The sequence below is a fragment of the Nonomuraea sp. NPDC000554 genome, from assembly GCF_040300065.1.
GTDB lineage: Bacteria > Actinomycetota > Actinomycetes > Streptosporangiales > Streptosporangiaceae > Nonomuraea.
In genome coordinates this window covers 1-229,211 of the sequence record NZ_JBEPDC010000002.1, presented here as the reverse complement: position 1 = coordinate 229,211, position 229,211 = coordinate 1, and the positions used below count along the sequence as shown (strand labels likewise).

Genomic DNA, 229,211 nt, shown 5'->3' with positions numbered 1-229,211 from the left:
ACCGACTCGCTACCCTTCGAATCATGATTGACCAGGGGATCCAGGGTCGAAATGCCGCCGTTACCGAGATGCCCCACGAGCTGCGCCACGACGTGCGCCTGCTCGGTGAACTGCTCGGTCAGGTGATCGCCGAGCAAGGTGGGGCCGATCTGCTGGCCGACGTCGAACGGCTACGCAAAGCCGTCATCGCCGCCCGCAGGGGCGAGGCCTCGGCCGACCAGATCACCGCCATGGTCACTGAATGGGAGATCGAACGGGCCGTCCAGATCGCCCGCGCCTTCACCTGCTACTTCCACCTGGCCAACCTGGCCGAGGAGCACTACCGCATCCGTACGCTGCGCGAGCGCGACACCGAGGGCGCGGCGCAGCGCGAGTCGCTGGCGCAGGCCGTCCAGGAGCTGGGCCGTGAGCGGGTCACCGAGCTGGTCGAAGGCCTGGAGCTGCACCCGGTGCTGACCGCGCACCCGACGGAGGCGCGCAGGCGCGCGGTCGTCACCGCGATCCAGCGCGTCAGCGGGCAGCTCACCGAGTACAACACGCCGGGACGCGGCGCCTCCGAGCGGGCCGACAGCAGGCGGCGGCTGCTGGAGGAGATCGACCTGCTGTGGCGCACGGCCCAGCTGCGCTCCACCAAGCTGGACCCGCTCGACGAGGTCCGCACCGCCATGGCCGCCTTCGACGAGACGCTGTTCCGCGTGGTCCCGCAGGTCTACCGGTCGCTCGACGCCGCGCTCGGCGACGCCACGGGCACCCGTCCGCCGCTGGCCAGGCCGTTCATCCGCTACGGCAGCTGGATCGGCGGCGACCGCGACGGCAACCCGAACGTCACCTCCAAGGTCACCCGCGACACCATCCAGATCCAGGCCGAGCACGTGCTGACCGCGCTGGAGACCGCCACCAGCCGCATCGCCCGCACGCTCACCGCGACCGCGCAGCTCGCCCCCGCCTCGCCCAGGCTCAGGTCGGCGCTGGGAGCTGCCGCCGACGCCAGCCCCGAGCTGGTCTCGGAGCTGGCCAAGCGCTCGCCGCGTGAGCCGCACCGGCAGTGGCTGCTGTTCGTGGCCGCCCGCATCGCCGCCACCCGCCGCCGCGACCTCGATCTCGCCTACCGCTCGCCCGCCGAACTGCTCGCCGACCTGCGCCTGACCCAGGAGTCGCTGGCCGAGCACGCCGAGCGGCAGGCGTACGGCGAGCTGCAGCACCTCATCTGGCAGGTCGAGACGTTCGGCTTCCACCTGGCCGAGCTGGAGGTCCGCCAGCACTCCCAGGTGCACGCGGCGGCGCTGGAGGAGGTCAGAGCCGGTGGCGAGCTGTCGGAGCGCACCGAGGAGGTGCTGGCCACGATCCGGGTGATCGCCTGGATCCAGGAGCGGTTCGGCGTCACCGCCTGCTCCCGTTACGTCGTCTCCTTCACCCGCTCGGCCGACGACGTCGCCGCCGTCTACGAGCTGGCCGAGCACGCGCTGGGCGCGCGTGCCCCGGTGCTCGACGTGGTGCCGCTGTTCGAGTCCGGCCAGGACCTGGAGAACTCGCCGGACGTGCTGACCGGCATGCTCGAACTGCGCCAGGTGCGTGAGCGGCTGGCGCAGACGGGCCGGCGCATGGAGGTCATGCTCGGCTACTCCGACTCGGCCAAGGAACTGGGCCCGGCCGCCGCCACGCTGCGGCTGTACGAGGCGCAGGAGCGGCTGACCGACTGGGCGGTGCGGAACGACGTCCGCCTGCGCATGTTCCACGGCAGGGGCGGCGCGCTCGGCCGGGGCGGCGGGCCCGCCAACCGCGCGGTCCTGGCCCAGGCGCCCGGTTCCGTCGCGGGCCGGTTCAAGGTCACCGAGCAGGGCGAGGTCATCTTCGCCCGATACGGGCACACGGCGATCGCCCGCCGCCACATGGAGCAGGTGACGAACGCGGTGCTGCTGGCCTCGTCGCCGTCGGTCGGCGCCCGCACGGCCGCCGCCGCCGACCGCTTCCGCTCGCTGGCGGAGCAGGTGGCGACGGCTTCCGAGCGGGCGTACCGGTCGCTGACCGAGGCGCCCGGCTTCCCCGAGTGGTTCGCCCTGGTCAGCCCGCTGGAGGAGATCGGCTCGCTGCGCCTCGGCTCCCGTCCGGCCCGCCGCGGCCTGGGCGCCCCCCGCTCGCTCGACGACCTGCGCGCCATCCCGTGGGTGTTCGCCTGGGCCCAGACCCGGGTGAACCTGCCCGGCTGGTACGGCCTCGGCACCGGGCTGGCGGCGGTCGCCTCCCTGAACGAGCTTCAGGCGGCGTACGCCGAATGGCCGCTCTTCAACGCGATGCTCGACAACGCGGAGATGTCGCTGGCGAAGACCGACCGCTCGATCGCCGAACGCTACCTGGCGCTCGGCGGCCGGGACGACTTCACCGAGCAGGTGCTGGAGGAGTACGACCGGACGAGGAGCCTGGTGCTGCGGGTCACCGGCCATACCCGCCTGCTGGAGAACCGCAAGGTCCTCTCGCGCGCCGTCCAGCTGCGCGACCCGTACGTCGACGCCCTGTCGCACCTCCAGTTGCGCGCGCTGCGGGCGCTGCGCACCGGCGAGGTCTCCGAGCAGGAGCGCGAGCGCCTGTCGACGCTCCTGCTGCTCTCGGTCAACGGCGTGGCGGCGGGCCTGCAGAACACCGGCTGACAGGCCCGCGGGGGCTCAGCGGAGGCCGTCGAAGAAGGCGCGGACGTCGGAGGTGAGCGCCTCGGTCGCGGTGTGCGCGGCGTAGTGGCCGTGGGCCGGGGCGTCCAGCGTCTTCCAGGAGACGATGCCGTGGTGGTCGCGCTCGGCGAAGCGGCGGATCGACGCGAAGTCGCCCGCGCTCATGGCCAGCGCGGTGGGCACGGTGGTGGGCTCCTTCGGCTGCTCGGCGCGGGCGTTCTCCCAGTACAGGCGGAGGGCGGAGCCGGCCGTGCCGGTGAACCAGTGGATCGCCGCGTTGGTCAGCACGAAGTCGTCGTCGAGGTCCTCGTCGAAGAGCTGGACGAGCCAGCCCAGCAGGCCGGCGGGCGAGTCGGCGATCGCGTGCGCCAGCGTCTGCGGCTGCTGGGAGTGCAGGACGTTGAAGGCGCCCTTCTCCTTCCAGAACCAGTCGAGCACGGCCAGGCCCGCCTGCTCCTCCTCGCTCAGGCCGGCGAACTCGGCCGGGTCGCCTGACGGGAACGAGAACAGCTGGGTCACGTGCACGCCCACGACGTGCTCCGGGGCGACCCTGCCGAGCTCGGGCGAGATCATCGACCCGGCGTCGTTGCCCACCGCGCCGTACCGCTCGTAGCCGAGCCTGGCCATCAGCTCGGCCCACGCGGCGGCGATGCGCTGGTTGTTCCAGCCCAGCTCGGTCGTCGGGCCGGAGAAGCCGAAGCCGGGCAGCGACGGGATGACCAGGTGGAAGTGGCGCGACAGCGGTTCGACGGCGGCGAGGTACTCCACGACCGAGCCGGGCCAGCCGTGCGTGAGGACGAGCGGCAGGGCGTCGGGGTTGCTGGAGCGGACGTGCAGGAAGTGGATGTTCTGCCCGTCGATCTCGGTGGTGAACTGCGGGTACGCGTTGAGCCTGGCCTCCTGCGCCCGCCAGTCGTAGCCGTCGCGCCAGTAGCCGACGAGCCGCTTGACCCGCTCGACGCTGACGCCCTGGTCGGCGCCGGCGATCTCGTGGGTGAAGCGGGTCAGGGCCAGGCGGGCGTGCAGGTCGTCGAGGTTGGCCTGGGGGATCTCGATGCGGAAGGGGCGGATCTCGGACATCGGTGGCCCTCTCGGTCGTAGAGCGGAACGGATCGTTCTGTTCATAGAATAGCAGAACGGAATCATCTATTCCACTATGGTGGCCCGAGAAGTCCGGGACAGGTGCGGCCTACGGCGTGATCCGCTCCAGGCCCGCGTAGACGTTGCAGCGCTCGCCGCGCAGGAACCCGACCAGCGTCATCCCGAACTCCCTGGCCAGATCCACCGCCAGCGACGAGGGGGCCGACACCGCGCACACCACCGGCACGCCCGCCGCCAGGGCCTTCTGCATGATCTCGTAGCTGGCCCGGCCGCTGACCATCAGCACGTGCTCGGCCAGCGGCAGCCGCCCGTCGAGCGCGGCCCAGCCGACGAGCTTGTCGACCGCGTTGTGCCTGCCGACGTCCTCCCTGAGCGCGACCAGCTCGCCCGCCCGGGTGAACAGGCCCGCCGCGTGCAGCCCGCCCGTCTTGCCGAACACACCCTGCGCCTTGCGCAGCCGGTCCGGCAGGGCGTACAGGACGTCAGGCGCCAGCTCCAGCGAACCGCGCGGCAGCGGACGGCAGCGGTCGTGCAGCACGTCCAGGCTGGCCGAGCCGCACACGCCGCACGCACTGGACGTGAGGAAGTGGCGGTCGAGCGCCGGCAGGTCGGGGATCGGGCCCTGCAGGCGCACCGTGACCGTGTTGTACCGGGCCTCCGGCGGGACGTCCTCGTCGGTGCAGTAGCCGATGGCCGCGACGCCCCCCGGGCTCACCAGGCCCTCGCCGTGCAGGAAGCCGGCGGCCAGCTCGAAGTCGTGGCCGGGGGTGCGCATGGTGATGGCGACGGTCCGGCGGGCGCCGTCGAGCGAGCTGAGCCGGATCTCCAGCGGCTCCTCGGTGGCCAGGTCGTCGCGGCGGTCGCGGACGACGGCGCCGGAGATCTCCCGGATCCTGACGCGGGTGGTGGGGCCCGGCCTGGTGTTCACAGCGGACGCACCGTGACGCACGCGTTGTAGTCGGGGATCCGCGCGTCGGGAGAGCGCCTGGCCTCGTCCAGCAGGACGTTCCCCTCCGGCCAGTGGATCTGCAGGTTGCCCGGCATCACCGGCGCGCGCAGCACCCTGCCCCGGTAGGCGCGCTCGCCGGAGCGCAGCTCGACCGGGGAGCCGTCGGGCAGGCCGAGGCGGTCGGCGTCGTACCCGCTCATCAGCACGGCCTCGCGGGTGGCGCCGTTGAAGCCGTCGAGGCGCTCGTGGACCATGCTGTTGAACTGCTTGCCGCGCCGGGTGGACACCATGAACGTCCCGTCGGGGCGTTCCAGCGCGGGCAGCTGAACGGCCGAGAACCCGCCCAGCCCGTCGGGGGTCTGGAAGCGGCCGTCGGCGAACAGGTGCCGTCCGCCGTACTGGACGTTGTCGCCGAAGGCCCGCAGTTCGGCGATGCCCTCGTAGAACGGGACGGCGCGCTCGATCTCCGCGCGGATCTGCGGGGTGCCCGCGAACCGCACCTGCCCCGAAATTTCGGGACGTGTGCGGGCGGCCAGCTCGGTGAAGATCTTCCACTCCGGCCACGCCTCGCCGATCCTGGGCCCCTCGACCTCGGGCGAGAAGATGATCCGCCGCTCCGTCGAGGTCTCGGTGACCCCGCCGACCATCTCGTACCTGGTCTGGGCGGGCAGCAGCAGGACGTCCCCCTCGCAAGGGACGAGCATCTGCGAGGAGAGCACGATGTCGATGTGGATCCGCAGCCGCGGCCGCGACAGCGCCTCCCGGCAGTAGCCGGGGTCGGGCAGGACCTCCAGGAAGTTGCCTCCCGAGGAGATGAGGACGTCCAGGTCGCCCGCGTGCGCCGCGTCGATCATGTCGGTCGCGGTCAGTCCGGGCGTCGCAGGAACCTCGAACCCCCACATGTCAGTAAATTTCGTGGCATTTTCCGACGTTATCGGCAGGCCGCCCGGCAGGCCCGTCGCGTACGCGCCCATCTCGGCCCCGCCCTGCACGCCGCTGTGCCCGCGGATCGGCATCAGCCCGCACTTGTCGCGCCCCACGAAGCCGCGGGCCAGCGCCAGGTTCACGATCGCCCTGACGTTGTCCTCGCCGTAGGTGTGCTGCGTGATGCCCATCGACCAGACCAGCACCGCGGACCGCGCCTCGCCGAGCAGCCTGGCCAGCCTGAACATGTCGTCGCGGGTGGCCCCGGACAGCGCCTCCAGCTCCTCCCACGACTGCGCCGCCACCGCCTGCCGCGCCGCCTCGAAGCCCGAGGTGCGCTCCTCGACGAACTCCTTGTCGACCCAGCCGTTCTCGATGAGGTGCTTGAGCACGCCGTTCAGGAAGCCGATGTCGCCGCCCACGTTCACGCCGAAGAACTCGTCGGTGATCTTCGTCCCGAACAGCGCCGACTCGGCGTTGGACGGCACCCAGTACCTGTCCATGCCCGGCTCGCGATAGGCGTTGACCATCGCGATCCTGGTTCCCTCCTTCTTGGCGTGGTACAGGTACTTCATCGCCACGGGCTGGTTGTTCGACGGGTTCGAGCCGATGAAGACGATCAGGTCGGAGCCGATCCAGTCGCTGTAGGAGCAGGTGGTGGCCGCCGCGCCGATCGTCTGCTTGAGCGCCACCGTCGAGGGCGAGTGGCAGATGCGCGCCGCGTTGTCGATGTTGTTCGTGCCGAGCGCCCGCACCGCCTTCTGCGCGGCGTAGTAGTTCTCGTTCGGCATGCCGCGGCTGGTCAGATACGCGCCGAAGCGTGCCCCGCGCAGCCCGTCGGCGGCCACGCGCAGCGCCTCGTCCCAGGAGATTCGGGTGAAGCCCGGCTCGCCCGCCCGCCTGAGCATCGGGTACGGCAGCCGCCCCAGCTCCCGCAGCTCCGCGCTCTTCTTGTCGGCGAGCCCGGAGACGTCACGCAACGTTCGGTACTTCAGCGCGGGCATGGTGTTCAGAGGAAGCAGCCGCAGCCTGATGTTGCACAGGTGGATCTCGTCCATCGTCCAGTCGCGCATGCCCTGGGTGCCCAGCGCGCACCCGTCGCACGTGCCCTGGTTGAGAATCCGCCACGCGTACCGTCTGTTGCCCTTGACGGCGCGGAACGCCCGCACCAGCTCCTTATAGTTGTTCGGCTTGCGCAGGCCCAGGCCGAACGGCCGCCACGAGGCCCAGTTACGAGGGTCCAAACGTCTGCTCATGGACTCATCTTCTCCCTCACCCGGGCTCCGGCGACAGCGGACGTCGTGCGATCCGCGAAGATGGAAAGGTGCCAGACTCGCGATACTCCGACCTCGAGCGCCCGCCTCTCTCCGAGGCGGCGCTGACCCGCGCCCTGGTGCGGCCCGGCAGCCTGTGGACCGGCCTGACCGTCGTCGACACCACCGGCTCCACCAACGCCGACCTGGCAGAGGCCGCCCGAGCGGGAGCGGCGCAGGGCGCGGTGCTGGTGGCGGAGGCGCAGTCGGCGGGCAGGGGCCGGCTCGGCCGCACCTGGGCCGCCCCGCCGCGCTCCGGGATCACGTTCTCCGTGCTGCTCACGCCGTCCGTGCCGATGGCCGCGCAGGGCTGGCTGTCGCTGCTGTTCGGCGTGGCGGCGGCGTCGGCCGTGCGCAGGCTCGCCGAGGTGGACGTCCGCCTCAAGTGGCCCAACGACCTGCTGATCGGCGAGCGCAAGCTGGCCGGGGTGCTGGCGGAGCGCGTCGAGCACGCGGTGGTCATCGGCATGGGCCTGAACGTGACGCTCAGACGCGACGAGCTGCCCGTCGAGACCGCCACCTCCCTGGCCCTGGAGGAGGCGGCCTGCCTCGACAGAGACCCGCTGCTCAGAGCCGTCCTGCGGGAGATCGAGACGCACTACCGCGAGTGGGAGGAGGCGGGTGGCGACGCCGAGGCGTGCGGGCTGCGGGCGGCCTACCTGGCGGCCAGCGCCACCGTCGGCCGCGAGGTCAGGGTCGAGCTGCCGGGCGGGCAGGTGCTGACGGGCCGGGCCACCGGCATCGACGGCGCCGGGCACCTCCTCGTGGAGGCCGGAGGCAGGCGGCACGCGCTGAGCGCCGGCGACGTCGTCCACGTCCGGCCGGCCGCGTAGCCACGCGGTTCGTCCCAACCTCGTGGCCGCGCGCCCGCCGAGGTGGCACGATTTGCGCATGACCATCCCGGACCATCACCTGACGCAGGGTGAACGCCGTATCCGGTCCTTCCATCCCCATTGGAAGCGACTCGTCGTCCCGTTCATCGCGCTCGTCCTCATCGCCGTGGCCGCAGGAGCGGGCCTGTACCTCGTCCCGGGTGACTGGGAGTACGCCTTCTACGCCAGGCTCGCCGTCGGGGTCATCGCCCTGCTGCTGCTGACGGTCTGGTCGTTCGTGCCCTACCTGCAGTGGAAGAACACCGGGTACGTGCTCACCTCGCACCGCTTCACGATCAGCACCGGCGTGCTCAACAAGTCGACCGACGAGATCCCGATGACCAAGGTCAACACGGTCAGCTCCGACCAGACCTTCGTCGAACGGCTCTTCGGCTGCGGCACGCTCACCGTCGAGTCCGCCGGCGACAGGGGGCAGATCGTGCTGCGCGACATCCCCCACATCCAGGAGGTCCGCACCGACCTGTTCAGGCTGGTCGAGGACGCCTCCGACGGCGACGACGACGAGAGATGACCTCGGGCGCGGGCTCGCCGGGGCCGCCGGGCAGGCCCACGGCCGAGCAGATCGACCGGCTGCTCGTCGGCGCGCCCGCCCGCCACACCCGAGAGCAGGTCGCGGCCGAGGCGGGCGTGCCGCGGGAGCTGGCCGAGCGCATCTGGCGCGCGCTCGGCTTCGCCAGCCTCGCCGAGGACGCCGTCGCGTTCTCCGACGCCGACGTGGCCGCGCTCCAGCGGGTCGGCAAGATACTCGACGGCGGCCTGCTCGACGAGCAGACCGTGATCCGGCTGGCCCGCGCGCTCGGCCAGACCACGGCCAGGCTCGCCCAGTGGCAGGCTGAGATCATCATCGGCGCGATGCTGCCGCCCGACAGGGAGGCGTCCGACGCGGAGCTCGCCCACGTCCTCGACACCGCCCAGCAGCTCCTGCCCGACTTCGAGCACATGCTGGTGCACGTCTGGCGGGCGCAGCTCGCCGCCGCCGGCACCAGGCTGCTGACCATGGCCGACGAGGAGCTCGTCCCCACCCGCGTGTTCACCGCGGTGGGCTTCGCCGACCTCGTCTCGTTCACCCGGCGCGCCCGCGAGCTCGACGAGCAGGAGCTGGCCGCGCTGGTCGAGGGTTTCGAGGCCCGCGCCTCCGACGTGGTGGCGGCGCACGGCGCCCGGCTGGTCAAGACGCTCGGTGACGAGGTGCTGTTCACCGCGCCCACCGCGGCCCAGGCCGCCGCCATCGCGCTCGACCTGGTCGAGACCGGCGAGCTGCGCATCGGCATGGCCTATGGGCCGGTGCTGCCCATGCTGGGCGACGTCTTCGGCACCACCGTCAACCTGGCCGCCAGGCTCACCGCCATCGCCAGGCCCGGCACCGTCGTGGTCGACTCGGCGTTCGCCGGCGAGCTCGACGGGAACCTGGCGGCCGAGCTCCACAAGATCAGGCGGCGGCCCGCGCGCGGACTCGGCGTGGTGCAGCCCTATGTCTTGCGGAGGCCATCCTCCTGACATAAAGATGGCTGCCATGCCGTACGAAGTGCAGGGCGTCATCGCCCGAGGCAAAGGCCAGGAAGTCTCCGTCGAAACGGTCGTGGTGCCGGACCCGGGGCCGGGCGAGGCGGTCGTGAACGTGCGGGCCTGCGGGGTCTGCCACACCGACCTGCACTACCGCGAGGGGGGCATCAGCGACGACTACCCGTTCCTGCTCGGCCATGAGGCGGCGGGCGTCGTGGAGGCCGTCGGCGAGGGCGTCACCGGGCTGGAGCCGGGCGACTTCGTGATCCTCAACTGGCGGGCCGTGTGCGGCCAGTGCCGGGCCTGCCTGCGCGGGCGTCCCTGGTACTGCTTCGCCACCCACAACGCCGCGCAGAAGATGACGCTGGCCGACGGCACCGAGCTGTCACCGGCGCTCGGCATCGGCGCGTTCCTGGAGAAGACGCTGGTCGCGGCCGGCCAGTGCACCAAGGTGTCGCCCGAGGCACCCGCCGAGGTGGCCGGGCTGCTCGGCTGCGGCGTGATGGCCGGGCTCGGCGCGGCGCTGAACACGGGCAACGTCACGCGCGGCGACACCGTCGCCGTCATCGGCTGCGGCGGCGTCGGCGACGCGGCCGTCCTCGGCGCCTCGCTGGCGGGCGCGTCCAGGATCATCGCCGTGGACGTCGACGACCGCAAGCTGGAATGGGCACGAGACTTCGGCGCCACCCATACCGTCAACTCGCGGGAGAGCGACCCGGTCGAGGCGATCCGCGACCTCACCGGCGGCTTCGGGGCCGACGTGGTGATCGACGCCGTCGGCCGGCCCGAGACCTACAAGCAGGCCTTCTACGCCCGTGACCTGGCGGGCACGGTCGTCCTGGTCGGCGTCCCGACTCCGGAGATGACGCTGGAACTGCCGCTGCTGGACGTGTTCGGCCGCGGCGGGTCGCTGAAGTCCTCCTGGTACGGCGACTGCCTGCCCTCGCGCGACTTCCCGATGCTGATCGACCTGTTCCTGCAGAATCGGCTGCCGCTCGACCGGTTCGTGTCCGAGACGATCGGGCTCGACCAGGTCGAGGAGGCGTTCGCCCGGATGGGCCGCGGCGAGGTGCTCCGTTCGGTGGTGGTCCTCTAGATGCTCGACAGGATCATCACCTCCGGCACGTTCTCGCTCGACGGCGGCACCTGGGAGGTCGACAACAACGTCTGGCTGGTCGGCGACGCCCGCGAGGTGGTCGTCATCGACGCCGCGCACGACGCGAAGGCCATCGCCGACCGGGTGGGCGAGCGGACCGTGCGGGCCATCGTCTGCACGCACGCGCACAACGACCACATCGACGCGGCCGCCGAACTGGCCGAGCGCACCGGCGCGCCGATCCGGCTGCACCCCGCCGACCAGGTGCTGTGGGAGCAGGTGTACGGCGACACGGTGTCGTACACGCCGCTCGACGACGGGGAGAAGATCGAGGCGGGCGGGATCACGCTGGAGGTGCTGCACACACCGGGCCACTCCCCGGGAGCGGTCTGCCTGCACGCGCCCGACCTGTGCGCGCTGTTCAGCGGCGACACGCTGTTCAAGGGCGGCCCCGGCGCGACCGGCCGGTCGTACTCGTCGTTCGACACCATCATGGAGTCGATCACGCGGCGGCTGCTCGGGCTGCCCGCCGAGACGGTCGTGCACACCGGCCACGGCGACTCCACCACCATCGGCGCCGAGGCACCGCACCGGGAGGAGTGGCTGGCCCGGGGGCATTAGAGATGTGACGGGGCTAACGTAGGCATGCCTAACCAAAGTCGGGTACCTTAGGCATGCCTAACCTTCCCCTGTTGAGAGGCCTGCCCTGCGATGTACGTGTGTGTCTGTCGTGCCGTGACCGAGAACGAGGTCCACGACTGCATCGCCGCGGGCGCCAAGAGCGCGAAGCAGGTTCGCGACACCACGGGGGCCGGTGGGGACTGTGCGCTTTGTGTCCGGAAGATCTGTGCCATCCTGAAAAGGTCTGAGGAACTGACGACCGCATAGCACGAGGGGCCGTCCATGCAGGGCGACACACAGATCATCGAGCTGCTGAACGAGCAGCTCACCGCCGAACTCACCGCGATCAACCAGTACTTCCTGCACGCCAAGATGCAGGAGAACTGGGGTTACACCAAGCTGGCCGAGCACACCCGCGCGGAGTCGTTCGACGAGATGCGGCACGCCGAGCGGCTCACCGACCGCATTCTGTTCCTGGAGGGGCTGCCCAACTACCAGCGCCTCGGCACGCTGCACATCGGGCAGACGGTCGAGGAGCAGCTCAGGGCCGACCTGGAGATCGAGCTGGGGGTGGTGGAGCGGCTGCGGCCGGGCATCAAGCTCATGCGGGAGAAGGGCGACATCACCTCGGCCCGCATCTTCGAGGACATCCTCGCGGACGAGGAAGAGCACATCGACTACCTGGAGACCGAGCTGGAGCTCATGCGGACCCTGGGCGAGCAGCTCTATCTCGTCCGCTACGCCGAGCCGCCCTCCTGAGACGGGTGTATCTCGCCCTGCGACCCCGAGCCGTACTCCTGAGGTCGGCGACACGCCGGGGGCCGGAGTGAATTGCCCGACGGCCGACATGATCGCGTCTTGGTTTACCCCTCGGAATTCGCGGCAATTTAAGCATGACTAACCGATATTTATCTGCGTTTGCCCAGGTCAATAGATAGGTCAACTACGAGTCAAACCGCGCGCTGTGACCGGGAAACGATCGCCTAAGGTCCTACGATCGCTTCATGACCTGCGTACTTCTCGCCGAGGATGACACCTCGATTTCCGAGCCGCTCGCGCGCGCCCTGCGCCGTGAGGGCTACCAGGTTGAGGTGAGCCCCGACGGCCCGCAGGCCCTGGAAAGGGCTCTGTCGGGTGGCATCGACCTCATCGTTCTCGACCTCGGCCTGCCAGAAATGGACGGTCTCGAGGTCGCACGCCGGATCCGCGCCGAAGGGCACGGCACCCCGGTTCTCATACTCACCGCCCGCGTGGACGAGGTCGACACCGTCGTCGGCCTGGACGCCGGCGCGGACGACTACGTCACCAAACCCTTCCGACTGGCGGAACTGCTCGCCCGGGTCCGGGCGCTGCTGCGACGCGGCACGTCCGAGACGCCCGTGGTGCAGGGTGTCCGCATCGACGCCGACTCCCGCCGCGCCTGGATGGGGGAGAAGGAGCTGCATCTGACGACCAAGGAATTCGATCTGCTGCGGGTGCTCGTCCGCGACGCGGGCAAGGTCGTCACCCGGGAACAGATCATGCGCGAGGTGTGGGACACCAACTGGTGGGGCTCCACGAAGACACTCGACATGCACATTTCGTGGCTGCGCCGCAAGCTCGGCGACGACGCGGCCAAGCCTCGCTACATCACCACCGTCCGGGGAGTCGGCTTCCGCTTCGAACGCGAGTAGGCGATGCGCCGACGCCTGCTCTCGTCCACTCTGGTCGTCGCGGTCATCGCGGTGCTCCTGCTGGGGGTACCTCTGGGCATCGTGGTCAGCCGTCTGATCGTCGACGAGGCGGTCCAGGAGCTCAGAGCGGAGGCGACGCGTCTGGTGGGGGAGGTCGAATACGCCCGCATCCAGGAGACGCCGCTCGACCCGCAGCAGCTCAAGCAGAAGTATCCGGGCCGCTACATACAGATCTGGGAACGCGGGAACCCCCCCAAGGTGACCGTCGTCGGCAACTCGCCGCCGTCGGGCCACCAGATGAACGAGGACGCCCAGTCCGACAACGGGCTCTACGTGCGGGTGAGCCGCGACAAGGACCAGGTCGAGCGGGACGTGCGCGCACGGCTGCTGCTGATCGTGGCCCTGGCGGTCGCGGCTCTGGCGGTGGCGGTCGGCCTGGCCATCGTGCAGTCGCGCCGGTTGACGCTGCCGTTGCAGGACCTCGCCAAGATCGCCGAACGGCTCGGCTCGGGCGACGCCAGACCGAGCAAACACCGGTACGGGATACCCGAGCTGGACCGGGTGGCCGAGGTCCTCGACCGCAGCGCCACTCGCATCTCCGAGCTGCTCACCCGCGAGCGCGAGTTCGCGACCGACGCCTCGCACCAGCTGCGCACCCCGCTGACCGGCCTGACCATGCGTCTGGAGGAGATCGTCGCCGCCTCCGACCAGCCCGCCGTCGTCCGCGAGGAGGGCGAGGCGGCCATCGTGCAGGCCGAGCGGCTCACCGCCGTGATCGACGAGCTGCTCGCGGCGGCCCGCCGTCAGCGTCACGCGCAGGCCGAGCCCGTCTCCATCGACGAGGTCCTCATCCAGCAGGTCACCGAGTGGGAGCCGGTCTTCCGCGGCTCCGGACGCTCGCTGCTGCTCGAGGGCACTCGCGGGCTGAAGGCCCTCGCCACCACCGGCGGCTTCGGGCAGGTCATCGCCTCGCTGCTGGAGAACTCCCTGCGGCACGGAGGCGGCGTGGTGACCGTCACGACGACCAGCGGCGACAACTATGTGGTGATCGAGATCGCCGACGAGGGGCCGGGCATCTCCGACGACATCGCGCCGAAGGTCTTCGAGCGGAACGTGAGCGGCGGCGGCGGCACCGGCCTCGGGCTGACGCTCGCCCGCGCGCTGGCCGCGGCCGACGGCGGACGCCTGGAGCTGGTACGCCGCCGCCCGGCGACGTTCGCGATCTTCCTGCGGCCCGCCGAGGACAACGGCAGGAACCGGGTGGTCAGCGGTCCTGCCTGATACCGCCGTCGGGCAGCTCGGCCGGGATCGGCTCGGTCGCCTCCAGGAACACCCACTTCTTGTACGACCAGTACCGGAACAGCGTGCCGAGGCCGACGCCCACCAGGTTGGCGACGTTCAGGCTGAACGCGTCGTGCAGGTGCAGCGTGTACTTGGTGAAACCGATCGTCAGCATGCCGAACAGCAGGGCGATGCCGTTGAGCAGGAAGAACAGGAAGTACTCGCGGCCCAGGCCGCTCTGCTCGCGGTGGCGGAACGTCCAGAACCGGTTGCCGAGGTAGGCGAAGGTCGCGGAGATGAGGGTGGCCAGGACCTTCGAGGTCAGCGGGCCCATGTCGAGCCACAGCATGAAGACGTTGTACAAGCCCGTGTCGATGACGAAGGCCATCGCACCGATGACACCGAACTTGGTCAGTTCGTGGAGCAGGGTTGAGAACCGCTCATAGAGGCGCTTTACGAAGTTCACGTCTCTGATCGGTCCTTCCTCGTGTCGGGCATGACCTTCCCAGCGTATCGGGTACGCCACCGGCCAGGGGCACATACCGGACGATGGGCCGCCATGGGGCGAATGCCCTCTGACGACCAGAGATGTACAGCATCGGACGGCGGGTAAGCTCAGCTCACGTGAGTTCCTACAGCCCAGTCGTGGGCATCGTCGGCGCGGGCCAGCTCGCCCGGATGACGCAGCAGCCAGCCATCGCGCTCGGTGTCGAGCTCCGGGTGCTGGCCAACAGCACCGACGAGAGCGCGGCCCGGGTGATCGTCGACACCCGCATCGGCGACTACCGCGACCTGACCGACCTGCGCGAGTTCGCCAAGGGCTGCGCCGCGATCACGTTCGACCACGAGCACGTCCCCACCGAGCACATCCGCGCCCTCACCGACGACGGCTTCGCCGTGCACCCCGGCGCCGACGCACTGGTCCACGCCCAGGACAAAGCGGTCATGCGGGAGCGCCTCACGTCCTTCGGCGCACCCTGCCCCGCCTGGTCCCGGGTGTCCGACGCCGACGCCGCCGAGCGGTTCGCCGAGGAGCACGGCTGGCCGGTGGTGCTGAAAGCCGTCAGAGGCGGCTACGACGGCCGTGGCGTCTGGGTGTGCCGGACGGCCGCTGACGTCGCCGAGGCGTTCCAGGCCGGGGTGCCGCTGATGGCTGAGGCGTTCGTCCCGTTCGAGCGGGAGCTGGCCGTCATGGTGGCGCGCTCGCCGCACGGTCAGGGCGTCAGCTACCCCGTCGTCGAGACCGTCCAGCAGGACGGCATCTGCGTCGAGGTCCTCGCCCCCGCGCCCGGGCTCGACCCCGAAGTGTCCGCGCAGGCCCAGCGCATCGCCCTGCAGATCGCGCACGAACTGGGCGTCACCGGGCTGCTGGCGGTGGAGCTGTTCGAGACGGCCGGCGGGCTGGTGGTCAACGAGCTGGCCATGCGCCCCCACAACAGCGGCCACTGGACCATCGACGGCGCCCGCACGTCGCAGTTCGAGCAGCACCTGCGGGCCGTCCTCGACCTGCCGCTCGGCTCCCCGTCGATGACCGCGCCCGTCGTCGTCATGGCCAACCTGCTCGGCGGCGACGAACCTGACCTGTTCAAGCGCTACGAGCACGTCATGGCCCACGACCCCGGCGTGAAGCTGCACTTCTACGGCAAGGAGGTGCGCCCGGGCCGCAAGATCGGCCACGTCACCGTCGCGGGCGACGACCTCGACTCCGTGCGCGCCCGCGCCCGGCACGCCGCCGTCTACCTGACCACCGGGGAGTACACGTGATCGGCATCGTCATGGGCAGCGACTCCGACTGGCCGGTGATGAAGGCCGCCGCCGAAGCCGTCGCCGAGTTCGACGTGCCCTTCGAGGCGGACGTCGTCTCGGCGCACCGCATGCCGGTCGAGATGATCGAGTACGGCAGGCAGGCGGCGGCGCGCGGCCTCAAGGTCCTCATCGCGGGCGCGGGCGGCGCCGCGCACCTGCCCGGCATGCTGGCCTCGGTCACGCCGCTGCCGGTCATCGGGGTGCCGGTGCCGCTGAAGTACCTCGACGGGATGGACTCACTGCTGTCGATCGTCCAGATGCCCGCCGGGGTGCCGGTGGCGACCGTGGCGGTCGGCGGAGCCCGCAACGCGGGGCTGCTGGCGGTGCGCATTCTCGCCGCGTCCGACGAGGGCCTGCGGGTCCGTATGGAGGAGTTCCAGGGGCGGCTCAAGGAGCAGGCGTACGCCAAGGGCGCCAAACTCCGCGCTGAAGCCGCCGAACTGGGCTGACCGGTCGCCCCGCGCAGGAAGGAGTCCCGCGCGGGGCCTTCGGGGTCAGGGGCGGCCGAGGGCCCGGTAGTGCCAGCCCGCGGAGCGCCAGATCTCCGAGTTCAGGGCGTTGCGGCCGTCCACGATGCGGCGGGCGGCCACGACCGCGCCCAGCTCCTCCGGGTCGAGGTCGACGAACTCCCGCCACTCCGTCAACACCAGCACCACGTGCGCCCCGCGAGCCGCCTCGATAGCCGATTCGCCGTAGTTCAGCTCCGGGTGCGCCTTACGGGCGTTGTCGAGCGCGATGGGGTCGTAGACGGTGACCTGGCCGCCCTGGTGGCCGATCGTGACGGCCACGTCCAGGGCAGGGGAGTCGCGGATGTCGTCGGAGTCGGGTTTGAACGCCGCGCCGAGGACGCCGACCGTGCAGCCGCGGAACGAGCCTCCCGCCAGCTCGCGGGCCAGGTCCACCATGCGGGCGCGGCGGCGCATGTTGATCGCGTCCACCTCGCGCAGGAATGTCAGCGCCTGATCGACCCCCAGCTCACCGGCGCGCGCCATGAACGCGCGGATGTCCTTGGGCAGGCACCCTCCGCCGAAGCCGAGGCCGGGGTTGAGGTAGCGGCCGCCGATGCGGTCGTCGTACGACAGGGCCAGCGAGAGCTGCTGCACGTCGGCGTGCGCGGCCTCACAGATCTCCGCCATCGCGTTGATGAAGGAGATCTTGGTGGCCAGGAAGGAGTTCGCGGCGGTCTTGACCAGCTCGGCGGTCGCGAAGTCGGTCACCACGAACGGCACCTCGCCCAGCGGGCGGTACACCTCGCGCAGCACCTTCTCCGCCCGCTCGGAGCGGACGCCCAGCACGAGGCGGTCGGGCGACAGCGTGTCCTGCACCGCGAAGCCCTCGCGGAGAAACTCGGGGTTCCAGGCCAGCTCGGCCTGCGTGCCCGCCGGAGCCAGCATGGCGAGCCTGTCGGCCAGGCGTCCCGCGGTGCCGACGGGCACGGTCGACTTGCCGACCACCAGGCACTCGCGGTCCAGGTAGGGGGCGAGCGACTCGATGGCCGCGTCCATGTACGACACGTCGGCGGCGTACTCGCCGCGCTTCTGCGGCGTGCCCACGCAGACGAAGTGGACATCGCCGAACGCCGCCACCTCTTCATAGGACGTGGTGAACCGGAGACGTCCTGATTCGAGCCCCCGACGCAGCAGGGGTTCCAGCCCCGGCTCATGGATCGGGAGCTCACCGTTGTTGAGCCGGCGGATCTTGTCGGGGTCGATGTCGAGGCCCAGGACGTCGAATCCGAGTTCCGCCATGCAGGCCGCATGGGTGATACCCAGGTATCCGGTCCCGATCACCGTGAGGCGATATGGCACGAGAGAGCTCCTTTCGATCGCCAGCGCATGTTACCGGCCCGCGCTACCACGTTCTGTGCCACCTGCCCATATCGGCTAACCGTACCCGCTGGTAACAAGAAGGTCGGACGTCCTAGTATTTGCGCATGAGCTTCCCTCTCTACGCGCCCGCCGAAGAGCACGACATGCTCCGGGAGACGGTCAGGGCCGTCGCCGACGACAAAATCGCCCCCCGTGCCGCGGAGGCGGACGAGACCGGGGAGTTCCCCTGGGACGTCTACAAGGCCCTCGTGGCAGCGGACCTGCACGCCGTCCACGTGCCCGAGGAGTACGGAGGGGCGGGGGCCGACGCGCTGGCGGCGGTGATCGTCATCGAGGAGGTGGCGCGGGCGTGCGCGTCGTCCTCGCTGATCCCGGCCGTCAACAAGCTGGGCACGGTGCCGCTGCTGCTGTCGGCCTCCCCTGAGCTCAAGCAGCGCTACCTGCCCGCCGTGGCGCGGGGCGAGGCGATGTTCTCCTACGCCCTGTCGGAGCCGGAGGCGGGTTCGGACGCCGCCGCGATGAAGACCCGCGCGGTTCTGGACGGCGACCACTACGTCCTCAACGGCACCAAGATGTGGATCACCAACGCGGGCGTGTCGGAGTACTACACCCTCATGGCCGTCACCGACCCCGGTGCCGGAGCACGCGGCATATCCGCCTTTGTCGTGGAAAAGTCTGATGAAGGCGTTTCTTTCGGGCCGAAGGAGAAGAAGCTCGGCATCAAGGGCTCGCCGACCCGCCAGGTGATCCTGGAGGACGTCCGCATCCCCGCCGACCGCATGATCGGCGCCCCGGGGACCGGCTTCAAGACCGCCCTGGCGACGCTCGACCACACCCGCGTCACCATCGCCGCCCAAGCCCTCGGCATCGCCCAGGGCGCCCTCGACTACGCCCTGGGGTACGTCAAGGAGCGCAAACAGTTCGGCAAGCCGATCGCCGACTTCCAGGGCGTCCAGTTCATGCTCGCCGACATGGCCATGAAGCTCGAAGCGGCCAGGCAGCTCACGTACCACGCGGCGGCCAAGTCCGAACTGGCCATGCACGGCCGGCCCCAGAAGGACCTCACCTTCCTGTCGAGCGCCGCCAAGTGCGCGGCGTCGGACGCCGCCATGGACATCACCACCGACGCCGTCCAACTCCTGGGCGGGTACGGCTACACGTCCGACTTCCCGGTGGAACGCATGATGCGCGACGCCAAGATCACCCAGATCTACGAGGGCACCAACCAGATCCAGCGCATGGTGATGGCCCGCCAACTCCTCAAGTAGTCCTGAGCAGCAACAACCCCGCCCACGCTGGTACAGGGGCGGGGTGCTAGGGCGTGTCCCGTGGATCTTTGGTGGCGGTTTGGTGTAGATCAGTCCAGTGGAAGATCGCCTGAATCGTCATGATCTGACTGATGCCGAGTGGGAACGGGTCTGGGCTCCTCAGCCAGTGTGTCCAGCAGGATGTTGATGTCGGAGAGGATGTCAGGGGCTGGGTGTGGTCCGTCAAGGCACACGGTCAGGCCCTTGTCGCCCGGCGAGGCAAGGGGCGCCTCCAGGGGTGGCAGCCGGGCGATGATGCCGTCCCAGTCGAGGGAGAGGCGGGCTCCCTCGTCCGGGGGCGGCGGGTCGGCCCGCTTCCCGCTGGAGAAGTCCCACCGATGCCGATTGAGCTCGAACACGGTGGTGGTGGCGCCGCTCGGCAGCCAGGCGCTGACACATTCGGTGACATCAAGACCTGCGGCCAGCCGCCCCTGCTGCACCGTCCACACGTTGACGCTCTGGCCGAGAAGAAGCTCATTGTGAAGCCTGCCGGAGCTGTCGTGGTGGAGCTTGGGCTCCAGTCGGGCGTGCAGCTCGTCTGTGGTGGCGAACGGTCGGACGTCCCCAATCTCGCCGATAACGGGCCATGACTCTTCCAGCAGGTAGAAACTCCGCGCTGTTTCTACACCCGGGTCGATGGGCGTAGACCCGGATCTATCGTGGGCCGGCTGCATTTCAGTACTCCACGGCGCTCGACTGATCCTGCACGAGGCAACCCTACGGGTGCAGGCTGACTACGGCCTAACACCCTGGTCAGGAATTACTCCAGCCTCAGGCCCCTCTGAAGCCCCGGTGTCGGGGACGGTACTTCCGTGTGGTCGTCGTCGAGCTGTCGCACGTGCCAGGGGCCTGGAGTCGCAACCTCAGCGCGCTCCTCGATCGTGGTCAGTTCTTCGTTGGCCGGCGGATCGAGGATATTAATCCGGCGGCCAGTTCCTCGAGCTGGATCAGCCGGCCGCGTGATCCGCCTGCCACTGGGTGGTCAGCCGCGTCACCGTCGCTGGCGACAGGACCCGCCGAGGAGCCGAGGAACTGTTCCAACGCTGGCACGAAGTCGCCAGAGGACAGTCCGTGAAGACAGAGCAGCGGCAGCACCTCGCTGACCTTCGGCGATTTCCGTGCCTTCCCGACCGACGCGGCAACGTCGGCCTTGTTCGATGACCTATCGATCGATCCATCGGGAAGGTGCGCCTTCTTCCGTCAGAGCTGATCCACAGGTATTGAGCATTGCTCCCGTCGCCGCTGGTGGGGTCCGCTCGCCCGCCCGCACGTCTCGGTGCTTGTGCTGGCCCGTCGCCTGGCGCTACGACCTCCTGGGCTGCGCCGGAGCACGTTCGTGGTCATCGGGTGAGGCCGCCGGTGGGTTGACGGCGAGGAGGGAGTCGGCGATCGGAGTGCGTGTGTACAGGACGTAGCGCCGGTCTCGGTAGGCGGTGATCAGGCCGGCGTCGCGGAGGGCGGTGAGGTGCTGGGACGTGCCGCCACTGGTCATGCCGGTGCGCCGGGCCAGATCGGTGGTGGTCGCCGGTGCGTCCAGCTCGACGAGGAGGCGTGCGCGGGAGTGGCCGAGGACTTTGGCCAGTGCGGCAGGAGTGCGCGTGTCCTCGTGCTCCCACAGGGCGGCCACGCCTCGTGCGGGGTAGATCAGCGTGGGCTGCCATGGGTGGGCGGTCTGGGTGAAGACCTTGGGCCAGGTGAACACGGACGGGGTCAGGAGCAGGCCATGTCCGCGAGCGGTGCGGGTGTGGGAGTAGGGGCGGTGGGCGACCAGCAGGGTGCCGGCCCGCCAGGTCACCTGAGGGTGAAGATCACGGAAGAGCAGGTCCGCGCCGCCTTCGGCGATGCGGCGGGCGCGGTGCAGGATGTCGCCTTCGAGCAGGCTCTGCATGCGCGGCCAGTGCGGGGCGATCGCGCCTTCCCAGAAGGTCGCGATCTCGTCGGCGAGTCGTGACAGGCCGGCGTCCGGACTGGTGTGCAGCTCAGCCAGCAGGAGGGAGCGCGGTCCGGCCATGGCTTCGACGTCCTGGCGGACCTGGTCGGCAGGGGTGGCGCGCAGCCGGTCCAGCTCTTCTCCCAGCTCTGATGCGGGAGTGACCGGCGGGGGAGTGACGAAGTCGGGAACGCGGTCGGCGAGCGGGACCAGTGCGGACAGCAGCCGGATGTCCGTGCCGGAGTCCTGCAGCCATGAGCGGACCCGCCTCATCCACGGCAGGTGGAGCGCGTGGTGGGAGGGGTCCTTGAGCGCCCGGATGCCGGCGACGGCCTCTCCGAGCGCGGAGTAGGCCAGCCGGATCTGGGCGGCATCCTGAGCCGAGAACGCCAGTTCAAGCACGGGCAAGGCTATTCGATTTAGCTGGAGCTAAGCCAGTGGCGGCCGATGCGCCTCGGCCGCAGGGTGGGCGCGTGGCTATCGCTTCCCGGGCACTGGCGTCGGTGCGTGATCAGGTTGTGGCCGCGGCCGCCCTCCGGGTGGGCGGGCTGCCGCGGGTTTTCTGGTTCCTTTTCGCCGGTCAGCTGGTCAACCGGGTCGGGAACATGGTGGTGGCATTTCTGGTCTTCTACCTGGGATCGAGGGGGTTGTCGGCTGCGCAGACCGGCGTGGTGATGACGGCTTTGGGCCTCGGCGGCGTGGTGAGCCAGCCGATCGGCGGGCTGCTTGCGGACCGGGTCGGACGCAGGGTCACGCTGGTCGCCGGGATGTTGTCCACGGCGGGCTGCCTGGCGCTGCTGGGGGCGACCGGCGACATGGTCGTGCTGGTGGTCGCCGCCGGGCTGCTCGGTGTGGCCGGCGACGTGCACCGCCCGGCCTCGGCGGCGCTGATCGCCGACGTCGTCCCCAGGGCACAGCGCGTCAAGGCCTTCGGTCTGATCTTCTGGGCGATCAATGTGGGCTACCCGATCGCAGGCACGATGGCGGGTCTGCTCGCCCGGCACGGGTACTGGCTGCTGTTCGCCATCGACGCGGGCACATGCGCGGTGTTCGCCGTGGTCGTCGCTGTTGGGCTGCCTCGCGGCGTCGGCCGAGCCCTCGATCGAGCACACAGTACGGGCGGCGGCTACCGCCGCGTACTGCGTGACCGGCTCTTCGTCGTGTTCGTCCTGCTCATCGTGGGCTATGCCACCGTCTACGCGCAGACGACGGTGGGCGTCCCGCTCGCCATGCGCGACGGAGGGCTCGGGCCGGCCGAATACGGCGTGATCCCGGTGGTCAACGGCCTGCTCATCGTGGTGGTCCAACCACTCGTGACCCCCTGGCTGGCCCGGTTCAAGCCGTTGCACGTCCTGGCGGTGTCCTGGGCCACGGTCGGCATCGGCATGGCGCTGACGGGACTGGCGGCCACCACCTGGCAGTACGCCGCGACGGCGGTCATCTGGACGCTGGGCGAGATCGGCACCGGCGGCCTCGTGGCAGCAGTGATCGCCGACCTCGCGCCCTCGCACGCCCAGGCGCGCTACCAGGCCGTGTTCGGCTTCGGATGGGGGCTTTCGAAGCTGGCCGCCTCCACCGTCGGCACCGGCGTCTATGCGGCGATGGGGCCAGGCGCGTTGTGGTGGGGATGCGCCGGGCTGGGAGTGCTGTGTGCCGTCGCCGCCATGCTGCTGACCCCGGCTGCCGAGCGTCGCCGGGCGGTAAATGACCGACTTTACGACAACATCCAGGAGTGAGCCGATGCGCATGACCACGTTGGGCGGGACCGGAATCAGAGTCAGCAGGTACTGCCTGGGGACGATGATGTTCGACCGGTGCGGCGACCCCGGCGAGCCGGCCCGCATCATCGATGCGGCACTCGACGCCGGGATCAATTTCATCGACACCGCCGACGCGTACGGTCGTGGCGCCGTCGAGCGTGTGGTCGGGCACGCGCTCAAGGGACGCCGTGACAATGTCGTCCTGGCTACGAAGGTCTACTTCGCCATGGGCGACGATCCCAACATGTCGGGCGCATCACGCCGATGGATCACGCGCGCGGTGGAAGACAGCCTGCGTCGGTTGGACACCGACTACATCGACCTCTACCAGGTGCACCGATTCGACCCCTGGACCGACATCGACGAAACGCTGTCCGTGCTGTCGGACCTGGTACGGGCCGGCAAAGTCCGCGCCATCGGCACCTCCACCTTTCCGGCTGAGCAGATCGTCGAGTCGCAATGGGTCGCCGAACGCCGCGGACATGTGCGTTTCCGCTGCGAGCAACCCTCCTACTCGATCCTGGTACGCGGCGTCGAAGCTGCGGTCCTGCCGACCTGCGCGCGCTACGGCATGGCGGCGATCGTGTGGAGCCCGCTCGCCGGCGGCTTCCTCACCGGCAAGTACCGGAAGCATCAGCCGATGGATCTGCATGCCGGCCGACCCGCGAGCTACCCGCAGCGCTTCGACCCGGCCTTGCCGGCCAACGCCCGCAAACTGGAGATCATCGAAGACCTGATCACGCTGGCCAAGGAGATCGGCTGCTCGCTGACTCACCTGGCCATGGCGTTCGTGACGGCCCACCCGACCGTCACCTCGGCGATCATCGGCCCTCGCACGACCGCCCAGCTCACCGACCTGCTCAACGGCGCCGACCTGCGCCTGGACGACGATGTACTGGACAGGATCGACGAACTCGTGCCACCGGGCACCACGATCAACCGCGCCGACGCCGGCTCGCAACTCCCCCAGCCCCTCCTCGATCTCGCCCTCCGACGACGTACGCCTATGGACCGATCCGCGAGATGACGGGCTTCGACCTTCTCCGTTGATCTTCCGGGAGTGAGGGAAGGCATGGGCACGGGTCGAGTTCGCGCTGCCGGCGCGGAGTCGGGTTTGTCCCTGCGCCGCAGGACCGCTGCGGCTGTGCGGCGGGTCGACGGTGTGTTCGTTCGTGCCGGTCCGGTGGTGGCGGTCAGCTGAACAGGGGGCGGGCGGCGGTCAGGAGGCTGCTGATCAGCGGGTTCTGCTGTGTGGCTTCGTCCAGGGCGACGGACAGTGTCTCCGCATAGGTGTGCCGCGCCTCCTGGTGGCGAGCGCGGCCGGCATCGGTGATGACGGTGTAGACGCCTCGCTTGTCATCAGGGCACAGGTCGCGGTAGGTGAATCCGGCGGCGTTCAGCCGGCTGACCAAACGGGTGACCGAGCTTTGGTTCAGTCCCAGGCGGGTTGCCAGATCCTGCATGCGAAGCTCGCCGTCGTCGGCGCCGGCCAGGAAGCCGAGCGCGCGGTACTCGGACAGGCCGAGGCCGTGCTGGCGCTGGAGGACGGTGCCGAGGCGCTGCTCGACATGTGCGTGCAAGGTCAGCATCTGGTTCCACATGAGCGCATCTCCGGTGTCGCTCGAGGCGATCTGGACGTTCGACGACATGACGCGGTCTCCTTCGGCGAAACGGGGACTCCGGCGGACGATTCAGACAGATTGACACAAGCTTAGTTGTGCATACATACTCTCTTCCACCGAAAGAGCTTGCATATACATACAACTACCTTGGAGTGAGAGGTCTTCCCATGGCCTGGATCTACCTGCTGATCGCCTCGGTATTCGAGGTGGTGTTCGCCCTGGCCACCAACGCCACCAACGGCTTCACCGAACTCGGTCCGTCGCTCCTCACCATCGGGGCCGCCGCCGGTGGCATCTTCTTCCTCAGCCTGGCACTGAAGACGCTGGACGTGGGCGTCGGCTACACCGTGTGGACGGGCATCGGCTCAGTCGGCACGGTGGTGCTCGGCACCGTGATCTTCCACGAGTCGATGAACATCTGGAAGGCCCTCGCCTTCGTCCTCATCATCGGCGGCGTTCTGAGGCTCAAGCTCGCCGACAAGCTCAGCAAAAAGCAGGCCGTCGCCGCCTGACCCACCCATCGTCCCCGTAAGGAGCACGCCATCATGGCCTGGATCTATCTGTCGCTCGCCATCGTCTTCGAGATCGCCTTCGCGCTCGGCACCAACGCCACCCAGGGCTTCACGAAGCTGTGGCCTTCGGTCTTCACCCTGCTGGCCGCCAGCGGCGGCATCTTCACCCTCAGCCTGGCACTGAAGACGCTGGACTTGGGCGTCGCCTACACCATCTGGACCGGCCTGGGCTCCATCGGCACCGTCATCCTGGGCGCTCTGATCTACAAAGAGAAGATCACCCTGCCCAAGCTGCTGTCCTGCGCCGCCATCATCCTCGGCGCCATCACCCTCAAGCTGGCCGCCGGAGTCTGACCCTGGAGCCTTGGAAACCGCCACGCCCCGGCTGCGACATCGTGGGCGCGCCCCCAAACCCCAGTGACTTCGAGGTGTGGGCGAGTCGGCGACAGGTCGGAGGAAGAGCTGGCGACTTCCGGATCCGGGGAGGGGATCGGGATCGTCGCCGGAGGCGGGGACGATCGCGTCCGGGCTACGCGCCCAGCGTTGCGGAAGCGGGCCGGTGGTTCGGATCTCAAAGGCCCAGGCGCACCTGCTCGGCCAGGAAGTCCTCCCAGGTGCGGCGGCCGACCGCCCGTTCGGGGGCGAGGTTGGCGCCGGCCCGGTACGCGGCGGCGGCCTTGCCAGGAGTTCTGACCTGCATGATCAGGCGGTGCTTGCGACTCGCCCGCAGGTAGCTGCGGGCGAGCTCGTCCATCCCGTACACTCGCGGCCCGGCGAGGTCAGGCACGAGGCCGGCCGCCTTGCCGAGCGCCAGTTCCACGAGCCTGGACGCCACCTCGCGGGCATCGACCGGCTGGAACCGGACGCCGGCCCAGAGCGGCATCACCGGCATCTTGGCCATCAGTCGCATGGTCATCAGAACCCAGTCGTGGAACTGGGTGGCGCGCAGGGTGGTCCACGGCACGCCGGACTCGGCCACGACGCGTTCGGCGTCCCGCTTCGCGGCGAAGTAGCCGAACATGGCGCGGTCGATGCCGCTGACAACCGGCACCCGGTCGACGCCGACGACCGAGTACCTGGCCGATCTGTTCGCGGCCGGGCCGGACGCGCTTGGCGCGAGAATGGCCGGACGCGCCGAGGAAGGAATCGGTGAACCCGAGACGGTCGCCCTGGCGACGTCCCTCCTGGCCGCCGATCTCCTTCAGGCGGTGGGGGACGGCCCGGCGGCGGGCGGCGATGGGCTGGCCGTGCTGGGACCGTAACGGGACGCGCTCGTCCGGATATTAACCATCGTGGTCTCGGCGGACGGGGGCGAGATGAGAGAGACACCATCCGTGCGGTCTCCGATCATGATGGCGTTCGGGGCGCTGACCGTGGCGGCCCTGGTGCTCGGCTACCTGGGCATGGAGACGTACCTCGCCGCGCAGCCGAGGTTCACCCGCCTCGATCTGATCTACTACGACCTGCAGCTGTTCGTGATCGGTCCCGCGCCGCTGGACGGCGGCGGCCCCCTGCCCTGGACTCTGGAGTTCGCCCGGTTCGCGGCTCCCGCGGTCACGGTATACGCGCTCGCCGAGGCCACGAGGCTGCTGCTGAGCAGCGAGATGCGGCGCATCCGGGCCCGCGAGGCGCGCGGCCACGCGGTGGTGTGCGGCACGGGGCCGCTCGGCCAGGCGCTGACGCAGCGGCTGCGGGAGGCGGGCCGCAAGGTCGTCGTGATCGGCGGCGCCCCCACCGCGTTCCTGCGCGCGCCCGGCGTGCTGCACATCACCGGCGACGCCCGCGACCCGATGGTGCTCCGCGCGGCCGGAGGGCTGCGGGCCGACGTCGTCTACGCCTGTGAGGACGACGCCTCGACCAACATCTCCGTCGCCGCGGCCGTGCACGGGCTGCGGCGGTCCCGGCCGGTCGCGGCCTACGCCCACGTCCCTGACCCGGAGTTGTGCGCCGCGCTGCGCGCCCGCAGGCTGGGCGTGGCCGAGCGTCCGGAGCACCGGCTCGACTTCTTCAATCTCGACGAGCTCGCCGTTCGCGTCCTGCTGGCGCGGGACCCGGTGGAGGAGCCGCGGCCCGTGCTGCTGCTCGGCTTGGGGGCGTTCGGCGGCGCCCTGCTCGTCGAGCTGGCCAGGCGGTGGCGGTTGACGGGCCCGGTGTCGCGGCTGCCGGTGCGGGTGATCGCCGCCGGCGCCGTGGCAGAGGGTGCGGCCCTCTGCCGGAGGTACCCCTTTCGTCGCGCAGACCTGCGAGCTCGCCTTCGAGGACGCGCCTCCCGGCGGCCTCGGCGAGCTCCTCGACGCCGTGGACGTCCCTCCCCAGCGGGTCTACGTCTGCTACCACGACGAGCAGCTGGCGTTGAAGACCACGCTGACCGTCGCGGCCCTGTGGACGGGCGCGCCGGTCGTGGTCCGCGTCGACCAGCGCAGGGTGTTCGGCGACGCCTTCCAGGACGCGCGGCTGATGGAGGACCTGGCCGGGACGCTGCGGGTCTTCGCCGTCACCGAGGAGGCCGGTGAGCCGGGGCTGATCGACGAGGACCTGATCGAGCGGCTCGCCCAGGCGATCCACGAGCGGTATCTGGTAGACGGCGTGCGGCGCGGCGACACCCCGGCCCTGAACGAGTCCATGATCCCGTGGGCGGCGCTCACCGAGGCCAAGAAGGCGCAGAACCGGGGGCAGGCCGCCGACATCGGGCGCAAGCTCCGGGCGGCGGGCTGTGTCCTGGCGCCGAGCGTCGAGGCGCCGGGCGCGTTCCCGTTCACCGACGCCGAGGTGGGGCAGCTGGCGAAGATGGAGCACGCGCGCTGGATGAAGCAGCACGTCGGCGAGGGGTGGGTCTATGGGGCGGAGCGGAACGACGCCTTGAAGCAGCACCCGGACATCGTGGACTGGAACGCCCTGCCCGAGGAGAGCCGTGAGAAGGACCGGGCCGCCGTGCGCAGCCTCCCCGGCATCCTCGCCGACGCGGGCTTCCGGATCGTCCGGGTCACCGCGAACCGCCGGCTACCGGCTGTTGATCCGGACGTCCCCTGACGTGCTCTTGGCGACGATGGTCCGGGGGCTCTTGGTGCTCTTGATCTGCGAGACCTCGCTCCCGTACGTGCTCCGGACGGTGACCCCGTACTCGCCGGTGGGCACCGTCGCCGTCACGCGCCCGTGGCGCGAGAGCAGGTCCACCTCGGACGGCATCGCGGCGAACGACAGGTTGATCGGCCCCGCGGACGTCCGCACCTGGACGCGCTCGGACCTGATCTCCTTGCCGGTCACCGAGGAGTAGTCTCCCAGCAGCCGCAATCTGCCCGAGGTGCCGGAGACCTGGATGGCGCCCGAGGTTGAGACGTCGACGTCCTGGGTCAGGCCGTCGAGGATGACGCCGTCGTGGTCGGTGTCGACCTTCAGGTGCACTCCTGGGGGCACCTTGACGTGGTAGCGGGCGCCGCAGTCGCCGAACACCATCGTGCAGTCGGCGCCCAGCCGCAGCGTGCCGTCCCTGAGCGACCAGGTGGCGTTGCCGTCGTCGGCCGCCTTGCCGCGCACCCACCGCTCCACCTGGACGCTTTCGCCGGTGCCGGGCAGCACGCGCAGCCCGCCCGTGCTGGACTTGACGGTCAGCTCGGTGCCGCTGAAGGGGAACGCCTGGGCGGCGTGCACCTCCTCGGCGTCGAGTTCGATGCCGCATCCGGTCGCCACGACCGCCAGCGCCGCCGCGACCGCTCCTGCCGTGATTCGTCTCATGCCTCGATCGTGGCCGTGGCGCGGTTGCGCGCCATCGGCCATCCGACCGACCCGCCATCCGCCTTTCGGCCATGCCCGGCCGGGCGGTCAGCTCTGGAGGGCCGCCAGCAGCTTGGTCACGTGGGAGAGCGGGTCGGAGCCGATGGGACGCGCCGCGACCGTTCCCGCCCCCGCCGACCACAGGCTCCGCACCTGCTCGGCCGCCTCCTTCGCGGAGCCGGTGGCCATGACCACCTGTTCCGGCTCCACCTGGAGGAACCGGCCCTGCTCCTCGGCGGCGGGCCGGGTGACCTCTGCGGCGTCGTCGCCGATGTACAGGTAGGTGAAGGTCACCAGCTCGTGGCCGGGGCCTGCGCCGATGTGCTCGATGATCTCCGGCAGCTGGGTCGGGCCGAGGCCCTCGGGGACGATCGTGCCCTGTGCCACCCGTCCCGACAGGGCGAGGGAGCGGGGGCCGAGCACGCCCGCCAGGATCGGCGGCGGCTCGGCCGGCGGGTGGACGAGGGACACGCCGTCGAGGCGCACCTCCCTGCCGTGCAGGGTGACCGTCTCGCCGCGCAGCAGGGCGCCGACCGCGGTGATCGTCTCCTCCAGGAGCGCCAGCGGTGACGCGGCGGCGGCCCCGACCTGGCGCATCCACTGCTGGACGCCGTGGCCGATGCCCGCGGCCAGGCGCCCGGGGTGCAGGCGGGCCAGGTTGGCCAGCTCCATCGCCAGCAACGCCGGGTTGCGCAGCGGCGCCGGGGTGATGCCGATGCCCACCCGGATGCGGGACGTGACGGCCAGGGCCGTGGCGGCCGAGGAGATCGCGCCGGTCCAGCCGAGGTCCTCCACCACCCACAGGTCGTCGACCGTCGTGCGGTCGAGCTCTCTGGCGAACGGGACGAGCTGCTCGGGCGGCAGGTCGCGGTCGAACATCACGCCAAGCCTCAAGGTGCCCTCCAGTAGTAGCGGAACAACCGGCCGACCTCCGAGTATCCCGCGCGCAGGAAGGCCGCCGCGGTGGGCGTGTTGGCCACGTCGGTTGCGGCGACGACGCGCTGCACGCCGGCCTCGGCGAGCGTGCGGGTGCCCCTGGCGAGCAGGTCGTTGACGTAGCCGTGGCCGCGGTGCTCGGGGACGACGCCGATGTAGGCGATCGAGTGGTCGTCGGGCGCGACCAGGCCGACGGGGGAGTCGCCGAGGTAGCCGACGACGAACCAGTCGGGCTTGCCCTTGCGGTTGACCAGGTCGTCGTACATCCATCGGGCCTCGTGCTCGGCCCCGGCCGTGGCGAGCTCGACCTGCGTGTCGTAGTCGAGCGAGCCCTGCGAGATCCGCACCAGCACGTCGAGGACGTCGGCGGTGGGCAGCCGCCGGGCGGGACGGTAGCTGAGCCTGCCGGGGTCCTCCGGGACGTCGCTGCCCGCCTGCCACTCCAGCAACAGGCGCTCGACCTCCATGGCGAAGCCCGCGCCCACCAGCGCCTGGTGCTCGACGGCACGGTCGACGACGGGCGTCAGACCGGGCTGGAGGGAGATGTCATGGATGATCTTGCTCAGGCCCATCGTCTGCAGGCTGCGGCGCAGCAGCGCGGACGCCGCGCCGGGATCGGGGCCGGGCTCGAACTGCCAGACGACCACCGGTTCCGCGTCGCGGAAGGGAGCCCAGAAGGCCACCCGGGCCTGCCCCTGCGTGAACGCCCACTCGGGACGGGTACGGCCCTCGTCGAAGGCCGCCGCCAGCTGTGATCGCGCGGGCTCGGGAAACTCGTCGAACAACGTGCAAAGCCTCCGGACGTGAGGGGGCTCTCGCTGTCGTTGATCTTACGCTGCCGAGCCGAGTGCCGAGCGCGCCTCGCCCATCGTGGGGCGGGTCTCGAAGTGACGGTCGAGGTTCGTGATCGTCAGCAGATGACTGATCATGCCGGGGCCCAGCACCAGGATCATCCTGCCGTCCGCGTGCCGTACGTGGTTGAGCGCCGCGACGAGGACGCCCAGGCCGACGGAGTCGCAGAAGGGGACCTCGGTCAGGTCCACCACCAGATTCGGGGTGCCTGCCGTGGAGAGAGCCTGGTCCAGTTCGGCCTGCAAGCGGGGAGCGCCTGCCACGTCCAGATCGCCGGTGACGTGCAGGATGATGCAGGGGTCCTCGCGCCAATGTCTGACCACCATGCCTCCCACCTGCCCGAACAGGGGAGAGTTATGCCTATTTCTTGCAAATGTTCTGCGTCGCCGTACGCGTTGATGGGGTGGCGCTGGGGGTTGGTTTGGCCGTGGGCTTGAGGTTGCGGATCTTCGGCTGGTCGGCGCCGATGATCACCTCGATGCCGGGAGTGTCGACCTGGCGCAGCTCGGCGCCCGGGATGGCGGACGCGACCGTGTGGGCGGAGTCGGCGCGACCGGGGCCGTAGCGGACGATCGTCTTCTTGAAGTCCTTGCGCGCGGTGTTGCCGGGCTGGTCGGGCACCTGGAACCCGGAGGCCACCAGCGCCGCCTTGGTGCGGGCCCCCAGGCCGGTGACCAGCGTGCCGTTGGTGACCTTGACCGAGATCTGCTCGGGCGCGATCTTCGGCGCGCTCGACGCCGACGGCTTGGGGCTGGGCTTGGCCGCGTCCTGGTCGCTGCCGATGAGCCGGAACATCTCCTGGGCCGCCGGCTTGTCCCACAGCACCGCCGACTCGCCGGTGGGCGCCTTGTAGTTCACGTCCGCCAGCGGCACGCTCGCGAACTTCACGTTGTCGAGCGAGACGTCCCTGAGCTGGGTGGCCAGCCCGATCAGGCCGTCGTCGGGATCGACCTTGACGGTGCGCAGCGTGGAGTTGACGAACGCGGCCAGCCGGGCCGGGTTGGCCAGCGTGCCCGCGCTGAGCGCGCGGTTCAACAGCGCGGAGATGACCTGCTGCTGCCTGTCGATGCGGTCGAGGTCGGAGCGGGCGGTGGCACGCGTACGGGCGTACCCGAGCGCCTGCGCGCCCTGCAGTTCGTGGGTTCCGGCGGCGAGGTCGAGCCCGGCCTTCGGGTCCTTGATCGGCACGGGCGTGCAGACCGTGACGCCGCCGAGCGAGTCGACGACGTCGATGAACCCGAGGACGTTCACCTCGATGTAGCGGTGGATCGGCAGCCCGGTGACCTGCTCGACGGTCTGCTTGGTGAGCTTCGGCCCGCCGAACTGGTAGGCCGAATTGATCTTGTGCTCGCCCTTGCCCGGGATCGTGGTCCAGGTGTCACGCGGCAGACTGACCACGGTGACCCGGCTGTGGTCCTCCGACAGGTGGATGACCATCATGGTGTCGGTGCGCTGGCCCACCTCACGGCCCAGCTTCAGCTGGATCTGCTGCTGGCGGGTCAGGTCGTCGCGCTTGTCGACGCCGACGAGCAGGATGTTCATCGCGCCGCGCGGCGCCGAGTCGGACACCCCGGCGTCGACGAAGCCGATCTGCTGGGGAGTCGCCCACAGCACACCGGTGCCGACCAGGACGCCCGTGGAGAGCAGACCCGCCATGATCAGGTTGCGCCGCCGCGCCTTCGCGCTCCTGGACGGCCTGCGCTTGCGCCCGGCCACGAGCCTGACGCCCCCGTAGGCGTCGCCGCCCACGTGTACCCCAGCGTCCTCCTCGCCCGGGTCGCGCATTCCCTGCCCCCCTTGTGCCGCCTGGGAGTAGAGCTGATGATTGCCTTCCTCCCCTGGTCGTACAGTAGCGTGAGCCCCGCCATGAAGCAGTTCCCCGACTCGCCGCACGCGCCCGCGGAGACGCGCGGCTGGCCGTCCATCTCCGTCGTCATGCCCGTCCTCAACGAGGAACGGCACCTTCGCGAGGCCGTAGACCAGGTCCTCGCCCAGAGCTACCCCGGCGAGATCGAGGTCGTCCTCGCCGTGGGGCCCTCCCATGACCGCACCCAGGAGGTCGCCGACGCCATCGCCGCGTCCGACCGCCGGGTCGTCGTGGTCCCCAACCCGACAGGTCGCACGCCCAACGCGCTCAACGCCGCCATCGGCGCCTCGCGCAACGCCATCGTCGCCAGGGTCGACGGGCACGCCATGCTGCCCTCCGACTACCTGCGCGTCGCCGTCGAGACGCTGACCGAGACCGGCGCCGACAACGTCGGCGGGGTGATGGCCGCCGAGGGCGTCACGCCGTTCGAGCAGGCGGTCGCCGCCGCGATGACGTCCAAGATCGGCGTCGGCGCCGCCGCCTTCCACGTGGGGGGCACGGCGGGCCCCGCCGACACGGTCTACCTCGGCGTGTTCCGCCGTTCCGCGCTCGACCGGGTCGGCGGCTACGACGAGCACTTCCAGCGGGCCCAAGACTGGGAGATGAACCACCGCATCCGCCAGACCGGCGGGCTGGTCTGGTTCCAGCCGCGCATGCGGGTCTCCTACCGTCCGCGGCCGAACGTGAAGGCGCTGGCCAAGCAGTACTTCCACTACGGACGCTGGCGGCGGGTGGTCTCCCGCACCCACGAGGGCACGATCAACCTGCGCTACCTCGCGCCCCCCGCGGCGGTGCTCGCCATGCTGCTCGGCCTGCTCGTCTCGCCGTTCTTCCCGCTCTCGCTGATCGTGCCCGGCGGGTACGTCGCGGCGATCGTGGCGGGCTCCGCGGTGACCGGCGGCGGCCTGCCGGCGTCGGCCAGGCTGAGGCTGCCGCTGGTGTACGCCACCATGCACGTCTCCTGGGGCTGGGGCTTCCTCACGAGCCCGCGAAAGCTCGCTCGACCGCCGCGTTGAAGCGGGTGAGCGCGTCCGGGTAGTCCGGGCCGAGCAGGTGCGTCCTGAGCTTGCGCCGGGCTGAGCCCAGCGTGTCCTCGCCGTCGAGGAGCGCGGCCAGCCCGGCCAGGTCGGCGCCGAGCAGCACGCCCGCCTCCGAGCTCGGGTAACGCTCGTGGAAGGCCCGCTCGGGCAGCCCCGAGACGTTGGTGACGGCGTACGGCTTCCCGCTGGCCAGGAACTCGGTCACCACGCTGGAGATGTCGCCGATCATCAGGTCGGCCTGGTTGAAGCAGTCGTACAGGTGCGGTTCCGGCCCGGTGACGACCAAGTGCCTGATCGGCGCGGCCCGCGCGGAACGTACCGGGTTCGACGGGTGCCGCGCCCTGGCCCCCGCCAGCTCCGCCGCCTCGATCATCGCGTTGATCCTCCGGTGCGCACGCGCGGCGGTCCTGTCGCGGTGGCCCGTCAGCGGGTGCGGCTTGTAGATCACCCGCAGCGGCGGCCGGTGCTCCAGCAGCGCCCGGACGATGCCCGGCCCCATCGTGGTCAGCGAGGTGTGGAACAGGTCGTCGGTCCACCCCTCCCACGTCGGGGCGTACAGGACGGTCCGGTACGGCAGCGCCGGCCCGGCCGCGGAGATGCCCTCCAGTTGCGGCCTGCCCACCTCGTACACGTCCTCGTCCCTGACCCCGACCCGGGCCCTGAGGTAGCGGTCACGGCCCGCCTGGCCGGCGACCCACACCTCGTCGTAGACCTTCGAGAACGGGTTGAACGACGCCTCCTTGTCGCTGTCGCCGTGGCCGATGAACGCGCTGCGCAGCCCGAGGACGCGCAGCATGTGGATGTTCCTGCCGACGTTGGCCACGTAGAGGCAGAGCCTGGCCTCGCCCAGCGGGCGGAAGCTCATCAGGTCCGCGGCGGACGGGATGCACAGGATCGGCAGGCTGGTGCCCTCCAGGTGGTCGGCCATGCCGCGCTCCCGCAGCACCACGATGGCCCGCCTGCCGATCCGCTCCAGCGTGGACAGCCACATCCTGGCCTGGTAGGCGGCCTCGGTGGCGCCGGAGAAGTACAGGATGACCTCTGGCCGGTAGGCCGCGACCTGCCTGCTCACCACGTCCAGGACCCTGGCGCGGTCGAAGAGCGGGGCGGCCCGCAGCACGTACGGGATCAGCGCGAGCGCCCCGGCGGCGCCTGCCAGCAGTGCCGCGCCCGCGCCCAGGGCGGCGGCCGTGGCGCCGAACGGCGCGGCGAGCACCGGCAGCAGGTCGAGGTAGAGGAAGCGGGCGCCGCGACGGTCGACCAGGAAGCCGGGCGGCATCCTGGGGATGCGCAGCGCGGAGACGTCCAGGTTGCGGGTGGTGACCGGCATCGCGTGGAGCGCCTGCCGCAGCCGCACGGCCAGCCCCGCCTGGACGGCCCGCAGCCCGTGCGCGGCCAGCAGCCCGAGCGGCAGCGCGACGAACCAGCCGGAGTCGGGGCCCGCCGTCCGCGCCACCAGCAGCACGGCCGCCATCTCCCTGACCAGGAAGCGCAGCGTGATCCCGAGGTGCACCCTGTCGAGCAGGTCGAGGAGCCGGTCGTCAGCGCGCGAGGCGAGGTACTCCACCGCGTACGAGCCTGCCGCGACGACCCCGAACAGCACGGGCGACGGCCACAGGGCCGCCGCGAGCAGGACGGGATAAGAGCAGAGCAGTGCCGCGATCGCCCAGAGTGTCCTCATGTGATCGCACGGTAACAACTGTCAGGTCAAGCGCCGTCAAGGCGAACGTCTACCACTTGCCCGGTCAAGTCGGAGATGAGGACGTCCAAGGAGGTCTGCGCCACCGCGCGGGGAGACAGCAGCGTATGGGCGGGTTCCTCGCCGAACGCCCGCTCCCGCATCGGCGTGCCGGTGCGCTCGGGATTGACGCAGTTGACCCGGATGCCGTCGGACGCCCACTCGTCGGCCAGGGCCTGGGTCAGGTTGACCACGGCGGCCTTGGTGGAGGAGTAGAGGCTGTAGTGCGCGCGCCCCCTGGTGTAGCTGGAGGACGTGTAGAGCAGCAACCGCCCGCCGCTCTCACGCAGGTGGGGGTGGGCGGCGCGGGCCACGTTGACCGGGCCCAGATAGTTCACCCCGACGGTCTCGGCGATCGTCTCGTCGGTGACCTCGGCGAGCCTGCCCATGTGCAGCACGCCCGCCGTGTTGACCACGTAGTCGATCCTGCCCAGCTGGGCCAGCGCCTTGGCCACGGAGTCGAAGTCCTCGACCCTGACCCCGTTCTGGGTGCGCGAGAAGGAGTGCACCCGCGCGCCGTGGCTGGACGCCAGGTCCACCACGTCGGCGCCGATGCCGTAGCTGCCGCCGAACACCACCATGGTCTTGCCGTCGAGCGCCTCGCGGTAGTCGCGCGGGTTCGGCACGGGCGCGGTGGAGGCGGCGAGCTGGAAGAGCTTGTCGGCGATGTAGACGTCCACCGGGTGGGTGACCTTCATGTTGGCCTCGCTGCCGGGCACGATGTAGATCGGCACGTCCGGCAGGTAGCGCAGAACCACGCCGCAGTCGTCGGTTGCGGGCTGCTTGTCGAAGTCGGGGTCGGCGAAGGCCCGCTCGTACGCCTCGCGGATGACCGACAGCCTGAAGCACTGCGGGGTCTGGCCGCGCCGCAGCCGTGAACGGTCGGGGATGTCGCGGATGATCTCGCCGCGCGGCCCGGGGGCGGCCACCACGACCGTGTCGGAGCTCGGGATCGCCACGTCCACGGCCGAATAGGTCTGCAGGGCCCTGACACACTCCGTGATGATCCGGGGCTCCAGGAGGGGCCTCACAGCGTCGTGCAGGAGCACGTTGCACTCCTGGGGGCCCAGCGCACGCAACGCCCGCCAGGTGCTCTCGGTACGGGTCGAGCCGCCGTCGACGATCTGGCTGACCTTCCCGAAACCGCCCCTCACGACGATCTCCTGGACCGCGTCGCGGAAGCCCGGCGTCATCAGCACCACGATCTCGTCGATCTCGGGCGAGCCGTTGAACAGGGCGAGCGTGTGCTCCAGGATCGTCCTGCCTGCGATCTTGATGAGCTGCTTGGGCGTGTTGAGCCCGACTCGCTGCCCCACACCGCCGGCGAGCACGACCCCTACCGACCTCAGCCGAGATTCCATACCGCGAGCGTAACGGTCCGGTTCCGTGATATCGCGTCGCCCTGTCGCTACGCTGTGTCCACCGCACTCCCTCGCGACCGGGAGGAGAACTGCGCTTTGCCTGACTCGCTGACCCGCGAGACCGCGACCACCTCGGTGGTGGTGCTCGCCACTACGCCCGCCAGCGGGCTCTCCTGTGCCGACGGCACCCTGCTCGACCGGCTGACCGACCAGCTCGCCGCGCTGCCCGTGCGCGGCGTGCAGGTGGTGAGCGCGGGAGGCGGCGGGCTCGGGGCCGACCTGCGGGGGGTGGCCAAGATCGTCCGCATCTCGTCGGGGGCGGTCGTCGTGCTGCCCGCCGACCTCGTCGCCCACACCGAGGCGCTCGCGCTGCTCCTGGAGCACCCGTCCCGCGACACGGCGGCCCTGGTCTCCTACGACGCCGCGGTCGCGCCGATGCGCCCGCCCATCAGGGTCGAGGGCGGCAAGGTCGTCGCCGCGGGCAGCTCCTTCCACGTGGTGCCCGAGGCCAACGCCACCTTCCGCGGGGTGCTCCAGACCGGCGAGGCCGACCTCGCCTCGCTGGCCGACATCGCCGAGGAACTGGCCGAGCTGGCCGACGCCGGCAGGCTCGGCCCCGTCACCCCGGTCGAGGCGATCGACCTGCTGCTCGTCGGCATGGTCAGGAGCGGCGTGCGGGTACGCGCGGCGAGACTCGGGCAACTGCACGCCGACCGCGTGACGGGCCAGATCTCGGCCGACACCGCCATCAGCAGGCTCGCCGAGGTCGACGAGGCACAGGTACGGCTCGACACCTCGGTCAAGGAGAGAGACGGCTTCTTCGCCACCTTCTTCGTCTCCTCCTGGACCCGCCACCTGATCCGCCCGGCGGCCCGCCTGGGCCTCACCCCGAACGCCGTCACCGGCGTCTCGATCGGGCTGGCCGTGCTGGCCGCCGTCTGGTTCTCGGCCGGCACCCGCGGGGCGCAGGTGGCCGGGGCGGTGCTGCTGTACCTGTCGTTCGCGCTCGACTGCCTCGACGGCCAGCTCGCCCGCTACACGCGGATGTTCTCGCCGCTCGGCGCGTGGGTCGACGGGATGGCCGACCGGCTCAAGGAGTACGCCGTCTACGTGGGCCTCGCCTTCGGGTACGCCCACGGCCTGCCCTGGCGGTCGGGCGGGCCCGAGGGCATCTGGCACCTCGCCGTCGCCGCGATGATCGTCCAGGTGGTGCGGCACGCGGTCGACTTCTCCTTCGCCGGAGCGATGACCGACGCGGCCAGGGTCGGCGCGCTGTGGGCCAAGCCCGTGCGCTCCCTGCTGGAGTCCGCCGACGGCGGCCGGTACGGCGTGCCCAGGCAGGGCATACTCCGGCTGGCCCAACGAATGGAGCGGGAGTCCGTCTTGCGCTGGCTGAAGAAGATGGCGGTGCTGCCGATCGGCGAGCGGACGGCGCTGATCTGCCTCACGGCGGCCCTGTTCAACGCCAGGGTCACGTTCGTCGCCCTGCTCGGGTGGGGCGGGGTCGCGCTCGCCTACCAGCTCGTCGGGCGGATCGCGAGGTCGACGAGGTGATCTCGGTGCACATGACCCCTGTACCCAGCAGCAACGTCGTCGCCTACCGCGACGACGGTCCGCTCTCGCGCGGGATGGGCATGCTCGTCGCCGGTCAGCTCCCGCCGCTGCCGCCCGTGATCGCCGGGGCGTTCGTCACCGGAATCCTGCTGCTGATCGGCGTGGCGGGCTCCGACGGGCTGGCGGTGTTCGCGCCCGCCGTCACCCTCCTGCTCGCCGGGCCGGGCAGCTCGCACCCGCACGACGGCCGGCTCGACTGGCTGGTGCCGCCGATCCTGCGGGTGATCGAGTACACCTTCGTCGCCGCCTGCGGGTTCGCCCACGACGTCCACCCGTTCCTGGTCTTCCTGCTGCTCGGGGCGCTGGCGTTCCACCACTACGACCTGGTCTACCGGCTGCGCCAGCACGTGTACCCGCCGCCCTGGCTGGCCACCGCAGGGCTCGGCTGGGACGGCCGGATGATCGTGCTCTCGCTGTTCGCCATCGCGGGCTGGGTGACGGCCGGATTCGTGCTCCTCGCGCTCTACCTGTGGGCCCTGTGCGGCTGGGAGAGCCTCACCAGCTGGCTCGCAGCACCACGCTCAGGCGTCGAGGCGACAGATACGGGAACCCAGGACTAACGCTGCGCTTGATGTCGCGACCGATTCGTGCCGTTCGTTGGCTTCGTTCCTCGCTCTCTTCCGGCGAGCTCCTTCGCTCTGTGTTTGATGGTCGCGACCGCTTCGCCGCTCGTTGGCTTCGTTCCTCGCTCTCTTCCGGCGAGCTCCTTCGCTCCGGTTACCCGATCACGGCCGTTTCCCAACTAGTGTTTGGGCACACGTAGTCATGCTCGACCGAGGAGTGCACGTTGCTGGGAATGGTTCTGGCCGCTGGAGCCGGACGACGTCTGCGGCCGTACACCGACACGCTGCCCAAGGCGCTCGTGCCGGTTGACGGCGAGACCACGATCATGGACATCTCGCTGCGCAACCTCGCCGAGGTGGACCTGCGGGAGGTCGTGGTGGTCGTCGGGTACGCGGCGCAGGCCGTACACGAGCGTAAGGACGCCCTGGAGAAGCGGCACGGCGTCAAGCTCACCCTGGTGCACAACGACAAGGCCGAGGAGTGGAACAACGCCTACTCCCTGTGGTGCGCCCGCGAGTACTTCGCCCAGGGGGCGCTGCTGGTCAACGGCGACACCGTGCACCCCGTCTCCATCGAGAAGACGCTGCTGTCGGCCCCCGAGACCAGCGACATCCTGCTCGCCGTCGACAACGTCAAGAAGCTCGCCGACGAGGAGATGAAGGTCACCCTCCAGGGCGACAGCCTCAAGCGCATCACCAAGCTGATGGATCCGGCCGAGGCCTACGGCGAGTACATCGGCGCCACCCTCATCCGCCCCGGCGCCGCCCAGCGCCTGGCCGACGCCCTCCAGGCCACCTTCGAGCGCGATCCGCAGCTCTACTACGAGGACGGCTACCAGGAGATGGTCGAGCGCGGCGAGCAGATCCACGTCGCGCCGATCGGCGAGGTCGACTGGGTCGAGGTGGACAACCACGACGACCTGGCGAAGGCTCGCACCATAGCGGTTCGCTACTGAGGGGGCCTGGATGCCGCTTCTAGCGAGGATGCTGCCCGCGCCGCTGACCATGGCGGTCAGGCGCGGCGCGGTGGCACAGCTCGGCGCGCTGCTGGCCGACAGCCGCGTGGCCACCTCCGGCAGGGTCGCGGTGGCCGTCGGCCCCGGCCAGGGCGACCACATCGAGGGCCTGATCGCTCCCACGCTCGACGAGGCCGAGGTGTTCAGGGTCTCCGACGGCTCCGTCGACGCGGCCGTCTCGCTCGGCGCCGACCTGCGCAAGGGCGCCTACGAGGTGGTCGTGGGCGTCGGCGGCGGCCGCACCATCGACGCGACCAAGTACGCCGCCTCCCTGGCGGGCATCCCGATGGTCGCGGTCGCCACCAACCTGTCCCACGACGGCATCTGCTCACCCACCGCGTCCCTCGTCTACGAGGGGGGCAAGGGCACCTTCGGGGTGCCGATGCCGCTGGCGATCCTGGTCGACCTCGACTTCGTGCACAGCGCGCCCGAGTCGCTCGTCAGGTCGGGCGTGGGCGACGTGGTGAGCAACCTGTCGGCCATCGAAGACTGGCAGCTCGGCAACGTGGAGCGCGGCGAGCCGATCGACGGGCTGGCCTGCTCGATGGCGCGCACGGCCGCCGAGGCGCTGACCGGGCGCTCCGACTCGATCGAGTCCGACGCGTTCCTGACCGTTCTGGCCGAGTCGCTGATCCTGTCGGGCATGTCGATGGTGATTGCAGGCTCGTCTCGGCCCGCGAGCGGTGGAGATCATGAGATCCTTCATGCCGTGGATCAGCTCTTCCCCGGCACCTCGAACCACGGCGAGCTCGCCGGGATCGGTGCCGCCTTCTGTTTCTTCCTCAGGGAGGATTCCGCGCGGCTCGCCCAGGTGACCGACTGCCTGCGGCGGCACCAGCTGCCGGTCGTCCCGGCCGACATCGGGCTGACCAGCGAGCAGTTCACCGAGGCCGTCGTGCTGGCTCCCGCCACGCGTCCCGGCCGTTACACGATCTTGGAGCACCTCCGCATGCCGGAGACCGAGGTCCGCGATCGGGTGGAGGACTATGTCCGGGCCTTCGGTCGCTGAGGTCCGGCGGGTCGCACAGCCCGCCGGCCACCTTGAGCGCAAGAACGGCGAGCACTGGGCGGGCGTGCTCTACATGCGCCAGGTGTCCATCTACGTCACCTGGCTGCTGAGCAAGACGTCCGTCACGCCCAATCAGCTCACCTGGGTGATGACGGTGGCCGGGGTCGTGGCTGGAGTCGTGCTCGCCCTGCCGGGGCTGTGGGCGGCGGTGGCCGCCGCCCTGCTGGTGCAGGTCTACCTGCTGCTCGACTGCTCCGACGGCGAGCTGGCCCGCTGGACGGGGAAGACCTCGCTGGTCGGCGTCTACCTCGACCGTGTCGGAGCCTACTTCGCCGAGGCCGCGGTGCTCGCCGGGCTGGGCTGGCGGGCCTCGGCCGTCCTGCCCGACTGGTACACCGTGCTGGGCTTCGCCGCCGCGCTCGGCGCGATCCTCATCAAGGCCGAGACCGACCTCGTCGACGTGGCGCGGGCCAAGGGCGGGCTGTCGGCCGCCACCGAGGCGTCCGTGGCGCAGTTCCGTTCCGGGCTGCTGGGGCTGGGCAGGCGGGTGCTGTCGGCGACGAAGTTCCACCGGATCGTGCAGCCGATCGAGCTGTCGCTGCTCGCGCTGGTGGCCGCGGTGATCGACGCGGTGACCGGCGATCTCACGGCCTCGCGCGTGCTGCTCGTCGCCTGTTTCGCCGCGGCGTGCCTGCAGGCCGTCCTCCATCTGATCAGCATCCTGGCATCGAGGCGGCTTGCGTGATCTCCATGCGGAACCGTCAGCGCTCCAGGCCCGTCGTATTGAGCGGACGCCCGTCGTTCGGTGGGGGTTCATTGCCGGTTCCGATACGCTTAGCTCCACCACTCTCAGGAAACATGCAGACCAGCAGACTCGGTGATCATGAAAGAATGCTCCGCTCGTGCTCTCAACGCGTCAGGACGATGACCCGTTGAAGATCTCGTGCGTCATCCTCACCATGGGCAACCGGGTCGCGGAGCTTAACCGGGCGGTCGAGTCCGCGCTCAACCAGATCGACGGCGACGTCGAGGTGGTGATCGTGGGCAATGGCGCCGACGTGCCCGAGGTGTCCGCGACGCCACTCGAGGGCTCGTCCGCGACTGTGAAGACGGTCCGGCTCGACCGGAACACCGGCATCCCGGCCGGCCGCAACCGCGGCGTCGAGGAGTGCTCCGGTGACGTCGTGCTGTTCCTCGACGACGACGGCTGGTACGCCAACCAGAAGGTCGTCTCACACGTCCGCGACCGGTTCGCCACCGAGCCCGATCTCGCGGTGATCTCCTTCCGGGTGATGGACCCGGAGGGCGGCATCGGCCAGCGCCGCCACGTGCCGCGCCTGCGGGCGGGCGACCCTGAGCGCTCGTCGCCCGTCACCACCTTCCTCGGCGGCGCCTCGGCGATCCGCCGCTCGGCCTTCCTCCAGGTGGGCGGCCTTCCCGAGCGCTTCTTCTACGCGCACGAGGAGACCGACCTGGCCTGGCGGCTGCTGGGTGAGGGCTACCGGATCGAGTACGACGCCGAGACCGTCATGTACCACCCGCAGGTCCCGCCGACCAGGCACGCCGACTTCTACCGGATGAACGCCAGGAACCGGGTCTGGCTGGCCCGCCGCAACCTGCCCTGGCCGCTCGCCGTCCTCTATCTGCTCGACTGGGTGGTGCTCACGCTGATCCGCGAGCGCCGTTCCGGCGAGGCCATCAAGGCCTGGTTCACCGGGTTCTTCGAAGGGCTGCGCACTCCGGCCGGTGAGCGCCGCCCGATGGCCTGGCGCACGGCCTGGCGGATGGTGAAGCTCGGACGGCCGCCGATCGTCTGAGGCCGCGGCGACCAGTCCTCAGAACATCTGACGAATTTGGTACCGTGCGGGGATGATCCCCTCCGAGACCGGGCCCGTCCTGCGGGCTGACAACGTCGACGTGGTCCGCGACGGCAACCGGCTCCTGCGCTCGATCTCCGTGACCGTGCAGCAGGGGGAGCACTGGGCGCTGCTCGGTGCCAACGGTGCCGGCAAGAGCACGCTGCTGGACCTCCTGGGGGCCGTCAAGCACCCCACCCGCGGCGTCGTCGAGGTCCTCGGCCACCGGCTCGGACGGGTGGACGTCCGCGAGCTCAGGTCGTACCTGGGGCACGTCAACCCCCGGCACGCGCTGGAGTCCGGACTGAGCGTGCGCCAGCTGGTGCTGACCGGCGCCACCAACACGATCGAGCTGGTGCCCAGGTGGGCGCCGACGCCCGAGCAGGAGGCGCGGGCCGACCGGCTGATCGAGCTGATGGGCATGGGCGGCAAGCGCGACCTGCGCTGGCCGAACCTGTCGCAGGGCGAGCGCGGCAGGGCGCTCATCGCGCGGGCGCTCATGCCGAGCCCGCGCCTCGTCCTGCTGGACGAGCCCGCCACCGGCCTCGACCTGGCAGCCCGCGAGCAACTCCTCAGCAGCCTCGACACGCTGCGCCGCGAGCACCCGTCGCTGGCCACCGTCCTGGTGACCCACCACCTGGAGGAGCTGCCCGCCAGCACCACGCACGCGCTGCTGCTGCGCGAGGGGGAGTGCATGGCCTCGGGGCCAGTGGACGAGGTGCTGACCACCGACCAGGTGAGCAAGTGCTTCGACCACCCGGTGCTGATCACCCGTGCCGGCGGCCGGTGGAGCGCCCGCGCCGCCGTCTAGAACGCGACTTCGACGGCGTCGTCGAACGTCATCGCGGCATGCGCGACCGTCATGGTCAGCAGCGGGCGCTTGGGCAGGCCCAGCTCGCTCAGCTCCTTGGCGATCGGGTGGTTGCCGAGCCTGACGAGCGCGCCGCCCGGCCGCACCCTGACGCCGTGCGCCCGCACCGACCACGGCACCCGGCGGGTCACGCGGTCCAGATGCGTGTAGGCGTCCATGGGGGTCGGCGCGGCGGTGCCGGGCACCGGAATGCCCGGCCTGACCAGCATGTCGAGCACCAGTCGGCCGTCCTTGCGCAGAATGCACCGCTTGTACGGCGAGTCGAGCCGCAGCTCGATGTCGGCCAGCTCCTTGGGGAAGCCCCAGATGTCGCGACCGGCCTCCAGCGTGAACCCCTGGTTCACCGGCAGCCAGTGGATGAACGCCCCCGCGTGCCTCAGGTCGGCGAGCCCCACCTTGCCGGCCCGGCCCGGCGGGCGGATCAGGAACGCCATGCCGAACTCGTGGTAGCGGTCGAGGTCGCCGTCGCGGTAGTCGACGAACGCCAGTGCGCAGACCGCCCGGCCGGGGAACACCTCGGCCACGTCCAGACCCGAGTAGGCGATCACCGCCCTGGCCGCGTCGGCCCTGACGGAGTACATGGCGCTGCACACCGTCGCGTCTCTCACCTGCACAGGCATGCTCACAGAACGGCCCTGGATCAGATGCGATGCCATACCCCCAGTACATCAACCCGAAAGCCGTGTGACCATTCCCGCCCCGGCGCCGTCTGTCATGAAGTGACAATCAGACGTACGCGGAGGGCATCATCATCGAGGAGCTGTACCGCGAGCACTGGCCGCTCGTGTGCGGATTCCTGCTGCGCCGGACCCGCGACCCCCACCTGGCCGAGGACCTCGCCCAGGAGACCTTCGTCAAGGCCACAAGGGCGCTGCTCGGCTGGCGCGGCGAGAACCCGGCCGCCTGGCTGCTCGCCATCGCGCGCAACGTCCTGGTCGACCATGTCAGGCGCCGGCGCCTCGAACTGGCGCTGCCCGACCCCGATGAGCTGGGTGTGCCGCCGCTGCACGTCGAGGCGCTCGCCGTGCGTGACGCCCTCGACCGGCTGCCCGAGCAGCACCGCAGGCTCCTCACGCTGGTCTACTTCGACGGCTTCTCCCTGGTGGAGGTGGCCGCGATGACCGGCAGGAAACACGCCACGATCAAGACCGCCGTGTGGCGGGCCCGAGCCGCCTTCGCCGAGACCTATGGAGCAGTCCGATGACCGACGAGCTGACCCTTCCGCCGATGCCGGACTTCGACCCGAAGGCCACCCGCAGGGCGGTGCGCAGGGGAGTGTTCAGGACCGCCTTCATCGTGCTGGCCGCGCTGGTCGCGCTCGTGCTGGTCGCGACGGTCGGCTTGACGCTCGTCCAGAAGCGCGGCGACCGGGACCAGCGCATGATGGATGTGCTCGGCACCGCCTTCCAGCTCTACAACCCCGCCTACAACCTCCACGTCGAGAGCTGCTGCGACATCACGCCGTGGTCGATGGCGTTCACCGTCAGAGGCGCTCCGGTGCGGGCCATCGGCGGGTTCTCCACCAATGGCGGCAGCACCTACACCGTCCAGCAGGACTTCTTCGGCCGGGTCGGCAGGCTCCCACTCGGCAACGGTGCCAACACCACGCTGAGCACGGCGCTGGGCAACGTCAGCACCGGCAACCAGCCCAAGAAGGACACCCGCAAGGTGCTGGCCCGGCTGCCCGCCGATCTCAACGCCCTGGCCGTGGTCGAGTTCGCCAGGCCGCTCAGTACGGAGGAGCTCGTCGCCTTCGGCGCCAAGTACGAGGCCTGCCCCGACAAGGTGGTGTACGAGCGGCGGCCCAGGTCCATCCCCATCACGTGGAACGACACCACGTGGGAGAGATCGCCCATGGTGGACGGGCAAATCCAGATGTGCTCCGAGGCGCCGAGGAGCTATCTCCAGGGGCTGCGCGCCTGGGTGGGCCTGCTGCACGACTACGACGATGACAACCTGCGCGACTTCGACCTCAGCCTGGACAGGCTGCGCAAGGCGGCCAACGAGGGCCTGGCCTACGCCTACGTGGACCCGATCGCCAAGATCGGGGAGCTGCGCAAGCTCATCGAGGACCCGCTGGTGCAGACGGTCCGGGTGGCCGACGTCACCTATGACCTCAACCGTCCCTAGACGGCCAGGTACTGGACGGGGGCCGCGACGCCCGCCCACGCCTCCGCCTTGGCCACGAAGTCCGCCGCGTGGTCGGGCCAGTGGTGGCGCAGCCGGGCCTCGGCGTGGCCCCGTGCGCCCAGCGCGGCCCGCCGCGCCGGGTCCTCCTTCAGATCCAGGACGGCGTTCAGCACCGCGTCCACGTCGAACGGGACCGTGATCCCGCACCCGGCCCGCTCCACGAACGCGGCGGCCTGTGGCGTGGTGACCACCGGCAGGCCCCTGCCCATGTAGTCGAGCACCTTGGTCGGCACCCCGGGCACGTTCTCCGCGGCCAGCGACAGCCCCGCCAGCGCGCCTTCCGCCATCCGCAGGGCGTGCCGGTTGGGCACGTAGCCGAACCAGTCGAGCAGCCCCACCCGCTGGGCGTCGCGCAGCAGCGGGCGGATCGCGGGGTCGGCGGCGCCGATCAGGTCCATCCTGACGCCGTGCGGGACGAGCCGCTCGGCGAGCCCGATCAGCTCGGCCACCCCGCGCCGGGCCGACAGGCGGCCGATGTGGACCACTCTGGTGTCGCCCGAAGGGGGAGGGACCGGCGACACCAGAGTGGCCTCCGGGACCACGTCGGACGTGCACACCTGGTGCCGCCTCGCGGCGCGGGCCAGGCGCTTGGCGCTCGCCTCCTCGCGGACGTCCCACACCACCGGTGGGCGGCGGTGCGGCAGCACCCGCAGCAGCGCGTGGTCGTGCACGATCAGCAGGTCCGCGTCCTTGACGCCGCGTCTGAGGGCCGAGGCGGCCCTGCCGTATCGCGCGTCGTGCGGGACGTCGACCGCGGCGAGCCCGTCGGCGGGCGTCACGTTGAAATGGGTGAACGGGGCCACGTAGGTCACCTCGTGGCCGGCGTCGAGCAGTGCCCGGATCTGCCTGTGCATGATCCGGGCGTCCTCAGGATGATGGGCGATCGTGGCGACGCAAACCCGCATAGGTCGATGCTGAGCGCTTACCCGGTCAAAGGCGTTAATGCGGGGGGAATTACCGCTTAACTTCCTGAAGGGCGGCGATACAACCAGGTCAAGCGAGGTTCAAGGACCCACTTGAAGATCGTGCGGGTTTCGGGCAGGGAGAGCACGATCGCCAGCGCCAGAGCCGACGAGGTGATCGCGAGCACCCCGAGCGGGCCGTACAGCCACGGGAAGCTCAGCCAGCCCATCTCCTTGGCGATGAGGACGGGCACGCCGTGCAGCACGTAGCAGTAGAGCGTGCGGGTGCCGAGGTCGGTGAACCACGTCTCGCGCCTGGGAACCAGAGCCAGGACCGCCAGGCACATCGCCATCGCGCACACCAGCAGCCCGGTGCGCACGCCGAGGCCCATCCACCAGGACAGGTCCATGTCCTGGTAACTGTGCTTGTAGTAGAACGGCTTGAGCGGCGCCTTGGGCGCGATGAAGATGGCCACGGCGGCGGCGCAGACCAGCGTGACCCCTCCGGCGATCTTGATCCACAGCCGGTCGAGCCGCTCGAAGTGCTCCGGCTGCATGCACAGGCCGATCACGAAGAACGGCATCAGGCCGAAGAACCTGTCCATGCTGAAGTCACCCTCGATCTGCGAGAACCCGGCGAACAGGTAGATCGCGATCGCCACCGGGATCGGGAACTTCATCCGCTTCCACACCGGCGTCGACAGCCGCCAGAACAGCAGGGCAAGCAGGTACCAGTTGATCCAGGCCGGGTCGATGATCGTGAGCGACCACTTCTGCCCCAGCCCGAACCGGAGCGCGGCGTAACCCACTTCGACGATGACGTACGGCACCACGAACGTGTCGACCAGCTTGTTGGTCTTCGCGTTGGAGTTCCAGAAGTTCCTCGACAGGTAGCCGCTGACGAGCGTGAACAGCGGCATGTGGAACATGTAGATGAAGATGTAGAGCGCCCGCGACGAGTGGGAGTTGAACGTCGGCACCAGCGAGTGACCGATGATCACCGTGACGATCAGCAGGAACTTGACGTTGTCGAGGAACGGGTCGCGCTTGCGCTTCTGCGGCTCGGGCGCGGGCTCCGGCTCGGCCTTCTGCTGCTTGCCGTCGTCCTTCTCGCCGCTCTGCTCCGGGTCGGGCAGCGCGCCGTGCGGGTCGGTCTGCTCACTCCAGAAGGCCTCTTCCGGTAGCGGCCACTTCGCTCCCGTGTTGGCAGGCCCAGAGCCCTCTCCGGCTTCGCCGGGGCTTCCCGGGGTCGTGACCGGTAGGGAGTGCTTGGTGTCAGACACGGAGAGTTGCTCAGCTTCGCTCGGGGTCGGGGGAACGCGAGCACCGCAATGCCTGACAGACGTTCTGACGCCGCCCAGCGAGCGGTGTCGCCGACCCGCACCACGATATCCCGGCGGCGCGGGTCCTGTCTCTCGAGCCGGTTCAGAAACCCCGCATACACAGGGAACTCTGAGGCTCAGACGCAGACGTTCTTCTGCTCGGACGCGGTGACGGTGCTCTGGTTGACGCTGTCGGGAAGCTTGGTCGGCTTGACTGCCTTGAAGTCGGAGCCGACGACCAGCTGGATCACCGGAGCCCCCTTGGCGCTCGCCGAAGCCGTGGGCGCCGGCACCGACGGGGTGTAGACGTCGGTCGTGGTCGGCCGCACCTTCCCGGACGTCGGGGCGGGCTTCGGCGTCAGCGCCGCGGACAGCACGCCGGCGTAGTCGGCGCCCTCGGCCGCGTTCTTGGCGTAGCGGACCTCGGTGGTCGCCTGGCTCTTGCCCTCGGTGGCCTGGTAGTTGCCGAGGCCGGTGACCTTGAAGCCCTCCTTGGCCAGCATGTCGGCGACCTCGCGGGCCTTGCCCATCGTGGTGGTGCCGTTGAGCACCTGCACCTGCACCTGCTCGGGCTTGATGGCGACCTTGGGCTTGGTGCTGGCGCTCGCGCTGGCGGACGGCGAGGCGGACGGGAGCTCCACGTCCGCCTTGATCGCGTTGAACAGCTCGTTGGCGTCGGGCTGCTTCCAGACCACGCGGTTCTTGTCCTCGGGGTCGGGGGTCCAGGGGATCGTGGTGAACTTGACTCCGCCCGTGGTCAGCTTCTGGACGCTCTGGGCGAGCTCGATGAGCTGCGAGGGGTCGTTGGCCAGGTCAGGGTCCATGGTCACCGACTGCGCGGCGGCCTTGATGAACCCGGTGAGCTTCGGGACGTCGGTCAGCAGCTCGGAGCTCATGGCCTTGGCCACGACCTTGCTGAGGAAGAGCTGCTGGCGCCTGATGCGCTGGATGTCGCTGCCGTCGCCGTAGTGGCGCAGCCGCACGAAGCCGAGCGCCTTCTCGCCGTCGAGCAGGCTCTTGCCGGGGGGCAGGACGAGCTTGGAGTTCTTGTCGTTGACGCCGGACTTGAGGCAGATCTGGATGCCGCCGAGCGCGTCGACGATGTTCTTGAAGCCGCTGAAGTCGACCTCGGCGAAGTGGTCGATGCGGATGCCGGTGAGCTTCTCCAGCGTCGAGATCGTGCAGGCGATGCCGCCGGAGTTGTAGGCCGAGTTGATCATGTCTCGGCGGGCCTGGATGGTCTGCTTGGTCGTCTCGTTCTTGCAGGCGGGGATATCCACCATCGAGTCGCGCGGGAAGCTGATCAGCCGGGCCTGGTCGCGGTTGGGCGAGATGTGCAAGAGGATGATCGTGTCGGTGCGCTTGCCGCCCGCGTCCGCTTCCCGGGCGAGCTTCTGGCCGTACCGGGCGTTGCCCTTGCCCGCGCGGGTGTCGGAGCCGACGAGCAGGACATTGAGTGCGCCCGTGTCAGGGGGGCGGGTGCCGATGATGTCCTGCTCGAAATCCTTCTTGTTGATCGAGCCCAAGGCGTCGCGGTAGACCGTGTACCCGGTCAGCGCGCCACCGACCATGAGGGTGGTGGCGGCGATGCTGATCCAGGCGAGAATCCGCATCTTGCCGGCGCCGGAGCCGCCGCCGCTGCGGTGGCTGCGCGGGGGCAGGTCTTCCGGCGGGGGCGGCGAGGCGTTCGCCCGTCGCGCTCCCCGGTAGCCGGGATCAGTCGGGGCGAGCCTGCGGTCCTGCACGGACGCGCTCCTATGGTCACTCATACGCCCCCTTGCCTGGCCCCATGCGCGTCAACGCGTGGCTCGGTCGTTCTGCGCCACGAGACTAGGTCACGTGCGGCGTACCCGCATCCGGCACTGACAAGAATCAGCCGTGACACGGGCGTGATATTACCGGCCCAAAGCATACTCAGACCTGGACATTTCCTGGAATAACATGGCCAGACTCTTTACCGCATTCACAGGTTGGGACGGATGCTCAACGCCGCAGCCATGCAGGCCAGCGGCACTGCCGGGAGCACATACCGGTAGTCGAACTCGGCGACGGCCGGGGGCACCAGGAGCAACATCACGCCCACCGACCACGGCACCAACCACGCCGGCCACCGCTCGCCGTCTCCGCCCCGCTCGCCGGACGGGATCTGCCGGTCCGGTGAGGACGGGGCGCGCAGGCGTCGCACGACCGCCAGAGCGGGCGGGACGAGCAGGACCGCCAGGAGCACGGTGCCGGGCAAGCGGACCACGTCCTGGTAGGCCCGCATCCAGCCCGCGAACGGCTCGACCACCTCGGTGCCGATCGGCCCCTGCTCGTAGCGGATGCCCATCCGCACGCCCAGCTGCGCCGCGTGCCGGCCGGGCGGGGCGGGCGCGACGGCGGGGAACTGGTAGTAGCCGTAGATCTCCTGGTCGGGGTAGACCGGGCGGCCCCACACGAACGTCCGTCCCAGCTCTGACAGGACGGAGGCGGCGTAGTCGAGCGGCTGCTTCTGGACGGCCAGCGTGGCGAACCGGCTCGCGAGCTCGTCGTTCTCCTTCGAGAACGTGATGCCGGGCAGGAGCACGAGCGGGGAGTCCTTGGCCCAGAGGTACTCCTGCGAGGGCGGGCGCCGGGCGGGCGGCCTGGGGTCGCAGAGCACCCTCAGGTCCGGCGGCGGGTCCAGCTTCGCGCAGTCGGCGAAGGACATCGCCCGGGCGTACAGGAACGCGCCGTTCGCGCCGACCAGGCCGACGCGATGGTAGGTGGCGTAGAACCACCCGCCGTACGCCAGGACGGGCACGACCGCCGCCGCGAGCAGGACGCCCGCGCGTCCGATGCGCCTGTGCAGCAGGAACCAGGCGGCCATGACCACGATGAGCGGCTGCCCGACCGTCCTGGTGAGCGTGGCGGCGGCGAGCAGCAGCCCGATCGCCACGACGGACTGCCTGCGCGCCAGCGTCAGCGCCACCGCGAGGACGACCAGGAACATGAACAGCGTGTCGGAGACGAGCAGGTGCTCCACCTCGACCTGGTACGCGTCGAGCAGCACCGGCGTGGCGGCCAGCGTCGCCGCCCACCTCGGCGCCCGGCGCGCGGCCCAGTACACCAGCACGCCGGTGGCGAGCCCGAGCAGGTGCTGCACGGCCGCGACGGCGCCGAAGGAGTGGAACGGCTCCAGGAGCTTGAGGAACGCCGAGTAGCCGGCCGGGCGCACCAGGTCCGGCCGGGGGTGGAACACCGTGACGATGTAGGTGTACGTGTCGGGGAACCACAGCGCCGGGCGGTAGCCGAGCATCGTGACGACCCGCAGCACGGCGCCCGCCGCCAGCACCGCGAGGAACCACGCGTGCCGCCTGACGAAGCGGCCGGCCTTCTGCCAGTCGGCCCTTCGCCGGTCGGTCTCTCGCCAGCCGGTCACGGTGTCGCGCAGCCGTTCGACCGTGGCGTGCCAGCCGGGCCGCGTGGGCCTTTCGACGCCCTCGTCGGCCTCCACCTGCACGTCCTCCCGCTCCACCGGCACGCGCCGTACGCTACCCGCGTTTCCCGCCGACCCGCGCCCACGCCACGATCCCGCGAGCGCTCCACGCTCCGGGAGCGCGCCGACGCCACGACCTGGCGGCCGGAGCCCGCGTCACGGTTCTTGCGGCCCGTGCCCACGACTCCAGGGCGCGCGCAGCCGCCACGACCCAGGCGGGCTGTGTCCGTGCCGTGGTCGGGCGCACGGTGATCCCGCGTCCCGCGGTGTGGGAGCGGTTGGGGGTGGTCGTTGGATACGCTCGCGATCAACGATGAGGCCTGCCTGGTTCGATCAGCTGCGGAGGCCGTCGGCGGGCAGGGTGCTCGCCGCGGTCTCGGTGCTGCCTGCGCTGGTGGTCGCCGGGTGGCTGGTCGCGGGGCTGCCGTTGCTGTTGGTCGGCCGGTTCGAGCCGGTGGCCGCGGTGCTGCTCGGGCTGCCGGTGATCGGGCTGCTGTGCTGGGCGGGGTTGCGCCGGTTGCCCGAGGTCGTCGAGGCGACGGGCCGGCAGGTCGCGGCGGTCGTCGCCGTCGCCGCCGGGGCCGGGGTGTTCAACGCGGTCATGCACGGCGAGCAGTTGATCGTCCGGCGTGATCCCGCCACGTACGCGCAGTACGCCATCTGGCTCGCGAAGCACGGGTCGCTGCCGATCCCCGCTCAGGCGGAGGCGTTCGGCGGAGCCGACCCTGCCCTGCTCTTCGCCAGAATCGGTTTCTACCAGGTCGATGGCGCGGTCGTGCCGCAGTTCATGCCGGGGCCGCCGATGCTCTTCGCCGCCGGCGACTGGCTCGGCGGGCTGCTCCTGACGCCCGCCGTGCTGGGGGCGCTCGCCGTGCTCACGGTGGGCGGGCTGGCGGGACGGCTGGCGGGCGGCCGGTGGGCGCCGCTGGCCGCGCTGGCGTTCGCGCTGAGCCTGCCGGTGCTCTACACCTCGCGGACCACGTTCAGCGAGATCCCGTCGCTGATCCTGCTGTTCGGCGGGCTGGCGCTGGTGCACGACGCGCTCTCCCGTCCCAGGCCGGGCTGGGCGGCGGGCGCGCTGGCCGGCCTGGTGACCGGGCTGGCCGTGCTGGTCAGGGTGGACGCGCTGCGCGACGTCCTGCCGGTGCTGGCCTTCGCGGGCCTGCTGATCGCCATGCGCCGCTTCTCCCGCACGGACGGGACAGCGGGGTCGCTCCCCGTTGGGGAGGAGGCCCTCGGGGAGCCGGGGAGCCGGGGGGCCGGGGGGCCGTGGGTGGGGCCCTGGTTGCTGGCAGGGGTCGTGGTGGGCGCCGGGGCCGGGGTGCTGGCGGCGTACGCGCTGTCTCGGCCGTACCTGGCCTACCTGTCGCGGTCGGTGAACCCGCTGCTGGCCATCTGCGCGTCCGTGATGGTGCTGACCGTCGCCGGGACGGTCGCCGCGCCCTGGCTGGCCCGGCTCCGGCTGCCGCGGTGGGCGGCTCCGGCGGGGGCGTGGCTGGTCGTGCTGGTCATGACGGGGTTCGCCGTACGTCCCTGGCTGCAGACCGTGCACCGGGAGGTGACGACGCCGGAGGACCAGGTCACCGCCACGTTCATCCAGAAGACCCAGCAGGCCGACCGGCTGCCGATCGACGGGACGCGGCTGTACTCGGAGCTGTCCCTGCACTGGGTGGTCTGGTACGTCGGCTTGCCCGTGGTCGTGCTGGCCACCGTCGCGGCGGCGGTGCTCGTCCGCAGGCTGCTGCGGAGCGGCGAGCCGTTCGCGTGGCTGCTGCCGCTGGCCGTCATCGGCTGGACCACCGTCACCACGCTGCTGCGCCCGGAGATCACTCCCGACCATCCGTGGGCGTCCCGCCGCCTGGTGCCGGTCGTGATCCCGGGGCTGATCGTGCTCGCCGTCTGGGGGCTCGGCTGGGTACGCGACCGGGCGCGCGAACGCGGCTACGGCTCCCGCTGGATCGGGATCGCCGGGTGCCTGCTCGTCCTCGTCCCTCCGGCCGTGACGTCGATCGGCACCGCGTTCACGCCGGTCGAGCAGGGCGAGCAGGCCGCGGTGGAGGCGATGTGCGCGAGCCTGCCGCGTGACGCGTCCGTGCTGATCATCGAGCGGGTGACGGGCGACCGCTTCACGCAGGTCGTGCGCGGCATGTGCGGGCTACCGACGGCGCAGATCCGCATCGAGACCGGGAACGACACCGCGCCCGAGCAGGACGTCCGGCGCGTGGTGGAGCGGGTACGCGCGGCGGGGCGGGTCCCCGTGGTGCTCGCCGCGGAGGAGCGGCAGGTGCGCCCGTACGGGACGCCGCGGCAGGTCATGGGCCTGGTCACCCGCCAGGACGAGCGGTCCTTGGTGGACCCGCCGAACGGCACCTGGTGGCTGCGGATCAACGTGTGGATGGCGACGCCCTAATCGACTTGACCATGGGGCGGGCCGGGCGACACATCCTGGCGCATAATCGTGGGCATGTCGTACGGGGAGACCGACGAGTTGGCGTTAGGTGACGACGAGGAGCCGCGGTTACCACGGTGGGCGGCGGCGCACCGGCGGTTGCTGGCCATCGTGACGGCGTCCGTGGTGCTGCTCGGCGCGCTCGCGGTCGGCGGCTGGCACTTTTACCAGCGGTCGCTGCTGCCCTCTCCGCCGCCCGACGGGCCCTTCCCCGCCGCCGACGGCTTCGCCGTGCTCCCTTGCCTCGACGGGGACGTGGGCTGCCCGAAGGGCACGGTCGAGGGCGTGCTGGCGATGCTGCGAGGTATGCCGGAAGTCGCCTCCGTCGCCGTCCGCTCCGCGGAGGAGATTCGGGCGGCGAACCGCGCGAGCTTGATCGACCCGGCGGAGCTCGCGAAGGTCGACACCTCGACCGTGCTGCCCGACATCGAGGGGCGGCTGCGGCGCTCGGCGGACTTCGGGACGGTCAAGCAGAAGCTGACCGGAAAGCCGGGGATCTCGGGCATTTTCCATACCTATGGAAACTTCTGGAAGGGCAAGGCCGACCTCGCGGTGTCGCTGTGCGTATCCGCTCGGATGTCCGCCGCCTGCGTGGGCGGACCCGCCACGGTGGCGCAGCGCGACGCGGTCGTGGCGAGGCTGCGCGGGCTCGACGGGGTCGAGGAGGTGTTTCTCCAGGACAGGGAGTTCGGGCTGCGGCTGGCCAAGCACGACGACCCGGAGCGGTACGTCACGGTCGCCGACGTCCCCGAGGTGCTCTACGTCCGGTTCGACGACCCAGGAAAGGCCAGGGCGGCGGGCCGGGGAGTGCTCCGGATGCCAGGCGTCGGGTGGGTGAACTTGGTCAAGTGATGGGCGGTGCGGGGAGCCTGCCGGAGCTCGATGTGGACTCGGCTCCCAGCTGGGCAGAGTACCCTCGACGCACGTGAGCACGCCTGAGACCCCCCAGAGTGGAAACGCCGTGGAAGAAGCGCCATACGTCACGATTGTCCTGCCCTGCTACAACGAGCAGAATCACGTGATCGACGAGGTGGAGCGCATCACGAGGGCGATGGACTCGAGCGGCTACACCTACGAGCTGGTGGCGGTCGACGACTGCTCCACCGACCACACGCTGGCCAGGTTGCAGGAGGCCGCGCCGAGATTCCCGCACCTGCGGATCCGCGCCTTCCACCGCAACGGAGGCGCCGGCACGGTCCGCAGGATCGGCACTCAGGAGGCCAGGGGCGAGATCGTCGTCTGGACCGACGCCGACATGACGTACCCGAACGAGCGCATCCCCGAGCTGGTGCAGATCCTGGAGAAGGACCAGGCCATCGACATGGTGGTCGGCGCGCGCACCAGCGAGGAGGGCTCGCACAAGCTGCTGCGCGTGCCCGCCAAGTGGGTGATCCGCAAGGTGGCCGAGCAGCTGGCGGGGCAGAAGATCCCCGACCTGAACTCTGGGCTGCGGGCGTTCCGCAGGTCCGTGGCGAAGCCGTACCTCAGGCTGCTGCCTCCCGGGTTCTCCTGCGTCACGACGATCACGCTGTCGTTCCTGTCGAACCAGCACGACGTCTACTACCTGCCGATCGACTACGCCAAGCGGGCGGGCAAGTCGAAGTTCAGCTTCGTGTCCGACGCGTACCGGTACATCCTGCAAGTGCTGCGGATGATCATGTACTTCAACCCGCTCAAGGTGCTCATGCCGCCGGCGCTCTGGCTGGTGGGGATCGGGTTCGTCAAGGGCGTCTGGGACATGATCCGGCAGCCGTTCTACTTCCCCGCGAACACCGTCATGATCTTCCTGTCCGGGCTGCTGATCGGGTCGGTGGCCCTGCTGGCGGACCTGATCGTGCGGTCGCGAGGGGAGTAGCGTGCGGATCGCCATCGTCGGCCCGACCTATCCGTACAAGGGGGGCGGGGCGCAGCACACCACCGAGCTCGCGCACCGGCTCGCCGCTCACGGCCACGACGTGGTGATCGAGTCGTGGCGGGCGCAGTACCCGTCGTTCCTGTATCCGGGGCAGCAGACGATCTCCGCGCCCGAGGGCACGCCGTTCCCCGGCACCCGGCGCGACCTCGACTGGCGGCGTCCTGACGGGTGGGTGGCGTGCGGGCGGCGGCTGCGCTCGGCCGACCTGGTCATCCTGACGGTGCTGAGCCCGGTCCAGGTCCCCGCCTACCTGGGGATCCTGCTCGGGATCGGGCGAAGGACGCCCACCGTCGCGCTCTGCCACAACGTGCTGCCGCACGAGCGCAAGCCGTACGACAGGCCGCTGATGAAGGCGCTGCTCAACCGGGTCGACAGCGTGCTGACCCACTCCGACCAGCAGGCGGCGCTGGCCCGGTCGCTGACCGACCGGCGGGTGAGCGTGGCCGGGCTGCCACCGCACCTGCCCGCCACGAAGGCGGCCCAGCAGGCGGGCGTGCGCGACCGGCTGCTCTTCTTCGGGATGGTCCGCCCGTACAAGGGGCTCGACCTGCTGCTGCGTGCCCTGCCCGAGGGGGTCGGCCTGACCGTGGCGGGCGAGTTCTGGGGCGGCCTCCAGGAGACCGAGGCGCTGGTCACGGAGCTGGGCCTGGGCGACAGGGTTGAGCTGCGTCCCGGCTACGTGGCCGCCGAGGACGTGCCCGGGCTGTTCGCCGAGGCCGACGCGCTCGTCCTGCCGTACCGGAGCGCGACCGCCAGCCAGAACGTCTGGCTCGGGCACGAGAACGGCGTGCCGGTGATCGCCACCCGTGTCGGCGCGCTCGCCGAGCACGTCACCGACGGCGTCGACGGCCTGCTGGTCGAGCCGGGCGACGTCGCGGCGCTGCGGCGGGCGATCGAGCGCTTCTACGCGTCGGGCGAGCCCGAGAGGTTGCGGTCGGGGGTCAAGGCGGTCGATCCGGAGCCGTTCTGGGCCGTGTACGTCGCCACCTTGCTGGCTTCCTGACGTCCGAGCAGGAAGGCGACGCCGGCGGCCAGGGCGTCGCCCAGCGTGAACGCCACCCGCGACACCACCGCCGCCGCGTAGGCGGCCCCGGTGCCGATGACCGGCGTGAGGACGAGCACCAGCGCGCCCTCACGCACGCCCACGCCCGCGGGCACGACGACGGCGAGCAGCCCGCTCGCCCAGGCGAACGCGTAGCCGCCGGTCGCGATCAGGTAGATGTCCCACCGGCCCGCGAGCAGCGAGATGTGCAGGCCGTAGACGAACCAGCCGAGCGCGGTCCAGGCCACCGCGACGAGGACGGTACGTCCGGGGAGCACGCTCTCCAGCGGTTCCCTGCGGGCGACGCGCAACGCCAGGTTGAGACCCCAGGTGAGCACCTTCGGGTGCAGGCACACGATGATCACCGGCACGAGCAGGAGCAGGTACCAGGCCTGGCGCACGGCCTGCTGGGTCGCCAGCGTCGCGGCGGCGATGGACAGCGCCACCCCCAGGTTGATCACCAGGGACAGCGAGATGCACGCGAACGTGCGGCGCGGCGGGCTGCCGTGGTCGCGGCCCAGCTCCATCATCGCCGCGTACGCCCAGACCGAGCCGGGGATGTACTTGCCGAGCTGGCCGACGAACATGATCCGCCCGGCCACCCGCAGCGGGAGCGGCGTGCCGAGCCCGGCCAGCACCTGCCGCCAGGCGACCAGCATGCAGAACTGGCCCGCCAGCACGGCCGCGAACGAGCCGAGCACCGCCCACGGCGAGAGCCTGCCGGCCGCCGTCACGATCTCGTCCCAGTTGCGCGCCAGGCCGTAGCCGAGGAAACCGAGTGCGACCAGAGCGAGCAGGACGCGCAGCAGGCGACGAAGCATTGGGCCAGGCTACGCGCGGCTCGCCAGGTATAGCCAGACGACGCAGCCGACCAGTGCCAGCGCGGCCAGCACGGCAAGGGTGATCTTGACCGCGCTGTACGGCCTGTCGCCCTGCACCTCGCCGGTGACGCCGTTGATGAGCACCTGGTACGTCCGGCCGCCGAACAGGTAGCAGCCGACCCACACGGGCAGCAGCACCAGCTTGAACGTGATGTCGTGGTAGCGCGTGTCCACGCCCTGCACCTGTTGCACGTCGCCGCCGATGTCGCGGCGGCAGTCCTCCGTGATGACCGTCGCCATCGTGTGCTTGGCCTCGTCGAGGCCGCGCTCCGGCTCGGTGTCGTAGCGCAGCGTGTGGTGCCCGGCGATGTAGGCGGGCTGGAACGGCGCGGCCTGCTCCAGCGGCCACGGCTCCAGCGCGTCCAGGTGCTCCCTGGGGACCTGCGAGGTGGCGGCGACCAGGACGTCGTCGAAGTGGCGGGCCACGGTGCCGCTGGCGGGCCGCCAGCGCGTCTTGCGGACCCGGCGGGTCTTGGTCTGGCCGTTCTGCGTGTAGGTCTCGTTCACGTAGTAGTGGTCGCCGCGCCGGCCGGTGTAGCGGGACTGGGTTCCGGCGTCGAACGTCCAGTGGGGGAGGTAGGTGCTCTTCATCGACTCCGCCTCGCTGACGCGCTTGAGGCGGTTCGGGGCGAACCAGCGGGACTTGACCCAGCTTCGGAGGCGGGTACGGGTGTGGTCGCGGTCGAACGCGAACGGCAGCACCGCTTCCGGAGCGACCTGGACGTCCTGCGCGGTGTCGGCGACCAGGACGGTGCCGCAGAACTGGCAGTTCCTGGACAGCGCGTCGCTCTCGGTCCGGGCGCCGCAGCCAGGGCAGGCGAACCGGTTGGGGGCGAGCCGCTGGACGCGCGGCTTGGCCAGGAAGGCGTCGTAGGAGTGCTCGCGCACGGCGCGGGTGGGGGCGGCGATCCGCTGCTCGCTGCCGCAGTAGGGGCAGCGCATGACGGACGTCCCGGGCGCGAACGCCACACTCGCGCCGCAACCCGCGCACGGATGGGTGATCTGGGTGGGGGAGGTCAACGGAGTCCTCTCGTCGATCCAGGCGAGCCGAGCCGGCAGGGCCGCCCGGCGGGACGGGTCCGTGAATCAGGAGGGGGGCAGCGGCGGCGGGGTGCCGTGCAGCAGGGCGGCCAGTTCGGGGACGTCTCTGGCGGGGGCCCACTGGGCCATGCCGGCCTGCCACACCAGCGCGTCGGGGGTGAGCCCGGCGGCGGCCAGCCCCTGCTGGTCGAACGGGCCGCGCCGCTCGCCGCCCACGCCCAGGTACCACTGCTCCTGCTGGGGAAGCGGCGGCGGCCCGTCCTGCTGGGGGGCGAGCGCGGCGGCCATCTGCCGGCCCGCCGCGATGCCCATCCCGAGCCCCATGCCCTCGCCGGCCCCGCCCGCGTTCTCCAGCGCGTTGGCGGCCTGGAACTTCGCGTACTGCTCGAGGTCGCCCACGATGCCCATCTGGGAGCGCTTGTCGAGGGCCTGCTCCACCTCCGGCGGCAGTGAGATGTTCTCGATGGTGAAGTTCGGCACGGAGATGCCCACTCCGGCCAGGTCGGCGGTGAGGATCTCAGCCAGCCGCCGTCCCATCTCGTGCTGGTCGGCCGCCATGGCGAGCACCGGGACGTTCGCGGTGCCCAAGGCGTTGACCAGCCTGCCCACGACCATCTGACGGAGGTACCCCTCGACCTCCTCCGTCCGGAACTGCGGGTCGGTGCCCGCCAGCTCGGTGAGCAGCCTGCGCGCGTCGGTCACCCTGGCCGAGTACGCCCCGAACGCGCGCAGCCGCACCGGGCCGAACTCGGGGTCGCGGACCATGACCGGGTTCTGCGTCCCCCACTTGAAGTCGGCGAACTGGCGGGTGCTGACGAAGTACACCTCGGCCTTGAACGGCGAGTGGAAGCCGTGCTTCCAGCCCTTCAGCGTCGACAGGATCGGCAGGTTGCGCGTCTGAAGTTCGTACGTGCCGGGGGAGAAGGCGTCGGCGATCTGGCCCTCGTTGACGAAGACGGCGACCTGCGACTCCCGCACGACGAGCCGCGCGCCCATCTTGATCTCGTTCTCGTACCGGGGGAAGCGCCACACGATCGTGTCGCGGCTGTCGTCCAGCCATTCCACGATGTCGATGAACTCGCCCCGGATCTTGTCGATGAGCCCCATCTCGCCCCCAAATGTGAAAACGCGGCAGTCGGGCACCGTACCAAAGCCCGTTGGCGGGTTCACGGACGTCGAGCGCAGGTACTGTTGGGCGGCGTGGGTAAGCAACGGGTCGCGCAGCTGGAGTACTCCGAGTTCCAGTCGGCGATGCTGGACGAGGAGAAACGCCGCCGCAAGGCCGCGAAGATCATCGCGGTGCTCGAGCACTTCCACGGTCCGCTCGACGGGCTGACCGTGGGCGACGTCGGCTGCTCGGCCGGATTCATCGCCGACGAGCTGGCAGGAGCCGGGGCCGGGCACACGCTCGGCATCGACATCGACGTGCCCGGCCTGCGCAGGGCGGCCGACCGGTTCGGCGAGCGGGTCGCGTTCGTCTGCGGCGACGGCACGGCGCTGCCGTTCCCCGACGGCTCGATCGACGTCCTGGTGTTCAACCACATCTACGAGCACGTGGTCGACCCCGACGCGGTGGTGGCCGAGATGCGCCGGGTGCTCTCCGACGACGGCGTGCTCTACCTGGGTCTGGGCAACCGGCTCGGCGTCATGGAGCCGCACTACAAGCTGCCGTTCCTGTCGTACCTGCCGCCCGCGCTCGCCGACCGGTACGTCCGCGCGTTCGGCAAAGCCGACCAGTACTACGAGCGCTTCCGCACCCGCCGCGGGCTGCGCAGGATGCTGCGGGCCTTCCACGTGTGGGACTACACCTTCCCCGTGCTGGCCACGCCGACCCGGTTCGCCGGTTCCGAGCTGTTCCCCGGCGCGGCCGGCCGGGCCGCGCAGGCCGTCCTGGCGCGCACGCCGCGTGCGGCGCTGCGGCTGCTGCTCCCGCTCGTGCCGACGTACCTGTGGGTGGCGACGAAGCGGCCGCGCCGCCCGGCGGGCGCCGACCTCCCGCAGCCCCCCGAGCGGGTCCTTCCCCTGTGAGCACGGCAGAGCAGACCATGAGCGACGACACTCCGGGCGTGGTGACGCCGAGGCGGTCGCCCGTGCGGCGGCTGGTCCGCGCCGGGTTCCTCCTCGTCGCCCTCGGGTTCGGCGGCAGGGCCGTGGCCTCGCAGTGGGACGCCGTGGTCGCCGGGTTCGCCAGGCTGAACCCGCCGTTGCTGGCCGCGTCGCTCGGCGCCGTGGTGGCCGCGCTGCTCGGCGCCATGCTCACCTGGCGGACCCTGCTGGCCGACCTCGGCTCGCCGCTGCCGTTCAGGCCCGCGGCCAAGGTGTTCTTCGTGGGCCAGCTCGGCAAGTACATCCCCGGCGCGGTCTGGCCGATGATCGCGCAGATGGAGATGGGCCGCGACCTCGGCGTGCCGCGCTCGCGAAGCGCCGCGGCCTTCTTCCTGATGATGCCGGTCCAGCTCGCCAGCGGCCTGCTCGTCGCGCTCGGCACGCTCGGCTGGAACCGGTACGGCTGGCTGCTGCTCCTCGTCCCGGTGCTCCTCGTGCTGCTGGAGCCCAAGGTGATCAACGGCGTGATCGGGTACGGCCTGCGCAGGTTGAAGCGTGAGCCGCTGGAACGTCCGCTGACCAGGCGCGGCATGCTCACCGCGCTGGGCTGGGCGGTGGCGGGCTGGGCCTGCTACGGCCTGCACCTGTACTTCGTCGCCCCCGAGGGCGGCCTGCTCTTCGCCGTCGGCGCGTTCGCGCTGTCGTGGTGCCTGGGCATCCTGACGTTCGTCGTGCCGGCGGGAGCCGGGGTGCGGGAGGTGGCCATGGTGGCCGTGCTCGCGCCCGTGCTCGACAGCGGATCCGCCATCGCCGTCGCGCTCGCCTCGCGTGTCGTCATCGTCATAGGGGACCTGATCTGCGCGGGCCTCGCTGGAATTGCGGCACGGCGCGACTCGGTGTGATTTGGCACACGATTTGGGGGAGGCTGGTCATAAGCTGAACCAGAGGGGGACGCCGTGTCCCGCGTTGATCTTGAGGGGAGAAGATCTTCGTATGCCTCGAGTGCTCGTCGACGCGGCGGCGGTCCCCGCTGACCGCGGCGCGTTGATCAGATACGTTGACGGGCTGGTCGCCGGCCTGGACCGGGCAGGAGCCGATCTCGCGGTGGTCTGCCAGCGGGCCGACGCCGAGAGGTACGGACGGCTCGCGCCCTCCGCCGACGTCATTCCCGGCCCCGTCGCCATCACCAACAGGGCGGCCAGGCTCGCCTGGGAGCAGACCGGAGTGCCGCTGCTCGCTCACAAGGCGGGGGCCGACGTCATCCACGCCCCCTACTACTCGATCCCGCTCCGATCCGGACTGCCGACCGTCGTCACCGTGCACGACGTCACCTGGTTCACCGAGCCCGACCAGCACAGCGCGGCCAAGGCGTCGTTCTTCCGCTCGGCCACCCGCACCGCCGTGCGGCACGCCGCACGCGTGATCGTGCCGTCCAAGGCGACCAGGGACGAACTGGTGCGCGTCCTGGCCGCCGACCCCACCCGCATCGACGTCGCCTACCACGGCGTCGACCACGACCTCTTCCACCCCCCGAGCGAGGCGGAGATCCGGCGCGCGGCCGACAGGTGCGGGCTGCACGGCCAGCCGTACGTGGCCTTCCTGGGCGCGCTGGAGCCGCGCAAGAACGTCCCCAACCTGATCCGCGGCTTCGCGGCGGCCGTCAAGAGCCTGGACGAGCCGCCCGCGCTGGTGATCGGCGGTGGCGTGCACGAGGACGACGTCGACGCCGCCTGCCGCGAGGTCGAGGCCACGGTCAAGGTGGTGCGGCCCGGCTTCCTGCGCATCCCCGACCTGCCGGGCTTCCTCGGCGGGGCGATCGTGGTGGCGTTCCCGTCCCTGGGCGAGGGGTTCGGGCTGCCGGTGCTGGAGGCGATGGCGTGCGGCGCGCCGGTGCTGACCACGCACCGTACATCCCTGCCGGAGGTCGGCGGCGACGCCGTCGCCTACACCGAGCCCGACGCCGACAGCATCGCCTCCGCGCTCGGCGACCTCCTGGCCTCGCCGGAGAGGCGCCGGCAGTACCAGGAGGCGGGGCTGGCCAGGGCTCGCGAGTTCACCTGGGAGGCGTCGGTGGAGGCGCATCTCAGCTCTTATCAACGCGCCATCGAATAGTTCGGTAACCTCGCGTAGTGACTCCTCCCCCCTTCGAAAGGGCCGGCCTTTCGCCGGACCGCCGTGGCGTCATGCGGTCGGGTGACCTTCCGGCCGCCGCGGGCGCGGGAGATGTCGCGGGCGACCCCCTGCGTGTAATGGCACCGACCGAATCCGAGAGGAGGAAGCACGGAGGAAGCCGTCAGGCCGGCTCCGTGTGGATCTGATGGAGAGCTCCTTGCCAGGTCTCGAGGCGATTCTCCTGGTCGGGGGGCAGGGCACCCGCCTGCGTCCGCTGACACTGGGCACGCCGAAGCCGCTGCTGCCGACCGCCGGGGTGCCGTTCCTGGCCCACCAACTGGCCCGGGCCCGCTCGTTCGGCGTGCGCCGGATCGTCTTCGCGACCTCGTACAAGGCGTCGATGTTCGAGCCGGTCTTCGGCGACGGGGCCGCGTTCGGGCTCTCGCTGGAGTACATCACCGAGGAGACCCCGCTCGGCACGGGCGGCGCGATCCGTAACGCAGCGGAGGCGCTGACCTCGGGGCCCGGCGACCCGGTGCTGGTGCTCAACGGCGACATCCTGTCGGGTCACGACATCGGCGATCAGGTGCGCACCCACCTCGCCCGCGAGGCCGCTGTAACGCTCCATTTGACAGAGGTGGACGATCCGACCCGGTTCGGCTGCGTGCCGACCGACGAGTCGGGGCGGGTGACGGCCTTCCTGGAGAAGACGCCCAATCCGGTGACGAACCGGATCAACGCGGGCTGCTACGTCTTCACCCGCTCGGTGATCGACCGGATCCCGGCGGGCGAGGTCGTGTCGGTGGAGCGCGAGACGTTCCCGGGGCTGATCGACTCCGGCGACCTGGTGCTCGGCTACGCCGACCGGACGTACTGGCTCGACGTGGGCACCCCGGCCGCCTTCGTGCGCGGCTCGCGCGACCTGGTGCTCGGCCGGCTGGACTCCCCGGCCCTGCCGGGCCCGACGGGGGAGTACCTCGCGCTCGACGGCGCGAGGGTCTCTCCCGAGGCCAAGGTTCAGGGCGGTTCGGCGGTCGGCGCCGGCGCCGTGGTCGAGGCGGGCGCGTCCGTCGTGGGGTCCGTGCTGGGCGACGGCTGCGTGGTCGAGTCGGGCGCGTCGGTCACCGACTCGGTCGTGGGCAGAGGCGCCCGGGTCTGCGGGGGCGCGCTGGTACGTGACGCGGTCATCGGCGACAGGGCCGTGGTCGGGCCGGGGAACGAACTGCAGGCGGGCGTCCGCGTCTGGCCGGGGATCGAGCTGCCCGAACGCGCGGTCCGCTACTCCAGCGACGTCTGATCCGGCACGGTCGTGGAACGCAGGTGGGTCCCCGACGGGCCGCTCGACGTCGGGCTGGCGCTGGCCCCGCACCGGCGGGGCACCGGCGATCCCACCTGGCGGATGGGCGGCGACGGCGCGGTCTGGCGCACCTGCCGCACGCCTGACGGGCCCGGCACCCTCCGGGTGAGCGTCGAGGCGTCGACCGTGTGCGGGCACGCGTGGGGGCCGGGGGCCGGATGGCTGCTGGAGACGCTCCCCACGCTGCTCGGCGCAGACGACGATATTTCGGGATTCAGCGTCCACCATCAGGTCTTGGCGGATGTCGCCAGGAAGCACGCCGGGCTGCGCATCGGCAGGACGGGCCGCGTCATGGAGGCCCTCGTCCCCGCCGTCCTGGAGCAGAAGGTCGTCGGGCGGGAGGCGTGGCGCGCCTGGCGGTGGCTGCTGGCCAGGTACGGCGAGCCCGCGCCGGGCCCGGCACCCGAGGGCATGCGGGTCTTCCCTGAGCCGGAGGTGTGGCGGGAGATCCCCTCCTGGCACTGGCACAGGGCGGGGGCCGAGGCCGTGCGGGCCCGGACGATCGCCACCGCCGCCTGGCACGCCGCCAAGCTGGAGGCCGCCGCCACCACCGAGGAGCTCGACCGGCTGCTGCGCGCTCTGCCGGGCGTCGGGGTGTGGACGTCGGCCGAGGCGCGACAGCGCGCCTTCGGCGATCCCGACGCGGTCAGCGTCGGCGACTTCCACCTCGCCAAGATCGTGGGGTACGCCCTGACCGGCGAGAAGACCGACGACCCGGGGATGCTGCGGCTGCTCGCCCCCTACGAGGGGCACCGGCACCGGGCCACCGTCCTCATCGCACTCACCGGGCTGCGCCCGCCGCCACGCGGCCCGCGCATGCCTGTCAGGGACTACCGCTCCTTCTGACGGCCTTCTGGCACCCCCTGAGTGCCCGCCGCGAACTCAGCTTCCGTAGTGTGCGGTTATGAGTCTGGTCAGCGATTCCGCATTCCGCCGCGCCCTCGCCCGTGCCCGCGACGGCAAGGCCATCGACGTCGCCGAGGCGACCGTGCTGCTGCACGCGCGCGACGAGCACCTCGACACGCTGCTCGAACACGCCTCCCGGGTGCGCGACGCCGGGCTGAGGGCGGCCGGTCGCGAAGGGATCGTCACCTACAGCAGGAAGGTGTTCATCCCGCTGACGAGGTTGTGCCGCGACCGCTGCGGATACTGCACGTTCGCGACCGCGCCGAACAAGCTCCCGGCCCCCTTCCTCAGCCCCGACGAGGTGCTGGAGATCGCCAGGCAGGGCGCGGCCATGGGGTGCAAGGAGGCGCTGTTCACCCTGGGCGACCGGCCGGAGGACCGCTGGCACCAGGCCCGCGAGTGGCTCGACGCGCACGGCTACGACGACACGCTGTCGTACGTGCGGGCGATGGCGATCAGGGTCCTGGAGGAGACCGGCCTGCTGCCGCACCTCAACCCCGGTGTGCTGAGCTGGCGCGACCTGCAGCGGCTCAAGCCGGTCGCGCCGTCCATGGGGATGATGCTGGAGACCACTTCGCGGCGGCTGTTCGAGGAGAAGGGGCAGCCGCACTACGGCTCCCCCGACAAGGATCCGGCGGTGCGGCTGCGCGTGCTGGAGGATGCGGGCCGCACGAACGTGCCGTTCACGACCGGCATCCTGATCGGCATCGGCGAGACCGCCGAGGACCGGGCCGAGTCCCTCTTCGCGATCCGCCGGGTGGCCAGGGAGTACGGCGGCGTCCAGGAGGTGATCGTGCAGAACTTCCGCGCCAAGCCCGACACCGCGATGCGCGGCCTCCCGGACGCGGACCTACAGGAACTGGCCGCCACCATCGCCGTCGCCCGCCTGGTGCTCGGCCCGCGCGTCCGCCTCCAGGCGCCGCCCAACCTGGTGGACGCGGAGTACGAGCTGATGATCCGCGCCGGCATCGACGACTGGGGCGGCGTCTCGCCCCTCACCCCCGACCACGTCAACCCCGAGCGTCCGTGGCCGCAGATCGACGAGCTGGCCGCCCGCACCGCCGAGGCGGGCTTCACACTGAAGGAGCGGCTGACGATCTACCCCGAGTACGTGCGGGCGGGCGAGCCGTGGCTCGATCCCCGGCTGTTCGCGCACGTCCAGGCGCTGGCCGACCCGGTCACCGGGCTCGCCAGGCAGGACGCGGTCCTGGAGGGCCGCCCCTGGCAGGAGCCCGACGGCGGTTTCGTCGCGTCCGGACGGGTGGACCTGCACGTCGAGGTGGACACGTCCGGACGCGTCGGAGACAGGCGCGACGACTTCGACCACGTCTACGGCGACTGGGACGCCCTGCGCGAACGCGTCGGCACGGCGGGCGCGGCCAGCACGCCCAGCGAGGTCCGGCAGGCGCTCAGGAGGGCGGAGGCCGACCCGGCGGGACTGAGCGACGCCGAGGCGGTGGCGCTGCTGTCGGCCGAGGGGGACGCCCTGGACGAGCTGGCGCGCATCGCCGACGACCTGCGCCGCCAGAGCGCCGGCGACGACGTGACGTACGTGGTCAACAGGAACATCAACTTCACCAACGTCTGCTACACCGGCTGCCGGTTCTGCGCCTTCGCCCAGCGCAGGACCGACGCCGACGCCTACACGCTGAGCCTGGACCAGGTGGCCGACCGGGCCGAGGAGGCGTGGCTGGCCGGGGCGACCGAGGTGTGCATGCAGGGCGGCATCCATCCGGACCTGCCGGGAACCGCGTACTTCGACATCGCCAGGGCGGTCAAGGCGAGAACGCCCGGGATGCACGTCCACGCCTTCTCCCCGATGGAGGTCATCAACGGCGCGAGCCGGACGAACCTGTCGATCGAGGACTGGCTGCACGCCGCCAAGGAGGCCGGGGTCGACTCGCTGCCCGGCACGGCCGCGGAGATCCTCGATGACGACGTGCGCTGGGTCCTGACGAAGGGCAAGCTGCCGGCCAAGGAGTGGATCGAGGTCATCACGACCGCGCACCGGGTGGGGCTCCCGACCACGTCCACGATGATGTACGGGCACGTCGACACGCACCTGCACTGGGTCAGGCACATCAAGCTCATCAGGCGGCTGCAGGAGGAGACCGGCGGGTTCTCGGAGTTCGTGCTGCTGCCGTTCGTGCACACCAGCGCCCCGATCTACCTGGCGGGCGTCGCCAGGCCGGGGCCGACCGCGCAGGAGAACCGGGCGGTGCACGCCCTGGCCCGGATCCTGCTGCACGGCGCGATCGACAACATCCAGTGCTCGTGGGTCAAGCTCCGCGACGACCTGTGCCGCCAGGTGCTGGAGGGCGGGGTGAACGACCTCGGCGGCACGCTGATGGAGGAGACGATCAGCCGGATGGCCGGCTCCGAGAACGGCTCGTACAAGACGATCAGTGAGTTGCGCGAGATGGTCGCGGTCACCGGCAGGCCCGTCAGGCAGCGCACCACCGGCTACGGCGAGCCGGACGCCGAGCGGCTGGCCGCCTCCGCGGCGAGCGACGGGGTGTGCCAGAGCGTCAGGCGGGTACTGCCACTGATCGAAATGTAACGAGTTCTACTGACTCTTGCGCTCGCGGCGGGAGGCATGGGGACAATCGTTCACTCCCCTGGAGAGAGGGAACACCGTGCCGTTGGGTCAACACCGTGCCGCTCCCGCTCCTGAGCAGCGGCGGAGGAAGGCATTACGGCGCGGCCTGCTGGCCGGCGTCGCGGTCGTGGCCGTCGTCGCGGGCACCCTCGTGGTGGTCCTGGGCGGCGGCGGCGCGCTGTGCTCCACACGAGAGCCTGTTCTGGTCAGCGTCGCCGCCGCGGTGGACGTCGCCCCGGTGGCCATGGAGGCGGCCGGGCGGTTCAACGAGACCCGCACCTCGGTGGGCGGGCGATGTGTGCTCGTCCAGGTGACCGAGCAGCCGCCGGCCACGGTGCTGCGCACGCTGATCGGCGACCGGGCGGGCGTCCTGCGCGAGCGGCCCGACGGCTGGATCGCCGACTCGTCCGCGTGGATCAGGCTGGCCCGCAAGCAGGGCGCGAGCGCGCTGCCCGCGGGCGAGAGCGTGGTGGCCACCTCGCCGCTGGTGTTCGCCACCCGCGCCTCGCTCGCCCAGCGCTTCTCCGTCGGCAGGACGGAGATGAACTGGCGGATGGTCTTCCCCTCGACCGTGCGGGGACGGCTGACGCCCAACGACAACGAACCGGACATCGTCCGCGTCCCCGACCCGTCTCTGGCGGGGGCCGGGATCGCGACGGTCGCCGCCGCCAGGGACGTGGTGGGCAAGGGCGCGGCGGCCGACAAGGCGCTGACCGCGTTCGTCCGGTGGGCGCAGGCCGGCTCGGCGCCCGACTACCGCAGCATGCTGGCCGCCGTGGACGACCACACGTTCTGGAAGCGCCCGGTGGTGATCGTCCCCGAGCAGTCGGTGTGGACGCACAACCAGCAGCCCTCGGCCGACCCCGTGGTCGCGCTGCACCCGCGCGAGGGCACGATCAACCTCGACTACCCGTACGTGGTGACGGCGACGGACGCGACGGTCGCGGAGGCGTCCACGGTGTTCGCCGACTGGCTGCGCGGCCCGGAGGCGCAGGACCTGGTGCGGCGGGCGGGCTTCAGATCCGGCGACGGCGCCCAGGGGCCGATCTCGCCTGGGCCGTCCATCCCCACGGAGGCGCCCCGGACCAGGCCCTCGGTCTCGTCCGAGGACATCGACGACGCGCTCCAGGCGTGGAGCAGGCTCGCCCCGCCGACCAACATCCTGGTGCTGGCCGACACGTCCAAGCACATGGCGGAGCCGCTGAAGGGCACCACCCGGGTGGCCGTCGCGCTGGACGCCGCCAAGATCGGCCTTCAGCTGTTCCCCGACACGACGCGCATGGGCCTGTGGGAGTTCGCCGACGGGCTCGGCGGGGCCAAGGGCTACCAGGAGCTGGTCGGGCTCGGGCCGATCAACGAGCCCGAGACGGGGCAGCTCGTCCGGCGTGGGCGGCTGAACCAGCTGACCACCACGATCAGCGCGCACCCCGACCGGTCGAGCTCGCTCTACGACGCGATACTCGGCGGCTTCCGCGAGGTCTCCGGCGACTACCGCGAGGAGATGAACAACACGCTCCTCGTGATCACCGCGGGACAGGACGACGGGCGCGGCCTGAAACTGCCGCAGCTCCTCGACAAGCTGCACCACGAATGGAACCCCAACCGGCCCGTGCAGATCGTGGTCATCGCCTTCGGCACCGGCGTCGACCGAGACGGCCTGTCCGCGATCACGCTGGCGACCAACGGCTCCCTGCACGTGGCCCAGCAGCCGGGCGAGATCATCGATGTCTTCCTCGCCGCGCTGGCCCGCCGCCTGTGCCACCCCACCTGCAAGCCGACCACGTGACGGGGGGCGCCGGTCGGCCGGCGCCCCCCGCTGCTCATCGGCGGGTCAGCTGGTCCGCTGCCAGAGCGCGGGCACGTTCGGCGGCTCCCACCCGGGCAGGGCGGTGTGCGCCTGGATGCAGCGGTAGGTCACCCCGCCGTAGGTCACGACGGCGCCGACCGAGTACGCCGTGCCCGCCGCCCAGGTCCCGCCGGGAACCGTCGGCGTCGGGGTCGGGGTGGGCGTCGGAGTGGGGGTCGGGGTCGGCGTCGGGGTGGGCGTCGGTTGGCCGCCACCGCCACCGAACTGCAGGTCGATACAGGAGTAGAAGGCGTTGGGCGTGTCGGCGATGTTCCAGATCGCCAGGACCTTCTTCTTGCCCGTGAAGCCGGAGAAGTTCACGGTGTGCGAGAGCGTCGCGGGTGGCTGCTTGCCGCCGTCGTTGAAGACCGCGACCCGGGTGCCGCCGACGTAGTACTCCCACGTGCTGGTGGCGTGCCTGGCGGTCAGCACCCAGGTGAAGGTGACCGTGGTGCCGACCGACGTGACGGGCCAGGGCTTGCTCTCGTCGCTGAGCTGCGCGAACCGGGCGTTGCCGCCGTCGCAGCTCCGCAGGCCCTTGGGCCCTTCCACGCTCTGCGGCTCGTAGATGATCTCGCCGCAGTCGGGCACCTTGCCCTGCGCGCAGAAGGCCTGACGGCTCGGCGGCGAGTTCACGTACCCGTGGGCCAGCGCCGGTTGGGCGATGACCATCGTGGTGGCGATGGAGATCACCGCCGTGGCGATCAGTGTGAGCGTCCTTCGCATGAAGTGCTCCTTCAGATGGGGGGATACCTCAAATCTAAAGGAAAGTTTCCTAACGGTAAATGCTCCATGACAGCCCCGTTCCCCGGCTGTCAGCGCATCCCGACCTGCGGTCGCGGCCCGCGAGCGCGGCGTACCGCGCCGGGGCCGCGCATCGTGCCGGAGACCGGCGTGACGCGCGGCGGTGGGCCCGTCTCAGGTCGGCGCGTCACGGCGAGACCGGCCCGACGCGGCGGTGTGCCCGGCTCTGGTCGGCGCGTCACGGCGGAGAGCGGCGTGATGCGCGGCGGTGGGCCCGGACCTGGTCAGCGGGTCAGGATGAAGTCCTGGGGGTCGCGGGGCGCGCGGTCGCGGGGCGGGGCCGCGGCGTGACCGACCGCGACGCAGCCCATCGGGTCCCACGACTCCGGCAGGTCCAGCACCTCGCGGACGACCGGGCGGCAGAACATCGTGGACGACACCCAGGCCGACCCCAGCCCCTCGACGGCCAGTTGGATGAGGAAGTTCTCCACCCCCGCCCCCGTGGCGACCACGAACATCTCCCGCTCGGACGCGTTGCGCCGGTCGTCGCGGTAGGTGTGCGAGCCCTCCATCACCAGGCACGGCACCACCAGGTAGGGGGCGTTGCGCAGCACGTCACCGCGCTTGACGCGCTTGGCGATCGACTGCTCGGTGAAGCCGTCGCCGCGCAGGTCGGCGATCCAGGCCTCGCGCATCGCGTCGACCAGCTCCAGCCGGGCCTTGGCCGACTCCACGAGGACGAACCGCCACGGGGTCGTGTGGTGGGGGGCGGGGGCGGCGATGCCCGCGGCGACCGCCCGCCGCACCGCCTCCGGGTCGACGGGCCGGTCGGAGAACTCCCTGATCGTGCGGCGGGCGAACACGACGTCGCGCGAGCCGTACCGGAACAGGTCGTCGTCGGCCGGACGGATCAGCGGCCGGACGCCGGGCCCGTCGTCGTCGGTGACCAGGTGGGACAGCCCGCGCACCACCGCCACGGGGACCCCGGCCAGCTTGCCCTTGACCAGCTCGGCCGCGCCCGCGATCTCGTCGGCCAGCGCGGTGACCGTGGCCTTCAGCGGGTTGCCGTAGCCGTCGGTCTCGCCGCGGAAGTCCTCCAGGCTGAGCACGCCCGCGGCCCCGATGGCGACGTCGGTGAGGCCGTGGCGCCACGGCCGCCCGAAGGTGTCGGAGATGATCACGCCGACCTTCTGCGGCAGCGCCGCCCTGACACGCCTGGCCGACGCGTCGGAGTCCTCGGGCAGCAGCAGCACCGTGCCGGGGTCGGTGTTGGACGCGTCGACTCCGGCGGCGGCCATCACGAAACCGTGGCGGGTCTGGGAGATCACGGTGTCGCCGCGCCTGGCGACCACCCGCTCGGTCTCCTCCTCGATCGCCGCGGTGCGGTCGGGCGCCTGCCTGACCCGGCCCTCGGCCTTGCTCACGATCTTCGAGGTGATCACCACGATGTCGCCGTCGCGCAGGTCGGCGCCCTTGAGGAGGGCCGCCAGGTCGTCGCCGGGACGCACCTCACCGATGCCGTGGACGGGGACGACCTCGACGGTGTTCTCGGTCATCGGGCGAGCTCCTGGGCCAGGTCGAGGGCGGCACGGGCGATGTCGGCGGTCGCGTCGGCGTCGTGCATGAGGATCGGCCGGGCCACCACCCGCACGCCGTCGAGGGCGACGCCGTCGTCCTCGGGCGCGACCAGCCAGCCGTCGATCAGGTCGGCGCCGTACAGGTCGAGCACCGCCTGGGCCGTCGTCTCGACGCCGATCGCGGTCAGGCAGGCGTCGGCCATGCCGCGCACGGGCGCGCCGCCGATGATGGGGGAGACGCCCACCACCGTCTTGCCGAGCAGCGCGTCGCGGACGCCGGGAACCTGAAGGATCGTGCCGATGCTCACCACCGGGTTGGACGGCGGCAGGATGACCAGGTCGGCGTCGTCGATCGCCTCAAGCACGCCGGGAGCGGGCTTGGCCGTCTCGACGCCGATCAGCGCGATCGACTCGGCGGGAACCGAGGCGCGCAGCCGCACCCACCACTCCTGGAAGTGGATCGCGCGCCGCCCGCGCTCGTCGGTGATGACCACGTGGGTCTCGCAGCGGTCGTCGCTCATCGGCAGCAGTCGCACGCCCGGCTGCCAGCGCGCGCACAGCGCCTCGGTGATCTGCGACAGCGGGTAGCCCGCCTCCAGCATCTGCGAGCGGACGATGTGCGTGGCGAAGTCGCGGTCGCCGAGGCCGAACCACTGCGGCTCGACGCCGTACGCCGCCAGTTCCTCCTTGACGACGTGCGACTCCTTGGCCCGCCCCCAGCCCTGCTCCTCGTTGATGCCGCCGCCCAGGGTGTACATGACGGTGTCGAGGTCGGGGCAGACGCGCAGGCCGAACAGGGTGATGTCGTCGCCCGTGTTGCCGATCACGGTGAGCTGGGCTTCGGGGACCGCCGCGCGCAGGCCGCGCAGGAATCGGGCGCCGCCGATGCCGCCGGCGAGGGACACGATGTGCATGCGGACCAGTCTTCCACCGGCCTCTGACATCCCCGTCTCGGGAGTCGCTTTGCACATCTTCTCCACCTGAAAGAGCCCGGCAGCGTGGGAAAAGGGCAAAAGAGAGATCAGTGAGGTTCCTGGGACTCCCGCCGTTGCGGTCAGTGATGTGGCAAACTCACGTCGGGCTAAAGGGTCCGATGGGGGTACTTGTGAGCAAATTCGACGTCGCCAGGCTGCGCGAGCCGGCCGCCTGGATCATGCTTTCCGCAGGTGGGCTGGACGTCCTGCTGCGGGTCGTTCAGATGCTCGTCGGTGCGTCCAACGGCCCGTACGGCGGTGGCTTGTCCCTCACCGAGCGTGCCTTCTCCGCCTTCTCCGGCCTCACCAGCCCGGTCGTGACAGCGCTCCTGCTCGGCGCGGTGCTGCTGATGACCAAGGTCGGCGAGCCGTCGCCCAAGGCCAAGCTCATCACGTACGGTGCGGCGGCCGGGCTCGCCCTCGCCACCGCTTTCGGGGCGCTGGCGCTGCTGCTCGGCCTGTTCGCGGGTGCCGGCGGCCTGCCGACGGCGCAGTTCTTCCTCACGGGCGTCCCGCTGCTCGCGCTGTCGGCGATCGCGCTGGTCTACCTGCTGCCGCAGGTCATCCCCGCCCAGTCGGCCACGCAGTTCGGACGTCCGGGCGGCGCCGGACACCAGGTCGGCTACGGCCAGCAGCCCGGTTTCGGCCAGCAGTCGCCGAGCTACGGCGGCCAGCCCGAGCCGTCCTTCGCCCAGCAGCCCGGGTACGGTCAACAGCCGCCGAGTTACGGCGGCCAGCCGGAGCCGTCGTTCGCCCAGCAGTCCGGCTACGGTCAGCAGCCGCCGAGCCACGGCGGCCAGCCGGAACAGCCCTTCGCCCAGCAGCCCGGGTACGGGCAGCAGACGCCGAGCTACGGCGGCCAGCCCGAGCAGCCCATCGGCCAGCAGCCCGGGTACGGCCAGCAGGCGCCGCAGCAGCCCCAGCCCGCGACACCCCAGCCCGCCACCCCGCAGCCGAGGGCGGCCCTCCCGGCCGCGCCGTCAGACCAGAACCGCAGCCAGACCGACCAGGGATACGGACAGTCTGACCCGGGATACGGGCAGTCTGACCAGGGCTCCCCGCAGCCCGAGCAGGGTTACGGGTCCGCCCAGCCCGAGCAGGGTTACGGGTCCGCCCAGCCCGAGCAGGGTTACGGGTCCGCCCAGCCCGAGCAGGGTTACGGTCAGGCTGCGCACCCCGACCAGGGGTACGGGGCCGCTCAGCCCGAGCCGGGTTTCGCGCAGACGGGCCAGGCGGCTGGGCAGCCTGAGCAGGGATACGGCCAGGGCTACACGCAGCCCGGCCAGGGGTTCGCTCCGGCCGAGCGCCCCTCCGACCAGCCCGGCTACGGTCAGCCGGACCACGGCTACGTCCCCGCCGAGCAGGGATACACCCCCAGCAGCCAGGGTTACGCGCCCGCCGACCAGGGTTACGCCCCGGCCGCCGCGCAGAACGCGTACACGCCTTCCGAGACCCTCCCCGACACCGGCTACCAGCCGCCGTCGGAATACCAGCCCGCCCCGTACGTCCCGGCCGACAGCCAGCCGAACGTCTACGGCCAGCAGGGCGCGTTCGGCGACGCCCCGCCGAACCCCTACGCTCCCGACAACCAGCCGAACCCGTACGCGCCCCCGGAGCCCGCGTCGTACGCGTCCGGTGAGACCACGCCGAGCGTCCCGAGCCCCCAGCAGGAGCAGCCGCAGTACGGCCAGCAGCCCTACTACGGCGGCCAGAACGCGTTCGACCAGCAGGGCGCCCAGCAGGACGCCCAGCAGGGCGGGCAGCCGTTCACCGGCTACTCCGGTCACGAGTACGCGACCCCTCCCGCGTACCAGGAGCCGGACCTGCCCGTCGACCCCCGTTCGCAGCAGCTGCACCACGCCTACCAGCAGGCCGAGACCTACCAGACGGCGGTCGGCACCCAGCCGGACCTGCGGGTGCCCGACTACTCCAGCCAGCAGGCCAGGCCGTACGACGACCCGTTCGGCCACCCCCAGCAGGCGCACCCTCAGCAGGCGCATCCCCAGCAGGCCAACCCTCAGCAGGCCCACCCCCAGGCCCCGCAGCACTCCCAGCAGCCGTACCACTCCCAGCAGCCGCAGCACTCCCAGCCGTACGAACCGCAGCAGGGCCAGTACGCCCCCCAGGGCTACCAGCCGACTCACCAGGCGGCGGGCTGGCCCGAGCCGCACGGCGAGTCGACCATGCGGCTCGACCCCGCGAGCTATCGCGGCGACGCGCTCGGCGACTCCTCCCGGCAGGGGGACGACCCGATCGATCCCACGGCCATATACACCCCCAACGAGCCACGCAGGTAACGGACCCGCAAATACCGGCTAGAGAGAAGGTGGGCCACGGGCGGGTGTCTATCCCGCCCTGGTACGGTTCCGACCGCTGACAGCGTTGAACACGCCAGGCCGATGTCATGGATCAGGTGTCAGGCCAGGTGCGAACATCACATGCCATGCACACCCGGGGCGAGGGCTGCCTTTCCCCGGATAGCGGCATGCCGCTTGACGCCGCGTGCGGCACGCGCGTGTAATTACAACCATGTTGTTACGCCTTCCTGTGGGTGGGTAGTAAGGAAGGCGTTCCATGGGGGGCTCCATTGCGGGCGGGCGGCAGGGAGGTGTGCAGTGACCGATCTGGTCATCGCACAGGATCAGCTTGACGCTGAAGAACTCGGCTGGCAGGAGCGCGCGTTGTGCGCGCAGACGGATCCGGAGGCGTTCTTCCCGGAGAAGGGCGGCTCCACCCGAGAGGCCAAGAAGGTCTGCCGATCGTGCGAGGTCCGTGCTGAGTGCCTTGAGTACGCACTCGAGCACGATGAGCGGTTCGGCATCTGGGGTGGGCTGTCCGAGCGGGAGCGCAGAAGGATCAAGCGCCAGGCCGTTTAGGGATATCCACGAAGGGGTCACACGGGTTTGCCGTGTGGCCCCTTTTCGCATGCGCGCACCGGGGGGACGGTGGCGGCAGAGCGACTAACGGCGGTCGTCGTAGCCCGGATCGACCGTTTCCGGCGAGAGGCCGAGGAGCGTGGCCACCTGCTCGACGACCGTGTCGTGCACCAGCGCGCCGAGCGTGTCACGGTCGCGCGCGCGGGCCTCCAGCGGACGCCGGTAGACCACGATCGACGCCGGGTGCTGCCCGCTCGCGGTGTCGGCGCGGCCGAACGGGATCGGCTCCGAGCCCAGGCTCGGCCCGTCGCCGAGCTCACTGAGCGGTGGCACGTCCTCCACGGCGAACTCGACCGCGGCGAGTTGCCTGCCCCACTGCGGCTTGAGCCGGTCGACGGCGTCGAGCACGAGATCGTCGAACCGCTCGCTCCGGGACCGCGCGATGGGCACGTGCGACGGCGCGAGCGGCCCGCGCAGACCGCGGCCGTGACGGTCACGACGTCGTGGACCGCGCTTGTGAGTCACGGGGCAAGTCTACGGGGTGGCGGCATCGGGGCATGTGGGTGGAAAGCCTGCGACAGGTGTCCGAATTGTGGCGACACGCTCGTTAAGAGCGCTCAGATAGTGGCGTCTCGCACTCTTAGCAGGTACGGTCCCTCCGTGAGCCCCGTCCGCCGCTGTTCCCGCACCGCTTGCAGCCAGCCTGCCGTCTTCACGCTCACGTACGTATACGCCGACTCGACCGCTGTTCTCGGCCCTCTGGCGACGTACGCCGAGCCACACTGTTACGACCTGTGCGCCGAACATGCCGAGAGGCTGACCGCTCCCCGCGGCTGGGAGGTGGTGCGCCTGCCCACCGACGGCAACTCGCCCAGCTCCGACGACCTCGAGGCGCTGGCCAACGCCGTCAGGGAGGCCGCCAGGCCCACGCCGTCCGGTGGTGGCGAGCCGGTCGGGCAGGGAGTCGAGGTCGGCCGCAGGGGGCACCTGCGGGTTCTCCGGTCGGCCCAGCAACACCGCGACCGGTAGGCTCGTTCATACGTAGACGACCTAGGGGCGGAGCTGGAGAGTGGGCGACCTCGCCAAGATCTTCAAGGCGTACGACGTTCGCGGCGTAGTGCCCGACGAGCTCGACGAGCCGACCGCCGAGGCCGTGGGGGCGGCTTTCGTGGAGGTCACAGGGGCGCGTTCCGTCGTGGTCGCCCATGACATGCGCGAGTCGTCCGCGCCGCTGGCCGCCGCGTTCATCCGCGGCGTGACCGGGCGCGGCGCCGACGTCGTCCACGCCGGCCTCGGCTCCACCGACCTGCTCTACTACGCGAGCGGCAGCCTCGGCCTGCCCGGCGTGATGTTCACCGCCAGCCACAACCCCGCCCAGTACAACGGGATGAAGATGTGCCGCGCCGGCGCGGTGCCGATCGGGAGCGACTCGGGGCTCACCCAGATCCGCGACCTGGCGGCCGAGCTGGTCGGCGGCACCGCGGTGGCCACGGGCTCGGTGATCGAGAAGGACCTGCTCCAGGGCTACGCCGACCACCTGCGCAAGCTGGTCGACCTGTCGGCGATCAGGCCGCTCAAGGTCGTCGTCGACGCGGGCAACGGCATGGGCGGCCACACCGTCCCCGCCGTGTTCGACGGGCTGCCGATCGAGCTGACCCCGCTCTACTTCGAGCTCGACGGCTCCTTCCCCAACCACGAGGCCAACCCGCTCGAACCGGCGAACCTGCGCGACCTCCAGAAGGCCGTGCTGGCGGCGGGCGCTGACCTCGGGCTGGCCTTCGACGGCGACGCCGACCGCTGCTGGGTGATCGACGAGCGCGGCGAGTCGGTCTCGCCCTCGGCCATCACCGCGCTGGTCGCCACCCGCGAGCTGGCCAAACACCCGGGCGCGACGATCATCCACAACCTGATCACGTCGCTGGGCGTGCCCGAGATCGTCCGCGAGCACGGCGGCGAGCCGGTCCGCACCCGCGTGGGGCACTCGTTCATCAAGGCCGAGATGGCTCGCACCGGCGCGGTCTTCGGCGGCGAGCACTCCGCGCACTACTACTTCCGCGACTTCTGGTTCGCCGACTCCGGTCTGCTGGCGGCCATGCACGTCCTGGCCGCGCTGGGCGAGCAGGCGCGGCCGCTGTCGGAGATGGTGTCGGCCTTCTCCCGCTACCACGCCTCTGGCGAGATCAACAGCACGGTCGCCGACCAGCGCGACGCCCTGGCCCGCGTGCGCCAGGCGTTCGCCTCGCGCGGCACGTTCGACGAGCTCGACGGCCTGACCGTGAGCGGTTCCGGCTGGTGGTTCAACCTGCGGGCGTCCAACACCGAGCCGCTGCTCCGGCTGAACGCCGAGGCGGCCGACGAGACCAAGATGACGGCGACCAGGGACGAAGTCCTCGCCATCGTGAGAAGGGTGTCAGAGTGAAGATCGACGACTGGCTGCTGGAGATCCTGGCGTGCCCGGCGTGCAAGTCGCCGCTGCGCGCGGAGAGCGAGTCGGAGGAGCTGGTCTGCACGGGTTGTGGCCTGATCTACCCGGTGCGGGATGACATCCCCGTTCTGCTCGTCGACGAGGCCAGGAAGCCGTGACCTGGGAGCCCGAGCGGCTCGACGACCAGCATCATCTGACCGAGGGTGATCCGGGCGGCATGCTGCCCGCGGTCGCCGCGTCCGCCGCCCAGGTCCGCACCGGGTACCGCCAGGCGGTCGAGGCGGGCGTCGACCGGCTGGCCGCGCAGGGGCGTCCGCGGGCGATCGTGGTCATCGGCATGGGCGCGTCGGCCATCGCCGGCGACATGCTCGCCGCGGTCTGCGGCAACGGCGCGCCGCTGCCGATCGTGACGTCGCGCTCGTACCAGTTGCCCGGCTGGGTGGGCGCCAACGACCTGGTGATCGCGGTGTCGTGCTCGGGCCGCACCGAGGAGACGCTGTCGGCGGCGACGGAGGCGGTGCGGCGCGGCTGCACGCTGCTCACCGTGAGCGGCCCCGACACCCCGTTGGAGGCGGTGGCCAAGCAGGCGTCCGCGCTGCACGTGCCGGTGCCCGCCAGGGGGCAGTCCCGCGCGAACGTCTGGCTGCTGACGGCGCCGCTGATCGTGGCCGCCGACGTGCTGGGGCTGACGCGGGCCGACGACGGCGTGTTCGAGAGCGTGGCCAGGGCGCTGGAGGGGGTGGCGCACCAGTGCCGGCCGACCAGCGAGTCGTTCGTGAACCCGGGCAAGTCGCTGGCCATGGAGCTGGCTGACAGCGTCCCGATGATCTGGGGCTCGTCGCGGGTCGCGGGCGTGGCCGCGTACCGGCTGGCCTGCCAGCTCAACGAGAACGGCAAGTATCCGGCGGTCTTCGGCGAGCTGCCCGAGGCCAACCACAACCAGGTGGTGGCCCTTGACGGGCCGCTGGCCGAGCGCGACATCTTCGCCGACACCGCCGGCCGCACGATCAGGCTGGTGATGCTGCGCGACGTCGAGGAGCACCCGCAGGTCGCGCGCCGCCGCGAGGCGTCCGTGCGGCTCGCGCACGACCGTGGCGTGCCGGTCAGCGAGCTGGCCGCGGAGGGAACGCACCCGCTGGAGCGGCTGGCCACGCTGATCGGGCTGGGCGACTACGCCTCGACCTACCTCGCGTTCGGCTACGGCGTCGATCCGACCTCGGTAACGGCGATCTCTGAGCTCAAGGCCAGGATTTCCCAATAGGATCCCTTTTCAGGCCATGCGAGTTGCACGAAGAGTGGAGACTGACCGGTGAGCGCGAGCGGCGGTACGAAAGCAATCATTGCGGCGTTGTCGGCCAACCTGGCCATCGCCCTGGCGAAGTTCGTGGCCGCGTTCTTCACCGGATCGTCGTCGATGCTGGCCGAGGGCATCCACTCGGTCGCCGACTCGGGCAACCAGCTCCTGCTGCTGATCGGCGGCAAGCGGGCGCAGAAGGAACGCGACCAGCTGCACCCGTTCGGCTACGGTCGCGAGCGCTACTTCTACGCGTTCGTGGTGGCCGTCGTGCTGTTCACGATCGGCGCGGCCTTCTCCCTGTACGAGGGCGTCTCCAAGATCGTGGAGCCGCACCACCTGGACCAGCCGGTCTGGGCGTTCGCCGTGCTGATCTTCGCGATCATCGCGGAGGGCTTCTCCTTCCGCACGGCGATCAAGGAGTCGAACCCGCTGCGCGGCAAGCAGTCGTGGGTGACGTTCATCCGCAGGTCCAAGTCGCCCGAGCTGCCCGTGATCCTGCTGGAGGACCTCGGCGCGCTGCTCGGCCTGGTCTTCGCGCTGTTCGGCGTGGCGATGGCGGTGATCACGGGCAACCCCGTCTGGGACGGCATCGGCACGCTGATGATCGGCGTGTTGCTGGCCGTCATCGCGATCGTGCTCGCCATCGAGACCAAGTCGCTCCTCGTCGGCGAGGGCGCCTCGCCCGAGATGGAGCGGCAGATCCGCGCCGCGCTGGAGGGCTCGCCCGAGGTGGCCCGGGTGATCCACATGCGGACCATGCACCTGGGGCCCGAGGAGCTGCTGGTGGCCGCGAAGATCGCGGTGGAGCACGACGACACGGCCTCCGAGGTGGCCAGGGGCATCGACGAGGCCGAGCAGCGGATCCGCGCCGTCGTCCCGATCGCGCGGGTCATCTACCTGGAGCCGGACCTCGACCGCTCGCGCACCACGACGGCCGGCTGACCGTCAGGCGAGCGGCGCGGCCTCGTTCCTGACCAGGCCCGCGGGCCTGTGCCTGGTCAGCGGCCGGCCGAGCGTGATGAACGCCTCCGCCTGCAACGCCGAGACGCCGATGCGCGGCAGGTCGCGGGCGTTCGGGTAGACCACGAAGCGGGGCTCCCAGATCGGGCGGAACTTCGCGTTGAACCGGTAGAGCGACTCGATCTGGAACCAGTGCGACAGGAAGACCAGCAGGCCGCGCCAGGCCCGCAGCACCGGCCCGGCGCCGAGCCGCTCGCCGCGTGCCAGAGCCGCCCTGAACATCGCGAAGTTGAGCGAGACCTGGGTGATGCCCAACGCGGGCGCCGCCTGCAACGTCTTGACGATCAACAGCTCGTTCAGGCCGGGGTCGGCGTCGCGGTCGCGGCGCATGAGGTCGAGCGAGATGCCGCGCGGACCCCACGGGACGAAGTGCAGCACCGCCCTGACCTCGTCGTCCTTGTGCGCGGTGACCACCACGCAGCGCTCGTCGGCGGGGTCGCCGAAGCGGCCTAGCGCCATCGAGAAGCCCCGCTCGGTCTCCGCGCCGCGCCAGGAGATGGACGCCGCCCTGATCCGTTCCTTCTCCTCGTCCGGCACGTCGGACACCCGGCGCACCAGGCAGGTGTAGCCGGCCCGCTCGGTCCTGTTGGCCATCTGGCGGACGTTGCGCATCGCCCGCCCCTCCAGCGTGAAGTCGGCGACCTCGACCACCGCCTCGTCACCTATCTCCAGCGCGGACATCCCGGCCTCGCGGGTCCACACCTCACCGCCCGTCTCACTGCAGCCGATCACGGCGGGCACCCAGGCGTGCCGCCTGGCCTCCGCCATGAACACCTTGATCGCCGCGGGCCACGCCTCGCGGTCGCCGATTGGGTCGCCGCTGGCCAGCATGACGCCGGAGACCACCCGGTAGGCGATCGCGGCCTTGCCGGACGGGGAGAAGAGCACGCTCTTGTCGCGCCGGAGTGCGAAGTAGCCGAGCGAGTCGCGTTCGCCGTGCCGGTCGAGCAGCTCGCGCAGGCGTTTCTCGTCCACGTCCGTGAGCTCGGCGATCGGGCGTTCCGGGCGCAGCGCCAGGTAGAGCGTGGTGACGGCGGTCACGGTGCCGAGGGCGAGCAGCGAGAAATAGACCAGGTCGGACACCCTGTCCAGGGTGAACGTGACCGGGCCCTCGATGCCGACCAGCCCGAGAACCACGTGTTCGAGCCGGTCGAGCACGCTGGGGTCGCCCAGGATGAACCGCGGGCGCATGCTGACGATCACGTAGCCGAGGCCGAGGGAGAGCGCGCCGAGCGCTAGCACGTTCCACAGCGCCCGCCACCGGCTGCGCGGGTCGGACAGCGCGTAGAACTCCCGGCGGTTCACCAGCAGCGCGGCCAGGATGACCAGGCTGATGACCGCGGTGGAGGGATGGCGCAGGTGGATGAAGGCCACGGTCGCGCTCACCGGCAGCAGCACCACGACCGCCCGCCAGGCCCGCACCTTCCTGCGGCGCAGGGCGTGCGCGATCATCACCAGCAAGATGCCCACCACCAGCGAGGACGCCCGCGCGACGGTCGTCACGAGCCCGGGCATCACGTCGGACCAGGCCGCGACCGGCCGCCAGCGGCCGAACCCCGGGGCCACGGCCTTGAAGATGTCGACGAGCCCGATCACCAGCGTCGCGTAGCCCGCGCAAGCGGGCACCCAGGGGCGCGAGATCTGCTTCACACCCGCATTAAACGCCCGCGGCGATAATCCGCGCGTTAACTCCGCGCTTACGGGGTGGCGGGTATCCCTTGCGACATGGGACTCACTTCGTTTCCGCTCCAGCTCCTCATGGGCGCGCTGGCGCTCGGGGCGCTGGTCGCCACTGTCTGGCTGTGGCCGCGGCTGGCCGGGCGGCGCTGGACCGCGGTGCTGGGGCGGGCGGGGGTGCTCGCGGGCAACCAGGTGCTCACGCTCGCCGCGCTCGGGCTGCTCGTCAACACCTACTACGGCTTCTACGGCTCCTGGGACGACCTGCTCGGCACCGACACCGGGACGGCGTCCATCACGACCGCCGGGCAGGGCCTCCAGGTGCTGGACAGCCGCGCGGTACGTGGCGGGCGGATCGAGCAGGTCATCATGCCGGGGCCGACCACGCACCTCAGCGAGCAGGCGTACGTGTTCCTGCCGTCGGCCTACTTCAAGAACAAGCAGCAGCGCTTCCCCGCGATCCTCGCGCTGACCGGCTACCCGGGCGACCCCCGCAACCTGATGACCAGGATGGACCTGCCCGGACGGATGGCGAGCGCGATCGCCAAGCACCAGGTGCCCCCGACGGTCCTGGTGATGATGCGCCCCAGCGTGGTGCTGCCGCGGGACACCGAATGCGTGGACGTGCCGGGCGGGCCGCAGGTCCAGAAGTACTTCGCCGACGACGTCAAGAAGGACATGACGGACGGCTACCGGGTGGCGGCCGGCAGGGAGTTCTGGGGGATCCTGGGCGGCTCGACCGGTGGCTACTGCGCCCTGAAGCTCACCATGACCCACTCCGAGGCGTTCTCCGCGGCGGTGTCGCTGTCGGGCTACTTCAAGACGATCATCGACGGCACCACGGGCGACCTGTTCGGCGGGCAGAAGTCGGTCGAGCACGACAACGACCTGATGTGGCGGCTGCGGACGCTGCCCGCGCCGCCGGTCAACGTGCTCGTCACCAGCAGCAAGAAGGGCGAGGGCGACTACCGCTCGACCCTGGACTTCCTGGCCGCGGTCAAGCCACCCATGCAGGCGTCGTCGCTGATCCTGCCCAGCGGCGGGCACAACTTCAACACCTGGAACCGGGAGCTGCCGCAGGTCCTGCCCTGGCTGGCCCAGCAACTCCACGCCCCCACCAGCGCCAGCACGTAGGGACTCCGCGGATCGGTCAAGCTGATCCACCGGCGGTGCGCCGGTCGGGGACGGGCGTGCGGAGCAGGCGCAGGGCCTTCTCCTTCTCGAAGTCGAGGGCGCGGCGCGGAACCTGGATGCGCCCGATGCGGACGCCAAGGTCACGCACCGCGGACGCCACCGCGGGCTCGCTCAGTACGCGCAGCGCGAACGCCAGCTCGGCGGGGGAGACGTCGAACTGCTTCTCCAGCTCGACGCCCTGCGCCACGGCCGAGAGCTCCTCGGGGCCGAACCTGCGGTGCGCCCCGTGCTCTCTGACCGGTGGCAGGAGGCCGAGCGCCTCCCGATACCGGAGCATCCGCGGGGACATGCCGAGCCGCCTGGCCGCTTCCGTGATACGCATTCTTACATTCTTACGTCAATATCCCGTGTCTCGGGTCGCATCTCCGTCCAAGGGACGCCTAAACTCGTCCGCGACATGCTTCGTGACGCGAGGGGAAACCAGATGGACTTCAAGGTCGCCGACCTTTCACTTGCCGACTTCGGTCGCAAGGAGATCCGGCTCGCCGAGCACGAGATGCCCGGCCTCATGGCGATTCGCAAGGAGTACGCGGCGGCCCAGCCCCTTCGCGGCGCGAAGATCATGGGCTCGCTGCACATGACGATCCAGACCGCCGTCCTCATCGAGACGCTGGTCGCGCTCGGCGCCGAGGTGCGCTGGGTGAGCTGCAACATCTTCTCCACCCAGGACCACGCCGCGGCCGCGGTCGTCGTCGGCCCCAACGGCACCGTCGAGAACCCGCAGGGTGTCCCGGTCTTCGCCTGGAAGGGCGAGACGCTGGAGGAGTACTGGTGGTGCACCGAGCAGGCGCTCACCTGGCCTGACGGCGACGCGCCGAACATGATCCTCGACGACGGCGGCGACGCCACGCTGCTCGTCCACAAGGGCGCCGAGTACGAGAAGGCCGGGGCCGTCCCCGCCGCCTCCGCCGACGACCCTGAGGAGTGGCACGTCATCATCGACCTGCTCACCCGCACGGTCGGCGACGACAAGCGCTGGACGAGGATCGCCGAGAGCATCAAGGGCGTCACCGAGGAGACCACCACCGGCGTGCACCGCCTGTACGAGATGCACAAGAACGGCCAGCTGCTGTTCCCGGCGATCAACGTCAACGACTCGGTCACGAAGTCCAAGTTCGACAACAAGTACGGCTGCCGCCACTCCGTCATCGACGGCCTCAACCGCGCCACCGACGTGCTGATCGGCGGCAAGGTGGCCGTGGTCGCCGGCTACGGCGACGTCGGCAAGGGCTGCGCCGACGCGCTGCGCGGCCAGGGCGCCCGTGTCATCGTCACCGAGATCGACCCGATCTGCGCGCTCCAGGCGGCCATGGACGGCTTCCAGGTCACCACGCTGGACGAGGTCGTCGGCATCGCCGACATCTTCGTCAGCTGCACCGGCAACTTCAACATCATCACCGCCGACCACATGGCGCGGATGAAGCACCAGGCGATCGTGTCCAACATCGGGCACTTCGACAACGAGATCGACATGGCCGGCCTGGCGAAGCTGCCCGGCATCGCGAAGCGGAACATCAAGCCGCAGGTCGACGAGTGGGTCTTCGCCGACGGGCACTCGATCATCGTGCTGGCCGAGGGCCGCCTGATGAACCTCGGCTGCGCCACCGGCCACCCGAGCTTCGTGATGTCGAACTCGTTCACCAACCAGGTGATCGCGCAGATCGAGCTGTTCACCAAGACGTCCGAGTACCCGATCGGCGTCTACACGCTGCCCAAGCACCTGGACGAGAAGGTCGCCCGCCTGCACCTCGACGCCCTGGGCGTCAAGCTCACCGAGCTGACCAAGGAGCAGGCCGCGTACATCGGCGTCCACGTCGAGGGCCCGTACAAGTCCGACCACTACCGGTACTGATCTGCTGTTTTCTGGAGGAGCGTGATCTCTCCTTCCGTGGTCTCGCCGAGGAGCGCGCGACGTCCGTTCTCGCCGTCGCGCTCCTTCGGAGCGCTTTTCACCAGTGTCTTCTACGGCAAGGCCAACGTGACGCCACCCGCCGTACGCCGGCCGGCGACTGTCCAACAGGGCACTCCGGCGGCTACGGCGGGCCGCCGTTACGACGCGTTCTTTGGCCGTCTTCTTCGGTAAGGGCTGAGATGATAGACCTCTGGGAGAGCGGGGAGCGGCAGATCTCCTGGGCTGCCCGGTCGATGCCCGTGCTGACGGCCATCGGGGAGCGGTTCGCCGTCGAGCAGCCGCTGCTCGGGCTGAAGATCGCCGCCTGCCTGCACGTCACCGCCGAGACCGCCGTGCTCATGGGGGCGCTGAAGGCGGGAGGCGCGGAGATCGCGCTCGCCGCGTCCAACCCGCTGTCGACGCAGGACGACGTCGCCGGGGCGCTGAAGTCTTACGGCGTGGCCGTGTACGCGCGTGCCGGGGTCGATCGGGCCACCTACTACCGGCACATCCACCAGGCGCTCGACCTGCGGCCCGACCTCGTCCTCGACGACGGGTGCGACCTCGTCAACATCCTGCACACCGAGCGGACCGACCTGCTCGACGGCGTGACAGGCGGGTGCGAGGAGACCACCACCGGGATCATCCGGCTGCGCCAGATGGCCGCGGAGAAGGCGCTGCGCTTCCCCGTCGTGGCCGTGAACGACACCCGCACCAAGCGGATGTTCGACAACCGGTACGGCACCGGGCAGTCGACGCTCGACGGGATCATGCGGGCCACCAACATCATGCTCGCCGGGCGGACGGTCGTGGTGGCCGGGTTCGGGTTCTGCGGCAGGGGGGTCGCCGAGCGGGCCAAGGGGTTCGGCGCCCGGGTGATCGTGACCGAGATCGACGCGGTCAAGGCGCTCGACGCCACCCTGCAGGGATACGAGGTGCGGCCGATGTCGGAGGCCGCCCGGGTGGGCGACCTGTTCGTGACCGTGACCGGCAACCGGGACGTGGTGCGGGGCGAGCACCTGGCCGTGATGAAGGACGGCGCGATCCTGGCCAACGCCGGGCACTTCGACGTGGAGATCGACGTCCGGGCGCTCGACGAGCTGGCCCATGAGGTCCACCGCGGCGTGCGGCCCAACACCGACGAGTACGTGCTCGCCGACGGCCGGCGACTGCTGCTGCTCGCCGAGGGCCGGCTGGTCAACCTGACCGCGGCGGAGGGGCACCCGGCCGCCGTCATGGACATGTCGTTCTCCGCGCAGGCCCTCGCCGTCGCGTGGCTGGCAGGGGAGCGTCTCCGGCTGGAGCCCGGCGTCTACGACGTGCCCGAGGAGATCGACCACGAGGTGGCCAGGCTCAAACTGGCCGCGGCCGGCATCGACATCGACACCCTCACGCCCGAGCAGGAGGAGTACCTGCACTCCTGGCGGGTCGGCTCCTGACGGGCCGCGTCACCAGCCGACAACGGCACGTCCTCGCCCGGCCGGCCGGGCGAGGACGTGGCGCTGTCAGGACTTGGCTGTCAGGACTTACTGGTTCTGGACACCGAACCAGTCGACGTACCACCCGAACAGCACCGCGTCGGCGGGCGTGATGGGGGTGCCGTCGTCCCACCGGACGTAGACGCGGAACCCGGTCGGGGTGGCGTTGTAGATGGCGTTGGCACCCGTCAGCGTCCAGTGCGCGCCGACGCCGCCGATGGTGGTCACGTAGGCGGGAGTGCTGGTGAAGTGCGCCGAGGTGGTGTCGACATCGAGGTAGATGCCTTGGTTCATGCCGTAGGACACCCAGCCGATTCCAGGAAGTGTCGCCCCGGAGCCGATGATTTGGCGCTGCTGCGCCGACTGTGCCGCGGCCGGGCGGGCCTCGGCGTTCGCGCTCACCCCTGTCATCATTGTGGCGCCGAACGCCAGGGCTGCGGACAGCGCGACGGTCGTAGACCTCACGATGGACATGCGTTCTCCTTGGGTCGAGTCCTCGGCGGTCATGACCTCGGGAGGGACGCCGCTCGCAGCTGCGATGAACGCCCGTCATGCCGTTTGGAGGAAGCAAACGATCATCACTGATGGTAGCGATCAGTGAGTGAATGATCGCTGAACGCCACGACGATCAATCGAAGATCGTCGCGGCGTCTCGTCCGTCACCTGGGAGCGCTCCTCTGACCTGCGCGGCGATGGCTCGCGCGCCCGCACGGGCCATCGCGGCGATCCCCTCGATCCACGCCGCTTCCAGCGTCCGGAACTCCGACCCGATGCCACTGGAGCCACCGTTGAGCACGATTACCTGAGTTGTCATCGCGCCACAGCAAGGGGGTCTGGTCAGCCCGGGGGAGGAGGGCGCGCATTCGGCGGATCTCGGCGGCCTGGCTGACCGAGATGTCCTCGGCGATCTCCTGGACGCGCAGGTGGGAGCCGGCTTTCAGTACCTCGGTGGACATCGTGATCGCGCCCTGGTGGTGGGCGGACATGAGCTGGATGAACAGCTGGTCGAAGGCCGTTCCGCTGGCGGACTTCAGCGCTTCCATCTGCTGTGGGGTGGCCATCCCCGGCATGCCCTCATGGGCCGCGTGGTGGTCGGGGACGCTCTGGCCCTCGGTCTTCAGCCAGTCGGTCATCATCGCGATCTCGGGGCCCTGGACCTGGTTGATCCTGGAGGCCAGCCGTTTGACGCCGTCCGTCGCCGCCCGCGAGGCCGCGAGCAGGCTCATGTCCAGGGCCTGCTGGTGGTGGATGATCATGTTCTGCATGTACCGGACGTCGGCCGCGTTGGCCTGCTGCGGCGGCACGGCGGTGGCGGCCTCGCTGGGGCCGAGGGTCCTGGCCTCCTCGCCCGGACGTCCGGGAGCGATCACGGGGACCGTGGTGTTGGCGTCGGGCACGGGAGCAGACCTGGGGTCGCCCGAGCATCCGGTGAGAACGAGCAGGATGGAGCAGGTGCCGACGGTAAGTGCGCTGCGCACCCGACCTCCTTGACTGCGGGGGGTTGCGAGGTTGCACTCTAGACGCCCGAACGGCACCAGGTAAATACGGCAAGTAAGCAAATATCTTGACAGAGTGCCCGCTAGGCGGAACCTGACATTTCGGGTCAGAATGCGGTCATTTATGTGGCCTTTATGCCCCCGAAGGGAGCCCCTAGTGCAGAACCTTCGCAGGATCGCCGTCGCGGCAGGAGCCGCCATCGCGTTAGCCGCGACAGCGATGCCCGCCTTGGCCGCCGACATCCCGCCGCCGGACACCGTGGTGACCAGCCAGAATGTCAGCCACGTCCGGAACATCCCGAAGCCCGCCCCGATCGCCGGCACGATCAACACCGACATCGCCTTCCAGGGTGACTACGCCTATGTCGGCAACTATGGCGGCTTCTCCATCTACGACGTCAGCGACCCGAAGCAGGCCAAGCCGGTCAGCTCGGTGGTCTGTCCCGGCAGCCAGATGGACGTCACCGTCTACGGCAACCTGCTCTTCACCGCCGTCGACTCCTCGCGCAGCGACGACTCCTGCAACAGCACGGCCCTGTCGGCGGACCACAAGGAGGCCTGGGAAGGCGTCCGGATCTTCGACGTCAGCGACAAGACCGCGCCCAAGTACATCAAGTCAGTCGAGACCAACTGTGGCTCGCACACCCTGACCCTGGTTCCCGGCAAGGGCCGCGACAAGGGCAGGAACGCCTACGTCTACGTCTCGTCGTACAACCCGTCCGCGAACTTCCCCGACTGCTCGCCGCCGCACGACAAGATCTCCATCGTCAAGGTGCCGCTGCAGAACCCGACCGCGGCGGCCGTCGCCGCCACGCCGGTCGTCTTCCCCGACGGCGGCAACGAGACGCAGCCCGGCCTGCTGCTGCCGACCAGCGGCTGCCACGACATCACCGCCTACCCCGAGAAGGACATCGCGGCGGGCGCGTGCATGGGTGACGGCGTCCTGTTCGACATCTCCGACCGGCTGAACCCGAAGGTCACCGCCCGCACCACCGACCCGAACTTCGCGTTCTGGCACTCGGCGACCTTCAACAACGACGCCTCGAAGGTCGTCTTCACCGACGAGCTCGGCGGCGGCGGCGCGGCCACCTGCAACGAGGCCACCGGCCCCACCCGCGGCGCCGACGCCATCTACGACATCGTCAACGGCCAGTTGGTCAAGAAGGCGTACTTCAAGATCCCGCGTTACCAGGCCGACAGTGAGAACTGCGTGGCGCACAACGGCTCGCTGATCCCCGTCAAGGGCAAGGACATCATGGTCCAGGCCTGGTACATGGGCGGCGTCTCCGTCTGGGACTTCACCGACTCGGCGAACCCGAGGGAGATCGGCTACTTCGAGCGTGGCCCGCGTGCCGCCGGTGGCGGTGGCGGTGTCTGGTCCGCGTACTACTACAACGGCTACATCTACGCGGCCGACTTCCACGAGGGCTTCGACGTCCTCAAGATCAACGACCCGCTCACCAACGGCGCGAACCGCGTCCACAGTGACCGGCTGAACGTCCAGACCCAGCAGTCCTACCGCGAGTGGGGCTGGGGCCACGACGACTGACAGCTCGCCGGGACGGCAGGGCCGCGCGGCCCTGCCGTCTCCTGATCTTTCCTGACATAGTGGGTGCCTTCATATCGGCATCCCAGCAGGAGGTCTCCTCGTGGCGTCCAGACTCGGCCGCGCGCTGGCGTTGGCGGGAGTGGCCCTGATGCTGTCGGCGTCACCGGCGTACGCGGCCGACGACGGCAAGGCCAGCCCCAACGTCAAGCTCGTGGCCAACATCCCCAAGCAGGCGCCGTTCAAGACGTCCGAGGCGTACAATACCGACCTGGCCTTCCAGGGCGACTACGCCTACCAGGGCAACTTCCACGGTTTCACGATCTACGACATCCGCAACCCGGCGAAGCCCGCCGTCGTCAGCCGCGTCTCCTGCTACGGGGCGCAGAACGACGTGTCGGTCAAGGGGAACCTGCTCTTCCTGTCGGTGGACGAGTCGCTCAGCAGCGACTCCTGCAAGGCGTCCCCCCGGTCCACGGCCGACAAGGTGTGGGAGGGCATCCGGATCTTCGACATCACCGACAAGGCGCGGCCGAAGTACATCAAGTCGGTACGCACCGCGTGCGGCTCCCACACGCACACGCAGGTCCCCGACACCGCGGGCACCTCGGTCTACCTGTACGTCTCCTCGTACGGCCCCGGTGACGCCTACCCCGGCTGCCAGCCCCCGCACGACAAGATCTCGATCGTCAAGGTGCCGCTCGACAAGCCCACGAAGGCCAAGGTCGTCTCGACGCCCGTGCTCTTCCCCGACGGCGGCACCGAGAAGCAGGACGGCCTGCTCACGCCCACCAGCGGCTGCCACGACATCACCGTCTTCCCCCAGAAGAACCTCGCCGCGGGCGCCTGCATGGGTGACGGCATCCTGATGGACATCTCCGACAGGGAGCGCCCCAAGGTCACCGCCCGGGTCACCGACATGAACTTCGCGTTCTGGCACTCGGCGACCTTCAACAACACCGGCACCAAGGTCGTCTTCACCGACGAGCTGGGCGGCGGCTCGTCGGCGGTGTGCAACAAGGAGGTCGGGCCCGACCACGGCGCGGACGCCATCTACGACATCGAGGACGGCCAGCTGGTCAAGAAGGCGTACTACAAGATCCCGCGCTACCAGACCAGCGCGGAGAACTGCGTCGCGCACAACGGCTCGCTGATCCCCGTCAAGGGGCGGGACATCATGGTTCAGGCCTGGTACCAGGGTGGCGTCTCGATCTGGGACTTCACCGACTCCACCAAGCCCGCCGAGATCGGCTACTTCGACCGCGGCCCGGTCAAGCCGCGCGACCTCGGCGGCTCGTGGTCGGCGTACTACTACAACGGCTACATCTACAGCAGCGACATCCAGAAGGGGCTGGACGTCCTGCGCATCTCCGACAAGCGCACCGACCCGGCGGCCTCGGTCCGCCTGAAGCTGCTCAACACGCAGACCCAGTACGCCTACTGAGGAGGCGCGAACCCACCCGGAGTCGCCTGGGGCGGCTCCGGGGCGGTGGGTGCGGGCGCGCGGAACAGCGCATCCGACGGCCCCGGCGGGTAGGCCTGCGGCGCGGCGTTTGGTCGCGTCTGAGGGGTGCCCTGCTGCCCCTGCGGGGCGCCGGTCTGCCAGTGCGGGGACGGTTGCGCCTGCGGGGCGCCATGGTGCCAGGGCGGGGACGGGTACCCGGTGCCGTTGGCCGCGCGCTGGGCCAGCCGGGCCTGCTCGCGCCTGCGCCGTTCGGCGAGGATGGCGCTGAGGTAGGCGTGCGGCGGGACACCGGGCGGCGCGGCGGGCGAGACGAACGCCGCCGCCTGCGTCGCGATGCGGACCCCCATCTCGTGCTGGATCTGCGGCGAGAGGTCGTGCCAGCGCGCCAGGTACTGCCGGGCGGCCGTGGCCACCCCCTCCGGGAGCTGAGACAGCTCCAGCGTCGCCGCCCAGGCGGCCAGCGGCGGCGGCATCATGATGAACTGCCCGCGATCACGCGGCGCCCGCTCGGCGATCACGATGGTTCCGGCGAAGATGTCGCCGAGCCGCTTGCCGCGCTGCGAGACCAGCGACGAGATCAGCGCCGGAGCCCCTGAGAACATCCAGAACTCCAGCAACCCGGCCAGCCCGCGGAACAGCGCCTGCCTGAACCGCTCCGGGCTGCCGTCGTCGCTCACCACGCGCAGCCCCAGCGCCATCTTGCCGAGGCTGCGCCCCCTGCTGGCGGTCTCGAAGACCACCGGATAGCCCACCAGCACCAGCACCAGCAGCATGATCGAGACCGCGGCGAACATCGCCGCGTCAGAGACCAGGGCGAACGCCTCAAGCAGCACGAAGGACACGATCAGCACGGTGATCTGCAACACCATGTCGATGATGAGCGCGAGCGCCCGCGACGGCATCTGCGCCACCCGTACCTCGACGACGACGGCGTCGCCCGTCACAACCTCTGACATACGTGGAGCCTAACGGCAACGGGCCGGGTGATGACCGTCCACAATGGTCCGGTGGACATTGATGCGTTTGTCGCCGCACACCGCCCGGTTTGGGACAGGCTTGAGCACCTGGTCAAGCACCGCTCCACGCTGACCGGCGCGGAGGTCGACGAGCTGGTGGACCTCTACCAGCGCGTGTCCACACACCTGTCCATCGTACGGTCCGGCTCCAGCGACGCGATGCTGGCGGGCCGCCTGTCGGCGCTGGTCGCCAGGGCCAGGTCGGCGGTGACGGGCGCGCACACGCCCGCCTGGCGCGAGCTGACCAGGTTCTTCACGGTGTCGTTCCCCGTGGTCGCCTACCGGGCGAGGTGGTGGTGGCTGGCCACGGCGGTGGCGTGCGTCGCGGTGTCGTGGGTGCTCGGGGCGTGGGTCGCGGGCGACCCGCAGGTGCAGGCGTCCATCGCCTCGCCGGAGGAGATCACCCGGCTGGTCGAGCACGACTTCGCCGACTACTACTCGGAGCACCCCGCCGCCTCCTTCGCCGGTCAGGTGTGGATCAACAACGCCTGGGTGTCCGCCCAGGTCATCATCTACGCGATCCTTCTCGGGCTGCCGATTCCGTTCGTCCTGTGGCAGAACGTCTCGAACGTCGGCATCTCCGCCGGGTTGATGGCGTCCAGGGACAAGCTGGACATCTTCTTCGGGCTCATCACCCCGCACGGGCTGCTGGAGCTCACCGCGGTCTTCCTGGCGGCCGCCGTGGGCATGCGCCTGGGGTGGACGGTCATCGACCCCGGGCCGCGCAGACGTGTCGAGGCCCTGGCCGAGCAGGGCAGGGCGGTGATGACCGTGGCGCTCGCCCTGGTCGCGGTGCTGTTCGTGTCGGGGCTGATCGAGGCGTTCGTCACCCCGTCGGGGCTGCCGACCGCGGCGCGGATCGGCATCGGGGTGCTGGCCGAAGGGGCGTTCCTCGCCTACGTCGTGGTCTTCGGACGCCGCGCGCTCCGCCAGAACGAGACCGGCGACCTCGAACGCGCCCCGGACGTGGCCCCGACCGCCTGAGCAGGCGAACCCGCCCGGAGGCGCGTCCTAGAGGCGGCCTGCCGCCTTCAGGGCCAGATAGGCGTCGGCCAGGGCCGGGGCGATGTCGTCCGGGGGCGCGTCGACCACCTCGACGCCGTGGCGGCGCAGCCTGGCGGTGATGCGCCTGCGTTCGAGCTGCGTGTGCTCGGCCGCCGCCGCGTCGTACACCTGCTCGGCCGTCGCCCGCTGCGCGGCCATCGCCGCCACCCGAGGGTCGGACACGCCCGCCACCAGCACCAGGTGCCGCGAGGAGAGCTGCGGCAGCACCGGCATCAGCCCCTCCTCCAGCGCCGCCGCGTTCAGGTCGGTCAGCAGCACGACCAGGCAGCGCCGCTTGGCCCGCGACAGGATGGCCGCCACCATCCCCTGCGAGTCGGCCTCGACCAGCTCGGCCTCGATCGGCGCCATCACGTTGACCAGCGACGACAGCAGCTCGGTGCGGGACGCCCCGGCCACCCAGGCGCGTACCGCCCGGTCGTAGGCCAGGAAGTCCACCTGGTCGCCGGCCTTGGCGGCGAGCGCGGCCAGCAGCAGCGCCGCGTCCATCGACCAGTCGAGCCGCGGCCAGCCGGGCGCCGGGCGCGGGTCGGGCCTGACCAGCAGCCCGCTCCCGCGTGCCGGAGCCCCGGCCATCGGGACGGGTGCGTCGCCCACGCGTCCGGCCGACGTCCGTCCGGTGTCGATCACGATCAGCACCCGCCGGTCGCGCTCCGGCCGCCAGGTGCGCACGACCACGTCGTGCCGGCGCGCGCTGGCCCGCCAGTCGATCGAGCGGACGTCGTCGCCCACCACGTACTCGCGCAGCGAGTCGAACTCGGTGCCCTGGCCGCGCACCAGCGCGGGGTGCTGGCCGTCCAGCTCGCGCAGCCTGGCCAGGCGGGACGGCAGGTGCTTGCGCGACAGGAACGGCGGCAGCACGCGCACCGACCACGGCGCGCGGTGGGTGCCCTGCCGCGCGGCCAGCCCGAGCGGGCCGAGCGAGCGCACGGTGACCGCCACGGACCCCCGGTCGCCCCGCCTGGTGGGGGTGAGGGTCACGACGAGGCGGCGGCGCTCTCCGGCGGGCACGTTCAGCTCGAGGACGCGGGGTGTGGCGCCGGCGGACGGCGGCCAGGCGTCTCTGAGCAGGCCGCGTACCCGCCTGCCGCCCGGGTTCTCCACGACCAGCTCGACCTGGGCCGCCTGGCCGAGCCGCACCAGGGTGTCGCCGGAGCGGTGGAGGCGCAGCGGGCGGACCGCGCCCGCGAACACCAGGTCCACGATGACCGCGGCGGCCAGCAGCAGGCAGACCCCGGCCAGCGCGGCCCCGGGCTGCGGCGCGAGCAGCACCACCACGATCCCGAGCGCCGCGACCAGCCCGGCGCGTCCGGTCAGAGCCATCAGCGCGGGACCGGGACCGAGGCCAGGATGCCGTCGAGCAGCCCGTCGGCGGTCGCGCCCTCCAGCTCGGCCTCCGGACGGAGCTGGACGCGGTGCCGCAGCGCGGGCCGCGCAAGGGCCTTCACGTCGTCGGGGGTGACGTAGGCGCGGCCCGACAGCCAGGCCCAGGCGCGGGCGGCGGCCAGCAGCGCGGTCGCGCCTCGCGGCGAGACGCCGAGCTGCAGCGACGGCGAGTTCCTGGTGGCCCTGGCCACGTCCACGATGTAACCGAGCACCTCGGGCGCCACGTGCACCTGCGCGGCCGCCTCGCGCCCGGCGGCGAGGTCGGCGGCGGTGGCGACGGGCTTGATCTCCGACAGGTCGCGCGGGTCGAAGCCGCGCGCGTGCCGTTCGAGCACCGAGATCTCGTGCTCGCGCGGCGGCAGCGGCACGGTCAGCTTGAGCAGGAACCGGTCGAGCTGCGCCTCGGGGAGCTGGTAGGTGCCCTCGTACTCGACGGGGTTCTGCGTCGCGCACACCACGAACGGGTCGGGCAGCTGACGCGCGTCGCCTTCCACGCTGACCTGCCGCTCCTCCATCGCCTCCAGCAGCGCGGCCTGCGTCTTCGGCGGGGTGCGGTTGATCTCGTCGGCCAGCAGCAGGTTGGTGAAGACGGGCCCCTCGCGGAACTCGAACCTGGCGGTCTTCGCGTCGTAGATCAGCGATCCGGTGACGTCGCCCGGCATCAGGTCGGGGGTGAACTGCACCCGCTTGAAGTCCAGCGACAGCGCCGCGGACAGGGTCCGCACCATCAGCGTCTTGGCCACGCCGGGCACGCCTTCGAGCAGCACGTGCCCCCTGCACAGCAGCGCGATGACCAGCCCGGTCACCACCGCGTCCTGGCCGACCACGGCCTTGGACACCTCGGCGCGCAGCGCGCCGAGCGCCTCCCTGGCCGAGTCGCCGTGGCCCGCCGTGCGGGTGGTCTCGTCAATGTTCACTGACCGTCCTTTCGATGGCGTCCAAGTATCCGGCCAGGGCCACGAGGCCGGCGTCGTCGACGGGCGGCGGGCCGTACAGCGCGGCGCCGACCTGCTGCGGGTCCTGCCCGGTGCGGGCGGCCAGCGCCGCCACCACCTCGTGCCGGCCCGCGCCGGCGCCGAGCCCCAGCCGGGGCGTCAGCCTGTCGACCGTGCCCGCTCTGAGCGAGTCGGCGGCTCTGGCCCTGGCCCGCCTGGCCCGGTAGAGCCGGCCCCGCCCCTCGACCGTCTCGGCGGCCCGCACCACGACGGGCAGCCGCTCGGTCACGACGGGACCGAGCCGCCTGCCCCGCCAGAACGCGACCAGGATCACGGTGAGGCAGCCCATCAGCACGGCCCACGGGACGCCCGCGGGCATCAGCTCGTAGATCGACTTCCCCTCCGGGCCGGGCAGCCGGCCGACGGGCGGGGTCTCGGCCCGGACCAGCCAGGTGACGGGCTTGCCCCGGTCGAGCAGGTTCAGCGCCAGGGCCGCGTTGCCGTCCTCGGCCAGGCGCTGGTTGGTCATGAAGGAGCCGCTGCCCAGCACGGTGGTGGTGCCGCCCGCGTTGGGGTAGCTGATCAGGGTCCAGCCGTCGCCCGCCGGGTAGCAGCCGGTGGAGCCGGCCGGGCCGGTGAAGGCGGACCCGCCGAGGTACGCGCTGCCCGCGCGGGTGGCGGCGGGCAGCCGGCACTCGGGCTCGCGCGAGCGTTCCCTGGCGCCGCCCCGCACCGTGTCGACATCGGGGGCGAGCGCGCCGAGCCCGCCCACGTCGCCGACGACCACCCGGTCACCGGGGATGCGGGCCAGCTGGAAGGTGTCGATGTACGCGGTGTCGGTGACCAGCAGCAGCCCGCCCGCCGAGCCCGCGGAGCTCGCGGCCTCCAGCGAGTCGACCCTGTTGACGGTGACGCCGCGGGCGCGCAGCAGCGCGGCGAGCGCCCTGGAGCCGGCCAGCGAGCCGTCGGCCGGGTCGAGGCGACGGGACTCGCCCGCTCCCGGCCTGAGGAGTACGGCGAGGACGGCGGCCAGCACGATGATCAGCCCGAGCGCGACGGCCACCCGGCTGGACCGCCAGATGGAGCGCGCGGTGGGCGAGACGGAGGAGGAGGCGGCGGGTGTCTCCGCCGGACGCAGGCCGAGGCTCACGCCGGACCTCCCAGGGGAACCGGGCGGGCCTGGCGGAGCCGCTCGTCGAGGGCGGACATGTCGCGGTAGGCCGCCTCGGTGCCGGGGACGCCGCCGTACGTGACGTCGTCGAACGAGCGGGCGGCAGCCGTCAGCTCAGCGGCGAAACCGGGCAGCGCGAGCCCTGCCTCCGCGGCCAGTTCGTCGGCCGTGCGGCCGGGCATCCCGTCGACCAGGGCGCGTTCCTCCAGGTCGCGGGCGATGGCGCGGAGCCGCTCCTGGATCGCCTCGGTCCAGCGCTCTTCGGCGGCGAGCCGCTCTGCCGCCGCGCGGTGCTCGGCCGCGCTCAGCGCCCGCTCGCCGAACAGCGCCGTCGCCTGACCCGCGGCGTTCCTGGACGCATGGCGCAGCCGCCACGCGACCAGCACGATCACGCCGATGATGATCAGCACGATGACCGCGGCGGCGATGACGCCGCCGGTCGTGCCGCCGCCCGCCGCGGAGTCCATCAGGTCGCCGACGAACTGCATGAAGCGCCGATAGAGCTGGTCGAACAGCGACTCCTGCTCGTACCCGGGCTTGAGGAGCTCCTCCGCGGCCCTGCGCGCTGCCTCCTCCCGGCTGATCGGGTTCACGACCTGGCGGAGTTGCTCGGGTGCCAGAGGTCGTCGGCCGAGGCGTGCACCCAGCCCTGCTGCTGCTGTTCGATGGCGGCCGTCTGGAGCACGAGGTCGAACGCCTCGCTGCGCATCCGCCTGTCGGCGTACAGCAGGCCGGACACGCCCGCCTCGAACGGGTAGGTGATCATCGCGCCGAGCGTGCCGCCGATCGCGATCAGCACCGCGGCCAGCACCGCGGACAGCGCCGTGCCGCCGCCGAGCATGCCGAACAGGGTGCCCATGAAGGTGAAGGGCACCTGCAGGATGGTCGCGACCAGCCCGACGAGGAGCGAGGTGAGCAGCAGGATGCCGAACACCCGCCAGAAATCGCCGGTGACCAGGTTCCACGAACGGCGCATCGCGTCGAGCGGGCCCCGGCCCTCCAGCACCACGACGGGCGCCGCCAGCGCGAAGCGGGTGCGGAAGTACAGCGCGTAGCCGATGTACAGGAGCATGAACACCAGGCCGAGCCCGAGCAGCGCGCCCGCCTGACCGGAGCCGCTGCCCGCGCCGCTCATGATCAACGCGACGAACACCAGCGCGATGACGGCCAGTGGCACCAGCATGATGACCGCCATCAGCCCCACCACGCCGAACAGCGCGGGGATGCGGCCCTTGGTGAGCCGCCACGCCTCCGCGGCGGTGATGCTGCCGCCGAACACGGCCCGGCCGAGGATGCGGGTCAGCACGCCGGTCAGGATGGTCACCACGACGAAGCTGACCGCGTAGGAGACGAGCGTGCCGCCGTACTGCGCGAGGGCGCCGCCGTAGGCGGCGGTGGGGTCGTCCGGCAGGTAATCGGGATTGGTCAGCGCCTCGCCCATCCTGCCGACCAGGAGCGCCTGCCCCACGGCGACGGGCACCGCCGCGAGCACCGCCGCGATGGCCGACAGCCCCAGCACCGCCTTGGGGTTGGAGCGCACGAGCTTGATGGTGCCGTCGAGGATGTCGCCGAGGCCGAGCGGGCGCAGCGGTATGATCCCGGGGCGCAGCGCGGGCGGGTGCGGGCCGTATCCGTAGCCGTAGCCGGGGGGCGGGGGTTGCTGGGGGCTGTACGGAATCTGCTGCTGGTGGGAGCCGGGGGCGGTCCACGGCGACGCCGACGGGGCGCCGTACGGAGGAGGTTGCTCCGTGGCCCAGCCTGGAGGCGTCTCGGGAGAGGGACCGTGACCGTCAGACATATCCCAATCCTGGCATGGTGGAAGGGGCATTGGTGTCACGGCCTCGATTCGCCGGCCCGCCTTGCCCGCATTCCAGGGCCTTTCCTGTCTTGGATCTGTAACAGGGATGGTCGAATGTCGGTCTGTTACCGCAGACTGAGAAGGCGGTGAAGGTGTCGAGGGAAATTTTGCCTTTTGCGCGGTCTCATGTCTCTCTCATGAGCCGACCAAGGGTAACCTTCATCAATCGTACTGGTATGTCCCAGAATGCGTAGAACGAATGAGGGGCCATGAAAGGTCGCGTGCTGGTCGTCGACGACGATGCCGCTCTCGCTGAGATGCTCGGCATCGTGCTGCGCGGCGAGGGCTTCGAACCATCCTTTGTTTCCGATGGAGACAAGGCTCTCGACGCGTTCCGAGATACCCGCCCCGACCTGGTTCTGCTCGACCTGATGCTGCCCGGTGCCGACGGCATCGACGTGGCGCGCAGGATCAGGGCGGAGTCGGGTGTCCCGATCGTCATGCTCACCGCGAAGAGCGACACGATCGACATCGTGCTGGGGCTCGAGTCCGGGGCCGACGACTACATCGTCAAGCCGTTCAAGCCGAAGGAGCTCGTCGCGCGGGTGCGCGCCAGGCTCCGCCGCACCGACGAGCCGACGCCCGAGATCCTGCAGATCGGCGACATCACCATCGACGTGGCCGGGCACTCGGTCAAGCGGGGCGAGGAGACGATCAACCTCACGCCGCTCGAGTTCGACCTGCTCGTCGCGCTGGCACGCAAGCCGCGCCAGGTGTTCACCCGCGAGGTCCTGCTCGAGCAGGTCTGGGGCTACCGCCACGCGGCCGACACCCGGCTGGTCAACGTGCACGTGCAGCGGCTCAGGGCCAAGATCGAGAAGGACCCCGAGCATCCCGAGATCGTGGTGACCGTGCGCGGCGTCGGCTACAAGGCCGGGCCGGCCTAAGCCAGCCGCGCGACCCCCAGGCGATGCCCCCGACGAAGAAGCCCCGGTCGCGCCGCCGGACACTCCGCCAGATGCTGGGCGGAGTCCGGCGGCGAGCGCGGCGTGCGGCGGGCAGGCTGCGGCGGCTCTGGCGCCGCTCCCTTCAACTCCAGGTGGTCACCAGCACGCTGGTCATCTCGGTGATCGTGGTCGTCGTGCTCGGCACCTTCCTGTCCGACCAGATCAACAAGTCGGTCGTCGCCAGCCGTCAGAGCTCCTCGGCCAACGAGGCGTTCGCCGACCGCGTCCAGATCGCCGACGCGCTCAACCAGAAGGCCGACGACCAGGGCCCCGACGCCAGCACCAGGCCGGAAGTGCTCGACCAGGTCATGGACACCATCACCGGCTCGGGCGACAACGGCTCGAAGAAGCGCTACGAGGTGCTGATCCTCAACGACAGCCCCCGTGGGTCGCGCGCCTCCGGCAACGTGATGCCGGAGAACCTGCCGACCAGCCTGAGGCAGCGGCTGGAGCAGAAGAGCAACTACGACAAGGCGCAGGCCTACCTCGGGCCCATCCAGTTCACCGGCGAGGTCCAGGCCAAGCCCACGCTGGTGATCGGCGGCCTGGTCCACCTGAACTCGGGCGAGGTCTACGAGGTCTACCACTTCTTCCCGTTCGGCGAAGAAGAGCAGATGCTGTCCAACGTCCGGCTGGCCATCGTGGTGGTGGGCTTCGGGCTCGTGCTCCTCCTCGCCGCCATCGCCTACCTGGTGACCCGCCAGGTCGTCACCCCGGTGCGGCTGGCCCGCCAGGCCGCGGAGCGCCTCGCGTCCGGCAAGCTCGACGAGCGGCTCAAGGTGCGCGGCGAGGACGACCTGGCCCGCCTGGCGACCTCGTTCAACGAGATGGCCGCCAACCTGGCGCTCAAGATCCACCAGTTGGAGGAGCTGTCGCAGGTGCAGCGGCAGTTCGTCTCCGACGTCTCGCACGAGCTGCGCACCCCGCTGACCACCGTCCGGATGGCCGCCGACCTGCTCTACGACGCCCGGGAGGACTTCGACCCGATGGCCTCCCGCTCCGCCGAGCTCATGCAGGCCCAGCTCGAACGCTTCGAGTCGATGCTCGCCGACCTGCTGGAGATCAGCCGCTACGACGCGGGCGCCGCCACCCTCGACCTCGACTCGGTGGACGTGCGCGACGTGGTGCTGCGCGCCATCGCCGACTCCGAGGCGCTGGCCGAGCGCCACGCGACCCGCTTCGAGCTGCGGCTGCCCAACGAGCCGTGCATGGCCGAGATCGACAACCGCCGGGTCGAGCGCGTCCTGCGCAACCTGCTGTTCAACGCCATCGAGCACGGCGAGGGCCGCGACGTCGTGGTGACCGTGGGCGCCGACAGGGACTCCGTGGCGGTCGCCGTCCGCGACCACGGGATCGGGCTGAAGCCTGGCGAGGACACCATGGTCTTCGACCGGTTCTGGCGCGCCGACCCGTCGCGGGCCAGGACCATCGGCGGCACCGGGCTCGGCCTGGCCATCTCCCGCGAGGACGCCACGCTGCACGGCGGCTGGCTGCAGGCGTGGGGTCAGCAGGGGGAGGGCTCGCAGTTCCGGCTGACGCTGCCCAGGAGCGCCGGGGCCGACCTGAAGGGGTCGCCGCTGTCGCTCGTCCCGCCGGAGATCGAGATGCGGCGGACGTGGCGCGGCCACATGACGCCGGTGCTGCTGCCCGCCTCGGGTGACGGCGGTTACGAGAGTGTCTACGACGGTGGTTATGACGGCCATGACGAGGACTAACCGGCTCGGCGCCGCGATCGCCGTCGCGGCCGCCATCGCGTGCGCGAGCTCGGGTTGCGCGGTGATCCCGGTGAGCGGCCCCTTCACCATCGACGAGGGCGACGGCGGCGGCTCGATGAGCAAGCCGTTCCAGCGCATGATCGCCATCCCGCCGCGGCCGAGGTGGTCCCCCCAGCAGGTCGTCGACGGCCTGCGCGCCGCCATGGCCGCCTACGACGGCGACACGCGGGTGCTGATGCAGTACCTGACGCCCGAGGCGCAGCACGCCTGGAGCCCGGACGGCCCGGTGACGGTGATCGACAACGGGTACAAGCTGGCGTTCGACCCCAAGAACACCGCCGAGCAGAGCGCGTTCACGCTCACCGGCACCCAGGTCGCCCGCATCGAGGACGACGACAGGTACGTGCCGGCCAACGCCGACCTGTCCTGGAAGTTCACCGTCGTCAAGACCCCCCAGGGCGGCTACCGCATCGCCTCGATCACCGACCCCGACACGGGCAGGCCGGTGCGCGGCCTGCTGCTCACCCGCGCCGACGTCGACCGCGCCTACCGCGCCACCAACCTCTACTACCTCAACAGCCCGCCGGGCAGTGAGGGAACCGACACGAACAGGCTCGTCGTCGACCGGGTGCGGCTGCGCGTCAGGCCGACGGAGAGTTTCGCGGAGACCATCGTCGAACGCCTGCTCAAGGGGCCGAGCCAGGCGTTGCAGGGCGCGGTCTACAGCGTCTTCCCGCCCGAGATGCGGGTCGTGTCGGTCAGGCAGGCCGACGAGCGCGTGGTGATCACCCTGTCGGGGCCGCTGGCCGCGTACGAGGAGATCGAACGTCCGCTGAAGCTCCAGCTCCGATGGAGCCTGAGCGACAACAACGTGGTCAACGGCCGCGAGATCGAGGTCCACCTCGACGGCGACACGGCGGAGCCGATGACCGTCGAGGCCAACCTCAAGGACACCGGCCAGGACCCCGCCGTCAGCCAGGCGTACTACACCAGCAGGGGCGCGGTCCGCTCGATCGACCAGGAGGGGCCAGGGCTCCCGGTCCAGGGCCCGGCGGGCCAGCCCAACACCGCCAACACCGACCTGACCGTCTCCGCCCAGGGCGACCTGGTCGCCGCCAGGTCGAAGGCGGGCGGCATCTGGGTCTCGCGGGTCGCCGCCGACGGCAAGTGGGAGCGCTGGATCCAGGGCGACTACCAGGACCTCACTCCTCCCAGCTGGCACAGGGACGGCACCCTGTGGACCTACGACAGGCGCAGCGGCGCCGTGCTGCGCTGCTACCCGTCCGGGGGGAGGGGCGCCGAGCGCATCGCCGCCCCCGCGCTCGACGGCCTGGACGTGACCAGCCTGCGGATCGCCAGGGACGGCGTCAGGGTCGCGGTCACGATCGGCAAGAACGAGGTCCGCGTGGGCGCGCTCGCCCGGTCGGCCGGCTCGCCCATGCTGGCCAACTTCCAGCCCCTGGTGCTGCCTGACAGCCAGGGCAAGGACGAGATCACGGACATCGCCTGGCACGACGGCGAACACCTGCTCGTCCTGTCGAACAACAAGGCGAGCCAGACCGTGAAGGAGGTCAACGTCGGCGACGGCACGACGGAGACGCTCCCGGGCTACAAGGACCGCTTCGAGTCGCTGGCCGCGCTGGGCGACCGCATCCTCGGCAACACGGCCGACGAGATCCTGGAGTTCAACCTCGACAAGCAGGGCTGGAGCCCCAAGATCAACGCCGACGTCGGCCCCCCGATCTTTCCCCTGGGCTGAGGCCGCCGCCGGGCTGGGCGTGGCGGAAAACGTCGGTGGGCGGCGGCATGCTGGCCGGCGTGCTGACCGCCCTGCTCGATCTCGTCCTGCCCCAGCCGTGCGTGGCGTGCGGCGCGTCGGGTTCCCGGCTCTGCGGAACCTGCCTGGTCCCCGAGCCCGCGCCGCGGGTGGCCGTCGGCGGGGTCGCCGAGTGCTGGTCGGGCACCGACTACGAAGGGCCGGTGCGCAGGGCCGTCGTCGCCTACAAGGAGCGCGGGGAGGCGGCCCTGGCGGGCGCGCTGGCCCGGGTGCTGGCGTACACCGTCGCCTGCGCGCTGGCCCGGCGTCCCGTGCCCTGGTTCGCGGTGGTGCCGGTGCCGAGCGGGCGGCGGGCGGTTCTGGCGAGGGGGCACGACCCCGTCGGCGGGCTGGCGGCGCTCGCCGTCCGGGATCTGCGGGCGCTCGGCCACCGGGCCGAGCTGTGGCCCGCGCTCGCGCACGCCCGGCGGGTGGCCGACCAGGCGGGGCTGAGCGCCACGGAGCGGGCCGCCAACCTCGCAGGGTCCCTCCGCATGACCCGAGCCGCCCCAGGCGCTCCAGCGCCCGCTGTGGTGCTCGTGGACGACATCGTGACCACAGGCTCCACCCTGGCGGAGGCCGCCAGGGCGCTGCGCGCGGGCGGTGCCGGGGTGCCGTTGGCAGCCACGGTCGCCGCGACACGCCGAAGATCTTGACAGTGTTTACGGTAACCCTGTGTGAAGACGGGGCTCGCCCGCCATGAGCCGTAAGAGTCACATGTCGCTATCCACAGGCGGGCCGCCCCGCTGCTCAGCACTCCGGCGTCAGGGAGACTACGCTGGAAGCATGTCCGCAACCAGGGCATCCATCTGGCCCGTAACTCCAAGAGAAACTCACGGAAAGTGATCCTTCGGTCGATCCTCAGGCTGACATTCGCCCTGGATGCGGATAGCGTTCTGACATGGCACCCGTTCGGGTCCGTGGTTGCGCAGGGTCGGGGTCCCCGGCTCTGCTAGCCGATGCCAGCCGCAGGCAAAACGGTCCACGTAAGGCGACTCTTTGTCGACCGATCACGGTGCGGCTTAGGGGTAAGTCCTGCCTTCCCGGGGGTCCAGATGTCCCCCGTCAGAAGAGAAGGGCAGTAGTGGCATCAGAGCCGCGAAATCCTCAGCAGGCGGATGTGGGGTCGAAGACCAGGTCGGCCGGGCGGGTGCCCTCCGAGTTCCCGGTGACTACACGTCGGAAGAGGGTAACGGTGACAGGAAGGCAGACAGAAGACCCCGCCCGGCACGCACGTCGTCGGGCGCTCTTTCTCAGTCGTTAGACCGAAGGGGGGCTGTTGCATGGACATCATCGTCAAGGGCCGGCACACAGGAGTGAGTGATCGGTTCCGCGACCAAGTGACGACCAAGCTGGCCAGGATCGAGCGTCTGGACAACAAACTCATCAGAGTCGATGTGGAGGTGTCGAAGGAGCGCAATCCGCGCCTCGCGAGCCAGCGGGAGCGCGTCGAGCTGACCATTCATTCCCGGGGGCCCGCGATCCGCGCAGAGGCCTCCGCCGACGACAGGTTCGCCGCCCTCGACATCGCCCTCGACAAGCTGGAGGGCCGCCTGAGGCGGCTCGCCGACCGCCGCAAGGTACACCACGGCAACCACTGCCCGCCCTCCGTGGCAGAGATCACCGCGACGCTTCCCGACGTCGCCGAACTGCCCCAGGAAAAGGCCACGCTGGTCCCCGAGCAGGCCGAGTCCGAAGAGGACCTCCTGCCCGACGACAGAGAATACGGCGACATCGTCCCGATCGAGATGGACGGTGAGGGTCCGCTCATCGTCCGGGAGAAGTACCACCGAGCGGAACCCATGACCATCGACCAGGCCCTCCTCGAGATGGAGCTGGTCGGCCACGACTTCTACCTCTTCCGTGACAAGGAGAGCGGTCAGCCGTGCGTGGTGTACAGCCGGCGCGGCTACAACTACGGCGTGCTACGGCTCGTCGAGCCCTGACCGTCCGATAGGAAGATCTTCTCGACCACCCTGGAACCGCGGAACCCGTGCCATCATTGGCGGTCCAACGGCTCTGGCCCCCCGACGAGGAGGAGACGTGAGCGAGCTCAGTCCGGTGTACATGAGCGAGCGAAGCGAGAAGAAGACAGCCACGAGGCGGACCGAGGAGGCCTCGTGACGGAGTCCGGCGAGGCCCGCGCGTCAGGCAGCGAGCCGATCCGCGTGCTGATCGTGGACGACCACGAGCTCATCCGGCGGAGTCTGGCGCTGGCGCTGGCCGCCGAGCCGGACATCGAGGTGGTCGGCGAGGCGAGCGACGGGCAGGAGGCGGTCGAACTGGCCGATCGCCTCATGCCCGACGTGGCCCTGATGGACGTGCGCATGCCCAGACAGGACGGCATCGAGGCGACGAAGGGCATCAAGGCCTCCGTCCCCAGCACCCGCATCATCATGCTGACGGTCAGCGACGAGGAGGAGGACCTCTTCGAGGCCATCAAGGCCGGCGCGACGGGCTACCTGCTGAAGGACGTGCAGATCAACGACGTCCCGGCGGCGGTGCGCGGGGTGCACGAGGGCCAGTCCTTAATCAACCCGGCGATGGCGGCGAAGCTCATCAGCGAGTTCGCGAACATGAGCCGCAAGGAGGCCGAGCGCCCACCCCAGCTGCCGGTGCCCCGGTTGACCGACCGGGAGATGGAGGTGCTGCGCCTGGTGGCCAAGGGGTTGAACAACCGCGAGATCGCCAAGCAGCTGTTCATCTCCGAGAACACCGTGAAGAACCACGTCCGGAACATCCTCGACAAGCTGCAGCTCCATTCGCGCATGGAGGCCGTGGTCTACGCGGTGCGCGAACGGATGCTGGAGATCACCTGACGTCCGACTCCAGGTGGGCTGCGAGCGCGGGATCGGCCTTCTCGACCCGCACGGAGTCGCAGCCCACCCAGTCGGCGGCCGACCACAGCGCGTCGCGCAGCGCGTCGGCCCATCGCGCGCCGGTGAGCCCGGGTTCGAGGCTGAGCTGCCTGGCCACGAGCGTGGTGCCGTCGCGGGCCGGGTCGACGCGGCCGATCAGGCGGCCACCGGCGAGCACCGGCATGGTGAAGTAGCCGTGCACCCGCTTGTGCTTGGGGACGTACAGCTCCAGCTGGTACCTGAAGCCGAACACCCGCTCGGTGCGGCCCCGGTGCCAGATCAGCGAGTCGAACGGCGACAGCAGGGCCGTGCGGTGCCTTCCGCGCGCCTCCGTCTCGAGCGCCGCCGGGTCGGCCCAGGCGTGCGCCCCCTTGCCCGCCGTCGCCCCGCTGACAGCCCGCTTCCCGGCCGTCGCCTTCGTCGCCGTGCCCCTGGACGGCCAGCCGCCGACGGTCACCGGAACGAGCCCGGCGGCGCCGCTGAGCAGGGCCTCGTCGAGGATCTCGGCGTAGCGGCCCTTGAGCCGCAGGAAGTCGACCAGATCGCCCCTGGTGGCGACGCCCAGCGCGCGGCCCGCGATGCCCGCCAGCCGCACCACGCACTCCTCGTCGGACAGCTCCTCGCCCAGGAGCTCGGCGGGGACCACGCGCTCGGCCGGCTCGTAGACCCTGCGCCAGCCGACGCGCCGGCTGCAGACCAGCTCGCCGATGTCGAGCAGCCACTCCAGGCCGATCTTCGAGTCGGACCAGTCCCACCACGGGCCGCCGTTCTTGCCGCCGCCGACGTCGGTGGTGGTGAGCGAGCCGGCGTCGCGGGCCTGCTGGAGGAGCTCGCCGACGTGGTCGGGGACCTCGTGCCAGCGGTAGCGGCGCTCGCGGAAGGCGCGGCGGCGGAAGGAGTACAGCGGCCAGTGCTCGATCGGCAGGATGCAGGCGGCGTGGCACCAGTACTCGAAGCTCTGGGCGGGATTGTGCCAGTAGGCCCGCTCGACCTTCTGCCTGCCCACCGCGCCCAGGCGCGCGTAGGCGACCAGCTCGTGGGAGCGGGCGAGCACCGAGATCGTGTCGAGTTGCACCGCGCCGAGCCTGCGGAGCATGCCGTGCACGCCGCCCTTGCGGGCTTCCGCCCCGATGAACCCCTGTGCGTGGAGGATGACCCTGCGGGCCTCGTCGGCCGACAGCTCGGTCATGGCGCTGAGACGCGTGTGACGATACGGCGAAGCATGCCGGGAATGGTAGCGGCGGGCACCGACAGAACCGGATGCCCGCCCACTGGAGCTCGCGCCCGCAGATCCGACAAATCCCCGTGGATCCCGCAGGGCTCAGAACGCTCGCGGAGCCAGCGGGGCTCGCCGAAGTCCGCAGAGCTCGCGGAGCTCGCGAATTTCGCAGGGCTCACAAAGCTCGCGGGGCTTGCGGAGCTCGGGTGTCAGCGGTGGTCTTCTGCGCGCATGCCCACCCGCGGCGAGTCGATCACGACGTCGGTGAAGATGTCGAATACCAGGGCGAGGATCGCGCCCACGACGAAGACGCCGACGCCGATCCAGATCAGCGTCCAGTTCGTGACGGTCAGCGCGTACCCGCCGATGACGAAGCCGGCCAGCATCACGGTGACCGCCAGCCAGGACGACGCGCGACCGCCGTGGCTGCCGAGGTTCTCCGCGTGCCCCGACTTCTTCCCCTCGACCATGACAAATCCTTCCTTTGCCGGATTACCCGCTTTTGGTGCGAACCGGCTATCTACCGGCATACTCTCTGCCTTGCCCCCATCCTCCCAGACCCACCCGGCGCTCTCGTCGTCGCGGTGGCTGTGTCTGGTTGCCGAACCGCCTACGATGGCAACGGGGAAGTTTGTCTCAGCCTCTCCTCCTGGCGGCGCCGCCGGGGTAGACCTGCGAGGAGCTTTACATAAAGTGGCAGCCATTCTCGACAAGATCCTACGTGCCGGCGAAGGCAAGACTCTGCGCAAGCTCAAGCGGATCGCCGACCAGGTCAACTCCATTGAGGACGACTTCACGAGCCTGTCCGACGCGGAGTTGCGCGCTCTGACGGATGAGTTCAAACAGCGACACGCCGACGGTGAGTCTCTAGACGATCTGCTTCCCGAAGCTTTCGCGACCGTGCGCGAGGCGGCCCGCCGCGTGCTCGGCCAGCGTCACTTCGACGTGCAGATCATGGGCGGCGCGAGCCTGCACCTGGGCAACATCTCCGAGATGAAGACCGGTGAGGGCAAGACCCTGACCTGTACCCTGCCCGCCTACCTGAACGCGCTGTCGGGCAAGGGCGTGCACGTCATCACCGTCAACGACTATCTGGTCAAGGTCGGTGCCGAGAACATGGGCCGGGTGTACCGCTTCCTCGGCCTCGAGGTCGGCATGATCCTGTCGGGGCAGCAGCCCGAGGAGCGGCGCAAGCAGTACCAGGCCGACATCACGTACGGCACGAACAACGAGTTCGGCTTCGACTACCTGCGCGACAACATGGCCTGGTCGCTCGACGAGTGCGTGCAGCGCGGCCACAACTACGCGATCGTCGACGAGGTCGACTCGATCCTCATCGACGAGGCGCGCACGCCGCTGATCATCTCCGGCCCCGGCGAGCAGTCCGGCAAGTGGTACCAGGAGTTCGCCAAGATCGTCCCGCGACTGCGCAGGGGCGTCGAGGCCAAGAACCCGGGCGAGGAGAGCACCGGCGACTACATCGTCGACGAGAAGAAGCGCACGGTCGGCGTCCTCGAGGACGGCGTCTCCAAGGTCGAGGACTGGCTCGGCATCGACAACCTGTACAAGCCCGAGCACACCCACCTCGTCGGCTTCCTGAACAACGCCCTGAAGGCCAAGGAGCTGTTCAAGAAGGACAAGGACTACATCGTCGCCGACGGCGAGGTCCTCATCGTCGACGAGTTCACCGGCCGCATCCTGCACGGCCGCCGCTACAACGAGGGCATGCACCAGGCCATCGAGGCCAAGGAGAGCGTGCAGATCAAGGACGAGAACCAGACTCTCGCCACGATCACCCTCCAGAACTACTTCCGCCTCTACGAGAAGCTGTCCGGCATGACCGGTACGGCCACCACCGAGGCCAACGAGTTCCACCAGACGTACAAGCTCGGCGTGGTGCCGATCCCGACGAACCGGCCGATGATCCGCAAGGACCAGGCCGACGTCGTCTACAAGACCGAGGACGCCAAGTTCGACGCGGTCGTCCAGGACATCAAGGAGCGCCACGAGGCCGGCCAGCCGGTTCTCGTCGGCACCACCTCGGTCGAGAAGTCCGAGCGGCTGTCCAAGGCGCTCAAGCGCCGGGGCGTCCAGCACGAGGTGCTCAACGCGAAGAACCACGCGCGCGAGGCGGCGATCGTCGCCGAGGCGGGCCGCAAGGGCGCCGTCACCGTGGCCACCAACATGGCCGGTCGAGGCACCGACATCATGCTCGGGGGCAACTCCGAGTTCCGCGCCGACCTCGAGCTGCGCCAGCGCGGCCTCGACCCGGTCGAGACCCCCGACGAGTACGAGAAGGCCTACCCCGAGGCCCTCGAGAAGGCCAAGGCCGCGGTCAAGGCCGAGCACGACGAGGTCACCGAGCTGGGCGGCCTGTACGTCCTGGGCACCGAGCGGCACGAGTCGCGGCGCATCGACAACCAGCTCCGCGGCCGGTCCGGTCGTCAGGGCGACCCGGGCGAGTCGCGCTTCTACCTCTCGCTCGGCGACGACCTCATGCGCCTGTTCAACTCGGCCAGGGTCGAGATGATCATGACGAGGCTGAACATCCCCGACGATCAGCCGATCGAGTCCGGCATCGTCTCCAAGGCCATCGCGTCCGCCCAGCACCAGGTCGAGCAGCAGAACTTCGAGATCCGCAAGGAAGTTCTCAAGTACGACGAGGTGATGAACCGGCAGCGCAAGGTCATCTACGCCGAGCGCCACCGCGTCCTCGAAGGGGCCGACCTGCACGAGCAGGTGCGCGGCTTCGTCGGCGACGTGATCGACGGCTACGTCGCGGGCGCCACCACCGAGGGCTTCGCCGAGGAGTGGGATCTCGACAAGCTGTGGAAGGCGTTCGCCGAGCTGTACCCGATCTCCCTCAAGATCGAGGACCTCGTCGAGGCCGCGGGCAGCCGCGAGGAGATCACCGCCGACCTCATCGGCGAGCGCGTCAAGGCCGACGCCCTCGAGGCCTACGCCAGGCGCGAGGAGGAGTTCGGCGGCGAGGCCATGCGCGAGCTGGAGCGGCGGGTCATCCTGTCGGTCCTCGACCGCAAGTGGCGCGAGCACCTCTACGAGATGGACTACCTGCGCGAGGGCATCGGCATGCGGGCCTACGCGCAGAAGGACCCGCAGATCGAGTACCAGCGCGAAGGGTACGAGATGTTCGCCGCGATGCTCGAGGGCATCAAGGAGGACTCTGTCGGCTTCCTGTTCAACATGGAGGTCGAGGTCCAGGAGAACCCGATCGTCGAGGAAGAGGACGCGATGATGGCGGAGACCCGCTCCATCATCGCCCGCGGCCTGCGCGGCCCGGAGCGTCCTGCTGAGCTGGAGTACTCGGCGCCGGGCGAGCAGGGCGAGGTCGAGCACACCCGCGTCCGCACCACCCAGGCGGAGCGGGCCGCGTACGGCAACGTCGAGCGCAACGCGCCGTGCCCGTGCGGCTCGGGCAAGAAGTACAAGCGCTGCCACGGCGACCCGAAGAACGCCGAGGCCTGACGCTTTCTGACAGCCCCCGCTCGAACGAGCGGGGGCTGTCGCATTCCCGGCGGGGTCGTCGTCAGCGGCCTTGGTGTGCGTCGTGAGCGCCTTCGGTGTGGTGTCTCAGGCGGTTTCGAAGTCCGTGCAGAGCCACTGGACGCCGCGCCGTTCGAGGCGGACGGCCAGGACGTGGGCGCGTTCGCCGCAGTGCACGAGCAGGCACATCTCGATCACCCCGTCCCTCGGCTCTGTCACGCGCGGGCTGCCCACGAACGGCGTGCGCCTGCTCTCGATCATCCGCCCGGCTCTGAGGAGCTCCCGGTAGGCCTGGCCGGTGAGTCGGTCGGCGACGCTCTCCGGTGGCCGCCGCCCGGTCAGGACCTCGGCCAGCGCCTGGCCCAGCAGCCGCAGCCGCCGCTCGTCCGGTGTCGCGCCCGGCGGCCCCCACACCAAGGGCCGTGGATCCAGCGCCAGCGCTCCCTGAGTCGCGGGTGCGGCGTTCGTGGCGCGGTCGCCGTCGTACGCGGGCTCGGGCGCGGGGGTGACGTGGACGCGGGGGAGAGATGACATGGCTCCGTCCTCGATGCCATAGGGGGAAAGGAATCACTACGAGGAGTTTTCGGCCCGGCCCGGCGATACATCGGCCGCCAACTTCTTCGATTCCCGCACCCCCTTTGGGAGGCTAGGCGAAGAAGATCGCTGCAAGTTGGAGCGGTCTTCGGCGGCGCGCCCGCACCTTCCGGCCACGACAGACTCCCGCGCGTCGCAGCCCAAACCGTTTCGGCACGCGCCCAACCCGGCCGCGGGCGGCCTCTTTCCAAGCCCACGGTCCGGAACGCCTGCGCCACCTGCCCATCGGCCGGGATCCTTCCCGCGCCGCCTGCCCGTCAGCCGGGACTCGCACGCTCCGGAGCACGCCTCCGGGACCTGCTTACCTGCCGGGCTCCTTCCCAGGCGTCGTGTCCGGGCCCCCTCCGGGCGCGGTCGTGGGCTCAGGTTCGCGGCCGGGGGTGGGGATGTCGAACCGCCGGATCAGGAACGTGAAGACGGCGTAGTACACGACGAAGTAGACCACTCCGAACCCGATGACCAGCCCGAGCCGGTGCGTGTTCGACTTGCTGGCGTTGAGCAGCAGGTCGATGGCGCCGCCCGAGAAGGTGAAGCCGAGCCGGGCGCCGAGCTGCGCCATCAACGCCATCGACAGCCCGGTCAGCACGGCGTGCACGGCGAACAGCATCGGCGCCACGAAGATGAAGGCGAACTCCAGCGGCTCGGTGATCCCGGTGACGAAGGACGTCAGCCCGGCCGACAGCATGATCCCGCCCACCGCCTTGCGCCGGTCGGGCGGGGTGGCGCGCCACATGGCGATCGCCGCTCCGAGGAGGCCGAACATCATGACGGGGAAGAACCCGGTCATGAAGATGCCCGCGCCCTGCTCGCCCGCGAAGTAGCAGTTCAGGTCGCCCGCCGTGTCGCGGGCGGCCCCGTTGACGCCGGCCCGGCAGGCGGGGAGGGTGAACCAGACGATGGTGTTGAGGAAGTGGTGCAGGCCGACGGGGATGAGCAGGCGGTTGGCCAGGCCGTAGACGCCGGTGCCCACCGTCCCGTGGGCTGAGAGCCAGTCGCCTGCGGTGACGAGCCAGTCGCCGACGGGCCGCCACACCAGCCCGAACAGGACGCCGAGCAGCATCGCCGCGACGGCGGTGATGATGGGGACGAACCGTCTCCCGCCGAAGAAGGCCAGCCACGGCGGGAGCGTGATGCGGTAGAAGCGCTGCCACAGCAGGGCGGCGGTGAGGCCGATGACGATGCCGCCGAGCACGCCAGTGGGGTTCGGGGCGCCGTAGTCGAGCACGGGCGTGGGGCGGCCGTTCCGCACGGCGATGATCAGGACCTTGTCGTAGACGGCGCCCGAGCCCGCGGCGAAGAACAGCGTCCTGGTGACCCGGTCGAAGACCAGGTAGCCGACCAGGGCGGCCAGGGCTGTGGAGCCGTCGGCCTTGCGGGCGAAGCCGATGGCGACTCCGATCGCGAAGAGCAGCGACAGGTTGTCGAAGAGCGCGCCACCGGCCGCCGCCAGGACCTCCGCCACCGGGAGCAGCCACGGCCAGAGGCCGCCGAGACCGTCCGCGCCGAGCAGGTCGGGCTGGCCGAAACGGAACAGCAGGCCCGCGGCGGGCAGGACGGCGATGGGCATCATGAGCGAGCGGCCGATGCGCTGGAGCACCGCGAACGCCGACGACCAGAGCGACGCGTCCATCCATCACCCCCGCGGACGAGCGGGGGATGCTGGGTTCCTACCACCGGCCAGATGGGGGAAACGAGCCGGAAGGCGAGGTGGTCAGGTCTCGCCGGAGTCCACGTCGGGTTCGGGCTCGCGCCCCGGGGTCATGATGTTCAGCCTGCGGATCAGGAAGCTGAACACCACGTAGTAGACGACGCCGTAGCCGACGCCCAGGACGAGGATGCCGGGTAAGTTCTCGGTGTTCGACTTGCTGGCGTTGAGCAGCATGTCCAGCAGGCCCGCGGAGAAGCCGAAGCCGAGCTGGCCGCCGATGAGCATGGTGAGCGCCATCGCCAGCCCGGTGAGCACGGCGTGCACGACCAGCAGCACGGGCGCGACGAAGATGAACGCGAACTCGATCGGCTCGGTGATGCCGGTGACGAACGAGGCGAGCCCGGCTGACAGCATGATGCCGCCCACGGCCGCCCTGCGGTGCGGGGGCGCGGCCCGCCACATGGCGAGCGCGGCGGCGGGCAGCGCGAACATCATGACGGGGAAGAACCCGGCCATGAACTGGCCGGAGTGCGGGGCGCCGCCGAAGTAGCAGTTCCAGTCGCCGCCGAGCACCCGGCCGCCCACGTCGCACTGCGGCACCACGTACCAGACGATGGAGTTGACGAAGTGGTGCAGCCCGAACGGGATCAGCAGCCGGTTGATCAGCCCGTAGATGCCGGTGCCCAGTGGCCCGATGGTGGTCAGGGCCTCGCCCGCGTGCCTGATCCACTCGCCGAGTATCGGCCAGATCCAGCCGATGAGCACGCCGAGGAGCAGCGCCGCGATCGAGGTGATGATCGGCACGAACCGCCGCCCGCCGAAGAACGCCAGCCAGGAGGGCAGCTTGATGCGGTGGAAGCGCTGCCAGAGCACGGCCGCGACCAGCCCCATCATGATGCCGCCGAGCACCTTGGTGGGGTTCTGCATGCCGTAGTCGACGATCTCCTTGATGCCCTGCCCTTCCAGCTTCCTGATCAGGACGGTGTCCCGGATCGTGGAGCCGAAGAACATCACCTTGGTCACGCGGTCGAAGACCAGGTAGCCGACCACGGCGGCGAGCGCGGTGGAGCCGTCGGCCTTGCGCGCGAACCCGATCGCCACGCCCACGGCGAACAGCATCGGCAGGTTCTCGAACAGCGCCGCGCCCGCGGCGGCGAGCACCTCGGCGACGTGGTTCATCCACCCGAACCCGGCCATGTCCGCCAGTCCGCCCGGCTCGGGGCCGTTGGAGCCGAGCATGTCGGGCTGGCCGAAGCGGAGCAGCAGCGCGGCGGCCGGCAGGGCGGCGATGGGCAGCATGAGCGAGCGTCCCAGCCGCTGGAGCACGTTCATCGTGCGCGCTAACAGTGAAGGCTTGGCGGTGGTCTCGTTCACCGGGTGTTCCTCCGGGTCGGGCCCTCAGCCCCGTCTGGCGGGCATTTCCAGAATGGTGCGCAGCTGGTAGCGGTCGGCGCGATAGGTCGACACGCCCAGCTCGGCGCAGGCGCCCCCGGAGAAGGACCTGCGCTGCAGCAGCAGCACGGCGCCGCCGCGTGGCAGCTTCAGCAGGTCGGCGTCGCTCGGGTCGGCGATGCCCCCGTCGATGGTGAGCTCGCCCGCGTCCATGACCAGGCCGTAGCGGCTCTCCAGCAGTTCGTAGAGCGACCTGTCGGACAGGTCCTGGTCGCCCAGGTCGGGGGCGAGCTTGACCGGGATGTGCGCGCGCTCGATCGACAGCGGCTCGCCGTCGGCGGTGCGCAGCCGTTCGATGAAGTGGACCTCCTCGCCCGGCTGGATGCCCAGCTCCTTGGCGAGGTGGGCGCTCGCCCGGACGATCCGCCTGTCGAGGTCGCGCGCGCCGGGCACCAGGCCGCGGGCGCGCATGTCGTCGGTGAACGAGGTGAGCTGAAGGGCCAGTTCGATCTTGGGACGGGCGACGAACGTCCCCTTGCCCGGCACCCGGTGCAGGCGTCCCTCGGAGACCAGGTGGTCGACGGCCTGCCGGACCGTCATCCTGGACAGGCCGAAGCGCTGGCAGAGCTCCCGTTCGGAAGGGATCGCGGCGCCGATGCTGAGCTCGTTGCTGTCGATGAGGTCCAGCAGGATCTCGCGTAGCTGGAAGTACTTGGGCACCGGGCTGTCCGGATCGATGTGCGCCACGGATCCTCCCCTCGATCTGACCTGGGCAATGGGCTATGGTTCGTACTGGTCTAGTCCGGACTAGACCACATGTCGCAAAACAGGGTCAAGTCCAGACGGTAACGATTTGAGGGATGAGCGCGAGATGACCACCAAGATGCGCAGCGAGATCGGTGAGCAGCCCGAGGCGCTGCGCGCCACGCTCGACTCCTTGCTCCCCAGGGTCGGCGAGGTGACGGCGCTGGGCGAGGAGACCCGCCAGCTTCTGTTCATCGCGCGTGGCACCTCCGACAATGCCGCAGTCTACGGCCGTTACCTGGTCGAATCGCACGCCGGTCGGCTCGCCGCGCTCGCGGCGCCCTCCATCGCGACGACGTACAAGCGCAAGCTCGACCTGACGGGCGTGCTCGCCGTCGCGATCTCCCAGTCAGGCCGCACCGAGGAGATCGTCGAGACGCTGGCCTGGGCGAAGGAGTGCGGGGCCAGGACCGTCGGCATCACCAACGGCGGCGAGGACAGCCCGCTGGCGCAGGCCGCCGACGTGGCGCTCTGCACGCTGGCGGGCGAGGAGAAGGCCGTCCCCGCCACCAAGACCTACACCACGCAGCTCGCCGCGCTGGCCGTGCTCGCGCTCGGCCTGGGCGCGGACGTCGACCGGGACGACCTGCGGCGCGTCCCCGGCGCGGTCGAGCAGCTGATCGCCGAGCCCGGCGACCTGGAGGCCGTCGTCGACGGCCTGGCCGACAAGCACGGCGCGGTCGTGTCCGCGCGCGGGCTGGCCTTCTCCACCGCGCTGGAGACCGCGCTCAAGCTCAAGGAGGCCTGCTACCTGCACGCCATGGGCCTGTCGTACGCGGACCTGCTGCACGGCCCGATCGCCGTGGTCGACGCCGACACCCCGGCGCTGCTGGTCGCCGCCGAGAACAGCCCGACGCTCCCCGGGACGGTCGCGCTGGCCGAGCGGGTCGTCGCCGCGGGCGCCGCGGCCTACACGATCGGCGGCGGCTCGGCCCTGGCCAAGGCGGGCACCGCCGCGCTCAACGGCCCCGCCCTGCCGGAGTGGGTCGCCCCGATGGGGCTGATCGTGCCGGGCCAGCTGCTGACGGAGGCGCTGGCCAGGAGGCTCGGCATCGACCCGGACGCGCCACGCGGGCTCAACAAGGTGACGCAGACCGACTGATCATCCAAGGTCGTCTAGCCTGGTCGCAGGGTCAGGACGAGGGAGGACGGATGGCGGCGGACGCTAACGCGATCATCGCCGGGCTCGGCGGTGCCGACAACATCATCGAGATCGAGCCGTGCATCACCCGCTTGCGTACCGAGGTGCACGACGCCTCCAAGGTGGACCAGGCGGCCCTGAGGGCGGCGGGCGCGCACGGCGTGATGGCCGCGGGCAACGTGGTCCAGGTCGTCGTGGGGCCGGAGGCCGACACCATCGCCAGCGACATCGAGGACCTCATCGGCTAGAGGGCGAGATCATGACGACTGTTCTCGCCCCGGTCGAGGGGGCGGCGATAGGACTGGCGGCCGTGCCCGATCCGGTCTTCTCGGCGGGCATGGTGGGGCCGGGAACGGCGATCGACCCGCTGCGGGAGCCGGGCAAGGCCGTTGCCCCCATAGCCGGGAAAATCATGAAACTGCATCCGCACGCCTACGTCATCGTGGGGGACGACGGCAGGGGTGTGCTGGTGCATCTGGGCATCGACACGGTGCAGCTCAAGGGGAAGGGGTTCCGGCTTCTCGCGGCGGAAGGCGACCGGGTGAGCGCGGGCCAGCCCGTCGTGGCCTGGGACCCCGCCGCGATCGAGGCGGGCGGACGCTCGCCGATCTGTCCCGTGGTCGCGCTCGACGCGGCCGCGGTGGGGGACGTGGCCGTGGGAACGGTTCACGTGGGGGACGAGTTGTTCCGATGGGTGTAAACGCGGTCCGGGTGGTCTGGACCGGCACAGGAGGAGGAATCCATGCCCGAGCGTAAGGTCACCGTCCAGGCGGAGGTGGGGTTGCACGCCCGCCCGGCGGCGACGTTCGTGCAGACGGCGATGCAGGCCCCGATGGACATCGCCGTGACCAAGGTCAGCGGTGGCGGCCCGGTCAACGGCAAGAGCATCCTGCAGATCATGGGGCTGGACGTGCGGCCCGGCGAGACCATCGTGATCTCGGCCGACGGCGAGGGCGCCGACACGGTGCTCGACGAGCTCGCCGCGATCGCCGGCGCGCCATGAGCATGCGGGGGGTGGGGGTCAGCCCGGGCATCGGGCACGGCCCCGCGTACGTCCTGTCCGTCTCCGTGCCCGAACCCCCCGCGGGCGCCACCTACGCAGGCGAGGCGGACGACGAGAAGGAGCGCGCGGCGGCGGCGCTCGGCCAGGTGGCAGGTGAGCTGGAGGCCCGGGGCAACCGGGCGGGCGGCGAGGCCATGGAGATCCTCAAGGCCCAGGCGCTCATCGTCGAGGACCCCGGCCTGGCCGTGGGCATCAAGTCGCTGATCGACCGGGGCCTCGCGGCACCCAGGGCCGTCTACGAAGCTTTCGCGAAATATCGGGACATGCTGGCTGGGGTCGGCGGGTACCTGGGCGAACGGGTCGCCGACCTCAACGACCTCCGTGATCGGGTGATCGCCCTGCTCACCGGGCAGGCCCTGCCCGGCCTGCCCACCGATCCGGTGGAGCCGTACGTGCTGATCGCCCGCGACCTCGCCCCCGCCGACACCGCGCTGCTCCACAAGGACTACGTCGCCGCCTTCGTCACCGAGGAGGGCGGCCCGACGAGCCACACCGCGATCCTGGCCAGGTCGCTGGGCGTGCCCGCGGTCGTGGCCTGCCCCGGCGCGCTCAACGTCCCGATGGGCGCCCGCGTCCTGGTCGACGGCACCTCGGGCGAGGTACGCCAGGAGCCCACCGACGTGGACGTGGCCAGGGCGGTCAGCGAGGCCTCCGCCAGGAAGCGGGCACTGCGCGAGACCCGTGGTCCCGGCAGGACCAGCGACGGGTTCGAGGTGCCGCTGCTGGCCAACATCGGCGGCCCCGGCGAACTGGACGCGGCCCTGGCGCACGGCGCGGAGGGCATCGGCCTGTACCGGACCGAGTTCCTCTTCCTCGACAAGGACCGCACCCCTTCGGCCGAGGAGCAGGAGCGGGCCTACCGGACCGTCCTGGAGGCGTTCCCCGGTGGCAAGGTCGTGGTGCGGACCCTCGACGCGGGAGCCGACAAGCCGCTGCCGTTCCTGCCGCCGCTGGCCGCGGAGCCGAACCCGGCCCTGGGCGAGCGCGGCCTGCGCCTGTTCAGACGCTTCCCGGACGTCATGCGCTCCCAGCTCAGCGCCCTGGCCGCCGCCGCCGAAGGCACCTACGCCCAGCTGGACGTGATGGCCCCCATGGTCGCCACGACCGAGGAGGCGCGCTGGTTCGCCGAGCAGTGCCGGGAAGCGGGCCTGACCAGCCGCGGCGTCATGATCGAGATTCCCGCGGCGGCGATCCGCGCCGAGAGCCTGGTGACGGTCGTCGACTTCATCTCCATCGGCACCAACGACCTGGCCCAGTACACCTTCGCCGCCGACCGCACGCTGGCCGCGCTCGGCCGTCTCCAGGACGCCTGGCAGCCGGCCCTGCTCGACCTGGTGGCGACGGCCGCGACGGCCGCGTCCGACAACGGCAAGCCGTGCGGCGCGTGCGGCGAGTCGGCGGCGGACCCCGTCATGGCCTGCGTCCTGGTCGGCCTGGGGGTCACCACGCTGTCGATGAGCCCTTCGGCGCTCCCGACCGTCCGGGCGGCGCTGGCGGAGCACACGCTGGGCGAGTGCGAGCTCGCGGCACAGGCGGCGCGCGCGGCGACCACCCCGGCCCACGCGCGGGCGGCCGCCCGCTCCAATCTGCTGGGGCTGGCGCGTCTGGGGCTGTAGGGGGCGCGGGCCTTTCGCGCTTTCAGCGGCTCGGGCACGCCGTCGCGTGGATACGGTTGGGGCATGGTTCGACGCATCGGAACGGCCGGCTTCCTGGTGATCGCGCTGACGGCGTGCACGGGCGGCGAGGGGGCGGCCGGGGCGGCGGCGCCCTCGGCGAGCCAGCCCTCCAGCCAGCCCTCCAGCCAGCCCTCCAGCCAGTCCTACAGCCGGCCCTCCAGCGCGCCACAGCAGTCCGCCACGCAGGCGCAGCCCGGGGCGGTGCAGCGGGCCCTGGCGAAGATGAGCGTCGAGGAGAAGGTCGGGCAGCTCTTCATGCCCGTCCTGTACGGCACGTCGGCCGGCAGTGTCTCGGGGGAGAACCAGGCCCGGTTCGGCGCGCAGACCCCGGCCAAGGTGGTCGCCAAGTACCACCTCGGCGGCGTGATCCTCTTCCCGCAGAACGTCAGGAGCACCGGCCAGGTCGTCGCGCTGACCAACGGGCTGCAGAAGGCGTCCCCCGAGGTGCCGCTGCTGATCGGCACCGACCAGGAGAACGGCCTGGTGTCCAGGATGTCCGCGCTGATGACCGACTTCCCGGGGGCCGCCGAGATCGGCGCGACCAAGGACACCTCGATGTCGCGGGCTGTGGCCAAGGCCACCGGCGAGGAACTGCGCGCGCTCGGCGTGAACCTGGACTTCGCGCCGGTCGCCGACGTGAACGTCAACCCGAAGAACCCGGTCATCGGCCAGCGCGCCTTCGGCGACGACCCGCAGGCGGTGGCCGAGATGGTCGCCGCCGCGGTCAAGGGCTTCGCCGACGCCAAGGTCGCGGCCGCGGCCAAGCACTTCCCCGGCCACGGCGACACGGACGTCGACAGCCACACCGGGCTCCCGGTGATCAAGCACACCCGGTCGCAGTGGCAGCGGATCGACGCGCCGCCGTTCAAGGCCGCGATCGCCGCCGGCGTGGATGTCGTCATGAGCGCGCACATCGTCTTCCCCAAGCTGGACCCGTCGCGCGACCCGGCGACGCTGTCCAAGCCCATCCTGACCGGGCTGCTCAGGAACGAGCTCGGCTTCAAGGGCGTGATCTCGACCGACGCCCTGAACATGGAGGGCGTCCGCAAGAAGTACGGCGACGGCGAGGTGGCGGTGCGGGCCGTCCTGGCGGGTGCCGACCTGCTGCTCATGCCGAACGACTTCGGCAAGGCCTACCGTGCGGTGCTGGGCGCGGTGAAGTCCGGCAGGGTCTCCGAGCAGCGGCTCGACGAGTCGGTCAGCCGGCTGCTCACGCTCAAGCAGTCGCGCGGCCTGCTGGCCGGGGCGCCCGTGGCCTCGGCGAAGCAGGCGGCAGAGGTGCTGCGCTCGTCGGAGCACCGCAAGCTGGCCGCCCGCGTCACCAAGGCGTCGCGCTAGTGCTCGCCGTGTAGCCCGCCGGCGATGAACATCGGCGGTCCCTTAGGACGGGGAATCGCGCTGGAACCTCACCCTAAGGAAGGGAATCGGCGATCCTTTGTCGAGGGTTTATGCCGGTTCCTGATCGATCGTGGGGACGCTCTACCCTGGAATGTACTTCGAGCGTAGGAGGCGGCCGTGGTCGCGGGTGTGCTGATCGACTGGGGCGGGGTGCTCACGACCAACCTGTCCGACTCCCTCGGCAGGTGGATCGCGGCGGACCGGATCGACGACGCGCACTACCGCGCCGTGATGCGCGAGCTCGTCTCGCACGCCTACGGCGGTGGCAAGGAGAACCTGGTCCACGCGCTGGAGCGCGGCGAGATCGACGGCCCCACGTTCGAGCGCGACCTGGCCGCCCGCCTGCTCACCCTCGACGGCGTGCCGCCCGTGGCGGAGGGCCTGCTGGAGCGGATGTTCGCCGGCTTCGAACGCGTCGACGCCATGTACCAGATGCTGTGCGACATCAGGAAGAACGGCATCAAGACCTGCCTGCTGTCCAACTCGTGGTCCGACGTCTACCCCCGCGACGGCTGGGACGAGGCGTTCGACGCGATCGTGATTTCCGGCGAGGTCGGCATGCGCAAGCCGGAGCCCCGCATCTTCTACCACGCGCTCGACCAGGTGCGACTGCCCGGCGAGGCGTGCGTGTTCATCGACGACATCGAGGCCAACATCGTCGCGGCTCGGGCGATCGGCATCGCCGGAATCCATCACCAGGATCCGGACACGACCATCGGGGAACTCGAGTCCCTCCTCCAACTCCCGTTGCGCCGGGCATGATAGAGCCCCTGCATGCTGTGAAAGGTTCGTGATGCGCGTCTACCTGCCGTGCACGCTGCCCGTGCTGGCCCGAGCGGTCGAGGCGGGCCAGCTGGGCCCGGCCCCGCTGACCGGCTACGCGGTGACTCCCGCGTTGACCGAGTGGTACGCCTCGGGCGACACCGAGGAACTGGAGTACGTCGCGCTCACCGAGGCGGCCCGCGCCTCGCTGCGCATGCTGGCGGCCGACCGTGCCGACGGCGCCGACACGGCCCCCCGCCGCGTGGTCGTCGCCGCCGAGGTGCCCGAGGGTTCCCTGACGGGGGGCGCCGACCTCGACGAGAAGGCGAGGGTGCGGCTCGCCGCCCCGGTGCCGCTGGCCAAGGTGGCCGCGGTGCACATCGACGATCAGTACGCCGTCGCCGACATCGAGGCCGCCATCGCCGCGCTGCCGGCCGCCGACAAGGGCGACGACGACGCCCGCTTCACGGTCGACGGCGCCGAGGCGCACGAGCTCATGTGGTACGCCACCCAGGAGATCCCGGACCTTCTGCACTGATCTCCGGCACGGCCCCCACCAGGGCGAGAGCCGCTCTGAGACGGCCCGCGGCTGCGCGGCCGCCATGTTAGGGCTGTGTTAACTCCGTCACAGATCGTTGACCTTCCCTTGGCGATCTCCGCTACCGTCCCACGAATTCGGTACCCGGGATAGAAGGAGTGGGTTTCTCGATGAAGTTCCGAGTTGCGGCGACTGCGATCGGTGCGATCGCGGCGGCCCTCCTGGCGACGTCGCCCGCGCAGGCGGCCGCCAGGGGGTACGACCACCAGGACCCGTACAAGTCGGGCTGCGGCAATTCCGCCCGTGTGGTCAGGACCGCCGATCTGCACAACGGGGCCGACGTCGTCGGTACGATCCAGCTCATGTGGTCGGGCAAGTGCAAGACCAACTGGGTCGAGATCAAGACGTCGGAGCGCGCCCACGGCACGATCAGCGTCTTCACGCAGGACGATCGGTCCGACCAATTCTCCTACAGGGCGGGCAATGGCGGCCGGCACTGGGGCAACATGCTCCGGGCCAACAACATGTGCGCCTGGGGCCAGGCCAGCGCGATGTGGGGTGGCGGCCAGGGCCACCAGAACGCCTCCGGCCACACGACCAAGGCCTGCAAGTAGGCCGATGGGGCCGCGGCCGGAAGGTCGCGGCTTCGCCGTTCCCTGGTCCCCAGAATGTCAGCTCCGCCTACTACGCTGGACGCGACATGACGAAGCACATCATCTGGGACTGGAACGGCACGCTCCTCCACGACATCGACGCCGTGGTCGGAGCGACCAACGAGGTCTTCAAGCCGTACTCCCTGCCCGCGCTCACCGCCGACGGCTTCCGCGCCGTCTACACCAGGCCCATCTGGCTCGCCTACGAACGCCTGCTCGGCCGTCCCCTTGAAGACGGCGAGTGGGAGCTGCTCGACACCGGCTTCCACGACCACTACTTCCGCCTGAGCGTCGTGTGCGGGCTCGCCGCCGACGCCGAGCTCTCGCTCGCCAGCTGGACGGGCACCCAGTCGCTCTGCTCGATGGCCCCCCACTCCCACCTGGTCCCGGCCGTCGAGTCCTTCGGCATCACCGGGCACTTCACCCGCATCGACGGCCTGCTCGGAAGCTCGGGCGGGGAGAAGGCGGCGCACATGGCCGCGCACATCGAGGCGGTCGGCGTGGAGGCGCGGGAGGTCCTGGTGATCGGCGACAGCGTCGACGACGGGATCGCGGCCAAGCATGTGGGCGCCAGGGCGGTGCTCTACACCGGCGGCATGACCCTGCGGGCAGAGCTGGAGGCGACGGGCTTCCCGGTCGTCGACACCCTCGCGGAAGCGCTCGACCATACATAAAACGCCCAGCCGTGGGCCTCCCGGTGGGTGATGGCCGTACTCTGGCAAGATCCCCCTCAGGAGGCCGCCATCAACCGCCTAGTGCTCTGGAACATCGACCTCACGCTGGTCGACGTCGCGATCGTCACCAGGGACGCCTACGCCGAGGCGTTCCGCGTCGTGACCGGACGCCCGCTGGTCAAACTGGCCCCGGCGATGGGCCGGCCCGACTCCGAGATCGTCTTCGAGACCCTCGCCGTCAACGGCATCAAGGCCGAAGACGACCACTTGCCGCGGTTCCTGTCGGCGCTGGCCGTGGCGTTCGCCGACCGCCGCAAGCGGCTGACCGCCGAGGGCCGCGCGATGCCGGGGGCCAAGGACGCGCTCAAGGCCGTGGCCAAGCTCGACGGCGTGGCCCAGTCCGTCCTGACCGGCACGATCAAGAGCAACGCCGTGCTCAAGCTGAAGGCGTTCGGGCTCGACAAACACGTGAACTTCGACATCGGCGGGTACGGCGAGGAGGTCTACCCCAAGGCGACGCTGTTGCAGGTCGCCCAGGGGCGGGCGAAGGAGCGCTTCGGCACGCCGTTCACCGCCGCCAACACCGTGCTGATCGGCGACTCGACCCGCGACGTGCAGGCGGCCAGGATCGGCGGCGCCCTGATGATCGGCGTGGCCTCCGGGCGCTCGATGATGGGCGAGTTACGGGAGGCGGGCGCCGACCTCGTGCTGCCCGACCTGTCGAACGCCTCCGAGGTGGTGGCCGCGGTCGCGGGCCTCACCACCCCGGTCGACCGCAAGGCGGGCTGACCCCTCCCGAACGCCTCCACCCAGCTGGGCGGTGTTCACGCGGGCGCCCAGGTCGGCGGTGTTCGCGTGGGCGCGTTCGTTCAGGCGAGGGCGTCGAGGAAGCGGGCCGCGATGGGGGCCGCCACCGCCGATCCCGCGCCGCCGCCCTCGACGACGACCGCGAACGCCAGGTCCCCCTTGTAGCCGACGAACCACGAGTGGGCGGGCGGCTCCTTGCCCGAGCCGTACTCCGCCGTCCCGGTCTTGCCCGCCGTCCCGGCCGGGAACCTGACGGCGTGCGCGGTGCCGTCCGTGACGACGGCCGGCATGAGCTGGCGCAGCGCGCGCACCACGTCGGCCTCAAGCGGACGCGGCCTGAGTGTGCGGTCGGGCATCAGCTTCTCGGCGACCAGCCGGGGCGGACGCCACGAGCCGTCGGCGATGGCGGCGGCCACCGACGCCATGTTGAGCGGGCTGGCCAGCACCCGGCCCTGCCCGATGGAGGCCGAGGCGAGGTCGGTGTCGTCCTTGGGGGCGGGGAACTCGGCCTTCACCGCGGGGACTCCCGGCGTGATCGCCGCCCCGAAGCCGAAGCTGGCGGCCACCTCGGCGAGCCTGCCCTTGCCCAGCTCGGCCACGCCCATCGCGCCGAACGTGGTGTTGCACGAGTGGGCGAAGGCGTCGCGGAAGGAGAGAGTCCCGTAGTCGTGGAAGCCGGCGTTGTGGAAGGGGAAGCCGCCGATGTTCTGCTCGGGCGGGCACTCGACCTGCTGGCCGGGCTCGACGCCGTCCGCGACCAGCGCGGACGCGGTGACGACCTTGAACGTGGAGCCCGGCGGGTACTTGCCGAGCAGCGCCCGGTTGAACCCGCCCGGCTTGTTGACCACGGCCAGCATCTCCCCGGTCGAGGGCCGCAGCGCGACGAGCGAGGCGGGCTTGCTCGTCTCCTCGAGCGCCTTGGCCCCCGCCGCGTGCACCCTGAGGTCGATCGTGGTCTTCAACGGCGTGCCGGAGGCCGGCTTGACCAGCGTCTTGAGGAGCTCGTCGCCCTGGTAGAGGTCGATCCTGGCGTCGTCGCTGGTGCCGAAGCGGTCGGGGTAGGTCTGCTTGACGCCCTCGACGAGCTGCTGCACCGAGCCGGGGGTGTCGGGGGTGTCGATGCGGCTGCCGTCGGCGGCGAGCACCGGCGTCGGGTCGCGCTTGACCGTGACGAGCCGGAGGGAGCGTCCGGGCTTGAGCTCGGGGTGGATGGCGGCGGGGGTCCAGGCGACCTTCCACCCGCCGACGCGCTTGACGAGCCTGAGCTCGCCGTCGTAGTCCCAGTCGCGGGGGCCTCGCAGGTCGGCGTGGAACGTCAGCACTTCGCCCCGGTCCTTCGCGGACGCGTTCCGCTCGAAGGTGGCCTCCCGCAGTCGCAGGTCGGTGCGGAAGCGCTGGTGCCAGCGGGTGAAGTCCGCGGGCGGGTCGGCGACCAGTTCGCGCATCGCGCCGTAGTCCTGCTTGTTCCAGGCCCTCAGGTAGGTGTCGGCTGTCTCCTCCGGCGAGCTCGTCCGCAGGACCCAGACCGTGCCGGCGGCTGCGACGGCGGGCACCAGAATCGCCGCCGCCACCCAAGGCCACCTGCGCCTTCGCCGTGGCGGTGCTGCGGGTCGAAGGTCGCTGAACATCGATGCCCCCTGTTGTGCCATGCGTCAGAGGACACCAGACCCCCACAAATAATGTCCAATACTGATATGGGCGACTTATCGATATGGGTTTGGCTATAGTTGCTGGCCATGGACCTGGTCCGGCACCTTCGGTACTTCACGGTCGTCGCCGAGGAACTGCACTTCGGCAACGCCGCGATCCGCCTCGGCATGGCCCAGCCGCCGCTCAGCCAGCGCATCAAGCGCCTGGAGGAGGAGCTGGGCGTGCGGCTGTTCGACCGTTCCGCCCGCCAGGTGCGCCTCACCGAGGCGGGCAGGCTGCTGCTCGGCGAGGCGCGCGAGATCGTGGCCAGGGTGGACCGCCTGCACGACCTGGTCCGCCACGGGGAAGCGGCGCTGAAGATCGGCGTCCCGCCGGGGCTGGCCGCCGGGGTGATCGCCGCCCTGGTGGCCGCGTTCCGCGAGAGCAACCCCGGGATCCGGCTCGCGCCCGCCGAGATGTGGACGTCCGACCAGGTGTCGGCGCTGGCGGAAGGCGTGATCGACGTCGGGCTGGTGCGCCACCCGGTCACCGCGCCCGGCCTGCACTTCGGTCAGGTGCTGGTGCAGCAGCAGGGCGTCCTGCTCGCCGAGGGCGACCCGCTCGCCGGCTCGGGCGAGCTGCACCTGGCCGACCTGGCGGGACGCGAGCTGCTCATGCCGCCCAGGGAGGGCGAGCCGGGCGGCTACGCCGAGGTTCTGGCCGAGTGCCGCCGCCACGGCTACGTCCCGGCACAGGTGCACCACGGCACCGGGCTCGGCATGGTGCTGGCGGGGGCGGCCGTCGCGTTCGGCGTCAGGGAGGAGGTGCCGGGGCTCGCCTGGCGGCCGCTGCTAGGCTCGCCGATCACCTGCCGGGTCTCCACCGCCTGGCGGACCGCGACGGACGTCGTCAGCGACTTCGCCGCGGTGACCGTACGAACCCTGAAGGAGAGCGCCGGGATGGCGGACGAGGGCGGGACCCCCGTGCGGCGGGTCAGCCGCAGGCCAGGGGTGCTGGCATGACGGCGCTCGACCTCGGCGCGGTCTTCCGCGCGGCGGGCGTGACCGGCTGGCTGCACGCCCTCGACCTGGACTCGGGCCGGGAGGTCGGGCACCGGCCCGACGAGCCGGTGTCGATGGCGTCGGTGTTCAAGGTGCCGTTGCTCGTGGAGTTCTGCCGCCAGGCCGACGCCGGGCTGCTCGACCCGGCCGACAGGGTGACCGTCCGGGGCGCGGCGCGGAGCACCGGCCCGACAGGCATCTCCGCGATGCTCGACGACGTCACGATCTCGCTGCGCGACCTGGCCTACCTGATGATCGCGGTGAGCGACAACAGCGCCGCCGACGCCCTGGCCGCCAGGGTCGGCCTGGACGCCGTCAACGCCATGCTGGCCCGCTTCGGCCTGACCGGCACGCACGTCGAGCAGAACGCCCGCCAGCAGAACGACAGCATGGCCGAGGACACCGGGCACGGCTGGCCCTTCCTGGACCCCGAGGATCTCGCCCGGCTGCGGGTGCTCGACCCGCTGCGCACCAACCGCAGCACCGCCCGCGAGACGGCCGCGCTGTTCGCGCTGATCTGGCGCGACGAGGCCGCCTCGGCCGAGTCGTGCGCGTGGATGCGCGGGGTGCTGAACCTCCAGGTGTGGCCGCACCGGCTCGCGTCCGGATTCCCGTACGACGACGTGGAGGTCAGCGGCAAGACCGGGACGCTGCCCACGGTGCGCAACGAGGCCGGCGTGGTCGAGTACCCCGACGGCGGACGGTACGCGGTCGCGGTGTTCACCCGCGCGTTCAGCCCGGCACTGAACCAGCCGCGCGCCGACGCGGTGATCGGCACGGCGGCCCGTATGGCGGTGGACCACCTGCGTAGGTAGGAAGTTATGTGGAAGGTCAGGTATGACTTTCGACGGACTGGGCGACAGGATGGGGCGCATGGTTGCTGAAGGTGCACTTCTCTGGGAACCGACCGAAGAGATCGTCGCGCGTGCCAGGCTGACTCGCTACCTGGAGTCGCTCGGCCGGGCAGGGTCGAGTTACGAGGAGGTGTGGCGGTGGTCCGTCGACAGTCCAGCGGAGTTCTGGACGTCGATCTGGCACCACTTCGACGTGATCGGAGAGCTTGGTGACGGGCCCGTCATCACTGGGACGATGCCCACGGCCGATTGGTTCACCGGAACGACGCTCAACTACGCGGAGAACGCGCTCCGTCGCACCGAGGGCACCGCGCTGGTCTTCGTCTCCGAGGACGGCGCCCGCCAGGAGATGTCGCACGCCGAGCTGCGCGAGGAGGTGGCCCGGGTCCGGGCGGGGCTGGTGCGGCTCGGCGTCCAGCGCGGCGACCGGGTGGCGGGCTACCTGCCCAACATCCCGCAGGCGCTGATCGCCTTCCTGGCCACCGCGTCCCTGGGCGCCATCTGGTCGGCGGGCTCGCCCGACTTCGGCGTTCCGAGCATCGTCGACCGGTTCAGGCAGATCGAGCCGAAGGTGCTGATCGCGGTCGACGGCTACCACTACAACGGCAAGAGCTACGACCGGTCGGCGGCCGTCAACGAGATCGCCGCCGAGCTGCCGACGCTCCGCGCCACCGTCTGGATCCCGTACCTGGCGGCCGTCGAGGAGGGCCGCGCCCCGCAGCAGGCGGAACCTACCCCGAACAACGCCGCCGACGTCCCGCACGGCGACGTGATCGGCTGGGAGGGGCTGCGGGCCGAGGAGGGCCCGCTGGAGTTCGAGCGGGTCCCGTTCGGCCACCCGCTGTGGATCCTCTACTCCAGCGGGACGACCGGGCTGCCCAAACCGATCGTGCACGGCCACGGCGGGGTCGTCCTGGAGCACCTCAAGTCCCTCTCCTTCCACCAGGACCTCGGCGAGGGGGACGTGTTCTTCTGGTACACCACCACGGGCTGGATGATGTGGAACTACCTCATCGGGGCCCTGCTCGTCGGGGCCGTCTCCGTGCTGTACGACGGCTCGGCCACCTACCCCTCGGCCGCCGCGCTCTGGCGGATCGCCGACACCGAAGGGGTGACCTACTTCGGCGTCGGCGCGCCCTACATCATGGCCTCGCTCAAGGCCGGGATCCGTCCGCCGGAACTGGCCCGGCTGCGGGGGGTCGGCTCGACCGGGTCGCCGCTGCCGCCCGAGGGGTTCGCCTGGGTGAGCGCCGAGCTGCCCGGCGTCCCGCTCGGCTCGTTCTCCGGCGGCACGGACGTGTGCACCGGCTTCGTCGGCGCGACCCCGCTCCACCCGATCAGGGCGGGCATCATCCCGTGCCGGTCGCTCGGGGCGAAGGTGGAGTCGTTCGACCCCGCCGGTCAGCCGGTCGTCGGCGAGGTGGGGGAGCTGGTGCTCACCCAGCCGACGCCGTCCATGCCGGTCATGTTCTGGAACGACCCCGACGGTGAGCGGTACCGCGACAGCTACTTCGACGTCTACCCCGGCGTGTGGCGGCACGGCGACTGGCTCAAGCTGAACCCCGACGGGAGCTGCGTGATCTACGGCCGGTCCGACTCGACGCTGAACCGGGGCGGCGTCCGGATGGGCACCAGCGAGTTCTACCGTGTCGTCGAGCGGTTCGAGGAGATCGCCGACAGTCTCGTCATCGACACCGGCCAGCTCGGGCAGGAGGGGAGACTGCTGCTCTACGTCACCCTCGCCGAAGGCGCGGCGCTCACCGACCCGCTGGCCGACGCGCTGCGGGCGGCGCTGCGCGAGGAGCTGTCACCCCGGCACGTGCCGAACGAGATCGTGGCCGTGCCCGGCATCCCGCGCACCCTGTCGGGCAAGAAGCTGGAGGTGCCGGTCCGCAAGATCCTCCTCGGGACCCCGGTCGAGCAGGCGGCCAACCCCGACGCGATGGCCAACCCCGAGGTGCTGGAGTACTTCAAGCCCTGATCGGGACGTTCGTGATCGTGCGGCTTGGCCTGCGGTGACGGGGCGCCCAACTCCGCTGAGCTCGGGCAAGGGCGGTCAGAACTCGGCCGCGCTATAGTGCGCCTCATGGCTTTGCTCCCGGATTAGGTCGGTCGCGGCGACCCGACCCCTGTCCTTCCGGCCTGAATCCTGGAGCTTCGTCATGTCCCGCCCGTCTACGGCGGTGGGCTATCGTGCCCTCCTGCTCGTGCCCGGAGTCGCCCGCGCCTTCGCCGCGGCCTCCCTGGCCCGTCTCTCGTACGCGATCGTCTCCCTCGCCTTCCTGCTCACCACCCTGCGGGCCACCGGCTCGTACGCGGTGGCCGGCCTCGCCCTCGGCGCGTTCGGCGCTGTCGGCGTCGTCGCGCCGCTCAAGTCCCGGCTGGTCGATCGGCGCGGGCCGCGCCGCGTGCTGCCCGCGCTGGCGGCGGCGTACGTGACCGCCCTGCTCGCGACCGTCGCCGCCGCCTACGCCCAGGTCGGGGAGCCGGCCGTGTACGTCGCCGCGGCGCTGGCGGCGGGGCTGGCCGCGCCGCCGGTCGGGCCGTCGATGCGGGCCATCTGGGCGGAGCTCGTCCCGGAACTGGACGCCCGGCAGCGCGCCTACGCCCTGGACGCGGCCGTGGAAGAGGTGCTCTTCGCCGGCGGCCCGGCCCTGGTCGGCGTGATCGTCATGTGGTCCGACGCCCGCGCGGCCCTGATCCTGAGCGCCGCTCTCGCCCTGGCCGGCACCGTCGGTCTGGCCCTCTCCCCGGCGGCGGGCGCCCGCGTCAGGCCCACGAGTCCCGCCAGGTCGAGCCTGGTGGGGCCGCTGCGCTCGCGGGACCTGCGCACGCTCGTCGGTGCCGTCATGGGGTTCGGGCTCGGCCTGGGCCAGGTCGAGGTGGCGGTCGCGGCCAGGGCGGAACAGGCCGGGCAGCCCGGCGCCACCGGCTACCTGCTCGCGGGCCTGGCCGCGGGCAGCGCCGTCGGCGGCCTCGTCTGGGGACGCCTCGCCCACCGCCGCCGGACCTCGACGTACCTGATCGGACTGGCCCTCGTCCTGGCGGCGGGTTCGGCCGGCGCCGCCGTGATGCCGGCCCTGCCGGGCCTGGGCGCGGTCCTGTTCGCCATGGGCGCCGCGGTGGCGCCGACACTGGTGATCGCCTGGCTGGTGGCCGACAGGCTGGTGCCGGACGCGGAACGGGTCGAGGCGAGCACCTGGATCAACACGGCGAGCAACATCGGGACCTCGCTCGGCACGGCGCTCGCCGGGTTCGCCGTCGAGCGCGCGTCCGCCGCGACGCCGCTGCTGCTCGGAGCGGGGGCCTTCGCCCTGACCGCCGCCTTCGTGGCGGTCGCCGGGCGCCGGCTTTAATGGTTCGACGGGCGGGCGGCCAACCGGAAACAATGCGCAACCATGCGTAACTGGCCGCTTTTCCAGCTCTCCATCACCACGCCCCGCCTCGAACTCCGCTACCCGTCGCTCGACGACCTGGACGAACTGGGCGACCGGGCGGCCGAGGGCATCCACGAGGCGGGGTTCATGCCCTTCGCGGTGCCGTGGTCGGAGACCGAGCCCGCCGAACGGGCCAGACGGACGATCCAGTACCACTTCCGGCAGTGGTCCGAGTTCACCCCGGAGAAGTGGTCGGTCGACTTCGTGGTGGTCTTCGAGGGCCAGGTGATCGGGATGCAGGGCATGGTGGCTGACGACTTTCCCGTCCTGCGCACGGTCAGGACGGGCTCATGGCTGGGCCGGCGTTTCCAGGGCAAGGGCATCGGCACCGAGATGCGCGCCGCCGCCCTGCACTTCGCCTTCGCCGGGCTGGGGGCGGAGTGGGCGGCCACGGACGCGTTCGAGGACAACCACGCCTCGCTCGCCGTGACCAGGAAGCTCGGCTACCACGACGACGGATTCGCCCTGCTCAACCGCCAGGGCGAGCCGGCCGTCAACCGCCGCTTCCGCCTTCCGCGCGCCGGCTGGACCCCCGCCGAGGGCGTCGAGATCCACCACCTGGACGCCTGCCTGCCGCTGTTCGGGCTTCCCACGCCGTCGCCTTGACCTGGAGTGCGCTCCAATTCATAGCATCGAACCCATGACAACGCCGCAACACAAGATCGGATCAGGGTTCGGATACAGGAGCACCGCCGAGGACGTCCTGCGCGGGATCGACCTGTCAGGAAAGCTGGCGATCGTCACCGGCGGCTACTCCGGTCTGGGCCTGGAGACCACCCGCGCGCTGGCCCGTGCCGGAGCGCACGTGGTCGTCCCCGCGCGGCGGCCCGCGACCGCCGAGGAGGCGGTCGCGGGCCTCGCCGAGGTGGCCGAGCTCGACCTCGCGGACCTTGGGAGCGTCCGCGACTTCGCCGAGCGTTTCCTCGCCTCCGGCCGGCGGATCGACATGATGATCAACAACGCCGGGATCATGGCGGCCCCCCTGACCCGGGTGGGCCCCGGCTGGGAGGCCCAGTTCGCGACCAACCACCTCGGCCACTACGCGCTGGTCAACCGGCTCTGGCCGGCCATCGCGCACGAGGGGGCGCGGGTGGTCTCCGTGTCGTCCTTCGGCCACCGCCGCTCGGGCATCCGCTGGGACGACGTCCACTTCGAGCACGGCTACGACAAGTGGGAGGCCTACGGGCAGGCGAAGACGGCCAACGTGCTGTTCGCCGTCCACCTCGACGCGCTCGGCCGCGACTCGGGGGTGCGGGCGTTCTCGCTGCACCCCGGCGGCATCCTCACCCCGCTGCAGCGGTTCCTCCCCAAGGAGGAGATGATCGCCAACGGCTGGATCGACGAGGCGGGCAACCCCGCGAACGCCGACTTCAAGACGCCCGAGCAGGGCGCGGCGACCCAGGTGTGGGCGGCGACGTCCCCGCAGCTCGCCGGCGTGGGCGGCGTCTACTGCGAGGACTGCGACATCGCCGAGCCCGCCGCCGAGGACGGCTCGTCGACCGGCGGCGTGTACGCGCACGCGACCGACCCCGAGCAGGCCGCCCGCCTGTGGCGGCTGTCCGCCGAGCTCACCGGCGTCGACGCGTTCGCCTGAGTCAGACCCCCTGGGGGAGGCGGAACAAGCGGTCCGGGTCGTAGGTGGCCTTCACCTCGGCCAGGCGGGCGGCGTTCTGCCCGTAGTAGGCCGAACGCCAGTTCGTCAGGTCCGGGTCGAGGTAGTTCACGTAGGCGTGGTCGCCGAGGTAGGGGCGCAGGTCCGCGTGGATGCCGCGCAGCCAGGTCCGGTCCGTGCCCTTGGAGTAGTACTGGACGCTGAACAGCGCACCGCGGTGCGGGAAGGCCGTGGCGTCGGGCCCGACGCGGCCGACCGCGCCGCCGAGGGCGTCCAGGAGCACCGTGTGCCCCCCGGCGCGGGCCACCCCCGCCACCAGCGCCTGCACCCCGGCGGCCGGCAGCTTCTGGTACGCCATGTGGGACTTGGCCGCGAAGGTGTCCCTGACCAGGCGGCCGTCGGGGGTCTGGCCGGGTAGGTGGCACTGCGAGACCGACATCGTCGAGCAGCCGCCCATGATCTGCATCGCGTGCTGGTACGAGCTCGGCCTGACATACCGGGACGAGGTGGGCCCGATCCGGGCGACGAGCGGGGCGAGGAGCCGGTTCAGTTCCTTCTCGCCCCCCAGGTACATCCCGCCGATCTGGACGTCGAGGCCGCGGTCGCGCGACAGGTGCAGCGTCGACCACAGCGCGTCGGGAGCGGTCGGGGCCCACGACTGCCACGCGCTGACCGCGGCCTCGGCCCTGGCCCAGGGCCAGTGCAGGAAGAAGACGGTGACGTCGCGCGTCGGATGGGTGCGGAAGGTGAAGGAGACGGCGACGCCGAAGTTGCCGCCGCCCCCGCCCCTGCACGCCCAGAACAGGCCCGCGTGATGGTTCGCGTCGCAGGTGAGCAACCGTCCGTCGGCCGTGACGATCCGCACGGACTCCAGGACGTCGCAGGTCAGCCCGTACTTCCTGGACACCACCCCGATGCCGCCGCCCAGGGCCAGGCCGCTCACGCCGACGGTCGGGCAGGAGCCCGCCGGGATGCTCACGCCGTGCCGCCCGAGCTTGTCGTAGACGTCGATGAGCTTGGCGCCCGCGCCCACGGTGGCCCGTCCGGACGCGTAGCCGACGGAGTTCATCCGGGACACGTCGATCACCAGCCCGGTGCCCGTCGACCAGCCGGCGTAGGAGTGACCGCCCGAGCGGGTGGTGACGGGGATGTCGTTCGCGCGGACGAACGCCAGGCAACTGGCGACGTCCGCCGGGGTGGCGCAGTAGGCGACGCCGCCCGGCCTGATCCCGTCGAAGGCCGGGTTGAACAGCCGCCGTGACCGGTCGTAGCCGGCGTCGCCCGGCAGCACCAGCGTGCCCGCCAGCTTGCGGCGCAGCCCCGCCCAGTTGGGCGGCGGCGCGGACAGGACGCCGAGCATCGGTGTGAACGCGGCGATACGGCAGAAGTCCCGGCGGTCCATGGTCGTCTCCCCAAAACGGTCGTGGTGAACCGTTGGTGAGACGACCATGGAGGCCGCCGGGTTGGTCACATGTTGGTCACCGGCTGGGCGCCAGGCGGTGAGCGGGCCGCACGCGGGTGTCACCGCCGGACCGGGCGAGCCGCAGGGCCAGCGCCGGGCACATCTCCACGGCCCTGCGGGCCTCCTTCGCCATCCACGCGGGCACCGGACGGAACGACGGGAAGCCGTAGTCGTCCAGGTCCACGAACTCGGGCAGCAGGTGCGCGCAGAGGCCGTGGCCCTGGCAGCGGGTCCAGTCCACGTCCAGGCGGTAGGCGGGCTCGTCGTCTGTCTCTGGCATCGGCAGGACTCCTCTGATCGGTCGGCCGCATGAGCCGTACTCGAGGTGCAGGGCGATGTCGTTCTCGAACGCGTCCAGCGCGGACAGGACGAAACGGGCGGTGCCGTCGGGGTGGAAGCACGCGCCGCGCCGCTCGACGGCCCGGACGGCGCGCCGCACCGCGTCGGTGGATCCGGTGCCCTCGGCCAGCGCCCGCATCGCGCGGGCCAGGTCCGGCAGGCCCAGCCGGCACGGCCCGCACTGCCCGGCCGACTGCGCGGCCAGGTACGACGTGACCTTCGCCGCCTCGCCGATCGGGCACGTGGACTCGCCGAGCGGCACGATGATCCCGGCGCCCAAGGTGGCGCCGGCCAGCTTCATGCCCTCGCGCGAGATCTCCGCCGTCTTGGCCGTGTCGGTGGGCAGCCAGGCGCCGTGATAGCCGCCCATCAGCACGCCGTCGCCGATCTCCGCCTCGCACAGGTCGAGGACGTGCGCCAGCGGCGTGCCCGCCGGCGCCTCCACGACCGCCCCGTGCGCCGCGCCACCCCCCACGGTGAGCAGCACGGTGCCGGGTTCCTTGCTCGTGCCGACCTCGGCGTAGCGTTCGGGGCCCAGCTCGGCCAGGATGGCGAGCTGGGCGAAGGTCTCGGTGTTCGACAGCAGCGTCGGCAGGCCGTCCACGCCGGACTCGGCGGCCCGCCGCTTCCTGCCGGGCGGCACCGCCTCCAGGCCGTTCACGCCGCGCACCAGCGCGCCGCCCTCGCCGGAGATGAACCGCTCGGGGATGCCGACCACCCGGATCTGGATGTGGCTCTCGGACGCGCCCGCCACCTTGGCGGCCCGCCGCTCGGCCACGGCCGCGGCGATCGACGACTCGCCCACCTCCCCCTGCGCGGTGGCGACGACCACCTCGCGGGCGTGCAACGCCTCGGCCGCCAGGATCGCGCCGTCCAGCACCAGATGCGGGTTGCGGACGAGCAGCATCGCGTCCTTGGAACTGGCCGGTTCGCCCTCGGCGCCGTTGACCAGCACCACGCACTCGCCTGCCGCCGCGGCGTCGGCGACGGCGCGCAGCTTGCGGCCGAACGGGAAGGCGGCGCCGCCGCGCCCGCGCAGGTCCACCTCGTTGACCTCGGACATGAGGGTGTCGAGGTCGCGCGTCGTGGGCTCGCCGTGCAGCGTGCGGTGCGCCGGCAGGTCGAGCCGCCGGGTGTGGTCGAGCCCGGCCGTCAGCCTGGCCGGGCCCAGGCGTAACACGCGGGGCACCCGGTGCGGGATCACGACGCCGCCTTTCCGGACGTCCCTTGCCGCGTCATCCCGCCTCCCGGAACTTCCGCCGCGCCGCGGCCAGGCTGACCGGCGCGCTGACCTCCACCGGACGCTCGACCGGCGCCTCGCTCAGCACCGGCGCGCCCACGGCCTCCGGCACGGCCGTCGACCTCAGGTATGTGGCGACCACGCGGACCAGCAGCGCGGACGCGACCGCTGCCAGGCACGCGAGGTAGGACCAGAGCACCCAGTCGGCCGGTGGGCGGCCGGCGGTCATGCCGTGCGCGATCGAGGCCGGCCAGGCCACGTACACCAGGCTGTGCAGCAGCCGCCACAGCCACGGGGCGCCCCGCTCGGCGAACCGGCCGCGCAGCACGCCGGTCAGCAAGACCACGAGCATCAGGTCGAAGGCGATCGTCCCGAACCCGACGTAGATCCCGGCGACGGGCACCACCACGGCGCCGACCGGAGCGTGCCCCAGGGTGACCATGAACGAGATGTGCGAGACCAGGAAGGCCATGCCGAGCAGCGCGGCACCCCGATGCGCGAACTGCGCCCTGACCCGGTTCGCCGGCGAGAGGAAGACGCGTTCTGTGGTGATCAGGCCGAGCGCGACCGTCGCGGTCAGTGTCACCAGGGCGAACACGCCCAGGTAGAACTCCAGGAAGCCCACTGCCTGGCCGAGCACCCTGGCGCCGCGCTCGGTCCTGGTCAGCGCGAACACCGACAACAGCACGGCGGTGATCGACGTGCTCACCCCAAGCCGGACGTGCCTCGTGTCCAGCTTGCTCGGGGCGTGCCGGGGTTGTCGTCTGTGGAGCATCAATTCCCTCCGAAGGTCGGTTGAGGGTGCGACTCGGGGGGTCGGACCTTCAGCTGCCCCGCCCACCGGCTGGTGAGCGGGGCTCGGACGAGGCCGGGGTCAGCTCAGCAGCGGCGACCCCGGTTGATGCAGTTGACTACGAACGCCATCAGCCGGTCCGGCATCACGTTGGCGAAGTCGCCGTGATCGGTGACCGGGTTGTGCAGCTGCTCCGGGAATGCGTCTACGGCGTACGACGGTCCCTGCGGCACCTGGTAGGTCAGGATCATCTGGAGCTGAGGTATCGCCCTGGTGCCTTGCGGACACGCGCCGCCCTGGTCGGGGAAGACCACGTGCGTGCGGTGATTGGCGCTGTCGGTGTTCTGGCCGTCCCAGCAACTTGGAAACTCAAGGATACGAACGACTTGGGAAAAGCGCGGGCAAAGTGGGTATTTATCGGTGGAAATTCTGTTGGTGAACCCGGTGCACGTCCACTGAGCTCGGGCGTTGGCCCCGCCGTTGGTCGCCGCCTTCGCGTCGCCGGTGAGCAACCTGAGGAACCTGGGCATCGCCACGACCTTCGACTGCGCGTTGCCGCGGAACTCCAGCGTCACCGACCGGGCCCGCACGACCTGGCCGACGTTGCCGTCCGGGTCGGTGTCGTTGGCGTCCACCTTGCGGTCGCGCAGGACCGGCCAGAAGTAGGTGGACTTGTCACCGAACCGACAGGTCGTCCCGGCCGCTGCCAGGCTCTCGTCGGTCGAGAAGCCGTTCGTCGACAGGTTGCCCACGTAGTCGTGCAGGTGGTGGGCGCCGTTGCTGACGCCGGGGGCGACGATGAAGTTGTCCGGGTTGTTGTGCCCGTTGCGGTTCGTGCCGCAGGCGGAGACGAACGTTCCCCTGGAGCCGTTCCGGTCCGCGAAGGTGTCGCGGTTCCCGTTGGCCGGGACCTGGCGGATGTCGACGAAGTCCTTCAGGAACGGTCCCAGGTCGGCGCACTCGTTGTGGTCGTCGCTCGCGGTGGGCGAGGGGGAGGCTGACGGCGTCGGGCGCTGGCCGCGGCCGCGGTTCCTGGTCCGGAAGGACTGGGTCGGGTCGTCCGAGGGGGTGAACTGCTCCTGGTCGGACGGCGGCTGAGTCGGCGCGGCCTGCTCGTCGGGACCCTGCCGCGGATCCTGGAAGCGCTGCTGGTCCTGCGTGCCCTGCTGGTCGCCGATCCGCTGGTCGCCGATCCGCTGGTCGTCGGTCCGCTGGTCGTCGGTCCGCTGTTGACCGTTCCGGTTCTGCTGCTGGCTCTGCTGCTGGTCGCCGTTCTGCTGCTGGTCCTGGCCCTGCTCCTGTCCTTGATCTTGGCCCTGATCTTGGCTTTGGTCCTGGCCCTGGTCCTGTGGCTGCTGTTGCTGGTCCTGCTGCCGTTGCTGCTGGGGGCGTTGTTGCTGCTCCTGGCCCTGCTGGGCCGGGTCGCAGTGGTCGGCCAAGGCCGGACTGACGCCGATGACGGCCGCGGACACCAGCCCGCCCGCCGCCACGGCCAAGGCGGACACGGCCGCGGCCATGCGTCTGGATCTCCTCATGGTTGTCTCCTTGTATCGACCGCCGTCGGGGCGGGTGGAGCGGGTGAGGGAGTCAAGGGCTCGGGTAGCTGGTCGAAGTCGACCAGCTCGGTGGACTCGAGCAGCGTCATGTGCTTCATGACCACCGTCACCGCCTGCTGGGCGAACTTCCTGATCTCGGCGTTGCGGGTGCCCGCCCGCACGTCGGCCACCACGGCGAAGACCTTGCCGTGCGCGGCGCGCAGCAGGTCCGCGAAGTCCTTGTCGAAGGCCTTGCCGTTCTCGGAGGCGAGCTGGGCCAGCCAGCGCTGCTGGTCGGCGTTGGGCTGGTCGGGCAGAGGCACGCCGAACCTGGCCGCGACCGCGCGGGTCGCCACGTCGAGCTTGGTGTGGTCCTCCACCAGGTGCATCCCGACGTTCTTCACCGTCTCGGACTCGCCCCGCTCCTGGGCCCACTGGCCGGCGGGAATCTCCCACAGCCCGGCCTGCCGCACGCGGACGAGCAGATCCCGGTCGCCCGGCCCCAGCGGGCCGGACGACGTACTGGTCCAGTCGATGCTGGCGGTCGTCCCCGCAGGGGGCATGACCAGCAGAATCGCGACCACGGCCGCCAGGGCGAACCCGCCGAAGATGATGATCTCGCCGCGTAAAAGCCTGCGCATGATCGGAGGTACGCGGACATATCCGAGGTGGTTCAGCCAACCCCAGAGATAGTTAGAAATGACTGGAGTTATCGGAGTTGCTCCCCGACTGATAACAAAGGTGTAAAGATGTGCCCCGTGCTAGGTCACCTCGACGGCAGGTTCGAGAGTGCGGATGCCGAGGCCGAGTACCGCATCGCGGTTCTCTACCAGGAGTTCGGCGGCCCTCTGCTGCGCCACGTACGCAAGTCGACCGGAAACGATCTTCAATGGGCGGAGGACGTCGTGCAGGAGACGATCGTCCGTGCCTGGCGTAACTCGGCAAGACTGCAATGGGAACCGAGCCTTATCTGGGCGTGGCTACTGACCGTGGCCCGCCGCATCGTGATTGACGGGCGCCGCAGAAAGAGCGTTCGGCCTCATGAGGTCGAGCCTCCGGAAGTGGACATGCTCGCCGTCCCCGACGGGTCGGAGCGGGCGTTATCGGCGATCGTGGTCGCCGAGGCGTTACGCAGCCTGTCCGAAGAACACCGAGAAGTCATCGAGCAGACTTATCTTAGGGACCGTACGATAAGTGAGGCGGCGGAGATTCTGGGGATCCCGCCCGGCACGGTGAAGTCGAGGCTCTACTACGGGATTCGCGCTCTCCGTGAACAGCTGCGGGGCAAGGGGGTAGCCGGCTGATGCATGAAGAGGTGGCCGCTTACGTCCTTGGCGTCCTCGATGTCGAAGAGCACGAGGCGTTCGAGCGTCACCTCGACCACTGCGAGGATTGCCAGGCTGAGCTCGTGGAACTGGCCGCGGTTCCCGGGCGGCTCGACGAGCTCAGGAGCGTTCCCTCCGCCACCGGAGACGACCCCCGATGACGATGTCACGTTGACGTTCGTGCACTTTTCGGGTGGTATCAAAGCGGTAAGGCGAGTGACCGTCCAGATGGACGGCGGGCAAGGCGGGGGAGGTGCCCGGTGGGGCTAGACGCTGGCGCGGCCGTCCCCCCGAACAGGCGGTTCGGTGAAGAAGGCGGCCGGTTGTTCTACGGCGGCTACCTTCGGTTGCCCGAGCTGCTCGCTCAGCAGCAGCCCCAGTCGGAGGCCCCCGACGAGCTGCTCTTCATCACCGTCCATCAGGTGTACGAGCTCTGGTTCAAGCTTCTGCTGCACGAGCTGGAGGTGGCGCGCGACGCCATGCTCCGCGGCGAGCTGTGGCTGGCCAGGCACCAGTTCAGGCGCGTGCACGCGGTGGAGCGGGTGCTGATCCAGCAGGTAGACGTCCTGGAGACAATGACGCCCCAGGACTTCATGGCGTTCCGCGAGAAGCTGGCTCCCGCCAGCGGGTTCCAGTCGGTGCAGTTCCGCGAGCTTGAGTACCTGTCCGGCCTGAAGGACCCGAGCTACCTGAGCAGGCTGCGGGACGCGAGCGACACCGAAATCGACAGGTTGCGCCGCCGCTTGGACGAGCCCTCCCTGTGGGATGCTTATCTCACCGCCCTCTCCCAGCGTGGCCTGCCGGTCTCCGACGACGAGATCATGGGCTCGCTGCTCACCGTGGCGAGAGACCGCCGGTCACACGACGACCTGTGGCAACTGGCCGAAGACCTGCTGACGCACGACGAGACCGCCGCGCAGTGGCGGGCGCGGCACGTCCAGATGGTCGAGCGGCAGATCGGCACGAAGTCCGGCACAGGCGGCTCGACCGGCGCCCCTTACCTGCGCGGCAGGACGCGCCTGCACTACTTCCCACTGCTGTGGGAGCTGAGAACCTGGCTATGAACAGGTATGGCAAACCCTCACAAAGGAGTGAGAGCGAAATGCCGCTCGACGAGGCCAAGGACGAGCTGCTCCAGAGAGTCGCGCAACAGTGCGCGATGAGCAGCGACCACGTGAGCCCCGATGAAGCGCTGTCCTTTCTGCGGACCTACTACCGGCACACCGCGCCGGAGGATCTGCTCGACCGCAACCCGGTCGACGTGTACGGTCCCGCGATGTCGCAGAGGCAGCTGGCCGAGGTCCGCCCGCAGGGCAGGGCGCTGGTCCGCGTCTACACCCCCACGCTCGACGAGAACGGGTGGGATCCGGGGCGCTCGGTCGTGGAGGTGGTCACCGACGACATGCCGTTCCTGGTCGACTCGGTGACGATGGAGCTCCACCGGTACGACATCGGCATGGACCTGGTGGTCCACCCGCAGATGCGGGTCCGCCGCGACATGACGGGCCGGATGCTGGGCCGCGGCCAGGAGGACGTCACCGGTCAGCTGATGGCCGAGTCGTGGATGCACATCGAGATCGACAGGCAGGCCGAGCCGGGCGTCCTCAAGCAGCTCGAAGCCGATCTGCAGCGGGTGCTGTCGGACGTGCGGCACGCGGTCGAGGACTTCGCGAAGATGCGGGCGCTGGCCGTCCAGACCGCCGAGGACCTGACGCTGAACCCGCCGCCGCTGGAGCCCGCGGAGGTCGAGGACAGCCTCGACCTGCTGCGCTGGCTCGCCGACGGGCACTTCACCTTCCTCGGCTACCGCGAGTACCGCCTGGAGGAGACCGACGAGGGCGACGCGCTGCGCGCGCTGCCCGGCCAGGCGTTCGGCATCCTGCGCCACGACACGATGGGCTCCGAGAGCTTCTCCGTGCTGCCGCCCGAGGTGCGGGCCAAGGCCCGCGAGAAGCGCCTGCTGATCATCACCAAGGCCAACTCGCGGGCGACCGTGCACCGCGCGGCCTACCTCGACTACATCGGGGTGAAGCTGTTCTCGCCGGAGGGCGAGGTGATCGGGGAGCGCCGCTTCCTCGGCCTGTTCACGCACGTCGCCTACAACGAGTCGATCTCCCGCATCCCCGTGCTCAGGCGCAAGCTGGCCGACGTCCTCGACAGGGCCGGGCTCACCGCCGACAGCCACGACGGCAAGGACCTCATCGAGATCCTGGAGACGTTCCCCCGCGACGAGCTGTTCCAGACCTCGCTCGACCAGCTCCTGCCGATCGCGCTGGGCGTGCTGCGGCTGCGCGAGCGCAAGCAGGTCAAGCTGTTCCTGCGGCGCGACGACTACGGCCGCTACATCTCCTGCCTGATCTACCTGCCGCGCGACCGGTACACCACCAAGGTCCGGCTGAAGATGCAGGAGGTGCTGCTCAAGGCGCTGGGCGGCACGGGTCTCGACTACAGCGCGATGATCGGCGAGTCCGCGCTGGCCAGGCTGCACGTCGTGGTGCGCGGCGAGCGGGGCAAGCAGCTTCCCGCGCCGAGCGAGCACGTCGAGGAGCTGGAGGCGCGGCTGGCCGCGGTCACCCGCTCCTGGGAGGACGACCTGGCCGAGGCGATCACCGAGATGACCTCGGAGGAGGAGTCGCCGCAGCTGGTCCGGCGTTACCAGTCGGCCTTCCCGGAGGGCTACAAGGCCGACTTCCCGCCCAAGATGGCCGTGGTCGACCTGCGCCGCCTGGAACAGCTCGACGGCGCCGGGGACGACGAGGTCGAGCTCAACCTGTACGAGCCGTATGACGCCGCAGAGGGGGAGCGGCGGCTGAAGATCTACAAGATCGGCTCGCCCATCTCGCTGTCGCAGGCGCTGCCGCTGATCCAGCGGCTCGGCGTCGAGGTCGTCGACGAGCGTCCGTACGAGATCGACATCGACAACGAGCGAAGCACCAGGAACGCCTGGATCTACGACTTCGGGCTGCGCTACACGCCGTCCGAGGAGGTCGACAGGAACGACTTCAAGCGGCTCTTCCAGGACGGCCTCACCGCCCTGTGGAAGGGGGACGTGCAGGCCGACAACTTCAACTCGCTCATCCTGGTCGCCGGGCTGACCTGGGAGCAGGTCGAGATCCTGCGCGTCTACGCCAAGTACCTGCGCCAGGCGGGCACCACCTACTCCCAGCGTTACATGGAGCGGGTGCTCGCCAACAACGTGCGGCTGGCGCGGCTGCTGGTGCGGCTGTTCGAGGCGCGGCTGGACCCGAGGCGCTCCGACGACGTGCGCGTCGACCTGATGGACGCGCTGCACGAGGAGATCCTGGGCGCCCTGGACGAGGTCGCCTCGCTGGACGAGGACCGGATCCTGCGCGCGTACCTGGAGATGATCCAGGCGACGCTGCGGACGAACTACTTCCAGACCGAGGGCGGCCGTCGCAAGCCGTACATCTCGCTCAAGTTCGACTCGCAGGCGATCAGCGTGCTGCCGCTGCCGCGGCCGAAGTACGAGATCTTCGTGTACTCGCCGCGGGTGGAGGGCGTGCACCTGCGCTTCGGCAACGTGGCCAGGGGCGGGCTGCGCTGGTCGGACCGGATGGAGGACTTCCGGACGGAGATCCTCGGCCTGGTCAAGGCCCAGATGGTGAAAAATACCGTTATCGTGCCCACCGGCTCCAAGGGCGGATTTGTCGTGAAGCGTCCGCCTGCGGGTGGTGGGCGCGAGGAGCTGATGGCCGAAGGCGTCGCCTGCTACCGGACGTTCATCTCCGGCCTGCTGGACGTCACCGACAACCTCGTCGACGGCAAGGTGGCGCCGCCCGCCGACGTCGTCAGGCACGACGGCGACGACCCCTACCTGGTGGTCGCCGCCGACAAGGGCACCGCCACCTTCTCCGACATCGCCAACGGCGTGGCCAAGGAGTACGGCTTCTGGCTGGGCGACGCGTTCGCGTCCGGCGGCTCGATCGGCTACGACCACAAGGCGATGGGCATCACCGCCCGCGGCGCCTGGGAGTCGGTCAAGTACCACTTCCGCACCACCGGCGTGGACGTCCAGACGACCGACTTCACCGTGGCCGGAATCGGCGACATGTCGGGCGACGTCTTCGGCAACGGCATGCTGCTCTCCCAGCACATCCGGCTCGTCGCCGCCTTCGACCACCGCCACATCTTCGTCGACCCCGACCCCGACGCCGCCCGCTCCTTCAGCGAACGGCAGCGGCTGTTCGACCTGCCACGCAGCTCCTGGGCCGACTACGACACCGGGCTCATCTCCCAGGGCGGCGGCGTGTTCGCCCGCACCGCCAAGTCGATCCCGATCACACCGCAGATGCGCGAGGCGCTCGGCATCCCCGCCGGGATCACCTCGCTGGCGCCGAACGACCTGATCAGCGCGATCCTGCGGGCCCCGGTGGACCTGCTGTGGAACGGCGGCATCGGCACGTACGTCAAGGCCACCGCCGAGTCCAACGCGGACGTCGGCGACAAGGCCAACGACGGGCTCCGAGTCAACGCCGCCGAGCTGCGCTGCAAGGTCATCGGCGAGGGCGGCAACCTGGGCTTCACCCAGCTCGCCCGCATCGAGTTCGCGCTCAACGGCGGCCTGGTCAACACCGACTTCATCGACAACTCGGCCGGGGTCGACACCTCCGACCACGAGGTGAACATCAAGATCCTGCTCGACCAGGTCGTCCGCGACGGCGAGCTGACCGACAAGCAGCGCAACCAGGTCTTCACCTCGATGACCGAGGAGGTCTCCGGCCTGGTCCTGCGCGACAACTACGCGCAGAACGTGGTCCTGGCCGCCGCCCGCGCCCAGGCCGTGGACATGCTGCACATCCACGCCCGGTACCTGCGGCGGCTGGAGCGCGACGGGCTGGTCAACAGGGAGCTCGAGTTCCTCCCGTCCGACAAGACGCTCGCCGAGCGCCGCCAGGCCAGGCTCGGGCTGACCGCGCCCGAGTTCTCCGTCCTGCTGGCGTACACCAAGCTGGCGGTGGACCAGGAGGTGCTCGCCTCCGACCTGCCCGACGACCCGTACCTGGCCTCGTGGCTGGTGTCGTACTTCCCGTCGGCGCTGCGCGAGCGGTTCAGGTCGTACATGGACAACCACCCGCTGCGCCGCGAGATCATCACCACCTGCGTGGTGAACGAGATGATCAACTCGATGGGCACGACGTTCGTCTACCGCTTCGGGGAGGAGACCGGCGCGTCGGTGCCCGACATCGTCCGCGCCTACCTCGTCACCCGTGAGGTGTTCGACCTGCCGAGCTTCCACCGGCAGGTGGAGGAGCTCGACAACAAGGTCGACACGGCCACCCAGATCGCCATGCTCCTGGAGGCGCGCAAGCTCGCCGAGCGGGGCACCCGCTGGCTGCTCGGCAACCGCCGGCCGCCGCTGGACCTGGCGGTCTCGGTGAACTTCTTCGTCAAGGGCGTGAACGGCCTGCTCACGCACGTCCCGAAGATGCTCGCCGGCCCGGACCTCGCGGCCTTCGAGGAGCGCCGCGACTCCTTCGTGGCCAGGGACGTCCCGGCGGACCTGGCGGAGCGGGTGGCGGCCATGGTGCCCGCGTACAGCACCTTCGACCTGGTGGAGATCGCGTCGCTGGCGGACCGGCCGGTCAACGAGGTGGCCGAGGTCTACTTCGACCTGGCCGACCGCCTCCAGCTGGCCCGCCTCAGGGAGCGGGTGATCGCGCTGCCGCGCGACAACCGCTGGAACTCCATGGCCCGCTCGGCCCTCAGGGACGACCTGTACGCCGCGCACGCCTCCCTGACCCGGGACGTCCTGGCCCACAGCACCTCGGGCCTGCCTCCGGAGGAGCGCCTGGCCAGCTGGTCGGAGGCCAACTCGGCCGCGGTCCACCGAGCCAGGCAGACGCTGTCGGAGATCTGGGAGAGCGACAACTTCGACCTCGCGACCCTCTCCGTGGCCCTGCGAGCCGTCCGCACACTCGTGTCGGCCAGCAACCTGCCCCACGCGGAGCCCTGACCCGCGGAGCGTCGGGCGCGGCGCCGAAGCCGCGCCTGACGCCGGGACGGGTTACTCGCCGCCCGCGCCGGTCAGCACCCCGTCGTGGGCGATGACGCGGGCGGCGGCCGGGGACCTACCGGGCGGGACCGCGGTCGCGTACTGGTGGGTCTCGGTGACCTTGAGGGTGCGGCGGAGGACCTCCGAGCTGATCGCCCAGCGGGCCGCGTCGGGCACCGGCATGTACTCCTTCGACGTCTTGTTCACCGTGGTGGTGGTTCGCGACATCGCGTACTGGATCAGCGCCCCGCCGCCGGTGGTGCGCAGCGTGTACACGGGGAAGTCGCCCGCGCTGAAGATCGAGTCGTAGCTGAACCCGTCGTTCTTGGCCTTCTCCCGGTCGGCCATGATCTGCGTGGCCACCTCGGTCGTGAACGGCCCGGGGGCGACCAGCTTGGCCGCGACCCCACCGGCACCCGCCTCCGCGATCGTGGCGTGCAGCGGGCCCATGAACTGCGGGCTGATCGTGACGCTCTTGTCGTCGGGCGGCAGCGCCGTGGCGTACCCCTCGGCGTCGAGCTCGATCTGCGGAGGCTCCTCGCCGGGTAGCAGCCGGGTGGCCGAGCTGAGCCGCCAGTCGTCGCCCTTGGCGAACGTCAGCAGCGTCTGGAGCCCGTCGCGGGTGACCAGCACGCTGAACCAGGGCGCCTTCTCGTCGGGCGCGAACCGCGGCACGAACAGGGTCGGCGGCCCCCACGTGTGACGCGGCGGCTTGTTCTTCGTGGACTGGAACTCGGCCGAGGTGACCCGCGCCTCGGCGTCGCGGTACTGCCCCATCGCCAGCCGCTGGGCGCCCCCTGCCCGCAGCAGGTCGTCGGTGGCCGTGAAGGTGGCGAAGACCTTGGCCGCCTCCACCAGCGTGACCGCCAGCGGCGAGGGGGAGGGGGTCACCGGGATGGGCGCGCGCGCCGTGGCCGCCACCTGGCTGGAGGGGGGCTGCGGCGTGCCCGAGCAGGCGACCGCCCCGGCCAGCAGGCCGACGGCGAGCGCCAGCGCCTTCCGCCGACCATATACACGCACCTCGCCATGTTATTCGGGCGCGCGAGGGTCGCGTACCCTTGGGAGACGTGGCAGTCATCGATCCGGCAGAAGAGATCAACGAGCTCGGGGGCACGCTCCGGAGCATCCAGGACGTGCTCGACCTCGACGCGATGCGTAAGCAGATCGAGGCGCTGGAGGAGCAGGTGGCCGCCCCCGACCTGTGGGACGACCCCGACCAGGCGCAGAAGGTCACCAGCAAGCTGTCCCACCTCCAGGGCGAGCTCAACCGCGTCGAGGGCCTGGCCCGCCGCCTCGACGACCTGAGCGTCCTGTACGAGCTGGCGGCGGAGGAGGCCGACGACGACACCAGGGCGGAGGCCGACAAGGAGCTGGCCACGCTCAGGTCCGACATCGGCGCGATGGAGGTCCGCACGCTGCTGTCGGGCGAGTACGACGCCCGCGAGGCGCTCCTGACGATCAACTCCCAGGCCGGTGGCGTCGACGCCGCCGACTGGGCCGAGATGCTGCTGCGCATGTACCTGCGCTGGGCCGAGCGCAAGGGCTTCTCCGCCGAGGTCTACGACACGTCCTACGCGGAGGAGGCCGGCATCAAGTCGGCGACCTTCACCATCAAGGCGCCCTACGCGTACGGCACGCTGCGCGGCGAGCACGGCACCCACCGCCTGGTCCGCATCAGCCCGTTCGACAACCAGGGCCGCCGCCAGACCTCCTTCGCCGGCGTCGACGTCGTCCCGGTGGTCGAGCAGACCGATCACATCGACATCAATGAGGACGAGATCCGCGTCGACGTCTACCGCTCCTCGGGCCCCGGCGGTCAGGGCGTCAACACCACCGACTCCGCGGTTCGGATCACGCACCTGCCGACCAACATCGTGGTCTCCTGCCAGAACGAGCGTTCGCAGCTGCAGAACCGTGCCAGCGCCATGGCGGTCCTCCAGGCCAAGCTGCTGGAGCGCAAGCGGCAGGAGGAGGCGGAGCGCATGTCAGAGCTGCGCGGCGCCTCCACCACGTCATGGGGCACGCAGATCCGCAACTACGTGCTGCACCCGTACCAGATCGTCAAGGACCTGCGTACGGGCACGGAGGCGGGCAACCCGTCAGCCGTGCTCGACGGCGACCTCGACGAGTTCATCGAGGCGGAGATCCGCTGGATGCGCAGGCAGGAGTCAGAGCCCGCTTAGGTGCTTGAGCGCCAGCGTCACGAAGAGCAGGACCAGCAGCAGCACGACGATCACGGCGGGTGACAGCCCGGCGAAGCCGTGACTGTGCATCCGCTCGCGATTGGCGCGGCAGACGGGGCAGCGGCCCTCGATGACGGGGTGGGCGCACTGCGCGCATACGAGGTGTTCGCAACTCATGTCAGCCCCAAGTGTAGCCGCACAATCGTTTTGTTTCCGTTATGGACGTTCCATGCCAGTCTTCCCCCTAGACTGTGCTCTGGCCAATCGGAACGTCGATCATTGGTAAAGAAAGGCGCCCCCGATAGCCAGCGGCGGGAAGTGGGCATGTGCCACCCTTGCTTCCGTCCTGACCCCTAGACTGGCATGCCGTGATGCTCTCGTGATCCATTTCGATAATGTCACCAAGGTCTACGCCAACCAGAACAGGCCCGCTCTCGACCACGTCTCCGTCGACGTGGACAAGGGCGAGTTCGTGTTCCTCGTCGGTCCCTCGGGATCAGGCAAGTCCACATTCCTCCGGCTGATCCTCAAGGAGGAACGGCCCAACTCCGGGGCGATCCATGTCGCAGGCAAGGATCTGTCCCGCCTCTCCAACTTCAAGGTGCCGCACCTGCGCCGCCGCATCGGCTGCGTGTTCCAGGACTTCAGGCTGCTGCCCAACAAGAACGTCTACGAGAACGTGGCGTTCGCGCTCGAGGTCATCGGCAAGCCCCGGCGGTTCATCCGCAAGGTCGTGCCGGAGGTCATCGAGCTGGTCGGTCTGGAGGGCAAGGCGCACCGCATGCCCGACGAGCTGTCCGGCGGCGAGCAGCAGCGTGTCGCCATGGCCCGAGCGTTCGTCAACCGGCCGATGATCCTGCTGGCCGACGAGCCGACGGGCAACATCGACCCCGCGACGAGCATCGGCATCATGAAGGTGCTCGACCGGATCAACAGGACTGGCACTACGGTCGTCATGGCCACGCACGACGCGGCCATCGTCGACTCCATGCGCAAGCGCGTCGTGGAACTGGAGGACGGCAAGATCGTCCGCGACCAGTCGCGTGGCGTCTACGGCCAGGCCTACTGACAGGGAGCAGCTGACAGAACATGCGGGCGAATTTCATCTTCTCCGAGGTCTGGATCGGCCTCCGTCGCAACCTCACCATGACGATCGCGGTGGTCATCACCGTGGCGGTGGGCATGGCCATGCTGGGTGTCGGCCTGATGATCAACGCCCAGGTCTCCCTCATGAAGGACTACTGGTACGACAAGGTCCAGATCTCCGTCTTCCTCTGCACCAAGACCACTCCGGACCCGGACTGCAAGGGCAAGGCGGCCACCCAGCAGCAGATGCAGGCCCTCAAGACGAAGATCGAGTCCCTGCCGGGAGTGCAGCCCCCTGTCGCGTTCGAGGACCAGGTCGCCGCCTACGAGAACTTCAAGAAGTCCTACGGCTCGAACAAGGCGCTTGTGGAGGCGGCCGGAGTCGACGACATGCCTCCGTCGTTCCGGGTCAAGCTGAAGGATCCCGACAACTACCAGCCGGTCATCCAGCAGATCGAAGGCCAGCCGGGTGTCGCGCAGATCATCAACCAGAAGGACCTGATCGGCAGGTTCTTCGACATGCTCCAACTGGTGCGCAGCGCCGCCCTGGTGGTGGCGATCATCCTGGTGCTCGCGGCGGCGTTGCTGATCGGCAACACCGTGCGATTGTCGGCCTTCAACAGGCGCCGCGAAACCGGGATCATGCGGCTGGTGGGCGCGTCGAACCTGTACATCCAGCTCCCCTTCGTGATGGAGGGCGTGATCGCCGGCCTGATCGGCGGCGTGTTCGCCGCGGTCATGCTGATCGTGGCGAAGGTGTTCATGTTCGAGGAGTTCGCCCGCTTTCTCGCGGCCAGCAGCAGCATCGGCTGGGACGATGTGGCCCAGACCATCAGCCTGACCATGGGAATCGGCGTGCTGATCTGTGTGCTGGCGTCGTTCGTCACTCTTCGCCGCTACCTCAGGGTGTAGTGGAACGCCGGTAAAGTCGGAAGCATGCCACGTGAGACCGGGCGGAAGGTCATCGCCCAGAACAAGCGTGCCCGGCACGACTACCACGTCGACGACACGTTCGAGGCGGGGCTCGTGCTGCAGGGCACCGAGGTGAAGTCGCTGCGCGAGGGTCGCGCCTCGCTCACCGACGGTTACGCCACGATCGACGGCGGCGAAGCGTGGCTGCTGAACGTGCACATCCCCGAATATTCACAGGGAACGTGGACGAACCACGCCGCCCGCCGCAAGCGCAAGCTGCTCCTGCACCGCAAGGAGATCGAAAAGCTCGCCGCCAAGACGAAAGAGGGCGGTCTGACGATCGTGCCGTTGTCGCTCTACTTCAAGGACGGCAAGGCCAAGGTCGAGATCGGCGTGGCCCGAGGCAAGAAGGACTGGGACAAGCGCCAGTCACTGGCGGAGCAGCAGGCCAAGCGGGAGATGGCCCGGGCGCTGCGGCACCGCAGCAGATGAGCCGCATCCGCCGTACCGTTGCCGCGACCGTCACCCTGGCGGTCGCGTGCACGACTCTGACCGCCTGCTTCGACGAGTCCTCGCCGCACGACGCGGTCCGCGACTTCCTGGTGGGCTGGCAGTCGGAAGACTACGACCTGGCCGCCGAACGCACCGACGGCGACCCCGCGGTCGTGCGCGAGGCGCTCGCCGACGCCAAGCTGGAGCTCGACGCGGCCTCGTTCCGCTTCAAGATCAAGAGCATCAGCCTCAACGGCGAGGAGTCACGCGCCGACTTCGGGGCCGAGGTCGACCTGGGCGAGAACAACCCGCTGTGGGAGTACAGCGGGGCGCTGCCGCTGCGCCTGGTGAACGGCAGGTGGAAGGTGCGCTGGTCGCCGTCCGTGCTGCACCCGCAGCTCAAGGACGGGCAGCGGTTCGCGGTGCGCACCGACCCGACGCCGCGCAGGCCGGTGGTCGACGTGCACGGCACGCCGCTCCAGCGCGACACCAACGTGTACGTGGCGCAGGTGCAGCCGTCCAAGCTGGGGGGCCAGGCCGAGAAGGTCGTCGCGGCGCTCTCGAAGATCACCGGGTTCGCCCAGGACCGGCTGCTGAGCAAGATCAGGTCATCCCCGCCGGACGAGTTCGTCTCGCTCGCCACGTTCGGTGGCCGGCGTTACCCCGCCATCCAGGACGACCTGGAGGCGATCCCCGAGATCACGGTCAAGCCCCAGCCGCAGCCCGTCGCGCCCGACGCCCCCAAGGACATCGTCGGCAAGGTCAGCTCCCTCACCCCCGAGGACGAGGTCAAGCTCGGCGGCCCGCAGCGGGCCGGCGACTCGATCGGCCAGAGCGGCCTCCAGCGGGCCTACCAGGACTACCTGACGGGCTCCACCAAGACCCAGGTGATCACCCTTGACCTGAAGACCGGCAAGCAGGTCGCGCTGCTTCAGGAGTGGTCCGGGCGGCAGAACAGCCAGGTCAAGACCACGATCGACAGCAAGATCCAGCGGGCCGCCGACGAGGCGGTCGCCGACGCCGAGGCCGGAGTGCTGGTGGCGGTCAAGCCGGAGACGGGCGAGATCCTGGCGGTCGGCGCGAACGGCTACAACCAGGAGAAGGACGCCCTCGCGGGCAAGTTCCCGGCGGGCACCGCGTTCTCCATCGTGGCGGCCGACGCGTTGGTCAGGTCCAAGGTCAGCGCCAAGCTGAAGCTGGCCTGCCCGGGCGAGCGGACCGTGGGTGGCGCGAGGTTCGTCCAGGCCGGCCAGGTCACCAGCCCGTCGGCGTCCCTCCAGGACAACTTCGCCAAGGGCTGCGTCACCGCGCTGGCCTCGCTGGCGCGCCGCGTCGACGCCGGCGAGCTGGCGAAGAGCGCCACGACCTTCGGCGTGGGGCTGCCGTGGCGGCTGCCGCTCAAGTCCTACAGCGGGTCGCTGCCGGAACTGTCCACCGACGCCGACAAGGCCAAGGCCATCGTGGGGGAGAACGTCCAGATGAGCCCGCTCGGCATGGCGCTGGTGGCAGGCGCGGCCGCCTCGGGAATCTGGCATCCGCCCGTCCTCGTCACCGACCCCAAGGAGCCGGGCTCCTCGGCCGAGGTGGTGCCCGGCGCGCCGCCCAAGCCGATACCGCTCGCCCCCGAGGTCCGTACGGCGCTGAAGGCGATGATGAGCGCCGGAGCGACGAGCGCACACGCGCAGGCGGGCAACGGCAAGGTGTACGGCGTGTCGTCGTCAGCGGGCGGCGAGGACGCCTCCCTGCGCTGGTTCGTCGGCTGGCAGAAGGACGTCGCCATCGCCGTGCTGGCCAAGAAGGACAACCCGGCGGTCGTCGCCAGCAGCTTCTTCGAGGCGCTCGGCAACCCTTCGTGATTTCCCCGTAGCGGTGAGCAACCATCCGGTGTACCGGCTGCGTCTTACTGAATGACTGGGCCCGCTCGGGGGGTTGCGGACCCGGTCACCGTGATGCGACAGGACTTCATCTCGGGGGAAGTCCTGCCGTCCGGACCGGCTCGACCCTGCCGGTCGACCCCCGGGAGCGCGAGCAACTGAGCCACGTTCCCGGGGGTTTCGGCATGCGGGAATCAAGTTGGCATCCAGGGTGTTAACCGTTGTACATTCTTGTTGCTCGCCCCTTCGGGGGCGTGTTGACAACAGCACAGGGGGTGACTGGCTTCGACTTTGACCTTGCAAGTCAGGTGAAGCGGGCCGAGGACGGCGGACATAACCTCGTTAATCCTGTGACCGCGAACAATAAGTGCCAATAACAAGCACGCTGAGGTCGGCCAGGACTCCCTGGCCCTCGCTGCCTAAGTAGCGAACCTCTGTCAGCCCGAGAGTGCCTTCGGCTCGGTGTCTGGCATCATCAGAAGGCTCAACCGAACTCCCCGGCCACGGGGGTGATCGGGAAACCAAACAGTGGCTGAGCCCGTCGGCGACTCGCCTGCGTGATCGCCGGGGCTGAGAAAAGCACAGCAGGCTGCGCCCGGAGAAGCCCTGTCTTGGGGTTGAAGGACGCGGGTTCGATTCCCGCCACCTCCACCCAAGGGGCGTTACTCGACCACGGCTCTGCCAGAGCGGTGGCGAGGAGCGCTGAGGTGCCAGTAGCAGCGGCGGTGTCCATCAGGACACCGCCGTTTTGCGTGTTCGGGCCTGTGGACGTGCAGGAGTGGTGCCAGTGGGTCTGTTGGGGCGTCTGCCCTGGCTTGGGCGCGGCTCGTCTGGAGGGACCGTGTGAGCTGGATGGTTGCGGTCACGTTGTGGCTGCGGCCACGGCGTCGTCCGGCAGTAGGGCGAGGAGTTGCTTGGCGTGGCCGGGCAGCTCGACTTCTGCCAGGCCCGTGATGAGGTCCCTCAGTGGCACCGGCTGATCGACCAGGACAGTGCCGGCGGACAGGAGCAGTGTGGGCACCAGCGTGTCGAGTTCGGCGTCACTCAACACCTGTCCTCCGAGTGCGCAGAGGACCTCGCCTTGGGCGTGGATTCGGTTCCGGAGCCCCGTGTTGCCGCCGGTGTTCGCGATGACGCGTTCGATGGTCCAGGTGTCGTGCGCTGTGCGATTTTCGTAGGTCGTGTTTGCGCCCGACGAGACAGTGCTGGCGGCGGCGATGGTGACAGCGTTGACGATGCTGACGTGCGCCAGGATCTGGTCGGCGTTCCACTCGCCGGTCGGCGGGACGGGGCTGGTGCCGCTGGCGTCGGCCACTGTAGCGGCAGCGTCCAGTAGTGCGCGATAGGCGTCGCGGAGTGGGGTGGTGTCCATGATCTTTCTCTCTCTGGAACATACTTGCGTGATGAAAGTGAGACTAGGGGACTATGCTTGCTTGACGCAAGCGTCTCGTTGGGGGTGGGCGTCATGTTGGGCAGGACCTACGACACACAGGTATGCTCCGCCGCCAGGGCGCTCGAGGTCATCGGCGAGCGGTGGAGTCTGCTGATTGTGCGCGACGCCCTGTTCGCGGGCGCGACCCGCTTCGCCGACTTCCAGCGCCTGGGCATCGCGACCAACGTCCTGGCGAAGCGTCTCGACAGCCTTGTCGATTCAGGCATCCTCGAACGGCGGTCCAGCGCAGAGCATCCCGATCGGGCCGGCTACGTCGTGACCCAGAAGGGACTCGATCTGGCGCCCGTGATCATCGCGCTCACGCAGTGGGGAGACCGATGGGCGGCGCCCGACGGCCCGCCTATCCTGTATCGGCACACTGGTTGCGGTGGAGCGATCGCCGAGCAGACCACGTGCGACAACTGTGGGCAGGTCGCCGACCTGGCTGGGATTCACGTCGTCCATGGGCCTGGAATGCCCGGCTCCCTCTCCGAGGGCATGGTTTGATCAGGCCGGAAAGGCGTATTCGGCCGGGCCGACAGGCGTGATGAACGCTGTGGTGTTCGCGGTCGAGACGAAACGGTCGGCCTCCCGACAGTGCCCGTTGAACGGGACGCCGTAGAGCGCACGGCAGAGGTCGCAAGCCAGAAGGGAGAGTAGGCGGCGGATCTCCTCCGCGACTCGTCCTACGGGTGGTCCTGGTCCCAGCGGCTGCGGGCGGCCGTGATGGCGTGCTTGTGGTCGCGGCGACGTGGTGGGCGGCACCCGCTCAGGCGACGGCGCGCCGTCGCGCCGGATCGACTTCGACGACCCCGCCTCGCTGACCGACGGCTTCCAGGGCGTGGACGTCGTCGTGTTCGTCTCGGCCGGATACGCCGAGGACGACGTGGTGCTCGCCCGCCACGACGCCGTCGTGAACGCGGCCGAGGCGGCAGGTGTCCGGCATGTGAACTACACCAGCCTGGCGAGCTCCGGCGATCTGATGACGATCGCGCTTCCGCACCGCTGGACCGAGACGCGCATGGCCGGCGCCGCGTTCGATGTGACGATCCTGCGCAACGGCCTGTACGCCGAGGTCGCCGTGGGCCTGGCCGTGGCCTCAGCCCAGTCGGCCGCCGAGACCGGAGTCTTCGCCGCCGCCCTCGGCGCCGGGCAGGTCTCGGTCGTGGCGAAGGAAGATCTGGCGGACGTCGCTGTCCGGGTCGCGGCCGAGACCCAGCACGACCTGGCCGCGGGCCGCCGCAGCCGCCACGCGGGCAAGACCTATGAGCTGGGGGGCGTGGAGGCGATCGGAGGCCAGGACATCGCCGAGGCGTTGAGCGCTGCGCTGGACCGACGGATCGACTACCAGCCGATCCCGCTGTCCGTCGCGCGTGCGGCGCTGGCCGGCAGCGGCCTGGAGCCTTACCAGATCACACACACGCTCTCGCTGTTCTCCAACCTCATGGCCGGGTACCTGGTGACTCGCGACACCGACCTGAGCACGCTCCTGCCGGCCGCGCCCCGCCCCGTGCGAGACCAGATCGCCGAGGTCGTCAACGCGGGTGCCCGGCCAACCTTTACGCAACCTGAACGGCGCGGCTCACCTGCACGGGGACGTCGGTGAGCAGGTGATACTGACGAGATGACGGTCTACCGGGTCCTGGTCGTCGAGGACGACCACGGGCTTCGCGACGTACTCGCCCGCGGGCTGCGTGAGGAGCACTTCGAGGTGCTCACCGCCGCCGACGGGGCGGCAGCGCTGAGGATTGTCCAGGACCAGGTGGACGCGGTCGTCCTCGACATCGGCCTGCCGGACTCCGACGGTCGTGATGTGTGCCAGGCGATGCGGGCGAAGGGCATCGACGTCCCGGTGGTCTTTCTGACAGCGCGTGACGGTCTGACCGACCGGCTCTCCGGCTTCTCCGTGGGAGGCGACGACTATCTGGGCAAGCCGTTCCACCTGGCCGAAGTCGCGGCCCGGGTCCGCGCGGCCCTTCGCCGGGCGGGGCGGGAGCCGTCTGTCGAGATCGAAGGGGTGCTGCTCGACCCGGTCCGGCATCTTCTGGAGGTGGAAGGAGTGCTGGTGGCTCTCACCCCTACCGAGTTCCGGCTGCTGGCCTGCCTGATGGCGTCCCCTGGCGCCGTGGTGCGCAGGCGCGTGCTGCTGCGCGCGGCGTGGCCCGAGGGAGCACAGGTCAGCGAGAACACCCTGGACCAGTATCTGACCCGGCTGCGGCGCAAGTTGCGTGAGGTGAGCAGCCCGAGGGGCATCAGCACCGTCCGAGGCGTGGGCTACCGCTTCGCATGAGGCGTCTTCGAGCCGCGATGCTGTGGCGCGTCCCTCGGCCGGGCACCCTGCGCGGCCGGCTGGCCCTGCTCGCCCTGCTCGCCACGGCGGTCTGGGTCGCGCTGCTCACCGGGGCCTTCAACCTCGTGCTGACCGCGCGTCTCGGGGAGGAGGCGAATGGCCTGCTGCGTACCCGGGCGGCGGCGGTGGCGGCCACCCTGGAGACGGGTCCGGACGGCAACATCGTCGTGCACGAGCCCCCCGACGACCACGCGCTCGACACCGGCATCTGGATCTACCAGGGCAGTCGTGCGATCGAACGTCCCACGGCACCCAAGCTGCTGCAGCAACAGGCGGACCAGCTCGCGGGAGAGCGCAGGGTCTTCGCCGAGACCACCGAACCCTATGCGGCGCGGCTCTACGCCCTGCCGGTGCTGGCTCTGCCCGACCACGGGCGGCAGGTCGGCACCGTCATCGCCTCCGTCGGGCTCGACCCGTATCGCAGCGTGGCACGCGCGACTCTCGCCGGCTCGGCGGTCCTGGGGCTGTTGCTCCTCGGCGTCGTCTATCTCGTCACCCGCGCGATCGTCGGCCGGGCACTCCGGCCGGTCGCCGAGATGAGCGCGCAGGCAGCGCGCTGGAGCGAGCGCGCCACGACGGAGCGGTTCGGCGTCGCGGGACGTCCGGACGAGCTCGGCTCGCTCGCCGCCAACCTCGACGAGCTGCTCGACAGACTGGCAGCCGTCCTGCGCCACGAACAGCAGCAGTCGGCCGAGCTGTCGCACGAGCTGCGCACCCCCTTGGCTCGCATCGTCGCGGAGACCGACTGGCTGACAGCGCGGCACCGGGACGCGGCCGGGCAACGGGCCTCCCACGCGGCGATCGCGTCGGCCGCGGCGACGATGCAGCAGATCTGCGAAACCCTGCTGTCCGAGGCTCGCACCCGGTCGGAGCCGGTCCCGGGACGTTGCGCGCTGCTCGACGTCGCGCACGACCTGGCCCGGCGCTCTGCCGAGGAACATCCGCGGGCGCCCGCCGTCGTTGTTCGCGGCACCGCCGTGACCGCCGGGGTCGCCTCGACCGTCGCGGAGCGCATCCTGACCCCTCTGCTCGACAACGCCCGCCGCTACGCCGAACAGGCGATCACCATCGAATGCGCGCAGGTCCCCGGTGGTGTCGAGGTGGCTGTCACCGATGACGGGCCCGGAGTGCCCGCCGACATCGGTCCAGCCGTCTTCGAGCCAGGCCGCCGTGCGGATCCGGCGGACGGGCACGACGGCGCCGGTCTCGGACTCGCTCTCGCCCGCCGCCTGACCCGGGCGGCCGGCGGCGACATCCTCCTGGCCGCACAGGCGAAGGGCGCGCGATTCGTGGTGCGGCTTCCCGCCGGTTGAAAGCCGATCGGACGCGGTTCCGTCGCTACGACTGCCGCGGGACGAACCCGTCCTTCCGGGTGACGCTCAGATGACGACCAGGCCGATGATCGTCGCGAGGAAAGCCGCGGTCTCGCCCACGGTGGTGCACAGGATCTTGATCACCCAGAAGGAGATGGATCGCGCTGTTCGCGCAGCCGGGGTCGGCGATCAGCCGATCGCGGTCGCCGGCTGCTCGGCGTCGGGCAGGTTCGCCCGCGTCCGCTGCCGCCACATCGTGTGGACGATCAGCGCGGCCAGGACCGCCGCGAGCACCAGCGAGGAACCGATCGTCCCGTAGCCGAGCCCGCCCTTGGCGACCGGCTTGCTGAAGAAGTCGCCCACGGTGGCGCCGAGCGGGCGTGTCAGGACGAACGCCGTCCAGAACAGCAGCGTGACGGAGATCCGGGTGAAGTACTTGGCGACGAGAATCAGCACCAGCGAGGCGCTGATCAGGAGTGCTCCCCCCGAGTAGCCGAGGCCGGAGTCGTCGGCCAGGAAGTCACCGAGAGAGGTGCCCAGCGTGTTGGAGAACAGGATCGCGGTCCAGTAGAGCACCTCGCCCCGGAGGGTGCTGATGTGCTCGACGTCGAAGGAGTGGCCGGTGAACCTCCAGATGAGGAACACCGCGGCAAGAGCTGTGATCAGGACCATGGCGCCCTTGGCGTAGCCAAGCCCTGCCGTGCGGTTCATGAAGTCTGACATGGTCGTCCCGGCCGTGCTGGTCGAGATGATGACGGTCCAGTAGAGCACCGGGTGGAACCTCTTCGCCCTCAGCTGGGTCACGAGACTGACCAGGAAGAGCCCGACCAGGATCACCGAGCTGATGGCGTAACCGACGTTCAACGTTTGGGCGAGAAGATCACCGCCCGTTTCCCCCAGTGTCGTCGCCGCGATCTTCATGATCCAGAAGGCCAGGGTGACCTGTGGAAGCTTCTTCATTGTCCCTCTTCTTTCCAGGTGCTCACGCGGAGGTCACGAGGGCTTTCGCGTGCGTGCCGCACCGTGGAGACAGCTGGAAACACTTGGGCGGACCCGTCCCTCGCACGGATCCGCCGCCCAGAGCGTAGAGCGGCGAGGCTGAAATCAACCTGAGCGGTTGACGCGCTGTGAGCGCCCGTGGTCATCGGGCCTGGCTTCGCTGGAATTTCCAGGGTCTCTGAAGAGAGGGTAGGGAGTGGTCCCGATCAGTCGTACGGGTCGTAACCGCGCTGCTGGTGTCCCCGCTGCTCGTGTCCGCGCTGCTCGTACCTGCGCTGCTCGTATCCGCGCTGCTGGTGTTCTCGGGGCTCGTATCCTCGTGGGTCGTACCCGCGGGGCTGCTCGTACGGGTACGGCTCCGGGTCCGGCATCTCCTCGATGGCCGCGCGCCCGATCGACGTCAGCAGCGAGAAGATGGCGACGCCGACGATGAGGTTGATGACGGCCGTGACGACCTGCTGGATGAGGTCGGCGGTGTACATGAAGGGCAGGATCGTGATGATGACGGCGAAGAGCCCGGCGATCCAGCCGAAGAACTTGGTCGGCTCCGGCGCCGAGAGCATGAGGACGTAGAGCAGCAACGTGGCGACGAGCGCGGCGACCGCGGCCGAGATCGCGTATCCCGTGATCGTCGCGCTGCCGTACGCGGAGACCCCGCTGGGGGTGAGCGCGCGGATGCCCAGCAGTCGACTGCTGATCATGGTTCCGACGACCACGATCAGTGCGGCCACCACGGCGGCGGCCACGCCACCGCCCCACACTCGCGCCGGGTTGACCCTCGGCCGGGCCGCCCCTGGGCGGTGATCGTGGCGATTATGGGGGGGATAGGACATGCGAATCACCTTTGTCGCGAATGCTGATCAAGCATTGACAGAAACCCTACATGCGCCGTCAAGACCGGAAGGGGGACGGCCGCGCCGTCGGGTGATCTCGGGCTGGCTGATCCCACACCTGCCGGGCCAACGGGCGGGCAGCCGCGCGCGAGGCCGTCCTCCCGCACCTGTCGGTCAACGGGCGGGCAGCGGCTGGAAGTGCGCGAGCTCGGGCTCACCGAGAAGTAGTCGGCCACCAGTGGCGACACGAACGTGGCCGTCGACAAGGCGACTATCCGAGTCCACCATCCGGCGATCGAAAGTTCTTGCAACGAGGGCGGTTACCTATGCGCCCCTGGGGGGTGGAGTTTGAGGAGTTCGTCCGCGCCAGAAGCCATGCGCTGCTGCGTTACGGCCTGGTGCTGACCGGCAGCGCCGATGACGCGGCCGATCTGGTCCAGGAGGCGCTGCTCAGGCTGAGCGCCTCTTGGCGGCGTGTGCGCAACAAGGACGACCCCGAGGGCTACGTCCGAACGATCATGGCCCGGCAGCATGTGAGCTGGTGGCGCAGGAGACAGCGGGAGCACCTCACCGCCGAGGTTCCCTCGCCGGTCCACGAGGATGAACATGAACTCGGCGAGATCTGGCAGCGTCTGCGTGCCCTGCCGGCCAGACAGCGCGCGGTGCTGGTGCTCCGCCACTGCGAGGATCTCGCCGACGGGGAGATCGCGGCGGCCGAGGACCGGGATGTGCTGCCCGGCATGACGGCGAAGCGGCGTCGCCGGGTGCGCAGGCGGGCGAAAGGGACGCTCGCGGCGGTCTGCGCGGTGGTCCTGGGATGGGGTGTGCTGCTCGCCTGGCCTGCACAGCGTGTTGTCGTGAATGCGGCGGAGCCGGGGAGAAACTCGGTCGAGCGGGTGTGGCCGCAGGCCGTGTTCACCATGCTGGGGCGATCCAGGCCGCTGGCGGCGATCAGCGCCACGGAGGTGCTGGTTTGGGCCGAGCGGGGGACGATCGAGGTCTACGACTCCGCCTCCAAGCGTTCGCGAGTGGTCGCCGCCCTCACACAGGCTCCGCAGCACCTGGCCGTTGATGGCGAGCGGGTGCTCTGGCTAGCCGACGGGTACGCCTGGGTCGCCCCCTTGCGGACCAGTGGGAAGGCGAGGAAGGCCGGGCCGATCACAGCAGAGGACATCGATCGGATCGCGCTCGTCGGCCAGTATGTCGTCTGGTCGTCACCGCTGGATGGTGTTTGGCGGATGAGGATCGACGGCGGGGCCCCTGAACGAGTGGCCAAGTCCAAGGGACTGCAACTCGTCGAGTGGCCGTGGGCGACCGACGAGCCTCTTGATATGCGCACGAATCCGACGAGAATCGTCAACCTGCAGACGGGACGGACCATCAAGATCCGCCCCGCACCAGGGGCTGAGGGCCTGCGTTGCGGGCCGACCTGGTGCACCGGGACGCGGGGGGAGGATGCCATCGTGCAGCGCAGCGACGGCAGCTGGAACCGGGTTCACCGAGGGCTGCCTGGTTACCCGTACCACGACCGGTTCTTCATCGGCTTCGGGGAGATCTACGACGCCCGCACCGATACGACCGTGACCTTCGAGGGCGCCAAACTCGGGTCGTCGGGTGGCAACCAGTGGTCGCAAGGCAGCGGCGTCATCTTCTGGACGCAGGGCGGCGGAGTACGGGTGGTGAACCTGGCAGCTGTTCCTCAGCCGTAGGACGCATCGACGGAGAGCAGGAGTTCGCACGGGATTCGAGCACCGCGCGGTGGCATGCCTTCAAGCGCGCGATCTCGGTGGTGAGCGCAGGACGATGTTGCCGGAACTCACGCACGGTTGACGTCCTCGAGCGCTGGGCTGCAACCGGTGACCGCGTCGGATATCGCGACACAGCCGCTCAGGAACGCGCCATGCCGAGTGAGGAACAGGCCCGCGCCGAGTACGCCGTCCTGCGCCAGGAGCTCTGATCTCTCGCGGATCAGCCCTCAACGCCATAGCCAGGGCGGATCGTCCTTCTGCCTCAGCGCTGAGCACCACGTCACCGCAGGTCAGGAGCGGGTTCGTTGGATTCTGCTCGATAGCTCCTGGGACCCCCGGTGGCGGCGGGCTTCTTCTCGCGTTTGGGCCGCGCGACACGGCGCGGCTTGGACGGCGTGGTGGCTGGCGTCTCGCCTGCTGGCTCTGGGGCTGGTTCGGGCGCGTGGATGTCGGGCCAGTGCTGGGCGTAGGTGGCCCGGTGAGCCGCGTAGTGTGCGCGGCCGGCGTCGGTGAGGACGCGGCGCCCGCCGACCAGAGGGCGGCATTCAGGTGCACTCGTGCGCTCGTTGCCCTGCTTCGGATCTTCGTGGCTAAGCAACCTCGTCTGGTAGAGATCCGGGACGAACTGACCGCTTCCGTATGGGCTCGGCAAAATTCAGGGGAAGGCGACGGCGGGTTCCGGACAACAACAGGTGACCGACGTCCCCACGACCGCAAGGCCTTTGCATGCATGAGCCATATCTGACCGCTCCTCCGGATGCCGCCACACCGTCGCAGAACGACGCCGTGGCGATCGAGCGGTCCTGGGACGAGCCCGAACGTTTCGGCGCCGTCTTCGACGCCCACTACGCGGACATCCATCGGTACGCCTCCCGGCGGCTCGGCCCGCACGCTGCCGACGACGTCTCCGCCGAGACGTTCGCCCTGGCTTTCCGCCGGCGCCGCCGCTACGACCTGAGCCACCGCAGCGCCCGCCCCTGGCTGTACGGCATCGCGACCAACCTCATCAGCCGGCACCGCCGCGACGAGGTGCGCCTGCTCCGGGCCGTGGACCGGCTGCATCCCCTGGCGGAGCCGACCCGGGGCCACGAGGACGAGGTGACGGCCAAGGTGAGCGCGCAAAGCGTCAAAGGCACGCTGGCCGGCGCCATCGCCGCCCTGCCCGCCGCCCAGCGGGACGTGCTGCTACTGGTGGCGCTCGCCGGGCTGAGCTACGACGAGGTGGCGCAGGCCCTGGACGTGCCCTTCGGCACGGTGTCCTCGCGACTCAACCGGGCCCGCAAGAAACTGCGCAAGGCGCTGGGCGACACGAACCCCCTGCTTGACGAGGAAGAGGACTGACGATGAACGACCTGGATCTCGTCCGTGGCGTGTACGACGACCCGCCTTCCCCGTCCGCGGCCACCGCGGCGGCCGCCCGCGGCCGCATGCTGAGCCAGGACGACCGTCCGCCGACGCGCCGCCGCCGTACCTGGCGCATGCCGCTCGGCTTGGTGGCCGCCGCCACGGCCACAGCGGTGGCGGCGGGCCTGGCGCTCACGCCCGGCGGCGCCCCCGTACAACCTGGCCCAAGCGTGACGACCGGCCCGGACACCTCATCGCCCCGCGGCATGATGCTGGCCGCCGCCACCCAGGCGGAGCTGCAACAGGGGGGCCGCTACTGGTACACGCACCAGCGCACCGCCTTCGCGGCGCTCGCGCTCGGCCGCACCGGCGGGTACATCGTGGAGGAGCGCACCGAGTTCTTCAGATGGACGGGACGCAGCCGTAGCGACGGCACGTCCTTCTACGGCCGCAACTACCCGGGCAAGCCCCAGACCAAGGCCGACGCCGACGCCTGGCGCGCGGCAGGCTCCCCGTCGAGCTGGCAGATCCGCTCGTCGGGCCGCACCAGGACTCTCACGTCCAAGCCCAGCCCCTGGCAGGAAGACGACCCGGACGCCCAGGGCGGCGGCATGTTCAACATCGGCGGCCTCGGTCAGTTCACCTACCAGGAACTCCAGGACCTTCCCACCGACCCGGAGGACCTGCGTAAGCTCCTATGCGAGGGCTCGATCAAGCTCGCCGACGGCCGCACCGGCGCGCCAAAGCACTGCGCGGAGCCCAAGGGGGTGCTCGACCAGGTCTTCTCCGTCCTCGCGGACACGCCTGTCCCGCCCAAGGTACGAGCCGGTCTCATGCGCCTGATCACCGACTATCCCGGCGTGCAGCGCCTGGGCACCGTCAAAGACCCGCTCGGACGCGCCGCGGTCGCCCTCGCGGCCCCGTTCGAGAGCGCGGACGGCCGCGGAACGATCCAGCAGCAGGTGCTCTTCGACCAGCGCACCGGAAAACTGCTCGGAAGCCGCGACATCCAGCTCGAACCGGGCCCGGACAGCGAGAAGTGGCAGGTCACCGGCAGGGTGCTGCACTACTGGTCGATCGTGGACTCGGGCTGGACCGACGCCAAGCCCGCCCTTCCCAAGTAGCCAGGCCGGGAGCGCGTCGTCGGAGCTCCGGGATGTGAGGTGTGAATGATCCATCCGTGCCCATGGAGACTTCTCAGCCACCGCCCGGAGCACGGCGGCGAGGGCCCTCCGGGTGCCGCCGACGTCGTGGACGGCCTGGATCAGGTCGGCTCGAGTCTGGGCCGACAGCGATACGGTTCAGCGTGATGTCCCACGATCAGCGGCCTGGTCGCGTGGATCTGAGCGGAGGGACGGTGGGAAGCGCAGCACCCAGCGGCGCTGCCATGGGGTTTCGATGGCCCGATGGTGGTGGTGCTCGCGTGTCCAGGCGACGGCGTCAGCCGGGTCGAGACCGGCCAGGATCGCGAGGCAGGCGACGACCGTGCCGGTGCGACCGACGCCCCCGCCGCAGGCGACCTCCACCGCGGCGCCCGCCCGCGCTCGCTCGTACAGCGCACGGATCTGCGGTACGGCCACGTCGCGGTCGCGGGGCAGCAGAAAGTCGGGCCACTGGATCCACGCGTGCGGCCACCGCAGCTCACCCTCGTGGCGGCGGCGGAGCCTGTCGGAGCCCAGGTAAAGGCCGAAATCGGGCATGGGCCCCTCCGGCAGCGGATGGCGAAGGCCGCGGCCGCGGATCCAGGTGCCGTCGGGGAGCCGGAAGGCGCCTACGAGCGGCGGCCCGCCCACCGGACGAGCTCTCGTGCTGTCCACGGAGTCGTTCATGGGGGTTCTCCTTGTGTCCTTCAGAACGCGGAGCTGTCTTCTTCAGCGAGCGGTGCTGTCAAGCCGCCGCCGTTCGCGGTGATTCGCGACATTGATCCGGTTACCGCACACGTCGGGCCTGCAGTAGATGCGACGCCCCCCGCGGCTGATGTCGACGAACACCCCTCGGCAGCCCGGGGCGGCGCAGGCGCGGAACCGGTCGTGCCCGAGCGCCCGGACGGCGCCGAGCAACCCGATGCCGATGAGCGTGGCCAACTCCTCGGCCAGCGGCGCACTCGGCCTGGTCGGGACGTACCACTGCCACCGCCCGCTGGGATCGCGCTCCAGCACCGGCCTGAGCCCTGCCCGCCCGGCCAGCACGGCGCCACCCGCGACGGCCTGGTTCTCCGTCTCGGTCTCCACGACGCCGCGCACCTCCCGACGCAGCAGGTGAACCTCGCGGACGTCGTCGTCGCTCGGCAAACGCCCATCCGCCACGGCGTCGAGCCGCAGCCCGTGCTCTGCGAGGAACTCCATCAACGCATCTGGGTTCGGCAGAGCCTCGCCCGCCGCGGCCTGCACGGTGGGCGAGGTGTTGGCCAGATCGCCTGCCAGAGTTGCCCCGACCGAGTAGTCGGTGATGGAAATCCGCACGCTTCACCTCGTCTCGGTAACCGAATAAACAGAACTATACCCCTTACATGTTCTCCGGTGGACCTGTGGACAACCGCACAGGCCCATACAACGGGCAGACCGCCGCCACGAGCACGGAACACGACGCTCCTGCACAGCAAGCTCACCCGAAAACCCTCAGTCAGGATGACCCGTTTAACACCGGCGTCCTAGAGGCATGGCCTCTTCAAGATCGGGATTGTGGGGTGGTGACGTAGCAGGGCGGCAGGGGCGCTGGAACTACTGCGGCCGGGTCCAGGATGGCGCGATGCTTGCCCGTGTACGAGGGACAGCGGTAGTCGCGGCTGATGCGGATCTCGGTCACTCGCGGGGCGAGGCGGTAGGTGGCGAAGGGCATGGTGCACTCGCTGTGACCGTCCTCCCAGCGCAGCCACACCACGTCGTCCTTGCGCGGGTTGACCATGGCCCGCGTGTCGCGGCTGTCGTTGAGGGATTGATAGTCGTCGGTGACGTCGCTGAATCGGCCGGTCTGCCCGCGATCGTAGAAGCAGACGTGGGGCGAATCGCACCGGTTGGGATCTTCGCCGCGGACCAAGGGGATTGGCTTGTCGGTGGGCCGTAGGAGCAGGGTCACACCCGTGGCGATCAGCGCGCCCGCCACGAGCCCGGCCAGGCCGACCAGCACGATGCGGGCGCGGGTCGGCCAGGCGGGCATCGGCTCGGAGGCCGAGCCAGGGACGTGAACCGGGGGTGCTGTCTCCGTGGCCTGCTGGGTGGCGGGCTCAAGGTCGCCAGGGCTGGCTATTCGCCGCCAGGCGTCCTGCCAACGGGCGATGTGACTCTCGATCTGCTCGGGCGACACGTCGCAGGCGGCCAGGCACGCCGCTACGTAGGCCTCGACGAAGGCCAGCCGCGGCAGGCCGGGCAGCCCCCGTCCGTTGAGGATGTAGGACACGGTGCTGGGTGGTAGGGCGTCCACCTGGTGGCCATCGGGGGTGGTCGAGCGGCCGGCCAGGTGGCGCAAGCGGCGCAGTGAGGGCCGTCCCGCCCAGAGCCTGAGCCGATCGAGTGTGTCGATGAATTCCCGGGCGCTGCTTGCCGATGCCGGATCTGGCGGAGGCGAGGTCACCGCGTCGCCCATCTGAAGACCACCTGCCTAAGGGGCGGGAACGGGATGGCCGGCTGGACCTCTACGTTGTACGCCCGCCGTACAAGATCGGTCAATTGCGTCCAATAGCGTTGCGCCGCTTGTTGGACACCTGTCCGCCCAGGTGAGCTGGCCGTGCCTGGCTGAATCCGGGCAAGCCACCTCACCGAGAGACAGGAGAATTCGTCGTGAAGACGCTCCGAAAGGCCGTCGTAACAGGGGTGCCGAAAGTCTCTGCCCGGTCAAGAACGGTCAGCCATCGTTGGGAGCCGGCCGTGCGCGTGATCAGATCCGCCATCGTCGGCACCACCCTGGTGGCGGGTGCGATCAGCGTCGCGCCGGGCGCCCAGGCGGCCCAGGCGTCGCATCCCGCCGCCGCGTCCGCCTGCCAGATCCGGCTGTACCGGCCGGAGGTACGGCGCGCCCAGATCGCAGCGACTGTATGGGCGCCCGGCTGCAAGGGGTGGATCCGCGTCGAGCTCCAGCGTCACCGCTCGTGGGGCTGGCAGGGGATCAAGAAGCTGGAGTTCTACGGCCCCGGGCCCAAAACCCTGTACAAGGGGTGCAAGAGCGGCAACACCTTCACCTACAGGCTGGTCGGCAGCGTCTTTTCGGGCGGCAGCGGGACGAGCCCCGAGCGCCGAGGCACCTGCTGACCCGGGCGCGGCGGATTCCGTCAGCCGTCACATTCGGTTCGATCCTCCCCAGAGGCATGAGGACTCGGCCGCCCACGGGACCACGGGGGCCCCGTGGGCGGTGATGGCAGCCGGTGTCACGACCGCCTCTGACGGTCGGCCACCATGCGCGACAGCCAGGCCCGCCCGGCTGCCACGTCGCCATGGAGCCGGCTGGGGCGAACGCGGGGGGACGCCGAAGAGATGCGGGCTTGACTTGATCAACTACCATTCTTGACCACATGTCGCCGCTTGTGTGCAGAAGTTGCGCCCCGACGTGCCTGGATCTAGCAGTTGCGGAGTGATCAAGTGAAGAAGTGTAAGACGGGAACGAGCATCGTCCTCACGGTTGCCGCGGCCGTGAGCGCCCTGCAGTTCGCCGCTCTGACACCGGCCTACGCGTCGCCCACCCTAGCGGCGGCCGTGAAGCGCGACGCCGCCGTCGCGCCTCTCGCCTACAAGGTCGCCGTCCAGACGCAGTACCAGCAGACGAACTACTACTGCGTGCCCGCGTCCTCGACGATGAGCCTGTCGACCTTCGGGATCAAGGTCAGCCAGTCGACCCTCGCCAAGCAGATGAAGACCACGAGGAGCGGCACCGACGGCAGGAACGCCACCCCGGTGCTCAACTCCTACGTGAGGTCGCGGGGTTACGCGTACACGATGGTCACCGACGTCGACGGCAACCCCACGGTGCTCATGAACCGGGTGGCGCAGAACGTCGGCGGCCTGCACCGGGCTCCGACCCTCGCCGTGTGGATGGAGAGGCTGCCCTGGAACAAGGGCAAGGTCAAGGGGACCAAGGTCGGTCACGCGGTGATCGCTTACGGCTATGACCGGCTCAAGGGCACGATCACCGTGTTCGACCCGTGGAGGCCGACGGGCGGCGTCCACACCGTCTCCGCCGGCGTCCTGGCCGGCACCCTCCAGGAGGGCGGCGGCATGCGCTACATCTCCAAGCTCTGACAGTGGTGCGATCATGCGGGCGCCGGGCCCGTCAGGACGGTGACAGCGCGGGCCGGGACCAGGGCGCGCTGGTGGGCGTTTCTGGACGAACGCCGTCAGATCGGGTACAGGTGCTGGATCTCGTAGTTCCCGCGGAGGTCCAGGCGGGTGGTCCACGCCTGATCGGCCAGTTCGAGACGGCGTGTGGCCAGCTCGCTCAGCTTGTCCTGCAGACTGTCGAGGTCGGAGGCGTCCAGCCTGTTCGTCCTGGCGATGTCGAGCCCCTCGTTCACCCGGCGTTGCGCGTCGTTCAGATGCGGGGCGGTGTGCCTGCCGAGCTGCCTTTCGACCTGCTCCACCCGTTCCGCCTGCCGGGACAGGTGCCACCTGGTCATGTCGTCCAGCTGGGGGTGGTTGGCCCAGCCGTGGTCGCCTGCCTTGAGCTGGGCCCGGGTGGCGTCGTCGATCTCCCCTCGGGCGTATGCGGCGTCCACCCTGGCGTTGACGGTCTTCTTGGCGTTGAGCAGATGCGATTCGGCGCTCCTCAGCCGGGCCTCGGCCCGATCCATGCTCTCAACGGCCCGGTCCACGGAGATCCTGGCGTGCGTGAGCTTGGTGCGCATCGCCACGATGCGCCGCCCCTGTTCCGACATCAGCCGCTGTTCCGCCGCCAGCTGCTTGCCGACTCGCCCCTTGGCCGTCATTCCGCGCAGCAGGTCGGCCAGGCGGGTGAAGAGCCGGCCGACAGCGTGCATGGCGGTCCGGATCCAGCCCTGCACCCGCTGAGCGAACGGCCGCAACCGCGGCCACAGCAGCGCCCGCCCCTGTGGAGTGAGCGAGGCGATCCCCGCGAGCCCGGCCAGCCCGGCGAGCAGCCCACCAGCCCACGTGACCGTGGTCGACGCGACACGCGCGACGCTCGCCGCCACCGAGACGTGGTGCGCATGAGTCGTGGACCGCGGCAACACGCCGGCCCTCCCCATGACGTACTCGCCCAACGCGTCCTCGGCGGCGCCGGCGTTCCCTTTGCCGAGCCGATACGCACGAGCGCCGTGCTCACCGAGCGACCCCTGCGAGGCCGCCGCCGACTCCAGCACACCGGCATGACGCTCGAGCTCGGCGGTGTTCGGCGGCAGCGGAACACCCAGTACCCCGAACCCGACCGCGTCAAGTCCGGCGACCATGGTCAACCTCGCTCGCCGCTTCAGCCTCCGCGTTGTTGGCCGCCATCAGAGCCTGGCCGTCTCCTGTCCTGCCCCAGTGAGCGGTCAGATCCGCCGAGCCGTCGAACAGCGCGCTCATGAACTCCTGGTAAGGACCGGCGAACTCCGGATAGGGCAGCGGGCATTCGCCGCCCATCTGCGCTCGGAGGCTCTGGTGGAACTCGTGCTGGTCATCCGCCAGGCTGCGGAAGTTCTCGCTGGACGCCTGCCGACCGGCGACATCCCACGTGATCTCATCGCTTGTCACGAAATTTCACCTTTCGTCCAGGCGGCGAAGCGTCTCATCGAGGCTCGCCGTCAACCGGGCGAAATCGTGGGCCGCCTGGGCCTCCATGCCGTCCAGCCGGCGGGTGAACTCCTCCAGGTCGACGCCCTCCTCGGGGGACGTGGCAGGCTCGCCCACCCGCTGCAGCCGATCCTGCTGCGCCGCCCGTACGGCGGAGACGATGTGGTCCGCCAGATCCTCGGACGCGAAACGCATCGCCCGCGCGTCCAGCCGCAGCCCGGCCAGCAGGCCGTCCTCGCCGACGACGGCCCCCACCAACCCCCCGGCGGCCTCTCCGGCACCGGTGGGCACCTCATCCTCAGGCGTCGCAGGCACGTCACTCACTCCAGCCTCAAATGCCACTTCTAGCGCATCAGAGACATTAAACCGCCACGCCTTGCCGCTGACCATCGGTACCGCAGCGCGGTTCACCCCCGCAGGTGAACCGCGCCACGATCATGCGGGAGCCGGGCCCGTCAGGACGGTGACAGCGCGGGCCGGGACGTGGACGGTTCCGTCGCGCAGCTCCCCGTCGAGGACGGTCGCGCAGCCGTCGGGGGCCGGCACGCGCTGGTCCTCGTCGGTGTGGTTGAGCAGGAAGACGTACCGGGTGCCGCCGCCCACCCTGGTCACCGCCTCCACCCCCTCGGGGACGCCCGCCAGCGCGGGAGCGACCCCGGCCTCGCCCGCGACGCGGGACAGCAGCGCCGTCATCGCCTCAGGGGACGGGCGGGTGGCGAAGTACCAGGCCACGCCGTCGCCGTACGGGTGGCGGGTGACGGCCGCCCGGCCCGCGTGCTCGCCGTCCGCGAAGGTGACGACCGGGGTCGCCCCCTCCAGTTCGACGTGCTCGGACCAGAGGGTGCCGGTCCCGCCGGGGGAGAGCGGGACGTCGGCGCCCGGTGGCAGCGGGTCGAACTCCACGACCGACAGGCCGAGCGCCTCCCGCAGCGGACCCGGGTACCCGCCGAGCCAGATCTGGTCGTGTTCGTCCACGATGCCGGAGAAGAACGAGACGACCAGGTGCCCGCCGCCCTCGACGTAGGCGATCAGGTTGCGGGCGGCCTCGGCGGAGATCGCGTACAGGTTCGGCACGACCACCAGGCGGTAGCGCGACAGATCGGAGGTCGGCCGGACGACGTCGGCGGTGATCCCGAGCCGCCACAGCGGGTCGTAGTGGTCGCGCAGGCGGTCCAGCATGCGGAGCTGGTCGGTCGGGTGCGAGCCCTGCTCGACCGCCCACCAGTTGCGCCAGTCGAGCACGATCGCGGTGTCGGCCTGGACGCGGGCGCCCTCGACGTCCGACAGCGCCTCCAGGTCCCGGCCGAGGTCGCGTACTGCCTGGTGGAGGGGGTGCGAGGGGCCGGCGTGCGGGACCATCGCGGAGTGGAACTTCTCCGCGCCGCCGCGCGAGGCCCGCCACTGGAAGAACATCACCGTGTCGGCGCCGCGCGCCACCGCCTGGAGGCTGTCGCGGCGCATCCGTCCGCGCCGCTTGGCCGGGTTGACGCCCATCCAGTTGACTCCCGACGGCGCCTGTTCGAGCAGCCACCAGGGCTGGCCGTCGCGCAGGCCGCGCCACACGTCGTGGTACAGGGCGCTTTCCAGGTGGCTGTCGGGGGAGGACAGGTCGGGGTAGCAGTCGCCGCTGACCACGTCCATCTCCGCCGCCCAGGCGGCGTAGTCGGTGTTGGGCCGGACGTTGCACAGGTTCGTCGTGACGGGGACGCCCGGCGTGCGCTGCCGCACGGCTTCGGCCTCCGCCCGGTAGCAGTCCAGCAGGACGTCGGAGTTGAACGCGGCGAAGTCCAGCGTGTGGCCGGGGTTGGGGATGCCGATGGTGCGGCGGGGCGGGATGATCTCCTCCCACGACCCGTAACGCTGGCTCCAGAACGTCGTCGTCCACGCCTCGTTGAGCCGGTCGAGCGTGCCGTAACGGCGTTTCAGCCAGGCCCGGAACTCGTCGGCGCAGTGGTCGCAGTAGCAGGCGCGGAGTTCGGTGCCGAACTCGTTGCCGATGTGCCAGGAGGCCAGCGCCGGATGCCCCGCGTAGCGTTCGGCCAGCCGGGACGTCAGCGCCAGCGCCGCCTCCCTGTAGGCGGGGGACGACGGGCAGAAGTGGCAGCGTGACCCGTAGCTGAGCCGCACTCCGTCGGCCGTGACGGGCAGCGAGTCGGGATGCCGGTGCCCCAGCCACGGAGGCGGCGAGGCGGTCATCGTGGCCAGGCACACGGACACGCCGTGCTCGTGCAGGAGGTCCATGACGTCGTCGAGCCAGCCGAAGTCGTACTCGCCGGGGGCGGGCTCGACCTGCGCCCAGGAGAAGATCCCGAGCGTCACGAGGGTGACGCCGGCCTCGCGCATGAGCTTGGCGTCCTCGTCCCAGACCGCGCGCGGCCACTGCTCGGGGTTGTAGTCCCCGCCGTAACGGATCATTCTCGAACGCTTCCTTCCGTGAGTCCGGCCCGCCAGAAGCGCTGGAGCGCGCCCGACAGCACGAGCAGCGGGATGACCGAGACGAACGAGCCGACCACCGTCAGGGTCTGCAGGATCGGCTGCCTGTCGGCGAAACCCTGCCAGCTCGTCAGGCCCAGGGTGATCGGGTAGAGGTGGCTGTCGGACAGCATCACCAGCGGCAGAAAGTAGTTGTTCCAGATGGCGACGAACTGGAACAGGAAGATCGTCACCATCGCGGGTGACATGATCCGCAGCGCGATCGTGGCGAAGATCCGCCACTCGCCCGCGCCGTCCGAGCGGGCGGCGTCCAGGACGTCGTCGGGGACGGTCGCCGCGTAGACCCGCGACAGGTAGACCCCGAACGGGCTGACCAGGCTCGGCAGCAGCACCGCCCAGTAGCTGTTGGCCAGCCCCGCCTTCGACATGAGCAGGAACAGCGGCAGGCCGAGCGCCGTCATGGGCATCAGCACCCCGGCGAGGACCACGTTGAACAGCGCCTCCCTGCCCCGGAAGTCGCACTTGGCCAGGGCGTACCCGGCGCAGGCGGAGATGAGGGTCGCGCCGGCGGCGCCGAGCCCGGCGTAGACGAGGGAGTTGCCGATCCACCGCCAGAAGATGCCGTCGCCGAAGGAGACGAGGTCGCCGAGGTTGGTCCAGAGCTGCGGGTTGGTGAACCCCAGCGGGGAGGAGTTGATCAGGTCGCCGGTGCTCTTGGTGGCCGCGACGACCAGCCAGTACAGCGGCAGCAGGAAGTACCCGGCCAGCACGGTCAGCAGGACCGTGACCAGCCAGCGGGTGCTGACCGTCCTCATCGGCGTTCCCTTCCCACGAGCCGCAGGAATCCGAACGACAGCACCGAGATCACCAGCGCCAGCACGATCGACTCGGCGGCGGCCAGGCTCAGGTTGTTGCTGTTGAACGCCTCGTTGAAGGCCGTGATGGTCGGTGTGTAGGTGCTGGAGATGCCGCTCGACAGCGGGGTGAGCACGAACGGCTCGTTGAAGAGCTGCAACGAGCCGATGATGGTGAACACGGTGATCAGGACGAGCGCCGGACGGATCAGCGGGAGCTGGATGCTCCAGGCGACGGTCCAGCGGCTGGCGCCGTCCATCCTGGCGGCCTCGTAGAGGCCCTGCGGGATCGACTTGAGCTGGGCCACCACGATCAGCATGTTGTAGCCGACGAACTGCCACACCACGATGTTCATGATCGACCAGAGGACCGGGCCGGGCCCGAGCAGATCGGCGTCGGCGCCCACGGCCTTGAGCAGCGGGGTGAACGGCGAGGTGCCCGGCGCGTAGAGGAAGCCCCACATGATCGACGCGATCACGCCGGGCACGCCGTAGGGCAGGAAGTACGCGGTGCGGAAGAACCTCGGCCAGCGCGACACCCCGGCCTCCAGCACCAGCGCCAGCGCGGTGGACGCGACCACCATCAACGGCACCATGATCAGTGCGAAGAGCAGGATGCGGCCGATGCTGCCCATGAAGTCCGGGTTCGACAGGGCCGAGCCGTAGTTGGACAGCCCGGCGAAGCGGGTGGTCGAGCCGTGCAGCCCGAGCAGCCCCGACCGCTCGACCGTGGTGAGGCTCTGCACCACCGCGTAGCCGATGGGCGCCACGAAGAACGCCGCGAACAACAGCAGGAACGGGGCGAGGAACGCCGCCGCGGTGCGCTTTCTCATCGCGCTCTCAGCCCCTTGTCCCTGATCTGTTCCACGGTCTGCGTCTGGCTGGTGCGCAGCGCGTCCACGATCGTGCCCTTTCCGGTGATGACCTGCTCGAAGCGGTCGCTCAGCGCCTTCACGGTGTTGTCGAAGGTGGGCCACCAGACCCATCCGCGCGGCACCTGGCTGGAGGAGTCGGTGAACAGCTGGGACGTCTGCTGCCCGCCGAGGAAGGCCGACGGCCTGGTGAGCTGCGGGTTGGACATGCCCGACAGGGCGGCGGGCCAGCCGTAGCCGCTCTTGATCAGGAGCGAGACGCTGCCGGGGTCGCGGTTGACCCACAGGGCGAACTCCGTCGCCTCGCGCGGGTGCTCGCAGCCGCGCAGCAGCGCGGTGGCCGAGCCGCCGTAGCTGGCGGACGCCTTGCCGCCGGGCTCCCACTGCGGCAGCGGCGCCGCCCGCCACTTGCCCGCGGTACTGGGGGCGTTGGCCTCCATGATCGCCTCCGCCCACTGCGCGACGGGGACGGCCACCAGGTGCCCGGAGGCGAGGTCCTTGTACCAGCTCGGCGCGAACTGCGGCCCCACCTTGACCAGGTCGTCCTTGATCATGCCCTGCCAGAACTCGGCCACCTTCACGGTCGCCGGGCTGGTCATCGTGGCCTGCCAGACGCCGTTGCCGGTGTTGAACCAGGGGGTTCCGGCCTGCCAGGCCAGGCTGATGAACGGCGCGGCGTCGTTGGCGGGGAAGGACGTGATGTACGCGTTGGGGTCCGCCTTGCGGATCTTGACAGCGGCCTCGCGGTACTCCTGCCAGGTCGTGGGCAGCTTGATGCCCCATTTCTCCAACAGGTCCTGCCGGTAGTACAGGCCCATCGGCCCTGTCGCCTGCGGGACCGCGTACGAGCCGCCCTCGAACGACACCAGGTCCCAGGTGTTGGGCTGGAAGTCGGCCCGGTCGGCCGCGGTGAGGTACGGGTTGAGGTCCATCAGTTCGCTGTTGAGCAGGAACGACGGCATTTCCTGGAACTCCATCTGGGCCAGGCAGGGGGCGTCGCCCGCCAGCACGGCGGCGTGCATCTTGGCGTAGCCGCCCTTGTTCCCCGGTGGGATGTTGTCGAGCGTGATCTGAACGTCCTTGTGAGTCTGGTTGAACAGCTCCACGGCCTTGTCCATGCCGGGGACCCAGGCCCAGAACGTCAGCCGGACGGGCTTTGGTCCGGCCCCACTCGTCCCGCACGCGCAGGCGCTGACGAGCAACATCACAACCGCGGCCAGGCTGAGGAGGGGGGACCTACGTTGTGGCCGTTTATTCATAAAATATGGTTTTATCACTCCTGAGGAGGGAGTGGAAGATGAGCTATCCAAGGCGAGGCGTCCATGGTGAGGTCGTCGAGGACCTCGGCCGTCGCATCGTCGCCGGTGCCGAGTCCGGGCCCCTCGACCCCGTTGGCCTGGGGCAGCGCTACCAGGTCAGCCAGACGGTGGTCAGGGAGGCGCTCAAGACCCTGGCCGCCAAAGGGCTGGTCGACGCCCGTCCCAAACGCGGCACGTTCGTCCGGCCGCGCGGCGACTGGTCGCTGCTCGACCCCGACGTGCTGCGCTGGCGCTTCGCCGAGCGCGGCGAGGCGGACATGCTGCGCGACCTCGCCGAGGTGCGCGCGGCGGTCGAGCCCGCGGGCGCCCGGCTGGCCGCCGAGCGGCGCACCCCCGAGGACCTGGACGCTCTCGAATCGGCGCTGGAACGCATGGCGGCCACGGCCGCCGACCCCGAGGAGCACACCGAGGCGGACATCGCCTTCCACCGGCTGCTGCTCGTCGCCTCACACAACGAGTTACTGGAATGCCTGGAGGTCGTGATCGCTTCCGCACTCTACGCACGTGACCGGTTGGTACACGCACGCGGCGAACGTCCGGGATTCGCCGCCACCCACCGCGCCGTCCTGGACGCGGTACGGCGGGGAGCCCCTGACGCCGCCGAGACCGCCATGCGTGACCTGCTCACCCAGGCGGGAAGGGACGAGGCCGCGCTGTGAACGACCCTGTGAACGACCCTCTGAACGACACTGTGCACGATCGACGCCGGTTCCTCACCTACGCCGCCGGGGTCGCCGGGCTGATCGCGCTCGGCCAGGTGCCGGGCGGCCCGACCGACCCCACACCCGCCCTGTCGGGCAACCCGTTCACGCTGGGGGTCGCCTCCGGCGATCCGCGTCCCGACAGCGTCGTCCTGTGGACCAGGCTGGCGCCGCAACCGCTCGCCGACGACGGGCTCGGCGGCATGCCGCGGGAGCCGGTGCCGGTGCGGTGGGAGGTCGCCGAGGACGACGGCATGCGCAAGGTGGTGCGCAAGGGCGTCGCCACGGCCCGTCCCGAACTCGCGCACGCCGTCCACGTGGAGGTGGACGGGCTGCGGCCGGGCCGCGAGTACTGGTACCGCTTCACCGTCGGCGTCGAGACCAGCCCGACGGCCAGGACCAAGACGGCGCCCGACCCTGGCTGGGCCACCGAGGTGTCGTTCGCCTGGGCGTCCTGCCAGCAGTGGGAGGCGGGGTTCTACACCGCCTACCGCGACCTGGCGGCACAGGACCTCGACCTGGTCGGGCACCTCGGCGACTACATCTACGAGTACGCGATCGGCGCGAGCGGCGGCAACAGGAAGACCCCGCTGTCGGCGGCGCACAACGCGGCCGTGATGACGCTGTCGCAGTACCGGCTGCGTTACGCGCTGGTCAACTCCGACCCCGACCTGCGCGCCGCGCGGGCGGCCGCGCCCTGGTTCCTCGTCCCCGACGACCACGACGTGGAGGACAACTGGGGCGCGGACCGGTCGCCGACCGGCATGACGCCGGAGAACTTCCTGCGCCGCCGCGCCGCCGCCTTCCGCGCCTACTTCGAGAACCTGCCGCTGCGCCCGTCGACCCTGCCGGCCGGGCCCGACATGTCGTTCTACCAGCGCATCAAGTACGGCAAGCTGGCCACCTTCCACGCGCTGGACGAGCGGCAGTTCCGCAGCCCCGCGGACATCAACGCCCGCCTCGACCCGAACAGGACCATGCTCGGCGAGCAGCAGGAACGCTGGCTGCTCGACGGGCTCGGCGGGTCGCACAGCACCTGGAACCTGCTGGCCAACCAGGTGCAGATGTTCCAGCTCGACCGGCTCACCGACCCCGGCCTGCAACAGCTCAACCCCGACACCTGGGACGGCTACGCCGCCGGCCGCAACCGCCTCTGGGCGGGCATCGCCGCCAGGAAGGTGTCCAACCCCGTCGTGATCACCGGTGACGCGCACGTCAACTGCGCCGCCGAGATCAAGGCCGACTACGCCGACCCCGCCTCCCCGACCGTCAGCGTCGAGTTCCTCGGCACCTCGATCACCTCGGGCGGCAACGGCTCCGACACCTCCCCCGGAGGGCAGGAGTGGCTGGCGGCCAACCCGCACCTGAAGTTCTTCAACAACCAGCGCGGCTACGTCCGCTGCCACCTCGGCCCCGACACCTTACGCGCCGACTACGTGGTGGTGGACAAGGTCACCACTCCGGGCGGCGCCGCGTCGGTGCGCAAGTCGTTCGTCGTCGAGTCCGGCCGTCCGGCCATCCAGGACGTGTGAGGCCCCAGTGATGAGTTCCGTGATGAGTTCTGTGAAGAGTTCCGCCGCCACCGCGCTCGTCGCGCTCGTCGCCGTGCCCGCAGCGGGCTCCGCGCACGTCGAGCGCATGCCCGCCACCTCCGCAGGCCAGGTCCTCGTCGTCCAGGCCAATCTGCAGGACTCCGTCAGGCAGGCCGACGCCGCCGACACCGCCGACCTCGACACCTTCGCCCGCAGGCTGGCCGCCAGGACGCCCGCCGCCCCCGACGCGCTGGTACTCACCGAGATCCTCGGCCCGGCCGCCCGGCATCTGGCCGACAGCCTCGGCCGCGCCACCGGTCACCACTACCGGGCCGAGGTGGCGGGAGGTGAGAACGCGTTCCAGCCTGACGGCTCGGTCCGAGAGAACGCCGTCATCATCAACACCGACACCATGGTCGCCGAGCAGCCGGGCGGCTACGAGCGCGTCCAGGACGAGGACCAGGCGTTCCTCGCCGCCAGGAAGCGCGACTCCAGCGTGCGGGTGCCGCTGGTCGCGTCGCACCCCGGTGGGGACCCCGCGACCGCCGTCACCGCGCTCGCCGCCCTCGTCGACGCCAGGTTCCCGCAGGCGGCGGGGCGGGTCACGGTGCTCGGCGGCGACCTGCGCTCGGGCCGCTGCGCCGTGCAGAGCGCCGACCAGCCCGTCGACTGCGCCCCCCAGGCGTTCTGGGACGACCTCACCAGGCCGAAGGCGTACAGCGACGCGTACTTCGAGCGGTCCGGCGCACAGTCGAGAGACCACAGCGGATACCTGTTCGCCCGCGGCCAGGTGCTCGACGCCGCCCTCGACACCGCCTACGACGCCGACCTGCCCGACCGTGCCGTCTGCAAGGCCGCCTTCGACGCCGGCCGGTCGCGGACGGCTTCCGCCGCCTGCCGGTCCGCCTACTACGCCGACGCGCCGTTCGGGTGGGCGCTGCTCGCGCCGGGCCTGCCCGTGCAGCAGTCCGTGACGCCCGGCAAGGTCGCGCTCGACCACTGCCGGCTCTCCGTCCGCACCGCCGCCGTGGTGGCCAGGGTCGTCAACAACACCGGCGAAGCCCTCACCCGTCCCGTCACCGTGGACGCCGCCGCGCCGCTCACCGCCACCCCCGCCGCACCCAGCCTGGAGATCCCCGCGCACCAGGCGGCCGGCCTGGCCGTGCGGATCACCGCGCCCAGGGACACGCCCGCGGGCGAGCACCGGCTCACCGTCCACATCGGGACCGAGAGCACCGAGATCCCGGTCACCGTCACCGACACCTGCGTCGAGCCCCCGGTGTACGCCAGCAGCTTCCACCCCGGCTTCGGCCCCGAACGCGCCGTCGACGGCGACATCGCGACCTTCTGGCACTCCGAATACCAGCCGCCCACCCCGCTGCCGCAGTCGATCACCCTCAACCTGGGGGAGACCAAGCGGGTGAGCAAGCTCGACTACCAGCCCCGCTTCGACGGCAACCTCAACGGCACCGTCCTGGACTACAACGTCTACGTCAGCACCGACGGCGAGACCTTCACCCGGGTCGCGTCCGGCAGCTGGGCCGCGGACGCCCGGCTCAAGACCGCCACCTTCCCCGCCGTGGAGGCCCGCTACGTCCGCCTGGAGGGCACCAGGGCCAACGGCGGCTCCTACCTGTCGGCGGCGGAGGTCACCTCGGGCTGACGCGGGGCCGTCTCCGCAGTGCGCGTGCGGCGCGGACGCACAAGCACGCCGACCTCCCCGCGAGGGTTCGCGGGGAGGTCGGGCGGGGCCTGGTGTCAGATGTGCTCGGCGGGGTTCGCCGGGAGGTAGAAGTTCCAGCTCCCGTGCCCCTCGTGCGCGCCGCCCGCGGGGCAGTGCCCGTTGTCGGGGCGGCCGTTCCACCAAAGGGTGTAGCACTTGTTGCAGAACCGCCAGTTGTCCTGCTGCGTCGTCGGTGACATGTCCCCTCCTGCGGTGTCGAGGGCCGGCGCGTTGTCCGGCCACCGCCAGTGTCGGATGTGGCGGCGGGCGCGCGGCATCCCCAAACTTGGGGGGTTACGTCCATGCTGACGGACGAGCAGGGGCCGTCACAGGAGCGCGAGGAGCAGCGGCACCAGGGCGAGGTTCATGACGATGTGGATGAAGACGACCACCCAGATGTTGCGGTAACGGGACCACAGGTAGCCGAGCATCAGGCCGAACATGCCCTGGAAGGCCACGATCGTGGCGAGGCCGAGCAGGGGAGCGTCGGAGGTTATGCGGGAGGAGTGCATCAGCGCGAACAGCAGCGACGAGGCCATGATCGCGGGCCATCTGCCGTACAGCGCCTCCAGCCTGGTCTGCAGCCAGGCCCGGTAGAACACCTCCTCCAGCACGCTCGCGGTCAGCAGCGTGACGAGCGAGCCCACGACGAGGCTGACCGGATCGGGCAGCTGCTGGGTCAGCGGCACCGCGAGCGGTCCCACCTGCGAGAGAAGGATCCAGGCGAGGATCGCGGGCAGCGGCGCCAGCCAGGTGACCGGTGCCGGGATCGCCCTGGCCTTCGGGCCGTCCCCCCTGATCAGCCGCATCGCGACCAGCGGGACCACCAGCAGGAGCAGGACCTTGACCAGCGGATAGACCAGGCCCAGGCTCCTTGCGACCGGAGCCACGAGCGCGATGAGCAGGGCCGCCCCCACCAGCACCCAGGCCTCGCTGCGCAGCCGCGATCCGGGCAGGCCGGCCAGGGGCGCCGGCGGCTCCGCCTTCGGGCCGACGAGGCGGGCCGCCACGATCGCGGCGAGCGGCGGCAGCAGCGCCGCCCAGAGGGAGACCTTGGACGCGCCGGGGTCCGACGAAGCGGAGATCGCGGTGTTGCCGGTGGCCAGGAGCCAGGCGTAGGCGAGCACGAACACCGCCAGACCCGCCCCCGTGAAGACGAGGCGGGGCAGCGCATTGCGGGTTTCGGTGGCGACCATGGCAGAACGCTACGGGCGGCCCGATCACCGGGACATCGACCCGGGGATAGAAACGGACATGACCGAAGTCATGGTGGGTGGTGCTGTTTTGGGTGGTGATCCAGCAGTATTAGATAAATCGTCACTCTCGTCACATCTTGCACGAATACCTTGGTGCGCATCTCTGGTTTCCGTATCCGTAAGGAGATGCGATGTTCCGTCGAGCCCTGGGCGCCCTGCTCGCCGCGGGAGCGATGCTGCTGGTGGCCACCCCCGCCACGGCCTCCACCGGTGCCGAGCCGCTGCCTCGTGCCCACGCCCACAACGACTACGAACACTCGCGCCCGCTCCTGGACGCTCTCGACCACGGATTCAGCAGTGTCGAGGCCGACGTCTACCTGGTGGACGGTGAGCTGCGCGTCGGGCACGACCCGGAGGACCTGCGGCCGGGCCGCACGCTCCAGTCGCTCTACCTCGATCCGCTGGCCCAGCGCGTCCGCGACGGCCACGGGCGGGTCTTCCCGCGCAGCCGCCAGCAGCTTCAGCTCCTGGTCGACATCAAGAACAACGGCGCCGCGACCTACACCGAGATCGACCGGGTGCTCGGCGCGTACCGGAAGATGCTCACCACCTACGACAAGGGCAAGGTGAAGGCCGGTGCGGTGACGGTGGTCATCAGCGGTGACCGCCCGCGCGACCTCATGGCCGCCCAGGAGAAGCGGTACGCCTTCTACGACGGCCGGATGTCGGACCTGGGGCAGGGCGGCGCGTCCCTGGTCTCCCTGATCAGCGACAACTGGACGAAGGTCTTCACCTGGAACGGAGAGGGCGAGATGCCGGCCGCCGAGCGGGCCAAGCTCCGCCAGATCGTGGCGACCGCGCACGGTGACGGCCAGAAGGTGCGGTTCTGGGCGACGCCCGACGCCGCCGACCCGGCCCGCGACGCGATCTGGCGCGAGCTCGTCGCGGCGGACGTCGACTACCTCAACACCGACGACCTGGCGGGTCTCGAGCAGTTCCTGCGCGAGCACGACGCCAAGAGCGCCGCAGCCTGACCTCGCCAGGCAGGCCGACAGCCGAAGACAGGGGACCCTTGGTCGCGAGCGACCTCGGGTCCCTTTCTGCTTGGTGCGGAGAGGCGCGCCGTCCGGGATTCAACACTTGCGCCGCCTGGTCCGTCTGTTGTGTGACCGACCAAGGGAAGGCGTACGGAAGTGAATGACGACTCCCGCTTCGCGGAGTTCATCGCGGAACGGGCCGACGCGCTGCTGCGCTACGGCTACGTGCTCAGCGGGAACCCGCATGACGCGGCCGATCTCACCCAGGAGGCCCTGATCCGGTTGCATCGGGCGTGGCCGAGGGTCCGCAGGAAGCACGACCCGGAGAGCTACACCCGGATGATCATGGCGCGGCTGCATATCAGCACCTGGCGGCGGCGCCGGCGCGAGCGGCTCGCCTGGGACGTGCCGGAGCAGTCGCAGCTCGACCTGCTGCCGTCCGACTCCGAGCAGGGGCTCTGGCAGGCGTTGGAGGGCCTGCCGCGCAAGCAGCGGGCTGTGCTCGTCCTGCGCTACTACGAGGACCTGACCGACGCGGAGATCGCCGAGGTGCTCGGCGTCTCCCGGGGAACGGTCCGCAGCCACGCCTCGCTCGGCCTGAGCAAGCTCCGCTCCGCCGTATCCGATCCCGCAACCGCCCACGGGAGGACCTCATGAACCACGAGCTGGAGGCCCGGCTCCGCGACGCTCTCGGCCACGCCTCCGAGCACGCGCCCCACGCGCCCGGAGACCTGCCCAGGCTGGTGGTGAGCCGGTCCCGGCGGCGCAGGGCCAGGACGCACGCGCTGATCGCGGGTCTCGCCGTCGCGGCGATGGCCGTGCCTGTCACGATGACGGCGGCCGGCGGACAGGGGGAGGTAACCACCGGTACTGTCGTCCGCCGCGACATCTTCGCGGAGGTCATGGAGGGCAAGACGCTCCTCGGTGACCGGCTGGTCGTCGACACCCCGTCGATAGAAGGGCCCATGCTGCTCTGGCTGGCCAGGGCGACGGACACCAAGGGCGACACCGGCACCGTGTTCTGCGAGGCCGTCTCCGAGCGCGGCGGGCAGTCGGCCTCCTGCGGCAACGTGATCGACGGCGAGGCGCAGGCCACGTTCCAGGGCTCGACCGAGGGGCGGTTCTCCTCCCACGACGTCCTGTATTTCGGGGCCTCACGCGACGGGGTCGCCGCCGTCTCGGCCGTGGCCGAGGACGGCGCCAGAATCCCCGGCAAGGTGCAGCGTCCCGGCGACGCTCCCCGGAGCATCTGGACCGTGTCGGCGCCGTCGAAGACCAAGGTGACAGCCTTCGAGTTCACCGACACCGCCGGCAAGGTCCTCGCCCGGGTGAAGAAGGACGACTTCCCCCTCCCCGAGGCGACCGCCGAGCCGGTCGCCCCAACCGTGGAGATGCCGGGAGGTCTGGTGGCGGGCATCTACGAGACCCCCGATAGGACGTTGGTCTGGAAGCGCGACGGGCAGCTGGTCGCGAGCCATCTGGTCAGGGCGAAGGACCTGATGAAGGACCTGGGGGGCAGGAGCCGCCCCGTGGAGCTGGTCGCGGACCAGGGAAACTGGTTCGGCATCGCCGACAGCCGGACGGCCCGCGTCGCCCTGGTCCGCGCTGACGGCCGGAGCGCGACGGCTGACACCCGGCCCGATCCGTGGCACCTCGGCATCACCCTGTTCTCCGGCACCCACGAGCTCGCGGGCGAGATCTACCTCGAAGGCTTCCAGATCGTCGGGTACGACCGGGCGGGCGTGGAGATCTGGCGCGAGGAGCATCCGGCCAGTGAGCCGGCTTGGTCCGGAACGCGCTGACGGATCACGCCGCTTCGGAGGCCCAGGTCGGCGGGGCGTCGCGATTAGGGGCCCGTCGTGAGGGCAGCGGGATGGCGAGTCCGTTTCCCGATGATCCATGGAGGCATAGTGATCATTCTCGGTGTGATTCTGCTGTTGCTGGGGTGGCTGTTGAGCATCTCGATCCTCTACACGATCGGCGCCATCCTCTTGATCATCGGCATCGTCTTCTTCGTGCTGGGGTCGGTCGGACGCCCGGTCGGAGGCCGGCGCTATTGGTTCTGACGCGAGGGCCGTCCCCCGTGGCTGTCGGCTGCCCGCCAGGTGGTGCGCTGAAAACGGTCTGCGCATAACCTGGACATAAATGGTGACCGATACCGCCGAGGCCCGCGTCGAGCACCAACCGGGCGAACTCGGCTCCCGTCCACGCCTGCAGACCGGCGGTGAGGCGGGACAGGGGGACGGCGAAAGCAGTTGCTAGATCCAGTGTTGAAATGCGCCCAGACGTCCAGCTTCATCGGGCGCAGAGGTGAGGTGACCACAGCCCGGCGGCTGCTGTCACGGGCGAGGCTGCTGACTCTGACCGGGGCCGGTGGGGTGGGCAAGACCCGGCTGGCGCTGCGCGTGGCCGAAAGCCTGAAGCCGACGTTCGGCGACGGGGTCGAGGTCGTCGAGCTCGCCGCCCTGGAGGACGGCGAGCTGCTGGAGCCCACCGTCGCGGCGGCGCTGGGGGTGCGCGACGCGGGACCGTCCCCGATGGCCGTGCTCGTCGACTACCTGGCAGACAAGCGGATGCTGCTCGTGCTGGACAACTGCGAGCACCTGCTGTCGGACTGCGTCCGCCTGGTCGACGGGCTGCTGCGTGGCGCCGTCCGGCTGCGGATCCTGGCCACCAGCAGGCAGACGCTCGGGGTGGCGGGCGAGCAGGTGCTGGTGGTGCCGTCGCTGTCGGTGCCGGACCCCGGCGACACCGTGCGCGACATCGTCAGGAGCGAGGCCGTCCGCATGTTCGCGGACCGGGGGGCGAGGGTGCGGCCGGGGTTCGCCGTCGACCCAGGGAGCGCTCCGACGGTCGCCCGGCTCTGCCGCCGCCTGGGCGGGATCCCCCTGGCGATCGAGCTCGCGGCCGGACGACTGCGCGCCATGCAGGTGGAGGAGCTGGCACGGGAGCTCGACAAGCGCTTCGCGGTGCTGGACGCGGGCTGGCGCGCCGCCGCCCTGCCGCGCCACCAGACGTTGCGGGCCACCGTGGACTGGAGCTTCGACCTGTGCACCACGGCCGAGCAGCGGCTGTGGAGCCGGCTGTCGATGTTCGCCGGCGGCGTCGACGTGGACACGGCGGAAGAGGTCTGCCACGGGGACGGCATCGCCCGCGAGGACGTGTTCGACCTGCTCGCCGGGCTGGTGGACAAGTCCATCCTGACCGTCGAGCGCCGGGCCGACGGGATCCGCTACCACATGCTCGACAGCATCCGCATGTACGGCCGCGAGCGGCTGGCCGACAGCGGCGAGCAGGCGCTGCGGCGGCGCTTCAACGACCACTACCGGCGCCTGGTGGAGGACCATCGGGTGGACCGGCTCACCCCCGAACAGCTGGCCTGCTGGAAGCTGACGCAGCTGGAGCTGCCCAACATCCGCGTCGCGATGGACCTGTGCCTGGGCAGGCCGGACGACGCGTCCAAGTGTCTGCGGATGGCGTCGACGCTGTGGGCCTACTGGAAGCTCGCCGGTTCCCTCACGGAGGGGCGGCACTGGCTGGAACGCGGGCTGGAACTGGTCTCGCCGGACGACCCCGCCCGAAGGACCGCACTGTGGGTCGCCAGCATGCTCGCGCTCTGTCAGGGCGATTTCGCCGCGGCGGTGCCGAAACTGGAGGAATGTCTCCTGCTCGCGCGGCAGGCGGGGGACGAGCAGACCCAGGCGTTCGCGACGCAGGTCTCCGGCATGGTCGCCTTCGCGGCCGGTGACGCCCGGCGCGGCATGGCGCTCATGGAGGAGGCACGTGCCGGCCATCGGGCTCGCGGCGACTTCAGCGCGGTCGGCATCAACATGTTCTACGACGCCACCTACAGCGCGGACGAGAACCCCGACCGGGCCGCGGAACTGGCCCAGGCGTTCCTGACGATGTGCGACGAGCGCCAAGCGCTGGTCTCGCGGGGGTACGCGCTGTTCGCCGTCGGCATCACCGCTTGGCACCAGGGGCAGCCGCACAGGGCGGAGGCCATGATGAAGGAGGCGGCGGCGTTCAGAAGCGCGATCAACGACCGGTGGGGCCTCACCGAATGCGTCGAGGTCCTCGCCTGGATCGCGTGCTGCTACGGGCAGCACGAACGCGCCGCCCGCATGCTGGGCGTGGCCCACTCACTCTGGCAGGCGATGGGCGCCTCGCCGGCCCAGTTGTGGCATCACGAGCGCGCCCACGAGATGTGCGCCGCGCAGGCGCGCCAGAACCTGGGAGGGCGGGCGTACGCGGCGGCGTTCCGCAACGGCGAGCGGCTCGGCCTGGACCGCGCCGTCCCCTACGTGGTCGAGGGCTGACTTTCCGCCGAAATCGCGGGAACCGCGGGGCCGTCCGGCGGCAATTATCCGGTGTCATGACAGACACCCGAGAGGCATGAGATGCGACAAGAGAGCCGGACGGACGTACCGCCTCCGCTCGCGGCCACGGACCTGTACCAGGACGCGGCCGATGACGCCACGGTGATCGCACGGTCCCGGCATGAGCCCGAACGATTCGCCACGCTGTTCACCCGCCACGCGCCCGCGCTCAAGCGCTACGTCATCAGACGGCTGGGCCAGGACCCTGCCGAGGACGTCGTCGCCGAGACCTTCGCGGTCGCCTTCCAGAATCTGGAGTCGTACGACCTGACTCGCGGCGACGCGCGGTCATGGCTGTACGGCATCGCCACCAACCTCATCGGGCGGCACCGCCGCCGCGAGATCGCCCTGTACCGGGCGCTGAGCCGCACGGGGGCGGACTCGGTGACCGAGCCGTTCACCGATCAGGTGGACGAGAGGGTGGTGGCGGACGGCGCGCGGCGCAGGCTCGCCGCGGCGCTGGCGGGGCTCCCCAGGGGGCACCGGGACACGCTGCTGCTGGTGACGTGGGCGGAGCTCACGTACGAGCAGGCCGCGGAGGCGCTCGGTGTTCCGGTGGGAACCGTGCGTTCGCGGGTCAACCGGGCTCGAAGCAAGCTCCGACGGGCACTCGGTGACATCGATCCGACCACGAACGAAGGAAGGGACGCATGAGCGAGCTGGAACTGCTCAGGAAGCTGCGGGACGAGGTCCCGGAACGCCCCGATGTGCGGGCCGAGGAACGCCGGCTGCTCGCCGAGATCCGGGCGGGCTCCTCCTCACCCCGCCGGCGGCCGGCCCGGCCCGCGCCGCGCCTGCGCTGGGGGCTCTCGCTGGCCGGGGTGGGCGCTCTGGCCGTCGCCGTGGTGGCCGCGACCCAGTTGGGGGGAGCCGGGGGACAGGTGAACCAGCAGGCCGTGAACCAGCAGGCCGTGGTCCGGCTGCTCGCCGCGGCGCCGGTGCTGGAGCGTGCCGCGCTCGTCGCCGCGAAGAGCCCGGCCACCGAGATCCGTCAGGACCAGTGGTTCTATCTGAAGGAGTCCCAGCATCTGGGAGGGAACCTGCCGACGTACGAGCTGTGGAGCCGGATGGACGGCGGCAGGGACGCCGTCCGCGAGGACGGCGGCAAGCTGAAGATCGGCGACGGCGAGAAGGGCCCGACGAACCCCGCCAAGACGCAGCAGGAGCTGGAGGGACTCCCCGGTGATCCGGACGCGCTGCTGGAGCACTTCCGCAACCTCCCGAACGAGCGGACGCCGCTGTCGATCTGCGAGCCCAGGTGCCCCGCAGGGGCCGAGAAGGACGTCAAGGCCTTCGGGGCGATCGGGTGGTATCTGAAGTACGGACCGATCATCCCTCCGGCCAAGGCCGCGGCGATGTACCGCGCCCTGGCGAAGATCCCGAACGTCACGGTCGAGGAGAACGCCACGGACGGGGACGGGCGCAAGGGCCTCGGCGTGGTCCTCGACCTGGGGACGGCCGGCAAGGGCTCCTACATCCTCGATCCCGGCGACTACCACTACCTCGGCGTGAAGGTGGAGAGCGACGGAGAGACCCGCGCCATGTCCGTGCTGGCCTCCGGCATCGTCGACGAGCCCGGCCAGATGCCCTGACCGCCCGGTCGGCTCGGCGGCCAGAAGGCCGGGTGAGCGGTTGCGAGGCCCCTGACGTATCACCCCGGACGGGCCGGCGGCCGCGCTGAGCGCGGGAGGACCTGGCTAGTGTGTCCCCCGATGGACGGCGGACGGGTGATCGGCGGGTACGCGCTGCGGCGCGTGCTCGGCCGTGGCGGCATGGGCGAGGTGCACCTCGCCACCACCCCCACCGGCGGGCTGGCCGCGGTCAAGGTCATCCACCCGCATCTGGCCCGCGACCCCGCGTTCTGCAGGCGGTTCGACCGGGAGGTCGCCGCGGCCCGCAGGGTGGCGCGGTTCTGCACCGCCCCCGTGCTGGACGCCGGCATCGACGGCGACACCGCCTACCTGGTCACCGAGTACGTGAAGGGGCCCGACCTGGGGCAGGCCGTCCGGGAGCAGGGCGCGTTCTCCGGGGCGAACCTGGAGGCGCTGGCGGTGGGCGTGGCGACCGCGCTGAGCGCCATCCACGGGGCCGGGGTGATCCACCGCGACCTCAAGCCGTCCAACGTGCTGCTGTCGCCGCTCGGGCCGCGCGTGATCGACTTCGGCATCGCGCAGCTCGTCGGGGCCGACAGCCAGGCGAGCCAGGCCGTCCTGGGCACGCCCGCCTTCATGGCCCCGGAACAGGTGCGCGGCGAGCCGCTGACGCCCGCCACCGACGTCTACGCCTGGGGCGGGCTGATCGCGTTCGCGGGCACCGGGCGGCTGCCGTTCGGCGGCGGCGCCCCCGCCGAGGTGCTGTACCGCATCGTCAACGAGGGCCCGATGCTGGACGGCCTCGACCACGCCATGCGGGACGTCGTGGAACGCGCGATGGCCAAGGACCCGGCGCTGCGGCCCACGACCCAGCGGCTCCTCGCGGACCTGGTCGGCGGCGCCCCCGTCACCCCGGCCGCCGCCACCCAGGTCGTCGAACGCACCTGGACGGACATCCCGGTCCCCCCGCGTCCCGCCCCGCAGGACGCGCGCCGGGAGCCGCCAGGGAACATCCCCGACCCGCCGCGCGCCGTGAGCGCGGGCGGTGCGAGCCGGACGAAACGGAAGCGGTGGCCGTGGGTGGCCGGGGCCGTCGCGGTGGCGGCCGTGGCCGCGGCGGCGGCGTTCGCCGTCCCCCTGCTCGGCAGCGAGACCTGGCCGTATGAGGCGGACTTCGGCGACTCCTGGGCGCTGGGCTCCTCCGACGGCGGGAGCGCCCAGCAGCAGGGGGCCGGCTACGTGCTGACCGTCAACGCGGGGTGGCGGCTGTGGAAGTCCGCGCCGAGGCACGAGCCCGCCGGCGGGGTGGTGATCAGCGCTCGGGCACGGGTCGAACAGGGCGGCGGGGAGTTCGGCGTGTGGTGCCACGGCTCGTCCGGCTCCGGTGACCGCTACGAGTTCACGGTGCGCGGGGACGAGGTCGCCATCATCAAGCGCCGCACCGGCCGCCAACCCACCCCGTTGGACGGCCCGAAACCCGCGAAACCGGCAGCTGCCACCCGGATCGTGGCCGAATGCGCTCAGACCGGCACCAAGGCCACCCTCCGCATGTGGCTCGACGAACGGCTGGTCGCCGAGGCCACCGACACCGACGCCCCCTTCGGGCCGGGCGAGGCGGGCGTCCACGCGGCCCCCCGGAGCTCGGGAGCCCGGGAGCCGCTCCGCGTGCGCTTCGACTCGTTCGCGCTCAAACCCGCGAGTGCCGGGTGAGATTCCGGCTGCTGGGGCCGCTGCACGTCCAGGACGGCCAGGTGCCGGGCCCGGCGAAGCACCGCACTCTGCTGGCAGCGCTGCTGCTGTCGCCCGGACGGGTGGTGTCGATCGAGCGGCTGATGACGGTGCTGTGGGACGACCGCCCGCCCGCGTCGGCGGAGCCGGTGCTCAGGGTGTACGTCAGCGCGCTGCGCAAGCTCGTGGACGGCATCCGGACGAGCCCCGGCGGCTACCTGCTGGCGATCGACCCCGACGAGGTGGACTGCCACCGCTTCGCACGACTGGTCGCCGAGGCCAGGCGGGCGAGGGACGCGGGCCGCGCGGCCGAGGCCGTCGCCCTCTACCGGGACGCGCTGGGCCTGTGGAGGGGGTCCGCCCTGGCCGGAGTCGAGTCCGCCCAGCTGCGCCGCGCGCACGCCGTCCCCCTGGAAGAGCTGCGCCTGGCCGCCCTGGAGGAACGCGTCGAACTGGACCTGCGCCTCGGCAGGAGCGGCGAGGTGATCGGCGAGCTCCGTGCGCTGGTGGCGGCGTACCCGCTGCGCGAGCGCGCCTGGGCGCACCTCGTCACCGCGCTGGACCTTTCCGGGCGCAGATCCGACGCGCTCGCCGCCTACCAGGACGCCCGGCGCACGCTGGTGGCGGAGCTGGGCCTGGAGCCGGGCGCCGACCTGCGCGAAGCCCACCAGCGCGTGCTGGACGCCGACGCCGCGCCGCCGGCGTCCCAGAAGTCCCCGCCCAACGAGACGCCCCCGGACATCTCCGACTTCACCGGCCGCGCGGACGTCCTCGCCTGGCTGACCCGTGCAGCAGCCGGAGACGACCGGGGCGGCCGGGCTCCGCGTGGAGCGGACGCAGCGGCTTCGGCCGGCTGGGGGGCACGGGGTGAGGCGCCGGTGCATCTGGTCGTGCACGGGCCGCCCGGGTGCGGGAAGTCGGCGGTCGCCGTGCGGGCCGCCGGCCTGATCGAGCTGCCCGACGGGCGGCTCTACGCCGCGCTGGGAGCGCGGTCGCCGGGGGCGGTGCTGGAGGATCTGCTGCGGTCGCTGGGGTGCCCGGACGGCGCGGTCCCGGCGACGCTGGATGAGCGGGTTCGGGTGTATCGGGGGCTGACGTCCCGTAGGCGGCTGCTCGTGGTGCTGGACGATGCCGCTGATGAGGCGCAGGTGCGTCCGCTGCTGCCGACCGGGCCGGGGAGCGTGACGATCGTGACGAGCCGGTCGCCGCTGGCCGGGCTGGAGGCGGCGAGGGCGTACGAGCTGGGCGTGCTGGAGCCGGACGAGGCCCTCGGCATGCTCGCCGCGGTGGCGGGACGGGAACGGGTGGCGGCCGAGCCTGAGGCGGCCCGCGAGATCGTCCGCCTGTGCGGCGGCCTCCCGCTGGCGCTGCGCGTCGCCGGGTCGCGGCTGGCCAGGAAGCCGGGCTGGACGCTCGGCCACCTGGCCGGGCGGCTGGGCGACGAGCGCCGCAGGCTGGACGAGCTGAGCGCCGGCGACCTGGCCGTCCGCAGCAGCCTGGCGCTCGGCTACCGCGGCCTCGCCGACCAGGAACGGCGGCTGCTGCGCCGGCTGGGGGCGCTGTCCGGGCCCGACTTCGCGCCCTGGCTGCTGGACGCCGACCTGGAGCCGCTGGCCGATGCGGGCCTGCTCCAGTCCCGCGGCCTGGACGAGTCGGGGCAGGAACGCTACGGCTGGCACGACCTGACCAGGCTCTACGCGGCCGAACGGCTGGCGGAGGAGGAGGGCGGCCCGGCCCGCGTCCTGGCGGAGCTCGCGACGGGGGTCCTCGGCAGGGTCAGGCACGCCCGCTCGGCCCTCCTCCCGGCCGAGCCCGGCTCGGGCAGAACCCTGGCCCGCACCGCCGACCACCTCCCACAGCCCGGCCGCCCAGCCGGAGAGGGGGAGCGGTATCACAGCGCGGCCGGGCGGCTCGTGGAGAGTGGCGAAGACGTCGGCGCGGCCGGGTGGCTCGTGGAGGGTGGCCTGGGTGTCGGTGCGGGTAGGTGGCCTGTGGAGGGTGGCCTCGGTGTCGGCGCGGGTGGTGATGCCAGTGGGTGGCTGGTGGAGACCGGGAGGTTGCGGCAGGACGCGCGCTGGTTGGGCGCCGAGCGGCGGTTCCTGGTGGCCGCCGTCGCCGACTTCTACCAGGCGGGGCTGTACGAGGCGGCCTGGCGGCTGGCGTTCTACCTGACTCCGCTGTTCGAGCTGGGCGCGCATCACGACGACTGGCACGCCACCACCGCCACCGGCCTGGACGCCGCCCGCGCGGCCGGGCATCGGCAGGGCGAGGCGCTGCTGCTGCGCGGCCTGGCCGACCTGCACAGGGCCGAGGGCAGGACGCAGGCCGCGGCCGCCGCGCTGAGGGCGGCCCAGCCGCTGGCCGAAGGGCTGGAACTGGCGCGGATCACGCTCCGGCTCGGCCTGGTCGAGCCGCGAAGGGCGGACGCCGAGCGGGCCCTGAGCCGGTCCCTTCGGGTGTTCGAGGAGGCCGGAGACCAGCGAGGCAGGGCCGACGCGTTGCGGGCGCTCGGCGCGCTCCAGGGTGACCGGTCCCGGCTGGAGGAGAGCCTGGGCGCCTACCGCGATCTGGGGGACCCGCGCGGCGAGGCGGAGGCGCTGCTGGACCTGGCCAGGCTGCACCTGGAGGCGCGCCGCCACGCCGAGGCCCGCGCGTGCGTGGAGCGGCGGATCGCCGTCAACCGCCGCCTCGGCGACCGCCTGCCGGAGGCGGTGGCGCGGCTCGTCCTGGCGACGATAGCCAGGCGGGAGGGCGACCCCGACGCCGCGGCCGCGTCCGCGGGGCAGGCTCTGGAGACGTTCACCACACACGGCGACCGGCGAAACGCCGGAAATGCCCTGCTGGTCATCGCTGAAGCGCATCTCGACAGAGACGAGATAGATGAGGCTGTTGATGCGCTTACGCGTGCTATGGGAGAGTTTGACGTCCTCGGTGACGGGCGCGGCCTGGCCGAGGCCGAACGGCTCGCGCAGGAGGCGCGGAGGCGTCGCGGCCTGGGGATATAGCGCACTATGCGAATCCTGAAGGTCGTCTGACTACCGTCGAGCCACGAGTCGGACCCCCGAAAGGTGACCAGAACATGCGGAAGACGATCGCGCTGGCTGTCGCGGCCGTCGCCCTGACCGGCTGCGGCATGCTCCCCGGCCAGCAGGGCGGCGGGGGCGAGGAGAAGCAGGCGCAGCAGACGGTGGCCGAGAAGGAGACCACGGCGCCTGTCGCGTCCGCCACAGAGCAGAGCGCGCCGCCGCAGCAGGGCAAGGTGATCGCCACCCGCGAGTCGCGCGTGACGTCCGCCGGTCAGTCGGGCCAGGCGCGGGTGGACATCACCGCGCTCAAGCGCCAGGGCAAGACCGTCATCCTGAACTGGACCGTCACCGCCCTCGACGGCCGCGTCAACATGCACAACGGGATGAGCACCGGCACGCTCGACTACACGGTCGACGCCGTCTCCCTGATCGACCCGGTCAACCTCAAGCGGTACCGCGTCGCGCGCAACGGCACCGGCCAGGACAGCCAGTGCGTCTGCTCCGACACCCAGGGGCAGTTCCTCAAGAAGGACGACACGACCTCGCTCTACGCGATCTTCGCGGCCCCTCCCGCCGACGTCACGAAGATCAACATTGAGATGCCGATGATGGGCGTGCTCACCGATGTTCCGATCTCTTAGCCTGGTCGCCGCCCTGGTCCTGTCGCCCTCGCCGGCCCCGACCCCCACCATCCCGCCGGACGTCAACGCGGCCGTGGAGGACCTGGTGCTGCCCGTCGAGGACGTCATCGGCGAGGTCGAGTCGCTCGACGGCACCGAGAGCGAGACCAAGCAGGGCACCCAGGTCACGGTCGCGCTCACCAGCGACGTGCTGTTCGCCCTCGACAAGTGGGTGCTGACCGCCAAGGCCAAGCAGCGCCTCCAGCAGGTCGCGCAGAAGGTCAGGGACGAGAGCGCCGGCGGCGTGGTCAAGGTTCAGGGGCACACCGACGACCAGGGCTCGGAAAGCTACAACCGCACCCTGTCGCAGCGGCGGGCGCAGGCCGTCGAGCAGGCCATGCGCGGCATGCTCGCGGGCGCGAACGTGACCCTCCAGGCGCAGGGGTTCGGCGAGAGCCGTCCCAAGGTGCCCAACGTCGTCGACGACAAGCCCGTGGAGCGGAACCGGGCCAAGAACCGCCGCGTCGAGATCGTGTTCGACGTCAAGCGGTGAGGACGGCGGACGTCAGGTGATGAGCGCGTCGCCCAGCGGGGTGCGGCTGTAGAGGACGGACCTGCCGCTGCGGGACCGCGACACCAGGCCCGCTCTGCGCAGCACGGCCAGATGGCCGCCGACCCCGCCGAGCGTCATCGACAGCTGGGCGACGAGCTGGCTGGTGCTGGCCGGGCTGTCGAGCGCCGAGAGCACGGCCGCCCTGCCGCGGCCGAGCAGCGCCACCAGGCTGTCGGAGGCGGGCGCGTCGCTCTCCCACAGCGCGGCGACCCCGTGCGCCGGGTAGGTCAGCCCGTAGGCGCGCGGCGGGTCGAGGTAGACGCACTTGGTGCCGAACGCGTTCGGCATGAGCACCACGCCGACCCCGCCGAGCCGGTGGGACGAGCCGCCGACCTTGCCCAGCAGGACGCGGTCGCCGTCGAGCACCATGTCGATGTCGAGCCCCTCGAAGACGGTGGCCCAGCCGTAGACCGCGAGCCTGCCCGCACGCTGCACGATGTCGCGTTCCAGCAGGGCGCGCAGGCGCGGCCAGTCGGGGGCGAGCAGCTCGACCCAGAACGCCTCCAGCGCGTCGGCGACCCGCTGTGACACGTCCGGCACGTCGAGGGCCGGGTCGAGCGGCCTGCCGCGGTAGCTGAGCCGCAGGTCGGCGGCGGCACGCTCGGCGGGAAAGCGGCGGACGGCCTCCAGCTCGCGCTCGAACGCGGTGCCCAGGCCGTGGACAGGCACGCAGTAGAAGTCGGGGAGGTAGTCGGTCACCTGGTGCAGCGCGATCAGGGCGCGCAGGGCCGGGTTCGCCGCCAGGAGCCGCTGGTAGCGGTCGCGGACGCGGGCCGTCCAGATCGACAGGCCGGGAGGCAGGACCGTGCCGCCCAGCGCGCTGAACGCGCCGACGACCTGCCCCATCGGCGACACGCCGAACCTGACCTTGGCGAGGTCCTCGGGTGTGCAGAGCAGATAGGCCACTGAGTTTCGCCTCCCCACGAAACAGTAGCCACCGCGGCCCGCCTGCCGCGAACGTCACCCCATGAAGACCTATCGGGATGTGTTCGCGGTCGGCGAGTTCAGGACGCTGTTCGCCGGTTCGACGGCGGGTGTCGCCGGCGGCACGATGGCCATGCTCGCCCTGTCCACGCTCGTCTACGCGCACACGGGTTCGCCGTTCCTGGCCGCCATGGCCTACCTGGCGGGGTTCCTGCCGCAGGCGCTGGGGTCGCTCGTCCTGGGCGGGCTGGCCGACCGGCTGCCGACGCGCCCGCTGCTGGCCGGGTGGGAGCTGGTCCGGGCCTGCGTGCTGGTGACGTTCGCCTCGGGGACGCTGCCGGTGTGGGCGATGCTGGCGCTGGTCATGGCCGTCGGGCTGTTCGAGTCCGTGTCCATGGCGGCGCGCATGGCGCTGGTGACCGACCTGCTGCCGGGCAACGGATACGTGCTGGGCAGGTCGGTGCTGAACATCGCGGTGGGCGCGATGCAGATCGGCGGGTTCGCGGGTGGCGGGCTGCTGCTGACCCTGATCGGGCCGGGCGCGGCGCTCTGGGGGGCGGCGGCGCTCGCCGTGGTGGTGTCGCTGGTGTACCGGCTGGGGCTGCGGGCCAGGTCGCCGCGCACGACCGAGCGGCGCTCGATCCGCGGCGCCCGGGAACTGCTCGGCGACAGGCGCCTGCGCGGGCTGCTGCTCGTGCAGTGGGTGCCGAACGGGCTGATCGTCGGGGCCGAGGCCCTGTACGTGCCGTTCGCGGGCCAGTCGGCGGGCGTGCTGTTCGTGGCGGCGGCGGGCGGCATGCTCGTCGGCGACGCCGTGGTGGGCCGGTGGACGACGCCCGAGTCCCGGCTGCGGCTGGCGGTGCCGCTCTACGTGCTGCTGGCCGTGCCGTACCTGGCGTTCGCGGCAGGCCCGGGGATCTGGGTGGCGGCGGGGCTGGTGGCGGTGGCGTCGTTCGGGTTCTCCGGGAGCCTGGGCAATCAGGAGCGTTACGTGGCCGCGCTGCCCGAGGAGATGCGCGGGCAGGGGCTGGGGCTGGCGGGCAGCGGCATGCAGACCGGCCAGGCGCTGGCCGCCTCGCTGACCGGGACGGTCGCCGAGGCCGTCCCCGTGCACGTGACGATGGCGCTGGCCGCGGTGGCGTCGCTGGTGGCCACCGCCTGCCTGGTGCGCCATCTGCGGCCGGTCAGTCGCCCTGGAGCTCTCCCAGCGTCACGGTGACGATGTCGGTCGAGCCGTCGGGCCGTACCACCTTGACCTTGACGTTGACACCCGGCTTGTACTTGGTCATCTCCTCGGACAGCGCGGCCATGCTGGTGGTGGGCGTGTCGTTGACCGCGCTGATCACGTCACCCGGCCTGATCCCGGCCTTGTCGGCGGCGCCGCCCGGCTGGACCTCGGCCACGGCCACCCCGCTCGGCTGGTTGTCGGCGCCGATGAGCGTGCTGCCGTTGAGGCCGAGCGCGGCCCGGTGGCTGTTGGTGACCTTGCCGGACTTGATGATCTGCGAGGCCAGGTCGGTGGCGGTGTTGCTGGGGATCGCGAAGCCGATTCCGGGGGCGGGGCCGCCGCCCAGCTCGGGATCCGTCGCGGCGAGGGTCGGGATGCCGATCACGCGGCCGTACAGGTCCACCAGCCCGCCGCCGCTGTTGCCGGGGTTGATCGCCGCCGAGGTCTGGATCGCGCCGCTGATCGTCGCGCCGGGCGAGGGCGGCTCCTCCGGCTCGGTCACCGTCCGTCCCAGCGCCGAGATGATCCCGTTGGTGACGCTGCCCGACAGGCCGAGCGGGTTGCCCATGGCCAGCACCAGCTGGCCGACCTGCAGCTTGGAGGAGTCGCCGAACGTGGCGGGGCTCAGGCCCTTCGGGTCGAGCACCTTGATCACGGCGAGGTCTCCGGCCCGGAAGGACTTCACCACCGTGGCCTGGCGCGGCGCGTTGCTGTTGGCCAGGGTCACCGTCACCTCCTTCGCCTGCCCGATCACATGGGCGTTGGTGATGATGTGTCCCTTGGTGTCGTAGACGATGCCGGAGCCGAGCCCGGTGTTGGTGTTGATCTGCACGATGGACGGCAGGACCTGCTTGATGACCTGCTCGTAGGAGCGCTCGACGGCCCGCGTCTCCGCCTGCCCGGCGGGGGATGAGGCGGTCGGCGCGGGGGTTCTGGGGGGCTGGCCGCCAGGGCTGCTGGGCACGGCGGTCCCGCAGCCGCCGAGCAGCACCGCGGCGGCGAGCGCCGCGACAACCTTCCTCATGCGGGTTATGTCCCCGTTTCAGCCCGAAAGATACGTTTCTCGGATGTTTAGCCTGCTCAGCTTGCCTGTCGGCGTACGAGGCAGCGCCATGCAGAATTGGATTCTGGGAAATGCCCCTCTCCGTAGTGACGTAACCTGAAGGCCATGGCGGACGTCGGCGACCAGTACCCCTCCAGCGACTCTCCCACCACCCCGTTTCGCAAGGTCGTCCTGCCCGCGGAGGAGACCGTCCGGATTTCCCGGCCGTCGCCGCAGCGGCCCTACCTCCCGCCGCCGCCACCGCCCAAGCGCGGCCCGCTCTCCCGGGTCGGCGACATCCCGATCAAGGTCATCTACCTGCTGGCCGCGATCGTCGCGACCGTCGTGGCCGTCCTGCTCATCTTCGTGATCTTCTCGGGGGACGTGCCCAAGCAGCCGTCGCAGCCGAAGGTCGTCCCTGTCACGCCGGCGCGCAGCGCCACCCCCACACCCAAGGCGACGACGAGCGCCATCGTGCTGCCGGCGACGCCCGCCAAGCAGGCGCTCCCACGTCTGCCCGGCAAGGCGTCCGCCACCATCGGCACCGTCACCGACCGCACGACCGGCATCCGCTACCCACGCCTCGGCAAGCCCTGGAAGGCCAGGTCGTACCCGCCGTTCTCGGTCGCGCAGCGGGTCGGCAAGGTCGCCGTCCCGCACACGGTGATCGCCTCGGCGATGCTGCCGGGCGACGAGCCGCTGGCCAAGCCGAAGAAGGTCGCCGACTACCGCGAGATCGCCGTCCGCGGCGTCAGGTGGACCCTGCTCACCCAGTACCCGAAGGGCGCCACGCTGGCCTGGACCGGTTCGCGGAAGCTGCCGCTCGGCAAGGGCTGGACCCTCGGCTACAAGGTCACCTACCCGGTGGGCGGCGGGCAGCGGACGTCACAGGCCCTGCTGTCGGTGATCGAGGTCGGCAAGACCAAGCCCGCGATGCTGCTGGCCTCGATCCCCGAGAGCGGCAAGGCGCACTGGCGGGACCTGAACACGATCGCGAAGGGCGTACGACCCCTGTAGCCCAGAAGCATCCTCTAGAATATGGTTCTGGCATTGCCCGTAACCTGGCTGGAGGCTGTGCGATGGCGATCGGGTTGAGCGAGGAGCACGAGGCGCTCCACGAATCTGTGAGCGGCTGGGCCAGCCGGAACATCCCGGTTGAGCTGCTGCGAGCCGGGGCCGACGAGCGTCCCGTGTTCTGGGCGGGCCTCGCCGAGCAGGGGCTGCTCGGCCTGCACCTGCCCGAGGAGTCCGGCGGGTCCGGCTACGGGCTGCTGGAGGCCGCCGTCGCGATCGAGGCGCTGGCCGAGCGGATGGCGCCCGGCCCGTACGTGCCGACCGTGCTCGCCGGCGCGGTCATCCACGCCTCCAAGCGCCATGAGTTGCTGCCCGGCCTCGCCGACGGCACGCTCACCGGCGCGGTCGCGCTGACCGCCGCGCTGGAAGGCACGCCCGACGGCGACGGTTCGCTGGTCGTCTCCGGTACGGCCGACCCCGTGCTGGGCGGGTCCCTCGCGGACGTGCTCGTGCTGCCCGTGTCCACGGCCGACGGCGAGCAGTGGATCGCGCTCGACGCCTCCGCCGCCCGCGTCACCCCCGTCAAGTCGCTGGACCTGACCAGGCCCGTGGCCCGGGTGGAGCTCGACTCCGTGGCCGTTCCCGCCGACCGCGTCCTCGACGGCGTCGCGGGCCCCGACGTGCGCGGCCTGGCCGCCGTCCTGTTCGGCGCCGAAGCGGCCGGGCTGGCGTCCTGGTGCGTCTCGGCCGCCTCCGACTACGCCAAGGTGCGCGTCCAGTTCGGCCGCCCGATCGGGCAGTTCCAGGGCATCAAGCACAAGCTGTCGCGGATGCTCGTCGCGCTGGAGCAGGCCCGCGCCACCGTCTGGGACGCCACCCGCGCCACCGGCAGGGAACAGGAGTACGCCGCCGCGATCGCCGGGGTGATGGCGCCCGACGCGGCCGTCCAGTGCGCCAAGGACGCGATCCAGACCTTCGGCGGCATCGGCTACACCTTCGAGCACGACGTCCACCTGTACTACCGGCGCGCGCTCACGCTGCGCGCGCTGCTCGGCCCGTCGGCCGAGTGGGCCGCCACCGTGACCGCGCTCGCCCTCGACGGCGTCACCCGCGAGATGGAGATCGACCTGCCCGAGGACGCCGAGGAGCTGCGCGAGTCGATCCGCGCGGAGATCGCGGAGCTGGCGCGGCTGGAAGGCAAGGCGCAGAAGCGGGCGCTGGCCGAGCGCGGGTTCGTCATGCCGCACCTGCCCAGGCCGTGGGGGCGCGGAGCCAAGCCGCTGGAGCAGGTGCTGATCGCGCAGGAGCTGAAGGCGGCCAAGGTCAGGCTGCCCGCGATGATCATCGGTGCCTGGGTGGTGCCGTCCATCGTCTCGTACGGGACGCCCGAGCAGCAGGACCGCTTCCTGCCCAAGACGCTCAGCGGCGAGCTGATCTGGTGCCAGCTCTTCTCCGAGCCCGGCGCGGGCTCCGACCTGGCCTCGCTGCAGATGAAGGCCGAGCAGGTCGAGGGCGGCTGGAAGCTCAACGGCCAGAAGATCTGGACGTCCGTCGCGCACGTCGCCGAATGGGGCATCTGCATCGCGCGTAACTCGTCCGACGGGTCCAAGCACGAGGGCATCACGTACTTCCTCGTCGACATGAAGGCCCCCGGCGTGACCGTCAGGCCGCTGACCGAGATGACCGGCGAGAACCTGTTCAACGAGGTCTTCCTGGACGACGTGTTCGTGCCGGACGACCTCGTCGTGGGCGAGGTCGGGCAGGGCTGGAAGGTCGCCAGGAACACGCTGTCGAACGAGCGGGTCTCGCTGTCGTCCGGCTCGGGCGGCAGCGGCGCGTCCGTGCCCGACCTGCTCGGGCTGGTGGGCAGGCTCGGACGGGAGCTGACACCGGTCGAGGCCCACGAGGTGGCCGGGGTCGTCTGCGAGGGGCACTCCATCAGCGCGCTGTCGCTGCGGGTGACGCTCAAGCAGCTCGCGGGCGCCGAGCCGGGCGCCGACGCGTCCGTGCGCAAGCTGCTGTCCACCTCGCACGCGCAGCACGTGTCCGAGACGGCGGTGAACCTGCTCGGGACGGCCGCCGTGGTGGCGGCCGACATGACGCTCGGCGACGCCAGCTACTGGAACAGGGCCGTCCTCGCCACCCGGGCCATGACCATCTACGGCGGCACCACCGAGGTGCAGCTCAACATCATCGGCGAGCGCATGCTCGGCCTGCCCCGCGACCCCGAACCCGGCAAGTAACGCCGGGCAGTTGCTCAGGGCGCCACCGGCTGGAGCGGGCTCGGGGTGCCGGATGTGGCGGGGGCCGGGACACCGACCTTGATCTCGCCGACGCACGCCGAGCGGCCGTCCACCGTGCGGACGGCCAGCTCGGTGCCCGCGCCGCTGATCGTGGCGAACGTCCAGCCGAAGTCCTTGCCCGCTCTGACCTCGGCCACTCCGCTGCCGAGCCGCACGGCGAGCCTGGTCTCCGACGGGTTCAGGTAGCCGACCTGGACCGTCCACTCGCCCTGCGGCAGCGGGAGCGGCAGGCGGAACCGGACCTCGGACGCGCCGACCGGCACGCAGGCGGCACGCTGGGGGATCGTCAGCCCCTCGATGCTCACCGGGCGCAACCGGCCCTCCGGGTCGAACGTCAGCGGGTTCGGCACCGGGCCCGCCAGCCGCCTGGTCCACGTGACCGGGTGCGGCGCGATCGGGCCGAGCACCTTGGACGCCAGCGCGTAGTCGTAGAAGAAGGCGGCGTAGACGACCCTGGGCGGCACGTGGCCGTCGAGGATGACGGCGTTCTCGGGGGCGTGCTTGAGCGCCACCCTGGCGGTCTCGACGTAGCTCTTGACGTGCTCACCGAGCGGCAGGCGGCCGTACGCGGCGACCGACCAGATCGAGCCCCCCGCCGCCAGCGCGGTCACGAGCGCCGCCAGCGGCGTCCACACCCTGCTGAGCGGTGTTTCGCCTGCCTCGGGCGCGCCCTGGAGCGGGATGAAGGCCAGGCCGAGGACGAGCGCCAGCACCACGGCCGTCGAGGAGACGTAACGCAGCTCGTAGCCGCCCAGATCGGGGCCGAGCTGCTCGATCCGTCCGATCATCACCGGAACCACGTCGGCCAGCACGACGTACCCGAGCAGCATCAGCCAGGCCAGCCAGGCGCGCGGCCGGGAGCGCAGCGACACGCCCACCACCACCGCCGCCACGGCGAGGCAGACCCACTCCAGCGCGGGCGGCGTGGCGGCGATCGCGTAGTCCTCGCCGATCGGCCGCCACTGCCACGGCCCGCCCAGCGCGGTGGGCAGCAACGCCCCTGACAGCAGCTTCCACGCGAACTGCGCGGCCACCCCCAGATCGGGCAGGGACGGCCGCACCGTCTCGTTCGTGAGCTGCACGGACGTGAACAACTGCCGGAAGAAGACGGCCGCGTAGGCGGCGACCACCCCCGAGTACAGCAGCCACGCCGGCCACCGCCGTCCCCGTGGCAGCCACCCCAGGCTCAGCACGGCCGCCAGCACCAGGATGAACGGCGCCTTGACGAAGAAGGCCATCGCGAACACCGTCCACGCCGCGGCGGCCAGCGCGTGCCGGAAGCGTCCCGTCCTGGTGTAGAGGACGTGCGAGGCGAGCGCCATCGGCAGCGCGATCTGGAACGGGAGCGTCTCGATCACCACCGCCCACCACGACAGGGACGAGATCGTCATCGGGGTCAGCAGGTAGAAGCCCAGCGGCAGCAGGATGGCCGGGCGCGACCCGAACAGCAGGCGCAGCAGCCGCAGCAGCGCCAGCCCCGCCGCCGCCTGCAACCCGATCGTCACCGCGTGGGCCAGCACGTCGTTGTAGACGCCCAGGCGTCCCATCGCCCACTGGATCGCGAACGGCCCCGGCACCAGGTGGCCGTAGTCGACGCGCATCAGGTAGTCCCAGGACAGGCCGTGCTCCAGGCCGCGGGCGATGAAGGTGAAGTCGTCCTGGCGGAAGTACGTCCTGCCGACCAGCTCGAACTTCCACACGAGCTGTAGTGCGATCATGACCAGCGCGGCGGCCAGCACCGCGTCGCCGCGCGCCCACGTACGACCCTCCGCCGCCACCCCGCTCCCTCCCACCGGAAGAGTCACCGCCCACCTCGCGCCGGTCGGAGGAGTTGCCGTCCGCCCCTCGCCGGTCGGAGGGGTTACCGTCCGCCCCTCGCCGGTCGGAGGGGTTACCGTCCGCCCCTCACCGGTCGGAGGAGTTACCGTCCGCCCCTCACCCGTCGGAGGAGTTACCGTCCACCCCCACCCGTCAGAGGAGTTATCCCTCGCCCGTTGGGAAGGTTGCCGCCCGCGCCCTCCATGGGGTACCGCCCGCCCCCTTCTGTCGGAAGAGTAGCCAGCCGGTGATTTATGCGGAATGCCCGTTGTGTGGTTGTGATGTCATAGCGGGGTGCCGCACACGACCCGCGCCGGGCCCGTCGCCGCCCTGCTGGGTCTCGCGCTCGGGCTGCTCGCCCTCGGGCCCGCTCTGGGCTGGGGGTTCATCCTCGTGCAGGACATGGTCTTCGTCCCCGACCCCGCCTTCAGCCGCTTCACCTTCGGACTCGCGGGCGGCGCCCCCCGCGTCGTGCCCAGCGACGCCGTCGTCACCGCTCTGTCGGCCGTCGTCCCCTCGGAGCTGGTCCAGAAGCTGATCCTGCTCGGGATCTTCGCCCTCGGCTGCTCGGGTGCGGCCCTGCTCGTCCCCTCGCCGGCGACGGCCCCCCGCCTGGTTGCGGGCGCCTGTTACGTGTGGAACCCGTACGTGGCGGAACGCCTCCTCATGGGGCAGTGGGCGCTGCTGCTGGGCTACGCGGGCCTCCCGTGGGCGGTACGCGCCGCCGTCCGCCGACGCCACCTGGCGTGGGCGCTTCTCCCTGCGGCGGTGGGCGGGTTCGCCGCCATGACGATCACCGCCCTCACGGTGCTCCCGGTCCGCGCCCTGACCTTCCACCCCAGCAGCGCCAGCAGCGCCCGCAGCGCCCGCAGCGCCCACCGCGAGGGTCCCGAGGGTCAGGAGGGTCCTGAGGAGCCCAAGGGCCGTGAGGGTCGTGAGGGCGGCGGGGGGCGTGGGACCCGTGCGGGGCATGGCGGCCGTGGGGGCCGAGCGGCGGACATCGGCCGAGCGGCGGTGGTGCTGGTCGCGTTCAGCCTGCCGTGGCTGGTGCCCGCCCTCACGCGGCCCGGCACCCTCACCGGGGACCCGGTCGGTGTGGACGCCTTCGCCGTGCGGGCCGACGGGCCGCTCGGGGCGCTGGCGAGCCTGCTGTCTCTGGGCGGGATCTGGAACGCCAACGCGGTCCCCGCAGGTTACGAGACGCTCCCCTCGGCGCTGGCCAGGCTGGTGCTGGCCCTCGCAGGCATCGCCGCCTTCGCGCTGGCAGGGCGTGGCGTGCTCGCTGGAGGGTCGGTCGAGGGCGGGGCGTTCGGGAGGAACGGGGGACGCGGGCCCGTCGGAGGGTGGGGCGGTGGGCCGGCCGGCGATGGTGGGGTGGCGTGGCGGCGGGGGCTGGTGGTGGCGGCCGTCGTCGGGTTCGCCGTCGCGGCCATCGGGGTGGGTGAAGCGGGACGGGACGCGCTCCGCCGGCTCGTCGGCGTCTGGGGCGGGTTCGCGGTCTTCCGGGACGCCCAGCAGTTCGTCGCCCCGCTGGCCCTGCTGGTCGCCGTCGGCCTCGGCGTGTTGACGGCGGCGGCCGGGCGGCGGTGGGCGGCCGTGATGGTCCTGGTGCCGCTCGCCGTGTCGCCGGCGATGGCGTGGGGGTCGGCGGGGGCGCTGGAGGCCGTCAGGTACCCGGACGCGTGGTTCGCGGCCCGGGAGGTCATCCGGGCGGACCGGGTGCCCGGAGACGTGCTCGTGCTGCCCTTCGAGTCGTACCGGAGGTTCGACTGGAACGGCCGGCGGGCGGTGCTCGACCCGGCGCCGCGGTTCTTCGCCGTCCCGGGCCGCGAGGTGGTGGCGGACGACTCCGTGCGCGTGGGGGAGTGGCGGGTGTCGAGCGAGAGTGAGCGCGTTCAAGAGGTAGAACGCGTACTAGAAATGCCCTCGCCGGATCTGGCGGCGGCAGGCTTCCGGTTCGTTCTCGTCGACGCCGGCACGGAGAGTGAGCGGCGGCGCTTCGCGAGCTGGTTGCGGATGGCACCAGTGGTGATGGACGGTCCGGAGGTGCGGCTGTACCGGCTGGACGGAGGCGCCGAGCGGGGTTCGTCCGAGTAGCGCCGTCTATTAGCGGATTTATGAAACTTTCGCTTAGCTACTTCCGAGTAGCAAGAATTGGTTCTAAGTTTGGGGCACCCCCGCACGCGCCCGCCGAGGAGGGACCCCCCGTGATAAAGATCCTCTTAGCAGCGATCATCGGCATCGCCGTGGCAGCACTCGTGGCGACGGTCACCACCGTCTCGCTGACCGGCGCCACCGCCACGCCGGTCAACAAGCCGCTCTACAACTACGGCGACCGGTAGCCAGAGCGATCATGGCGCCCTCCCGCCAAGGGGACGAGAGGACGAGCCGACGACCACTGCTGGAGATCGTCGTTCCCGCGTACAACGAGGAACGGCGACTGCCCGGGGGGCTCATGCAGCTGTGCGCGAAGCTTGCCCGGATGCCGTTCCCGACCGCCGTCATCGTCGTCGACAACAACAGCGCCGACAGCACCGCCGAGATCGTCAGGACCTGGCCGCGAGGGACCGTGCCGGTCCGGCTCGTCGAGTGCGCGACGCCCGGCAAGGGGGCCGCGGTGCGGGCGGGCCTGCTCGAGACCCGCGCGCCCTTCGTGGGCTTCTGCGACGCGGACATGGCCACCGAGCTGAAGGCGATCGACGTCGCGTTCGGCCTGCTGCTGTCGGGGGAGCGGGTGGTGATCGGCTCACGCGCGCACTCCTTCTCAGACGTGGAGAACCGGCACAGCCGGGTGCGCGAGCTGGGCGCCGTCGGCTTCCGCGCGCTGGCCAGGGTGCTGGTCCGCGGGGTGAGCGACACCCAGTGCGGGTTCAAGTTCTTCGACGGCGTGCTGGCCCGCGAGGCCGTCGCCGGCCTGCGGACGCCCGGGTTTGCGTTCGACGTGGAGCTGCTCGCCCGCTGCGTCGCGCTGGGGGCGACCGTGCGGGAGATCCCCGTCCAGTGGCGGGACATGCCGGGCTCGCGGTTCTCCCCGGCCAGGCACAGCGCGGGAATCCTGCTGGAGCTGGCCAGGATCTGGCTGCGGCTCCGGTCCGCTCCGCGTGCCGGTGCGAGTCCCGCCTGGGAACAGCCGCTCGACCCTGTCGGATCTCCGTGAACATCGCCGTCGTCAACTGGCGCGATCCGTGGCACCCGGCCGCCGGAGGCGCGGAGACCTACGCGTGGGAGCTGGCCCGCCGTTTCCGGAAGTCCGGCCACAGGGTGTGCTTCGTCACCGCGCGCGGGCCAGGACAGCACCGGAAGGCCAAGGTGGAGGGCGTGCGGGTGGCCAGGATGGGCGGCGCGTTCACCGTCTATCCGCGGGTGCTGGCCTGGCTGCTGCTCCGGCGCCGGCTGTTCGACGTGGTGCTCGACTGCCAGAACGGCATCCCGTTCTTCACCCCGTGGGTGCTGCCCCGCCGCACCAGGGTCTGCTGCGTGGTGCACCACGTCCACGACCGGCAGTTCGAGGTGCACCTGCCGCGGTGGCTGGCCGCCGTCGGGCACTTCCTGGAGGGGCCGGCGTCCAGGTGGACGTACCGGCGGCGGCAGAGCGTGGCCGTGTCGCCGTCCACGGTGGTCGCGATGCGCGAGCGCCTCGGCTGGACGGGACCCATTCAGATCATCCCGAACGGCGTGAGCGTCGGCGGAAGCGGAAGTCCCAGGAGGACTGGTGAGCCGCGGCTCGTCTGCGTGGGACGGTTGGTCGCGCACAAGCGGGTGGACCTGCTGCTCGACGCCGTCCCGGAGCTGCGGAAGCGCTGGCCGGGCCTGACGGTGGACGTCATCGGCAGAGGGCCGGAGGAGGCGCGGTTGCGCGCCCGCCTGCCCGAGGGCGTCACCATGCACGGCTACCTGCCGGAGGCGGACAAGGAGCTGCTCATCTCGTCGGCCTGGCTCCAGGTGAACGCCTCGCAGGGCGAGGGCTGGGGGCTGTGCGTGCTGGAGGCCGCCGCGCTCGGCGTCCCGACCGTGGCGTTCGACGTGGACGGTCTGCGCGACGCGGTACGGCACGGCGAGACCGGCTGGCTCCTCCCCGAGGGCACCGACCTGGCCAAGGGCGTCGGCGCGGCCCTGGACGAGCTCGACGACACCTATAGCGCGAAATGTCGGAAATGGGCGGCGACCTTTTCGTGGGACCACAGCGCCGAACTCATGACCGCCCTGCTCCAGGGCCGTCCCGTGGCACCAGGCTTGGAGGAGCGGTGACCGAGCGGTTGCGGCATCGGCTCTGGCTGGCGATCTGCTGCCTGGGCTTCGCCGTCCTGACCTTCACCACCAGGCCGGGCAGCGTCATCTCCGACACCAAGCTCGACCTGTCGCTCAACCCGGTCGGCTGGCTGGAGCGCGCCTCCCACCTGTGGGACCTGCAGCACTTCGGCCAGTTGCAGAACCAGGCCGCCGGATACCTGTTCCCGATGGGCCCGTTCTTCGCCCTCGGCGACCTGACCGGGGTGGCGCCCTGGGTGACCCAGCGGCTCTGGCTGACGCTGCTGCTCTGCGTGGCGTTCCTCGGTGTCGAGCGGCTGGCCAGGCAGCTCGGCGTCGGCACCCCGGGAACCCGGATCGCGGGCGCGCTCGCGTACGCGCTGGCCCCGCGCGCGCTGTCGATCCTGGGCGAGATCTCGGTCGAGTGGCTGCCCGCCGCGCTGCTGCCGTGGATCCTGATCCCGCTGCTCACCGCGTCGGAGACGGGCCAGCGGGCCAGAGGGGCGGTCAGGTCCGCGCTGGCGGTGGCGCTGTGCGGGGGCGTCAACGCGGTCGCCGTGCTGGCCGTGCTCGTCGCACCGGTGGTCTACATCCTCACCCGGCCCCGCGCGGTGCCGCGCTGGCGGCTGCTCGGCTGGTGGACGGCCGCCGTCTCGGTGGCGACCCTGTTCTGGTGGCTGCCGCTGCTGCTGGTCGGCCGGTACGCCTTCTCCTTCCTGCCGTACACCGAGACGTCCTCGACCACCACGCAGGTCACCTCGCTGACGAACGTGCTGCGCGGCGCGTCCGACTGGGTGCGGTTCCTGACGGTCGGCGGCGTCACCGACCAGCCGGCCTCGTACGCGATCGCCACCTCCGCCGCGATGGTCGTGGTCACCGGGCTGCTCGCCGCGCTCGGGCTGGCCGGGCTGGCCCGGCGCGACCTGCCCGCGAAGGGCTTCCTCATCACGCTGTTCGTCGTGGGCGTGGCCGCGCTGGTCGCCGGGCACGTCAGCGCGCTGGAGCCGGTCGTGGCCGAGCCGGTGCGGTGGCTGCTCGACGGCCCGCTCGCGCCGCTGCGCAACCTGCGCAAGTTCGACCCTCTGGTGCGGCTGCCCCTCGCGTTCGGCCTGGCGCACCTGCTGGCCGGGGCCAGGCTGCCGCTGCGCTCGGTGTCGGTGGTGGCGTTCGCCGGGCTGGTGCTGCCCGTGTTCAACCAGGGCCTGGCCGCCCCCGGCGCGTTCAAGGAGGTGCCGCTCTACTGGCGCGAGGCCGCGGCCTGGGTCAACGAGAACGCCGGCGACGACGGCGTGCTGGTCGTGCCCGGCGCCAAGTTCGGCGAGTTCCTGTGGGGCAGGCCGATGGACGACCCCATGCAGCCGCTGTCCAACGCCCGCTGGACCACCCGGCAGGTCACGGCCGCCGGGTCGGTGGGGCTGACCAGGCTGCTCGACGCGATCGACCAGCGGCTCACGTCCGGGCAGGGCTCGCAGGGCCTCACGGACGTGCTGCGCAGAATGGGCGTGCACTACCTGCTCGTCAGGAACGACCTGCTCAGAGCGAACCTCCAGGGCGCCTGGCCGGCCAGGATCTACCAGGCGCTGCGCGATTCGCCCGGCATCACCAAGGTGCGCTCGTTCGGCGGCGAGGTGGGCGACACCGCCACCGACGACGTGATCGACTCCGTCGACTGGCCGTTCCCCGCGCTGGACCTGTACGAGGTGACGGGCAGCGCCGACCTGGTCCAGGTGCGGACGGCCGGCGACACGCTGCACGTCGTCGGCGGCCCCGACTCGCTGCTCACGATGGGCGACCTCGGCCTGCTCGGCGACGCCCCGGTGCTGGTCAACGGCGACGCGGGCAAGCGCGAGGCGCCGACCGTGGTGAGCGACGCGCTGCGGCTGCGCGAACGGCAGTTCGGCGAGATCAGATCCAACTGGACGCCGACGCTGACCGCCGACAGGCGCGACGACTTCTCCGGCGTCAGAGCCCTCGACCTGCTGGAGGACGGCTGGCTGGCCGACACGGCGACCGCCGAGTACGACGGCGTGTCCAACGTGACCGCGTCCTCCTCCGTCGCCGACGCCGGCGCCGTCCCCGGCATCAGCTCCACCGGGCACAGCGCCTGGGCCGCTCTGGACGGCGACTACGAGACCAACTGGGAGAGCGGCGGCTGGAAGGCCCCCGAGGGGGAGTGGCTGCGCGTGGACCTGCCCGCCCCCAGGGCCATCCCCGGTCTGAAGGCGACCTTCACCAACAACGTGCTGCTCGGGCAGTCGGTCAAGCGGGTGGCCGTGGAGACCGAGGGCGGCCGGGTGGAGCAGGACGTCCAGCGGACGAACAGCCCGCAGGCGTTGCGCGTCCCGCCAGGGCCGACGAGCTGGGTGCGGATCAGGATCCTCGGCACCTACGACGTCCGGTGGAGCTTCGTGCAGCGGGTCGGGATCACCGAGTTGACCATTCCCGGCATCCTGCCGGGCCGCACCGTGCGGCTGCCCGGCTCGGACGGCGACGTGCACGTCATGGACCGGGGGCTGGATGCCCGTCCCGAGTGCATGCGCAACCAGTCCAGGTGGATCTGCAACCCGCTCCTGGCGAGACCGGGAGAGGAGGGCGCCGGGTTCGACCGGACGTTCACCGTCGGCTCCGCGCACAAGACGAACCTGCGGGGTTCAGCCATCCTGCGAGATCCCCAGCTCATTGACCGTTTCACCCGGCTCAGCCCGGACCTGACCACGGTGACCGGCTCGTCCCAGATGAGCAAGGACGCCGTCATCGGGCCGCGGTCGGCGTTCGACGCCGACGCCAGCACGACGTGGGTCCCGGCGGCCGCGGACGCCGAGCCCACCCTCACGCTCGGCTGGCGGGGCAGGCGGACCGTCTCCCGGATCCAGGTCGCCCGCCCCGGTGGCGACAGACAGCCGCTGGACATGGTCGTCACCGGTGACAAGGGCGCCGTCCGCAGCGGCAGGGTGGGCGCTGACGGCTTCCTGCGGTTCAAGCCGCTCTCCACGTCCCGGCTCAAACTGCGCTTCTACCCGGTCTCCAGACGCCTCCAGGTGACGGAGCTGGTCATCCCCGGCATCAGCCCGGCGAGCAGGCCCGAGGGCATCCCGTTCCGGCTGTCGTGCGGGCAGGGGCCCAGGATCCAGGTGAACGGCGCGACCGTGCAGACCAGGGTCGCCGGCACCTACGCCGACCTGCTGGAGCAGCGGCCCGTGCGGTTCACCGGCTGCGGGAGGACGGCGCTCGCGGCGGGCGACAACCGGGTGCGCGTCGCGGGCTGGGAGCCGTGGGGGATCGCGAACCTGGTGGTCGGCTCGCTGCCCTCGGGCCCGCCGCCGGTGGAGGGCGCGGCGGTCGCCGGCACGTGGTCGCCGTCGGTGCGCGAGGTGCGGGTCACCGCGCCGAAGGACGCCTTCCTCGTCGTCAACGAGAACTACAACACCGGCTGGCAGGCCACCCTGGACGGGCAGACGCTGCGCCCGGCCCGCCTCGACGGCTGGAAGCAGGCGTGGGAGCTGCCCGCGGGCACGTCGGGCACCGTGCGCCTGGAGTACCTGCCCGACCGGCCGTACTGGCTCGCCCTGGCGCTCGGGCTGGTCGGCATCGCGGTGCTCGCCCTGGTGGCGCTGGTGCTGCGCGGGCCGCGTCCTGAGCACGTGCAGGAGACCGCCTCCGCCGCCGACTCCCGGCTGTCGCGTTGGCACGTCCCTTACACGATCGTGCTGGGCCTGGCGTTCGGCGGCTGGGTGTCGGGCTGGCCCGGCATGCTCGCCACAGTGGCCGCGACGGCGGGCGTGCTCTGGGCGCGCGGACGCCTGCGCGGGACGCACTGGGCGCCTCCCGGGCTGTTCGGCGGGGCCGCGCTCAGCCTGGCCCTGGCCATGGCCCTGCGCGAGCACGGCGTGGACGCCGCGTTGCTGGCCGACCAGGTGCCGCAGCTCATCGCCTGCGCGGCCATGGGAGCGCTGTTCGGGCAGCTCGTCACGGAGCCGGGGCCACCGGCTGCGGAGCCGGCGTCTCCGGCGGCGGAGGGGCAGCAGCAGCTGACCGGAGCCCGCTGAGCCGCAGCGCGCTCTCCTCGACGAGGTGGTAGCTGCCGATGCTGACCAGGAGCGTGATGAGGAAGGTCGGCAGCGCGACCCGGACGAAGTCGCCGCCGAACAGCGGGCTGCCGGTGATCTTGTAGTAGAGGGTGATCACCGGCGCGTGCCAGAGGAAGAAGCCGTACGAGACGCGTCCCAGATAGGCCGTGGCGGGGTTGCCGAGCACGCGGTGCCTGAGCGAGTCGTGCCGGTCGGCGAGCGCGAACGGCGCGACCACGAGGACGGCCACCGCGGTCTCCAGCACCATCCGCCACAGCGACTGCGACAGGCTCGGGAGCGTCAGCGTGCGCGGGCCCGCCAGCTCGGTGCTCAGCACCGCGTACAGCAGCAGCGCCAGCACCAGGAACTGGGGGGCCAGCGCGTCGATCACCCTGCTCCGCCCGATCCACACCGACAGCACCGCCATCGCCATTCCGGCGGCGAAGTAGACGAGGTGGTACGGCAGCCAGAGCGCGATCTCCGGCTGGTCCAGGACGTGCGAGGCGACCACGCTGGCCAGCGAGACCACCGGCAGCACGGCGATGCCCGCCAGCAGCCGCACCGGCCTGTTCCCCCTCAGCGCCCAGGCGTGCAGGGCCCACGCGAGCACCGGCAGCAGGACGTAGAAGGCCATCTCGATGGGCATCGTCCACATCTGGTAGAGGCCGTCGGGGGCCTGCTGCTGCTCGGCGTAGTTCTGCAGCAGGAGCAGCCACTTGACCCAGCCCGTCCAGTCGGGCGAGCTCCACGCCCACAGCGCCAGCACCGTCACCAGCCAGTACGCGGGCATCACGCGGAGCACCCTGCGCCACAGGTAGCGCCCCACGTGGGGGCGCGGCGCGTCCTCCAGCACCGCGCGGGCCCACGGGCGGTAGAGCAGCAGGCCGGACAGCAGGAAGAAGATCGGGACGGCGATGCCCAGCCTGGTGGTCATCCAGGCGAACATCCCGTCGCGGTACATCACCCCCGTGTTGCCCCCGACGTGCAGCACCCACACGCCGAGCGCCGCCAGGGCGCGGATGCCGTCGAGCGCGGCATCGCGCCCTTTCACGGACGTTTCCTCAGCACCAGGACGAGGTTCCACGTGGCGAACTCCCTGACGATCGGGGCCTTCAGCACCGGACGGCACCACCAGGGCAGGTAGCGGGGCAGGGCGTCCACCAGGTCCGCCTGGGGGTGGGACGCCGCCCAGCGCAGGCCCTGGGCCACCGAGACGGGGTAGAGGCTCTGGCCGTAACGATTCTTGGGCGGTTTACCGTACTTCTCCTGATATTTCCGGGCGGCTCTGTCGCCTCCGAGGTAGTGCCAGGGCGAGGTCTCGTGGCCCCCCCAGGGGGAGAGCCAGTTCGTGTACGCGAGGAAGACCAGCCCACCCGGCCTGGTGACCCGGACCATCTCCGCGGCCATCCGCCACGGCTCCGCGACGTGCTCCAGGACGTTGGAGGAGAAGCAGACGTCCACCGCCGAGGTGCGGACGGGCAGGTCGAGTGCGCTGCCGAGCAGCCCGCCGCTGGGCGCGCCCTGGCCGGCCAGCTCGCCCGCGTCGACGTCCACGCAGACGCAGCGGGCGCCGTGGCGGCGGAACTCGGTCGCGAAGAAGCCGGGGCCGCCGCCGACGTCCAGGACGGTCCTGCCGTCGAGGTCGACGTATCGGCCCAGCTGGGCGGCCGTGTCCCTGGCGAGGGTGGTGTAATAGCCGCGCCTGTCGCTCTGCTCCGACCTGAAGGCGCGGAACAGTCGGACGGACCGCGCCAGGTTGGCGCGCATGGGCATATTTCCCTCTTTCATAGGCAAAGCCACGATAGAACCTGTTTCTATCGATTTGATTGCGGCTGCATACCGGGCAGTGACGCATGTCACTCACTGTCATACTTTGTTGCCGGATGCTCGGGCAAGACGACAACAGGTTCTAGATTTGCGGAGGCCTCGATGGGTCGCATGTCCACGCTCGTCCTCATCGGCGTCGGTGCGTTCTTCATCGCGCTGGCCCCGCTGCTGAAGTTCTGGGCGGCAGGCAAGATCATCGCTGCTCCGGCGAACCAGTTCGGCATCACCCGGCTGGAGGCCAAGGGCGCCCAGTACTTCTCCAAGCAGGACCTGAAGGTCCTCACGGCCGACCTCGACATCATCGTCACCACCCGCGGCGACGTGAAGGACGCCACCTCCGAGCGGGTCGTCTGGGACGAGGCCACCGTGGTCAACGACGTCACCAACAAGCGCCCGCAGATCGACCTGTCCGACCGGCGCAGCGCCTTCGACAGGTACACCGGCGTGGGCGTGAACTGCTGCGGCGTCAACGTCGGGAAGGCCCCGGTGACCTTGGAGGGGCAGATCTACCTGTTCCCGTTCGGCGTGGAGAAGAAGACCTACAAGGTGTTCAACTCCTCGGCGGAGAAGGCGTTCGACGCGCGCTTCGTCCGCGAGGACACGGTCAACGGCCTGCCGGTGTACGTCTTCGAGCAGGACGCCCCGCCCACCAAGACGCAGACCCTGACCGCGCCCGCCTCGGTGCTCAACATGACCGTGAAGGGCGACGTGCAGGTCGACCGCTGGTACGACGGCAAGACCACGTTCTGGGTCGAGCCCACCACCGGCGCGCCCGTCAAGCAGGAGCAGCAGCGGCACGAGGTGCTCAAGACCGCCGACGGCGTCGAGCGCTCGCCGGCCTTCGTCGCCACCGCCAAGATGACCGAGGCGACCGTGGCCGACCTGGTGAAGACCGCCGAGGCGGGCAAGAGCCAGGTGACCCTGCTGCGCACCGTCATCCCGCTGGTGCTGCTCGTCGTGGGGGTCGCCCTGGTGCTCGCGGGCGTCCTCCTGGGACGGCGGCCGTCGTCGGCTACGACGAGTAGCTAGAACGGGTTCTCGCTCGTTTGTTACTCACGGGTACCGACTGAACATTCTAGAGTAGAACGCGTTGCAGTTCGTTGATAGTCGGTCGTATCTTCGGCTCATGCGGACACGTGTCACGGACATGTTCGGAATCGAGCTCCCGATCTTCGCGTTCAGCCACTGCCGCGACGTGGTCGCCGCGGTCAGCCGCGCGGGCGGCATGGGCGTGCTCGGCGCTCTCTACTTCACCCCGGAAGAGCTCGAAATGGAGCTCAAGTGGATCGACGACCACGTCGACGGCCGCCCGTACGGCGTGGACGTCGTCATGCCCGCCTCCTACGAGGGCGCCGACTTCGCGCCCGACGAGCTGGTGGGCCGCCTGCAGGCGATGATCCCCGAGGGGCACCGCCGGTTCGTCGAGGACCTGCTGGCGGCGCACGGGGTCCCGCCCCTGTCGGCGGACGCCGACGCCGGCAAGGTGCTGCTCGGCTGGACCGACGCCACCGCCCGCCCCCAGGTCGAGGTGGCGCTGCGGCACCCCATCGCGCTGCTCGCCAACGCGCTCGGCCCGCCTCCCGCGGACGTCGTGGACCTCGCCCACGCGCACGGCGTCAAGGTCGCCGCCCTCGCCTCCACCCCGCGCCACGCGCTCAAGCAGGTGGAGGTGGGCGTGGACGTCGTCGTCGCCCAGGGCACGGAGGCGGGCGGACACACCGGCGAGATCTCCACCATGGTGCTGATCCCGCAGGTGGTGGACGCGGTGGACGTCCCGGTGCTGGCGGCGGGCGGCATCGGCAACGGCCGCCAGATGGCCGCGGGCCTCGCCCTCGGCGCCGAAGGCGTCTGGACCGGCTCGCTCTGGCTGACCGTCGAGGAGGCCGACACCCCCGACATGGCCAAGCAGCGCATCCTGCGGGCGACCTCCCGCGACACCGTCCGCTCCAGAAGCTGGACGGGCAAGCCGGCCCGCCTCCTCAAGAACGAGTGGACCGACGCCTGGGAGGCGCAGGAGTCGCCGGGCACGCTCCCGATGCCGCTGCAGTTCATGCTGGTCTCGGACGCGCTGCGCCGGATCGGCCGCTCGGACGCCGCCGAACTCGCCACCTTCCCCGCGGGTCAGATCATCGGCCTCACCAACCAGATCCGCTCGACGAGGGACGTCATGTACTCGCTGGTGGAGGAGTACGCCGAGGCCCAGGAACGCCTCACCCGCATCACCGACTCCTGACCGTCACACCGGAACGACGGTCACCAGGCTTTCGAGCCCGACGAAGTCGTCGGTGTTGCGGGTGTAGAGCGGCAATCCCCGGCTGGAGGCGATGGCGGCGATCATCAGGTCCATCCGCCGCGGCCGGGGATCACGCTTCGCGGCCATCGTCAGCGCTACAAGGCTGCCGTAGCGGGCGGCCGCGTCGGCGTCGAAGGGAAACGGCTCGAAGTCGACCACGGCGGCCCCCACGCGCAGTGTGCTACACGCTAGTGACCCTTGTAGGCGGGGGTGCGCTTGTCGCGGAAGGCTCGGGTGCCCTCCTTGGCGTCCTCGGAGCCGATCACCGGCCAGCCGAGGTCGTCCGAGACCTTGAGGGCCTCCGGTTCGGCGAGGCCGAGGGTGTCGCGGTAGGTGCGGAGGATGGCCTGGACCGCCAGGGGGCCGGAGGCGGCGATGTCCGTCGCCAGCTCGCGGGCCGCTGTCAGGGCCTGGCCGTCCGGGACGACCCTGTTGACCAGCCCCATCGACAGGGCCTCGGCGGCGGTGATCGAGCGGCCGGTGAGGAGGAGGTCCATGGCGTGGCAGTACGGGATCTGGCGCGGCAGCCGGACCGCGCTGCCGCCCATGGGGAACAGGGCGCGCTTGGCCTCGAAGAGGCCGAGTGTGGCCGACTCGGCCACCACCCGCAGGTCGGTGCCGACCAGGAGCTCCGTGCCGCCCGCCACCGCGTAGCCCTCCACCGCGCAGACGACGGGCTTGGTCGGCAGGTCCTCCCTGAGCAGCCCCTTCCAGTGGAAGTTGGCGATCTGGGCGGCGCGGGCCTGCACTTCCGGGTCCGTGGAGGGGCTGCCCATCGCCTTGAGGTCGGCGCCCGCGCAGAACGTGCCGTTCGCGCCGGTCAGGATGGCCACCCGGACGTCCGTCTCGGCCGACACGTACGCCCAGGCCGAGGCGAGGCCCACCAGCATGTCCGAGGAGAGGGCGTTGCGCGCTTCGGGCCGGTTCATGGTGACGATCACCAGGTGGCCGTCGCGTTCGATCCGGCAGTGGGGGGTGCTGATCGGCAGGGGTTCCACGGACGCCTCCACGGGAGTAGATCAAGCGCTTGCTAGGGGCCGATAGTACCTCGCGATCCACCCTCGGACGACGGCTCGCGCGTCCAGGGTCGCGTGAGCGCGGCGCCTCGGGGCGATCTTCGAATCAAGCGCTTGCTCAGCGCTTTCCTCGCGGGATACGCTGCGATGGCAAACGAGAACAGGTTCTTGTTTTTTTCCCGCCAGAGCACCTGATGAGGAGTTCCGATGGGCACGCTCGGTTTCTGGAGGCTGGCGCAGGCGGATCCCGGGTGGACAGCCGCCGTGGACCCCGACGGCACGCAGCACCGCGCCGGTGACCTGCTCGCCCGGGCCAACCGCCTCGTGCACGGCCTGCGGGAACTCGGCCTCCAGCCGGGGGACGGCATCTGCGGCCTGGCCCCGAACGGCGCCGACGGCCTCGTCCTCTACCTGGCGGCCCTCCAGGCGGGCTGGTACTACACCCCGATCAACTGGCACCTGACCGGCCCCGAGATCGCCTACATCGTGGCCGACAGCGAGGCCAAGGCGTTCTTCGTCCACCCGCGATACGCGAGTGAGGGCGCGCGGGCGGCCGAGGCCATCGCCCCGGAGCGCCGCTTCCTCCTCGGTGCGGCCGAGGGCGAGGGGGGCGGCGTCGCGGCGTTCCGTCCCATGGCCGACCTGATAGAGGGGCTCCCGGACACGATGCCGGAAGGCCGCACCGCCGGGACGACCATGCACTACACCTCGGGCACCACCGGCAAGCCGAAGGGCGTCAAGCGCCCGCTCAGCGGGCTCGACCCGGACGACGCCGCCGAGCTGATGTCGTTCCTGCCTGCCCTGTTCGGTATCACGCCGGGCCGGCCGAACGCGCACCTGGTCACGTCCCCGAACTACCACACGGCGGTCACCCAGTTCGGCGGGACGGCCCTGCACATGGGGCACACGCTCGTCTACATGGACAAGTGGGACGCCGAAGAGACGCTCAGGCTCTGCGAGCGGTACCGGATCACCAACTCGCACATGGTCCCGACGCACTTCAAGCGGCTGCTCACACTCCCCGAGGAGGTCAGGAACGGGTACGACCTGTCCTCGCTGCGGTGGATGATCCACGCGGCGGCCCCCTGTCCGATCCCCGTGAAATGGGCGATGTTCGAGTGGTGGGGCGACTGCATCTACGAGTACTACGCGGCCACCGAAGGAGGCGGCACGCTGGCCACCCCCGAGGGCTGGAAGTCCCATCCGGGCACGGTCGGCTCCGCCTGGCCGATCAGCGAGCTGCTCATCGTGGACGACGCGGGGGAGCCCGTCCCGACCGGCTCCCCCGGCACGATCTACATGAAGATGCTCGGCGCCACCTTCGAGTACAAGGGCGATCCCGCCAAGACCGCGGAGAACCGCCTCAAGGACTTCTTCACCGTCGGCGACATCGGCTACCTGGACGCGGACGGCTTCCTCTACCTGTGCGACCGCAAGGCCGACATGATCATCTCGGGCGGGACGAACATCTACCCGGCCGAGATCGAGAACGAGATCATGATCCACCCGAAGGTGGCGGATGTGGCCGTGTTCGGCGTCCCGGACGAGGAGTGGGGCGAGCAGATCAAGGCCGTCGTCGAGCCCGCCCCCGGCGTGCCGGCGGGCCCCGAACTGGTCGCCGAGATCCTGGGCTCGCTGGAAGGCCGGCTGGCCAGGATGAAGTGGCCCAAGACGATCGACTTCATCGACGAGATGCCCCGCGAGCCCAACGGCAAGCTCCTCAAACGCAAGCTCCGGGCCCCGTACTGGGAGGGACACGACCGTGCCATCTGAGCCGCTGGTCGCACAGCACGTCCTGGAGTTCCCCGGCGGCTACACCCGCACGACCGGGCCGGTGATCGGCCGGTTCCTGACCGAGCTGCGTGCCGGCCGGATCGTGGGGGCCCGCACCGCCGAGGGCCGGGTGCTGGTGCCGCCCCTGGAGTACGACCCCGCCACCGGCGACCCCGTCACGGACGAGTACGTCGAGGTGGGCCCGGCCGGGACGGTCACCACCTCGGCCTGGGTGACGGAGCCGCGCGAGACTCACCCGCTCGACCGGCCCTTCGCGTGGGCGCTGATCAGGCTGGACGGCGCCGACACCGCCCTGGTGCACGCCGTGGACGCGGGCAGTCCCAAGGCCCTGCGGCCGGGCGCCAGGGTGTGGCCGGTCTGGCGGCAGGAACGAACCGGCAGCATCACCGACATTTCCCATTTCGTCCCTGAGGTCACGAGGATCGTGTCGCCCGTCCGGACCGAGTACCGGCTCCAGGTGGGCGGCGCGCTGAAGACCTTCCTCGAAGGGGTCGAGCGAGGCGTCTTCCTCGGCGGCAGGTGCACGTCCTGCGACAAGGTGTACGTGCCGTACCGGCTCTCGTGCCCGCAGTGCGGCAGCCTCATCGCCGAGCAGGTCGAGCTGCCCGACACCGGCACCATCACCACGTTCGCCATCAACAACCTGCCCGACCCGCGGGCCCCCGAGGTGCCGTTCGTCAGCGCCTACATCCTCATCGACGGGGCCGACATCCCGATGATCGCGCTGGTCGGCGGCGTCCCCGCGCACGAGGTGCGGCAGGGCATGCGCGTCCGGGCCGAATGGGTGCCGGAGAGCGAGCGGACGCCGTCCATGGCCAACATCCGGTGGTTCACCCCCACCGGCGAGCCGGACCGGGAGCTGTGATGAGAGACGTCGCGATCGTCGCGTTCGCCCAGACCAGGCACACCGACCACGACACGGGCCTGGCCGAGCCCGAGCTGATCCTGCCCGTCATCAACGAGGTCAAGGAGCGGACCGGCCTGACGAGGTTCGGCTTCACCTGCTCGGGAAGCTGCGACTACCTCGCGGGCGCGCCGTTCTCGTTCGTCTCGGCGCTCGACGCGATCGGCGCCTGGCCGCCGATCTCCGAAAGCCACGTCGAGATGGACGGCGCCTGGGCCCTGTACGAGGCGTGGGTCCGGCTCCAGCACGGCGACGTCGACTCGGCCCTGGTGTACGGCTTCGGCAAGTCCTCGCTCGGCGACCTGCGTACGATCATGACGCTCCAGCTCGATCCGTACTACCTGGAGCCGCTCGGGCTGGACCAGCTCTCCTACGCCGCGTTGCAGGCCGCCGCCGTCGGCGCGGACAGGAAGCAGCTCGACGAGATCGCCAGGCGCAGCCGGGCCGACGGGCGGAACAACCCGTACGCGCTCGACCTGCCCGACCCGGGCGAGGAGGACGACGCGGTCGAACCGCTCGGCAGAGCTCACATCGCCCCGCTCACGGACGGCGCGGCGGCGGTGGTCCTGGCGGCGGGAGACCTGATCGGCGAGCTGTGCGAGCGGCCCGCCCACATCACGGGCATCGCCCACCGCATCGAGCCCCACTACCTCGGGCTGCGCGACCTCGCCCGGTCGTCCTCCGCCGCCGAGGCCGCGCGGGCAGCCGGGGTCGGCAAGGGGCCTGTCGAGGTGGCCGAGCTGCACGCCCAGTTCGCGCACGAGGAGCTGATCCTGCGCCGCGCGCTGGAACTGCCCGACGACACGGTGATCAACCCGTCCGGCGGCCCGCTGGCGGCCAACCCGGTGATGGCCACCGGCCTCATCCGCCTCGGCGAAGCCGCCGCCCGCATCCACGACGGCCGGGCCGGCCGCACGGTCGCGCACGCGGCGAGCGGCCCCTGCCTGCAGCACAACCTCGTCACGGTCCTGGAGGCGTGATGGCCAACCACTGTGCCGTCATCGGCGTCGGTCAGACGCACTACACCACCAAGCGCCGCGACGTGTCGATCGCCGGACTCGTCCGCGAGGCCGCCCTGCGGGCGCTGGAGGACGCCGGCCTGACGTTCAGGGACATCGACGCCGTGGTCATCGGCAAGGCCCCCGACCTGTTCGAGGGCGTGATGATGCCCGAGTCGTACCTGGCGGACGCGCTCGGCGCGGCGGGCAAGCCGATGATGCGGGTGCACACCGCGGGCAGCGTCGGCGGGTCCACGGCGCTGGTCGGAGCCGGTCTCGTCCAAGGGGGCGTGCACGACCGGGTGCTCGTGGTGGCGTTCGAGAAGCAGTCGGAGTCGAACGCCACCTGGGCCCTGTCGACGCACCTGCCGTTCAGCGCGTCGCTCGTGGTGGGCGCAGGCGGCTACTTCGCGCCGCACATCAGGGAGTACATGCGCAGATCGGGCGCCCCCGACCACATCGGGACGCTCGTCGCGGTCAAGGACCGGCTCAACGCGCTGCGCAACCCGTACGCGCACCTGAAGATCCCCGGCATCGACCGGAGGATGGTCGAGTCCACCCCGATGCTGTGGGAGCCGATCCGCTACCTGGAGACCTGCCCGTCCAGCGACGGCGCCTGCGCGATCATCCTGTCCTCCGAGGAGAAGGTCACCGGCACGCCCGCCTGGGTGCACGGCGCCGCCATGCGGTCCGAGCCGATCTTCCGCGCCGGACGCGACACGGTCAGCCCCCAGGCCGGCAAGGACTGCGCCGCCGACGTCTACCGGCAGGCCGGCATCGTCGACCCGCGACGGCAGATCGACGTCGCCGAGGTGTACGTGCCGTTCTCCTGGTACGAGCCGATGTGGCTGGAGAACCTGGGATTCGCGGCAGAAGGGGAGGGGTGGAAGCTCACCGAGTCCGGGGCCACCGCGCTCGACGGCGACACCCCGTGGAACGCCTCGGGCGGGGTGCTGTCGAGCAACCCGATCGGCGCGTCCGGGCTGATCAGGTTCGCGGAAGCCGCGCTCCAGGTGCGCGGCATGGCGGGAGAGCACCAGGTGGACGGCGCCCGGCTGGCGCTCGGCCACGCGTACGGCGGGGGAGCCCAGTTCTTCGCGATGTGGATCGTCGGACGGGAGAAGCCCTGATGGAGTTCAACCACGCGGACCTGTTCGAAGCGCTCGCCGACGCCCTTGGAGACCGCGACGCCGTCGTCTGCGGGGCCGATCGCCGCACCTACGCGGAGCTGGACGCCGAGGCCAACCGGCTCGCCCACTACCTGCGGAGCGTGGGCGTCGGGCCGGGCGAGCACGTCGGGCTGCACCTGTACAACGGCGTCGAGTACGTCGCCGGGGTGCTGGCCGCGCTCAAGCTCCGAGCCGTGCCGATCAACGTCAACTACCGGTACGTCGAGGCCGAACTGCTCTACCTCTACCGTGACTCCGACATCCGGGCGCTCGTCTACGACGTGGAGTTCGACGCCCGGGTGGCCGCCGTCGCGGGCGAGGCCCCCAAGCTGGAGCACCTGATCTCGGTGGGCGGGAACTCGTCGATCGCGTCCGCCGTGCCGTACCAGGACGCGCTGCGACGCGGAGCGCCCACCCGCGGCTTCGAACCGCGCTCCGGCCAGGACGTGTACATCATCTACACCGGCGGGACGACCGGCATGCCGAAAGGCGTGATGTGGCACGTCGAGGACCTGTTCATGGCCTTCGGCGGCGGCAACCCGTACGGCGAGCCGCGCGCCACCCCGCAGGAGGTCATCGGCGAGGCCGTCAAGGCGACCCCGATGGTGATGATGGCCGCGCCGCCGCTCATGCACGGGGCCGCGCAGATGGCCACGTTCATCACCTGGTGGATGGGCTCGACCGTGGTGTACGTGCGCAGGTTCGAGGCCGAGGAGGTGTGGCGGGCGGTCGAGCGCGAGAAGGTGGCCACGATGAACATCACCGGCGACGCCATGGCCAGACCGCTGGCGGAGGCGCTGGAGACGGGCACGTACGACCTCTCGTCCCTGTTCGTGATCAGTTCGACCGGGGCCATCCTGAGCGGCGCCGTCCGCGAGCGCCTCCAGGAGCTGCTGCCCAACGTGATGATCCTCGACAACTTCGGCTCCACCGAGTCCGGCTACACCGCCTCCGGGGTCGCGGGGTCCTCACCCGAGAGCGGGCTGCGCTACCAGCCGCAGTCGGCCACCCGCCTGGCCGTCCTCGACGACAAGCTCCGCCCCGTCGCGCCCGGCAGCGGCGAGCTCGGCATGGTCGCGAAGGCGGGACACGTCGCGTTCGGCTACTACAACGACCCCGACAAGACGGCCCGCACCCTGGTCACCGACGCCGAGGGCACCCGGTGGCTGCTGACCGGCGACCTGGCGTCCGTGGATCCCGACGGCACGGTCCACATGTTCGGCCGGGGGTCGCAGTGCATCAACACGGGCGGCGAGAAGGTGTTCCCCGAAGAGGTGGAGGCGGTGCTCAAGGGCCACCCCGCCGTGTTCGACGCGGTCGTGACGGGCGTGCCGGACGAACGGTGGGGGAGCAAGGTGGCGGCCGTGGTGGAGCCGCGTCCGGACGTCGAGGTCACGGCCGCCGAACTCGACGCGCACTGTAGGCAGCGGCTGTCGGGGTACAAGGTGCCGCGGACGTACGCGTTCGTGACGGAGATGGTCCGCTCCCCGGCGGGCAAGGCCGACTACCGATGGGCCAGACAGACCGTGGAGGCCATGGGGGCGTAGCGCTTCGGGCGGTTTGGCCGGGAAGTCGAGCGCGGTGTGGCGCGCGGTCTCATCGAGGGGACGAGGGGAGCGCGCCGCGCCCTGCGGGACCCGGTGGTCGCGTGAACCGTCGCAGGTCGGCGAGGTCGCGTTCCACCTGGTCGGCCTCGTCCGAGTGGCCCGCCCGCGCGAGGACGTCCAGCCTGCCCCGCAGGACCTCCCGGAGGATGTGGACCAGGTCCTCGTCGCCGCCCCGGTCGAGCAGATGCCGCAGGAGCCGCTCCGCCACCTGCAGCGCCTCGTCGGCCGCGTCGTCGCGGCGCAGCTCCATCTGGCAGAAGCCGAGTTGGGCGTGGGCCACCGCGCCGAGCAGCTCGTCCTCGATCACCTGGGTGCCGCGGTGCAGCACGACGCTCGCCTCCAGCGCCCGGCCCGCCGCGAGCAGCGCGTCACCGAGCATCAGGATGGCCCGCGCCAGGTAGCCCGTCAGCACCGGATGGCCGCGCGCGAAGCGTTCCAGCGCCGCCACCACCTCCCGCAGCGGCTGCACCGCCTCCGCCTCCCTGCCCTGGAGCGCGAGCGCCGACGCCAGCGACAGGTACGCCCCGGCGCGGCCCGTGTGCACGCCCTGCGCGTCCACCCCCTCGTCGAGCAGCTCGTCGTAGAGCCAGATGGCCGCCCTCGCCCTCGCCTCCGACTCGGAGCCGTCGTCCGGCTCCAGGAGCGGCAGCAACTCGGCGCTCTGCGCGAGCGAGTCGGCGAGCAGCGCCCGGTACGTCAGATCGCCGGGCGACCGCCTGGCCACCTCGACCAGCTCCTCGACCAGCGGGCCTGCCTCCTGCAGGCGTCCCAGCAACAGCAGGCACCGGACGAGCCGCTGCCTGGCCAGCACCTCCTTGAGCGCGGCTCCGTGGCCGTCCGCGAGCCCCTCTGACCTCAGCCCGGCCCGGCGGAAGTGCGCGAACCCCTCCACGGCCACCTCGGCGTAACCGATCGCCTCGTCGGCGCGGCCGTCCTCCAGCAGATCGTCCACCAGCACGGTCGCCACCTCCGCTTCCAGCAGCGACTGCGCGGGACTGCGCGGCAACGTCCGGAAAGCCTCCACCGCCCGGACGAGATGAGCCAGCCCCTCGTGCCTCCTCCCCAAGCCGCGCAACACCAGCCCACGCACCTGATCGGCCTTGGCGCGCAGCGGCAACAGCACGGACAGCAGATCCGGCCGCCCGGACAGGGCCCGCTCCTGCTCGGCCAGCGACCACGAAACGGCCTCCAACGCCGCCCTCGGACGGTCGAGCGCCGCCAGCGTCGCCCCGAGATGGACGTACGCCGTGGCGGCGGTCACGGGCTCGTCCAGCTCGTCGCACAGATCGGCGGCGCGCTCGGCATGCGCCAACGCCTCCACCACCCGGCCCTGCCCGAGCAGCGCCGCAGCACCGAGCGCCAACGCCCGCGCCAGCGCCACCTCACCCGCGTCCCTCAGGTGCGCCTGTGTCTCTTGGGCCTCGTGGTCGAGCAGGGTGATGGCCTGTTCCAGGGTGGCCAGGTCGGGCCTGCCGAGGTCGTGCTCCAGGCCGGCCAGGGTCACCAGCGCGACGCCGAGCCTGGCCCGGTAGCGGTCGGGGTCCGCCACGGTGAGGCTTCGGAGCACCCTGACCGCCAGGTTCGCACCCGCGGCAGCGGTCTCGCGGTCGCCCGCCCCGACGGACGCCTCCACGAAACCGGCCAGGCAGTCGCCGAGCAGGTCGTGCAGGTGGGCGCCGCTGCTCAACGGCACCTCCTGCTCCAGCAGCCCGGCGAACCTCGCCAGCGCCGGGGCCAGTGCCGCCAGGGCCTCGGCCGGCCGGACCTGCTCAGCGGGCGCGACGTCGGAAGCGGCACGCAGGTAGCCGCCGAGGTCCCGCAGCAAGGACTCCACGATCTCGTTCGGAGGCAGCGGGACGACCTCCAGCGCACGAACGTAGGGGCTCGCCGCCCCGACGTCCTCCGACGCGTCTGTCGAGGGGCCTGCCGCCCCGATGTCCTCCGGCGCGTCTGTCGGGGGGCCTGCCGCCTCGATGGCAGGTTGCTCCGGCACCGGGCTGGCCAGCAGCGCGAAGCTCGCCCCTGGGACGCCGTCGTGGACGGGCGTGCTCGGGCGCGCAGACGGTTCGGCGGCCCCCGACCAGTCGGCGGCCCGAGCCCGCATCCGGTCGATGGCGGACAGAACGCCCTCGCGCAGGCGGCGGTACGACGTCCCCAGGCTTTCGTACAGGGCGTACGACGTCTCCAGGTGGGCCAGGGCGTCCACGGGACGGTTGAGCTCCCCCAGGCAGAGGCCGAGCAGGCGGCCTGCCCTGGCACGCGCCCGCCGGTGGTTGTCGTCCAGGCCGGCCGCCAGGTACGCGGCTTGCTGGAGCGAGGGGAACGCATCCTCGGGCCGGTCCTCGGCCAGCAGGTATTCGCCCAGGTCGAGGAGCTGCCAGGCCAGGCTGTGGAGGTGCCTGCCCGGTTCGAGGGCGGCCAGGGCGCGGAGGTTGTCCGCGGCTTCGCGGGCGAAGTCCGCGCCCGTGGCGACGTCGTCCAGGCGCGCGTGGAGTCGGGCGAGGAGGCCCGCCGTCTCGGCGAGCTCCAGACGCAGCCCGGGGTCCTCAGGGGCCAGTCCGCGCAACCGTCGCACGGCCTCCGTGGCGGGGACGACGGCCTCCTCCGTCCTGTCCTGCTCGTCGAGCCGGGTCGCGAGGAGGGCGAGGTGGTGGGCCACGTCCTGGCTGGTAGGAGCCGACCCGGCGACGGCGACGGCGGCGGCGACCGCCAGCCGCGCACCGAGCTCCACGCGGGCGTCGGCACCCAGCGGGGCGAGCGGCGGCAACGGTGAGGGCGGCGTTGGCCGTGGCGGCGGCAACGGTCGCAGCGGCGACGGTGAGGGTGGCGTTGGCCGTGGCGGCGGCAGTGGCCGGGACAGTGATGGTGAGACGGACTCTGGCCACAGGGCGTCGCCGGACGTCCTCGTCAGGACCGGGAGTACGCCCTCCAGGTGCTCCGACAGCTCGGTGTCGCCTCCCGCCGCTCTGAACGCCGCGACCGCCTCGCCCAGCCGTCCGATCGAGATGAGCGCGCATGCCAGGTTGTAGTGCGCCCGCTCCGCCTGCACCGTGCAGCCCGGATCGTCCTCGGCCAGGATGCGGAACCTGGCCGCCGCCTCCTGTGCGGGCTTGACGGCGATCGCGGGCTCCCCGGCGAGCAGCAGGGACGCCGCGAGCGTGAACAGCGCCCCAGCGTGCCGCGCTGCCTGCTCGTACGGTGGCGCCGCCGCGTAGATCTCGACCGCTTCCCCGGCGACACCCACGGCCTCGTCAAGCCGTCCCACGGCCGCCAGACGCGCGGCCAACCCGGACAGCGCCTCGGCCAACCCCATCCGATCGCCCCGGCCGCGCAGCCGTCCGACCCGGATCTCGCTCGACGTGACCTCCAACCCGCGCAACCCCAGCGGCCCGCCGGACCACGGCACCGCCCCACCGTCCGGGTCGGACCACGGCGATCCTGCGACCGCGTGGCTCGCTCGTGTCTCGGGCGGTCGTGCGACCGGGGCGGTCGGGTCGCCTGGCGTGTCCGGCCATGGCGGCAGGGCTGTCACGGCCTCGGCCACTCGGCGGTCTTCGCGCAGGAGCCGGAGTGCTGCGTCGAGCAGGTCTCCGAGGATCGGGTTCGCCGCTGCCTCGCGGACCAGCGCGGCGTACCTGCTCACCAGCAGCGTGTGCAGGGCCGAGCGGGCGGTCGGCCTGCCGCTTGCCCGGCAGAGGTTCTCCAGCATGCGCACCAGGTGCCCGGACGTGCGGAGCCCGTGATCGTGGACGGCCAGGACGAGCGAGTCGAGCCCCTCGGTCTCGGCCAGGAGCTGTTCGGCCAGGAGGTCGGGCCCGAGGGGCGACAGGCGCTCGTCACCGGGGAACAGCCCTGACAGCCAGCGGGTCACGGCCAGTCTGCGATCCGGGCTGAGCAGCCCCGGCACGGCCGCCAGCAGTTCGTGCAGCTCGTCCGGCGTCGGGGCGATCAGCGTGACCAGCGCCACGGCCTGCCGCACCGTAACGCCGTCGCTCGTCCCCTGTTCGGTCGGATTCTGTCCGGTCGGCTCCCGTCTGGTCGGCTTCTGTTCGGTCGGCTCGGGTCCCAGGGAGCTGGGGGTGGTCGGCCAGGTTCGGGCCCAGTGTTCCTGCTCACCGGCCAGTAAGTGGCTGAGCAGTCGGCTTCCGGGGACGTCGCCGCGCAGCCGCAGCAACGCGGCCACGTGGACGTGCAGTGGCCGGCCGTACTCGGGGGCGTCCAGCGGGGGCGGGTCCGGGAGGTCGGGGCGGTCGGGAGCGAAGGACTGCATCGCCGCGCGGGCGTGCTCAATGCGCTCGGCGGGTGTGAGCGGGTGACGGTCGAGCTGGAGGAACAGCGGTTGTTCGAGCGGCTGTGGCCGGCGGCGTCCTCCGGTCGCGGCGGTGAGGCGTGGCCACCAGTCGTCGTCGGGGGACTCGCGGGGCAGCAGCAGGATGCGCGACCGTGGGTTGGCGCCGTGCTCGGCGAGGCGGCGGATCAGCTCGCCGATCAGGACGGCGTACGGCTCCGGACGGTCGATGACGAGGAGTGTCGGGCGGAGGGCGTCGAGCCTGGTCGCCGGGTTGGACAGGGCGCCGCCGAGGGCGTGGATCGGGAGCAGGCCGGTGTCCCATCCGGCTTGGGACAGGTCCTCGCAGAGCCTCATGGCCAGGCGGGACTTGCCCGCGCCTCCGCGTCCGGACACGACCGCGAGCGACAGTGGCAGCGGGCCGCTGATCCACATGTGCAGGTCTGCCAGTTCGGCGGTCCGCCCGAGGAAGGGGACCACGGCGTGCCGCGGCATCAGCAGGGACGGGCCGGCGCGCGCGCCTGACCGTTCGTCTCCGGCTGCGGGCGGATCTGAGCTGGTGGGGTGGGGGCGTGGGAGGAGGAGGTCGGAGAGGAAGATGACGGGGGCGGGCGTGCGGCGCTCCGGTTCGGCGGGGTCGTGACCGGGGACCTCGACGACCCGCTCGAACCGTGGACGGTGCGGTGGCCTGTCCATGGGACCGCCTATGCGTTACGTGTGCCGCCCCCGGCGCTCGGCCTGCACAAGGGGATTTCCGCCACCCGCTCACTATGGCATCCGAAATCCGTCCCCGGCACGGATTCGAGGGCCTTGTTAGGCCTTCTCGGCGGTGAGCCAGGCCGCGAGGCCGAGGTAGACGAGGCCGCTGCCGACGTCGAGGCGGCGTCGGGCGCGCGCCGAGCGGCGGACGCGTCCGGCCATGGCCGAGGAGAGCAGCGCGTACGCGCCGTCGCTGGCCATGCCGAGCGCCAGCCAGAGCAGGCCGAGCACGATGATCTGCGGCCCGACGGGGCCCGCGTTCGGGTCGGTGAACTGCGGGAGGAACGCCAGGAAGAAGATGGCCGTCTTCGGGTTGAGCACGTTGACGACGAAGCCCTCCCAGAGCATCCGCTGCTTGGAGTGCACCTGTACTTCGACGGCCTCCTCGTCATGGCCCTTGTGCAGCAGCTTGCGGACTCCGAGCCACACCAGGTAGGCGACGCCCACGTACTTGACGACGGTGTACGCCGTCGCGGAGGCCGCCAGCAGGGCGCTGATGCCGAGCGCGGCGGCGGCGATGTGCACGATCGAGCCCAGGTGCACGCCGAGTACGGAGACGAGCCCGGCGGCCCGGCCTTGGGAGACGCTTCTGGTGACGATAAAGATCACCGCAGGGCCCGGTACCACGAGCAGGGCGAGCGTTGCCGCACAGAACAGGGCGATTGTGGAGAGGTCCGGCATAGAACGATCGTAGAGAGCCGGTCAACGGCTTTTCACGCGGCGTACGACCGAAAGACGTGGGGGGAGCCGGGTCAGAGGCTGGTGCGCAGGGCTGTCAGCAGCGCCTCCGTCGCCGGAGGGTAGGGCGGTTCGCCGTGGACGGCGGCGTGCACGTGGCGGGCCGAGCCGGGGACGCGGGAGATCTCGACGTCGGGGTTGCGGTGCGCGGTGAGCGCCAGGCCGGGCAGCACCGTGAGCCCCATGCCGGCCGCGACGAGCGCCTGCACGGCCACGACGTCGTCGCTGGTGAAGGAGATGCGGGGGGCGAACCCGGCTTTCGCGCAGATGTCGAGCAGGTGGCCACGGCACCGGTCACAGCCGGCGATCCACGACGATTCGGCGTGGTCGGCCAGCTCCCCCGGCGGGGTGGGCGACACCAGGTAGCTGGGGTCGTCCAGGAGGTGGATCATGTGGATGTCGCTGTCCTCGGGCTCGGTGTCGTCGTAGCGGAACATCACCGCGACGTCGACGCGCCCGGCTCGCAGCAGCCGCAGCGCCTCGGGCGGTTCGGTCTCGGTGAGGTGCAGCCGCAGCCCCGGGTGCTCGCGGGCGAGCCGCATGGCGGCCCTGGGGATGAAGGTGCCGAGCGCGGACGGGAAGCCGGCCAGCCGCACCCGTCCTGACCGCAGGCCGACGTGCGCGGCGAGCTCCTCGGCGGTGTCGTCGAGGCGGCCGATGATCTCCGCCGAGCGCTCGGCGAGCAGCCTGCCCGCCTCGGTCAGCCGGATGCCGCGCCCGACGCGCTGGAGCAGCTTGGCGCCGGTCTCGGCTTCGAGGCGGGCGAGGTGGTGGCTGACGGAGGGCTGGGAGTAGTGCAGTTCCTTGGCGGCCGCGGTGAGCGAGCCCGTCCTGGCGACGGCGAGCAGGACGCGAAGCCGCACGACATCGAGCATTCATCAAGCATATCTATCGATGAGCCAAAAGACTTCTGTTGGACCTATTGATGAGCGCGTAGCACCGTAGAAGGGGAAGGCGGATTATCTCTATTCCCTAGGGGGATACTATGAATATGGCCACCACCACTGTGAGGCCGGGGCTCGACGAGCTCGTGTCGGGCATCGGCGCCATCGCCGCCCAGCGTCTCGGCAACCGCGAGAGCGCGTTCGCGGTCGCCGACCTGATGCGCGACCACCTTCCCCCGCTCGACCTGCTCACGCCGGACGAGCGAGCCGGGTCCCCTGAGCGCTACGTCTCCCACCTGCTGCACGCCCAGGACGATTTCTCGATCATGGCCGTCGTGTGGCGTCCCGGCCAGCACACGGTGATCCACGACCACATCTCGTGGTGCACCTTCGGCATCCTCAGCGGCATCGAGTCCGAGACTCTCTACCGCGACATGGGCGACCACCTCGTGGAGATCGGCCGGGCCGAGAACCGTCCGGGAGAGGTCAGCGGCTTCGCCCCGCCCGGCGACATCCACATGGTCCGCAACACCAGCGCCGAGGTCGGGGTCTCGGTGCACGTCTACGGCGCGGACGTGAGCAAGGTGGGCAGCAGCGTCCGCCGCGTCTACGACCTGCCGGTGCGATAGGCCCGGAAGGTCACCTGACGCGGCCGTGCAGCAGCTCGACGAGCGTGGCGTGGGTCTGCGCCAGGGGACGTTCCGGATGCAGGACCCGCCGCTCGATCGAGACCGTCAACACCATGCCGAACACCGCCGTCGCGGCCGTCTCCACGTCCAGGTCGGCCCGGACCTCACCGGCGGCGGCAGCACGGCGCAGCACGTCCGCGTAGACGCCCAGCGCCCGCGTGCGCAGCTGGGCCACCGCCTCCTGCCAGGCGGTCCGCCACATCTCGCCGAGCAGCACCCGGGCGAACGACCCGTACTCCTCGAAGAAGCTGAGCTGGCCGAGCACCACGGAGTCGAGCGCCTCCAGCGCGGTCTCGCCGACCGCCGCCTCCGCCAGCGCGTCGGCCAGCATGCCGATGGAGTGCTCGAGCAGCGCGCCGAACAGCGCCTCCTTGCTGCCGAAGTTGTAGAAGACGGTGCCCTTGGCCACCCCAGCGCGCTCGGCGATCGCGTCGACGGTGGTGGCCGAGTATCCCTGCTCGGCGATCAGCTCGATCGCCGCCGCGAACACCTTCATCCGCGTGTCCTGGCGGCTCACAGGGACAGCTCCGGGTGCAGGCGCTTGACGGACCAGGTACGGCCGCGCTCCACGGCGAGAGTGGTGAGCGCGAGCCCGAGGACGAGGAAGGCGGACAACACGCCGCAAGCCTGCCACACCACGGTCAGATCGCCGCCGCTGATCAGCCTGCGCAGCGCCGACACCACCCAGCTCATCGGCAGCCACGGCGAGATCGTCTGGAAGAAGCCGGGGGACGTCTCGATCGGGTACGTCCCGGCCGCCGAGGTGAGCTGGAGCATCAGCAGGGCCAGCGCGGCCACCCGTCCGGGCGGGCCGAGCAGCGCGTTGACCGCCTGCACGATCGCCAGGAACGCGGCCGCGGCCAGCAGCAGCAGGCCCGCCACGCCCGCCCAGTGCGCCGCCTCCAGCCCGAGGGCGAACCTCAGCACCGCCAGCAGCACGCCGACCTGCGCCGCGCCAAGCGCCACCGCGGGCAGCCAGCCCGACAGCGCGATCCTGAGCGCGCCTTGCGTCCCCGCCAGCCTGCGCTGATTGAGCGGCTTCAACACCATGTAGGCGATCATCGCGCCGACCCAGAGCGCCAGCGGCAGGAAGAACGGGGCGAAGCCGGTGCCGTAGTTGGGCACCTCGTTGTTCACGGTCTTGGCCAGCCGCACCGGGTCGCTCATCACGTCCGTGCGGGCCTGGCGCTGCTGCGCGTCGTAGTCGGGGATCTGCTTGGCGCCGTCGTCGAGGCCGTTGGCGAGGTCGGTCGAGCCCTTGGCCAGCTTGTCCATGCCCTTGTCGATCTTGATCGCGCCGTCGTGCAGCCGGTCGGTACCCGACTGCAGCTGGGACGCGCCGTCGCTCAGCCTGACCAGGCCGCTGCCGAGGCTGCCGATGCCGCTGGTGACCTGGGCCGAGCCGTCGCGGAGCTTGGTGGCCCCCTGGTAGAGCCTGGTCGCGCCCTGGCCCGCCTTGCCCACGCCGGCGTCGACCTTGGCGGCGCCGCTCGCGAGCTTGGCCAGGCCCGCGTCGAGCGCGTCCACCTGCTTCCTGACCTCGTTGACCTTGGGGCCGAGCTGGGGGGCGACGGCCGCGATCCTGCGGGCCGCCGCGGCCAGCTCGCGGGCCTGGGCGGGCAGGTCCGACCGGCCGCCGAGCCGGTCACGCAGCTCGCTCGCCTGGCTGGCGGCCCGGTCGGCCGAGCCGGCCGCGTCGCGCAGCAGGCTGCGGACCGCCCGCCCAACAGGAGCTCAACACATCCTCAACAGCGC

206 protein-coding genes, 1 other RNA gene and 1 pseudogene are annotated in these 229,211 nt (G+C 70.8%); 128 read left to right on the top strand and 80 right to left on the bottom strand.

Translation table 11 applies throughout. From position 1 onward, the window contains the following. Positions 1-23: 23 nt before the first annotated feature. Positions 24-2,645 (top strand): phosphoenolpyruvate carboxylase, encoded by a 2,622-nt coding sequence (locus tag ABT294_RS04995; protein ID WP_350803618.1) that lies wholly within the window; start codon positions 24-26, stop codon positions 2,643-2,645. Between the two features lie 15 nt (positions 2,646-2,660). On the opposite strand, the gene ABT294_RS04990 is transcribed toward ABT294_RS04995, so the two are convergent. From ABT294_RS04990 to ABT294_RS04980, 3 genes are all read right to left on the bottom strand, one after another. Further along, entirely contained in the window at positions 2,661-3,743 is a 1,083-nt protein-coding gene (locus tag ABT294_RS04990; RefSeq protein WP_350803617.1) for an epoxide hydrolase family protein, read from the bottom strand. A 109-nt stretch (positions 3,744-3,852) separates the two neighbouring features. Beyond that, the gene (gene fdhD, locus ABT294_RS04985; protein ID WP_350803616.1) at positions 3,853-4,692 is read right to left on the bottom strand and encodes a formate dehydrogenase accessory sulfurtransferase FdhD; all 840 of its coding nucleotides are present in this window, start codon (positions 4,690-4,692) and stop codon (positions 3,853-3,855) included. Beyond that, positions 4,689-6,893: an FdhF/YdeP family oxidoreductase gene (locus ABT294_RS04980; protein WP_350803615.1), complete on the bottom strand. Its 2,205-nt coding sequence runs from the start codon at positions 6,891-6,893 to the stop codon at positions 4,689-4,691. The genes fdhD and ABT294_RS04980 overlap by 4 nt, the downstream gene beginning before the upstream one ends. Positions 6,894-6,961: 68 nt before the next feature. Here ABT294_RS04980 and ABT294_RS04975 point away from each other — a divergent pair, with 68 nt between their 5' ends. The 9 genes from ABT294_RS04975 to ABT294_RS04935 all read left to right on the top strand — a co-directional run bounded on the left by ABT294_RS04975 (position 6,962) and on the right by ABT294_RS04935 (position 14,017). Next, the gene (locus ABT294_RS04975) at positions 6,962-7,783 is read left to right on the top strand and encodes a biotin--[acetyl-CoA-carboxylase] ligase (protein ID WP_350803614.1); all 822 of its coding nucleotides are present in this window, start codon (positions 6,962-6,964) and stop codon (positions 7,781-7,783) included. Positions 7,784-7,841: 58 nt separating this feature from the next. Next, on the top strand, positions 7,842-8,354 hold the full coding sequence (locus ABT294_RS04970) for a PH domain-containing protein (RefSeq protein WP_350803613.1): 513 nt from the start codon (positions 7,842-7,844) through the stop codon (positions 8,352-8,354). Then, a complete protein-coding gene (locus tag ABT294_RS04965; RefSeq protein WP_350803612.1) occupies positions 8,351-9,340 on the top strand; it encodes an adenylate/guanylate cyclase domain-containing protein in 990 nt (329 codons plus the stop codon). Before ABT294_RS04970 ends, ABT294_RS04965 begins: the two co-directional genes overlap by 4 nt. A gap of 16 nt (positions 9,341-9,356) precedes the next feature. Beyond that, on the top strand, positions 9,357-10,442 hold the full coding sequence (locus tag ABT294_RS04960; RefSeq protein WP_350803611.1) for an S-(hydroxymethyl)mycothiol dehydrogenase: 1,086 nt from the start codon (positions 9,357-9,359) through the stop codon (positions 10,440-10,442). Continuing rightward, positions 10,443-11,063 carry an MBL fold metallo-hydrolase gene (locus ABT294_RS04955; RefSeq protein WP_350803610.1) on the top strand — a complete coding sequence of 207 codons (621 nt, stop codon included), beginning with the start codon at positions 10,443-10,445 and terminating at the stop codon, positions 11,061-11,063. A gap of 90 nt (positions 11,064-11,153) precedes the next feature. Further along, positions 11,154-11,330 carry a (2Fe-2S)-binding protein gene (locus ABT294_RS04950; protein WP_350803609.1) on the top strand — a complete coding sequence of 59 codons (177 nt, stop codon included), beginning with the start codon at positions 11,154-11,156 and terminating at the stop codon, positions 11,328-11,330. 15 nt (positions 11,331-11,345) lie between these two features. Next, positions 11,346-11,822, top strand: coding sequence for a bacterioferritin (gene bfr / locus ABT294_RS04945; protein ID WP_350803608.1), 477 nt, complete (start codon positions 11,346-11,348; stop codon positions 11,820-11,822). 245 nt (positions 11,823-12,067) lie between these two features. Next, the gene (locus tag ABT294_RS04940) at positions 12,068-12,736 is read left to right on the top strand and encodes a response regulator transcription factor (protein ID WP_043620820.1); all 669 of its coding nucleotides are present in this window, start codon (positions 12,068-12,070) and stop codon (positions 12,734-12,736) included. Positions 12,737-12,739: 3 nt separating this feature from the next. Further along, positions 12,740-14,017 (top strand): ATP-binding protein, encoded by a 1,278-nt coding sequence (locus ABT294_RS04935; protein ID WP_350803607.1) that lies wholly within the window; start codon positions 12,740-12,742, stop codon positions 14,015-14,017. Here the strand turns inward: ABT294_RS04935 and ABT294_RS04930 are convergent. Then, positions 14,001-14,483, bottom strand: a complete 483-nt coding sequence (locus ABT294_RS04930; protein WP_350803605.1) for a GtrA family protein — start codon at positions 14,481-14,483, stop codon at positions 14,001-14,003. The two genes, ABT294_RS04935 and ABT294_RS04930, sit on opposite strands and share 17 nt — an antisense overlap. Positions 14,484-14,668: 185 nt before the next feature. Here ABT294_RS04930 and ABT294_RS04925 point away from each other — a divergent pair, with 185 nt between their 5' ends. Next, entirely contained in the window at positions 14,669-15,781 is a 1,113-nt protein-coding gene (locus ABT294_RS04925; protein WP_502911971.1) for a 5-(carboxyamino)imidazole ribonucleotide synthase, read from the top strand. 11 nt (positions 15,782-15,792) lie between these two features. After that, positions 15,793-16,272, top strand: a complete 480-nt coding sequence (gene purE, locus ABT294_RS04920; RefSeq protein WP_350803967.1) for a 5-(carboxyamino)imidazole ribonucleotide mutase — start codon at positions 15,793-15,795, stop codon at positions 16,270-16,272. 45 nt (positions 16,273-16,317) lie between these two features. On the opposite strand, the gene ABT294_RS04915 is transcribed toward purE, so the two are convergent. Next, the gene (locus tag ABT294_RS04915; protein ID WP_350803602.1) at positions 16,318-17,631 is read right to left on the bottom strand and encodes a UDP-glucose dehydrogenase family protein; all 1,314 of its coding nucleotides are present in this window, start codon (positions 17,629-17,631) and stop codon (positions 16,318-16,320) included. 125 nt (positions 17,632-17,756) lie between these two features. On the opposite strand from ABT294_RS04915, the gene ABT294_RS04910 reads away from it, so the two are divergent. Beyond that, positions 17,757-18,920 carry an acyl-CoA dehydrogenase family protein gene (locus ABT294_RS04910; protein ID WP_350803601.1) on the top strand — a complete coding sequence of 388 codons (1,164 nt, stop codon included), beginning with the start codon at positions 17,757-17,759 and terminating at the stop codon, positions 18,918-18,920. An 89-nt stretch (positions 18,921-19,009) separates the two neighbouring features. Here the strand turns inward: ABT294_RS04910 and ABT294_RS04905 are convergent, their stop codons facing one another. From ABT294_RS04905 to ABT294_RS04895, 3 genes and pseudogenes are all read right to left on the bottom strand, one after another. After that, positions 19,010-19,633 (bottom strand): hypothetical protein, encoded by a 624-nt coding sequence (locus ABT294_RS04905; RefSeq protein WP_350803600.1) that lies wholly within the window; start codon positions 19,631-19,633, stop codon positions 19,010-19,012. Positions 19,634-19,912: 279 nt separating this feature from the next. Beyond that, positions 19,913-20,081 (bottom strand): annotated as a pseudogene (locus tag ABT294_RS04900) (IS256 family transposase); the annotation flags it as partial. A gap of 181 nt (positions 20,082-20,262) precedes the next feature. After that, on the bottom strand, positions 20,263-21,291 hold the full coding sequence (locus ABT294_RS04895) for an ArsR/SmtB family transcription factor (protein ID WP_350803599.1): 1,029 nt from the start codon (positions 21,289-21,291) through the stop codon (positions 20,263-20,265). 71 nt (positions 21,292-21,362) lie between these two features. Here ABT294_RS04895 and ABT294_RS04890 point away from each other — a divergent pair, with 71 nt between their 5' ends. Further along, positions 21,363-22,625: an MFS transporter gene (locus tag ABT294_RS04890; RefSeq protein WP_350803598.1), complete on the top strand. Its 1,263-nt coding sequence runs from the start codon at positions 21,363-21,365 to the stop codon at positions 22,623-22,625. A 4-nt stretch (positions 22,626-22,629) separates the two neighbouring features. Beyond that, positions 22,630-23,676, top strand: a complete 1,047-nt coding sequence (locus tag ABT294_RS04885; protein WP_350803597.1) for an aldo/keto reductase — start codon at positions 22,630-22,632, stop codon at positions 23,674-23,676. A 166-nt stretch (positions 23,677-23,842) separates the two neighbouring features. On the opposite strand, the gene ABT294_RS04880 is transcribed toward ABT294_RS04885, so the two are convergent. Then, positions 23,843-24,298, bottom strand: coding sequence for a MarR family winged helix-turn-helix transcriptional regulator (locus tag ABT294_RS04880; RefSeq protein WP_350803595.1), 456 nt, complete (start codon positions 24,296-24,298; stop codon positions 23,843-23,845). Between the two features lie 140 nt (positions 24,299-24,438). Between ABT294_RS04880 and ABT294_RS04875 the strand changes: the two genes are divergently transcribed. Both ABT294_RS04875 and ABT294_RS04870 read left to right on the top strand, forming a co-directional pair. Then, complete coding sequence (locus ABT294_RS04875) at positions 24,439-24,783, top strand: DMT family transporter (RefSeq protein WP_350803594.1); 345 nt, start codon at positions 24,439-24,441, stop codon at positions 24,781-24,783. A gap of 33 nt (positions 24,784-24,816) precedes the next feature. Continuing rightward, the gene (locus ABT294_RS04870) at positions 24,817-25,137 is read left to right on the top strand and encodes a DMT family transporter (protein ID WP_350803593.1); all 321 of its coding nucleotides are present in this window, start codon (positions 24,817-24,819) and stop codon (positions 25,135-25,137) included. A 217-nt stretch (positions 25,138-25,354) separates the two neighbouring features. Here ABT294_RS04870 and ABT294_RS04865 read toward each other — a convergent pair whose 3' ends face one another. Continuing rightward, on the bottom strand, positions 25,355-25,834 hold the full coding sequence (locus ABT294_RS04865; RefSeq protein WP_350803592.1) for an SDR family oxidoreductase: 480 nt from the start codon (positions 25,832-25,834) through the stop codon (positions 25,355-25,357). Here ABT294_RS04865 and ABT294_RS04860 point away from each other — a divergent pair. The 3 genes from ABT294_RS04860 (at position 25,815) to ABT294_RS04850 (ending at position 27,813) form a co-directional block, all read left to right on the top strand. Continuing rightward, positions 25,815-26,045 (top strand): hypothetical protein, encoded by a 231-nt coding sequence (locus ABT294_RS04860; protein ID WP_350803591.1) that lies wholly within the window; start codon positions 25,815-25,817, stop codon positions 26,043-26,045. The two genes, ABT294_RS04865 and ABT294_RS04860, sit on opposite strands and share 20 nt — an antisense overlap. Positions 26,046-26,117: 72 nt before the next feature. Continuing rightward, positions 26,118-27,296 (top strand): NAD-binding protein, encoded by a 1,179-nt coding sequence (locus tag ABT294_RS04855; RefSeq protein WP_350803590.1) that lies wholly within the window; start codon positions 26,118-26,120, stop codon positions 27,294-27,296. After that, positions 27,241-27,813 (top strand): RyR domain-containing protein, encoded by a 573-nt coding sequence (locus ABT294_RS04850; RefSeq protein WP_350803589.1) that lies wholly within the window; start codon positions 27,241-27,243, stop codon positions 27,811-27,813. The genes ABT294_RS04855 and ABT294_RS04850 overlap by 56 nt, the downstream gene beginning before the upstream one ends. On the opposite strand, the gene ABT294_RS04845 is transcribed toward ABT294_RS04850, so the two are convergent. The 5 genes from ABT294_RS04845 to ABT294_RS04825 all read right to left on the bottom strand — a co-directional run bounded on the left by ABT294_RS04845 (position 27,784) and on the right by ABT294_RS04825 (position 32,127). Continuing rightward, a complete protein-coding gene (locus ABT294_RS04845; RefSeq protein WP_350803588.1) occupies positions 27,784-28,515 on the bottom strand; it encodes a DUF4097 family beta strand repeat-containing protein in 732 nt (243 codons plus the stop codon). The two genes, ABT294_RS04850 and ABT294_RS04845, sit on opposite strands and share 30 nt — an antisense overlap. Positions 28,516-28,602: 87 nt before the next feature. Continuing rightward, positions 28,603-29,448: an LLM class flavin-dependent oxidoreductase gene (locus ABT294_RS04840; protein ID WP_350803587.1), complete on the bottom strand. Its 846-nt coding sequence runs from the start codon at positions 29,446-29,448 to the stop codon at positions 28,603-28,605. Further along, complete coding sequence (locus ABT294_RS04835; protein WP_350803585.1) at positions 29,445-30,275, bottom strand: GNAT family N-acetyltransferase; 831 nt, start codon at positions 30,273-30,275, stop codon at positions 29,445-29,447. The genes ABT294_RS04840 and ABT294_RS04835 overlap by 4 nt, the downstream gene beginning before the upstream one ends. Positions 30,276-30,320: 45 nt before the next feature. Continuing rightward, the gene (locus ABT294_RS04830) at positions 30,321-30,668 is read right to left on the bottom strand and encodes an STAS domain-containing protein (protein WP_350803584.1); all 348 of its coding nucleotides are present in this window, start codon (positions 30,666-30,668) and stop codon (positions 30,321-30,323) included. A gap of 34 nt (positions 30,669-30,702) precedes the next feature. After that, positions 30,703-32,127, bottom strand: coding sequence for an LCP family protein (locus ABT294_RS04825; RefSeq protein ID WP_350803583.1), 1,425 nt, complete (start codon positions 32,125-32,127; stop codon positions 30,703-30,705). Between the two features lie 81 nt (positions 32,128-32,208). On the opposite strand from ABT294_RS04825, the gene ABT294_RS04820 reads away from it, so the two are divergent. Then, positions 32,209-33,225: a glycosyltransferase family 2 protein gene (locus ABT294_RS04820; protein ID WP_350803581.1), complete on the top strand. Its 1,017-nt coding sequence runs from the start codon at positions 32,209-32,211 to the stop codon at positions 33,223-33,225. Here the strand turns inward: ABT294_RS04820 and ABT294_RS04815 are convergent. Together ABT294_RS04815 and ABT294_RS04810 are read right to left on the bottom strand one after the other, a co-directional pair. Beyond that, positions 33,188-34,930, bottom strand: coding sequence for a hypothetical protein (locus tag ABT294_RS04815; protein ID WP_350803580.1), 1,743 nt, complete (start codon positions 34,928-34,930; stop codon positions 33,188-33,190). The genes ABT294_RS04820 and ABT294_RS04815 overlap by 38 nt on opposite strands. 26 nt (positions 34,931-34,956) lie before the next feature. Next, complete coding sequence (locus ABT294_RS04810; RefSeq protein ID WP_350803579.1) at positions 34,957-36,348, bottom strand: SDR family NAD(P)-dependent oxidoreductase; 1,392 nt, start codon at positions 36,346-36,348, stop codon at positions 34,957-34,959. A gap of 96 nt (positions 36,349-36,444) precedes the next feature. Between ABT294_RS04810 and ABT294_RS04805 the strand changes: the two genes are divergently transcribed. The 7 genes from ABT294_RS04805 (at position 36,445) to ABT294_RS04775 (ending at position 43,217) form a co-directional block, all read left to right on the top strand. Beyond that, complete coding sequence (locus ABT294_RS04805) at positions 36,445-37,902, top strand: CDP-alcohol phosphatidyltransferase family protein (RefSeq protein ID WP_350803578.1); 1,458 nt, start codon at positions 36,445-36,447, stop codon at positions 37,900-37,902. A gap of 11 nt (positions 37,903-37,913) precedes the next feature. After that, positions 37,914-38,522 carry a DUF5941 domain-containing protein gene (locus ABT294_RS04800; RefSeq protein WP_350803577.1) on the top strand — a complete coding sequence of 203 codons (609 nt, stop codon included), beginning with the start codon at positions 37,914-37,916 and terminating at the stop codon, positions 38,520-38,522. 227 nt (positions 38,523-38,749) lie between these two features. Further along, positions 38,750-39,481, top strand: coding sequence for a phosphocholine cytidylyltransferase family protein (locus ABT294_RS04795; RefSeq protein WP_350803576.1), 732 nt, complete (start codon positions 38,750-38,752; stop codon positions 39,479-39,481). A 28-nt stretch (positions 39,482-39,509) separates the two neighbouring features. Then, positions 39,510-40,550, top strand: a complete 1,041-nt coding sequence (locus ABT294_RS04790; RefSeq protein ID WP_350803965.1) for an iron-containing alcohol dehydrogenase family protein — start codon at positions 39,510-39,512, stop codon at positions 40,548-40,550. Next, entirely contained in the window at positions 40,528-41,295 is a 768-nt protein-coding gene (locus tag ABT294_RS04785) for a CDP-alcohol phosphatidyltransferase family protein (RefSeq protein WP_350803575.1), read from the top strand. Before ABT294_RS04790 ends, ABT294_RS04785 begins: the two co-directional genes overlap by 23 nt. 187 nt (positions 41,296-41,482) lie before the next feature. After that, complete coding sequence (locus ABT294_RS04780; protein WP_350803963.1) at positions 41,483-42,367, top strand: glycosyltransferase family 2 protein; 885 nt, start codon at positions 41,483-41,485, stop codon at positions 42,365-42,367. Positions 42,368-42,419: 52 nt separating this feature from the next. After that, complete coding sequence (locus tag ABT294_RS04775; RefSeq protein ID WP_350803573.1) at positions 42,420-43,217, top strand: ABC transporter ATP-binding protein; 798 nt, start codon at positions 42,420-42,422, stop codon at positions 43,215-43,217. Here the strand turns inward: ABT294_RS04775 and ABT294_RS04770 are convergent. Continuing rightward, positions 43,214-43,897 (bottom strand): acetoacetate decarboxylase family protein, encoded by a 684-nt coding sequence (locus ABT294_RS04770; RefSeq protein WP_350803572.1) that lies wholly within the window; start codon positions 43,895-43,897, stop codon positions 43,214-43,216. The genes ABT294_RS04775 and ABT294_RS04770 overlap by 4 nt on opposite strands. A gap of 125 nt (positions 43,898-44,022) precedes the next feature. Between ABT294_RS04770 and ABT294_RS04765 the strand changes: the two genes are divergently transcribed. After that, entirely contained in the window at positions 44,023-44,481 is a 459-nt protein-coding gene (locus ABT294_RS04765; protein WP_350803962.1) for an RNA polymerase sigma factor, read from the top strand. Next, positions 44,478-45,407, top strand: coding sequence for a hypothetical protein (locus ABT294_RS04760; RefSeq protein WP_350803570.1), 930 nt, complete (start codon positions 44,478-44,480; stop codon positions 45,405-45,407). The genes ABT294_RS04765 and ABT294_RS04760 overlap by 4 nt, the downstream gene beginning before the upstream one ends. Here ABT294_RS04760 and ABT294_RS04755 read toward each other — a convergent pair. From ABT294_RS04755 to ABT294_RS04740, 4 genes are all read right to left on the bottom strand, one after another. Next, positions 45,404-46,372 (bottom strand): glycosyltransferase, encoded by a 969-nt coding sequence (locus ABT294_RS04755; RefSeq protein WP_350803569.1) that lies wholly within the window; start codon positions 46,370-46,372, stop codon positions 45,404-45,406. The two genes, ABT294_RS04760 and ABT294_RS04755, sit on opposite strands and share 4 nt — an antisense overlap. Positions 46,373-46,428: 56 nt before the next feature. After that, positions 46,429-47,652, bottom strand: coding sequence for an acyltransferase family protein (locus tag ABT294_RS04750; protein ID WP_350803566.1), 1,224 nt, complete (start codon positions 47,650-47,652; stop codon positions 46,429-46,431). Between the two features lie 176 nt (positions 47,653-47,828). After that, entirely contained in the window at positions 47,829-49,460 is a 1,632-nt protein-coding gene (locus ABT294_RS04745) for an LCP family protein (RefSeq protein ID WP_350803564.1), read from the bottom strand. A 194-nt stretch (positions 49,461-49,654) separates the two neighbouring features. Continuing rightward, positions 49,655-51,193, bottom strand: coding sequence for a hypothetical protein (locus tag ABT294_RS04740; RefSeq protein WP_350803563.1), 1,539 nt, complete (start codon positions 51,191-51,193; stop codon positions 49,655-49,657). A 268-nt stretch (positions 51,194-51,461) separates the two neighbouring features. Between ABT294_RS04740 and ABT294_RS04735 the strand changes: the two genes are divergently transcribed. From ABT294_RS04735 to ABT294_RS04720, 4 genes are all read left to right on the top strand, one after another. Continuing rightward, positions 51,462-53,558 (top strand): hypothetical protein, encoded by a 2,097-nt coding sequence (locus ABT294_RS04735; RefSeq protein ID WP_350803561.1) that lies wholly within the window; start codon positions 51,462-51,464, stop codon positions 53,556-53,558. A gap of 54 nt (positions 53,559-53,612) precedes the next feature. Next, positions 53,613-54,449, top strand: coding sequence for a hypothetical protein (locus ABT294_RS04730; protein ID WP_350803560.1), 837 nt, complete (start codon positions 53,613-53,615; stop codon positions 54,447-54,449). 109 nt (positions 54,450-54,558) lie between these two features. Beyond that, positions 54,559-55,452, top strand: a complete 894-nt coding sequence (locus ABT294_RS04725; RefSeq protein ID WP_350803559.1) for a glycosyltransferase family 2 protein — start codon at positions 54,559-54,561, stop codon at positions 55,450-55,452. 1 nt (position 55,453) lies between these two features. Then, positions 55,454-56,515: a glycosyltransferase family 4 protein gene (locus tag ABT294_RS04720; protein ID WP_350803557.1), complete on the top strand. Its 1,062-nt coding sequence runs from the start codon at positions 55,454-55,456 to the stop codon at positions 56,513-56,515. On the opposite strand, the gene ABT294_RS04715 is transcribed toward ABT294_RS04720, so the two are convergent. The 3 genes from ABT294_RS04715 to ABT294_RS04705 all read right to left on the bottom strand — a co-directional run bounded on the left by ABT294_RS04715 (position 56,416) and on the right by ABT294_RS04705 (position 59,583). Further along, positions 56,416-57,375: a lysylphosphatidylglycerol synthase domain-containing protein gene (locus ABT294_RS04715; RefSeq protein ID WP_350803555.1), complete on the bottom strand. Its 960-nt coding sequence runs from the start codon at positions 57,373-57,375 to the stop codon at positions 56,416-56,418. The two genes, ABT294_RS04720 and ABT294_RS04715, sit on opposite strands and share 100 nt — an antisense overlap. A gap of 9 nt (positions 57,376-57,384) precedes the next feature. Continuing rightward, positions 57,385-58,455, bottom strand: coding sequence for a TFIIB-type zinc ribbon-containing protein (locus ABT294_RS04710; protein ID WP_350803553.1), 1,071 nt, complete (start codon positions 58,453-58,455; stop codon positions 57,385-57,387). Positions 58,456-58,521: 66 nt separating this feature from the next. Next, a complete protein-coding gene (locus ABT294_RS04705) occupies positions 58,522-59,583 on the bottom strand; it encodes an SPFH domain-containing protein (protein ID WP_350803552.1) in 1,062 nt (353 codons plus the stop codon). A 93-nt stretch (positions 59,584-59,676) separates the two neighbouring features. On the opposite strand from ABT294_RS04705, the gene ABT294_RS04700 reads away from it, so the two are divergent. From ABT294_RS04700 to ABT294_RS04670, 7 genes are all read left to right on the top strand, one after another. Next, positions 59,677-60,504 carry a class I SAM-dependent methyltransferase gene (locus tag ABT294_RS04700; protein WP_350803551.1) on the top strand — a complete coding sequence of 276 codons (828 nt, stop codon included), beginning with the start codon at positions 59,677-59,679 and terminating at the stop codon, positions 60,502-60,504. A gap of 17 nt (positions 60,505-60,521) precedes the next feature. Continuing rightward, the gene (locus tag ABT294_RS04695; RefSeq protein WP_350803550.1) at positions 60,522-61,424 is read left to right on the top strand and encodes a lysylphosphatidylglycerol synthase transmembrane domain-containing protein; all 903 of its coding nucleotides are present in this window, start codon (positions 60,522-60,524) and stop codon (positions 61,422-61,424) included. A gap of 91 nt (positions 61,425-61,515) precedes the next feature. Further along, positions 61,516-62,634: a glycosyltransferase family 4 protein gene (locus ABT294_RS04690; protein ID WP_350803548.1), complete on the top strand. Its 1,119-nt coding sequence runs from the start codon at positions 61,516-61,518 to the stop codon at positions 62,632-62,634. Positions 62,635-62,851: 217 nt separating this feature from the next. Continuing rightward, positions 62,852-63,931, top strand: coding sequence for a mannose-1-phosphate guanylyltransferase (gene manB, locus ABT294_RS04685; RefSeq protein ID WP_502911957.1), 1,080 nt, complete (start codon positions 62,852-62,854; stop codon positions 63,929-63,931). Positions 63,932-63,943: 12 nt separating this feature from the next. After that, the gene (locus ABT294_RS04680) at positions 63,944-64,837 is read left to right on the top strand and encodes a DNA-3-methyladenine glycosylase family protein (RefSeq protein WP_350803546.1); all 894 of its coding nucleotides are present in this window, start codon (positions 63,944-63,946) and stop codon (positions 64,835-64,837) included. Between the two features lie 58 nt (positions 64,838-64,895). Beyond that, positions 64,896-67,457, top strand: a complete 2,562-nt coding sequence (locus ABT294_RS04675) for a bifunctional FO biosynthesis protein CofGH (RefSeq protein ID WP_350803544.1) — start codon at positions 64,896-64,898, stop codon at positions 67,455-67,457. Between the two features lie 76 nt (positions 67,458-67,533). Continuing rightward, on the top strand, positions 67,534-69,282 hold the full coding sequence (locus tag ABT294_RS04670) for a substrate-binding and VWA domain-containing protein (RefSeq protein ID WP_350803543.1): 1,749 nt from the start codon (positions 67,534-67,536) through the stop codon (positions 69,280-69,282). Between the two features lie 45 nt (positions 69,283-69,327). Here ABT294_RS04670 and ABT294_RS04665 read toward each other — a convergent pair whose 3' ends face one another. From ABT294_RS04665 to cofD, 3 genes are all read right to left on the bottom strand, one after another. Further along, positions 69,328-70,068, bottom strand: a complete 741-nt coding sequence (locus tag ABT294_RS04665; protein ID WP_350803542.1) for a lytic polysaccharide monooxygenase — start codon at positions 70,066-70,068, stop codon at positions 69,328-69,330. Positions 70,069-70,370: 302 nt separating this feature from the next. After that, entirely contained in the window at positions 70,371-71,642 is a 1,272-nt protein-coding gene (locus ABT294_RS04660) for a coenzyme F420-0:L-glutamate ligase (protein ID WP_350803539.1), read from the bottom strand. After that, positions 71,639-72,577, bottom strand: coding sequence for a 2-phospho-L-lactate transferase (gene cofD / locus ABT294_RS04655; RefSeq protein WP_350803538.1), 939 nt, complete (start codon positions 72,575-72,577; stop codon positions 71,639-71,641). The genes ABT294_RS04660 and cofD overlap by 4 nt, the downstream gene beginning before the upstream one ends. Positions 72,578-72,768: 191 nt before the next feature. Between cofD and ABT294_RS04650 the strand changes: the two genes are divergently transcribed. Continuing rightward, positions 72,769-74,934, top strand: a complete 2,166-nt coding sequence (locus tag ABT294_RS04650) for a hypothetical protein (RefSeq protein WP_350803536.1) — start codon at positions 72,769-72,771, stop codon at positions 74,932-74,934. A gap of 318 nt (positions 74,935-75,252) precedes the next feature. After that, positions 75,253-75,513 carry a WhiB family transcriptional regulator gene (locus tag ABT294_RS04645; protein ID WP_049564653.1) on the top strand — a complete coding sequence of 87 codons (261 nt, stop codon included), beginning with the start codon at positions 75,253-75,255 and terminating at the stop codon, positions 75,511-75,513. Positions 75,514-75,597: 84 nt separating this feature from the next. Here ABT294_RS04645 and ABT294_RS04640 read toward each other — a convergent pair whose 3' ends face one another. Further along, on the bottom strand, positions 75,598-76,038 hold the full coding sequence (locus tag ABT294_RS04640; RefSeq protein ID WP_350803534.1) for a metallopeptidase family protein: 441 nt from the start codon (positions 76,036-76,038) through the stop codon (positions 75,598-75,600). Between the two features lie 135 nt (positions 76,039-76,173). Between ABT294_RS04640 and ABT294_RS04635 the strand changes: the two genes are divergently transcribed. From ABT294_RS04635 to ABT294_RS04615, 5 genes are read left to right on the top strand one after another with little or no spacing between them, the layout of a single operon-like run. Then, positions 76,174-76,542, top strand: a complete 369-nt coding sequence (locus ABT294_RS04635) for a DUF3499 domain-containing protein (protein WP_219466545.1) — start codon at positions 76,174-76,176, stop codon at positions 76,540-76,542. Between the two features lie 40 nt (positions 76,543-76,582). Further along, complete coding sequence (locus ABT294_RS04630; protein ID WP_350803532.1) at positions 76,583-77,932, top strand: phosphomannomutase/phosphoglucomutase; 1,350 nt, start codon at positions 76,583-76,585, stop codon at positions 77,930-77,932. Beyond that, entirely contained in the window at positions 77,929-78,096 is a 168-nt protein-coding gene (locus tag ABT294_RS04625) for a Trm112 family protein (protein WP_350803531.1), read from the top strand. The genes ABT294_RS04630 and ABT294_RS04625 overlap by 4 nt, the downstream gene beginning before the upstream one ends. Further along, a complete protein-coding gene (locus ABT294_RS04620; RefSeq protein ID WP_350803530.1) occupies positions 78,093-79,199 on the top strand; it encodes an SIS domain-containing protein in 1,107 nt (368 codons plus the stop codon). The genes ABT294_RS04625 and ABT294_RS04620 overlap by 4 nt, the downstream gene beginning before the upstream one ends. A gap of 48 nt (positions 79,200-79,247) precedes the next feature. Beyond that, on the top strand, positions 79,248-80,177 hold the full coding sequence (locus tag ABT294_RS04615) for a cation diffusion facilitator family transporter (RefSeq protein WP_350803529.1): 930 nt from the start codon (positions 79,248-79,250) through the stop codon (positions 80,175-80,177). Positions 80,178-80,180: 3 nt separating this feature from the next. On the opposite strand, the gene ABT294_RS04610 is transcribed toward ABT294_RS04615, so the two are convergent. Then, positions 80,181-81,905, bottom strand: a complete 1,725-nt coding sequence (locus tag ABT294_RS04610) for a phosphatidylglycerol lysyltransferase domain-containing protein (RefSeq protein ID WP_350803527.1) — start codon at positions 81,903-81,905, stop codon at positions 80,181-80,183. A 75-nt stretch (positions 81,906-81,980) separates the two neighbouring features. On the opposite strand from ABT294_RS04610, the gene ABT294_RS04605 reads away from it, so the two are divergent. After that, complete coding sequence (locus ABT294_RS04605) at positions 81,981-83,066, top strand: alpha/beta hydrolase (protein ID WP_350803526.1); 1,086 nt, start codon at positions 81,981-81,983, stop codon at positions 83,064-83,066. Between the two features lie 16 nt (positions 83,067-83,082). On the opposite strand, the gene ABT294_RS04600 is transcribed toward ABT294_RS04605, so the two are convergent. Continuing rightward, entirely contained in the window at positions 83,083-83,448 is a 366-nt protein-coding gene (locus ABT294_RS04600) for a MerR family DNA-binding transcriptional regulator (RefSeq protein WP_350803523.1), read from the bottom strand. A gap of 102 nt (positions 83,449-83,550) precedes the next feature. Between ABT294_RS04600 and ahcY the strand changes: the two genes are divergently transcribed. Then, positions 83,551-84,978, top strand: coding sequence for an adenosylhomocysteinase (ahcY, locus tag ABT294_RS04595; RefSeq protein WP_350803522.1), 1,428 nt, complete (start codon positions 83,551-83,553; stop codon positions 84,976-84,978). A gap of 239 nt (positions 84,979-85,217) precedes the next feature. Next, complete coding sequence (locus tag ABT294_RS04590) at positions 85,218-86,456, top strand: adenosylhomocysteinase (protein ID WP_350803521.1); 1,239 nt, start codon at positions 85,218-85,220, stop codon at positions 86,454-86,456. An 87-nt stretch (positions 86,457-86,543) separates the two neighbouring features. Here ABT294_RS04590 and ABT294_RS04585 read toward each other — a convergent pair whose 3' ends face one another. Next, a complete protein-coding gene (locus ABT294_RS04585) occupies positions 86,544-86,969 on the bottom strand; it encodes a hypothetical protein (protein WP_350803520.1) in 426 nt (141 codons plus the stop codon). Between the two features lie 185 nt (positions 86,970-87,154). Next, complete coding sequence (locus ABT294_RS04580) at positions 87,155-87,973, bottom strand: DUF305 domain-containing protein (RefSeq protein ID WP_350803517.1); 819 nt, start codon at positions 87,971-87,973, stop codon at positions 87,155-87,157. A 142-nt stretch (positions 87,974-88,115) separates the two neighbouring features. Here ABT294_RS04580 and ABT294_RS04575 point away from each other — a divergent pair, with 142 nt between their 5' ends. Both ABT294_RS04575 and ABT294_RS04570 read left to right on the top strand, forming a co-directional pair. After that, the gene (locus ABT294_RS04575; protein WP_502911956.1) at positions 88,116-89,540 is read left to right on the top strand and encodes an LVIVD repeat-containing protein; all 1,425 of its coding nucleotides are present in this window, start codon (positions 88,116-88,118) and stop codon (positions 89,538-89,540) included. Between the two features lie 148 nt (positions 89,541-89,688). Then, positions 89,689-90,981 carry an LVIVD repeat-containing protein gene (locus ABT294_RS04570; protein WP_350803960.1) on the top strand — a complete coding sequence of 431 codons (1,293 nt, stop codon included), beginning with the start codon at positions 89,689-89,691 and terminating at the stop codon, positions 90,979-90,981. Here the strand turns inward: ABT294_RS04570 and ABT294_RS04565 are convergent. Then, positions 90,975-91,958: an RDD family protein gene (locus tag ABT294_RS04565; RefSeq protein WP_350803516.1), complete on the bottom strand. Its 984-nt coding sequence runs from the start codon at positions 91,956-91,958 to the stop codon at positions 90,975-90,977. The two genes, ABT294_RS04570 and ABT294_RS04565, sit on opposite strands and share 7 nt — an antisense overlap. A 51-nt stretch (positions 91,959-92,009) precedes the next feature. On the opposite strand from ABT294_RS04565, the gene ABT294_RS04560 reads away from it, so the two are divergent. After that, complete coding sequence (locus ABT294_RS04560) at positions 92,010-93,002, top strand: stage II sporulation protein M (protein WP_350803515.1); 993 nt, start codon at positions 92,010-92,012, stop codon at positions 93,000-93,002. Positions 93,003-93,029: 27 nt separating this feature from the next. Here ABT294_RS04560 and ABT294_RS04555 read toward each other — a convergent pair whose 3' ends face one another. Genes ABT294_RS04555 through ABT294_RS04535 form a run of 5 tightly spaced genes read right to left on the bottom strand, consistent with a single transcriptional unit; the run spans position 93,030 to position 98,370 of the window. After that, positions 93,030-94,403, bottom strand: a complete 1,374-nt coding sequence (locus ABT294_RS04555; protein ID WP_350803514.1) for a DUF58 domain-containing protein — start codon at positions 94,401-94,403, stop codon at positions 93,030-93,032. After that, positions 94,403-95,377 (bottom strand): AAA family ATPase, encoded by a 975-nt coding sequence (locus tag ABT294_RS04550; RefSeq protein ID WP_350803959.1) that lies wholly within the window; start codon positions 95,375-95,377, stop codon positions 94,403-94,405. The genes ABT294_RS04555 and ABT294_RS04550 overlap by 1 nt, the downstream gene beginning before the upstream one ends. Continuing rightward, entirely contained in the window at positions 95,373-96,551 is a 1,179-nt protein-coding gene (locus ABT294_RS04545) for a DUF4350 domain-containing protein (RefSeq protein WP_350803511.1), read from the bottom strand. Before ABT294_RS04545 ends, ABT294_RS04550 begins: the two co-directional genes overlap by 5 nt. Further along, positions 96,548-97,165 carry a DUF4129 domain-containing protein gene (locus tag ABT294_RS04540; RefSeq protein ID WP_350803509.1) on the bottom strand — a complete coding sequence of 206 codons (618 nt, stop codon included), beginning with the start codon at positions 97,163-97,165 and terminating at the stop codon, positions 96,548-96,550. The genes ABT294_RS04545 and ABT294_RS04540 overlap by 4 nt, the downstream gene beginning before the upstream one ends. Further along, positions 97,162-98,370, bottom strand: coding sequence for a glycerophosphoryl diester phosphodiesterase membrane domain-containing protein (locus ABT294_RS04535; protein ID WP_350803508.1), 1,209 nt, complete (start codon positions 98,368-98,370; stop codon positions 97,162-97,164). The genes ABT294_RS04540 and ABT294_RS04535 overlap by 4 nt, the downstream gene beginning before the upstream one ends. Positions 98,371-98,639: 269 nt before the next feature. On the opposite strand from ABT294_RS04535, the gene mtrA reads away from it, so the two are divergent. The 6 genes from mtrA (at position 98,640) to ABT294_RS04505 (ending at position 105,727) form a co-directional block, all read left to right on the top strand. Beyond that, a complete protein-coding gene (gene mtrA, locus ABT294_RS04530) occupies positions 98,640-99,317 on the top strand; it encodes an MtrAB system response regulator MtrA (protein ID WP_106236674.1) in 678 nt (225 codons plus the stop codon). A 71-nt stretch (positions 99,318-99,388) separates the two neighbouring features. After that, the gene (gene mtrB / locus ABT294_RS04525) at positions 99,389-101,092 is read left to right on the top strand and encodes an MtrAB system histidine kinase MtrB (RefSeq protein ID WP_350803506.1); all 1,704 of its coding nucleotides are present in this window, start codon (positions 99,389-99,391) and stop codon (positions 101,090-101,092) included. After that, entirely contained in the window at positions 101,079-102,851 is a 1,773-nt protein-coding gene (locus tag ABT294_RS04520) for an LpqB family beta-propeller domain-containing protein (RefSeq protein ID WP_350803504.1), read from the top strand. Before mtrB ends, ABT294_RS04520 begins: the two co-directional genes overlap by 14 nt. A gap of 35 nt (positions 102,852-102,886) precedes the next feature. Continuing rightward, positions 102,887-103,564 (top strand): ComF family protein, encoded by a 678-nt coding sequence (locus ABT294_RS04515; RefSeq protein WP_350803503.1) that lies wholly within the window; start codon positions 102,887-102,889, stop codon positions 103,562-103,564. A 627-nt stretch (positions 103,565-104,191) separates the two neighbouring features. Continuing rightward, positions 104,192-104,854, top strand: coding sequence for a ribosome hibernation-promoting factor, HPF/YfiA family (gene hpf / locus ABT294_RS04510; RefSeq protein WP_350803501.1), 663 nt, complete (start codon positions 104,192-104,194; stop codon positions 104,852-104,854). Positions 104,855-105,028: 174 nt separating this feature from the next. Beyond that, entirely contained in the window at positions 105,029-105,727 is a 699-nt protein-coding gene (locus ABT294_RS04505) for a response regulator (protein ID WP_350803500.1), read from the top strand. On the opposite strand, the gene ABT294_RS04500 is transcribed toward ABT294_RS04505, so the two are convergent. Next, positions 105,720-106,955: a winged helix-turn-helix domain-containing protein gene (locus tag ABT294_RS04500; protein ID WP_350803499.1), complete on the bottom strand. Its 1,236-nt coding sequence runs from the start codon at positions 106,953-106,955 to the stop codon at positions 105,720-105,722. The genes ABT294_RS04505 and ABT294_RS04500 overlap by 8 nt on opposite strands. Before the next feature lie 239 nt (positions 106,956-107,194). After that, positions 107,195-107,455, bottom strand: a complete 261-nt coding sequence (locus tag ABT294_RS04495; protein WP_350803497.1) for an HGxxPAAW family protein — start codon at positions 107,453-107,455, stop codon at positions 107,195-107,197. A 223-nt stretch (positions 107,456-107,678) separates the two neighbouring features. Here ABT294_RS04495 and secA point away from each other — a divergent pair, with 223 nt between their 5' ends. After that, the gene (gene secA, locus ABT294_RS04490) at positions 107,679-110,471 is read left to right on the top strand and encodes a preprotein translocase subunit SecA (protein WP_350803496.1); all 2,793 of its coding nucleotides are present in this window, start codon (positions 107,679-107,681) and stop codon (positions 110,469-110,471) included. A gap of 105 nt (positions 110,472-110,576) precedes the next feature. On the opposite strand, the gene ABT294_RS04485 is transcribed toward secA, so the two are convergent. The 4 genes from ABT294_RS04485 to ABT294_RS04470 form a co-directional block, all read right to left on the bottom strand. Then, positions 110,577-111,023, bottom strand: a complete 447-nt coding sequence (locus tag ABT294_RS04485; protein ID WP_350803495.1) for an Rv3235 family protein — start codon at positions 111,021-111,023, stop codon at positions 110,577-110,579. 361 nt (positions 111,024-111,384) lie between these two features. After that, the gene (locus tag ABT294_RS04480; protein ID WP_350803493.1) at positions 111,385-112,713 is read right to left on the bottom strand and encodes a PTS transporter subunit EIIC; all 1,329 of its coding nucleotides are present in this window, start codon (positions 112,711-112,713) and stop codon (positions 111,385-111,387) included. An 81-nt stretch (positions 112,714-112,794) separates the two neighbouring features. After that, on the bottom strand, positions 112,795-114,105 hold the full coding sequence (locus tag ABT294_RS04475; protein WP_350803492.1) for a PTS transporter subunit EIIC: 1,311 nt from the start codon (positions 114,103-114,105) through the stop codon (positions 112,795-112,797). Between the two features lie 24 nt (positions 114,106-114,129). Beyond that, complete coding sequence (locus ABT294_RS04470; RefSeq protein ID WP_350803490.1) at positions 114,130-114,870, bottom strand: GntR family transcriptional regulator; 741 nt, start codon at positions 114,868-114,870, stop codon at positions 114,130-114,132. Positions 114,871-114,994: 124 nt separating this feature from the next. Between ABT294_RS04470 and ABT294_RS04465 the strand changes: the two genes are divergently transcribed. The 11 genes from ABT294_RS04465 to ABT294_RS04415 all read left to right on the top strand — a co-directional run bounded on the left by ABT294_RS04465 (position 114,995) and on the right by ABT294_RS04415 (position 123,621). Continuing rightward, complete coding sequence (locus tag ABT294_RS04465; RefSeq protein ID WP_350803489.1) at positions 114,995-116,029, top strand: SIS domain-containing protein; 1,035 nt, start codon at positions 114,995-114,997, stop codon at positions 116,027-116,029. A 2-nt stretch (positions 116,030-116,031) separates the two neighbouring features. Then, on the top strand, positions 116,032-116,316 hold the full coding sequence (locus ABT294_RS04460; protein WP_350803957.1) for a PTS sugar transporter subunit IIB: 285 nt from the start codon (positions 116,032-116,034) through the stop codon (positions 116,314-116,316). 11 nt (positions 116,317-116,327) lie between these two features. After that, on the top strand, positions 116,328-116,768 hold the full coding sequence (locus tag ABT294_RS04455; protein ID WP_350803488.1) for a PTS sugar transporter subunit IIA: 441 nt from the start codon (positions 116,328-116,330) through the stop codon (positions 116,766-116,768). A gap of 42 nt (positions 116,769-116,810) precedes the next feature. Beyond that, positions 116,811-117,071: an HPr family phosphocarrier protein gene (locus tag ABT294_RS04450; protein WP_350803486.1), complete on the top strand. Its 261-nt coding sequence runs from the start codon at positions 116,811-116,813 to the stop codon at positions 117,069-117,071. 2 nt (positions 117,072-117,073) lie between these two features. Beyond that, positions 117,074-118,747 carry a phosphoenolpyruvate--protein phosphotransferase gene (gene ptsP, locus ABT294_RS04445; protein ID WP_350803955.1) on the top strand — a complete coding sequence of 558 codons (1,674 nt, stop codon included), beginning with the start codon at positions 117,074-117,076 and terminating at the stop codon, positions 118,745-118,747. 63 nt (positions 118,748-118,810) lie between these two features. Further along, complete coding sequence (gene nagZ / locus ABT294_RS04440; RefSeq protein ID WP_350803484.1) at positions 118,811-120,145, top strand: beta-N-acetylhexosaminidase; 1,335 nt, start codon at positions 118,811-118,813, stop codon at positions 120,143-120,145. Between the two features lie 177 nt (positions 120,146-120,322). Further along, complete coding sequence (locus ABT294_RS04435; RefSeq protein ID WP_350803483.1) at positions 120,323-120,967, top strand: HAD family hydrolase; 645 nt, start codon at positions 120,323-120,325, stop codon at positions 120,965-120,967. Positions 120,968-120,998: 31 nt separating this feature from the next. Next, positions 120,999-121,505, top strand: coding sequence for a DUF6912 family protein (locus ABT294_RS04430; RefSeq protein ID WP_350803482.1), 507 nt, complete (start codon positions 120,999-121,001; stop codon positions 121,503-121,505). Between the two features lie 170 nt (positions 121,506-121,675). Next, entirely contained in the window at positions 121,676-122,119 is a 444-nt protein-coding gene (locus ABT294_RS04425; protein ID WP_350803481.1) for a DUF2690 domain-containing protein, read from the top strand. Positions 122,120-122,205: 86 nt separating this feature from the next. Further along, positions 122,206-122,832, top strand: coding sequence for an HAD family hydrolase (locus ABT294_RS04420; RefSeq protein WP_350803480.1), 627 nt, complete (start codon positions 122,206-122,208; stop codon positions 122,830-122,832). A 30-nt stretch (positions 122,833-122,862) separates the two neighbouring features. Beyond that, a complete protein-coding gene (locus ABT294_RS04415; protein WP_350803477.1) occupies positions 122,863-123,621 on the top strand; it encodes an HAD family hydrolase in 759 nt (252 codons plus the stop codon). An 80-nt stretch (positions 123,622-123,701) separates the two neighbouring features. On the opposite strand, the gene ABT294_RS04410 is transcribed toward ABT294_RS04415, so the two are convergent. Beyond that, positions 123,702-125,210 (bottom strand): penicillin-binding transpeptidase domain-containing protein, encoded by a 1,509-nt coding sequence (locus ABT294_RS04410; RefSeq protein ID WP_350803476.1) that lies wholly within the window; start codon positions 125,208-125,210, stop codon positions 123,702-123,704. Positions 125,211-125,375: 165 nt separating this feature from the next. On the opposite strand from ABT294_RS04410, the gene ABT294_RS04405 reads away from it, so the two are divergent. The 6 genes from ABT294_RS04405 to ABT294_RS04380 all read left to right on the top strand — a co-directional run bounded on the left by ABT294_RS04405 (position 125,376) and on the right by ABT294_RS04380 (position 132,214). Beyond that, the gene (locus ABT294_RS04405; protein WP_350803475.1) at positions 125,376-126,290 is read left to right on the top strand and encodes a LysR family transcriptional regulator; all 915 of its coding nucleotides are present in this window, start codon (positions 125,376-125,378) and stop codon (positions 126,288-126,290) included. Beyond that, complete coding sequence (locus tag ABT294_RS04400; protein WP_350803473.1) at positions 126,287-127,144, top strand: serine hydrolase; 858 nt, start codon at positions 126,287-126,289, stop codon at positions 127,142-127,144. Before ABT294_RS04405 ends, ABT294_RS04400 begins: the two co-directional genes overlap by 4 nt. 58 nt (positions 127,145-127,202) lie before the next feature. Then, positions 127,203-129,164 (top strand): acetoacetate--CoA ligase, encoded by a 1,962-nt coding sequence (locus ABT294_RS04395; RefSeq protein WP_350803471.1) that lies wholly within the window; start codon positions 127,203-127,205, stop codon positions 129,162-129,164. A 181-nt stretch (positions 129,165-129,345) separates the two neighbouring features. After that, a complete protein-coding gene (locus ABT294_RS04390) occupies positions 129,346-130,539 on the top strand; it encodes an MFS transporter (RefSeq protein WP_350803469.1) in 1,194 nt (397 codons plus the stop codon). A 42-nt stretch (positions 130,540-130,581) separates the two neighbouring features. Then, positions 130,582-131,226 carry a GNAT family N-acetyltransferase gene (locus ABT294_RS04385; RefSeq protein ID WP_350803468.1) on the top strand — a complete coding sequence of 215 codons (645 nt, stop codon included), beginning with the start codon at positions 130,582-130,584 and terminating at the stop codon, positions 131,224-131,226. A 34-nt stretch (positions 131,227-131,260) separates the two neighbouring features. Continuing rightward, positions 131,261-132,214 (top strand): SDR family NAD(P)-dependent oxidoreductase, encoded by a 954-nt coding sequence (locus ABT294_RS04380; protein ID WP_350803467.1) that lies wholly within the window; start codon positions 131,261-131,263, stop codon positions 132,212-132,214. A 1-nt stretch (position 132,215) separates the two neighbouring features. On the opposite strand, the gene ABT294_RS04375 is transcribed toward ABT294_RS04380, so the two are convergent. From ABT294_RS04375 to ABT294_RS04355, 5 genes are all read right to left on the bottom strand, one after another. Beyond that, complete coding sequence (locus tag ABT294_RS04375; RefSeq protein WP_350803465.1) at positions 132,216-133,634, bottom strand: FAD-binding oxidoreductase; 1,419 nt, start codon at positions 133,632-133,634, stop codon at positions 132,216-132,218. Positions 133,635-133,710: 76 nt separating this feature from the next. After that, positions 133,711-135,237, bottom strand: coding sequence for an NADH-ubiquinone oxidoreductase-F iron-sulfur binding region domain-containing protein (locus ABT294_RS04370; RefSeq protein WP_350803464.1), 1,527 nt, complete (start codon positions 135,235-135,237; stop codon positions 133,711-133,713). Between the two features lie 31 nt (positions 135,238-135,268). Next, complete coding sequence (locus tag ABT294_RS04365; RefSeq protein ID WP_350803463.1) at positions 135,269-136,048, bottom strand: hypothetical protein; 780 nt, start codon at positions 136,046-136,048, stop codon at positions 135,269-135,271. Positions 136,049-136,152: 104 nt separating this feature from the next. Next, positions 136,153-137,601 carry a DUF1996 domain-containing protein gene (locus ABT294_RS04360; protein WP_350803461.1) on the bottom strand — a complete coding sequence of 483 codons (1,449 nt, stop codon included), beginning with the start codon at positions 137,599-137,601 and terminating at the stop codon, positions 136,153-136,155. Further along, on the bottom strand, positions 137,598-138,242 hold the full coding sequence (locus tag ABT294_RS04355; protein ID WP_350803460.1) for a DUF4142 domain-containing protein: 645 nt from the start codon (positions 138,240-138,242) through the stop codon (positions 137,598-137,600). Before ABT294_RS04355 ends, ABT294_RS04360 begins: the two co-directional genes overlap by 4 nt. A gap of 108 nt (positions 138,243-138,350) precedes the next feature. On the opposite strand from ABT294_RS04355, the gene ABT294_RS04350 reads away from it, so the two are divergent. From ABT294_RS04350 to ABT294_RS04335, 4 genes are all read left to right on the top strand, one after another. Beyond that, positions 138,351-138,905, top strand: coding sequence for a sigma-70 family RNA polymerase sigma factor (locus tag ABT294_RS04350; RefSeq protein WP_350803457.1), 555 nt, complete (start codon positions 138,351-138,353; stop codon positions 138,903-138,905). Next, on the top strand, positions 138,905-139,087 hold the full coding sequence (locus ABT294_RS04345) for a zf-HC2 domain-containing protein (protein ID WP_350803456.1): 183 nt from the start codon (positions 138,905-138,907) through the stop codon (positions 139,085-139,087). Before ABT294_RS04350 ends, ABT294_RS04345 begins: the two co-directional genes overlap by 1 nt. 99 nt (positions 139,088-139,186) lie before the next feature. Continuing rightward, the gene (locus tag ABT294_RS04340; protein ID WP_350803454.1) at positions 139,187-139,990 is read left to right on the top strand and encodes a tryptophan 2,3-dioxygenase; all 804 of its coding nucleotides are present in this window, start codon (positions 139,187-139,189) and stop codon (positions 139,988-139,990) included. 38 nt (positions 139,991-140,028) lie between these two features. Next, a complete protein-coding gene (locus tag ABT294_RS04335; RefSeq protein WP_350803452.1) occupies positions 140,029-144,900 on the top strand; it encodes an NAD-glutamate dehydrogenase in 4,872 nt (1,623 codons plus the stop codon). 51 nt (positions 144,901-144,951) lie between these two features. Here the strand turns inward: ABT294_RS04335 and ABT294_RS04330 are convergent, their stop codons facing one another. Further along, complete coding sequence (locus tag ABT294_RS04330) at positions 144,952-145,959, bottom strand: DUF8094 domain-containing protein (protein WP_350803451.1); 1,008 nt, start codon at positions 145,957-145,959, stop codon at positions 144,952-144,954. 47 nt (positions 145,960-146,006) lie between these two features. Between ABT294_RS04330 and prfB the strand changes: the two genes are divergently transcribed. Then, positions 146,007-147,122 carry a peptide chain release factor 2 gene (prfB, locus tag ABT294_RS04325; RefSeq protein ID WP_350803450.1) on the top strand — a complete coding sequence of 372 codons (1,116 nt, stop codon included), beginning with the start codon at positions 146,007-146,009 and terminating at the stop codon, positions 147,120-147,122. On the opposite strand, the gene ABT294_RS04320 is transcribed toward prfB, so the two are convergent. After that, positions 147,108-147,299: a hypothetical protein gene (locus tag ABT294_RS04320; protein WP_350803448.1), complete on the bottom strand. Its 192-nt coding sequence runs from the start codon at positions 147,297-147,299 to the stop codon at positions 147,108-147,110. The two genes, prfB and ABT294_RS04320, sit on opposite strands and share 15 nt — an antisense overlap. Positions 147,300-147,501: 202 nt before the next feature. Here ABT294_RS04320 and ftsE point away from each other — a divergent pair, with 202 nt between their 5' ends. From ftsE to ssrA, 5 genes are all read left to right on the top strand, one after another. Then, complete coding sequence (gene ftsE, locus ABT294_RS04315; RefSeq protein WP_127939948.1) at positions 147,502-148,191, top strand: cell division ATP-binding protein FtsE; 690 nt, start codon at positions 147,502-147,504, stop codon at positions 148,189-148,191. A gap of 20 nt (positions 148,192-148,211) precedes the next feature. After that, on the top strand, positions 148,212-149,120 hold the full coding sequence (gene ftsX, locus ABT294_RS04310) for a permease-like cell division protein FtsX (RefSeq protein ID WP_350803447.1): 909 nt from the start codon (positions 148,212-148,214) through the stop codon (positions 149,118-149,120). A gap of 24 nt (positions 149,121-149,144) precedes the next feature. Then, complete coding sequence (gene smpB, locus ABT294_RS04305; protein ID WP_350803445.1) at positions 149,145-149,612, top strand: SsrA-binding protein SmpB; 468 nt, start codon at positions 149,145-149,147, stop codon at positions 149,610-149,612. After that, entirely contained in the window at positions 149,609-151,468 is a 1,860-nt protein-coding gene (locus tag ABT294_RS04300; protein WP_350803443.1) for a penicillin-binding transpeptidase domain-containing protein, read from the top strand. Before smpB ends, ABT294_RS04300 begins: the two co-directional genes overlap by 4 nt. Positions 151,469-151,757: 289 nt before the next feature. Continuing rightward, positions 151,758-152,140, top strand: a transfer-messenger RNA (tmRNA) gene (gene ssrA / locus ABT294_RS04295). A 208-nt stretch (positions 152,141-152,348) separates the two neighbouring features. On the opposite strand, the gene ABT294_RS04290 is transcribed toward ssrA, so the two are convergent. Continuing rightward, the gene (locus ABT294_RS04290) at positions 152,349-152,858 is read right to left on the bottom strand and encodes a hypothetical protein (RefSeq protein WP_350803441.1); all 510 of its coding nucleotides are present in this window, start codon (positions 152,856-152,858) and stop codon (positions 152,349-152,351) included. Between the two features lie 93 nt (positions 152,859-152,951). Between ABT294_RS04290 and ABT294_RS04285 the strand changes: the two genes are divergently transcribed. The 4 genes from ABT294_RS04285 (at position 152,952) to ABT294_RS04270 (ending at position 156,581) form a co-directional block, all read left to right on the top strand. Beyond that, the gene (locus tag ABT294_RS04285) at positions 152,952-153,425 is read left to right on the top strand and encodes a winged helix-turn-helix transcriptional regulator (protein ID WP_350803440.1); all 474 of its coding nucleotides are present in this window, start codon (positions 152,952-152,954) and stop codon (positions 153,423-153,425) included. 244 nt (positions 153,426-153,669) lie between these two features. Further along, positions 153,670-154,524 (top strand): NmrA family NAD(P)-binding protein, encoded by an 855-nt coding sequence (locus ABT294_RS04280; protein WP_350803439.1) that lies wholly within the window; start codon positions 153,670-153,672, stop codon positions 154,522-154,524. A gap of 18 nt (positions 154,525-154,542) precedes the next feature. Continuing rightward, the gene (locus tag ABT294_RS04275) at positions 154,543-155,208 is read left to right on the top strand and encodes a response regulator transcription factor (RefSeq protein ID WP_350803438.1); all 666 of its coding nucleotides are present in this window, start codon (positions 154,543-154,545) and stop codon (positions 155,206-155,208) included. Continuing rightward, positions 155,205-156,581, top strand: coding sequence for a sensor histidine kinase (locus ABT294_RS04270; RefSeq protein WP_350803436.1), 1,377 nt, complete (start codon positions 155,205-155,207; stop codon positions 156,579-156,581). Before ABT294_RS04275 ends, ABT294_RS04270 begins: the two co-directional genes overlap by 4 nt. Before the next feature lie 189 nt (positions 156,582-156,770). Here ABT294_RS04270 and ABT294_RS04265 read toward each other — a convergent pair whose 3' ends face one another. Both ABT294_RS04265 and ABT294_RS04260 read right to left on the bottom strand, forming a co-directional pair. Further along, a complete protein-coding gene (locus ABT294_RS04265; protein WP_350803435.1) occupies positions 156,771-157,541 on the bottom strand; it encodes a COG4705 family protein in 771 nt (256 codons plus the stop codon). Between the two features lie 245 nt (positions 157,542-157,786). Beyond that, the gene (locus tag ABT294_RS04260; RefSeq protein WP_350803434.1) at positions 157,787-158,413 is read right to left on the bottom strand and encodes a DUF6069 family protein; all 627 of its coding nucleotides are present in this window, start codon (positions 158,411-158,413) and stop codon (positions 157,787-157,789) included. A gap of 326 nt (positions 158,414-158,739) precedes the next feature. On the opposite strand from ABT294_RS04260, the gene ABT294_RS04255 reads away from it, so the two are divergent. The 3 genes from ABT294_RS04255 to ABT294_RS04245 all read left to right on the top strand — a co-directional run bounded on the left by ABT294_RS04255 (position 158,740) and on the right by ABT294_RS04245 (position 162,629). Further along, positions 158,740-160,122 (top strand): SigE family RNA polymerase sigma factor, encoded by a 1,383-nt coding sequence (locus tag ABT294_RS04255; RefSeq protein WP_350803431.1) that lies wholly within the window; start codon positions 158,740-158,742, stop codon positions 160,120-160,122. Between the two features lie 765 nt (positions 160,123-160,887). Then, positions 160,888-161,502, top strand: a complete 615-nt coding sequence (locus ABT294_RS04250; protein WP_350803430.1) for an RNA polymerase sigma factor — start codon at positions 160,888-160,890, stop codon at positions 161,500-161,502. A gap of 2 nt (positions 161,503-161,504) precedes the next feature. Beyond that, positions 161,505-162,629, top strand: a complete 1,125-nt coding sequence (locus tag ABT294_RS04245; protein WP_350803429.1) for a CU044_5270 family protein — start codon at positions 161,505-161,507, stop codon at positions 162,627-162,629. 177 nt (positions 162,630-162,806) lie between these two features. Here the strand turns inward: ABT294_RS04245 and ABT294_RS04240 are convergent, their stop codons facing one another. The 3 genes from ABT294_RS04240 to ABT294_RS04230 all read right to left on the bottom strand — a co-directional run bounded on the left by ABT294_RS04240 (position 162,807) and on the right by ABT294_RS04230 (position 164,970). Continuing rightward, on the bottom strand, positions 162,807-163,334 hold the full coding sequence (locus tag ABT294_RS04240; RefSeq protein WP_350803427.1) for a phosphatase domain-containing protein: 528 nt from the start codon (positions 163,332-163,334) through the stop codon (positions 162,807-162,809). A gap of 42 nt (positions 163,335-163,376) precedes the next feature. Then, complete coding sequence (locus tag ABT294_RS04235) at positions 163,377-163,967, bottom strand: CGNR zinc finger domain-containing protein (RefSeq protein WP_350803426.1); 591 nt, start codon at positions 163,965-163,967, stop codon at positions 163,377-163,379. Positions 163,968-164,172: 205 nt separating this feature from the next. Then, the gene (locus ABT294_RS04230) at positions 164,173-164,970 is read right to left on the bottom strand and encodes a hypothetical protein (RefSeq protein WP_350803424.1); all 798 of its coding nucleotides are present in this window, start codon (positions 164,968-164,970) and stop codon (positions 164,173-164,175) included. 398 nt (positions 164,971-165,368) lie between these two features. On the opposite strand from ABT294_RS04230, the gene ABT294_RS04225 reads away from it, so the two are divergent. Together ABT294_RS04225 and ABT294_RS04220 are read left to right on the top strand one after the other, a co-directional pair. Further along, on the top strand, positions 165,369-165,749 hold the full coding sequence (locus ABT294_RS04225) for a hypothetical protein (RefSeq protein ID WP_350803423.1): 381 nt from the start codon (positions 165,369-165,371) through the stop codon (positions 165,747-165,749). A gap of 327 nt (positions 165,750-166,076) precedes the next feature. Next, on the top strand, positions 166,077-166,733 hold the full coding sequence (locus tag ABT294_RS04220; protein ID WP_350803421.1) for a C39 family peptidase: 657 nt from the start codon (positions 166,077-166,079) through the stop codon (positions 166,731-166,733). A 95-nt stretch (positions 166,734-166,828) separates the two neighbouring features. On the opposite strand, the gene ABT294_RS04215 is transcribed toward ABT294_RS04220, so the two are convergent. The 7 genes from ABT294_RS04215 to ABT294_RS04185 form a co-directional block, all read right to left on the bottom strand. Further along, complete coding sequence (locus ABT294_RS04215; protein ID WP_350803420.1) at positions 166,829-167,896, bottom strand: hypothetical protein; 1,068 nt, start codon at positions 167,894-167,896, stop codon at positions 166,829-166,831. After that, positions 167,880-168,182, bottom strand: coding sequence for a hypothetical protein (locus ABT294_RS04210; protein ID WP_350803419.1), 303 nt, complete (start codon positions 168,180-168,182; stop codon positions 167,880-167,882). The genes ABT294_RS04215 and ABT294_RS04210 overlap by 17 nt, the downstream gene beginning before the upstream one ends. A 6-nt stretch (positions 168,183-168,188) precedes the next feature. Then, positions 168,189-168,536, bottom strand: coding sequence for a YbaB/EbfC family nucleoid-associated protein (locus tag ABT294_RS04205; RefSeq protein ID WP_350803418.1), 348 nt, complete (start codon positions 168,534-168,536; stop codon positions 168,189-168,191). A 120-nt stretch (positions 168,537-168,656) separates the two neighbouring features. After that, entirely contained in the window at positions 168,657-170,636 is a 1,980-nt protein-coding gene (locus tag ABT294_RS04200; protein ID WP_350803416.1) for a beta-galactosidase, read from the bottom strand. After that, positions 170,633-171,469: a carbohydrate ABC transporter permease gene (locus ABT294_RS04195; RefSeq protein ID WP_350803415.1), complete on the bottom strand. Its 837-nt coding sequence runs from the start codon at positions 171,467-171,469 to the stop codon at positions 170,633-170,635. Before ABT294_RS04195 ends, ABT294_RS04200 begins: the two co-directional genes overlap by 4 nt. Next, positions 171,466-172,341 (bottom strand): carbohydrate ABC transporter permease, encoded by an 876-nt coding sequence (locus ABT294_RS04190; protein WP_350803413.1) that lies wholly within the window; start codon positions 172,339-172,341, stop codon positions 171,466-171,468. The genes ABT294_RS04195 and ABT294_RS04190 overlap by 4 nt, the downstream gene beginning before the upstream one ends. Next, positions 172,338-173,498: an ABC transporter substrate-binding protein gene (locus ABT294_RS04185; RefSeq protein ID WP_350803412.1), complete on the bottom strand. Its 1,161-nt coding sequence runs from the start codon at positions 173,496-173,498 to the stop codon at positions 172,338-172,340. Before ABT294_RS04185 ends, ABT294_RS04190 begins: the two co-directional genes overlap by 4 nt. Before the next feature lie 179 nt (positions 173,499-173,677). Here ABT294_RS04185 and ABT294_RS04180 point away from each other — a divergent pair, with 179 nt between their 5' ends. Genes ABT294_RS04180 through ABT294_RS04170 form a run of 3 tightly spaced genes read left to right on the top strand, consistent with a single transcriptional unit; the run spans position 173,678 to position 177,595 of the window. Further along, entirely contained in the window at positions 173,678-174,358 is a 681-nt protein-coding gene (locus ABT294_RS04180; RefSeq protein WP_350803411.1) for a FadR/GntR family transcriptional regulator, read from the top strand. Positions 174,359-174,366: 8 nt separating this feature from the next. Next, positions 174,367-175,932 (top strand): alkaline phosphatase D family protein, encoded by a 1,566-nt coding sequence (locus ABT294_RS04175; protein ID WP_350803409.1) that lies wholly within the window; start codon positions 174,367-174,369, stop codon positions 175,930-175,932. A 22-nt stretch (positions 175,933-175,954) separates the two neighbouring features. Further along, a complete protein-coding gene (locus ABT294_RS04170) occupies positions 175,955-177,595 on the top strand; it encodes a discoidin domain-containing protein (protein WP_350803407.1) in 1,641 nt (546 codons plus the stop codon). 95 nt (positions 177,596-177,690) lie between these two features. On the opposite strand, the gene ABT294_RS04165 is transcribed toward ABT294_RS04170, so the two are convergent. Both ABT294_RS04165 and ABT294_RS04160 read right to left on the bottom strand, forming a co-directional pair. Further along, positions 177,691-177,855 (bottom strand): hypothetical protein, encoded by a 165-nt coding sequence (locus ABT294_RS04165; protein WP_214641500.1) that lies wholly within the window; start codon positions 177,853-177,855, stop codon positions 177,691-177,693. 126 nt (positions 177,856-177,981) lie between these two features. Next, positions 177,982-178,851 carry a CPBP family intramembrane glutamic endopeptidase gene (locus tag ABT294_RS04160; protein ID WP_350803405.1) on the bottom strand — a complete coding sequence of 290 codons (870 nt, stop codon included), beginning with the start codon at positions 178,849-178,851 and terminating at the stop codon, positions 177,982-177,984. 191 nt (positions 178,852-179,042) lie between these two features. On the opposite strand from ABT294_RS04160, the gene ABT294_RS04155 reads away from it, so the two are divergent. From ABT294_RS04155 to ABT294_RS04105, 11 genes are all read left to right on the top strand, one after another. Next, entirely contained in the window at positions 179,043-179,885 is an 843-nt protein-coding gene (locus ABT294_RS04155) for a phosphatidylinositol-specific phospholipase C/glycerophosphodiester phosphodiesterase family protein (protein ID WP_350803404.1), read from the top strand. Between the two features lie 159 nt (positions 179,886-180,044). Next, positions 180,045-180,545 (top strand): SigE family RNA polymerase sigma factor, encoded by a 501-nt coding sequence (locus tag ABT294_RS04150; protein WP_350803402.1) that lies wholly within the window; start codon positions 180,045-180,047, stop codon positions 180,543-180,545. Further along, positions 180,542-181,690: a hypothetical protein gene (locus ABT294_RS04145; RefSeq protein WP_350803401.1), complete on the top strand. Its 1,149-nt coding sequence runs from the start codon at positions 180,542-180,544 to the stop codon at positions 181,688-181,690. The genes ABT294_RS04150 and ABT294_RS04145 overlap by 4 nt, the downstream gene beginning before the upstream one ends. Positions 181,691-181,798: 108 nt before the next feature. Then, positions 181,799-181,954, top strand: a complete 156-nt coding sequence (locus ABT294_RS04140) for a hypothetical protein (RefSeq protein WP_350803400.1) — start codon at positions 181,799-181,801, stop codon at positions 181,952-181,954. A gap of 249 nt (positions 181,955-182,203) precedes the next feature. Then, a complete protein-coding gene (locus ABT294_RS04135) occupies positions 182,204-184,207 on the top strand; it encodes an ATP-binding protein (RefSeq protein ID WP_350803399.1) in 2,004 nt (667 codons plus the stop codon). 81 nt (positions 184,208-184,288) lie between these two features. Next, entirely contained in the window at positions 184,289-184,921 is a 633-nt protein-coding gene (locus tag ABT294_RS04130) for an RNA polymerase sigma factor (RefSeq protein WP_350803397.1), read from the top strand. Beyond that, positions 184,918-185,859 (top strand): CU044_5270 family protein, encoded by a 942-nt coding sequence (locus ABT294_RS04125; RefSeq protein ID WP_350803396.1) that lies wholly within the window; start codon positions 184,918-184,920, stop codon positions 185,857-185,859. Before ABT294_RS04130 ends, ABT294_RS04125 begins: the two co-directional genes overlap by 4 nt. 120 nt (positions 185,860-185,979) lie before the next feature. After that, complete coding sequence (locus ABT294_RS04120; protein ID WP_350803395.1) at positions 185,980-187,569, top strand: protein kinase domain-containing protein; 1,590 nt, start codon at positions 185,980-185,982, stop codon at positions 187,567-187,569. Then, a complete protein-coding gene (locus ABT294_RS04115; protein ID WP_350803392.1) occupies positions 187,566-190,592 on the top strand; it encodes an AfsR/SARP family transcriptional regulator in 3,027 nt (1,008 codons plus the stop codon). The genes ABT294_RS04120 and ABT294_RS04115 overlap by 4 nt, the downstream gene beginning before the upstream one ends. Before the next feature lie 74 nt (positions 190,593-190,666). Next, positions 190,667-191,254, top strand: coding sequence for a hypothetical protein (locus ABT294_RS04110; protein ID WP_350803391.1), 588 nt, complete (start codon positions 190,667-190,669; stop codon positions 191,252-191,254). Then, a complete protein-coding gene (locus tag ABT294_RS04105) occupies positions 191,238-191,786 on the top strand; it encodes an OmpA family protein (RefSeq protein WP_350803389.1) in 549 nt (182 codons plus the stop codon). The genes ABT294_RS04110 and ABT294_RS04105 overlap by 17 nt, the downstream gene beginning before the upstream one ends. Positions 191,787-191,798: 12 nt before the next feature. Here the strand turns inward: ABT294_RS04105 and ABT294_RS04100 are convergent, their stop codons facing one another. Then, positions 191,799-192,752, bottom strand: a complete 954-nt coding sequence (locus ABT294_RS04100; protein ID WP_350803388.1) for an ArsR/SmtB family transcription factor — start codon at positions 192,750-192,752, stop codon at positions 191,799-191,801. Positions 192,753-192,813: 61 nt separating this feature from the next. On the opposite strand from ABT294_RS04100, the gene ABT294_RS04095 reads away from it, so the two are divergent. Further along, entirely contained in the window at positions 192,814-193,989 is a 1,176-nt protein-coding gene (locus tag ABT294_RS04095; protein WP_350803386.1) for an MFS transporter, read from the top strand. On the opposite strand, the gene ABT294_RS04090 is transcribed toward ABT294_RS04095, so the two are convergent. Beyond that, a complete protein-coding gene (locus ABT294_RS04090; protein ID WP_350803385.1) occupies positions 193,955-195,022 on the bottom strand; it encodes a S1C family serine protease in 1,068 nt (355 codons plus the stop codon). The two genes, ABT294_RS04095 and ABT294_RS04090, sit on opposite strands and share 35 nt — an antisense overlap. Positions 195,023-195,166: 144 nt before the next feature. Between ABT294_RS04090 and ABT294_RS04085 the strand changes: the two genes are divergently transcribed. Next, entirely contained in the window at positions 195,167-196,057 is an 891-nt protein-coding gene (locus ABT294_RS04085) for a hypothetical protein (protein ID WP_350803383.1), read from the top strand. A 62-nt stretch (positions 196,058-196,119) separates the two neighbouring features. Continuing rightward, positions 196,120-198,297: an acyl-CoA dehydrogenase family protein gene (locus tag ABT294_RS04080; protein WP_350803382.1), complete on the top strand. Its 2,178-nt coding sequence runs from the start codon at positions 196,120-196,122 to the stop codon at positions 198,295-198,297. A 14-nt stretch (positions 198,298-198,311) separates the two neighbouring features. Here the strand turns inward: ABT294_RS04080 and ABT294_RS04075 are convergent, their stop codons facing one another. Continuing rightward, positions 198,312-200,162: a hypothetical protein gene (locus tag ABT294_RS04075; protein WP_350803381.1), complete on the bottom strand. Its 1,851-nt coding sequence runs from the start codon at positions 200,160-200,162 to the stop codon at positions 198,312-198,314. 307 nt (positions 200,163-200,469) lie between these two features. On the opposite strand from ABT294_RS04075, the gene ABT294_RS04070 reads away from it, so the two are divergent. From ABT294_RS04070 to ABT294_RS04050, 5 genes are all read left to right on the top strand, one after another. Next, positions 200,470-202,272: a hypothetical protein gene (locus ABT294_RS04070; protein ID WP_350803380.1), complete on the top strand. Its 1,803-nt coding sequence runs from the start codon at positions 200,470-200,472 to the stop codon at positions 202,270-202,272. A 110-nt stretch (positions 202,273-202,382) separates the two neighbouring features. Continuing rightward, positions 202,383-202,517, top strand: a complete 135-nt coding sequence (locus ABT294_RS04065; RefSeq protein ID WP_350803378.1) for a hypothetical protein — start codon at positions 202,383-202,385, stop codon at positions 202,515-202,517. An 11-nt stretch (positions 202,518-202,528) separates the two neighbouring features. Continuing rightward, positions 202,529-203,332, top strand: a complete 804-nt coding sequence (locus ABT294_RS04060; protein ID WP_350803377.1) for a glycosyltransferase — start codon at positions 202,529-202,531, stop codon at positions 203,330-203,332. Then, positions 203,329-204,423 (top strand): glycosyltransferase family 4 protein, encoded by a 1,095-nt coding sequence (locus ABT294_RS04055; RefSeq protein WP_350803376.1) that lies wholly within the window; start codon positions 203,329-203,331, stop codon positions 204,421-204,423. The genes ABT294_RS04060 and ABT294_RS04055 overlap by 4 nt, the downstream gene beginning before the upstream one ends. After that, positions 204,420-208,469, top strand: a complete 4,050-nt coding sequence (locus tag ABT294_RS04050) for an alpha-(1->3)-arabinofuranosyltransferase domain-containing protein (protein WP_350803375.1) — start codon at positions 204,420-204,422, stop codon at positions 208,467-208,469. Before ABT294_RS04055 ends, ABT294_RS04050 begins: the two co-directional genes overlap by 4 nt. On the opposite strand, the gene ABT294_RS04045 is transcribed toward ABT294_RS04050, so the two are convergent. Both ABT294_RS04045 and ABT294_RS04040 read right to left on the bottom strand, forming a co-directional pair. Continuing rightward, on the bottom strand, positions 208,390-209,541 hold the full coding sequence (locus ABT294_RS04045; protein ID WP_350803373.1) for an acyltransferase family protein: 1,152 nt from the start codon (positions 209,539-209,541) through the stop codon (positions 208,390-208,392). The genes ABT294_RS04050 and ABT294_RS04045 overlap by 80 nt on opposite strands. Further along, the gene (locus tag ABT294_RS04040; RefSeq protein WP_350803372.1) at positions 209,538-210,278 is read right to left on the bottom strand and encodes a class I SAM-dependent methyltransferase; all 741 of its coding nucleotides are present in this window, start codon (positions 210,276-210,278) and stop codon (positions 209,538-209,540) included. Before ABT294_RS04040 ends, ABT294_RS04045 begins: the two co-directional genes overlap by 4 nt. A gap of 150 nt (positions 210,279-210,428) precedes the next feature. Here ABT294_RS04040 and pgfA point away from each other — a divergent pair, with 150 nt between their 5' ends. Next, a complete protein-coding gene (gene pgfA, locus ABT294_RS04035) occupies positions 210,429-211,346 on the top strand; it encodes a cell envelope lipid trafficking protein PgfA (protein ID WP_350803370.1) in 918 nt (305 codons plus the stop codon). Positions 211,347-211,443: 97 nt separating this feature from the next. Continuing rightward, positions 211,444-212,550: an NAD(P)H-dependent flavin oxidoreductase gene (locus ABT294_RS04030; RefSeq protein WP_350803369.1), complete on the top strand. Its 1,107-nt coding sequence runs from the start codon at positions 211,444-211,446 to the stop codon at positions 212,548-212,550. 3 nt (positions 212,551-212,553) lie between these two features. Here the strand turns inward: ABT294_RS04030 and ABT294_RS04025 are convergent, their stop codons facing one another. Then, positions 212,554-212,769 (bottom strand): PIN domain-containing protein, encoded by a 216-nt coding sequence (locus tag ABT294_RS04025; RefSeq protein WP_350803367.1) that lies wholly within the window; start codon positions 212,767-212,769, stop codon positions 212,554-212,556. A gap of 29 nt (positions 212,770-212,798) precedes the next feature. Continuing rightward, positions 212,799-213,608: a crotonase/enoyl-CoA hydratase family protein gene (locus ABT294_RS04020; RefSeq protein WP_350803366.1), complete on the bottom strand. Its 810-nt coding sequence runs from the start codon at positions 213,606-213,608 to the stop codon at positions 212,799-212,801. Positions 213,609-213,833: 225 nt separating this feature from the next. Here ABT294_RS04020 and ABT294_RS04015 point away from each other — a divergent pair, with 225 nt between their 5' ends. The 5 genes from ABT294_RS04015 to ABT294_RS03995 are packed head-to-tail and all read left to right on the top strand — an operon-like array spanning position 213,834 to position 220,038. Next, positions 213,834-215,399, top strand: coding sequence for an acyl-CoA synthetase (locus ABT294_RS04015; RefSeq protein ID WP_350803364.1), 1,566 nt, complete (start codon positions 213,834-213,836; stop codon positions 215,397-215,399). Beyond that, on the top strand, positions 215,389-216,285 hold the full coding sequence (locus ABT294_RS04010; RefSeq protein WP_350803362.1) for a Zn-ribbon domain-containing OB-fold protein: 897 nt from the start codon (positions 215,389-215,391) through the stop codon (positions 216,283-216,285). The genes ABT294_RS04015 and ABT294_RS04010 overlap by 11 nt, the downstream gene beginning before the upstream one ends. After that, on the top strand, positions 216,285-217,304 hold the full coding sequence (locus tag ABT294_RS04005) for a thiolase family protein (protein WP_350803360.1): 1,020 nt from the start codon (positions 216,285-216,287) through the stop codon (positions 217,302-217,304). The genes ABT294_RS04010 and ABT294_RS04005 overlap by 1 nt, the downstream gene beginning before the upstream one ends. Beyond that, a complete protein-coding gene (locus ABT294_RS04000) occupies positions 217,304-218,452 on the top strand; it encodes a thiolase family protein (protein WP_350803358.1) in 1,149 nt (382 codons plus the stop codon). The genes ABT294_RS04005 and ABT294_RS04000 overlap by 1 nt, the downstream gene beginning before the upstream one ends. Continuing rightward, entirely contained in the window at positions 218,452-220,038 is a 1,587-nt protein-coding gene (locus ABT294_RS03995) for an acyl-CoA synthetase (protein WP_350803357.1), read from the top strand. Before ABT294_RS04000 ends, ABT294_RS03995 begins: the two co-directional genes overlap by 1 nt. Positions 220,039-220,087: 49 nt before the next feature. Here ABT294_RS03995 and ABT294_RS03990 read toward each other — a convergent pair whose 3' ends face one another. From ABT294_RS03990 to ABT294_RS03980, 3 genes are all read right to left on the bottom strand, one after another. Then, positions 220,088-225,082 (bottom strand): tetratricopeptide repeat protein, encoded by a 4,995-nt coding sequence (locus tag ABT294_RS03990; protein WP_350803356.1) that lies wholly within the window; start codon positions 225,080-225,082, stop codon positions 220,088-220,090. A 117-nt stretch (positions 225,083-225,199) separates the two neighbouring features. Next, on the bottom strand, positions 225,200-225,826 hold the full coding sequence (locus tag ABT294_RS03985) for a LysE family translocator (RefSeq protein WP_350803354.1): 627 nt from the start codon (positions 225,824-225,826) through the stop codon (positions 225,200-225,202). A gap of 71 nt (positions 225,827-225,897) precedes the next feature. Then, positions 225,898-226,758, bottom strand: coding sequence for a LysR family transcriptional regulator (locus ABT294_RS03980; protein WP_350803353.1), 861 nt, complete (start codon positions 226,756-226,758; stop codon positions 225,898-225,900). Positions 226,759-226,874: 116 nt separating this feature from the next. Between ABT294_RS03980 and ABT294_RS03975 the strand changes: the two genes are divergently transcribed. Further along, positions 226,875-227,396 (top strand): cysteine dioxygenase family protein, encoded by a 522-nt coding sequence (locus tag ABT294_RS03975; RefSeq protein WP_350803352.1) that lies wholly within the window; start codon positions 226,875-226,877, stop codon positions 227,394-227,396. 10 nt (positions 227,397-227,406) lie between these two features. On the opposite strand, the gene ABT294_RS03970 is transcribed toward ABT294_RS03975, so the two are convergent. Both ABT294_RS03970 and ABT294_RS03965 read right to left on the bottom strand, forming a co-directional pair. Next, a complete protein-coding gene (locus tag ABT294_RS03970) occupies positions 227,407-227,973 on the bottom strand; it encodes a TetR/AcrR family transcriptional regulator (protein ID WP_350803350.1) in 567 nt (188 codons plus the stop codon). Next, positions 227,970-228,983 carry a YhgE/Pip family protein gene (locus ABT294_RS03965; RefSeq protein ID WP_350803349.1) on the bottom strand — a complete coding sequence of 338 codons (1,014 nt, stop codon included), beginning with the start codon at positions 228,981-228,983 and terminating at the stop codon, positions 227,970-227,972. Before ABT294_RS03965 ends, ABT294_RS03970 begins: the two co-directional genes overlap by 4 nt. Positions 228,984-228,999: 16 nt before the next feature. On the opposite strand from ABT294_RS03965, the gene ABT294_RS03960 reads away from it, so the two are divergent. Continuing rightward, positions 229,000-229,211, top strand: a 212-nt coding sequence (locus ABT294_RS03960; RefSeq protein ID WP_350803348.1) for a hypothetical protein, incomplete at its 3' end; no start/stop codon positions are given.

Coding starts and splice junctions, on each gene's coding strand:
- ABT294_RS04535 (WP_350803508.1), bottom strand. CDS start 98,370: ATGTCTGACGGTCACGGTCCCTCTCCCGAGACGCCTCCAGGCTGGGCC.
- ABT294_RS04860 (WP_350803591.1), top strand. CDS start 25,815: ATGCCGCTGACAACCGGCACCCGGTCGACGCCGACGACCGAGTACCTG.
- ABT294_RS04875 (WP_350803594.1), top strand. CDS start 24,439: ATGGCCTGGATCTACCTGCTGATCGCCTCGGTATTCGAGGTGGTGTTC.
- ABT294_RS04425 (WP_350803481.1), top strand. CDS start 121,676: ATGAAGTTCCGAGTTGCGGCGACTGCGATCGGTGCGATCGCGGCGGCC.
- ABT294_RS04935 (WP_350803607.1), top strand. CDS start 12,740: ATGCGCCGACGCCTGCTCTCGTCCACTCTGGTCGTCGCGGTCATCGCG.
- ABT294_RS04430 (WP_350803482.1), top strand. CDS start 120,999: ATGCGCGTCTACCTGCCGTGCACGCTGCCCGTGCTGGCCCGAGCGGTC.
- ABT294_RS04155 (WP_350803404.1), top strand. CDS start 179,043: ATGTTCCGTCGAGCCCTGGGCGCCCTGCTCGCCGCGGGAGCGATGCTG.
- ABT294_RS04565 (WP_350803516.1), bottom strand. CDS start 91,958: ATGTCAGAGGTTGTGACGGGCGACGCCGTCGTCGTCGAGGTACGGGTG.
- ABT294_RS04180 (WP_350803411.1), top strand. CDS start 173,678: ATGAGCTATCCAAGGCGAGGCGTCCATGGTGAGGTCGTCGAGGACCTC.
- ftsX (WP_350803447.1), top strand. CDS start 148,212: ATGCGGGCGAATTTCATCTTCTCCGAGGTCTGGATCGGCCTCCGTCGC.
- ABT294_RS04215 (WP_350803420.1), bottom strand. CDS start 167,896: ATGGTCGCCGGACTTGACGCGGTCGGGTTCGGGGTACTGGGTGTTCCG.
- ABT294_RS04825 (WP_350803583.1), bottom strand. CDS start 32,127: ATGCGCGACCCGGGCGAGGAGGACGCTGGGGTACACGTGGGCGGCGAC.
- hpf (WP_350803501.1), top strand. CDS start 104,192: ATGGACATCATCGTCAAGGGCCGGCACACAGGAGTGAGTGATCGGTTC.
- ABT294_RS04790 (WP_350803965.1), top strand. CDS start 39,510: ATGCTGCCCGCGCCGCTGACCATGGCGGTCAGGCGCGGCGCGGTGGCA.
- ABT294_RS04665 (WP_350803542.1), bottom strand. CDS start 70,068: ATGCGAAGGACGCTCACACTGATCGCCACGGCGGTGATCTCCATCGCC.
- ABT294_RS04005 (WP_350803360.1), top strand. CDS start 216,285: ATGAGAGACGTCGCGATCGTCGCGTTCGCCCAGACCAGGCACACCGAC.
- ABT294_RS04590 (WP_350803521.1), top strand. CDS start 85,218: ATGATAGACCTCTGGGAGAGCGGGGAGCGGCAGATCTCCTGGGCTGCC.
- ABT294_RS04000 (WP_350803358.1), top strand. CDS start 217,304: ATGGCCAACCACTGTGCCGTCATCGGCGTCGGTCAGACGCACTACACC.
- ABT294_RS04735 (WP_350803561.1), top strand. CDS start 51,462: ATGAGGCCTGCCTGGTTCGATCAGCTGCGGAGGCCGTCGGCGGGCAGG.
- ABT294_RS04375 (WP_350803465.1), bottom strand. CDS start 133,634: ATGGACCGCCGGGACTTCTGCCGTATCGCCGCGTTCACACCGATGCTC.
- ABT294_RS03975 (WP_350803352.1), top strand. CDS start 226,875: ATGGCCACCACCACTGTGAGGCCGGGGCTCGACGAGCTCGTGTCGGGC.
- ABT294_RS04405 (WP_350803475.1), top strand. CDS start 125,376: ATGGACCTGGTCCGGCACCTTCGGTACTTCACGGTCGTCGCCGAGGAA.
- ABT294_RS03985 (WP_350803354.1), bottom strand. CDS start 225,826: ATGCCGGACCTCTCCACAATCGCCCTGTTCTGTGCGGCAACGCTCGCC.
- ABT294_RS04450 (WP_350803486.1), top strand. CDS start 116,811: ATGCCCGAGCGTAAGGTCACCGTCCAGGCGGAGGTGGGGTTGCACGCC.
- ABT294_RS04910 (WP_350803601.1), top strand. CDS start 17,757: ATGAGCTTCCCTCTCTACGCGCCCGCCGAAGAGCACGACATGCTCCGG.
- ABT294_RS04260 (WP_350803434.1), bottom strand. CDS start 158,413: ATGTCCTATCCCCCCCATAATCGCCACGATCACCGCCCAGGGGCGGCC.
- ABT294_RS04250 (WP_350803430.1), top strand. CDS start 160,888: ATGCATGAGCCATATCTGACCGCTCCTCCGGATGCCGCCACACCGTCG.
- ABT294_RS04880 (WP_350803595.1), bottom strand. CDS start 24,298: ATGTCGTCGAACGTCCAGATCGCCTCGAGCGACACCGGAGATGCGCTC.
- ABT294_RS04785 (WP_350803575.1), top strand. CDS start 40,528: ATGTCCGGGCCTTCGGTCGCTGAGGTCCGGCGGGTCGCACAGCCCGCC.
- ABT294_RS04585 (WP_350803520.1), bottom strand. CDS start 86,969: ATGTCCATCGTGAGGTCTACGACCGTCGCGCTGTCCGCAGCCCTGGCG.
- cofD (WP_350803538.1), bottom strand. CDS start 72,577: ATGCACATCGTGTCCCTCGCCGGCGGCATCGGCGGCGCCCGATTCCTG.
- ABT294_RS04730 (WP_350803560.1), top strand. CDS start 53,613: ATGTCGTACGGGGAGACCGACGAGTTGGCGTTAGGTGACGACGAGGAG.
- ABT294_RS04030 (WP_350803369.1), top strand. CDS start 211,444: ATGCGGACACGTGTCACGGACATGTTCGGAATCGAGCTCCCGATCTTC.
- ABT294_RS04755 (WP_350803569.1), bottom strand. CDS start 46,372: ATGCGGGTTTGCGTCGCCACGATCGCCCATCATCCTGAGGACGCCCGG.
- ABT294_RS04600 (WP_350803523.1), bottom strand. CDS start 83,448: ATGCGTATCACGGAAGCGGCCAGGCGGCTCGGCATGTCCCCGCGGATG.
- ABT294_RS04800 (WP_350803577.1), top strand. CDS start 37,914: ATGACCCCTGTACCCAGCAGCAACGTCGTCGCCTACCGCGACGACGGT.
- ABT294_RS04870 (WP_350803593.1), top strand. CDS start 24,817: ATGGCCTGGATCTATCTGTCGCTCGCCATCGTCTTCGAGATCGCCTTC.
- ABT294_RS04320 (WP_350803448.1), bottom strand. CDS start 147,299: ATGAGTTGCGAACACCTCGTATGCGCGCAGTGCGCCCACCCCGTCATC.
- ABT294_RS04120 (WP_350803395.1), top strand. CDS start 185,980: ATGGACGGCGGACGGGTGATCGGCGGGTACGCGCTGCGGCGCGTGCTC.
- ABT294_RS04820 (WP_350803581.1), top strand. CDS start 32,209: ATGAAGCAGTTCCCCGACTCGCCGCACGCGCCCGCGGAGACGCGCGGC.
- ABT294_RS04160 (WP_350803405.1), bottom strand. CDS start 178,851: ATGGTCGCCACCGAAACCCGCAATGCGCTGCCCCGCCTCGTCTTCACG.
- ABT294_RS04555 (WP_350803514.1), bottom strand. CDS start 94,403: ATGGCTCTGACCGGACGCGCCGGGCTGGTCGCGGCGCTCGGGATCGTG.
- ABT294_RS04040 (WP_350803372.1), bottom strand. CDS start 210,278: ATGAAAGAGGGAAATATGCCCATGCGCGCCAACCTGGCGCGGTCCGTC.
- ABT294_RS04080 (WP_350803382.1), top strand. CDS start 196,120: ATGGCGATCGGGTTGAGCGAGGAGCACGAGGCGCTCCACGAATCTGTG.
- ABT294_RS04715 (WP_350803555.1), bottom strand. CDS start 57,375: ATGCTTCGTCGCCTGCTGCGCGTCCTGCTCGCTCTGGTCGCACTCGGT.
- ABT294_RS04690 (WP_350803548.1), top strand. CDS start 61,516: ATGCCTCGAGTGCTCGTCGACGCGGCGGCGGTCCCCGCTGACCGCGGC.
- ABT294_RS04495 (WP_350803497.1), bottom strand. CDS start 107,455: ATGGTCGAGGGGAAGAAGTCGGGGCACGCGGAGAACCTCGGCAGCCAC.
- ABT294_RS04335 (WP_350803452.1), top strand. CDS start 140,029: ATGCCGCTCGACGAGGCCAAGGACGAGCTGCTCCAGAGAGTCGCGCAA.
- ABT294_RS04165 (WP_214641500.1), bottom strand. CDS start 177,855: ATGTCACCGACGACGCAGCAGGACAACTGGCGGTTCTGCAACAAGTGC.
- ABT294_RS04170 (WP_350803407.1), top strand. CDS start 175,955: ATGAGTTCTGTGAAGAGTTCCGCCGCCACCGCGCTCGTCGCGCTCGTC.
- ABT294_RS04275 (WP_350803438.1), top strand. CDS start 154,543: ATGACGGTCTACCGGGTCCTGGTCGTCGAGGACGACCACGGGCTTCGC.
- ABT294_RS04995 (WP_350803618.1), top strand. CDS start 24: ATGATTGACCAGGGGATCCAGGGTCGAAATGCCGCCGTTACCGAGATG.
- purE (WP_350803967.1), top strand. CDS start 15,793: ATGGGCAGCGACTCCGACTGGCCGGTGATGAAGGCCGCCGCCGAAGCC.
- ABT294_RS04970 (WP_350803613.1), top strand. CDS start 7,842: ATGACCATCCCGGACCATCACCTGACGCAGGGTGAACGCCGTATCCGG.
- mtrA (WP_106236674.1), top strand. CDS start 98,640: ATGAAAGGTCGCGTGCTGGTCGTCGACGACGATGCCGCTCTCGCTGAG.
- ABT294_RS04060 (WP_350803377.1), top strand. CDS start 202,529: ATGGCGCCCTCCCGCCAAGGGGACGAGAGGACGAGCCGACGACCACTG.
- ABT294_RS03995 (WP_350803357.1), top strand. CDS start 218,452: ATGGAGTTCAACCACGCGGACCTGTTCGAAGCGCTCGCCGACGCCCTT.
- ABT294_RS04675 (WP_350803544.1), top strand. CDS start 64,896: ATGAGTCTGGTCAGCGATTCCGCATTCCGCCGCGCCCTCGCCCGTGCC.
- ABT294_RS04980 (WP_350803615.1), bottom strand. CDS start 6,893: ATGAGCAGACGTTTGGACCCTCGTAACTGGGCCTCGTGGCGGCCGTTC.
- ABT294_RS04200 (WP_350803416.1), bottom strand. CDS start 170,636: ATGATCCGTTACGGCGGGGACTACAACCCCGAGCAGTGGCCGCGCGCG.
- bfr (WP_350803608.1), top strand. CDS start 11,346: ATGCAGGGCGACACACAGATCATCGAGCTGCTGAACGAGCAGCTCACC.
- ABT294_RS04775 (WP_350803573.1), top strand. CDS start 42,420: ATGATCCCCTCCGAGACCGGGCCCGTCCTGCGGGCTGACAACGTCGAC.
- ABT294_RS04255 (WP_350803431.1), top strand. CDS start 158,740: ATGCGCCCCTGGGGGGTGGAGTTTGAGGAGTTCGTCCGCGCCAGAAGC.
- ABT294_RS04265 (WP_350803435.1), bottom strand. CDS start 157,541: ATGAAGAAGCTTCCACAGGTCACCCTGGCCTTCTGGATCATGAAGATC.
- ABT294_RS04245 (WP_350803429.1), top strand. CDS start 161,505: ATGAACGACCTGGATCTCGTCCGTGGCGTGTACGACGACCCGCCTTCC.
- ABT294_RS04965 (WP_350803612.1), top strand. CDS start 8,351: ATGACCTCGGGCGCGGGCTCGCCGGGGCCGCCGGGCAGGCCCACGGCC.
- ptsP (WP_350803955.1), top strand. CDS start 117,074: ATGCGGGGGGTGGGGGTCAGCCCGGGCATCGGGCACGGCCCCGCGTAC.
- ABT294_RS04345 (WP_350803456.1), top strand. CDS start 138,905: ATGCATGAAGAGGTGGCCGCTTACGTCCTTGGCGTCCTCGATGTCGAA.
- ABT294_RS04770 (WP_350803572.1), bottom strand. CDS start 43,897: ATGCCTGTGCAGGTGAGAGACGCGACGGTGTGCAGCGCCATGTACTCC.
- ABT294_RS04760 (WP_350803570.1), top strand. CDS start 44,478: ATGACCGACGAGCTGACCCTTCCGCCGATGCCGGACTTCGACCCGAAG.
- ABT294_RS04190 (WP_350803413.1), bottom strand. CDS start 172,341: ATGAGAAAGCGCACCGCGGCGGCGTTCCTCGCCCCGTTCCTGCTGTTG.
- ABT294_RS04355 (WP_350803460.1), bottom strand. CDS start 138,242: ATGCGCAGGCTTTTACGCGGCGAGATCATCATCTTCGGCGGGTTCGCC.
- ABT294_RS04705 (WP_350803552.1), bottom strand. CDS start 59,583: ATGGGGCTCATCGACAAGATCCGGGGCGAGTTCATCGACATCGTGGAA.
- ABT294_RS04145 (WP_350803401.1), top strand. CDS start 180,542: ATGAACCACGAGCTGGAGGCCCGGCTCCGCGACGCTCTCGGCCACGCC.
- ABT294_RS04350 (WP_350803457.1), top strand. CDS start 138,351: ATGTGCCCCGTGCTAGGTCACCTCGACGGCAGGTTCGAGAGTGCGGAT.
- ABT294_RS04960 (WP_350803611.1), top strand. CDS start 9,357: ATGCCGTACGAAGTGCAGGGCGTCATCGCCCGAGGCAAAGGCCAGGAA.
- ABT294_RS04810 (WP_350803579.1), bottom strand. CDS start 36,348: ATGGAATCTCGGCTGAGGTCGGTAGGGGTCGTGCTCGCCGGCGGTGTG.
- ABT294_RS03980 (WP_350803353.1), bottom strand. CDS start 226,758: ATGCTCGATGTCGTGCGGCTTCGCGTCCTGCTCGCCGTCGCCAGGACG.
- ABT294_RS04385 (WP_350803468.1), top strand. CDS start 130,582: ATGCGTAACTGGCCGCTTTTCCAGCTCTCCATCACCACGCCCCGCCTC.
- ABT294_RS04950 (WP_350803609.1), top strand. CDS start 11,154: ATGTACGTGTGTGTCTGTCGTGCCGTGACCGAGAACGAGGTCCACGAC.
- ABT294_RS04940 (WP_043620820.1), top strand. CDS start 12,068: ATGACCTGCGTACTTCTCGCCGAGGATGACACCTCGATTTCCGAGCCG.
- ABT294_RS04420 (WP_350803480.1), top strand. CDS start 122,206: ATGACGAAGCACATCATCTGGGACTGGAACGGCACGCTCCTCCACGAC.
- ABT294_RS04500 (WP_350803499.1), bottom strand. CDS start 106,955: ATGACCGAGCTGTCGGCCGACGAGGCCCGCAGGGTCATCCTCCACGCA.
- ABT294_RS04660 (WP_350803539.1), bottom strand. CDS start 71,642: ATGACCGAGAACACCGTCGAGGTCGTCCCCGTCCACGGCATCGGTGAG.
- ABT294_RS04130 (WP_350803397.1), top strand. CDS start 184,289: ATGCGACAAGAGAGCCGGACGGACGTACCGCCTCCGCTCGCGGCCACG.
- ABT294_RS04905 (WP_350803600.1), bottom strand. CDS start 19,633: ATGCAGCCGGCCCACGATAGATCCGGGTCTACGCCCATCGACCCGGGT.
- ABT294_RS04195 (WP_350803415.1), bottom strand. CDS start 171,469: ATGAGGACGGTCAGCACCCGCTGGCTGGTCACGGTCCTGCTGACCGTG.
- mtrB (WP_350803506.1), top strand. CDS start 99,389: ATGCTGGGCGGAGTCCGGCGGCGAGCGCGGCGTGCGGCGGGCAGGCTG.
- ABT294_RS04465 (WP_350803489.1), top strand. CDS start 114,995: ATGACCACCAAGATGCGCAGCGAGATCGGTGAGCAGCCCGAGGCGCTG.
- ABT294_RS04290 (WP_350803441.1), bottom strand. CDS start 152,858: ATGGACACCACCCCACTCCGCGACGCCTATCGCGCACTACTGGACGCT.
- ABT294_RS04300 (WP_350803443.1), top strand. CDS start 149,609: ATGAGCCGCATCCGCCGTACCGTTGCCGCGACCGTCACCCTGGCGGTC.
- ABT294_RS04850 (WP_350803589.1), top strand. CDS start 27,241: ATGGAGGACCTGGCCGGGACGCTGCGGGTCTTCGCCGTCACCGAGGAG.
- ABT294_RS04360 (WP_350803461.1), bottom strand. CDS start 137,601: ATGAGGAGATCCAGACGCATGGCCGCGGCCGTGTCCGCCTTGGCCGTG.
- ABT294_RS04125 (WP_350803396.1), top strand. CDS start 184,918: ATGAGCGAGCTGGAACTGCTCAGGAAGCTGCGGGACGAGGTCCCGGAA.
- ABT294_RS04110 (WP_350803391.1), top strand. CDS start 190,667: ATGCGGAAGACGATCGCGCTGGCTGTCGCGGCCGTCGCCCTGACCGGC.
- ABT294_RS04575 (WP_502911956.1), top strand. CDS start 88,116: ATGTGGCCTTTATGCCCCCGAAGGGAGCCCCTAGTGCAGAACCTTCGC.
- ABT294_RS04520 (WP_350803504.1), top strand. CDS start 101,079: ATGACGAGGACTAACCGGCTCGGCGCCGCGATCGCCGTCGCGGCCGCC.
- ABT294_RS04415 (WP_350803477.1), top strand. CDS start 122,863: ATGGCCGTACTCTGGCAAGATCCCCCTCAGGAGGCCGCCATCAACCGC.
- ABT294_RS04380 (WP_350803467.1), top strand. CDS start 131,261: ATGACAACGCCGCAACACAAGATCGGATCAGGGTTCGGATACAGGAGC.
- ABT294_RS04605 (WP_350803526.1), top strand. CDS start 81,981: ATGGGACTCACTTCGTTTCCGCTCCAGCTCCTCATGGGCGCGCTGGCG.
- ABT294_RS04270 (WP_350803436.1), top strand. CDS start 155,205: ATGAGGCGTCTTCGAGCCGCGATGCTGTGGCGCGTCCCTCGGCCGGGC.
- ABT294_RS04955 (WP_350803610.1), top strand. CDS start 10,443: ATGCTCGACAGGATCATCACCTCCGGCACGTTCTCGCTCGACGGCGGC.
- pgfA (WP_350803370.1), top strand. CDS start 210,429: ATGTCCACGCTCGTCCTCATCGGCGTCGGTGCGTTCTTCATCGCGCTG.
- smpB (WP_350803445.1), top strand. CDS start 149,145: ATGCCACGTGAGACCGGGCGGAAGGTCATCGCCCAGAACAAGCGTGCC.
- ABT294_RS04695 (WP_350803550.1), top strand. CDS start 60,522: ATGAGCGACGACACTCCGGGCGTGGTGACGCCGAGGCGGTCGCCCGTG.
- ABT294_RS04240 (WP_350803427.1), bottom strand. CDS start 163,334: ATGAACGACTCCGTGGACAGCACGAGAGCTCGTCCGGTGGGCGGGCCG.
- ABT294_RS04570 (WP_350803960.1), top strand. CDS start 89,689: ATGCTGTCGGCGTCACCGGCGTACGCGGCCGACGACGGCAAGGCCAGC.
- ABT294_RS04455 (WP_350803488.1), top strand. CDS start 116,328: ATGACGACTGTTCTCGCCCCGGTCGAGGGGGCGGCGATAGGACTGGCG.
- ABT294_RS04095 (WP_350803386.1), top strand. CDS start 192,814: ATGAAGACCTATCGGGATGTGTTCGCGGTCGGCGAGTTCAGGACGCTG.
- ABT294_RS04395 (WP_350803471.1), top strand. CDS start 127,203: ATGGTTGCTGAAGGTGCACTTCTCTGGGAACCGACCGAAGAGATCGTC.
- ABT294_RS04105 (WP_350803389.1), top strand. CDS start 191,238: ATGTTCCGATCTCTTAGCCTGGTCGCCGCCCTGGTCCTGTCGCCCTCG.
- ABT294_RS04185 (WP_350803412.1), bottom strand. CDS start 173,498: ATGGACAAGGCCGTGGAGCTGTTCAACCAGACTCACAAGGACGTTCAG.
- ABT294_RS04015 (WP_350803364.1), top strand. CDS start 213,834: ATGGGCACGCTCGGTTTCTGGAGGCTGGCGCAGGCGGATCCCGGGTGG.
- nagZ (WP_350803484.1), top strand. CDS start 118,811: ATGGTTCGACGCATCGGAACGGCCGGCTTCCTGGTGATCGCGCTGACG.
- ABT294_RS04480 (WP_350803493.1), bottom strand. CDS start 112,713: ATGGACGCGTCGCTCTGGTCGTCGGCGTTCGCGGTGCTCCAGCGCATC.
- ABT294_RS04885 (WP_350803597.1), top strand. CDS start 22,630: ATGCGCATGACCACGTTGGGCGGGACCGGAATCAGAGTCAGCAGGTAC.
- ABT294_RS04365 (WP_350803463.1), bottom strand. CDS start 136,048: ATGCTCCACAGACGACAACCCCGGCACGCCCCGAGCAAGCTGGACACG.
- ABT294_RS04400 (WP_350803473.1), top strand. CDS start 126,287: ATGACGGCGCTCGACCTCGGCGCGGTCTTCCGCGCGGCGGGCGTGACC.
- ABT294_RS04485 (WP_350803495.1), bottom strand. CDS start 111,023: ATGTCATCTCTCCCCCGCGTCCACGTCACCCCCGCGCCCGAGCCCGCG.
- ABT294_RS04090 (WP_350803385.1), bottom strand. CDS start 195,022: ATGAGGAAGGTTGTCGCGGCGCTCGCCGCCGCGGTGCTGCTCGGCGGC.
- ABT294_RS03990 (WP_350803356.1), bottom strand. CDS start 225,082: ATGGACAGGCCACCGCACCGTCCACGGTTCGAGCGGGTCGTCGAGGTC.
- ABT294_RS04990 (WP_350803617.1), bottom strand. CDS start 3,743: ATGTCCGAGATCCGCCCCTTCCGCATCGAGATCCCCCAGGCCAACCTC.
- ABT294_RS04390 (WP_350803469.1), top strand. CDS start 129,346: ATGTCCCGCCCGTCTACGGCGGTGGGCTATCGTGCCCTCCTGCTCGTG.
- ABT294_RS04830 (WP_350803584.1), bottom strand. CDS start 30,668: ATGGTGGTCAGACATTGGCGCGAGGACCCCTGCATCATCCTGCACGTC.
- ABT294_RS04085 (WP_350803383.1), top strand. CDS start 195,167: ATGGCGGACGTCGGCGACCAGTACCCCTCCAGCGACTCTCCCACCACC.
- ABT294_RS04815 (WP_350803580.1), bottom strand. CDS start 34,930: ATGAGGACACTCTGGGCGATCGCGGCACTGCTCTGCTCTTATCCCGTC.
- ahcY (WP_350803522.1), top strand. CDS start 83,551: ATGGACTTCAAGGTCGCCGACCTTTCACTTGCCGACTTCGGTCGCAAG.
- ABT294_RS04285 (WP_350803440.1), top strand. CDS start 152,952: ATGTTGGGCAGGACCTACGACACACAGGTATGCTCCGCCGCCAGGGCG.
- ABT294_RS04845 (WP_350803588.1), bottom strand. CDS start 28,515: ATGAGACGAATCACGGCAGGAGCGGTCGCGGCGGCGCTGGCGGTCGTG.
- ABT294_RS04745 (WP_350803564.1), bottom strand. CDS start 49,460: ATGAGTGACCATAGGAGCGCGTCCGTGCAGGACCGCAGGCTCGCCCCG.